Origin of the sequence: Pandoraea thiooxydans, assembly GCF_001931675.1 — a bacterium.
Taxonomy (GTDB): domain Bacteria; phylum Pseudomonadota; class Gammaproteobacteria; order Burkholderiales; family Burkholderiaceae; genus Pandoraea; species Pandoraea thiooxydans.
Map to the genome: position 1 here is coordinate 1 of NZ_CP014839.1, position 227548 is coordinate 227548.

210 protein-coding genes, 3 tRNA genes, 3 rRNA genes and 3 pseudogenes (1 of these 219 cut by a window edge) are annotated in these 227548 nt (G+C 62.3%); 107 read left to right on the top strand and 112 right to left on the bottom strand.

Annotated features, from left to right (window positions below):
- From PATSB16_RS00005 to rrf, 5 genes are all read left to right on the top strand, one after another.
- A 16S ribosomal RNA gene (locus PATSB16_RS00005) occupies positions 1–1277 on the top strand.
- Between the two features lie 128 nt (positions 1278–1405).
- Positions 1406–1482: transfer RNA gene (locus PATSB16_RS00010), tRNA-Ile, on the top strand.
- Positions 1483–1496: 14 nt separating this feature from the next.
- Positions 1497–1572, top strand: a tRNA-Ala gene (locus tag PATSB16_RS00015).
- 251 nt (positions 1573–1823) lie between these two features.
- Positions 1824–4702 (top strand): 23S ribosomal RNA (locus PATSB16_RS00020).
- A 110-nt stretch (positions 4703–4812) separates the two neighbouring features.
- Positions 4813–4926 (top strand): 5S ribosomal RNA (rrf, locus tag PATSB16_RS00025).
- The 16S, 23S and 5S rRNA genes sit together here with 2 tRNA genes alongside, the layout of an rRNA operon.
- A gap of 472 nt (positions 4927–5398) precedes the next feature.
- On the opposite strand, the gene PATSB16_RS00030 is transcribed toward rrf, so the two are convergent.
- Positions 5399–6592, bottom strand: a complete 1194-nt coding sequence (locus tag PATSB16_RS00030; protein WP_047215855.1) for a M20 aminoacylase family protein — start codon at positions 6590–6592, stop codon at positions 5399–5401.
- A gap of 177 nt (positions 6593–6769) precedes the next feature.
- Here PATSB16_RS00030 and PATSB16_RS00035 point away from each other — a divergent pair, with 177 nt between their 5' ends.
- On the top strand, positions 6770–8860 hold the full coding sequence (locus tag PATSB16_RS00035) for a molybdopterin-containing oxidoreductase family protein (protein WP_047215856.1): 2091 nt from the start codon (positions 6770–6772) through the stop codon (positions 8858–8860).
- A 10-nt stretch (positions 8861–8870) separates the two neighbouring features.
- Positions 8871–9965, top strand: a complete 1095-nt coding sequence (locus PATSB16_RS00040) for an aminopeptidase (protein WP_047215857.1) — start codon at positions 8871–8873, stop codon at positions 9963–9965.
- Here PATSB16_RS00040 and PATSB16_RS00045 read toward each other — a convergent pair.
- Positions 9956–10444 (bottom strand): MarR family winged helix-turn-helix transcriptional regulator, encoded by a 489-nt coding sequence (locus PATSB16_RS00045; protein ID WP_047215858.1) that lies wholly within the window; start codon positions 10442–10444, stop codon positions 9956–9958. The genes PATSB16_RS00040 and PATSB16_RS00045 overlap by 10 nt on opposite strands.
- Positions 10445–10589: 145 nt before the next feature.
- Positions 10590–11699, bottom strand: coding sequence for a porin (locus PATSB16_RS00050; RefSeq protein WP_047215859.1), 1110 nt, complete (start codon positions 11697–11699; stop codon positions 10590–10592).
- 340 nt (positions 11700–12039) lie between these two features.
- Here PATSB16_RS00050 and coq7 point away from each other — a divergent pair, with 340 nt between their 5' ends.
- The 18 genes from coq7 to lpxC all read left to right on the top strand — a co-directional run bounded on the left by coq7 (position 12040) and on the right by lpxC (position 32237).
- The gene (gene coq7, locus PATSB16_RS00055; RefSeq protein WP_047216806.1) at positions 12040–12675 is read left to right on the top strand and encodes a 2-polyprenyl-3-methyl-6-methoxy-1,4-benzoquinone monooxygenase; all 636 of its coding nucleotides are present in this window, start codon (positions 12040–12042) and stop codon (positions 12673–12675) included.
- A 447-nt stretch (positions 12676–13122) separates the two neighbouring features.
- Positions 13123–13551: a division/cell wall cluster transcriptional repressor MraZ gene (gene mraZ / locus PATSB16_RS00060; protein ID WP_047215860.1), complete on the top strand. Its 429-nt coding sequence runs from the start codon at positions 13123–13125 to the stop codon at positions 13549–13551.
- Between the two features lie 21 nt (positions 13552–13572).
- Positions 13573–14526 (top strand): 16S rRNA (cytosine(1402)-N(4))-methyltransferase RsmH, encoded by a 954-nt coding sequence (gene rsmH, locus PATSB16_RS00065; RefSeq protein ID WP_047215861.1) that lies wholly within the window; start codon positions 13573–13575, stop codon positions 14524–14526.
- Positions 14523–14825, top strand: a complete 303-nt coding sequence (gene ftsL, locus PATSB16_RS00070; RefSeq protein ID WP_047215862.1) for a cell division protein FtsL — start codon at positions 14523–14525, stop codon at positions 14823–14825. The genes rsmH and ftsL overlap by 4 nt, the downstream gene beginning before the upstream one ends.
- On the top strand, positions 14822–16591 hold the full coding sequence (locus PATSB16_RS00075; protein WP_047215863.1) for a peptidoglycan D,D-transpeptidase FtsI family protein: 1770 nt from the start codon (positions 14822–14824) through the stop codon (positions 16589–16591). The genes ftsL and PATSB16_RS00075 overlap by 4 nt, the downstream gene beginning before the upstream one ends.
- Positions 16573–18117 (top strand): UDP-N-acetylmuramoyl-L-alanyl-D-glutamate--2,6-diaminopimelate ligase, encoded by a 1545-nt coding sequence (locus PATSB16_RS00080; RefSeq protein WP_083566624.1) that lies wholly within the window; start codon positions 16573–16575, stop codon positions 18115–18117. The genes PATSB16_RS00075 and PATSB16_RS00080 overlap by 19 nt, the downstream gene beginning before the upstream one ends.
- Entirely contained in the window at positions 18114–19502 is a 1389-nt protein-coding gene (locus PATSB16_RS00085; protein ID WP_047215864.1) for a UDP-N-acetylmuramoyl-tripeptide--D-alanyl-D-alanine ligase, read from the top strand. Before PATSB16_RS00080 ends, PATSB16_RS00085 begins: the two co-directional genes overlap by 4 nt.
- A gap of 4 nt (positions 19503–19506) precedes the next feature.
- Positions 19507–20676: a phospho-N-acetylmuramoyl-pentapeptide-transferase gene (mraY, locus tag PATSB16_RS00090; RefSeq protein WP_047215865.1), complete on the top strand. Its 1170-nt coding sequence runs from the start codon at positions 19507–19509 to the stop codon at positions 20674–20676.
- 36 nt (positions 20677–20712) lie between these two features.
- Complete coding sequence (gene murD / locus PATSB16_RS00095) at positions 20713–22206, top strand: UDP-N-acetylmuramoyl-L-alanine--D-glutamate ligase (RefSeq protein ID WP_047216808.1); 1494 nt, start codon at positions 20713–20715, stop codon at positions 22204–22206.
- Positions 22203–23459, top strand: coding sequence for a putative lipid II flippase FtsW (ftsW, locus tag PATSB16_RS00100; RefSeq protein ID WP_047215866.1), 1257 nt, complete (start codon positions 22203–22205; stop codon positions 23457–23459). Before murD ends, ftsW begins: the two co-directional genes overlap by 4 nt.
- Positions 23456–23959, top strand: coding sequence for a hypothetical protein (locus PATSB16_RS00105; RefSeq protein ID WP_047215867.1), 504 nt, complete (start codon positions 23456–23458; stop codon positions 23957–23959). Before ftsW ends, PATSB16_RS00105 begins: the two co-directional genes overlap by 4 nt.
- Entirely contained in the window at positions 23956–25065 is a 1110-nt protein-coding gene (murG, locus tag PATSB16_RS00110) for an undecaprenyldiphospho-muramoylpentapeptide beta-N-acetylglucosaminyltransferase (protein ID WP_047215868.1), read from the top strand. The genes PATSB16_RS00105 and murG overlap by 4 nt, the downstream gene beginning before the upstream one ends.
- A 1-nt stretch (position 25066) precedes the next feature.
- Positions 25067–26488 (top strand): UDP-N-acetylmuramate--L-alanine ligase, encoded by a 1422-nt coding sequence (gene murC / locus PATSB16_RS00115; protein ID WP_047215869.1) that lies wholly within the window; start codon positions 25067–25069, stop codon positions 26486–26488.
- A 1-nt stretch (position 26489) separates the two neighbouring features.
- A complete protein-coding gene (locus PATSB16_RS00120; protein WP_083566625.1) occupies positions 26490–27473 on the top strand; it encodes a D-alanine--D-alanine ligase in 984 nt (327 codons plus the stop codon).
- A 21-nt stretch (positions 27474–27494) separates the two neighbouring features.
- Positions 27495–28259, top strand: a complete 765-nt coding sequence (locus tag PATSB16_RS00125) for a cell division protein FtsQ/DivIB (protein WP_047215870.1) — start codon at positions 27495–27497, stop codon at positions 28257–28259.
- Between the two features lie 22 nt (positions 28260–28281).
- The gene (gene ftsA / locus PATSB16_RS00130; RefSeq protein ID WP_047215871.1) at positions 28282–29514 is read left to right on the top strand and encodes a cell division protein FtsA; all 1233 of its coding nucleotides are present in this window, start codon (positions 28282–28284) and stop codon (positions 29512–29514) included.
- Between the two features lie 101 nt (positions 29515–29615).
- Positions 29616–30803, top strand: coding sequence for a cell division protein FtsZ (gene ftsZ, locus PATSB16_RS00135; protein ID WP_047215872.1), 1188 nt, complete (start codon positions 29616–29618; stop codon positions 30801–30803).
- 522 nt (positions 30804–31325) lie between these two features.
- Complete coding sequence (gene lpxC / locus PATSB16_RS00140; RefSeq protein WP_047215873.1) at positions 31326–32237, top strand: UDP-3-O-acyl-N-acetylglucosamine deacetylase; 912 nt, start codon at positions 31326–31328, stop codon at positions 32235–32237.
- Between the two features lie 22 nt (positions 32238–32259).
- Here lpxC and PATSB16_RS00145 read toward each other — a convergent pair whose 3' ends face one another.
- Entirely contained in the window at positions 32260–32721 is a 462-nt protein-coding gene (locus tag PATSB16_RS00145; RefSeq protein ID WP_047215874.1) for a DciA family protein, read from the bottom strand.
- Between the two features lie 239 nt (positions 32722–32960).
- Here PATSB16_RS00145 and secA point away from each other — a divergent pair, with 239 nt between their 5' ends.
- The 4 genes from secA (at position 32961) to mutT (ending at position 38413) form a co-directional block, all read left to right on the top strand.
- Positions 32961–35735: a preprotein translocase subunit SecA gene (gene secA, locus PATSB16_RS00150; RefSeq protein ID WP_047215875.1), complete on the top strand. Its 2775-nt coding sequence runs from the start codon at positions 32961–32963 to the stop codon at positions 35733–35735.
- 71 nt (positions 35736–35806) lie between these two features.
- The gene (gene argJ / locus PATSB16_RS00155; RefSeq protein ID WP_047215876.1) at positions 35807–37045 is read left to right on the top strand and encodes a bifunctional glutamate N-acetyltransferase/amino-acid acetyltransferase ArgJ; all 1239 of its coding nucleotides are present in this window, start codon (positions 35807–35809) and stop codon (positions 37043–37045) included.
- A gap of 40 nt (positions 37046–37085) precedes the next feature.
- Positions 37086–37973 (top strand): ATP-binding protein, encoded by an 888-nt coding sequence (locus PATSB16_RS00160; protein WP_047215877.1) that lies wholly within the window; start codon positions 37086–37088, stop codon positions 37971–37973.
- A complete protein-coding gene (gene mutT, locus PATSB16_RS00165) occupies positions 37970–38413 on the top strand; it encodes an 8-oxo-dGTP diphosphatase MutT (RefSeq protein ID WP_047215878.1) in 444 nt (147 codons plus the stop codon). The genes PATSB16_RS00160 and mutT overlap by 4 nt, the downstream gene beginning before the upstream one ends.
- Before the next feature lie 24 nt (positions 38414–38437).
- Here mutT and yacG read toward each other — a convergent pair whose 3' ends face one another.
- The 9 genes and pseudogenes from yacG to PATSB16_RS00210 all read right to left on the bottom strand — a co-directional run bounded on the left by yacG (position 38438) and on the right by PATSB16_RS00210 (position 46121).
- Positions 38438–38629 (bottom strand): DNA gyrase inhibitor YacG, encoded by a 192-nt coding sequence (gene yacG / locus PATSB16_RS00170; protein WP_062551246.1) that lies wholly within the window; start codon positions 38627–38629, stop codon positions 38438–38440.
- Between the two features lie 22 nt (positions 38630–38651).
- The gene (gene zapD / locus PATSB16_RS00175; protein WP_047215879.1) at positions 38652–39407 is read right to left on the bottom strand and encodes a cell division protein ZapD; all 756 of its coding nucleotides are present in this window, start codon (positions 39405–39407) and stop codon (positions 38652–38654) included.
- Positions 39408–39507: 100 nt separating this feature from the next.
- Entirely contained in the window at positions 39508–40137 is a 630-nt protein-coding gene (gene coaE / locus PATSB16_RS00180; protein ID WP_047215880.1) for a dephospho-CoA kinase, read from the bottom strand.
- A 14-nt stretch (positions 40138–40151) separates the two neighbouring features.
- Positions 40152–41045 carry a prepilin peptidase gene (locus PATSB16_RS00185; protein ID WP_047215881.1) on the bottom strand — a complete coding sequence of 298 codons (894 nt, stop codon included), beginning with the start codon at positions 41043–41045 and terminating at the stop codon, positions 40152–40154.
- Positions 41045–42259: a type II secretion system F family protein gene (locus PATSB16_RS00190; RefSeq protein WP_047215882.1), complete on the bottom strand. Its 1215-nt coding sequence runs from the start codon at positions 42257–42259 to the stop codon at positions 41045–41047. The genes PATSB16_RS00185 and PATSB16_RS00190 overlap by 1 nt, the downstream gene beginning before the upstream one ends.
- Positions 42252–43418: pseudogene (locus tag PATSB16_RS00195) on the bottom strand (GspE/PulE family protein); the annotation flags it as partial. The pseudogene PATSB16_RS00195 and the gene PATSB16_RS00190, both read right to left, overlap by 8 nt.
- 223 nt (positions 43419–43641) lie before the next feature.
- The gene (locus PATSB16_RS00200; RefSeq protein ID WP_072628584.1) at positions 43642–44946 is read right to left on the bottom strand and encodes an HlyC/CorC family transporter; all 1305 of its coding nucleotides are present in this window, start codon (positions 44944–44946) and stop codon (positions 43642–43644) included.
- Positions 44947–45099: 153 nt separating this feature from the next.
- Positions 45100–45176: transfer RNA gene (locus tag PATSB16_RS00205), tRNA-Pro, on the bottom strand.
- Positions 45177–45191: 15 nt separating this feature from the next.
- Positions 45192–46121: a polyprenyl synthetase family protein gene (locus tag PATSB16_RS00210; RefSeq protein ID WP_083566626.1), complete on the bottom strand. Its 930-nt coding sequence runs from the start codon at positions 46119–46121 to the stop codon at positions 45192–45194.
- Positions 46122–46355: 234 nt separating this feature from the next.
- Here PATSB16_RS00210 and rplU point away from each other — a divergent pair, with 234 nt between their 5' ends.
- From rplU to proB, 4 genes are all read left to right on the top strand, one after another.
- Positions 46356–46667: a 50S ribosomal protein L21 gene (rplU, locus tag PATSB16_RS00215; protein WP_047215885.1), complete on the top strand. Its 312-nt coding sequence runs from the start codon at positions 46356–46358 to the stop codon at positions 46665–46667.
- Positions 46668–46698: 31 nt separating this feature from the next.
- Positions 46699–46959 carry a 50S ribosomal protein L27 gene (gene rpmA / locus PATSB16_RS00220; RefSeq protein WP_047215886.1) on the top strand — a complete coding sequence of 87 codons (261 nt, stop codon included), beginning with the start codon at positions 46699–46701 and terminating at the stop codon, positions 46957–46959.
- A 136-nt stretch (positions 46960–47095) separates the two neighbouring features.
- Positions 47096–48193 carry an Obg family GTPase CgtA gene (cgtA, locus tag PATSB16_RS00225; protein ID WP_047215887.1) on the top strand — a complete coding sequence of 366 codons (1098 nt, stop codon included), beginning with the start codon at positions 47096–47098 and terminating at the stop codon, positions 48191–48193.
- Positions 48194–48216: 23 nt separating this feature from the next.
- Positions 48217–49350, top strand: coding sequence for a glutamate 5-kinase (proB, locus tag PATSB16_RS00230; protein ID WP_047215888.1), 1134 nt, complete (start codon positions 48217–48219; stop codon positions 49348–49350).
- Positions 49351–49399: 49 nt separating this feature from the next.
- On the opposite strand, the gene PATSB16_RS00235 is transcribed toward proB, so the two are convergent.
- Together PATSB16_RS00235 and PATSB16_RS00240 are read right to left on the bottom strand one after the other, a co-directional pair.
- The gene (locus tag PATSB16_RS00235; protein WP_169834602.1) at positions 49400–49915 is read right to left on the bottom strand and encodes a CNP1-like family protein; all 516 of its coding nucleotides are present in this window, start codon (positions 49913–49915) and stop codon (positions 49400–49402) included.
- Positions 49916–50063: 148 nt separating this feature from the next.
- Positions 50064–50576: pseudogene (locus PATSB16_RS00240) on the bottom strand (RNA pyrophosphohydrolase); the annotation flags it as partial.
- Between the two features lie 106 nt (positions 50577–50682).
- Between PATSB16_RS00240 and PATSB16_RS00245 the strand changes: the two are divergent.
- Positions 50683–52416: a proline--tRNA ligase gene (locus tag PATSB16_RS00245; RefSeq protein ID WP_047215890.1), complete on the top strand. Its 1734-nt coding sequence runs from the start codon at positions 50683–50685 to the stop codon at positions 52414–52416.
- Positions 52417–52476: 60 nt separating this feature from the next.
- Here the strand turns inward: PATSB16_RS00245 and PATSB16_RS00250 are convergent, their stop codons facing one another.
- Both PATSB16_RS00250 and ffh read right to left on the bottom strand, forming a co-directional pair.
- Positions 52477–53016 (bottom strand): hypoxanthine-guanine phosphoribosyltransferase, encoded by a 540-nt coding sequence (locus PATSB16_RS00250; protein WP_047215891.1) that lies wholly within the window; start codon positions 53014–53016, stop codon positions 52477–52479.
- 31 nt (positions 53017–53047) lie between these two features.
- Positions 53048–54412: a signal recognition particle protein gene (ffh, locus tag PATSB16_RS00255; protein ID WP_047215892.1), complete on the bottom strand. Its 1365-nt coding sequence runs from the start codon at positions 54410–54412 to the stop codon at positions 53048–53050.
- Positions 54413–54466: 54 nt separating this feature from the next.
- Here ffh and PATSB16_RS00260 point away from each other — a divergent pair, with 54 nt between their 5' ends.
- From PATSB16_RS00260 to PATSB16_RS00295, 7 genes are all read left to right on the top strand, one after another.
- Positions 54467–55345 carry a cytochrome C assembly family protein gene (locus PATSB16_RS00260; RefSeq protein ID WP_047215893.1) on the top strand — a complete coding sequence of 293 codons (879 nt, stop codon included), beginning with the start codon at positions 54467–54469 and terminating at the stop codon, positions 55343–55345.
- 6 nt (positions 55346–55351) lie between these two features.
- Positions 55352–55612 carry a PP0621 family protein gene (locus tag PATSB16_RS00265; protein WP_047215894.1) on the top strand — a complete coding sequence of 87 codons (261 nt, stop codon included), beginning with the start codon at positions 55352–55354 and terminating at the stop codon, positions 55610–55612.
- 144 nt (positions 55613–55756) lie between these two features.
- Positions 55757–56269, top strand: a complete 513-nt coding sequence (locus PATSB16_RS00270; RefSeq protein WP_047215895.1) for a hypothetical protein — start codon at positions 55757–55759, stop codon at positions 56267–56269.
- A gap of 252 nt (positions 56270–56521) precedes the next feature.
- Complete coding sequence (gene ampD / locus PATSB16_RS00275; RefSeq protein WP_047215896.1) at positions 56522–57154, top strand: 1,6-anhydro-N-acetylmuramyl-L-alanine amidase AmpD; 633 nt, start codon at positions 56522–56524, stop codon at positions 57152–57154.
- A 362-nt stretch (positions 57155–57516) separates the two neighbouring features.
- Positions 57517–60462 carry a ribonucleoside-diphosphate reductase subunit alpha gene (locus PATSB16_RS00280; protein WP_047215897.1) on the top strand — a complete coding sequence of 982 codons (2946 nt, stop codon included), beginning with the start codon at positions 57517–57519 and terminating at the stop codon, positions 60460–60462.
- Positions 60463–60614: 152 nt separating this feature from the next.
- Positions 60615–61826 carry a ribonucleotide-diphosphate reductase subunit beta gene (locus PATSB16_RS00285; protein WP_047215898.1) on the top strand — a complete coding sequence of 404 codons (1212 nt, stop codon included), beginning with the start codon at positions 60615–60617 and terminating at the stop codon, positions 61824–61826.
- 522 nt (positions 61827–62348) lie between these two features.
- Entirely contained in the window at positions 62349–62918 is a 570-nt protein-coding gene (locus PATSB16_RS00295; RefSeq protein ID WP_257786665.1) for a histone H1-like DNA-binding protein, read from the top strand.
- A gap of 241 nt (positions 62919–63159) precedes the next feature.
- Here PATSB16_RS00295 and PATSB16_RS00300 read toward each other — a convergent pair whose 3' ends face one another.
- From PATSB16_RS00300 to PATSB16_RS00345, 10 genes are all read right to left on the bottom strand, one after another.
- Positions 63160–63639 (bottom strand): outer membrane lipoprotein, encoded by a 480-nt coding sequence (locus PATSB16_RS00300; protein ID WP_047215901.1) that lies wholly within the window; start codon positions 63637–63639, stop codon positions 63160–63162.
- A gap of 20 nt (positions 63640–63659) precedes the next feature.
- A complete protein-coding gene (locus PATSB16_RS00305; RefSeq protein ID WP_047215902.1) occupies positions 63660–64595 on the bottom strand; it encodes a carbohydrate kinase family protein in 936 nt (311 codons plus the stop codon).
- A gap of 18 nt (positions 64596–64613) precedes the next feature.
- Positions 64614–65114 carry a thiol peroxidase gene (tpx, locus tag PATSB16_RS00310; RefSeq protein ID WP_047215903.1) on the bottom strand — a complete coding sequence of 167 codons (501 nt, stop codon included), beginning with the start codon at positions 65112–65114 and terminating at the stop codon, positions 64614–64616.
- Between the two features lie 44 nt (positions 65115–65158).
- Positions 65159–66082: a DUF3426 domain-containing protein gene (locus PATSB16_RS00315; protein ID WP_156884527.1), complete on the bottom strand. Its 924-nt coding sequence runs from the start codon at positions 66080–66082 to the stop codon at positions 65159–65161.
- A gap of 14 nt (positions 66083–66096) precedes the next feature.
- Positions 66097–66996 carry a 50S ribosomal protein L11 methyltransferase gene (gene prmA, locus PATSB16_RS00320; protein ID WP_047215905.1) on the bottom strand — a complete coding sequence of 300 codons (900 nt, stop codon included), beginning with the start codon at positions 66994–66996 and terminating at the stop codon, positions 66097–66099.
- 8 nt (positions 66997–67004) lie between these two features.
- Positions 67005–68366, bottom strand: coding sequence for an acetyl-CoA carboxylase biotin carboxylase subunit (gene accC / locus PATSB16_RS00325; protein ID WP_047215906.1), 1362 nt, complete (start codon positions 68364–68366; stop codon positions 67005–67007).
- Positions 68367–68450: 84 nt separating this feature from the next.
- Positions 68451–68918: an acetyl-CoA carboxylase biotin carboxyl carrier protein gene (gene accB / locus PATSB16_RS00330; RefSeq protein WP_047215907.1), complete on the bottom strand. Its 468-nt coding sequence runs from the start codon at positions 68916–68918 to the stop codon at positions 68451–68453.
- A gap of 58 nt (positions 68919–68976) precedes the next feature.
- Positions 68977–69423 carry a type II 3-dehydroquinate dehydratase gene (aroQ, locus tag PATSB16_RS00335; protein ID WP_047215908.1) on the bottom strand — a complete coding sequence of 149 codons (447 nt, stop codon included), beginning with the start codon at positions 69421–69423 and terminating at the stop codon, positions 68977–68979.
- A 210-nt stretch (positions 69424–69633) separates the two neighbouring features.
- Complete coding sequence (locus PATSB16_RS00340) at positions 69634–70158, bottom strand: TlpA family protein disulfide reductase (RefSeq protein ID WP_047215909.1); 525 nt, start codon at positions 70156–70158, stop codon at positions 69634–69636.
- 15 nt (positions 70159–70173) lie between these two features.
- Positions 70174–70809: a hypothetical protein gene (locus PATSB16_RS00345; RefSeq protein WP_047215910.1), complete on the bottom strand. Its 636-nt coding sequence runs from the start codon at positions 70807–70809 to the stop codon at positions 70174–70176.
- 114 nt (positions 70810–70923) lie between these two features.
- On the opposite strand from PATSB16_RS00345, the gene mpl reads away from it, so the two are divergent.
- Both mpl and PATSB16_RS00355 read left to right on the top strand, forming a co-directional pair.
- Positions 70924–72288, top strand: a complete 1365-nt coding sequence (gene mpl, locus PATSB16_RS00350; protein WP_047215911.1) for a UDP-N-acetylmuramate:L-alanyl-gamma-D-glutamyl-meso-diaminopimelate ligase — start codon at positions 70924–70926, stop codon at positions 72286–72288.
- 42 nt (positions 72289–72330) lie between these two features.
- Entirely contained in the window at positions 72331–72912 is a 582-nt protein-coding gene (locus tag PATSB16_RS00355; RefSeq protein WP_047215912.1) for a YqiA/YcfP family alpha/beta fold hydrolase, read from the top strand.
- Positions 72913–72920: 8 nt separating this feature from the next.
- Here PATSB16_RS00355 and PATSB16_RS00360 read toward each other — a convergent pair whose 3' ends face one another.
- The 4 genes from PATSB16_RS00360 to ruvC all read right to left on the bottom strand — a co-directional run bounded on the left by PATSB16_RS00360 (position 72921) and on the right by ruvC (position 76179).
- Positions 72921–73844, bottom strand: a complete 924-nt coding sequence (locus PATSB16_RS00360) for an oxygenase MpaB family protein (protein WP_418303878.1) — start codon at positions 73842–73844, stop codon at positions 72921–72923.
- Between the two features lie 41 nt (positions 73845–73885).
- Positions 73886–74944 (bottom strand): Holliday junction branch migration DNA helicase RuvB, encoded by a 1059-nt coding sequence (gene ruvB, locus PATSB16_RS00365; RefSeq protein WP_047215914.1) that lies wholly within the window; start codon positions 74942–74944, stop codon positions 73886–73888.
- A 45-nt stretch (positions 74945–74989) separates the two neighbouring features.
- The gene (gene ruvA / locus PATSB16_RS00370) at positions 74990–75571 is read right to left on the bottom strand and encodes a Holliday junction branch migration protein RuvA (protein WP_047215915.1); all 582 of its coding nucleotides are present in this window, start codon (positions 75569–75571) and stop codon (positions 74990–74992) included.
- A 62-nt stretch (positions 75572–75633) separates the two neighbouring features.
- Positions 75634–76179 carry a crossover junction endodeoxyribonuclease RuvC gene (gene ruvC, locus PATSB16_RS00375; protein ID WP_047215916.1) on the bottom strand — a complete coding sequence of 182 codons (546 nt, stop codon included), beginning with the start codon at positions 76177–76179 and terminating at the stop codon, positions 75634–75636.
- A 135-nt stretch (positions 76180–76314) separates the two neighbouring features.
- Here ruvC and PATSB16_RS00380 point away from each other — a divergent pair, with 135 nt between their 5' ends.
- From PATSB16_RS00380 to PATSB16_RS00395, 4 genes are all read left to right on the top strand, one after another.
- Positions 76315–76731 (top strand): CopD family protein, encoded by a 417-nt coding sequence (locus PATSB16_RS00380; protein WP_047215917.1) that lies wholly within the window; start codon positions 76315–76317, stop codon positions 76729–76731.
- A 56-nt stretch (positions 76732–76787) separates the two neighbouring features.
- Positions 76788–77396: a 2-hydroxychromene-2-carboxylate isomerase gene (locus PATSB16_RS00385; protein ID WP_047215918.1), complete on the top strand. Its 609-nt coding sequence runs from the start codon at positions 76788–76790 to the stop codon at positions 77394–77396.
- Positions 77397–77462: 66 nt separating this feature from the next.
- Positions 77463–78101: a bifunctional 4-hydroxy-2-oxoglutarate aldolase/2-dehydro-3-deoxy-phosphogluconate aldolase gene (gene eda, locus PATSB16_RS00390; protein WP_047215919.1), complete on the top strand. Its 639-nt coding sequence runs from the start codon at positions 77463–77465 to the stop codon at positions 78099–78101.
- A gap of 86 nt (positions 78102–78187) precedes the next feature.
- Positions 78188–79498, top strand: coding sequence for a THUMP domain-containing class I SAM-dependent RNA methyltransferase (locus tag PATSB16_RS00395; protein WP_047215920.1), 1311 nt, complete (start codon positions 78188–78190; stop codon positions 79496–79498).
- Here PATSB16_RS00395 and PATSB16_RS00400 read toward each other — a convergent pair.
- From PATSB16_RS00400 to PATSB16_RS00415, 4 genes are read right to left on the bottom strand one after another with little or no spacing between them, the layout of a single operon-like run.
- On the bottom strand, positions 79470–80228 hold the full coding sequence (locus PATSB16_RS00400) for a 5'-methylthioadenosine/adenosylhomocysteine nucleosidase (protein WP_047215921.1): 759 nt from the start codon (positions 80226–80228) through the stop codon (positions 79470–79472). The genes PATSB16_RS00395 and PATSB16_RS00400 overlap by 29 nt on opposite strands.
- A gap of 18 nt (positions 80229–80246) precedes the next feature.
- Entirely contained in the window at positions 80247–81686 is a 1440-nt protein-coding gene (locus PATSB16_RS00405; protein ID WP_047215922.1) for an NAD(P)(+) transhydrogenase (Re/Si-specific) subunit beta, read from the bottom strand.
- Positions 81683–82006, bottom strand: coding sequence for an NAD(P) transhydrogenase subunit alpha part 2 (locus PATSB16_RS00410; RefSeq protein WP_047215923.1), 324 nt, complete (start codon positions 82004–82006; stop codon positions 81683–81685). Before PATSB16_RS00410 ends, PATSB16_RS00405 begins: the two co-directional genes overlap by 4 nt.
- Positions 82007–82024: 18 nt before the next feature.
- Complete coding sequence (locus PATSB16_RS00415; protein WP_047215924.1) at positions 82025–83158, bottom strand: Re/Si-specific NAD(P)(+) transhydrogenase subunit alpha; 1134 nt, start codon at positions 83156–83158, stop codon at positions 82025–82027.
- Positions 83159–83415: 257 nt separating this feature from the next.
- Here PATSB16_RS00415 and PATSB16_RS00420 point away from each other — a divergent pair, with 257 nt between their 5' ends.
- Genes PATSB16_RS00420 through PATSB16_RS00430 form a run of 3 tightly spaced genes read left to right on the top strand, consistent with a single transcriptional unit; the run spans position 83416 to position 86627 of the window.
- Positions 83416–83904, top strand: coding sequence for an NUDIX hydrolase (locus PATSB16_RS00420; protein ID WP_047215925.1), 489 nt, complete (start codon positions 83416–83418; stop codon positions 83902–83904).
- Positions 83901–84989 carry a tRNA 2-thiouridine(34) synthase MnmA gene (mnmA, locus tag PATSB16_RS00425; protein ID WP_047215926.1) on the top strand — a complete coding sequence of 363 codons (1089 nt, stop codon included), beginning with the start codon at positions 83901–83903 and terminating at the stop codon, positions 84987–84989. Before PATSB16_RS00420 ends, mnmA begins: the two co-directional genes overlap by 4 nt.
- Positions 84990–85025: 36 nt before the next feature.
- Complete coding sequence (locus PATSB16_RS00430; RefSeq protein WP_047215927.1) at positions 85026–86627, top strand: FMN-binding glutamate synthase family protein; 1602 nt, start codon at positions 85026–85028, stop codon at positions 86625–86627.
- A 60-nt stretch (positions 86628–86687) separates the two neighbouring features.
- Here PATSB16_RS00430 and PATSB16_RS00435 read toward each other — a convergent pair whose 3' ends face one another.
- The gene (locus PATSB16_RS00435; RefSeq protein WP_047215928.1) at positions 86688–87302 is read right to left on the bottom strand and encodes a glutathione S-transferase; all 615 of its coding nucleotides are present in this window, start codon (positions 87300–87302) and stop codon (positions 86688–86690) included.
- Between the two features lie 221 nt (positions 87303–87523).
- Between PATSB16_RS00435 and purB the strand changes: the two genes are divergently transcribed.
- Complete coding sequence (gene purB, locus PATSB16_RS00440; protein WP_047216812.1) at positions 87524–88903, top strand: adenylosuccinate lyase; 1380 nt, start codon at positions 87524–87526, stop codon at positions 88901–88903.
- A gap of 247 nt (positions 88904–89150) precedes the next feature.
- Positions 89151–89612, top strand: coding sequence for a diacylglycerol kinase (locus PATSB16_RS00445; protein WP_072628586.1), 462 nt, complete (start codon positions 89151–89153; stop codon positions 89610–89612).
- Positions 89613–89735: 123 nt separating this feature from the next.
- Here PATSB16_RS00445 and secF read toward each other — a convergent pair whose 3' ends face one another.
- From secF to queA, 5 genes are all read right to left on the bottom strand, one after another.
- The gene (gene secF / locus PATSB16_RS00450) at positions 89736–90713 is read right to left on the bottom strand and encodes a protein translocase subunit SecF (protein ID WP_047215929.1); all 978 of its coding nucleotides are present in this window, start codon (positions 90711–90713) and stop codon (positions 89736–89738) included.
- A gap of 30 nt (positions 90714–90743) precedes the next feature.
- Entirely contained in the window at positions 90744–92636 is a 1893-nt protein-coding gene (gene secD / locus PATSB16_RS00455; protein ID WP_047215930.1) for a protein translocase subunit SecD, read from the bottom strand.
- 82 nt (positions 92637–92718) lie between these two features.
- Positions 92719–92985 (bottom strand): preprotein translocase subunit YajC, encoded by a 267-nt coding sequence (yajC, locus tag PATSB16_RS00460; protein ID WP_047216814.1) that lies wholly within the window; start codon positions 92983–92985, stop codon positions 92719–92721.
- A gap of 281 nt (positions 92986–93266) precedes the next feature.
- Positions 93267–94397 carry a tRNA guanosine(34) transglycosylase Tgt gene (tgt, locus tag PATSB16_RS00465; RefSeq protein ID WP_047216815.1) on the bottom strand — a complete coding sequence of 377 codons (1131 nt, stop codon included), beginning with the start codon at positions 94395–94397 and terminating at the stop codon, positions 93267–93269.
- A 48-nt stretch (positions 94398–94445) separates the two neighbouring features.
- A complete protein-coding gene (queA, locus tag PATSB16_RS00470; RefSeq protein ID WP_047215931.1) occupies positions 94446–95531 on the bottom strand; it encodes a tRNA preQ1(34) S-adenosylmethionine ribosyltransferase-isomerase QueA in 1086 nt (361 codons plus the stop codon).
- A 52-nt stretch (positions 95532–95583) separates the two neighbouring features.
- Here queA and recG point away from each other — a divergent pair, with 52 nt between their 5' ends.
- The 5 genes from recG to ltrA all read left to right on the top strand — a co-directional run bounded on the left by recG (position 95584) and on the right by ltrA (position 102109).
- Positions 95584–97764: an ATP-dependent DNA helicase RecG gene (gene recG / locus PATSB16_RS00475; protein WP_083566628.1), complete on the top strand. Its 2181-nt coding sequence runs from the start codon at positions 95584–95586 to the stop codon at positions 97762–97764.
- 189 nt (positions 97765–97953) lie between these two features.
- Positions 97954–98244, top strand: coding sequence for a DUF4148 domain-containing protein (locus PATSB16_RS00480; RefSeq protein ID WP_047215932.1), 291 nt, complete (start codon positions 97954–97956; stop codon positions 98242–98244).
- A 195-nt stretch (positions 98245–98439) separates the two neighbouring features.
- The gene (locus tag PATSB16_RS00485) at positions 98440–99384 is read left to right on the top strand and encodes a LysR substrate-binding domain-containing protein (protein ID WP_047215933.1); all 945 of its coding nucleotides are present in this window, start codon (positions 98440–98442) and stop codon (positions 99382–99384) included.
- 347 nt (positions 99385–99731) lie between these two features.
- Positions 99732–100220 (top strand): Dps family protein, encoded by a 489-nt coding sequence (locus tag PATSB16_RS00490; protein ID WP_047215934.1) that lies wholly within the window; start codon positions 99732–99734, stop codon positions 100218–100220.
- 482 nt (positions 100221–100702) lie between these two features.
- Entirely contained in the window at positions 100703–102109 is a 1407-nt protein-coding gene (ltrA, locus tag PATSB16_RS00495; RefSeq protein ID WP_052892611.1) for a group II intron reverse transcriptase/maturase, read from the top strand.
- 115 nt (positions 102110–102224) lie between these two features.
- Here the strand turns inward: ltrA and PATSB16_RS00500 are convergent, their stop codons facing one another.
- The 3 genes from PATSB16_RS00500 to PATSB16_RS00510 are packed head-to-tail and all read right to left on the bottom strand — an operon-like array spanning position 102225 to position 105149.
- Positions 102225–102893, bottom strand: coding sequence for an anaerobic ribonucleoside-triphosphate reductase activating protein (locus tag PATSB16_RS00500; protein WP_047215935.1), 669 nt, complete (start codon positions 102891–102893; stop codon positions 102225–102227).
- 4 nt (positions 102894–102897) lie between these two features.
- Positions 102898–103092 carry an anaerobic ribonucleoside-triphosphate reductase gene (nrdD, locus tag PATSB16_RS00505; protein ID WP_047216817.1) on the bottom strand — a complete coding sequence of 65 codons (195 nt, stop codon included), beginning with the start codon at positions 103090–103092 and terminating at the stop codon, positions 102898–102900.
- A 26-nt stretch (positions 103093–103118) separates the two neighbouring features.
- Positions 103119–105149 carry a ribonucleoside triphosphate reductase gene (locus tag PATSB16_RS00510; RefSeq protein ID WP_047215936.1) on the bottom strand — a complete coding sequence of 677 codons (2031 nt, stop codon included), beginning with the start codon at positions 105147–105149 and terminating at the stop codon, positions 103119–103121.
- A 205-nt stretch (positions 105150–105354) separates the two neighbouring features.
- On the opposite strand from PATSB16_RS00510, the gene ubiA reads away from it, so the two are divergent.
- Entirely contained in the window at positions 105355–106224 is an 870-nt protein-coding gene (gene ubiA, locus PATSB16_RS00515; RefSeq protein ID WP_156884537.1) for a 4-hydroxybenzoate octaprenyltransferase, read from the top strand.
- A 38-nt stretch (positions 106225–106262) separates the two neighbouring features.
- Here the strand turns inward: ubiA and proC are convergent, their stop codons facing one another.
- Both proC and PATSB16_RS00525 read right to left on the bottom strand, forming a co-directional pair.
- Positions 106263–107075 (bottom strand): pyrroline-5-carboxylate reductase, encoded by an 813-nt coding sequence (gene proC, locus PATSB16_RS00520; protein WP_047215938.1) that lies wholly within the window; start codon positions 107073–107075, stop codon positions 106263–106265.
- A 34-nt stretch (positions 107076–107109) separates the two neighbouring features.
- Positions 107110–107799, bottom strand: a complete 690-nt coding sequence (locus PATSB16_RS00525; protein ID WP_047215939.1) for a YggS family pyridoxal phosphate-dependent enzyme — start codon at positions 107797–107799, stop codon at positions 107110–107112.
- Positions 107800–107873: 74 nt separating this feature from the next.
- Here PATSB16_RS00525 and PATSB16_RS00530 point away from each other — a divergent pair, with 74 nt between their 5' ends.
- Complete coding sequence (locus tag PATSB16_RS00530) at positions 107874–108908, top strand: type IV pilus twitching motility protein PilT (protein ID WP_047215940.1); 1035 nt, start codon at positions 107874–107876, stop codon at positions 108906–108908.
- A 52-nt stretch (positions 108909–108960) separates the two neighbouring features.
- Entirely contained in the window at positions 108961–109449 is a 489-nt protein-coding gene (locus PATSB16_RS00535) for a glutathione peroxidase (protein WP_047216818.1), read from the top strand.
- Between the two features lie 31 nt (positions 109450–109480).
- Here the strand turns inward: PATSB16_RS00535 and PATSB16_RS00540 are convergent, their stop codons facing one another.
- From PATSB16_RS00540 to PATSB16_RS00570, 7 genes are all read right to left on the bottom strand, one after another.
- Positions 109481–110200, bottom strand: coding sequence for an LrgB family protein (locus PATSB16_RS00540; RefSeq protein WP_047215941.1), 720 nt, complete (start codon positions 110198–110200; stop codon positions 109481–109483).
- Entirely contained in the window at positions 110197–110562 is a 366-nt protein-coding gene (locus tag PATSB16_RS00545; protein ID WP_047216819.1) for a CidA/LrgA family protein, read from the bottom strand. The genes PATSB16_RS00540 and PATSB16_RS00545 overlap by 4 nt, the downstream gene beginning before the upstream one ends.
- 34 nt (positions 110563–110596) lie before the next feature.
- Entirely contained in the window at positions 110597–111820 is a 1224-nt protein-coding gene (gene glcF, locus PATSB16_RS00550) for a glycolate oxidase subunit GlcF (protein WP_047215942.1), read from the bottom strand.
- A gap of 28 nt (positions 111821–111848) precedes the next feature.
- On the bottom strand, positions 111849–112922 hold the full coding sequence (gene glcE / locus PATSB16_RS00555) for a glycolate oxidase subunit GlcE (protein WP_047215943.1): 1074 nt from the start codon (positions 112920–112922) through the stop codon (positions 111849–111851).
- Positions 112919–113785: an ion transporter gene (locus tag PATSB16_RS00560; protein ID WP_047215944.1), complete on the bottom strand. Its 867-nt coding sequence runs from the start codon at positions 113783–113785 to the stop codon at positions 112919–112921. Before PATSB16_RS00560 ends, glcE begins: the two co-directional genes overlap by 4 nt.
- A gap of 2 nt (positions 113786–113787) precedes the next feature.
- Positions 113788–115293, bottom strand: coding sequence for an FAD-linked oxidase C-terminal domain-containing protein (locus PATSB16_RS00565; RefSeq protein ID WP_047215945.1), 1506 nt, complete (start codon positions 115291–115293; stop codon positions 113788–113790).
- A gap of 68 nt (positions 115294–115361) precedes the next feature.
- Entirely contained in the window at positions 115362–116789 is a 1428-nt protein-coding gene (locus PATSB16_RS00570; protein ID WP_047215946.1) for an FAD-binding oxidoreductase, read from the bottom strand.
- Between the two features lie 265 nt (positions 116790–117054).
- Between PATSB16_RS00570 and PATSB16_RS00575 the strand changes: the two genes are divergently transcribed.
- A complete protein-coding gene (locus tag PATSB16_RS00575) occupies positions 117055–117609 on the top strand; it encodes a cob(I)yrinic acid a,c-diamide adenosyltransferase (protein ID WP_047216820.1) in 555 nt (184 codons plus the stop codon).
- Positions 117610–117630: 21 nt separating this feature from the next.
- On the opposite strand, the gene aroG is transcribed toward PATSB16_RS00575, so the two are convergent.
- The 4 genes from aroG to PATSB16_RS00595 form a co-directional block, all read right to left on the bottom strand.
- Positions 117631–118704 carry a 3-deoxy-7-phosphoheptulonate synthase AroG gene (gene aroG, locus PATSB16_RS00580; RefSeq protein ID WP_047215947.1) on the bottom strand — a complete coding sequence of 358 codons (1074 nt, stop codon included), beginning with the start codon at positions 118702–118704 and terminating at the stop codon, positions 117631–117633.
- Positions 118705–118995: 291 nt separating this feature from the next.
- Positions 118996–120456 (bottom strand): metalloprotease TldD, encoded by a 1461-nt coding sequence (tldD, locus tag PATSB16_RS00585; RefSeq protein ID WP_047215948.1) that lies wholly within the window; start codon positions 120454–120456, stop codon positions 118996–118998.
- A 78-nt stretch (positions 120457–120534) separates the two neighbouring features.
- Positions 120535–121356: a carbon-nitrogen hydrolase family protein gene (locus tag PATSB16_RS00590; RefSeq protein ID WP_047215949.1), complete on the bottom strand. Its 822-nt coding sequence runs from the start codon at positions 121354–121356 to the stop codon at positions 120535–120537.
- A gap of 14 nt (positions 121357–121370) precedes the next feature.
- Positions 121371–125441: a YhdP family protein gene (locus PATSB16_RS00595; RefSeq protein WP_169834603.1), complete on the bottom strand. Its 4071-nt coding sequence runs from the start codon at positions 125439–125441 to the stop codon at positions 121371–121373.
- Between the two features lie 170 nt (positions 125442–125611).
- On the opposite strand from PATSB16_RS00595, the gene glnE reads away from it, so the two are divergent.
- Positions 125612–128425 (top strand): bifunctional [glutamate--ammonia ligase]-adenylyl-L-tyrosine phosphorylase/[glutamate--ammonia-ligase] adenylyltransferase, encoded by a 2814-nt coding sequence (gene glnE / locus PATSB16_RS00600; protein WP_047215951.1) that lies wholly within the window; start codon positions 125612–125614, stop codon positions 128423–128425.
- A gap of 55 nt (positions 128426–128480) precedes the next feature.
- Here glnE and recN read toward each other — a convergent pair whose 3' ends face one another.
- Together recN and PATSB16_RS00610 are read right to left on the bottom strand one after the other, a co-directional pair.
- Positions 128481–130136, bottom strand: a complete 1656-nt coding sequence (gene recN / locus PATSB16_RS00605) for a DNA repair protein RecN (protein WP_047215952.1) — start codon at positions 130134–130136, stop codon at positions 128481–128483.
- A gap of 88 nt (positions 130137–130224) precedes the next feature.
- The gene (locus tag PATSB16_RS00610) at positions 130225–131127 is read right to left on the bottom strand and encodes an NAD kinase (RefSeq protein ID WP_047215953.1); all 903 of its coding nucleotides are present in this window, start codon (positions 131125–131127) and stop codon (positions 130225–130227) included.
- Between the two features lie 129 nt (positions 131128–131256).
- On the opposite strand from PATSB16_RS00610, the gene hrcA reads away from it, so the two are divergent.
- The 8 genes from hrcA (at position 131257) to PATSB16_RS00655 (ending at position 142179) form a co-directional block, all read left to right on the top strand.
- Entirely contained in the window at positions 131257–132282 is a 1026-nt protein-coding gene (gene hrcA / locus PATSB16_RS00615) for a heat-inducible transcriptional repressor HrcA (protein ID WP_047215954.1), read from the top strand.
- 126 nt (positions 132283–132408) lie between these two features.
- The gene (locus PATSB16_RS00620) at positions 132409–134370 is read left to right on the top strand and encodes a DUF6600 domain-containing protein (RefSeq protein WP_047215956.1); all 1962 of its coding nucleotides are present in this window, start codon (positions 132409–132411) and stop codon (positions 134368–134370) included.
- 77 nt (positions 134371–134447) lie between these two features.
- On the top strand, positions 134448–135551 hold the full coding sequence (hemH, locus tag PATSB16_RS00625) for a ferrochelatase (protein ID WP_047215957.1): 1104 nt from the start codon (positions 134448–134450) through the stop codon (positions 135549–135551).
- Between the two features lie 2 nt (positions 135552–135553).
- Complete coding sequence (locus PATSB16_RS00630) at positions 135554–135958, top strand: RNA-binding S4 domain-containing protein (RefSeq protein WP_047216821.1); 405 nt, start codon at positions 135554–135556, stop codon at positions 135956–135958.
- Positions 135959–136383: 425 nt separating this feature from the next.
- A complete protein-coding gene (grpE, locus tag PATSB16_RS00640) occupies positions 136384–136941 on the top strand; it encodes a nucleotide exchange factor GrpE (RefSeq protein ID WP_047215958.1) in 558 nt (185 codons plus the stop codon).
- A gap of 140 nt (positions 136942–137081) precedes the next feature.
- Positions 137082–139019 (top strand): molecular chaperone DnaK, encoded by a 1938-nt coding sequence (gene dnaK, locus PATSB16_RS00645; protein ID WP_047215959.1) that lies wholly within the window; start codon positions 137082–137084, stop codon positions 139017–139019.
- Positions 139020–139132: 113 nt separating this feature from the next.
- Positions 139133–140263 (top strand): molecular chaperone DnaJ, encoded by a 1131-nt coding sequence (gene dnaJ / locus PATSB16_RS00650; RefSeq protein WP_047215960.1) that lies wholly within the window; start codon positions 139133–139135, stop codon positions 140261–140263.
- On the top strand, positions 140260–142179 hold the full coding sequence (locus PATSB16_RS00655; protein WP_047215961.1) for a chorismate-binding protein: 1920 nt from the start codon (positions 140260–140262) through the stop codon (positions 142177–142179). Before dnaJ ends, PATSB16_RS00655 begins: the two co-directional genes overlap by 4 nt.
- On the opposite strand, the gene panB is transcribed toward PATSB16_RS00655, so the two are convergent.
- The 7 genes from panB to PATSB16_RS00690 all read right to left on the bottom strand — a co-directional run bounded on the left by panB (position 142176) and on the right by PATSB16_RS00690 (position 148208).
- Positions 142176–142991 carry a 3-methyl-2-oxobutanoate hydroxymethyltransferase gene (gene panB / locus PATSB16_RS00660; RefSeq protein ID WP_047215962.1) on the bottom strand — a complete coding sequence of 272 codons (816 nt, stop codon included), beginning with the start codon at positions 142989–142991 and terminating at the stop codon, positions 142176–142178. The genes PATSB16_RS00655 and panB overlap by 4 nt on opposite strands.
- A 64-nt stretch (positions 142992–143055) precedes the next feature.
- Positions 143056–143709 carry a deoxynucleoside kinase gene (locus PATSB16_RS00665; RefSeq protein WP_047215964.1) on the bottom strand — a complete coding sequence of 218 codons (654 nt, stop codon included), beginning with the start codon at positions 143707–143709 and terminating at the stop codon, positions 143056–143058.
- Positions 143710–143736: 27 nt separating this feature from the next.
- Positions 143737–144252: a 2-amino-4-hydroxy-6-hydroxymethyldihydropteridine diphosphokinase gene (gene folK, locus PATSB16_RS00670; protein ID WP_047215965.1), complete on the bottom strand. Its 516-nt coding sequence runs from the start codon at positions 144250–144252 to the stop codon at positions 143737–143739.
- Complete coding sequence (gene pcnB / locus PATSB16_RS00675; protein ID WP_047215967.1) at positions 144249–145709, bottom strand: polynucleotide adenylyltransferase PcnB; 1461 nt, start codon at positions 145707–145709, stop codon at positions 144249–144251. Before pcnB ends, folK begins: the two co-directional genes overlap by 4 nt.
- Positions 145706–146386: a histidinol-phosphatase gene (locus PATSB16_RS00680; protein WP_047215968.1), complete on the bottom strand. Its 681-nt coding sequence runs from the start codon at positions 146384–146386 to the stop codon at positions 145706–145708. Before PATSB16_RS00680 ends, pcnB begins: the two co-directional genes overlap by 4 nt.
- Positions 146379–147122, bottom strand: coding sequence for a DnaA regulatory inactivator Hda (gene hda / locus PATSB16_RS00685; RefSeq protein ID WP_047215970.1), 744 nt, complete (start codon positions 147120–147122; stop codon positions 146379–146381). The genes PATSB16_RS00680 and hda overlap by 8 nt, the downstream gene beginning before the upstream one ends.
- Positions 147123–147134: 12 nt before the next feature.
- Positions 147135–148208 (bottom strand): AI-2E family transporter, encoded by a 1074-nt coding sequence (locus PATSB16_RS00690; protein ID WP_047215971.1) that lies wholly within the window; start codon positions 148206–148208, stop codon positions 147135–147137.
- 95 nt (positions 148209–148303) lie between these two features.
- Here PATSB16_RS00690 and purM point away from each other — a divergent pair, with 95 nt between their 5' ends.
- Positions 148304–149350, top strand: coding sequence for a phosphoribosylformylglycinamidine cyclo-ligase (gene purM, locus PATSB16_RS00695; protein ID WP_047215972.1), 1047 nt, complete (start codon positions 148304–148306; stop codon positions 149348–149350).
- A 59-nt stretch (positions 149351–149409) separates the two neighbouring features.
- Here purM and PATSB16_RS00700 read toward each other — a convergent pair.
- The 3 genes and pseudogenes from PATSB16_RS00700 to mutL all read right to left on the bottom strand — a co-directional run bounded on the left by PATSB16_RS00700 (position 149410) and on the right by mutL (position 153281).
- A pseudogene (locus tag PATSB16_RS00700) lies at positions 149410–150380 on the bottom strand (sensor domain-containing diguanylate cyclase).
- 60 nt (positions 150381–150440) lie between these two features.
- Positions 150441–151391 carry a tRNA (adenosine(37)-N6)-dimethylallyltransferase MiaA gene (gene miaA, locus PATSB16_RS00705; protein ID WP_047215973.1) on the bottom strand — a complete coding sequence of 317 codons (951 nt, stop codon included), beginning with the start codon at positions 151389–151391 and terminating at the stop codon, positions 150441–150443.
- Between the two features lie 21 nt (positions 151392–151412).
- Positions 151413–153281: a DNA mismatch repair endonuclease MutL gene (gene mutL / locus PATSB16_RS00710; protein ID WP_047216822.1), complete on the bottom strand. Its 1869-nt coding sequence runs from the start codon at positions 153279–153281 to the stop codon at positions 151413–151415.
- Between the two features lie 150 nt (positions 153282–153431).
- Here mutL and PATSB16_RS00715 point away from each other — a divergent pair, with 150 nt between their 5' ends.
- Positions 153432–154064, top strand: coding sequence for a VTT domain-containing protein (locus tag PATSB16_RS00715; protein WP_206093679.1), 633 nt, complete (start codon positions 153432–153434; stop codon positions 154062–154064).
- A 55-nt stretch (positions 154065–154119) separates the two neighbouring features.
- On the opposite strand, the gene PATSB16_RS00720 is transcribed toward PATSB16_RS00715, so the two are convergent.
- Together PATSB16_RS00720 and tsaE are read right to left on the bottom strand one after the other, a co-directional pair.
- Positions 154120–155574, bottom strand: coding sequence for an N-acetylmuramoyl-L-alanine amidase (locus tag PATSB16_RS00720; RefSeq protein ID WP_047215975.1), 1455 nt, complete (start codon positions 155572–155574; stop codon positions 154120–154122).
- The gene (tsaE, locus tag PATSB16_RS00725) at positions 155568–156062 is read right to left on the bottom strand and encodes a tRNA (adenosine(37)-N6)-threonylcarbamoyltransferase complex ATPase subunit type 1 TsaE (RefSeq protein ID WP_047215976.1); all 495 of its coding nucleotides are present in this window, start codon (positions 156060–156062) and stop codon (positions 155568–155570) included. Before tsaE ends, PATSB16_RS00720 begins: the two co-directional genes overlap by 7 nt.
- Positions 156063–156080: 18 nt before the next feature.
- Here tsaE and queG point away from each other — a divergent pair, with 18 nt between their 5' ends.
- From queG to xerD, 3 genes are read left to right on the top strand one after another with little or no spacing between them, the layout of a single operon-like run.
- Positions 156081–157262 (top strand): tRNA epoxyqueuosine(34) reductase QueG, encoded by a 1182-nt coding sequence (gene queG, locus PATSB16_RS00730; RefSeq protein WP_047215977.1) that lies wholly within the window; start codon positions 156081–156083, stop codon positions 157260–157262.
- A gap of 56 nt (positions 157263–157318) precedes the next feature.
- Complete coding sequence (locus PATSB16_RS00735) at positions 157319–157792, top strand: methylated-DNA--[protein]-cysteine S-methyltransferase (RefSeq protein ID WP_047215978.1); 474 nt, start codon at positions 157319–157321, stop codon at positions 157790–157792.
- Complete coding sequence (gene xerD / locus PATSB16_RS00740; RefSeq protein WP_047215979.1) at positions 157789–158691, top strand: site-specific tyrosine recombinase XerD; 903 nt, start codon at positions 157789–157791, stop codon at positions 158689–158691. The genes PATSB16_RS00735 and xerD overlap by 4 nt, the downstream gene beginning before the upstream one ends.
- 28 nt (positions 158692–158719) lie before the next feature.
- Here the strand turns inward: xerD and PATSB16_RS00745 are convergent, their stop codons facing one another.
- Together PATSB16_RS00745 and PATSB16_RS00750 are read right to left on the bottom strand one after the other, a co-directional pair.
- Complete coding sequence (locus tag PATSB16_RS00745; RefSeq protein ID WP_047215980.1) at positions 158720–160273, bottom strand: class I adenylate-forming enzyme family protein; 1554 nt, start codon at positions 160271–160273, stop codon at positions 158720–158722.
- A 2-nt stretch (positions 160274–160275) separates the two neighbouring features.
- Positions 160276–161442, bottom strand: coding sequence for an acyl-CoA dehydrogenase family protein (locus PATSB16_RS00750; RefSeq protein WP_047215981.1), 1167 nt, complete (start codon positions 161440–161442; stop codon positions 160276–160278).
- A 210-nt stretch (positions 161443–161652) separates the two neighbouring features.
- Between PATSB16_RS00750 and ybaK the strand changes: the two genes are divergently transcribed.
- Together ybaK and plsY are read left to right on the top strand one after the other, a co-directional pair.
- Complete coding sequence (gene ybaK / locus PATSB16_RS00755) at positions 161653–162147, top strand: Cys-tRNA(Pro) deacylase (protein ID WP_047215982.1); 495 nt, start codon at positions 161653–161655, stop codon at positions 162145–162147.
- A gap of 44 nt (positions 162148–162191) precedes the next feature.
- Positions 162192–162797 carry a glycerol-3-phosphate 1-O-acyltransferase PlsY gene (plsY, locus tag PATSB16_RS00760; protein ID WP_047215984.1) on the top strand — a complete coding sequence of 202 codons (606 nt, stop codon included), beginning with the start codon at positions 162192–162194 and terminating at the stop codon, positions 162795–162797.
- 24 nt (positions 162798–162821) lie between these two features.
- Here plsY and PATSB16_RS00765 read toward each other — a convergent pair whose 3' ends face one another.
- Positions 162822–163307 carry a YajQ family cyclic di-GMP-binding protein gene (locus PATSB16_RS00765; RefSeq protein ID WP_047215986.1) on the bottom strand — a complete coding sequence of 162 codons (486 nt, stop codon included), beginning with the start codon at positions 163305–163307 and terminating at the stop codon, positions 162822–162824.
- Between the two features lie 155 nt (positions 163308–163462).
- Between PATSB16_RS00765 and murB the strand changes: the two genes are divergently transcribed.
- Positions 163463–164482, top strand: coding sequence for a UDP-N-acetylmuramate dehydrogenase (murB, locus tag PATSB16_RS00770; RefSeq protein ID WP_047215987.1), 1020 nt, complete (start codon positions 163463–163465; stop codon positions 164480–164482).
- A gap of 73 nt (positions 164483–164555) precedes the next feature.
- Here murB and ppnP read toward each other — a convergent pair whose 3' ends face one another.
- The 3 genes from ppnP to argF all read right to left on the bottom strand — a co-directional run bounded on the left by ppnP (position 164556) and on the right by argF (position 167249).
- Positions 164556–164873 carry a pyrimidine/purine nucleoside phosphorylase gene (ppnP, locus tag PATSB16_RS00775; protein WP_047215988.1) on the bottom strand — a complete coding sequence of 106 codons (318 nt, stop codon included), beginning with the start codon at positions 164871–164873 and terminating at the stop codon, positions 164556–164558.
- Positions 164874–164997: 124 nt separating this feature from the next.
- Entirely contained in the window at positions 164998–166224 is a 1227-nt protein-coding gene (locus PATSB16_RS00780) for an argininosuccinate synthase (protein ID WP_047215989.1), read from the bottom strand.
- Between the two features lie 98 nt (positions 166225–166322).
- Complete coding sequence (gene argF / locus PATSB16_RS00785) at positions 166323–167249, bottom strand: ornithine carbamoyltransferase (protein ID WP_047215990.1); 927 nt, start codon at positions 167247–167249, stop codon at positions 166323–166325.
- Positions 167250–167513: 264 nt separating this feature from the next.
- On the opposite strand from argF, the gene PATSB16_RS00790 reads away from it, so the two are divergent.
- Complete coding sequence (locus tag PATSB16_RS00790; RefSeq protein WP_047215991.1) at positions 167514–167849, top strand: DUF3579 domain-containing protein; 336 nt, start codon at positions 167514–167516, stop codon at positions 167847–167849.
- Between the two features lie 124 nt (positions 167850–167973).
- Here PATSB16_RS00790 and rpsT read toward each other — a convergent pair whose 3' ends face one another.
- Complete coding sequence (gene rpsT / locus PATSB16_RS00795) at positions 167974–168246, bottom strand: 30S ribosomal protein S20 (protein ID WP_047215992.1); 273 nt, start codon at positions 168244–168246, stop codon at positions 167974–167976.
- Positions 168247–168405: 159 nt separating this feature from the next.
- Here rpsT and murJ point away from each other — a divergent pair, with 159 nt between their 5' ends.
- Positions 168406–169959: a murein biosynthesis integral membrane protein MurJ gene (gene murJ, locus PATSB16_RS00800; RefSeq protein WP_047215993.1), complete on the top strand. Its 1554-nt coding sequence runs from the start codon at positions 168406–168408 to the stop codon at positions 169957–169959.
- Positions 169959–170822, top strand: coding sequence for a SirB1 family protein (locus tag PATSB16_RS00805; protein ID WP_047215994.1), 864 nt, complete (start codon positions 169959–169961; stop codon positions 170820–170822). The genes murJ and PATSB16_RS00805 overlap by 1 nt, the downstream gene beginning before the upstream one ends.
- A gap of 19 nt (positions 170823–170841) precedes the next feature.
- Here PATSB16_RS00805 and PATSB16_RS00810 read toward each other — a convergent pair whose 3' ends face one another.
- The 8 genes from PATSB16_RS00810 to PATSB16_RS00845 form a co-directional block, all read right to left on the bottom strand.
- The gene (locus tag PATSB16_RS00810; protein WP_047216823.1) at positions 170842–171333 is read right to left on the bottom strand and encodes an Mpo1 family 2-hydroxy fatty acid dioxygenase; all 492 of its coding nucleotides are present in this window, start codon (positions 171331–171333) and stop codon (positions 170842–170844) included.
- A 283-nt stretch (positions 171334–171616) separates the two neighbouring features.
- The gene (locus PATSB16_RS00815; RefSeq protein WP_047215995.1) at positions 171617–172375 is read right to left on the bottom strand and encodes a 3-hydroxyacyl-CoA dehydrogenase; all 759 of its coding nucleotides are present in this window, start codon (positions 172373–172375) and stop codon (positions 171617–171619) included.
- 152 nt (positions 172376–172527) lie between these two features.
- Entirely contained in the window at positions 172528–173193 is a 666-nt protein-coding gene (adk, locus tag PATSB16_RS00820) for an adenylate kinase (RefSeq protein ID WP_047215996.1), read from the bottom strand.
- 208 nt (positions 173194–173401) lie between these two features.
- Positions 173402–174178, bottom strand: a complete 777-nt coding sequence (gene kdsB / locus PATSB16_RS00825; protein WP_047215997.1) for a 3-deoxy-manno-octulosonate cytidylyltransferase — start codon at positions 174176–174178, stop codon at positions 173402–173404.
- Positions 174179–174202: 24 nt separating this feature from the next.
- Entirely contained in the window at positions 174203–174394 is a 192-nt protein-coding gene (locus tag PATSB16_RS00830) for a Trm112 family protein (protein WP_047215998.1), read from the bottom strand.
- A complete protein-coding gene (gene lpxK / locus PATSB16_RS00835) occupies positions 174375–175427 on the bottom strand; it encodes a tetraacyldisaccharide 4'-kinase (protein WP_047215999.1) in 1053 nt (350 codons plus the stop codon). The genes PATSB16_RS00830 and lpxK overlap by 20 nt, the downstream gene beginning before the upstream one ends.
- On the bottom strand, positions 175424–175870 hold the full coding sequence (locus PATSB16_RS00840) for an ExbD/TolR family protein (protein WP_047216000.1): 447 nt from the start codon (positions 175868–175870) through the stop codon (positions 175424–175426). Before PATSB16_RS00840 ends, lpxK begins: the two co-directional genes overlap by 4 nt.
- Positions 175871–175888: 18 nt before the next feature.
- A complete protein-coding gene (locus PATSB16_RS00845) occupies positions 175889–176506 on the bottom strand; it encodes a MotA/TolQ/ExbB proton channel family protein (RefSeq protein ID WP_047216001.1) in 618 nt (205 codons plus the stop codon).
- Between the two features lie 451 nt (positions 176507–176957).
- On the opposite strand from PATSB16_RS00845, the gene xseA reads away from it, so the two are divergent.
- Both xseA and sodB read left to right on the top strand, forming a co-directional pair.
- Entirely contained in the window at positions 176958–178331 is a 1374-nt protein-coding gene (gene xseA, locus PATSB16_RS00850; RefSeq protein ID WP_047216002.1) for an exodeoxyribonuclease VII large subunit, read from the top strand.
- 199 nt (positions 178332–178530) lie between these two features.
- Positions 178531–179109, top strand: a complete 579-nt coding sequence (gene sodB, locus PATSB16_RS00855) for a superoxide dismutase [Fe] (protein ID WP_047216003.1) — start codon at positions 178531–178533, stop codon at positions 179107–179109.
- 69 nt (positions 179110–179178) lie between these two features.
- Here sodB and PATSB16_RS00860 read toward each other — a convergent pair whose 3' ends face one another.
- From PATSB16_RS00860 to PATSB16_RS00870, 3 genes are all read right to left on the bottom strand, one after another.
- On the bottom strand, positions 179179–179643 hold the full coding sequence (locus tag PATSB16_RS00860; RefSeq protein ID WP_047216824.1) for a DUF192 domain-containing protein: 465 nt from the start codon (positions 179641–179643) through the stop codon (positions 179179–179181).
- A gap of 172 nt (positions 179644–179815) precedes the next feature.
- Positions 179816–180061, bottom strand: a complete 246-nt coding sequence (locus PATSB16_RS00865) for a hypothetical protein (protein WP_047216004.1) — start codon at positions 180059–180061, stop codon at positions 179816–179818.
- 117 nt (positions 180062–180178) lie between these two features.
- A complete protein-coding gene (locus PATSB16_RS00870; protein WP_047216005.1) occupies positions 180179–180787 on the bottom strand; it encodes a pseudouridine synthase in 609 nt (202 codons plus the stop codon).
- 201 nt (positions 180788–180988) lie between these two features.
- Between PATSB16_RS00870 and icd the strand changes: the two genes are divergently transcribed.
- A complete protein-coding gene (icd, locus tag PATSB16_RS00875; protein WP_206093680.1) occupies positions 180989–182242 on the top strand; it encodes an NADP-dependent isocitrate dehydrogenase in 1254 nt (417 codons plus the stop codon).
- 120 nt (positions 182243–182362) lie between these two features.
- Here icd and PATSB16_RS00880 read toward each other — a convergent pair whose 3' ends face one another.
- Positions 182363–182569 (bottom strand): cold-shock protein, encoded by a 207-nt coding sequence (locus PATSB16_RS00880; protein ID WP_047216006.1) that lies wholly within the window; start codon positions 182567–182569, stop codon positions 182363–182365.
- A gap of 420 nt (positions 182570–182989) precedes the next feature.
- Between PATSB16_RS00880 and clpS the strand changes: the two genes are divergently transcribed.
- Together clpS and clpA are read left to right on the top strand one after the other, a co-directional pair.
- Positions 182990–183304 (top strand): ATP-dependent Clp protease adapter ClpS, encoded by a 315-nt coding sequence (clpS, locus tag PATSB16_RS00885; protein WP_047216007.1) that lies wholly within the window; start codon positions 182990–182992, stop codon positions 183302–183304.
- Positions 183301–185601, top strand: a complete 2301-nt coding sequence (gene clpA, locus PATSB16_RS00890; protein ID WP_047216008.1) for an ATP-dependent Clp protease ATP-binding subunit ClpA — start codon at positions 183301–183303, stop codon at positions 185599–185601. The genes clpS and clpA overlap by 4 nt, the downstream gene beginning before the upstream one ends.
- A gap of 72 nt (positions 185602–185673) precedes the next feature.
- Here the strand turns inward: clpA and dut are convergent, their stop codons facing one another.
- The 7 genes from dut to PATSB16_RS00925 form a co-directional block, all read right to left on the bottom strand.
- Positions 185674–186120 (bottom strand): dUTP diphosphatase, encoded by a 447-nt coding sequence (dut, locus tag PATSB16_RS00895; protein WP_047216009.1) that lies wholly within the window; start codon positions 186118–186120, stop codon positions 185674–185676.
- Between the two features lie 12 nt (positions 186121–186132).
- Positions 186133–187152: an LLM class flavin-dependent oxidoreductase gene (locus PATSB16_RS00900; protein WP_047216826.1), complete on the bottom strand. Its 1020-nt coding sequence runs from the start codon at positions 187150–187152 to the stop codon at positions 186133–186135.
- Positions 187153–187242: 90 nt separating this feature from the next.
- Positions 187243–188448 carry an MFS transporter gene (locus PATSB16_RS00905; protein WP_047216011.1) on the bottom strand — a complete coding sequence of 402 codons (1206 nt, stop codon included), beginning with the start codon at positions 188446–188448 and terminating at the stop codon, positions 187243–187245.
- Complete coding sequence (gene coaBC, locus PATSB16_RS00910) at positions 188445–189650, bottom strand: bifunctional phosphopantothenoylcysteine decarboxylase/phosphopantothenate--cysteine ligase CoaBC (protein WP_047216012.1); 1206 nt, start codon at positions 189648–189650, stop codon at positions 188445–188447. Before coaBC ends, PATSB16_RS00905 begins: the two co-directional genes overlap by 4 nt.
- Positions 189651–189726: 76 nt before the next feature.
- Positions 189727–190239: a signal peptidase II gene (gene lspA, locus PATSB16_RS00915; RefSeq protein WP_418303879.1), complete on the bottom strand. Its 513-nt coding sequence runs from the start codon at positions 190237–190239 to the stop codon at positions 189727–189729.
- Positions 190239–193076: an isoleucine--tRNA ligase gene (gene ileS / locus PATSB16_RS00920; protein ID WP_047216013.1), complete on the bottom strand. Its 2838-nt coding sequence runs from the start codon at positions 193074–193076 to the stop codon at positions 190239–190241. Before ileS ends, lspA begins: the two co-directional genes overlap by 1 nt.
- A 98-nt stretch (positions 193077–193174) precedes the next feature.
- Positions 193175–194173 (bottom strand): bifunctional riboflavin kinase/FAD synthetase, encoded by a 999-nt coding sequence (locus PATSB16_RS00925; protein ID WP_047216828.1) that lies wholly within the window; start codon positions 194171–194173, stop codon positions 193175–193177.
- Positions 194174–194306: 133 nt separating this feature from the next.
- On the opposite strand from PATSB16_RS00925, the gene purN reads away from it, so the two are divergent.
- The 6 genes from purN to nadC all read left to right on the top strand — a co-directional run bounded on the left by purN (position 194307) and on the right by nadC (position 201196).
- Positions 194307–194957, top strand: coding sequence for a phosphoribosylglycinamide formyltransferase (gene purN, locus PATSB16_RS00930; protein ID WP_047216014.1), 651 nt, complete (start codon positions 194307–194309; stop codon positions 194955–194957).
- Positions 194954–196267: an RsmB/NOP family class I SAM-dependent RNA methyltransferase gene (locus PATSB16_RS00935; protein ID WP_047216015.1), complete on the top strand. Its 1314-nt coding sequence runs from the start codon at positions 194954–194956 to the stop codon at positions 196265–196267. Before purN ends, PATSB16_RS00935 begins: the two co-directional genes overlap by 4 nt.
- A gap of 46 nt (positions 196268–196313) precedes the next feature.
- Positions 196314–197681, top strand: coding sequence for a mechanosensitive ion channel family protein (locus PATSB16_RS00940; RefSeq protein WP_047216016.1), 1368 nt, complete (start codon positions 196314–196316; stop codon positions 197679–197681).
- A 194-nt stretch (positions 197682–197875) separates the two neighbouring features.
- Positions 197876–199072, top strand: coding sequence for a DesA family fatty acid desaturase (locus PATSB16_RS00945; protein WP_047216018.1), 1197 nt, complete (start codon positions 197876–197878; stop codon positions 199070–199072).
- Positions 199073–199190: 118 nt separating this feature from the next.
- Positions 199191–200327, top strand: a complete 1137-nt coding sequence (gene nadA / locus PATSB16_RS00950; RefSeq protein ID WP_047216829.1) for a quinolinate synthase NadA — start codon at positions 199191–199193, stop codon at positions 200325–200327.
- Entirely contained in the window at positions 200324–201196 is an 873-nt protein-coding gene (nadC, locus tag PATSB16_RS00955; RefSeq protein ID WP_047216019.1) for a carboxylating nicotinate-nucleotide diphosphorylase, read from the top strand. Before nadA ends, nadC begins: the two co-directional genes overlap by 4 nt.
- Here the strand turns inward: nadC and nadB are convergent.
- From nadB to radC, 4 genes are all read right to left on the bottom strand, one after another.
- The gene (nadB, locus tag PATSB16_RS00960) at positions 201193–202833 is read right to left on the bottom strand and encodes an L-aspartate oxidase (protein ID WP_047216020.1); all 1641 of its coding nucleotides are present in this window, start codon (positions 202831–202833) and stop codon (positions 201193–201195) included. The two genes, nadC and nadB, sit on opposite strands and share 4 nt — an antisense overlap.
- Positions 202834–203055: 222 nt before the next feature.
- Entirely contained in the window at positions 203056–203223 is a 168-nt protein-coding gene (gene rpmG / locus PATSB16_RS00965; protein ID WP_047216022.1) for a 50S ribosomal protein L33, read from the bottom strand.
- 10 nt (positions 203224–203233) lie between these two features.
- On the bottom strand, positions 203234–203467 hold the full coding sequence (gene rpmB, locus PATSB16_RS00970; protein ID WP_047216024.1) for a 50S ribosomal protein L28: 234 nt from the start codon (positions 203465–203467) through the stop codon (positions 203234–203236).
- 148 nt (positions 203468–203615) lie between these two features.
- Positions 203616–204290 carry a RadC family protein gene (gene radC / locus PATSB16_RS00975; RefSeq protein WP_047216026.1) on the bottom strand — a complete coding sequence of 225 codons (675 nt, stop codon included), beginning with the start codon at positions 204288–204290 and terminating at the stop codon, positions 203616–203618.
- Positions 204291–204416: 126 nt separating this feature from the next.
- Between radC and PATSB16_RS00980 the strand changes: the two genes are divergently transcribed.
- From PATSB16_RS00980 to PATSB16_RS01010, 7 genes are all read left to right on the top strand, one after another.
- The gene (locus tag PATSB16_RS00980; protein WP_047216027.1) at positions 204417–204872 is read left to right on the top strand and encodes an FKBP-type peptidyl-prolyl cis-trans isomerase; all 456 of its coding nucleotides are present in this window, start codon (positions 204417–204419) and stop codon (positions 204870–204872) included.
- A gap of 9 nt (positions 204873–204881) precedes the next feature.
- Positions 204882–205838 (top strand): 4-hydroxy-3-methylbut-2-enyl diphosphate reductase, encoded by a 957-nt coding sequence (gene ispH, locus PATSB16_RS00985; protein ID WP_047216028.1) that lies wholly within the window; start codon positions 204882–204884, stop codon positions 205836–205838.
- A 422-nt stretch (positions 205839–206260) separates the two neighbouring features.
- Positions 206261–207463: a branched-chain amino acid ABC transporter substrate-binding protein gene (locus tag PATSB16_RS00990; RefSeq protein WP_047216030.1), complete on the top strand. Its 1203-nt coding sequence runs from the start codon at positions 206261–206263 to the stop codon at positions 207461–207463.
- Between the two features lie 215 nt (positions 207464–207678).
- Positions 207679–208629 (top strand): branched-chain amino acid ABC transporter permease, encoded by a 951-nt coding sequence (locus PATSB16_RS00995; RefSeq protein WP_047216031.1) that lies wholly within the window; start codon positions 207679–207681, stop codon positions 208627–208629.
- A gap of 10 nt (positions 208630–208639) precedes the next feature.
- On the top strand, positions 208640–209776 hold the full coding sequence (locus PATSB16_RS01000) for an ABC transporter permease subunit (protein ID WP_047216033.1): 1137 nt from the start codon (positions 208640–208642) through the stop codon (positions 209774–209776).
- Positions 209777–209787: 11 nt separating this feature from the next.
- Positions 209788–210561 carry an ABC transporter ATP-binding protein gene (locus tag PATSB16_RS01005; protein ID WP_047216034.1) on the top strand — a complete coding sequence of 258 codons (774 nt, stop codon included), beginning with the start codon at positions 209788–209790 and terminating at the stop codon, positions 210559–210561.
- Positions 210561–211277, top strand: a complete 717-nt coding sequence (locus PATSB16_RS01010; RefSeq protein WP_047216035.1) for an ABC transporter ATP-binding protein — start codon at positions 210561–210563, stop codon at positions 211275–211277. Before PATSB16_RS01005 ends, PATSB16_RS01010 begins: the two co-directional genes overlap by 1 nt.
- A gap of 69 nt (positions 211278–211346) precedes the next feature.
- Here PATSB16_RS01010 and PATSB16_RS01015 read toward each other — a convergent pair whose 3' ends face one another.
- From PATSB16_RS01015 to PATSB16_RS01025, 3 genes are all read right to left on the bottom strand, one after another.
- Positions 211347–211769, bottom strand: coding sequence for a GNAT family N-acetyltransferase (locus PATSB16_RS01015; protein WP_083566632.1), 423 nt, complete (start codon positions 211767–211769; stop codon positions 211347–211349).
- A gap of 91 nt (positions 211770–211860) precedes the next feature.
- Positions 211861–213060, bottom strand: a complete 1200-nt coding sequence (locus tag PATSB16_RS01020; protein WP_047216038.1) for an acetylornithine transaminase — start codon at positions 213058–213060, stop codon at positions 211861–211863.
- A 257-nt stretch (positions 213061–213317) separates the two neighbouring features.
- The gene (locus PATSB16_RS01025; protein WP_047216039.1) at positions 213318–214343 is read right to left on the bottom strand and encodes a CDP-6-deoxy-delta-3,4-glucoseen reductase; all 1026 of its coding nucleotides are present in this window, start codon (positions 214341–214343) and stop codon (positions 213318–213320) included.
- Between the two features lie 15 nt (positions 214344–214358).
- Between PATSB16_RS01025 and PATSB16_RS01030 the strand changes: the two genes are divergently transcribed.
- Positions 214359–215396, top strand: a complete 1038-nt coding sequence (locus PATSB16_RS01030; protein WP_047216040.1) for an NAD-dependent epimerase/dehydratase family protein — start codon at positions 214359–214361, stop codon at positions 215394–215396.
- On the opposite strand, the gene PATSB16_RS01035 is transcribed toward PATSB16_RS01030, so the two are convergent.
- Both PATSB16_RS01035 and PATSB16_RS01040 read right to left on the bottom strand, forming a co-directional pair.
- Positions 215393–216310: a LysR family transcriptional regulator gene (locus PATSB16_RS01035; RefSeq protein WP_047216041.1), complete on the bottom strand. Its 918-nt coding sequence runs from the start codon at positions 216308–216310 to the stop codon at positions 215393–215395. The genes PATSB16_RS01030 and PATSB16_RS01035 overlap by 4 nt on opposite strands.
- Positions 216311–216424: 114 nt before the next feature.
- Positions 216425–217312 carry a DMT family transporter gene (locus PATSB16_RS01040; RefSeq protein WP_047216042.1) on the bottom strand — a complete coding sequence of 296 codons (888 nt, stop codon included), beginning with the start codon at positions 217310–217312 and terminating at the stop codon, positions 216425–216427.
- 170 nt (positions 217313–217482) lie between these two features.
- On the opposite strand from PATSB16_RS01040, the gene PATSB16_RS01045 reads away from it, so the two are divergent.
- Positions 217483–218403, top strand: a complete 921-nt coding sequence (locus PATSB16_RS01045) for a helix-turn-helix domain-containing protein (protein WP_047216043.1) — start codon at positions 217483–217485, stop codon at positions 218401–218403.
- A 9-nt stretch (positions 218404–218412) separates the two neighbouring features.
- Here the strand turns inward: PATSB16_RS01045 and PATSB16_RS01050 are convergent, their stop codons facing one another.
- Entirely contained in the window at positions 218413–218904 is a 492-nt protein-coding gene (locus PATSB16_RS01050; RefSeq protein ID WP_047216044.1) for a hypothetical protein, read from the bottom strand.
- 246 nt (positions 218905–219150) lie between these two features.
- Here PATSB16_RS01050 and PATSB16_RS01055 point away from each other — a divergent pair, with 246 nt between their 5' ends.
- Positions 219151–220509: a methyl-accepting chemotaxis protein gene (locus PATSB16_RS01055; RefSeq protein ID WP_237170273.1), complete on the top strand. Its 1359-nt coding sequence runs from the start codon at positions 219151–219153 to the stop codon at positions 220507–220509.
- Between the two features lie 40 nt (positions 220510–220549).
- Here the strand turns inward: PATSB16_RS01055 and PATSB16_RS01060 are convergent, their stop codons facing one another.
- The 4 genes from PATSB16_RS01060 to PATSB16_RS01075 all read right to left on the bottom strand — a co-directional run bounded on the left by PATSB16_RS01060 (position 220550) and on the right by PATSB16_RS01075 (position 223125).
- Positions 220550–220837: a hypothetical protein gene (locus PATSB16_RS01060; RefSeq protein WP_072628587.1), complete on the bottom strand. Its 288-nt coding sequence runs from the start codon at positions 220835–220837 to the stop codon at positions 220550–220552.
- Positions 220838–221179: 342 nt separating this feature from the next.
- Positions 221180–221311, bottom strand: coding sequence for an entericidin A/B family lipoprotein (locus tag PATSB16_RS01065; RefSeq protein WP_072628588.1), 132 nt, complete (start codon positions 221309–221311; stop codon positions 221180–221182).
- A gap of 68 nt (positions 221312–221379) precedes the next feature.
- Positions 221380–221586: a CsbD family protein gene (locus tag PATSB16_RS01070; protein ID WP_047216047.1), complete on the bottom strand. Its 207-nt coding sequence runs from the start codon at positions 221584–221586 to the stop codon at positions 221380–221382.
- Positions 221587–221733: 147 nt separating this feature from the next.
- On the bottom strand, positions 221734–223125 hold the full coding sequence (locus PATSB16_RS01075; protein ID WP_047216048.1) for an ATP-binding protein: 1392 nt from the start codon (positions 223123–223125) through the stop codon (positions 221734–221736).
- A 180-nt stretch (positions 223126–223305) separates the two neighbouring features.
- Between PATSB16_RS01075 and PATSB16_RS01080 the strand changes: the two genes are divergently transcribed.
- The 5 genes from PATSB16_RS01080 (at position 223306) to PATSB16_RS01100 (ending at position 227349) form a co-directional block, all read left to right on the top strand.
- Positions 223306–223467 carry a DUF1328 domain-containing protein gene (locus PATSB16_RS01080; RefSeq protein ID WP_047216049.1) on the top strand — a complete coding sequence of 54 codons (162 nt, stop codon included), beginning with the start codon at positions 223306–223308 and terminating at the stop codon, positions 223465–223467.
- Positions 223468–223571: 104 nt separating this feature from the next.
- On the top strand, positions 223572–224084 hold the full coding sequence (locus PATSB16_RS01085; RefSeq protein ID WP_418303880.1) for a ferritin-like domain-containing protein: 513 nt from the start codon (positions 223572–223574) through the stop codon (positions 224082–224084).
- Positions 224085–224137: 53 nt separating this feature from the next.
- Positions 224138–224785 (top strand): response regulator, encoded by a 648-nt coding sequence (locus tag PATSB16_RS01090; protein ID WP_047216051.1) that lies wholly within the window; start codon positions 224138–224140, stop codon positions 224783–224785.
- 32 nt (positions 224786–224817) lie between these two features.
- Positions 224818–225213: a response regulator gene (locus PATSB16_RS01095; RefSeq protein WP_047216053.1), complete on the top strand. Its 396-nt coding sequence runs from the start codon at positions 224818–224820 to the stop codon at positions 225211–225213.
- Positions 225214–225540: 327 nt separating this feature from the next.
- A complete protein-coding gene (locus PATSB16_RS01100; protein ID WP_047216055.1) occupies positions 225541–227349 on the top strand; it encodes an EAL domain-containing protein in 1809 nt (602 codons plus the stop codon).
- A gap of 86 nt (positions 227350–227435) precedes the next feature.
- On the opposite strand, the gene PATSB16_RS01105 is transcribed toward PATSB16_RS01100, so the two are convergent.
- A protein-coding gene (locus PATSB16_RS01105) for an NAD-dependent succinate-semialdehyde dehydrogenase (protein ID WP_083566633.1) crosses the window boundary here: on the bottom strand, positions 227436–227548 show its 3' end. 1360 nt of this gene lie beyond the right edge of the window; only the last 113 of its 1473 coding nucleotides appear in the window; its start codon lies off the right edge, out of view; its stop codon occupies positions 227436–227438.

The window sequence follows — 227548 nt, forward strand, 5'->3', positions numbered from 1 at the left end:
TAAAGGCTCACCAAGGCGACGATCTGTAGCTGGTCTGAGAGGACGACCAGCCACACTGGGACTGAGACACGGCCCAGACTCCTACGGGAGGCAGCAGTGGGGAATTTTGGACAATGGGCGAAAGCCTGATCCAGCAATGCCGCGTGTGTGAAGAAGGCCTTCGGGTTGTAAAGCACTTTTGTTCGGGAAGAAAGTATTCGTGCTAATACCATGGATAGATGACGGTACCGGAAGAATAAGCACCGGCTAACTACGTGCCAGCAGCCGCGGTAATACGTAGGGTGCGAGCGTTAATCGGAATTACTGGGCGTAAAGCGTGCGCAGGCGGTTTTGTAAGACAGATGTGAAATCCCCGGGCTTAACCTGGGAACTGCATTTGTGACTGCAAGGCTAGAGTATGGCAGAGGGGGGTAGAATTCCACGTGTAGCAGTGAAATGCGTAGAGATGTGGAGGAATACCGATGGCGAAGGCAGCCCCCTGGGCCAATACTGACGCTCATGCACGAAAGCGTGGGGAGCAAACAGGATTAGATACCCTGGTAGTCCACGCCCTAAACGATGTCAACTAGTTGTTGGGGATTCATTTCCTTAGTAACGTAGCTAACGCGTGAAGTTGACCGCCTGGGGAGTACGGTCGCAAGATTAAAACTCAAAGGAATTGACGGGGACCCGCACAAGCGGTGGATGATGTGGATTAATTCGATGCAACGCGAAAAACCTTACCTACCCTTGACATGTACGGAATCCTGCTGAGAGGTGGGAGTGCTCGAAAGAGAACCGTAACACAGGTGCTGCATGGCTGTCGTCAGCTCGTGTCGTGAGATGTTGGGTTAAGTCCCGCAACGAGCGCAACCCTTGTCCTTAGTTGCTACGCAAGGGCACTCTAAGGAGACTGCCGGTGACAAACCGGAGGAAGGTGGGGATGACGTCAAGTCCTCATGGCCCTTATGGGTAGGGCTTCACACGTCATACAATGGTCGGTACAGAGGGCTGCCAAACCGCGAGGTGGAGCTAACCCCAGAAAACCGATCGTAGTCCGGATTGCAGTCTGCAACTCGACTGCATGAAGCTGGAATCGCTAGTAATCGCGGATCAGCATGTCGCGGTGAATACGTTCCCGGGTCTTGTACACACCGCCCGTCACACCATGGGAGTGGGTTTTACCAGAAGTAGGTAGCCTAACCGCAAGGAGGGCGCTTACCACGGTAGGATTCATGACTGGGGTGAAGTCGTAACAAGGTAGCCGTATCGGAAGGTGCGGCTGGATCACCTCCTTTCTAGAGCATGCGCTTAAAGTTGAGCGTTCACGCTTATCGGTTGTTTGACTGCATAGAAATGTGAAACGAGAAACGTGAAACGTTTTGGAATGTTTCGCATTTTGCCCGTCACATTTTTAGAGTGTGAGGGGTCTGTAGCTCAGGTGGTTAGAGCACACGCTTGATAAGCGTGGGGTCGTAGGTTCAAGTCCTACCAGACCCACCATCGAACCCGACATTGGGGGCATAGCTCAGCTGGGAGAGCACCTGCTTTGCAAGCAGGGGGTCGTCGGTTCGATCCCGTCTGCCTCCACCAATACCTGAGTTGCTAGTCGTGAGCGCTTGCTGAGCGCTCACGACTGGCAATAGCTAGTGCAGTTAAGCAGTATGGCTGTTCGTTCTTTAACAATCTGGAAGAAATAGTAGTGCATTGTAAGCGTCCCCGAGATGAGACGTGAGCAATGCATGGGTTGTGATTGTATCAACCAGTATTTAAGTGATCTTAAAGTCACTTGGAATACGGCACAACGCGAGAACTCAACCTGTGACGAGACATACTCGTTATAGGGTCAAGCGAATAAGTGCATGTGGTGGATGCCTTGGCGATCACAGGCGATGAAGGACGTGGTAGCCTGCGAAAAGTTGTGGGGAGCTGGCAAACGAGCTTTGATCCACAAATGTCCGAATGGGGAAACCCGGCCCGTATGGGTCATCCTTGGCTGAATACATAGGCCAAGCGAAGCGAACGCGGTGAACTGAAACATCTAAGTAGCCGCAGGAAAAGAAATCAACCGAGATTCCCAAAGTAGTGGCGAGCGAAATGGGAAGAGCCTGCAAGATTTAGCATCGGTGTTAGCGGAACGGCATGGAAAGGCCGGCCATAGCGGGTGATAGCCCCGTACGCGAAAACCCTGGTGTGGAACTAAGCTTGCGACAAGTAGGGCGGGACACGTGAAATCCTGTCTGAAGATGGGGGGACCATCCTCCAAGGCTAAATACTCGTGATCGACCGATAGTGAACCAGTACCGTGAGGGAAAGGCGAAAAGAACCCCGGGAGGGGAGTGAAATAGATCCTGAAACCGCATGCATACAAACAGTCGGAGCCTCGTAAGGGGTGACGGCGTACCTTTTGTATAATGGGTCAGCGACTTACGTTCAGTAGCAAGCTTAACCGTATAGGGAAGGCGTAGCGAAAGCGAGTCCGAATAGGGCGTTCAGTTGCTGGGCGTAGACCCGAAACCAGACGATCTATCCATGGCCAGGATGAAGGTGCGGTAACACGTACTGGAGGTCCGAACCCACTAGTGTTGAAAAACTAGGGGATGAGCTGTGGATAGGGGTGAAAGGCTAAACAAGTCTGGAAATAGCTGGTTCTCTCCGAAAACTATTTAGGTAGTGCCTCGTGTATCACCTTCGGGGGTAGAGCACTGTCATGGTTGAGGGGTCCATTGCGGATTACCTCGCCATAGCAAACTCCGAATACCGAAGAGTGCAATCACGGGAGACAGACATCGGGTGCTAACGTCCGGTGTCAAGAGGGAAACAACCCAGACCGCCAGCTAAGGTCCCTAAGATTGGCTAAGTGGGAAACGAAGTGGGAAGGCTAAAACAGTCAGGAGGTTGGCTTAGAAGCAGCCACCCTTTAAAGAAAGCGTAATAGCTCACTGATCGAGTCGTCCTGCGCGGAAGATGTAACGGGGCTAAGCCAGTCACCGAAGCTGCGGATGCGTGCTTGCACGCATGGTAGGAGAGCGTTCTGTAAGCCTGTGAAGGTGTCTTGTAAAGGATGCTGGAGGTATCAGAAGTGCGAATGCTGACATGAGTAGCGATAAAGGGGGTGAAAGGCCCCCTCGCCGTAAGCCCAAGGTTTCCTACGCAACGTTCATCGGCGTAGGGTGAGTCGGCCCCTAAGGCGAGGCAGAGATGCGTAGCTGATGGGAAGCAGGTTAATATTCCTGCACCGTCGTATGATGCGATGGGGGGACGGATCGCGGAAGGTTGTCCGGGTGTTGGAAGTCCCGGTCCCTGCATTGGAGAAGGCAGTTAGGCAAATCCGGCTGCGTAATTCAAGGGTGTGGGGCGAGCGAACTTGTTCGCGAAGCAATTGGAAGTGGTTCCAAGAAAAGCCTCTAAGCTTCAGTCATACGAGACCGTACCGCAAACCGACACAGGTGGGCGAGATGAGTATTCTAAGGCGCTTGAGAGAACTCGGGAGAAGGAACTCGGCAAATTGGTACCGTAACTTCGGGATAAGGTACGCCCTGGTAGCTTGACTGTCCTGCGACAGAAGGGCAAAAGGGTTGCAATAAACTGGTGGCTGCGACTGTTTAATAAAAACACAGCACTCTGCAAACACGAAAGTGGACGTATAGGGTGTGACGCCTGCCCGGTGCCGGAAGATTAAATGATGGGGTGCAAGCTCTTGATTGAAGTCCCGGTAAACGGCGGCCGTAACTATAACGGTCCTAAGGTAGCGAAATTCCTTGTCGGGTAAGTTCCGACCTGCACGAATGGCGTAACGATGGCCACACTGTCTCCTCCCGAGACTCAGCGAAGTTGAAGTGTTTGTGATGATGCAATCTACCCGCGGCTAGACGGAAAGACCCCATGAACCTTTACTGTAGCTTTGCATTGGATTTTGAACCGGTCTGTGTAGGATAGGTGGGAGGCTTTGAAGCAGGAACGCTAGTTTCTGTGGAGCCGTCCTTGAAATACCACCCTGGCTTGTTTGAGGTTCTAACCTTGGCCCGTTATCCGGGTCGGGGACAGTGCATGGTAGGCAGTTTGACTGGGGCGGTCTCCTCCCAAAGTGTAACGGAGGAGTACGAAGGTACGCTAGGTACGGTCGGAAATCGTGCTGATAGTGCAATGGCAAAAGCGTGCTTAACTGCGAGACTGACAAGTCGAGCAGGTGCGAAAGCAGGTCATAGTGATCCGGTGGTTCTGTATGGAAGGGCCATCGCTCAACGGATAAAAGGTACTCTGGGGATAACAGGCTGATACCGCCCAAGAGTTCATATCGACGGCGGTGTTTGGCACCTCGATGTCGGCTCATCTCATCCTGGGGCTGTAGCCGGTCCCAAGGGTATGGCTGTTCGCCATTTAAAGAGGTACGTGAGCTGGGTTTAAAACGTCGTGAGACAGTTTGGTCCCTATCTGCCGTGGGCGTTGGAAGTTTGAGGGGGGCTGCTCCTAGTACGAGAGGACCGGAGTGGACGAACCTCTGGTGTACCGGTTGTCACGCCAGTGGCATCGCCGGGTAGCTATGTTCGGAAGAGATAACCGCTGAAAGCATCTAAGCGGGAAACTCGCCTCAAGATGAGACTTCCCTGGGAACTCGATTCCCCTGAAGGGTCGTTCAAGACCAGGACGTTGATAGGCTGGGTGTGGAAGCGCAGTAATGCGTTAAGCTAACCAGTACTAATTGCCCGTGAGGCTTGATCCTATAACCAGTATGTTTCAGGTTATTTGCGTCGTTGTGCCTCTGATCACAACCACACTACTAATTCTCCAGATTGGCCAGGCTGACTCACCTCAGCCAGGCAACAAGTCATGCCTGATGACCATAGCGAGTTGGAACCACCCCTTCCCATCCCGAACAGGACCGTGAAACGACTCCACGCCGATGATAGTGCGGATTGCCCGTGTGAAAGTAGGTAATCGTCAGGCTTCTACCCTGAAACCCCCAGCAACCAACGCTGGGGGTTTCGCTTTTTTATCGCGGAATTTATCGAAGTAGCCTCCGATCAGCCCACAAGATCGTCTCTTCGCACAAGTTACAGAGGTCTTCCGCTTGTTATTTGAAAATGAAGGGGGCAGGTCACCTGACAAGACACAGGCGAACTGGATCGCTAAACGTTGGCGGCAAACCTCAAATGAGGGGCAGCCCGAGTGGACCACGCTTGCCGGTTAATCCGGTTGAGCAGTCGAACAACTCACCTCAGCTTCTTGTCCGCTGCCCTAAGCAGACATTGACCACGAGGGCCGGGCTCTCGACCGCTGCTTGCAAATTCGAGTTGGTATTTGCCCCGAGTTGCGACCGAGTATGTCCCGACGACCGTCGAATGGCTAACCTGCGCGAATGCATTACGCAGCCGTTGCGCAGTCTGCGTCCAAAAGTCGTCCGGGAAACTGCGTTCGCTCAGTTTTTGGAAAGATATTTTTCGACCAGCCGGACCCAATAAGTGCCGCCGAGCGGAAGCAAGTCATCATTGAAGTCGTAGCTGGCATTGTGAAGATTGCATGGACCAAGGCCGTGCCCGCTATCCCGGTGAGCACCATCGCCGTTACCGATAAAAACATAGCATCCGGGCTTCTCTAAAAGCATAAAAGAGAAGTCTTCCGCTCCCATCGTCGGTTCGACTTTGGCGTCGACATTTTCCGGCCCGACAATTTCCCGCATGACTTCTGCGCAAAACGCGGCCTGTTTCTCGTCGTTGATCGTCGGGGGATAATTTCGATTGAAGAGGATTTCGGCATCGCACCCCAACCCGCGCGCAACGTTTGCGGCAATATCCCGCATACGTTGTTCGATCAGGTCAAGGACTTCCAGGGAGAAAGTCCTGACCGTACCGCCAAGCCAGGCAACATCCGGAACGACATTGGTGGCATCACCGGCATGTATTTGCGTGATCGACAGCACTGCGGCATCGATCGGCCGCTTGTTGCGGGTAATAATGGTTTGCAGAGCCTGCGCCACCTGAACGGCAGCGATAACTGGGTCAATGCCGTTGTTCGGAATTCCCGCGTGCGTGCCCTTGCCAGTCAAGGTAATCTTGAATTCGTTGCTGGACGCCATCATCGGACCCGGCGTCAGACCAAACGTACCGACTTTCGAGCCCGGCCAATTGTGCATGCCGAAAACGGCTTCCATGGGAAACCGCTCGAATAGTCCATCTTTGATCATTTCCCGGGCACCGCCACCGCCTTCTTCGGCCGGCTGAAAAATGAGGTACACGGTTCCGTCGAAATTGCGATGCTTCTGCAGATATTGCGCCGCCGCCAATAGCATCGCCGTATGGCCGTCATGGCCGCAGGCATGCATTTTCCCTGGGTGTTGCGACGCGTGACCGAATGTATTGACTTCCTGAATCGGCAACGCGTCCATATCAGCCCGCAATCCGATTGCACGTTCGCTGTTGCCGTTTTTTATAATGCCTACCACGCCGGTCTTGCCTAAGCCTCTGTGGATCGGGATATCCCAAGAAGTCAATTTGTTGGCAACCACGTCAGCCGTGCGTTGTTCCTCAAAGCACAACTCTGGATGGGCGTGAATATCGCGACGTACGGTTTGTATTTCAGCGCGAGCGGCATCAATTTCCGGAATTAATTTCATGGGATTCTAAGCGGCGCAATCGTCAATCGAACAATCATGTTACTCCCAATGCCCATCGTCCGCCTATTTGGAATCATGTCGCATTGCATCAATGTCGGAATCCCGCCGATGGCCACTACAATTAGAATATTTGCCAAGCAGCCAACGGGCGGTATCGGTTAATCAAGGAGTCATGCTATGACTGCGTCTACGCAGACCACCGTTCGGGCAGCGTGTCCACACGACTGCCCTGACACCTGCGCTTTACATGTTACGGTAGAAAACGGCGTGGTCACGCGGGTTCAGGGAGACCCGGAGCATCCGGCTACGCACGGGGTTCTGTGCACCAAGGTCTCCCGCTATGCGCAGCGCACTTATCATCCCGACCGCGTGCTGCGCCCGCTCAAACGCATTGGCAAAAAGGGCGAGGGGCGTTTCCAGGAAATCAGCTGGGATGCCGCGCTCGACGAAATCTCCGGGCGGCTGTGCGAAATCGCTGCTCGCGATCCTCAGGCCATTCTGCCATACAGTTATGCCGGCACGATGGGCCTGGTCCAAGGCGAAGGCATGGCGGCTCGATTTTTTCATAAGCTGGGTGCTTCCTTCCTCGATCGGACGATCTGTGCCAGCGCTGGTAGTGCCGCGCTACGCTATACCTACGGCGGTGGTTTCGGGATGCACGTCGAGCATTTCGTCGATAGCAAACTGATCCTGATTTGGGGAAGCAATCCGATCACCTCGAGCATTCATTTCTGGGGGCAGGCGCAGGAGGCGAAACGGCGCGGCGCGAAGCTTATCGCCATTGATCCCTATCGCTCATTGACTGCGGAGAAGTGCCACCAGCACATCGCCCTCCTGCCGGGCACCGACGCTGCGCTCGCACTAGGCATGATGCACGTCCTGCTCCAGGAAAATCTGCTCGATCACGAATATATCGCGCGCTATACGCTTGGTTTTGCGCAACTCAAGGAGCGCATTCAAGCCTATCCCCCGGAGCGAGTCGCTGCGATCTGCGGCATTACGGCCCAGGAAGTCACGCAACTCGCGCGGGATTACGGCATGCTGAAGCCGGCGGCCATCCGTCTGAACTATGGCATGCAGCGCACTCACGGCGGCGGGCAGGCGGTACGCGCCATCGCATGCTTGCCGGCATTGATCGGTGCATGGCGTGATGCCGCGGGCGGGATGTTGCTTTCGTCGTCGGGGTTCACGCCCACCGATGTCGCTGCACTATCGCGCCCCGATCTGTTACCCGGATGGCCGCAAACGCTGCCGCGCACGATCAATATGTCCACGATCGGCGATGCTCTCGCGCATCCGGGCGACGATGCGTTCGGACCGAGGGTCGACGCGGTGATCGTCTACAACAGCAATCCTGTTGCCGTGGCGCCCGAGTCTGTCAAGGTCGCAGCCGGCTTTGCACGCGAAGACCTTTACACAGTCGTGCTTGAGCATTTTCTAACCGACACCGCCGACTATGCCGACATCGTGTTGCCTGCTACCACGCAACTCGAACATCTCGATATCCACAAAGCTTACGGCCATACCTACGTGATGGCGAATAACCCGGCCATCGAGCCGCTCGGCGAGGCCAAACCGAATTCAGAGATTTTTCGGCTGCTGGCTGACCGCATGGGATGGACGGATCCGTGCTTTCGCGACACTGACGACCAACTGGCCGCTCAGGCAATGCGTTGGACCGATCCCAAATTTGGCGGCAGCGACTGGCAAACTGTGAAGGATGCCGGTTGGGTCAAGCTGGCCGTGCCCGCGGCGCCATTTGCTCAGGGTGGGTTTGCCACACCGTCGGGCAAGTGCGAATTTTGGTCGGCAGCGATGGAAAAGGACGGACTTGACCCGTTGCCCGACTGGGTGCCGCCGTATGAATCCGTCGCGAGCGCCCCCGCGCTTGCCGAGCGCTTTCCGCTCGCAATGATCTCGCCTCCGGCGAGGCACTTCCTCAACTCGAGTTTCGTCAATGTCGCCAGTCTGCGATCGGTCGAGGGCGAGCCGTACCTGGACATCAACCCGGCCGATGCCGCAACGCGTGGCATTGCGCAGCACCAGCAGGTACGCATTTTCAATGACCGTGGCAGTTTCATCGCCAAGGCTCGCGTCACTGAGAAGGCGCGACCCGGTGTGGTTGTCGGCCTGTCGGTCTGGTGGAAGAAATTCACCTCCGACGGTAAAAATGCGAATGAAGTCACCGGCCAACGACTGACTGACCTCGGACGTGCCCCAACTTTCTACGATTGCCTGGTCGAGGTCGAAGCGTTGGCCGCCGCATGAGCTTGCGGTGATGTCCGCGCGGCCCGGTCGAAGATGGCGACAGATACTTGTCTGGTCGATCGTCGCGTCGGTCGCCGCGAGTTTGAGCGGTTGCGGAGAACTAGACTATTACGCGCAGGCTGTTCATGGGCAGTTTGCATTGCTCGAAACCGCGCGGCCGGTCGATATTTTATTGCAGGGTGGCAGGGTTGACGAGCGCTTGCGTCGGCGCTTGCGGCTGGCCGAGGAAATTCGGACCTACGCGGTCGAACGGCTCGGTTTGCCGAATAACGGCAGCTACAGGAAGTACGCCGATCTGCAGCGCAGCTATGCAGTTTGGAATGTGTTCGCCGCGCGCCCGCTCTCATTGCAGCTCAAGCAATCCTGTTTCCCGATCGCCGGCTGCGTCGACTATCGTGGCTACTATAAACATGCCGACGCGGAGCAATACGCGCGTGATTTGCGAAGTCATGGCTGGGAAACCTTCACGGTTGGCGTACCCGCGTACTCGACGCTTGGCTATTTTGACGACCCGCTGTTGAATACCTTTCTCTTCGATCCCGAGGGCGAATTGGCTCGGATCATATTCCATGAACTTGCCCACCAGGTCGTGTACGTGCGCGGCGATACCATGTTCAACGAGTCCTTTGCAGTCACCGTGGCCGCGGTGGGCGTGACGCGATGGTTTCGCGCGCACCCCCGTGGAGCCAAAGCCTATGAGCTCGTTGACATGCGTCGGCGCGCATTCCGGGCGCTGGTCAGGCGCTATCGAGGCCGCTTGGTCGAACTGTATGGAGGCTCGTTACTCCCAGCCCAGAAGGAAATCGAAAAGCGCCGAATCTTTCGAGAGATGCGTGCGAGTTACCTGCGCTTGCGCTCCTCCTGGGGCGGCTATGCCGGTTTTGACCGGTGGGTCGATAGCGGGCTGAACAACGCCAAATTTGGTGCCTTCGCCGATTATTCACATTGGGTGCCAGCGTTCCGGGCGTTGCTCGCGCAGCAGCACGGAAACTTGCCTGCTTTTTACAAAGCGGTCAGGAAATTGGCCGCCCTGCCTGCCGGCAAGCGTCACGCCGAACTGGACGCCTTGGCCCAGAACGAAGCCGAAAGGCTTGCTCAGCCCTGAAACGGGATCGCGGCCTTCAGGCGGCCGAGCAAGTTAAAGAGTTGCTCCCGCTCGGCTGTGGATAGCTGCCCGATGGTTCGCTCTATCCAGGTTTCGTGGGCCTGGGCCATTTTCGCGAAAGCTTTCTTGCCGCGAGGCGTCAGCTTAATGAGAAACGCGCGGCGGTCGTGTTCCATCTTTTCGCGAACCACCCAACCTTCGCTTTCCAGCTGGTCCGTGATGCCGGTGACATTGCCGCCGGTCACCATCATTCTTTTCGAAAGCTCTCCCATTTTCAATCCCTCCGGATGCCGGTCCAGTTGAGCCAGCAAGTCGAAGCGGGGCAGCGTGCAATCGAAATCCTGCCGTAAGCGCGACCGGATTTCAGTCTCGACCAGATTGGTGCAAGTCAGCAGCCTGAGCCACAAACGCAGTGCTTCGTGGTCGTGCGCGTCGGCCCGAGTTTCCAGATCCAGCGATGTCGCCTCGACTGTTTGCATGAGGAAATGAGCGTGAAAAAGGTTGATGCTGAAAAGTTCAGGTTTAAATTAAATTGGCGCTCAAGTCAATCCGCAAAAAATTGCGCGAGCATAAAAAAAGGCACCCGAAGGTGCCTTTCGATTCAAACCTGACGGTTAAGTCAGATTAGAACTTGTGACGCAGGCCAACGCGAACAGCGACTTGATGCTTCGTGTCCGACGGGCTCAGCGCGTTGATGTCAGCCACTTGCGCATCGCCAGCGGCTTTTTGGTAGATACCGATCACGTATGCATCGGTCCGCTTGGACAGCCAGTAGTCGGCGCCCAGGTTGACTTGATGGTACTTCGGCTTCAGACCAGCGGCGTCCTTCGCCCAGGTGTACGTGTAAGCAGCACCCAGTTGCAGGGCCGGGGTCAACATGTACTTGCCGTTCAACTCGACGTTCTGCACGCGCACGTCGGTATCGGTAGCCGTGCTGCCGTTGTCGTTGGTCAGGCCCGTGCCATTGATCTTGACGTTGGTGTACACCAGGCCAACCGTTGCCGGACCGAACGCGTAGGCGCCGCCCAAGCCCCAGATTTGCTTGTTGTTTGCGCCGTCGCCGAACGTGCCGTCGGTGTTAGCACCGCCACCGTTGTTGGAGGCGCCCGGGTTTTGACCGTACAAGTATGCCGCGCCCACAGTCAGAGGACCATTGGCGTAGCCGGCACCGATACTCCACAGACGGTTGTTGGCGAACTGGTTGGAGTTGCTGAAACCGTACAAAGCGTCGAAGCTGAAGCCGTTGTAGTTGACGCTGCTGTACTTGACGGAGTTGTTGGTTCTGAAGAAGTTATTCAGATTGTCGTTATCGGCCGGGTGAGCACCGATGTAGCCGGCCCACTGTGCGCCGGAAGCCAACGGACCCAGGTAATCAACCACGGAGTCGTATTGACGACCGATCGTGAACGTACCGGCAGTCGCGCTGCTCAGGCCAACCCAAGCTTGACGGCCAAATTCGCGGCCACCTTGGTTCAGCTTACCATTCATCAGGCTGAAACCGTTTTCCAACTGGAACACGGCCTTCAAGCCACCGCCCAGATCTTCAGCGCCTTTCAAACCCCAACGGCTGCCTTGCATCACGCCGTCAGTCGCGGTCCAAGCCGAATGGCCGCCAACATTGCTGGTGTAGTTGATACCCGCGTCGATAATGCCATACAGGGTCACGCTGCTTTGTGCTTGAGCAGCGCCGGCGAAAGCGCCGAGCACAGCAAGAGCGAGAAGCGACTTTTTCATTGAGTGATCTCCAAGAAGATTGTGAGATTTGTTTAACAAGGTCACTAGTGATAACGTCCTTGCTAATCAACTTCGCGAGAAGTTGGACGTAATGTAACAAATTCACTGGTGCTGGCAAAGGAAAAGGCGCGTTTGCCGTCTGAATCGAGCGATTCATGTTTCTTTTTTGCAACAGCCCCATGGGGTGGGCTTTACGCGTGAATCCGAGCGTTTCATCGGTCGCTTCGCCAGCCTCTATTGGGCTTGCATCAGGCTGGTAAATCGGCCCGATGTCCTCCCCCCGCCTTGCCTTCGTCTCATATCGTAAAATATAGGCGAACCGTTGTTCGAGAAAGCGATCATGTCATTGGATGCCTGGATTAATGAATTCGACCGCGGCCTGCGCGCCGTCGCCGGCGTGACCCGTGCCGGACGCCCTCTGCCGGTACCGGCTGCGCCGGCGCAAACGACGCAGCCGCAACTGAGCGAGCGGGAGCGGCGGCATGTAGCCGGTCTGATGCGTGTCAATCATGTCGGCGAGGTTTGTGCGCAGGCGCTGTACCAGGCTCAAAAGCTCGCGACGCCGTCCGAGCGGCTGCGTGTGGCGTTTGAGCGCGCGGGGCTGGAAGAAGAGGATCACCTCGCATGGACCGCCACGCGGCTCAGCGAACTGGGTGCGCGCCCCAGTCTGCTCAATCCGCTCTGGTATACGGGGGCGTTGGCGATCGGGTTTATTGCCGGCAAGGCCGGCGATCGCATCAGTCTCGGCTTCATGGCTGAAACGGAGCGGCAGGTGGAGCAACACCTGGATGGCCATCTCGAGCGTCTGCCGGCGCAAGATGCGCGATCCCGGGCCATCCTCGAGCAAATGCGGGCGGACGAAATCGTGCACGGGCAAACCGCGCGCGACGCAGGCGGGGTCGAGCTGCCTGCACCCGTGCGGCAGGCGATGAAGCTCACATCCAAAATCATGACCACGATTGCCTACGTCATATAGGTGCGACTGCCGCCAGGCGCTAGCCTGGCGCGGCGGTTTCCTGGGCTGAACCGAAACTCCCTGGATTGCCTTGAATATGTGAGCCGCGTGCCAGTCGGCGGTCCCCGTCGCCGACCGGGCGGCGTGAGTGCCTACTTTTGTCGAACTCTCCATATGCTTGGACGCCGGCTGATTTGGGCGTCCGGTTTCTGATGTAGCACTTTCACAATCTTCCTTATCCCATTAATTTTTATCGAAATTTGTCTGATGGCAGCATGAGGAATGTTCGCTAAGTCATTGTTCTGGCAAGAAATTTTCAATCAAAAAACCGCCAAAACGCTTGACCGCCATAAATGCTTACTCTAAAGTGGGAAATAGTGTGAGAAAGTGCAATTTCGTGTGAATTTTTCTCGTTTTGCCGGGTGTTGAGCAGGCTCAGGTGGCCGCTGATTTTTCAAGGAACTCGCCGTGTTTCAAGGGGCTTCGGCACTATCACTGGATGCGAAGGGGCGGATGTCTGTGCCGGCCCGGCATCGTGACGTGCTGAAGGAACAGGCTGAGGGGCGGGTCACGATTACCAAGCACCCGGATGGGTGCTTGCTGCTTTTCCCTCGCCCGGAGTGGGAAGTTTTTCGCGGCAGGGTCGCCGCATTGCCAATGGACGCCACCTGGTGGCGTCGTATTTTTTTGGGCAGCGCAGCGGATGTCGAGATGGATGGTACCGGCCGGGTTCTGATCGCCTCCGAGCTGAGAGTGGCGGCCGGTCTGGACAAGGACGTCATGCTGCTTGGCATGGGCAGCCACTTCGAAATCTGGGATGCCACGACGTATATCGCAAAAGAGCAGGCGGCGATGGCCCAGGGTATGCCGGATGCGCTGAAGAATTTCACTTTTTGATTGTTAGGTGGCCTGTCGAGCATGACGCACGCGGTGGAAACGGAAATGCAGCACCGCACGGTTCTGCTGGATGAGGCCGTGGACGCCCTGCTATGGCGGCTCGATGGTGTGTATGTCGACGGCACGTTCGGCCGCGGTGGCCATAGCCGCAGGATTTTGAGTCGTCTCGGGCCGCAGGGGCGCTTGATTGCGTTCGACAAGGATCCGCAGGCGATTGCCGAGGCGAGCAAGATCGACGACCCGCGATTCGCGATCGTGCACGAGAGCTTCGCAGCAATGCGCGAGGTGCTCGCGCAGCTGGGCGTCACGGCGGTGGCCGGCGTGTTGCTGGATCTGGGTGTGTCGTCCCCGCAAGTGGATGACCCGGCGCGAGGCTTCAGTTTTCGGTTCGACGGGCCGCTCGATATGCGCATGGACCCGAGCCGTGGAGAGTCGGCCGCCGATTGGCTCGCCAGAGTGTCGCAGGACGAATTGACGGAGGTCATCAGGAATTATGGGGAAGAACGGTTTGCTGTTCAGATTGCAAAGGCGCTTATTGCTCGCCGGGCAGACGCCGACCGTCTTGGCCCACTCGTCAGCACGCGCGAGCTTGCCGAGATCGTGGCTGGTGCAGTCAAGACCCGCGAAAAGGGCCAGAATCCGGCCACACGCACCTTTCAGGCTATACGGATTCACGTCAATCAAGAGCTTGCGGAGTTGCCGTTAGCGCTTGAGACCGCATTGGATGTGCTGGAGCATGGAGGCAAGCTGGTGGTAATCAGCTTTCATTCGCTGGAGGACCGCATCGTCAAGCGCTTCATGCAGGCGCACGCGAAGCCGCCGGCGATCGATCGGCGCGTGCCGTTGCGAGCCATTGACATCCCTCGCCCCAAGATGATCCTGCGCGGGCGCGTCAAGCCGAGCGAGGCCGAGACCACAGCCAACCCGCGCGCGAGGTCGGCCATCATGCGCGTGGCGGAAAGGGCTGCGCCATGAGCCGCCTCAACATCCTGCTGCTTGCCATCCTGCTGCTGTGCGCCCTTTCGCTGGTCAATGCCCAGTATCGTGCCCGTACGCTTTTTATCGAGCTCGGGCGCGAGCAGGCGCTCGAATATCAGCTGGCGCAAGACTGGGATCGTCTCCAGTACGAGCAAAGCGCTCAAAGCAAGAGCGCGCGGATTGAGTCGGTGGCGCGCAATCAACTGCACATGATGCCGGCCAACCCTGGTCGAACCCAATATCTGAGCGGCTTGCCCGCCGTCATGCCGCCTGGCGGGAAAAGGGGCGGCCGATGAAGCGCAACGAATCGCAAAACGTCCAGTTCGCGACCAGCCCGGTACTCGCCGTGGCTGTGCCCGCTTGGCGTTCGCGATTGGTGATGTTTCTGGTCTTCGTGGTTTTCGCCGCGCTGCTGGTGCGCGCCTTCTGGATTCAAGGTCCCGGCAACGATTTTTATCAGAGGCAGGGGGAAAGCCGCTACAAGCGCACGCTCGAGCTGCCGGCGACGCGGGGCAAGATCTTCGATCGCAACGGACAGGTGCTTGCCACCAGTCTGCCGGTGCGCGCCGTTTGGGCTCTTCCAGAGGATGTGCCGCACGATGTGCCGGCCAGCAAGCTCGAGGAGTTGGCCAGATTGCTCGACATGAAGGGCGATGTGCTGCGCGGCAAGCTGCGCGCCGACCGGAATTTCGTCTACATCAAGCGCCAAGTGCTGCTGGACACGGCCGAGCAAGTCGCCGCGCTCGGAATCCCGGGAATATATCAGCGCAAGGAATATCGGCGCTTTTATCCCGAAGGCGAAACCGCGGCGCACATTATTGGCTTTACCAATGTCGAGGATGCCGGACAGGAGGGCGTCGAGTTGTCCCGGCAGGCCGACCTGGCGGGCGCCCCCGGTAGCCGCCAGGTGATCAAGGATCGCCTGGGGCGGATTGTGGAAGATGTCGGCGTGCTGGCCTCGCCCCGGGACGGCAGCGACATCGCGCTGTCGATCGACAGCAAAATTCAATTCCTTGCCTATCGGGAATTGAAAGACGCCGTCGAGCGTACCGGCGCCCGGGCGGGCAGCGCGATCGTTCTCGACACGCGCACCGGGGAAGTGCTGGCGCTGGCCAATTTGCCGACCTACAACCCCAATGATCGACTCAGGCTCACGGGCGCCCAACTGCGCAACCGCGCGTTGACCGATACCTTCGAGCCTGGTTCGATCATGAAGCCGTTCACCATCGGCCTGGCGCTCGAGCACCGGCGCGTCACGCCCGACACCATGATCGCAACGTCGCCGGGGCGCATCCGGCTCGATGGCGCGACCATCACCGACACGCGCAATCACGGAACGCTGAGCGTCGCCGGCGTGATTCAGAAGTCCAGCAACATTGGCACGTTGAAGATCGCATTGATGATGACGCCGCGCGAAATGTGGGAGATGTACACGCAAGCCGGCTTTGGACGGGCGCCGAACGTGGGCTTCCCGGGGGCGGTAGCCGGCCGGCTGCGCCCCCATCGCAGTTGGCGGCGCATCGAGCAGGCCACCATGAGCTATGGCTATGGAATGTCGGCGTCTTTGCTGCAATTGGCGCGCGCATACACCGTATTCGCCCACGATGGCGAACTGATCCCCGTTTCCATCTATAAAACCGATGGCGCGCCAGTTCGCGGCGAGCGCGTGTTCTCTGCGCAAACCGCGCGGCAAGTGCGCCAGATGCTGGAGATCGCAACTTTGCCGGGCGGCACCGCGACTCGGGCCCAAGTCGTCGGTTATCGCGTCGGCGGCAAGACGGGCACGGCATACAAGCAGTCGGGTAACGGTTATGACCGAACCAAATATCGCGCGTCGTTCGTCGGCCTGGCACCGATGTCCGCGCCGCGCATCGTCGTGGCGGTCATGCTGGACGAACCGTCGCGCGGTTCGCATTACGGCGGCATGGCCGCGGCACCGGTCTTCTCGAGCATTGCCGGCGGGGCGTTGCAGGCGCTGAACGTCGCCCCGGATGCGCCGATCCGCCAATTGGTGTTGAGCGACCCGACCACGGAGAGTGAGCCATGGCCGTCGACCCTATAGCGTTGAGCGCGCCGATGCGCGCGACGCTGACCAACGCATATGGCTGGCTCACCCGGCACTGCGGCGCCGATGCGCTATTGCAGGCGGACAGCCGTCGCATTCGGCCCGGCGACGTGTTTGTCGCCTACGCTGTCGAAGGTGCCGACAATCGGCCGTTCATCGCCGATGCCGTGGCGCGCGGTGCTGCCGCGGTGCTGTGGCAAAGCGACGCCTGGCACTGGCCCGTCGATGTGGCGGGCGTGGCGCATCTGGGCGTGACGCGGCTCGATGCGCTCGCCGGCGAGTTGGCTTCGCTCTGGTGCGGCGAGCCAAGCCGCCATATGCTGACGATCGGCACTACCGGAACCAATGGCAAGACGTCGGTCAGCCAGTGGCTGGCAAGGGTTCTGTCGGATGCTGGCCGGCCCTGCGCGATTATCGGCACCCTCGGCACCGGCTTGCCGGGGCACTTGCAGGCCACCGGATTCACCACGCCCGATGCCGTACAGCTGCAGCAAAACCTGCGCGATATGCAGGCGCTCGGCGCGCGTGCTGTTTCCATGGAAGTATCGTCGCACGGGTTGGCCCAGGGCCGGGTCAACGGCGTGGCGTTCGATATCGCTGTGTTTACCAATCTCACCCAGGATCATCTCGATTATCACGGCACGATGGCTGCCTACGAGGCTGCCAAGGCGCGGCTGTTCGCCTGGCCGGGTTTGCAATGCGCGGTAATCAATCGCGACGATGCCATGGGGCAGCGGCTGTTGACCAAACTGGCTGGCAAACTGCCGGTCATCGAATACGGGTTGGGTGCACCGGCTCCGTCGGCTCATGGCAACCGTGTCTTGAGCGCCGCCGACATACAGGCGACCGCTTCCGGCACGACGTTCCGGTTGCACGTCGAATCCGCTTCGACAGTCATGCACACGTCGCTGCTGGGTACCTTCAACATCAGCAATCTGCTGGCCGTGCTAGGTGCGGCGCTTGCCGCGGGCGTGCCGGTTGAGCAGGCGCTGCCTGCGCTGGCGAAACTCGAGCCGGTCGACGGCCGCATGCAGCAGTTGGGCGGCTCCGCCGGGGCGCCACTGGTCGTGGTGGATTACGCTCACACGCCGGATGCGCTCGAAAAAACGCTCGCCGCGCTGCGCCCGGTCGCGCGCGCGCGCGACGGGCAGTTGATTTGCGTATTCGGCTGCGGCGGCGACCGCGATGCGGCCAAGCGACCGCTCATGGGCGCTGCTGCCGAACGACTGGCCGATGCCGTGGTGCTCACCAGCGACAATCCGCGCAGCGAGTCGCCATCCGGCATCATCGCTCAGATCGCCGCCGGACTGAGCGCTCCCGAAAAAGTCCGCCAAATCGAGGATCGCGCCAGTGCGATCCTGCAGGCGATCCGGCAGGCCGCCCCGGCCGATGTCATACTGATCGCCGGCAAGGGGCATGAAAACACGCAGGAAATCATGGGCAAGAAGCGGCCGTTCTCCGATCAGGAGCACGCTCGCCTGGCGCTCGCAGCGCGCGCGACCTCGCGGGGAGGTGGCGAATGATGATGCGCCTGGGCGAGGCCGTTCAATACATGCGCAATAGCCAATGCGTTGGCGACGATCAAGTCGCTTGCGAGCGGATCGTCACTGATAGCCGTATCGTGCAGGCTGGCGATCTGTTCGTGGCGCTCAAGGGCGAACGCTTTGACGCGCACGATTTCCTGTCCGACGTGGCGCGCCAGGGTGCGGCCGCGGTCGTGGTCGAACGCCTCCCGCAAGGTCTCGCGCTGCCCGCCGCGCTGGTGAGCGATACGCGCGTTGCGCTGGGTGAGTTGGCCGCCGGATGGCGCCGTCGATTCGACCTGCCGGTCGTCGCGGTGACGGGCTCGAACGGCAAGACCACCGTCAAGGAAATGATTGCCGCGATTTTCGCGCGGGCCGTCGGTGACTCTCATCGTCTTGCGACCACCGGCAACTTCAACAATGACATCGGCGTGCCGCTGACGCTATTTCGCCTGAACGCCCGGCATCGGCTGGCGGTGCTCGAGCTGGGCATGAATCACCCGGGTGAAACCGCTTACCTGGCGGCCATTGCACAGCCGACCATCGCCCTGATCAATAACGCGCAGCGTGAGCATCAGGAGTTCATGGTAGACGTCGCCGCAGTCGCGCAAGAGCACCTTTCGGTCATTCTCGCACTGCCCGCCGACGGTACGGCGGTGTTTCCGGCCGACAGCGAGTTTGCCCCGCTGTGGCGAGCCGCTGCGGGACAACGCCGGATTTTCGACTTTGCGCTGGATGCGCCGGCCGTCGTCAGCGGCCGCTACGATGCGGCTACGCGCGCCTTGCATGCGGCGACTCCCGCTGGCGACATCGAACTGAATCTGCCGGTGCTCGGAGAGCACAACGCCCGCAACGCGCTCGCCGCCATCGCTTGTACGCTGGCCGCGGGTGTTGCGCCGGACGCCATCGTGTATGCCCTGTCCCGCTTTGGCGCCGTCAAGGGGCGGCTGCAGGTCACCGCGCTCACGCGCGGTGCGCTGGCTGGCGCGACACTCGTCGACGATACCTATAACGCGAATCCCGACTCCGTACGTGCCGCGATCGACGTGCTGGCCGCCATGCCGGGTCCGCGCGCGCTGATCCTTGGCGACATGGGGGAGGTCGGTGACCAGGGGCCCGCGTTTCATCGCGAAGCCGGTGCCTATGCCCACGCACGCGGCATCGACGTACTGCTGGCCACCGGTGAACTGGCACGCCATGCCTGCGAGGCGTTCGGTACGAGCGCCAGGCATTTCGCCGACGTCGGCGCGCTCAACGCATATATGCAAAGCGCGGCCGGGCCACTCGCGTCGATATTGGTGAAGGGTTCACGTTTCATGCGGATGGAGCGCGTTATCGGCGCGCTCGAAAATTCTTATGGCGCAATTGAACAACAAAAGGAATAGCTGAATGCTTTTGACCCTGGCGCAATGGCTGCACAGCGATGCAAGCTTCTTGCGTGTCTTCAATTACCTGACCTTTCGCGCGTTGATGGCCAACCTGACCGCGCTGGTGATCGGTCTGTCCTGCGGCCCGTGGGTCATCCGCAAACTGACGGCGATGAAGGTCGGCCAGGCCGTGCGCACCGACGGGCCGCAAACCCATTTGGTCAAATCCGGCACGCCGACCATGGGGGGCGTGCTCATCCTGATCGCAATCACCGTCTCGACGCTGTTGTGGGCCAACCTGAGCAACCGGTTCATCTGGATCGTGCTGCTGGTCACCATCGGCTTCGGCATCATCGGCTGGGTCGACGACTATCGCAAGGTCGTCTACAAGGACCCGCGCGGCATGTCTTCCCGCGAGAAATATTTCTGGCAATCGGTGATCGGCCTGTTTGCCGCGTTGTACCTTGCCTTCAGCGTCTCCGAAGCCAATAACCTCAAAGTGTTCGAGTTGTTCGTCAGTTGGGTGCGTAATGGCTTTCCGATGGGCCTGCCGTCCAAGGCCGATCTGTTGCTGCCGTTCCTGAAGTCGGTTCGCTACCCGTTGGGCGTGTTTGGTTTCATCGCCCTGACGTATTTCGTGATCGTCGGCTCCAGCAACGCTGTCAACCTCACCGACGGATTGGATGGACTGGTCATCATGCCGGTCGTGCTGGTGGGCGGCGCGTTGGGCATTTTTGCCTACGTCATGGGCAACGCGGTGTACTCGAAATATCTGCTGTTTCCACATATCCCGGGGGCGGGCGAGCTGCTGGTGTTCTGTTCAGCCATGGGTGGCGCCGGCCTGGCCTTTCTTTGGTACAACACGCACCCGGCTCAGGTCTTTATGGGCGATGTCGGCGCACTGGCCTTGGGCGGCGCACTGGGCACGGTGGCGGTCATCGTCCGGCAGGAAGTCGTGCTGTTCGTCATGGGCGGCGTGTTCGTGGTCGAAACCATGTCGGTCATGCTCCAGGTGGCCTGGTTCAAGTTCACCAAACGACGCTATGGCGAGGGGCGCCGCATCTTCAAGATGGCGCCGCTGCATCACCATTTCGAATTGTCCGGCTGGAAAGAAACCCAGGTCGTGGTGCGTTTTTGGATCATCACCCTGATGTTGGTGCTGGTGGGGCTGTCCACCCTGAAGTTGCGGTGAATCAGAGTTAATTGAGGAAGCGACGTGTTCAACGAGATGTTCGGCGATCAACCACAACCGCGTGTCCTGGTGCTGGGCCTGGGTGAGTCAGGCTTGGCGATGGCACGCTGGTGCGCGCGCTATGGTTGCCGCGTGCGGGTTGCCGACACGCGCGACGCTGGCGCGCTCGGCAATTTGCCGATTCTCGAGACGGAAGTGCCGCGAAGTGAGTTCGTCGGCGGCGCATTCGCCACCGCACTGCTCGACGATGTCCAGTTGATAGGAATCAGCCCGGGGTTGTCGCCCCGCGATCCGGCCGTGGCGGAATTGCTGGTCGCGGCAAAAGAGCGCCAAATTCCCGTTTGGGGCGAGATCGAATTCTTTGCCCAGGCGCTGCGCCACCTCGGCGCCGTCAGCGGCTATGCGCCAAAGTTGCTTGCCGTGACCGGCACCAACGGCAAAACCACCACCACCAGCCTGACCGGCAAGCTCTGCGCACGTGCCGGCAAGCGGGTCGCCGTGGCGGGCAATATCAGTCCCTCGGTGCTCGACAAGCTCAGCGAGTGCATCGCCGAGGCGACGCTGCCGGAGATCTGGGTCATCGAATTGTCGAGTTTCCAGCTCGAAACCGTGCACACGCTCGCCCCGGACGCTGCGACAGTCCTCAACATCACGCAGGATCATCTCGACTGGCATGGCGACATGGCAGCCTATGCCGCAGCCAAGGCACGAATTTTTGGCGCGCAGACCGTGCGCGTGCTCAATCGTGACGACACGCTGGTGGCCGCGATGGCCGTGCCCGACGCGACCGTCGTGACGTTCGGCGTCGGGTTGCCTGCGGTCGATGGCGACTTCGGCCTACAAATCGTCAACGGCATTTGCTGGCTGGTGCAGGCGGAGAACGCCGATGATGCACCCCCGGCGCGACGCCGCAAAGCCGAGCCGGCGCCGCCGGTCGAGCTGTCAATGAAGCGGTTGATGCCGGCCGATGCGCTGCACATTCGGGGCACCCACAACGCCACCAACGCGCTGGCCGCGCTTGCCCTGGCCCGCGCCATCGGTTTGCCAATGGCGCAGTTGCTGCACGGCCTGCGCGAGTACCAAGGCGAGCCCCATCGGGTAGAGCTGATCGCCACGCTCAACGACGTCGCTTATTTCGACGATAGCAAGGGCACCAACGTCGGGGCCACGGTTGCGGCCATCCGTGGCCTGGATCAGCGAGTCGTTCTGATTGCCGGCGGCGATGGCAAGGGGCAGGATTTCTCCCCGTTGGCCGCACCGGTGGCGCAAAGCGCGCGAGCCGTATTCCTGATCGGCCGTGACGCACCGGCGATCCGCGCGGCACTGGCCGATGCCGGCGTGCCCCTGCATGATTGCGCCACGCTCGAGGACGCAGTGCAAGCCGCCGCCAAAGTGGCGCAACCGGGCGACGCGGTGCTGTTGTCGCCGGCCTGCGCCAGTCTCGACATGTTCCGTAATTACGCACATCGGGCCGAGGTGTTTCACGACGCGGTGAGCGCGCTCGCTGCCCAGGCGGGGGTGATGCTATGAGCTGGTTCAAGGCGTTATCGAGCAAGAAACGGCAGGCCGGGTATGCCAGCGCCACGATCGGCAAAGCTCGCACCGGCACCGCCAGTGCGCTGGGCGGCATCAAGCTGACCCGCTCCAGGATGATGGAATACGATCAGCCGCTGCTGTGCGTTGTGATCGCGCTGTTGTCGCTTGGGCTCGTGATGGTCTACTCGGCGTCGATCGGCCTGTCCGATTCGCCGCAGGTCAGCTATTACAACACCTCTCATTTTCTGGTGCGCCACATCATTGCGTTGGTGGTGGCTTCGATCGCCTCCATCATTACGTTCAAGATACCCATCAAGGTACTGGACAAGCTGGCGCCAAAGATCCTGCTGCTGGCACTGTTCCTGTTGGTGATCGTGCTGATACCGCATATCGGCAAAGGGGTGAACGGCTCACGGCGCTGGATTCCGATCGGTGTGCTCAACCTGCAACCGTCTGAATTCATGAAGCTTGCCGTGACGCTCTATGCGGCCAATTACACCGTGCGCAAGCAGGACTTCATGCAGAGCTTTCGCAAAGGCTTTTTGCCGATGGGTGTTGCCGTGGCGTTCGTCGGCATGCTGCTGTTGCTCGAGCCTGACATGGGCGCGTTCATGGTGATTGCGGCAATTGCGATGGGCGTATTGTTTCTCGGCGGCGTCAACGGAAAGTTGTTTGCAGGCTTGACGCTAACGGCGGTAGCCACGTTTAGTGTGCTCGTCTGGGCCTCCCCCTGGCGGCGGGCGCGGATTTTTGCCTATCTCGATCCCTGGAGCGCGGATCACGCGCTGGGCAAGGCCTATCAATTGACCCATTCGCTGATTGCCTTCGGCCGTGGCGAATGGTTCGGTGTCGGACTCGGCGCCAGCGTCGAGAAATTGCACTATCTGCCGGAGGCGCATACCGACTTCATTCTCGCGGTAATCGGCGAAGAACTCGGTTTCGTCGGTGTTCTCACCGTGATCATCCTGTTCTACTGGCTGGTGCGCCGCACTTTCGACATCGGCCGCCAGGCGCTCGCGCTGGAGAGAACCTTCGCCGGCCTGCTGGCCAAAGGCATCGGCGTATGGTTCGCCGCGCAAACGTTCATCAACATGGGAGTGAATCTGGGTCTGCTGCCGACCAAGGGCCTGACGTTACCGTTCGTCAGCTATGGCGGCTCCGGGATTCTGCTCAACTGCATCGCCTTCGCCATGCTGATGCGTGTCGATTACGAAAATCGTGTGCTGATGCGCGGAGGGAAGGTATGACCGTAGCGCATCAGCACACGATTTCGGCGCAGGCTAACCTGGCGCGCGCAGCGTGGCAGGTTAAGCGCAGCGGCCGTAGCCAAAATCCCCAATTGATGCGCGGGGAAGATATGACCGCAGCGCATCAGCACACGATTTCGGCGCAGGCTAACCTGGCGCGCGCAGCGTGGCAGGTTAAGCGCAGCGGCCGTAGCCGAAATCCGCAATTGATGCGCGGGGAAGATATGACCGCAGCGCATCAGCACACGATTTCGGCGCAGGCTAACCTGACGCGCGCAGCGTGGCAGGTTAAGCGCAGCGGCCGTAGCCAAAATCCGCAATTGATGCGCGGGGAAGATATGACCGCAGCGCATCAGCACACGATTTCGGCGCAAGCTAACCTGACGCGCGCAGCGTGGCAGGTTAAGCGCAGCGGCCGTAGCCAAAATCCGCAATTGATGCGCGGGGAAGGTATGACCGTAGCGCATCGGCACTCGGTGTCGTTGGGAGGGCAGCCATGAGCGTGCACCGCACCGCTGTCCCGTCGACCTTGCCTGTCGGACCCGAGCGCACGCTGCTGATACTGGCTGGCGGCACGGGCGGGCATGTCTTCCCGGGGCTGGCGGTGGCGAATTTCCTGCGTGTGCAAGGCTGGAAGATCGTATGGCTGGGCAATCCGGCCGGCATGGAAGCCACTCTGGTGCCGAAATACGACATCCCGATGGAATTTGTGCGATTTGGCGGCGTGCGCGGCAAAGGTCTGCTGACGAAACTCTGGTTGCCGTTCAATTTGTTGCGGGCGTTCTGGCAAAGCCTGCGCGCGATCCGGCGGGTGCGGCCGAGCGTGGTGCTCGGCATGGGCGGGTATATCGCTTTTCCGGCGGGAATGATGGCGTCGCTGCTTGGCTATCCGTTGGTGCTTCACGAACAGAACTCGGTGGCCGGCATGGTCAATCGGATTCTGGCGAAGATCGCCGATTCGGTGCTTGTTGCCTTTCCAAACGCTTTGCCTCGTGCCGAGTGGGTGGGCAACCCGATTCGGGCCGATTTCGCCCGACTGCCGCCTCCGGAAGAACGCTATGGTGCACGCAGCGGGCCTCTGCGCCTGCTGGTGGTGGGCGGCAGTCTCGGCGCCGCGGCGCTCAACGAGATTGTCCCCAAGGCGCTGGCGATGCTGCCGCGCGACGCGCGCCCGCACGTGACGCATCAGGCGGGCGTCAAGCACATCGCCACATTGCAGGCGAACTACGCTGCCGCGGCAGTGTCGGTCGACGCGGTGCCGTTTATCGACGACATGGTGCAAGCCTATGCGGACGCAGATCTGGTGATCTGCCGGGCCGGCGCGATGACGGTGGCCGAAGTGGCCGCCACCGGCGTCGCCGCGCTGTTTGTGCCATTTCCGCAAGCCGTCGACGATCACCAAACGACCAATGGGGAATTTCTGGCCGGGCAGGGTGCTGCAGTGCTGATACAGCAGCGCGATTTGACGGCCCGGAAGTTGGCGGACTGGCTGGCCGGGCAAACGCGCGAGGGGTTGATGGCGATGGCGCAAAAGGCTCGCTCGCTGGCCAAACCCGACGCGGCCGAACAGGTCGCGCGCGTCTGCGTCGCGGTGGCGAGGGACTGACATGAAACATATCGTCAAAAATATTCACTTTGTCGGCATCGGCGGCGCGGGCATGAGCGGCATCGCCGAGGTGCTGCTCAATCTCGGCTATCGCGTAAGCGGCTCCGATCTCGGCAACAACGCGACGACGCAGCGGTTGGTGGCACTCGGCGCGCGAGTGATGCAAGGGCATGCGGCCGAAAACGTTCAAGGCGCGGATGCGATCGTGGTGTCTACCGCGATTGCCGCCGACAACCCGGAAGTTCTGGCGGGTCGCGCCAAGCGAATTCCGATCGTGCCGCGCGCGGTCATGCTCGCGGAACTGATGCGCCTGAAACAGGGGGTCGCCATTGCGGGCACCCACGGCAAGACGACCACCACGAGCCTGGTCGCCAGCGTGCTGGCGCAGGGCGGACTCGATCCCACGTTTGTCATCGGCGGGCGCCTGAACAGTGCCGGTGCCAACGCCAAGCTCGGTACCGGTGACTTTATCGTGGTCGAGGCGGATGAGTCGGATGCCTCGTTCCTCAATCTGTTTCCCGTGATCGAAGTCATCACCAACATCGATGCCGATCACATGGACACCTATGGCCACGACTTCGCCCGGCTCAAACAGTCGTTCATCGCCTTTACGCAACGTCTGCCGTTCTATGGCATCGCGGTGCTCTGCATCGACGACGCCAACGTGCGCGAAATTCTGCCGTTCGTCTCCAAGCCGATCATCCGATACGGCTTCGCCGAGGACGCTCAAGTGCGGGCTGTCGACGTGCGAGCGGTAGGCGGGCGCATGGAGTTCACTGTCCTGCGTCACTTCAATCTGAACGGCAACGGACAGTACCCGCCGCTCGACATCGTGCTGAACCTGCCGGGTCGCCATAACGTGCAGAACGCGCTGGCCGCGATTGCGATCGCGACGGAACTGGAGGTGCCGGACGAGGCGATTCGCACGGCGCTGGCCGAATTCAACGGCGTCGGGCGGCGCTTCCAGCGCTATGGCGAACTTGAGTTGCCCAAGAGCAGCGGCGGCGGGTACGCGACGCTGGTCGACGATTACGGGCATCACCCGGTCGAAATGGAGGCAACCCTGGCGGCCGCGCGCGGCGCATTTCCCGACCGGCGCCTGCTGCTGGCATTTCAGCCGCATCGCTATACGCGCACACGTGATTGCTTCGAGGATTTCGTGCGCGTGCTGTCGAGCGTCGACGCCCTGATTCTGGCAGAGGTGTACGCCGCGGGGGAGACGCCGATCGTGGCCGCCGACGGCCGGGCGCTGGCTCGCGCGATACGGGTCGCCGGCAAGGTCGAACCGGTGTTTGTCGAGGATGTTGCGGCATTGCCCGACGCCATACTTTCCACGGCGCGCAATGGCGACGTGGTGATTACGATGGGTGCCGGCTCGATCGGCCTGGTGCCCGCCAAATTGATTGAGCAGCAGGGAGTTTGAAGTGAGCGCATTCGATCCAAAGCGATTCGGCAAAGTGGGCGTCCTGATGGGCGGGCGCTCGGCCGAGCGTGAGATCTCGTTGATATCCGGAAAAGGGGTGTTGGACGCGTTGCGCTCGCGCGGCGTGGACGCTCACGAATTCGATACCGGCACGCGCAGTCTGGCCGAATTGGCAGCCCAGAAATTCGATCGGGTATTCATCGCGCTGCATGGCCGCTTCGGTGAAGACGGCACGATGCAAGGCGCGTTGGAACATCTGGGAGTGCCCTACACGGGCAGCGGCGTGCTGGCGTCGGCGTTGGCGATGGACAAGGAAATGACCAAGCGGATCTGGCTGCACGAAGGCCTGTCGACGCCTCGCTTCGTCATGCTCAAGGCCGACAGCGACTGGCAGGCGGTCGGGCGTGATCTGGGTTTCCCGCTGATCGTCAAACCGTCGCGCGAAGGCTCGACCATTGGCCTGACCAAGGTCACGGACGTTTCGCAATTGCCGGCGGCATATGAGAAGGCGGCGCGCCTGGACGGCGATGTACTGGCCGAGGAGTTCATCGACGGCGACGAATTGACCGTGCCGGTGCTTGGCATCGGCACGCGCGGGGCGGGCGCAGCGCGTGCCCTGCCGGTGATTCGCATCGTCGCGCCCGATGCCAATTACGACTACCAGAACAAGTACTTTACCGACGAGACCCGCTACGAGTGCCCACCCGCGTTGCCAGTCTCGCTCCAGGAGGAAGTGCAGCGGCTGGTGCTGCGCGCCTACCTTGTGCTGGGGTGCCGTGGATGGGGGCGTGCCGATGTGATGCTGCGCAAGCGCGACAACAAACCCTATTTACTGGAGATCAACACATCACCCGGCATGACCGGGCATTCGCTGGTGCCGATGTCGGCACGAGCAACCGGCCTGAGCTATGAGGATCTCGTGCTGGAAATATTGAGTACCGCAACCCTGGATCTGCATCCCACCGACCAGTGGAAACCGGAATAAAGAAAGGAACCCGAAGTCGCTATGTGGCACAACGTCCGCTTGCTCAACATGCTCGCCAATACGCTGATTGCGTTGAGCATGCTGGCTGCGCTCGCGGTAGGCGCGCGCTGGCTGATGCAAAGGCCGATGTTTGCGCTGCGCGCGGTAGTGATCGATGGCAATGCCGATCACATCAACGCGGCAACTGTTCGGGCCGATGCGGTGTCGCAACTGCGCGGCAACTTTTTTACGATCGATTTGGATGCCGCGCAGCGGGCGTTCGAAACGGTGCCATGGGTGCGTCACGCAAGCGTGCGGCGCGTCTGGCCCAACCAGCTTGCGGTGAGCTTCCAGGAATACCAGCCGCTGGCGACGTGGGGCGATGGCCAACTGGTGAGTGTGGACGGCGAACTGTTCGCGGCCAATCTGGCCGAAGCGGAGGAGCACGGCAAGCTGCCAGAGTTCTCCGGGCCGCCGGGCAGCGAAAAGGAAGTGACGTCGCGTTATTACGATTTCGTCAAATGGTTCGCGCCGCTCCACATGAAGCCCGAGTCAGTGACCTTGTCGGCGCGGTACGCGTGGTCGCTGCGGTTGTCGGGCGGCATGCAGGTGCGCCTGGGGCGGGAGCGTGGCGACAACACGCTGGCGCTGCGTTGCCAGCGGCTGGTCGAAGCGTATCCGCAGGTGGCCGCACGTTGGGGAAATCAGATCGAGTACGTCGATTTGCGTTACCCCAACGGGTTCGCGATTCGCGCCGCCGGAATGCAGTTTTTGAATGACAAATCAGCGCAGCAGCAGAGTAATTGAGACTTCGGGACGTACACACGCTATGAGCAAAGATTACAAGGATTTGTTGGTGGCCCTGGACATTGGCACGACGAAGATCGTGGCGGTGGTCGCCGAACTTCAGGCTGAAGGGCACTACGAGGTCATCGGTCTTGGACAGAGCGAATCCAAGGGGTTGAAAAAAGGCGTGGTCGTCAATATCGAGGCGACCGTGCAATCGATCCAGCGGGCGCTCGAAGAAGCCGAATTGATGGCCGACTGCAAGATTACCAATGTGTTTACCGGAATCGCCGGCAGCCACATCCGCAGCTTCAATTCGAGCGGCATGGTGGCGATCAAGGACAAGGAGGTCACGCAGCCCGACGTGGCTCGCGTCATCGAGACCGCCAAGGCCATCAATATCCCGACCGACCAGCAAGTGCTGCACATCCTGACCCAGGAATTCATCATCGACGGCCAGGAGGACGTGCGTGAGCCGATCGGCATGAGCGGCATTCGTCTCGAAGTCAAAGTGCATATCGTGACCGGCGCTGTGTCGGCCGCACAGAACATCGTCAAGTGCGTGCGCCGTTGCGGTCTGGAAGTCAACGACCTGGTGCTGCAGCCGCTGGCATCGAGCATGGCGGTGCTGACCGAGGACGAAAAGGAACTCGGCGTCGTGCTGATCGACATCGGCGGCGGCACCACCGATATCGCCATTTTTGGCGAAGGCGCGATTCGGCATACCGCGGTGATACCGATCGCCGGCGACCAGATCACCAGCGATATCGCGATGGCCGTGCGCACACCGACGCCCGACGCCGAAGACATCAAGATCCAGCACGGCATCGCCAAGCAGGCGTTGGCCGATCCGGACGAAATGATCGAAGTGCCGGGATTGGGCGAGCGTGGGCCGCGCACACTGTCGCGGCAAGCCCTGGCGGCGGTGATCGAGCCGCGCGTCGAGGAGCTCTTTTCGCTCGTTCAACAGGTCGTGCGCGAATCCGGCTATGAAGAGTTGCTGTCCTCCGGCGTGGTGCTCACCGGCGGCGCGGCGATGATGCCCGGCATGGTCGAGCTGGGAGAAGACATTTTCCTGAAGCCGGTGCGCGTCGGCGTGCCGGAGTATTCCGGCGGTCTGGCCGACGTCGTGCGCAGCCCGCGCTATGCGACTGCCATGGGGCTGCTGCTGGAGGCACGCTCGCAGCGCATGCGCGGACGCAAGGTGTCAGTGCAGTCCGGCAATGCGAAGCAGGTCTGGCAGCGGATGCGGGACTGGTTTTTCAGCAATTTTTGAGTGTTTTTTGTGGAGCGTAGAGAGAGCAACGAGGTTTGCGGCGTAATGCCCGACGCCATAGAGCTTCGATGAGGTATCTACATTTTTTTACTGGAGGCAGTATGGACTTCGAGATGTTGGAAACTGAAACCAACGGCACCGTGATCAAGGTGGTGGGTGTTGGTGGCGCTGGCGGCAATGCCGTTCAGCATATGATCAACCGCGGCGTGCAAGGCGTGGAGTTCATCGCGATGAACACTGACGCGCAGGCGCTGGGCCGCTCCAAGGCGGAGATCTGCATTCAGCTGGGTAAAACCGGCCTGGGTGCGGGCGCCAAACCCGAAATGGGCCGCGCTGCAGCCGAAGAGGCGCGCGAGCGCGTGGCCGACGCGCTGCGTGGCGCGCACATGGTGTTCATCACCGCAGGCATGGGTGGCGGCACCGGCACCGGCGCCGCGCCGGTCGTGGCTCAGGTCGCCAAGGAGATGGGTATCCTGACCGTCGGGGTGGTTTCCAAGCCGTTCGAATTCGAGGGCGGCAAGCGGATGCGTGTGGCCGAGACCGGTGCGCAGGACCTGGAGAACAGTGTCGACTCCCTGATCGTGGTTTTGAACGATCGCCTGTTCGACGTGATGGGCGACGACGCGGAAATGGACAAGTGCTTCCAGTGCGCCGACGACGTGTTGCATAACGCGGTAGCCGGCATCGCTGAGATCATCAATGTCGACGGGTTGGTCAACGTCGACTTTGAAGATGTGAAGACGGTGATGGGCGAGCAAGGCAAGGCCATGATGGGGACCGCCACCGTTGCTGGTGTCGATCGTGCCCGCCTGGCGGCCGAGCAGGCCGTGGCCAGCCCGCTGCTCGAAGGCGTCGATCTGTCCGGTGCGCGCGGCGTGCTGGTCAATATCACCGCTTCGCGTTCGCTGCGTCTGTCCGAAACGCGTGAAGTCATGAACACCATCAAGAGCTATGCGGCCGAAGATGCCACCGTGATCTTCGGTACCGTGTACGACGACAAGATGGGTGACGCGCTGCGTGTGACCGTGGTGGCGACCGGGTTGGGCCGTGCGGCTTCGAAAAAGGCGGCCGCACCGATGACGCTGCTCAAAACCGGTACCGACAATATGCCGGTTGCGGCGCACCATGGCACTACCTACGGCGGCAGCACGACCGATTACGGCGCGCTGGATACCCCGGCGGTGTGGCGTAGTTCGCGCGAAACGGCGTCGGCACATGTGGCGGCGTTGCAGGACAAAGGGGTCGATACTTACGACATCCCGGCGTTTCTGCGCAAGCAGGCGGACTGATCCAGCTGCGCGTTGGAGGGCGCTCGCGCGCCATCTGACGGAATGAAGTCGAGTCGGCACCCAGAATGTGCCGTGGCTGAACTGTCTTCGGCAACGCTTGCCAGCAATGAAGCGGTAGCGCTGAAGAGCGGAGCAGTCGGATTTGCCTATCGCCGTGTCGGTGACCTTGGTTTGCCGTAAGACCAGGCAAGCTGTCTCACCGGGGAGTCGTCCGCAATGCGCCGGGTACGCAGTGCGGTTTGGCGGTGCTGGGCAGGGCTCGTATTCGTGACGTCATGGGCCGGCGTCAGCCTTGTAATGTTGTGTCCGGATGCCCGCAGTGCCGGGGCGTGGTGCATAGCATGATGACCAGCAGCAGCGACATGCCTCCGTCGTTGCTGCTGGTGCACCGTCCCCAGGATTTGCCTCGGGACGGCGTCAACTTATCGTTACATACGTTGCTTTTGGTAAACCACAACTTGACAAGGATTCTGATATAATCCTATCTATCATACTCAAATAATAATAGTTTTAATTAATCGAATGTTGAAGCAGCGCACCATTAAATCTATCGCCAAGACGGTCGGCATCGGTTTGCACTCTGGACGCAAAGTGCAGTTGACCTTGCGTCCGGCAGCGCCGGACACCGGCATCGTGTTTTGCCGCACCGATTTGCCCGAGCCCGTGGAGATCCCGGCAATGGCATCCGCGGTGGGCGACACGCGCCTGGCGTCGGTGTTGCAGAAGGATGGCGCGCGCGTCTCGACGGTGGAGCATCTGATGTCGGCCTGCGCCGGTCTTGGCATCGATAATCTCTACGTCGATGTCACGGCGGAAGAAATTCCGATCATGGATGGCAGTGCCGCTACATTCGTATTTTTGATTCAGTCCGCTGGTATCGAAGAGCAGAATGCGCTCAAGAAATTCCTTCGCGTGACCAAGCCGGTCGAAGTGCGAGACGGGGACAAATTTGCCCGGTTCGACCCGTATGCCGGCTTCAAACTCAAATTCACCATCGATTTCCGCCACCCCGCCGTCGACCGCACGGGGCAGGAGCTGGAAATTGATTTTGCGAACACTTCCTACGTCAAGGAAATCGCGCGCGCACGCACCTTCGGCTTTGCCCATGAGGTGGAGATGCTGCGCGAGTTGGGTCTGGCGCGCGGTGGCAGCATGGACAACGCCATCGTGCTGGACGAATACCGCATCCTGAACAACGATGGACTGCGCTACGACGACGAATTCGTCAAACATAAGATGCTCGACGCGATTGGCGACCTTTACGTGGTTGGGCATCCGTTGCTGGCCTCTTATACGGCATACAAGTCAGGGCACGCGCTCAACAATGCGTTGCTCCGCGAGTTGCTCGCACGGCAGGCCTACGAGACGGTAACGTTCGAGCTCAAGGATGCGCCGCGCGGCTTTCTGTTCGAGCCTCAATCGGCCTTCGCCTGAACTCGCTGTCTGTCCGGTGCCGCTACTTGCGGTGGCCCGTGGGCGAGTGGTGGGTAACGAGTTTGTCCAGCGCATCGCGTAGTGGCGAGGCTGGTAGCGTATCTCGCAACGCCCGCAAACTGCTCAACCCCTGCCGGCTCAAATGCGCCTCCTTGACGGGCTTGGCCGGCTCCTCGATTTTCTTCAGGCTGACTCGAATGCGCACTGCCTCGAGTTGCCAGCCCTTCTGACGCAGCCGATCCAAAAGGCTTGGCGCCTGTTGCCGCAGGCGGGCCGCCAGCGCGTTATGAGCGACGAGCAAAACCACGGTCCCTTCCCGCGGCGGAACGACGGTCACATTGGCCGCCAGCGCTGGCGGCAGGAGCCGCCGCAAATCCCGTTCGAGTTGCGCCAGTTGCCGTGCCGTCGCCATCAATGAGCCCGCCGCTTCTGTTTGGGAGAGCAGGTCGGACAGTGGGCGAGCCCGGGAGCGGGAAGATTTCATGAGGCGCGGTGGATAGCATTGACCTCGTATTGTAGCGGGGCGACGCTTCACCTGTTGACGCAATCACTCGGAATATTCTTACGTTTTGCGGGGATTTGTCACCCGGCCTTCGCTGTCTATACGGCGCGGGCGCCACAAGTGCGCATGCTAGAATCACTTTTTTCGATGTTGGCATCCTGCCGGGGCGTGATCAGTGCGCCCGGCGGTGCTGAACGCCGTTTCCTTTATCCTGCGATCCGATGACTTCCGGTCTACTCAAAAAAATATTCGGCAGCCGCAACCAGCGGTTGATCAAGCAATATCAGAAAACCGTCGCCGCCATTAATGCGCTCGAACCCGCGATGGCCAAGCTCAGCGACGAGCAATTGCGAGCCAAGACTGACGAATTCAAGGGACGCGTGAGTCAGGGCGAGTCACTCGATCAGTTGCTGCCCGAAGCGTTTGCGGTTTGTCGCGAGGCCGGCAAGCGTGTGCTCAAGATGCGCCATTTCGACGTCCAGTTGATCGGCGGCATGGTGTTGCATTACGGCAAGATCGCGGAAATGCGTACCGGCGAAGGGAAAACGCTGGTGGCGACTTTGCCGGCTTACCTCAATGCATTGTCGGGCAAGGGCGTTCACGTGGTTACCGTCAACGACTATCTGGCCCAGCGCGATGCGGAATGGATGGCGCGACTGTACAACTTCCTCGGCTTGTCGGTCGGCATCAATTTGTCGCAAATGCCGCACGCGCAAAAGCAGGAGGCCTACGCCGCAGACATCACTTACGGGACCAACAACGAATACGGTTTCGATTATCTGCGCGACAACATGGTCTACGAGATCTCGCAGCGAGTTCAGCGCAGCCTGAATTTCGCGATCGTCGACGAGGTCGACTCGATTCTGATCGATGAGGCGAGAACGCCGCTTATCATCTCGGGCCAGGCTGAAGACCATACCGATCTGTACGTGAAAATGGATGCGCTGCCGGCTTATCTGGAGCGCCAGATCGGGGAGGAAAAGGCTGACGGGACCGGTGTCGAAAAACCGGGCGACTACACGCTCGACGAAAAAGCCCGGCAAGTGTTCCTGACCGAAAGCGGTCACGAAAAGGCTGAGCGGATTCTCGCCGAATGGGGCTTGATCAACGAAGGCGACAGCCTTTACGCGGCACAAAACATCACGCTGATGCATCATGTCTATGCGGCGTTGCGCGCGCATACCCTGTTCCATCGCGACCAGCATTATGTGGTGCAAAACGACGAGATCGTCATCGTCGACGAATTCACCGGGCGTCTGATGGCCGGGCGGCGCTGGTCGGAAGGGCTGCACCAGGCGGTCGAGGCGAAGGAGCGCGTGACCATCCAGCACGAAAATCAGACGCTCGCGTCGGTGACCTTCCAGAATTATTTCCGGATGTACAGCAAGCTCGCCGGCATGACCGGCACGGCCGACACCGAGGCATATGAATTCAACGAAATTTACCGGCTGGAAACTGTAGTCATCCCGACCAACCGGCCGCCACAACGTATCGACCGGCAGGATCAGATCTACAAGACGTCGAAAGAGCGCTACGACGCCGTGATCAAGGATATCCGCGATTGCTACGAGCGCGGGCAGCCGGTGCTGGTGGGCACGACATCCATCGAAAGCTCCGAATATCTGTCGGATCTGCTGAACAAAGAAAAGCTGCCGCATCAGGTTCTCAATGCCAAGCAGCATGCGCGTGAGGCAGAAATCGTCGCGCAGGCAGGGCGTCCCAAAATGGTCACGATCGCCACCAACATGGCGGGTCGGGGTACCGATATCGTCCTGGGCGGCAGCGTCGAGCGACAGGCGGCATTGATCGAGGCAGACAGCGCGCTGCCGGAGGACGAAAAGCAGCGCCGCATCCAGCAACTGCAGGACGAATGGCAAGGGCTGCACGAGCAGGTCAAGGCTGCCGGGGGACTGCACATCATCGGCACCGAGCGGCACGAGTCGCGTCGTATCGACAATCAGTTGCGTGGCCGCTCGGGACGCCAGGGCGATCCGGGCTCCTCGCGCTTTTACCTGTCGCTGGAAGATCCGCTGTTGCGCATTTTCGCTGGCGACCGCGTGCGTGCCATCATGGAGCGCCTGAAGATGCCGGAGGGCGAAGCGATCGAGGCCGGCATGGTGACCCGCTCGATCGAGTCGGCGCAACGCAAGGTCGAAGCCCGCAATTTCGACATTCGCAAGCAATTGCTCGAGTACGATGACGTCGCCAACGATCAGCGCAAGGTGATTTACCAGCAGCGTAATGAGTTGCTGGCTGCGACCGACATTTCCGAAACCGTTCGGGCAATGCGGCAAAGTGTCTTTCATGACATTGCGCAGACGCACATTCCGGTGGGCAGTGTCGAGGAGCAATGGGACCTGCCAGGGCTGGAGGCCGTGCTGCGGGACGAATGGCAGGTCGAGCTGCCGATTGCCCAGCGCGTCGAGCAGGCGGACAGTGTCGATGAAGAAGCGTTGCGCCAGGAGGTCGTGCAAGCGGCCGAAGCCGCCTATCAAGCCAAGGTGGAGCAGGTTGGGCGGGAGGCCTTCTCAGGCTTTGAACGCTCGGTGATGCTGCAGAACCTCGATTCGTATTGGCGAGAGCATTTGGCGGCGCTCGATCACTTGCGCCAGGGTATTCATTTGCGCGGCTACGCGCAAAAGGATCCCAAGCAGGAATACAAGCGCGAAGCGTTCGAACTGTTCTCGCAATTGCTTGAAGGCATCAAGCTCGAAGTCACGCGCATCATCATGAATGTGCGCATCCAGTCGGCTGAAGAGCTCGAAGAGGCATCCGAGCAGTTCGAGGAGAGTGTCAGCCATCTGGAAAATGTCGAATTCAAGCACGCCGAAGCAGCCGAACTCGAAGGGGCTGACGACGCGGGCGGTGAAGGATCCGAGCGGCCTCAAGCGGCCGTGCAGCCGATTCGGCATATGGGGCCGAAAGTCGGACGCAACGATCCTTGTCCGTGCGGCAGCGGCAAGAAATATAAGCATTGCCACGGTAAGTTGGGTTAAGCAGGGTTGGGCGCGCGAGATGGCGCGCCTTGTCATTTCCACCGAATTTTCTGCGAGCTATCGAAATCACCATGGCCGTCAATTTTCCTACCATCGATCCGGCGCACCTGAGCCCCGTTCCGGGGGTTGAGTTAGGCTGGGCGGAAGCCAACATACGCAAACCCGGGCGTAAGGATCTGCTGGTCATGCGCCTGGCGCCCGGCAGCCGCGTCGGGGGCGTGTTTACCACCAATCGCTTTTGTGCCGCGCCGGTCACGGTGAGCAAGGCGCATCTCGCGCAGGCAGCGGCGGGGCAGGGCGTCCGTGCGCTGGTTGTCAACACTGGCAATGCCAACGCCGGTACGGGAGCCGAGGGACTGGCCAACGCCCGACGGACGTGCGATGCGCTGTCGCAACTGCTGGGTGTCGCGCCCGAGCAAGTGCTGCCGTTTTCCACTGGCGTGATTCTCGAGCCTCTGCCGATCGACCGGTTGGTTGCAGGCTTGCCCCATGCGATCGCGAATCTCGGAGCCGGGCATTGGTATGAGGCCGCACAAGCCATCATGACCACCGATACGCAGCCCAAGGCTGCGTCGCGCACGGTGACGATCGGAGGACACGCGATTACCCTGACCGGTATCAGCAAGGGCGCGGGCATGATTCGCCCGAATATGGCGACCATGCTGGGCTTTATGGCTCTCAATGCCAAGGTTGCGCAAGCTGCGCTTGACGCGCTGGTCAAGTATGCCGCCGACCGCTCCTTCAATTCGATTACGATCGATGGCGATACCTCGACCAACGACGCCTTCATGGTTGTCGCCACCGGGCAGACCGAATTGCCCGAAATCACCGACGCGACGTCGACCGAATATCTTGCGCTGCGCGATGCGGTGACGGCCCTGTCGCAGGAACTCGCGCAGTTGATCGTGCGCGACGGCGAAGGCGCGACCAAATTCATGACCGTCGCTGTCGAGCAGGGGCGCGACGTCGAGGAGTGCCGCAAGATTGCCTATGCCATCGGTCATTCGCCGCTGGTGAAAACAGCGTTCTATGCTTCGGATCCCAATCTTGGGCGGATTCTCGCGGCGATCGGATACGCGGGGGTCGGCGATCTCGATGTCAGCAAAATCGATCTTTACCTGGATGATGTCTGGGTGGCGCGCCAGGGCGGACGACACCCCGACTACCGCGAAGAAGACGGACAACGGGTGATGAAGCAAAGCGAGATCAAGGTGCGCGTGGTGCTCGGCCGCGGCTCGGCCGAGGCGACGATCTGGACTTGCGACCTTTCGCACGATTACGTGAGCATCAACGCGGACTATCGATCCTGAGCTTGGCGGCGTCCGACGGATGCCGCATGGGGCACCACACATGGATAATCTCGAGCGGTTTTTGGAACGCGCCGATGCGTTGATGGCGCGCCTCGAAGCAATGCTGCCGCCGGCCGTGCCGGAGGTCGACTGGTCACGCGCCGTTGCGTTTCGCTGGCGCAAGAAGCAGGGGCGCGGCTATTTGCAGCCGGTGATGAACGTCTCGCAGATCGCACTGACCGACCTGCAGAACATCGATCGACAGAAAGAATTGATCGAGCAGAACACGCATCAGTTCGTTCGCGGGCAGCCTGCCAATAATGTTTTGCTGACCGGCGCGCGCGGCACAGGCAAGTCCTCGCTCATCAAGGCTTGTTTGAATGCGCATGCGAGCGAGGGACTGCGCCTGATCGAAGTCGACAAGGACGATCTGGTCGATCTCGGTGATATCGTGGATCTGATCGCGGGGCGGCCGGAGCGCTTCATCGTATTTTGCGACGATCTGTCGTTCGAAGAGGGCGAGTCCGGCTACAAGGCGCTGAAGACAGCGCTGGACGGGTCGATCTCCGCGCAGTCGGACAATGTGCTGATCTACGCGACATCCAATCGCCGACATTTGCTTCCCGAATACATGCGTGATAACGAAAGCTATCGCCATACCGACGACGGGGAGATTCACCCGGGGGAAGTGATCGAGGAAAAGATTTCCCTGTCGGAGCGTTTCGGTCTGTGGGTCAGTTTCTATCCGTTCAAGCAAGACGATTATCTGGCGATCGTCGCTCATTGGCTGCAGCATTTCGGCTGCCTTGAGGCCGACATACCGGCCGCACGGCATGACGCATTGATTTGGGCGCTCGAGCGCGGGTCGCGCTCCGGTCGGGTCGCATGGCAGTTCGCGCGTGATTGGGCCGGCAAGCAGCGCGCACTGGTTTCGGCTGTTTCAGAATGATGAATGCATCCACGCCTTCTGCGGCGTCAGCGGCGGCGCGCCCGATTACCGAAGTCGCGGTCGGCGTGCTGATCAAGCCCAGCGGCGAAGTTTTGCTCGGCCAGCGTCCGGCCGGCAAGCCATATGCTGGTTATTGGGAGTTTCCGGGCGGCAAGCTCGAGGCCGGAGAGACCGTCGAGCAAGCGCTCGCGCGGGAGCTGCAGGAGGAATTGGGCGTGACCGTGCAAGTCAGTGAGCGCTGGCGGGTGTTGGAGCACGATTATCCGCACGCTTATGTTCGCCTGCATTTCTGCAAGGTCACGCAGTGGCACGGCGAGCCGCACGGCCGAGAAGGTCAGGCGCTGGTTTGGCAGGCGTTGCCGGTTGACCTCGCACCGCTGTTGCCGGCCGCGCTGCCGGCGCTGGGCTGGTTGCAGGACGAGCGCGCTGCGACAAGCTAGGCCGCAGCGCCCGGCACCGGCGCTTCAGTTCAATGGATTGCGGGATTCGTCTTCCGGTACATCCTCCGGCGCATCGGCCGGGATGCTGTACTTCTCAGTCGCCCAGGCGCCGAGATCGATTTGCTTGCAGCGTTCTGAACAAAACGGGCGAAAGCGGTTTTCGGCTCGCCACACCACCTTTTTCCCGCAAGTGGGACAAGCAACAGTCGTGACCATCGGTTAGCTCAACCGTTAAAACTCAAAGATTACACAAGGTCAGCAAAAATGGCACGTCGCTGTCGACCGGGCGCGGCTTGAGATCGCCATCCTGGCTCGTGAAGCGTACCCAAAGCATATATTTATTGGCGCTGGCTTCGGGAATCATGCCGAGTTCGGGGCTCACGCGAACCTGCATCAGATGATATACACGACCCGTCAGCATTTGCTGGTAACTACCCTGTTGGGCCATCACCTTGCTGGCTTGCCCGGATTCACGAGCCAAGCCAAGCACCAGCGTGAGCGCGTCGCGCAGCGGCAAGAGTGGCGCCATCCATTTTGCGATATCGGCGCGGCGCTGTTCGGGCACGTTGTGTCGCCAAGCGTAGTAGGAGGGCAAATCGAACCGACAGGTGCCGCCGGGGATGACTGAGCGGCTTCGGATGCTGGAGAGCCACTCGTTGTCATTCAGATGCTGACCGGGTTTGCCGGGAATCTGATTCAAGTTGCCAAGCGAGCGCTCGACTTCGCCCAGCAGGGTTTCGAGCGTGTTGGTCTCGATATCCGGATTGCCGCGATAAGCGATCAGCGTCTGACGCTGCCGTTCGAGCTCTTTCGCAAGCTCCGACTTGAGATCGGAGCGGCCAGCTATGTCGGCGATTTCGAACAGGGTCATCAGCGCGGCATGGTGTTCCAGCGGATGTTCCTGGTCGAGGAAAAATGCGAATCGCCCGAACAGCTCCTCCAGCCGCAGCAGCGTGCGCATGCGTTCGTTAAGCGGATATTCGTACAGAATCAAACGCGTTGGCCTTTGGGTTATCGCTGCACTTTTATGATGCCGTCATTCTAATGCCGGAATCCTTGCACGTGCAATCCGCATTCGTCGCGACGACGACGTATTATCGACCGCCGGCCTGCTCTCGATCCTGCTTGGCGTTTGCGAGGTTGATGTACTGCTCGTGCAGACGGCTCACCTCGCTCTCAAGGTTTGCCGCAGCGCCATCGTTGAGGATGACGTCATGCGCGGCGGCCAGCCGCGCCTCGCGTGTTGCCTGCTTGGCCATGATGGCCTCGACCTGGTCCCGAGTGAAGTTGTTGCGTCGCATGACCCGCTCGATCTGCACGGCCTCCGGGCAGTCGACAACCAACACGCGGTCGACGCGCTCGGCCCAGCGGCCGGACTCCACCAATAGCGGTACCACGAAGATCAGGTACGGACCGACCGCCTCGTTTGCCTCGCGCTCTGCCTCGGCGCGAATCAACGGATGAGTGATGGCTTCCAGGCGGGCTTTGGCTTCCGGATTGGAGAACACGAGCGTACGCATTCGAGCACGGTCGAGCGAGCCGTCGTTTGCGACGACCGTCGGCCCGAACGCGAGCTGTATCGTCGGCATTGCCACGCCGCCGGGCGCGGTGATGAGATGCGCAATTCGATCGGTATCGATGACTGCGACGCCACGCGCTGCAAACAGATCGGCGACGGTCGTTTTGCCGCTGCCGATGCCGCCCGTCAAGCCGATCGTGAGCATAAGTATTGAGCCCTCTAGATTGTCAGCCAGCGCCAGGCCAGGTTGCCTGTCAGCAGCGTGGTAATTCCCGCGGCGGCCAGAAACGGCCCGAACGGTATGGGTTCGTGCCTCGCCTGGCGTCCTGTCAGTACCGCGGCGATGCCAACCGCGGCGCCCGAGATCGAGGATATCAGCACGATCTGGGGCAGCACGGCCCAACCGAGCCAGGCGCCCAGTGCCGCGAGCAGCTTGAAATCACCGTACCCCATGCCTTCCTTGCCACGCAACAGGCGGAATGCCCAATAGACCATCCACAAACTCAGATAACCTCCGATCGCGCCGAGTACCGCATCTCGCAGCGGAACGAACAGTCCGGCCAGATTGCAGAGCAAGCCGGCCCATAGCAGCGGCAGCGTCAGGCAATCGGGCAGCAGTTGCGTGTCGATATCGATAAAGGCCAGGGTGATCAGTGTATAGGTCAGCCCAAGCGCGGCTACGCTCTGCCAGGTAGCCCCCAACTGCCACGCAACCAGCACGCTGAGGGCGGCGCTGAGCAATTCGACCACTGGATAACGCAAGGTAATCGCTTGCCGGCAGGCGCTGCAGCGGCCGCGCAGAACAATGAAGCTGACCAGCGGGATGTTTTCCCACGGCCGCAACCGATGACCGCAGGCGGGGCAGGACGAACCTGGGCGCCACAGGTTGTAGGGCGTTTCGGTGTGAACCGGCACGCGCCCGGGCGTGCCGCCGCCGAGTTCCTCGAATTCGGCCTGCCAGGCACGCTCGAGCATGCGCGGCAGGCGATGAATGATGACGTTCAGAAAACTGCCGATCAGCAGTCCGGCCAATCCGAACAGGCCATAACGCCAGGGCGGCGGCAGCGTCGACAACCGGTCGATCAGGACGGGTTCAACGATCTCGTGGAGCATCACACGACTTGGCCAAGTTTGAAGATGGGGAGGTACATGGCGATCACCATGCCGCCGATCAGCACGCCGAGCGTCACGATGATGATCGGCTCGATGAGGGTGGACATGGACGCAACGGCACGGTTGACTTCATCTTCCAGGATGTCCGCGACCTTGATCAGCATGCGGTCGAGTGTACCCGATTCCTCGCCGATTGCGGCCATTTGCAATACGAGCGGGGAAAAGCAGGTGCTATCGGTCATGGCGCGGGTCAGCGAGGTGCCACTCTGAATGGCCGTTTGAATTCGTCGGGTGGCATCGGCATAAATTATGTTGCCGCAGACACCGCTGGTCGCTCCGAGCGCGTCGACCAGCGGTACACCGGATGCAAACAACGTTGCAACGGTACGGCACCAGCGCGCCAATATCGCCCGTCGCACAATCGGGCCGAACAATGGGGCGCGAAGCCAGATGTGGTCGGCGATCCGGCGCAACGAAGCGTAGCGGCGCCAGCCGATCGACACTCCTGCAACGAGTCCAAGGACGCCGCCGCCGAGCCAGAGCGAGTTGTTGGCGAGCCCATGCGATGCTGCAATGAGGGTTTTGGTCAAGGCCGGCAGATCGGCCCCGAAGCTGGAGAACATATCTTCGAAGGCCGGGATGACCCACAGCAACATGGCGACCGTGATGCCGACAGCCAGCAGCAGCACGGCGGCGGGGTAGGTCGCGGCCGCGCGCAGTTTGCCGCGCAGCGCCAGGCTTTTCTCCTGGTAGATCGCCAATTGCTCGAGCATGTCGTCGAGAATGCCGCCATGCTCGCCAGCGGCCAGCATGTGGCAATACAGTGCGTCGAAATGTTTTGGGTGCCGCAAGAAGGCATCGGCCAGGCCGCAACCGCTTGCGATGTCGTCGTGAATTTGGCCGATCAGGCGGGTGAAGCCCGGATTGTCGTGGCCCCGACCGATGACGCGTAGCGCGGGCAACAGTGGAATGCCGGCTTTGAGCAGCGTTCCCAACTGGCGTGTGAAGAATGCGATTTCGCGGCGGCGCACGCGCGATTGCCGTGCCTCGCGCGCCGCTCGCGGCGGCTGCAGCGTAATCGCCTGAATGCCACGCTGGCGCAGCAATACCCGCGCTGCGGCCTCCCCGGCCGCTTCGATTCGACCTTGCGCGACTTGCCCGGCGGCGTCACGCCCGATCCAGGAAAATTGCTTGAGCGGATGAGTCTCAGGCATTGGTCGCCGCGATGACTTCCTCGAGGCTGGTCTCGCCGCGCATTACCTTTTTCAGGCCTGCCTGGCGTAATGTCTCGACGCCTTCCCGGCAGGCTTGGGCCGCGATTTGCCGAGTGCCGGCTTCGCTGAGCATCGATTGTCGAATCGCCTCCGAGGCGGGCATCACCTGATAGATGCCTGTGCGGCCGCGGTACCCGGAACCCAGGCAGATGTCACAGCCGACCGGGCGATAGCCATACCCATACCCGGATGGGCTGCCTTCGGCAATTGATGACAAACCTGCCGCTCTTAATGCATCCATGCCAAGTTCGGCCGGCGCACGACAGTGTTCGCAAAGCTTGCGCACCAGGCGCTGCGCCGTGACCAGTAACAGCGCCGAGGCCAGGTTGAAAGGGGCGACGCCCATGTTGAGCAGCCGCGTGACGGCGCCCGGCGCATCATTGGTATGCAGGGTCGATAACACCAGATGGCCGGTCTGCGCGGCTTTGACGGCAATATCGGCGGTCTCCGCGTCGCGGATCTCGCCGACCATCAGCACATCCGGGTCCTGGCGAAGAAACGCGCGCAGCGCCGTGGCGAACGTCAGGCCGGCCTTCTCGTTGATATTCACCTGGTTGATGCCGGGCAGGTGGATTTCGGCGGGGTCTTCTACCGTGGCGATGTTTCGGTCCGGCGAGTTTAATTGCCGCAGGCAGGCATACAGCGAGACGGTTTTTCCGCTGCCGGTCGGCCCGGTCACCAGAATCATGCCGTAGGGGCGTTGTATTGCGGCATTCAGGACGTTCAATTGCGAGGGCTCGTAGCCGAGGGCGTCGATTTCCAGTTGCGCGGCGCTGGTGTCGAGCAGGCGCACGACGATTTTCTCGCCAAACAGAGTTGGCAATGTACTGACCCGGCAGTCTATCGAGCGCCCGGCAGCGGTGAGCGTCATGCGGCCGTCCTGAGGGAGCCGCCGTTCCGCGATATCCAGCCGGGAGAGTACTTTGAGCCGAGTCGACAGGGCATCGCGCAGCGCATGCGGGGGCGTGGCGATCTCGTGGAGCACGCCGTCGATCCGCGCGCGGACGCGGTAGGCATGCTCGTATGGCTCGAAGTGGATGTCCGACGCGCCTTGTGTGGCGCAGCGTTGCAACAAATCGTTGAGCTGGCGCACGGCTGGCGTTTGGGCTCCGTCGTCGGGTGCCGGTCGCGACAGGATTCGCGGGTCACTCATGGCGAGAGCCAACCGGGTCGGTCGTGAGGACAAGCGTTGGGGGCGGCAGCGTCTGGGTGAGGGCGTATGGGGAACGGAATGGCATGGCAATCTGACGGGGAACGCCTGTATATCGACGCGCTCCAGTCTGGCGTTGGCGACCCGGCATGTAAATCGGGCCGACTCCGATTTATGCCGGATGTCCCGCGGCGCCCGGTGTGCCCTGCTTCGGTTTGAAGAGTCGAACCGTCTTGATCGCCTGGTTGGCGATTTGCACGATTTCCATCCGGCATCCGTCGATTTCCAGGCAGATACTGGCTTCGGGGATTTCTCGCAGCACTTCCAGAATCAGCCCGTTGAGCGTCTTGGGTCCGGTGAGCGGGAAATGCAGGCCGAGACGTCGGTTCAAGTCGCGCAGCGAACTGCCGCCGCCGACCAGGCATTCGGCTTGATCGCTCCAGCCCGAGCGGCCGCTGGCGAGGCCCGGGATGCTCGTGGTGAATTCGCCAATCAACTCTTCGATGATGTCTTCGGTCGTCAGCAGCCCCTCGACCTCGCCGTATTCATTGACCACCAGGCCGATGCGCTGATGATTTTCCTGAAAGTACTGCAGCTGGCGGAACGCAGGGGTGTCGCTCGGGATGAAGTACGGATCGGTGAGCAGTTCGCGCAGCGTATCGATGCCGAGATCTTCGTGGTGGCGCAAGGCGCTCAGGGTCTTGCGCACATGCAGCACGCCAACGATCCGGTCGATGTCGCCTTCGTAGACCGGCAATTTATTGTGGTAACAGGTTTCGAGTTGCTGCAGGATCGACTCGAGCGGCGCCGATAGATCAAGCGCCTCGATGCGGGCGCGGGGGATCATGACGTCATTGACCGAGATATTCTCCAGGTCGAACAGATTCAGCAGGATGCTGCGGTGCTTGGTGGGCATGTAATTGCCCGCCTCCAGCACCAGGGTGCGCAACTCCTCCGTGCTCATGCGCTGCTCGGCGGCTGCCTTGCGCGTGTCGATGCCGATCAGGCGCAGCAACGCCCTGACCAACACGTTGACAGCCCAGACGAACGGCTGAGTGATGCGCATCAGCGGCTTGATCGCCAGGCTGGCCGGCAGTGCGATGCGCTCCGGATAGGTTGCGCCGACCACTTTGGGGCCGATCTCGCAAAACACGATGATCAGAGCCGCGATGAGCGCGGTGGCGATCGACAGCACGACGCCGTCGTTGCCGAAGTAGCGCAGCGCGATCGAGGCCGTGAGCACGGGCAGCACCGTGTTGATCACGTTGTTGCCGATCAGGATCACGCTGAGCAACTCCTCGGTTTGCTGCAGCAGCCCCTGCGTGGTGCGGGCACCACGTCGCCCCGTCTTGACCAGATGCTTGAGACGGTGGCGGTTGAGCGCCATCATGCTGGTTTCCGATATGGAAAAGAAGCCTGATACGCAAAGCAGCAGGACAATGGCGCCGAGTTGCGCCCATAGTGGAAGGGATTCCAAGCGACGTGTTGCGCCCCGAGGCGCTGAAGTTGTATTGGCTAAAACTATAGCAGACGCGAAAAAGCAAAACGGCCTGGGATGCACATACCCAAGCCGTTTTACGGAATTCGCCGAGCAAACAACCGACGTCGGCAAATCAAAACACAGGAAATCTGGTCGGGGTGAGAGGATTCGAACCTCCGGCCTCTACGTCCCGAACGTAGCGCTCTACCAGGCTAAGCTACACCCCGAAAACAACGGCGCGCTCAAGATCGGCGCGCCGTTGAAGAAGAACATAATTCTAGCAAAGTTTCTTTGTAAGGGGAACTAGGGAGAAAAGAAATTGCGGCGGCAGCGGCAGCGGCCTCCTGTTCGGCCCGGCGCAGTGTGTAATCGAGCGCGCCCGTGTGCATTACGGCGTCGAGGATGGCCTGGAAATTCTCGGTGCCGCCATGCTCGATTGCAGCCTTGGCCATGGCTTGCTGCTCGGAAGTGCCATGCCGGATCACGTGGATCAGCGGCAGCGTCGGCTTGCCCTCGCGCAGATCGTCGCCGGCGTTCTTGCCCATCGCATCACTGCTGCCGGCATAATCGAGCCAATCGTCCATCAATTGGAACGCCGTACCCAGGCGACCGCCGAACTCGGCCATGGCAGCTTCGGTTGCGGTGTCGGTGCCGGCCAGCACGGCGGCAATCTGCGTCGCGGCTTCGAACAGTTTGGCCGTTTTGTAGCGGATGACCTGCAGATAGCGGATCTCGTCGACGTCCGGGTCGTGCATATTGAGCAGTTGCAGCACCTCCCCCTCGGCGATCACGTTGGTGGCGTTCGACAGGATCTGCATGATGCGCATGTTGTCGACCCCAACCATCATCTGGAAGGCGCGGGAATACAGGAAATCACCCACCAGCACCGAGGCCGCGTTACCGAACAGGGCGTTGGCTGTTTTCTTGCCGCGCCGCAGATCCGACTCGTCGACCACATCGTCGTGCAGCAGCGTCGCGGTGTGAATGAATTCGATGACTGCGGCGAGTTCATGGCGGTGCGCCGTCCTGACGTCCAGCGCGCCGGCTGCCAGCAACAATAGAGCCGGCCGCAGGCGCTTGCCGCCGGCGCTGATGATGTATTCGGAAATCTGATTGATCAGGACGACTTGCGAGGCCAGGCGGTCGCGGATCACATGATCCACTCGACGCATGTCATCGGCAATGATAGCCAGCGGATTCTGTGAGGGGGTCGGAGCAGTCAAGATCGGAAGTCAGGGAGAGCGAAAAAACGTCCAAATTATATAGTGGAGCGGCGTCTCTTGGCGCGCCCCGGCGAGAGGCAAGGGGAATCAATGGAAGTCTTTGACGGTAAAGGGGAATCTCTGTATAATCACGCGTTTTCGTGCGTTCGCGCGAAAAATTCTTGTTTATGAGTGAGGTTCGCAATGTACGCAGTCATAAAAACTGGCGGCAAGCAGTATAAGGTTGCCGCCGGCGAAAAACTGAAAGTAGAACAGATACTGGCAGACATTGGCGCTGAAATCACGCTCGACCAAGTGCTCGCAGTGGGCGAAGGTGAATCGATTCAGTTCGGCGCACCCTTGGTGAGTGGGGCTTCCGTCAAGGCAACCGTGGTTGCCCAAGGCCGCCATCCGAAGGTGAAGATTTTCAAGATGCGCCGTCGCAAGCACTACCAGAAGCATCAGGGTCATCGCCAGAACTACACCGAGCTGCGCATCGACAGCATCGTGGCTTAATCGATACGCGTGCAAGGAAAGGAGTCAAACCATGGCACACAAAAAAGCAGGCGGTTCGTCCCGTAACGGCCGCGATTCCGAGTCCAAGCGGCTCGGCGTGAAGGTATATGGCGGTCAGGCGATCAACGCTGGCGGCATCATCGTGCGGCAGCGCGGTACGCGCATGCATGCCGGTGAGAACGTCGGCATTGGCAAGGACCATACGCTTTATGCATTGACCGATGGGCACGTGCAGTTCGCCGTCAAAGGCGCAGCCAAGAAGCACGTAGTCACGGTGGTCCCGGCAGCGTAATACCGCCTTTTGCCGACCAAAAGGCTCCGCATCGCTGCGGGGCCTTTTTTCGTTTGGCCGGTCGGTTTCGGCGCGTCATGGCCGTGCGGCCGCACAGTTTGGAAAATTTTGAAACGGATTTTAGCGGGACGATGCTATGAAGTTCATTGACGAAGCGCGTATCGAGGTTGTCGCCGGCAACGGTGGCAATGGGTCGGCGTCGTTCCGCCGCGAGAAATTCGTGCCTTTTGGTGGTCCGGACGGCGGCGATGGGGGGCGCGGCGGCAGTGTATTCGCTGTGGCCGACCGCAATATCAACACGCTTGTCGATTACCGTTATGCCAAGAAGCATCAGGCGCGCAACGGCGAGAATGGGCATGGCTCCGATTGCTACGGCAAAGGGGGCGACGACATCACGCTGCGGATGCCGGTCGGCACGATTGTCTCCGATCTGGAGACGGGTGAAGTGATCGCCGATCTGACCGAGCACGGTCAGGTGGTACAACTGGCCAAGGGTGGTGCGGGCGGCCTCGGCAATCTCCACTTCAAGTCGAGTACGAACCGCGCGCCTCGGCAGAAAACCGACGGCAAGCCCGGCGAGCAGCGCATGCTCAAACTCGAGTTGAAGGTGCTGGCCGACGTCGGACTGCTGGGGATGCCCAATGCCGGTAAATCGACCTTTATCACTGCAGTGTCCAACGCGCGGCCCAAAATCGCCGACTATCCGTTCACGACGTTGCATCCCAATCTGGGCGTGGTGCGGGTGGGCGCGGGCAAGAGCTTCGTCATCGCCGACATCCCGGGGTTGATCGAAGGCGCGGCCGAAGGTGCTGGATTGGGACATCGCTTCCTTCGGCATTTGCAGCGCACCGGTGTGCTGCTGCATCTGGTCGATCTTGCGCCATTCGACGACAGCGTGGATCCGGTGGCCGAGGCCCGGGCGATTGTCAACGAGCTGCGCAAATATGATCAGGCGCTCTATGAAAAGCCGCGCTGGCTGGTTTTGAACAAGCTCGACATGGTGCCGGAGGCCGAGCGCGCCGCGCGCGTGGCGGATTTCGTCGAGCGTTTCGACTGGCATGGACCGGTGTTCGAGATCTCCGCGCTGACTCGGGCCGGTTGCGACCTGCTCTGTTATGCGATTTACGATTATCTGGCGTCCCAGCGCCATGCCGAGCATGACGCCATCGAGGATGCCGCGCGCGACCCCCGCTTTCGCGATAATGGGCAGGGCGAAGCCGATCCCGCTGAATAACTCCTATCGAAGAGAGTAATACCATGCGTTCTGTCATCGCTGATGCCAAACGGCTCGTGGTGAAAGTTGGCTCGAGCCTGGTGACCAACGACGGGCGAGGGCTCGACGACGTTGCCATCGCGCGCTGGGCCGAACAGATCGCGGCGCTGCGCAAGGGCGGCGACGGCAGACCGGGCAAGGAAGTGGTTCTGGTGAGCTCCGGTGCGATCGCCGAGGGGATGCAGCGCCTCGGCTGGAGCCGCCGGCCGCGCGAATTGCCTGAGCTGCAAGCCGCCGCCGCGGTGGGGCAAATGGGATTGGCGCAGGTTTATGAAACGCGGTTTGCCGAACACGGCATCCGGACCGCGCAGATTCTGCTGACTCACGGCGATTTGGCCGACCGGGAACGTTACCTGAATGCGCGCTCGACGTTGCTGACGCTGCTGGATCTGGGCGTTGTGCCGATCATCAACGAAAACGATACCGTGGTCACCGACGAAATCAAGTTCGGTGACAACGATACGCTTGGCGCACTGGTGGCGAATCTCATCGAGGGCGACGCCCTGATCATCCTGACTGATCAGGCCGGTCTATACACCGCGGATCCCCGGAAGAATCCTGCCGCTGAGTTGGTCAAGGAGGCCGTGGCCGGCGACGAGGCACTTGAAGCAATGGCTGGAGGTGCCGGCACGAGCATCGGGCGCGGCGGCATGTTGACCAAAATCCTTGCCGCCAAACGCAGCGCAAAGAGCGGTGCCCACACGGTGATCGCCTCCGGCCGTGAACCCAATGTCTTGGCGCGACTAGCCGCAGGTGAGGCGGTGGGTACCCAGTTACTGGCCAGGACGGCCCGGTTGACGGCTCGCAAGCAATGGTTGGCTGATCACCTGCAAGTGCGGGGCCGCGTCGTGATCGATGCCGGCGCAAGCAAGAAATTGACCGAGGAAGGAAAGAGCCTGCTGCCGATCGGGGTGGTCAGCGTCGAGGGCAATTTCGCGCGCGGCGAAGTAATTGCCTGCGTCGACGAGGCGGGCCACGAAATTGCGCGGGGCTTGAGCAATTACAGCAGCTCGGAAGCGCGTCTGATTCGCCGGCGCGCGAGCAGCGAGATCGAGTCGATCCTGGGATTCGTTCACGCAGCCGAACTGATCCATCGGGACAACCTGGTACTGCTGTAGGAATTGCGCCGCTGGCACCCGGCGGGCAGCCGGCGACGCACAGGCCCGGTTACTCCGGCTTTTTGATTCTGTCCGGGTAGCGCATGTTCTGCACGATATCCGCAGCTGATCCGGTCACCATCTTGTTGTCGCAAAAATAGTCGTTATAGAGCGCGCTTTGGTAGGCCGTTGGGCCATAGCCGTTGATGACCTGCCAGTGGCTGCCTCGTGCGTTCGACCAGGTGCCGTCGGGCTGGCCGATGGCGTATATCCGGTACTCGAAGGTATTGCAATGGATGCCCTCGAATGTCACGTTGCGTGCGCCTTGCGTGCTGCGGATGACGGAGGTAAAGCGCACCACGCCGTCTTTGCCGACCGACACTGATTTGGCGTCGATTGCGTAATTCAGGTCGCGCGATCCGTTGGGCACTGTGTAGGTGAGGAGGTCGCTGTCCTTGGGCGCCGCGGGCAAGGTGTAGGGACTCTCTTTCCATTTGTCGGTGGCCGCCTTCTTGGCCATGTACTCGTCGTAGCCGGGGCCCGGACCAGGGCTGGGTTGTGCCAGCGCGGCACAGGAAGCGGTCATGGCAATGCCGAGCCAAAGCAATGCAGGCAAGGGGCGCGCGGTTTGGATGAGGCGAGCGGAGCGAATTTTCATGAATCGACTGGGCGGGATCGGGGAAACGGGCTGGTGCCTGACGGCATCAGCCCTCGTGAGTGGTTTTACCGTGCACGCGGGGCGAGCGGTGTCGGTCATACTGATGATGGGTCGGATTGCGGCGCAGATAGCGTGACAGCTCGTTGAGCGCCATCTGGTAGACTTCGCGCTTGAACTCGATCACGGCGTCCAGCGGCACCCAGTACTCGTTCCATCGCCAGGCGTCGAATTCCGGATGAGCGGTTGCGCGCAGACAGATATCGCAGTCCCGCCCGACCATGCGGAGCAAAAACCAGATCTGCTTTTGTCCGCGATAATGGCCGCGTACTTCTCGCTTGATAAATTTGTCGGGCACCTCGTAACGCAACCAGTCGCGAGTACGACCGATGATCTTGACGTGCTCTGGTTTTAGGCCGGTTTCCTCGTGCAGTTCTCGATACATGGCCTGTTCTGGCGTTTCGCCATACTTGATGCCGCCTTGCGGGAACTGCCAGGAATGCTCGCCCAGCCGCTTGCCCCAGAATACCTCATTATGTGCGTTCAAGAGGATGATGCCGACGTTAGGCCGAAAGCCTTCACGGTCCAGCATACAACCACCTTTTAATCCTTTAAAATTGCTTCGATTATAAACAGATAATAGCGGTGGCGGCGCTAGTCTTGGCCCTTGCCGCTTATTTTCGCCCTGGAAACCTTGCATGAAAGCCTCTCGATTCTTTATCGCCACGCTCAAAGAAGCTCCCGCCGATGCGGAAATCGTCAGCCACAAGCTGATGATCCGATCTGGCATGATCCGGCGCGCGGCCGGCGGCATTTACAGCTACATGCCGTTGGGCCTGCGCTCGATCCGAAAGGTGGAGGCGATCGTGCGCGAGGAGATGAACCGGGCCGGTGCGATCGAACTTCTGATGCCGGCGGTGCAGCCCGGCGAACTCTGGCAGGAGTCGGGCCGCTGGGAGCAGTACGGACCCGAGCTGCTGCGCCTCAAGGACCGGAATGACCGGGATTTCGTCGTCGGGCCGACGCACGAGGAAGTCGTGACCGATATCGCGCGCCGCGAGATCAAGAGCTATCGCCAACTGCCGGTCAACTTCTATCAGATCCAAACGAAATTCCGCGACGAAATCCGGCCGCGTTTCGGTGTGATGCGAGGGCGTGAGTTCATTATGAAAGACGCCTATTCGTTCGATAAGGATGCGGCCGGCCTGCAGGTTTCCTACCAAAAAATGTACGACGCCTACGTGCGGATCTTCACCCGGCTCGGCCTGCATTTTCGCGCCGTGGCGGCCGACAACGGCTCGATCGGCGGATCGGGTTCGCACGAGTTCCATGTGATTGCGGAAACGGGCGAGGACGACATTGCCTATTGCGCCGACTCCAGCTATGCCGCCAACGTCGAGCAGGCCGAGGCGCTGCCGCTGCTGGCCGGCCGCGCTGCCCCGGCCGAGGCGTTGCACAAGACGCCCACGCCGGGCAAGGCCAAGTGCGAGGCGGTGGCCGAGCTGTTGGGCATTCCACTGCAACGCACCGTCAAGTCGATCGTGCTTGCGGTTGATCGCGACGACGGCACGGACGTCTGGCTGCTGCTGGTGCGCGGCGATCATGCACTCAATGAAGTCAAGGCCAGCAAGGTGCCGGGTCTGGCTGGATTCCGCTTTGCCACCGAAGCCGAGATCGTCGAGTGGTTCGGCACGCCCCCCGGCTATCTGGGGCCGATCCAGACCAAGAAACCGGTCAGGCTCGTGGTCGATCGCACGGTAGCGAATATGAGCGATTTCGTTTGCGGGGCCAACGAGGTGGATTTCCACTATACCGGCGTGAATTGGGGACGCGACCTGCCGGAGCCCGAGGTGGCCGATTTGCGCAACGTGGTGCCGGGTGACCCGTCGCCCGACGGCCGGGGCGTGTTGAGCATGTGCCGCGGCATCGAGGTCGGCCATGTATTTCAGCTGGGCACCAAATACTCCGACGCGATGAACGCGACTTTCCTCGGCGAAAACGGCAAGCCGCAGCCGATCGTGATGGGCTGCTACGGCATCGGCGTCACGCGTATTCTCGGCGCGGCGATCGAGCAGAATTTCGACGAGCGGGGCATTATCTGGCCGGAGTCGATCGCACCGTTCGAAGTGGTGTTGTGCCCGATGGGATATGACCGTAGCGAGACTGTGCGCGCGCAGACCGATCGTCTTTACGAGGCGCTGCTGGCCGAAGATATCGACGTCATCCTCGATGACCGCGGCGAGCGCCCGGGCGTCATGTTCGCGGACTGGGAGCTGATCGGGGTGCCGCACCGGCTGGTGATCGGCGAGCGCGGCCTGAAAGAAGGCAAGATCGAATACCAGGGCCGGCGCGATACGCAGGCGGAATTGTTGACGATCGAGCAGGTGGTGTCGGTGGTGACCGGCAAAATCCGCGCGGCCAAGGCTGTCTGAGGCCCATTATCGCCGCCGTAGCCGCTGACGCCTGTACGCGTCGGCGGGGGCAGGCGCGCATCAGCTCAGGGCGCGAATCGTCGGCAGGTTTCGCCAATAGCCTTTCGCATCCATCCCGCATCCGAATACGTAGCGGTCCGGCACGGTGAACCCGCAGAAATCGGGGTGAATCGGCTTCGGCTTGTTCAGCACTTTCTCGCAAAGCACCGCACAATAGAACGCCGTGGCGCCCATGTCCAGGATGCGCTCGCGGATGGCGGCCATCGTGGCGCCTTCGTCGAGGATATCGTCCAGCACCAGCACGGCGCGACCGCGTACCGATTCGCGCGGCGCCACGCGCCATTGCATCGCTCCGCCCGTGGTGGTGTTGTTGTAGCGGCTTAAGTGGATGTAGTCGAACTCGAGCGGGAAATCGAGTCTCGGCAAGAGCATGCCGGTGAATACCACGGCGCCGCCCATGACCGACAAGACCAGCGGAAACTCTTCTCCAATGGCGCTTTTGATGGCGTTTGCCATGCGCTCGACCGAGGTCAAGACCTCCCCGGCGGTAACGATTTCTTCAGAGTTGCGAAAAATGTCCTGAGCTTCGTCTCGGTTCATTGGGGGCGGGCGTGAGTTGTGGGAGGATGTCTTAGCGCATGCCGGGCAGCATGCCTTTCATGCCCCGCATCATTTTCATCATACCGCCACCCTTGAGTTTTTTCATCATGCCGCGCATTTGCTCGTATTGCCCCAGCATGCGGTTGACGTCCTGAACCTGAACCCCGGCGCCCGCCGCGATGCGCCGTTTGCGGCTGGCCTTGATGATTTCCGGCTTGGCCCGCTCGGCGGGCGTCATGGCATTGATGATGCCCTCCATGCGGCGCACCTGCTTCTCGGCCTGATCCATATTGGCCTGACTTGCCGCAGCCTGATATTGTGCCGGCAGCTTGTCCATCAGATTGGACAGGCCGCCCATTTTCTTCATTTGGGAGATCTGGGATTTGAAATCGTTCAGATCGAAGTCGCCGCCTTTTTTGACTTTCTCGGCGAGCTTCTGTGCGACTTGAACGTCAACCCCCTTTTGCGCGCCCTCGACCAGGGCAAGGATGTCGCCCATACCGAGAATCCGGCTGGCCATGCGTGCCGGATAAAACACCTCGAGACCATCGAGCTTCTCGCCAACGCCGACGAACTTGACCGGCTTGCCGGTAACGTGGCGCACCGACAGCGCCGCGCCGCCGCGCGCGTCGCCGTCGAGCTTGGTCAGCACCACGCCGGTCAGCGGGAGCGCTTCATTGAATGCGCGCGCGGTATTCACCGCATCCTGGCCGAGCATCGCATCGACCACAAAAAGCGTTTCGATCGGCTTGAGCGCGGCGTGCAGCGCGCTGATCTCCTGCATCATCGCCTCGTCGATGCCAAGCCGGCCGGCGGTATCGACCAGCACGACATCGTGAAAATGCTTTTTGGCCCAATCGACGGCAGCCAGCGCAATATCGACCGGCTTCTGGTCAGGCTCGGACGGGAAGAAATCGGCGCCGACCTGCTCGGTGACCGTTTTGAGCTGCGCGATCGCGGCCGGGCGGTAGACGTCGCACGAAACGGTGAGCACCTTCTTCTTCTGCTCGCGCAGCAGCCTGGCCAGCTTGCCGACCGTGGTGGTCTTGCCCGCACCCTGCAAACCCGCCATCAGGATGATCGCCGGCGGCTGGGTCGCGAAATTGAGCTCGGCGGCCTTGCCTTCGTAATCCCCGCCCATAATGGCGGTGAGCTCGCGCTGCACCACGCCCACCAGCGCCTGCCCGGGCGAGAGGCTGGCGAGCACTTCCTCGCCGAGCGCTTTTTCCTTGACCTTTGCGATAAATTCGCGCACTACGGGCAGTGCGACGTCCGCCTCGAGTAATGCCAGCCTTACTTCGCGCAGCATTTCCTGGGTGTTGGCTTCGGTCAGGCGGGCCTCGCCGCGCAACGTCTTGACGACGCGCGCCATCCGTTGGGTAAGATTGTCGAGCATGAAAAGTTCCTGTGTCCCGGGCGCGGCCACGAAGGCCTAGTGTAAACTCCGAATATGACTATTTTACTGTATGCGTTGACGGCGGTTCTGTACGGCGGCCTCGCGCTCGTCTCGTGGCACCGTTATTGCCGCGAGGCGGCGTCCACCGGCGGTGGAACCCTCACGCGCGCGGCGCACGCCAGTGCCGACGGGGTAATCCGCGTCGCGTTGCTCGCTGCGCTGGTGACCCACGGCGTGTTGCTGCATCAAACGATTTTTCGCGCCGACAGCATGCATTTTGGCTTCGCCTATGCGTTATCCGCAATGCTTTGGCTATCCGCGGGCATTTATTGGATCGAGAGTTACTTCTTCCGCATCGACAGTGTGCGCCTGATGGTGACGCCGGCGGCTTGCCTGGCGAGTGTGATGCCGCTGATTTTTCATGACAACCGGATTTTGCCGTTTGCTGCCAATCCGATGTTCAAGTTGCACTTCGTAATCGCCAACATGGCCTACGGGTTGTTCGCGCTGGCCGCCTTGCATGCATTGTTGATGATCTCCGCCGAGCGCCATCTGCATCCCGTGCAAGGCAGCGAGCCGCCGTCGAGTTGGCTGTCGCACTGGTTCGACACGCTGCCGCCGTTGCTGACGATGGAAAAGCTGCTGTTTCGCATGATCACCGCCGGCTTCGTGCTGCTGACCTTGACGCTGGTTTCGGGAGCAATATTCTCGGAGGAACTCTTCGGCGAGCCGGCCAAGTTCGATCACAAGAATGTATTCGCGGTGATCTCCTGGCTGATGTTCGGCGCGGTGCTGGCTGGGCGGCGCTGGTATGGATGGCGCGGCAAAACGGCGCTGCGCTGGGTGCTGGTCTCGTTTGTGTCGTTGCTGTTGGCTTATATCGGCACTCGCTTCGTGCTCGAGGTTCTGCTGAACCGGGCCGCGGGAGGGTAAGGGACAATGCGCACGATATTGATCGTATTGCTGATACTGATTCTGGGCTCTTGGTATTTGCGCCGCAACGAAAGTCGCCCGGAGACAAATCGCCCGCAGCAGCGCACCCCGTTGCCGCCAGCGGAAAAAATGGTGCGGTGCGCCGAATGCGGCATCTATTTGCCGGCCAGCGAGGCACGGTCGATTGCGCAAACGGGAACCACCGGCACACCGCTCTATTTCTGTTGCGACGCGCACCACAACGCGTTCCAGAAGCGCCACGTTTGAGGCGGCGCCGCAGTTCCCTGGCGTGGTTTATGCTAAGCTCGCCGCGCCTGCCGGCGGCGCTTGCGCTGAGGTCCTGGATGGTCTAAAACTCAAGTAACGAAAAATAAAAACAGCTTTTGGCGACCCGGGGTAGGAGGAAGCGCCATGCGCAAGCGAATATATTTTCTGTTACCCGATCTCACCTGCGCCCAGCAGACGATGCGTGATCTGTTGCTGGCGCGCGTCGAGGTCAAGCATATTCATTTCCTTGCCAAGGAAGGGGCCGATTTGAGCGGTCTGCATGAGGCCAATTTGCTGCAGACGTCGGATATCGTTCACGCCGCCGAAGCCGGTCTCGTGATCGGTGGATTGTGCGGGCTTGCCGTGGGCGCGGTCGCGGCACTCTATCCAATTGTCGGCACCGGGCCGCAGTGGGAGACCGTGATCATCACCGGGCCGCTTGGGTCGCTGTTCGGCGCCTGGGTATCGAGCATGATCGGCAGTTCGGTGCCCAACTCACGGCTCAAGCAGTTTCAGCCGGCGCTCGCGCGCGGCATGATTTTATTGATGGTCGATGTGCCAACCGGGCGCGTGCGGGAGATCAGCGAGATGCTGCGCGACCATCATCCGGAAGCCGATATGGAAGGCGTCGAGCCAGCCATTCCGGCATTTCCGTGAACGGTTCAGGTCGGAAGACCTGAATGCGTCGCACCTGTGAGCGACGCGGGGTGGATCGCCCGCTGGTGAGGCCGGCAACGATACCACGCCTGGGCTTATGTGGAGCCTGTGGAAGCCTTCCGGCAGTGTTTGCGGAAGGCTTCCATTTATCGAGCCACGCCACTTGCCCGCCCGAGCGGGGCGCGGTATCTTCCCTGGGGTCCGCGATCGCTTTGGTGCACCGCGATTTTTCAATCGACTCGACGACCTGTTTTGATTCCCTTCCAAATCGATCCGGCTGGCTGGGCCCATGGCGCTACGCGTGTGGCATCGCCCAACTTCGACGCCCGCCCGCCGGGCGTGGAAGTCGATTTGCTGGTGGTGCACAACATGAGTTTGCCGCCGGGGCAGTTCGGCGGTCCGGCAATTGCCGCATTCTTCACCAATACGCTGGACCATGACAGCCACCCGTTTTTTGAGCAAATTCGCGGTGTGCGCGTGTCTGCTCATTTCCTGATTCGGCGTAACGGGGAGGTCGTGCAATTCGTCTCGTGCGATGCACGTGCCTGGCATGCGGGACTGTCGGAATTTTTCGGACGCGAGCGCTGCAACGATTTTTCGCTTGGCGTGGAACTCGAGGGGGCCGATGACGTGCCGTTCGATGCGGCGCAATATCGCGCGCTTGGCCAATTGATTGCTGCGCTGATGGCGCGTTATCCGATCAAGGCGATTGCCGGCCACGCGGATATCGCGCCGCACCGCAAGACCGACCCGGGCCCTTGTTTTGACTGGCTCGCACTGCAACAAGCTTGTCGACTTCCAGGGCGCTACTTTCCTTACCAGGCCGGCATGCCAGACGCTGCGGCGGCAAGCGACGCTGATCCCGGCGCATCGCGTCAACCATAAATCTACTGCGCGACCACCGGGTTTTCCCGGACGCGAAAACGACTTGTGGCGCGGTTTTCAGGCAAGAAATTTCAAAAATTTTCTTTGGAGAACCACGACGGTATCCACTATACTTAGTGGGAAATAGCAACGCCACCACTATATATAGTGGTTATGCGCAGGTCGATCTGTCCGGCTCGATGAGCTCGGCAACACGCGGCAACCTCGCGCAACGGCGGGCCGCCGACGCGATGAGGCTCACATTAAGCGTCTCTTTCGTTGGCGGTGAACCTGACTGTGCCGATAGTACGGCACCCCAAGCGTCACCGGATCTTCGGCAAGAAGACTCGATGACGAAAGCACAATGACCCGGGAGTTTTTACATGCAAATCACCGAAAACCCAACCCGTCCGAATTCTCCGACCGCTGGCTCTACGCAGAGCGGTGGCGCGGGAATGTCGGCGCCGCAATCGAGCGGCGCGTTTGCATCTGCGTCGATGGCTGATTACAAAATCATCCGGCGCAATGGCACGGTGGTGGGTTTCGAGCCGTCGAAAATCGCGATTGCCGTGACCAAGGCTTTCCTGGCCGTCAACGGCGGCCCCGGCGCGGCATCCGCGCGGATTCGCGAACTGGTGGAGCAGCTGACCCAGAACGTCGTGCGCGCGCTGGTGCGCAGCCGGCCGGCCGGCGGCACGTTCCATATCGAAGACATCCAGGACCAGGTCGAACTGGCGCTCATGCGCGCTGGCGAGCATAACGTCGCGCGTGCTTACGTGCTTTATCGCGAGAAGCGTTCTCAGGAGCGCGCTCAGCAGGGTGAAGCCGGCGCGCAGCAGGCCGGTTTCAATATCAACGTCACCGATAACGGCGTGACGCGTCCGCTCGACATGGACGTGCTGCGCAACGTGCTGGTCTCCGCCTGCGAAAATCTGGGCGACGCGGTCGACGCCGAACCGATTCTGCGCGAGACACTCAAGAATCTGTATGACGGCGTGCCGCTGTCGCAGGTCTACGACTCCGCGATTCTGGCCGCGCGAACGTTGATCGAGCAGGACCCGGCCTACAGTCAGGTTACCGCCCGTATCCTGCTGCACACGATTCGCCGCGAAATCCTGGGCGAGGAAGTCACTCAGGCGGCGATGGCCACGCGCTACGCCGAATACTTCCCGCAGTTCATCAAGCGCGGCGTCAACGCCGAGCTGCTCGACGAAAAGCTGCTGCAGTTCGATCTGCAAAAATTGGGGGCCGCGCTCGACGCTTCGCGCGATTTCCAGTTCAACTACCTGGGCCTGCAGACGCTGTACGACCGCTACTTCCTGCATGACGACGGTGCGCGCATCGAAATGCCGCAAGCCTTCTTCATGCGCGTTGCCATGGGGCTGTCGCTCAACGAAGTCGATCGTGAAGCGCGCGCCATCGAATTCTACGAAATCCTCTCGACGTTCGATTTCATGAGCTCCACGCCGACCCTGTTCAATTCGGGTACGCGGCGTTCGCAATTGTCGTCGTGCTACCTCACGACGGTTGCCGACGATCTCGATGGCATCTACGAAGCGCTCAAGGAAAACGCATTGCTGTCGAAGTTTGCCGGCGGCCTCGGCAACGACTGGACCCGAGTGCGCGCGCTGGGCTCGCACATCAAGGGGACCAACGGCAAGAGCCAGGGCGTGGTGCCGTTCTTGAAAGTCGTCAACGACACCGCCGTCGCGGTGAACCAGGGCGGCAAGCGCAAAGGGGCGGTATGCGCGTACCTGGAAACCTGGCACCTCGACATCGAAGAATTCCTCGAGCTGCGCAAGAATACCGGTGACGATCGCCGTCGCACGCACGACATGAACACCGCCAACTGGATTCCCGACCTGTTCATGAAGCGGGTGATGGAGGGCGGCGATTGGACGCTGTTCTCGCCCTCGACCTGCCCCGATCTGCACGACAAGGTCGGCAAGGAATTCGAGGCGGCCTATCTCGGTTATGAGGAAAAGGTCGCACGCGGCGAATTGAAGCTGTTCAAGAAGCTGCCGGCGCAGACCCTGTGGCGCAAGATGCTCGGCATGCTGTTCGAGACCGGCCATCCGTGGATCACCTTCAAGGATCCGTGCAACATCCGCTCGCCTCAGCAGCACGTCGGCGTCGTGCACTCGTCCAACCTGTGCACCGAAATCACGCTGAACACCAATGAGAATGAGATTGCCGTGTGCAACCTGGGCTCGGTCAATCTCGTGGCCCACATGAAGCGGCAGCCGGACGGCAGCTACGTGCTCGACCACGACAAGCTCAAGCGCACCGTTCATACGGCGATGCGCATGCTCGACAACGTCATCGACATCAACTACTACGCGGTCAACAAGGCGCGCAATTCGAACCTGCGTCACCGCCCGGTGGGCATGGGCATCATGGGCTTCCAGGACTGCCTGCACCTGCTGCGCACCCCCTACGCGTCCGAAGCGGCGGTCGAATTCGCCGACCGCTCGATGGAGGCGGTGTGCTATTACGCTTACTGGGCTTCCACCGAGCTGGCGGCCGAGCGGGGCCGCTACCTGTCCTACTCGGGCTCGCTGTGGGATCGCGGCATCCTGCCGCAGGATTCGCTCAAGCTGCTGGCCGAGGAACGCGGCGGCTACCTGGAGGTCGACGAGTCGAGTTCGATGGACTGGGATGCGCTGCGCGCACGCATCAAGCACTACGGCATGCGCAATTCGAACTGTATCGCGATCGCCCCGACCGCGACCATCTCCAACATCATCGGCGTATCGGCCTGCATCGAGCCCACGTACCAGAATCTGTACGTGAAATCGAATCTGTCGGGCGAATTCACGGTGGTCAACGACTACCTGGTGCGCGACCTGAAGGAGCGCGGCCTGTGGGACGAAGTGATGGTCGCCGACCTGAAGTACTTCGACGGCTCGCTGGCCCGTATCGACCGCATTCCGTCCGACCTGCGTGCGCTGTATGCCACGGCTTTCGAAGTCGAGCCGAAATGGCTGGTCGAGGCCGCCTCCCGTCGCCAGAAATGGATCGACCAGGCCCAGTCGCTCAATATTTATATGGCGGGCGCCTCCGGCAAGAAGCTGGACGAAACCTACAAGCTGGCCTGGCTGCGCGGCTTGAAGACCACCTACTATCTGCGCACGATGTCCGCGACCCACGTCGAGAAATCGACGGTCAAGACCGGCACGCTCAATGCGGTGTCCTCCGGCGGGGGCGGCGGCGAGGTGCAGGCTGCGGCCGCACCGATCGAGACGCCGGCGATGCCCGAGCCCGAAGGGCAGGTATGCATGCTGCGCCCAGGCGACGCCGGGTTCGATGAGTGCGAGGCGTGCCAATAAGTTCGCTGCAATGGCGGCGCCCCGGGGCCAGCCCCGCGGCGAGCCTCCGTGCGCTCTGATCCGACGGCGCCGCGCAATTGCAGACAAGACCGTTGCCGCCTCGAGCGAGGTGGCAACGGCTGGTGTAAATCAATGCATAGAGGAAGATAACCATGCTGACTTGGGAAGATGATCTCGCCCCTGCCGCTCAACCGGGTGCCCAGGCGTTGGCTCAAGGCCGTCCGGCACTGCAGGCTGCCGTCGCGCCGCGCGCCGACGAACAGGCGCTGCCGCCGAGCGCTGTGCACGGCAACATTCTCGGGACCGACGCCGGGAACAACCCGAACACGATTTCGGCCGCGTCGAACCGCCGCGTCAACGCCGCCGACAAGCGCGTCATCAACGGGGCAACCGACGTCAACCAGCTTGTCCCGTTCAAATATAAGTGGGCGTGGGAGAAATATCTGGCGGGTTGCGCGAATCACTGGATGCCGCAGGAAATCAACATGTCCCGTGACATCGCGCTATGGAAGGATCCCAATGGCCTGACCGAAGACGAGCGGCGCATCATCAAGCGCAATCTCGGTTTCTTTGTCACCGCCGATTCGCTGGCCGCCAACAACATCGTGCTGGGCACCTATCGTCACATCACGGCGCCGGAGTGCCGGCAGTTTCTGTTGCGGCAGGCCTTCGAGGAAGCGATCCATACTCACGCCTACCAATACATCGTGGAGAGCCTGGGGCTCGACGAAGGCGAGATCTTCAACGCCTATCATGAAGTCGCCGCCATTCGTGCCAAGGACGAATTCCTGATTCCGTTCATCGACACACTGACCGACCCCGCCTTCAAGACCGGGACGCTGGAGACGGATCAGAAGTTGCTCAAATCGCTGATCGTGTTCGCCTGCATCATGGAGGGTCTGTTCTTCTATGTCGGCTTCACGCAGATTCTGGCGCTCGGTCGCCAGAACAAGATGACGGGCGCTGCCGAGCAGTATCAATACATCCTGCGCGACGAGTCGATGCACTGCAATTTCGGTATCGACCTCATTAACCAGATCAAGCTGGAAAATCCGCACCTGTGGACGTCCGAGTTCCGCGACGAACTGCGCGAGCTGTTCAAGCACGCCGTCGATCTCGAGTATCGCTACGCCGAAGACACCATGCCGCGTGGCGTGCTGGGCCTGAATGCGGGCATGTTCAAGAGCTATCTGCGCTTCATCTGCAACCGCCGCTGCACGCAGATCGGACTCGAGCCGCTATTCCCCAATGAAGAGAATCCGTTCCCCTGGATGAGCGAGATGATCGATTTGAAGAAGGAAAGAAATTTCTTCGAGACGCGTGTCATCGAATATCAAACCGGTGGTGCGTTGAGTTGGGATTGATGTCTGGCGATGCATGCTGTGTTCAGCAGTGTGCATCAAATACAACACATTGGATTCGTGATGCGGTGTCGTGCGCGTTTTTCGTGTCGAAAGTATTAACATCGCATCACAAAAGAATTATTATTCGCTCAATTAAATGCAGTCTCGATAACCAGAAAGCAAATCGCTTTCCTCTCAATGCAGAGAACTGGTAGATAAGGAGCGTCAAAACCTTGGTGCATAGCAGGCAGTCGTCACGCTTATCCGCTATCGCAGTCTCCCTCCTCCCGATGACGGGACAGGCAAGCTACCCTCCCAAAAAACTGACGCTTCACCAACATCACTACAACCGAATTGCTGGCGGCGAAGTCGCCGGCAATTTTTTTGCGCGCTGGCCGGCGACGTCACGCCTGCCCGCGCGCAATGCCGAATTCATTAGCGTAAGCAGCCATAGCTTGATGCGTACGCCGATGAATAGCCCGCTCGCTGCGCGCCTGTTGGCGCACTGGTCGGGTTTCCTTCTCAGGTGGTTTGTTTGATTCTATCGATTCTCAAGTCAAGGAGAGCATGATGGCTACTGCTAAGAAAAAACCTGTTGCTGCGAAAAAACCTGCTGCCAAAAAACCGGTAGCGAAGAAGGCTCCGGCCGCCAAGAAGCCCGCCGCCAAGAAAGCGGTTGCTGCCAAAAAAGCACCGGCCAAGAAAGCCGCAGTGAAGAAAGTGGCTGCCAAGAAGGCACCGGCCAAGAAAGCGGTCGTGAAGAAAGTGGCTGCCAAGAAGGCACCGGCCAAGAAAGCGGTCGTGAAGAAAGTCGCCGCCAAGAAGGCACCGGCCAAGAAAGCGGCAGTGAAGAAAGTCGCCGCCAAGAAGGCACCGGCCAAGAAAGCCGCAGTGAAGAAAGTCGCCGCGAAAAAAGCGCCGGCGAAAAAAGCTGCTGCCAAGAAGCCCGCTGCGAAGAAACCGGCCGCCAAGAAGCCCGCTGCCAAGAAACCCGCTGCGAAGAAGCCGGCCGCTAAGCCTGCTGCGACCGCCGCTGCCCCTGCAGCTGCGCCCGCCAAGACGGTGCTCAATCCGGCGGCGGCGTGGCCGTTCCCGACTGGCAGCCGTCCGTAAGCAGAGTGCCGAGGCAACACACAAGACACTTCGGTGTCTCTTGATCGAGTAGTGCTACTCGGTCGAAAACCCGCTGCGGTGAATGCGCCGTAGCGGGTTTTTCTTTGGTCGTGCAAGATGCCGGCACGGATCACATGATGAAGAATCTGCGCCAGTGCACGGATCGCGAAGGGATAAAAAAACGCATGGCGAACCATGCGTTGCTTGTGGCGGCGAGGCACCGCACTTATTGACGTGTCTACTAATGCGTGACCCGTGTGATGCCACCGCTCGTGAGCAGGCGGACGCGATCTCCAGGGCGGAACGATTCATCGGCGCTTTGGGTTACCGCGCGTAACTCGCCATTGTCCAGACGTACCGTGATCTCCAGCCCCGGGCGCTGACTGGCGCGGTTCTCGATTGCCTGACCGGCCACCACGCCGGCGATGCCGCCGAGAATGCCGGTAATGATCGAGCCTCGGCCACCGCCGATCGCACTGCCGCCGATTGCGCCAAGTGCGCCGCCGCCCACCGTGCCCAACACCCCGGGCTGTCCGTTGCTGGCGTCTATGGTGACGGGGCGCACCGATTCCACTGTGCCCATGCGAACGATTTGTTCGCGTTGCGCCTGGCTGCTTTGGTAGACGCTGGCCGAATCGCTGTTGCCGATGGCCGCGCATCCCGGCAACACCAGGATGGCCGCCAGACTGAACCCGATCAGCGGCGTGGTGAGCTTACTCATTCGTGTTTCTCCCGACTCTTTCAATGCCAAACATAGCCGAAAGCATCTTTGAAGCGCTCCCGGATTTCTTCGTGTGTGAGGACATGGTTTTGCGGACCTTGATGCGCGATTTTGAGCGAGCCCATCAAGCTTCCGATGCGACCGGATGTTTCCCAGTCCAGGCCGTTTTCGATGCCGTACAGGAGGCCGCCGCGGAAAGCGTCGCCGCATCCGGTCGGGTCGACCACGCGTTCGGCCTTGACCACGGGGATCGCGTATTGCTTCTTTTGGCTGTAAATGACGGCACCCTGCGCACCTCGCGTTACGACAAACGCCTGGACCCGATCGGCGATATCCTCGGCAGACCAGTCCGTACGCAGGCTCATCAATTTCGCCTCGTAATCGTTGACTGCCACGTAGGTCGCAAGTTCAATCATGTGGCGCAGTTCGGCGCGATCGAACAGCGGCAGTCCCTGGCCCGGATCGAACACGAATGGAATGCCTGCTTCGGCGAACTGCTCGACGTGACCCTGCATGCCTTCGCGCCCGTCGGGAGCGACAATGCCCAGACCGATGTCCCTGGCGTCCTGGACCCGATTCAAGTGGGAATGCATCATGGCCCCGGGATGAAACGCCGTAATCTGGTTGTTCTCCAGATCGGTGGTGATCATCGCGTGGGCCGTCATGGTGTCGGGCACGATGCGCACGTGCTCGGTCGGCAGGTCGAGCGATTTCAGGTGTGTCAGGTAAGGCCCGACATCCTCGCCGGCCGTGGCCATCACGACGGGGCTGCCACCCAGCAGACGCAGATTGTAGGCGATGTTGCCGGCGCAGCCGCCGAACTCCCGGCGCAGCGTCGGCACCAGGAAGCTCACGTTGAGGTTGTGCACCTGGTCCGGCAGGATGTGGTCGCCGAAGCGCCCCTCGAACGTCATGATATTGTCGTAGGCAAGCGAGCCGCAGATAAGCGTAGCCACGGGTACGTTCCTTTCTTTCTAGGAGAGTGAGGCGAGCGCGGCGTCGTAGTTCGGCTCGTTTTTGATTTCCGGCACCAGTTCCGCGTGCAATACCTTGTCGTGCTCGTCGAGCACAACCACCGCCCGTGCGGTGAGCCCGGCCAGCGGCCCGGTGGTGATTTCGACGCCGTAGTTCCTCAGGAACTCATGGCCGCGCAGGGTCGACAGTGAAATCACATTGGTCAGGCCTTCGGTCGCGCAGAAACGGCTCTGGGCGAAGGGCAGGTCGCTGGAGATGACGAGTACCACGGTATTGGTCAGCTTGCCTGCCGCCTCATTGAATTTGCGCGTCGACGTCGCGCACGTCGGGGTGTCGAGACTGGGCACGATGTTGAGCACCTTGCGCTTGCCGGCGAAGTCGGCCAGCTTGACGTCTTTCAAATCCTTGCCGACCAACGAGAAGGCCGGTGCGGTTTGATTCTTCTGCGGGAGCTGTCCGGCGACTTCAATGGGGGTACCGCCGAGAGTGACTTGAGTCATGGTGATTCTCCGTCAAAAAGTGAGCGCAGGGGTGCGATCGGGGATCAGGGATAGAACGCGACGACGTGGTAGTTTGCGGCTGTCGTCGAGTGTGCCGACAATCGTAATCGAATCGGGTGTTCGCTGCGCGCCGCCAGTCCGGCGGCAATCTCGCTGTCGGACAGATAGTCGGTGACGTGAATGTCGCGACGCACGACGGGTGTGCCGCTGGCGTCCATCAAGGTCAGCTCGAGCGCCGGGTATGCGATGGCATGATCCGACGTGTTGCGCAGGAAAAGGGTCAGTACCAGGAGGTGCTGGCCTTGCGCATCGCTGTCGTCTCCCTCGGTAGCGAGATTGGTGGACTCGATGTTGAGTCCGCTCAACTGGCGCACCGGCGCAATTCGGCAGCCGGCGATCTGGCACAGCTGCATCAGCGGCCCCCGCAATGGGGGCCATTGCGCCGCCAAAGCATCGCGTTGCCACCAGACCAGCTGCAGCAACGCGCTCAGCGTCAGGACCGCAACCGCTACCACCCAAAGGACCCCTTTGCTCGAGCGGGCGCTGTTGCGCAGCCAGGGGGGCGCGTCGGCGGGGTCGGCGGCGCGTGCCGACAAAGGCGCAGACGTGAAACCGCCGCCACGCGTTTTATCCTCATGGCGCAGCAGCGCAGCCGCATCGAGGTTGGCCGGCGCACCCGGAGGGGTGGTGAAGCGAGGCTCATCGTCAGCAACGATTGCGTCGTAGATCGACGCGCGTGGCCCCTGCGGCTTGGACACCGGGGTGGGCGCGACCGTGGGCGACGAGGGCGCGTCGGCGATTTCCTCGGGGGGCGCGCACAATTCGGTGCGGCCGTCGAACACATGCTGACAGGTGCCGCAACGAACCAGGCCGTTGCGCAGCTTGAGCTGGTCGGCGACGACGCGAAAAACGGTGTGGCAGTTGGGGCAGCGGGTGGCGAGCAGCATGGAGGCAGATGTGGGCGGCACGGTGACTGCCTATTCTACCCGGCTTGTCCGTGCAGGCAGACCCAGCCATCCCGGCTTTGCCAAACGTCCAATGCCAGCCACGGCGCGTAGGCGTGTATGACTTCATCGGCTTGTCGTTCCAGCACGCCCGAGATGGCCAGCCGGCCGCCCGGCGCGACGCGCGCGCAAAGCATCGAGGCCAGCAGCTTGAGCGGATTGGAAAGAATATTCGCGACCACGATGTCGAATTGCCCCGCCGGGCAATCGTCCGGCAGCGTGTAGTCGACCGGTGCCCGATTGCACTCGCTGTTATAGCGCGCCGCTTCGATGGCTTGCGGATCGATATCGACCCCCACCACGCGCGCCGCGCCACATTTTTTGGCAAGAATGGCGAGGATGCCCGAGCCGCAACCATAGTCGAGCACGGTCGGTTTGACCGCCGGATCGATGTGCTGCTCCAGCCACTCCATGCACAGGCGCGTGGTGGGGTGGCTTCCGGTACCGAATGCCAGTCCCGGGTCGAGTTCGAGCACCAGAGCGTCGTCCGCTTGCGGGGCGTCATGCCACGAGGGCACGACCCAGATTCGCTGTCCGATCTGCATGGGCTCGAATTGCGATTGCGTCAGGCGCACCCAGTCCTGTTCGGCGACTTCCCGCACGGTGTAGGGCGCCATGTGCGGCAAACCGATGGCGTTGGCAGCAGCGCCCAGCAGCACGGCCGGATCCTGATGTTCGTCGAGCAGCACGATGACGCGCGAATGCTGCCAGGCAGTGTCCGCCGGCTCGAGCCCGGGTTCGCCGAACAGGGGCTGCTCGTCCGGCGTATTCGCGTCGGCGTCCTCGACCGAGACGGACAGCGCACCCAGATCGAGCAGTGCGTCCGACAATGCTTCGGCCTGCGCGCGGGCCAGCTCCACCACCAGTTCGCGGTACATGGCTCGACTCAATTGCCGTCGACCGCGGATTTCTGCGCCAACTTGTGCTCGAGGTAGTGAATGCTGGTGCCGCCTTCGACGAACTTGGCATCGAGCATCAATTCGCGGTGCAGAGGAATATTGGTCTGGATGCCTTCGACGACGATCTCCGACAAAGCGACTCGCATCCGGTTGATGGCCTGCTCGCGAGTAGCCCCGTACGCGATGATCTTGCCGATCATCGAGTCGTAGTTGGGCGGCACGAAATAGCCGTTATAAACGTGGGAATCGATCCGGATGCCGGGGCCGCCCGGCATGTGCCAGGCGGTAATGCGCCCTGGCGATGGCGTGAACTTGAATGGGTCCTCCGCGTTTATCCGGCACTCGATCGCGTGGCCGCGGAATTCGATGTCGCGTTGGCGAAAGCCGATTTTCTCGCCAGCGGCGATACGGATCTGCTCCTGAACGATATCCACGCCAGTGATCATCTCGGTCACAGGGTGTTCGACCTGAACCCGTGTGTTCATCTCGATGAAGTAGAACTCATTGTTCTCGTAGAGGAACTCGAACGTACCGGCGCCCAGATAGCCCATTTTTTTGCAGGCGTCCGCGCAGCGATCGCCGATGCGCTCGATCAGGCGGCGTGGAATATGCGGCGCGGTGGCTTCCTCGATGACCTTCTGATGGCGGCGCTGCATCGAGCAATCCCGTTCACCGAGCCAAACCGCGTTCTTGTATTTGTCGGCCAACACCTGGATCTCGATATGGCGAGGATTCTCAAGGAATTTCTCCATATAGACTTCCGGATTGCCGAACGCGCGACCGGCCTCTTCGCGGGTCATATTGACCGCATTGACCAGCGCCGCCTCGGTATGCACCACGCGCATGCCGCGCCCGCCGCCGCCGCCGGCGGCCTTGATGATGACCGGATAGCCGACCTGCCGGGCCATGCGCACGATTTCCTTCGGGTCGTCGGGCAGGGCGCCCTCGGAGCCGGGCACGCATGGCACGCCCGCTTTGATCATGGTCTGCTTGGCCGAGACTTTATCGCCCATCAGGCGGATGGTGTCGGGGCGGGGGCCAATAAAAGTGAAGCCGGATTGCTCGACACGATCGGCGAAGTCGGCGTTCTCCGACAGGAAGCCGTACCCGGGGTGAATCGCCTGGGCGTCGGTCACCTCGGCCGCGCTGATAATCGACGGCATATTCAAATAGCTCTGCGCCGACGGGGCCGGGCCGATACAGACGGCTTCGTCGGCCAGGCGCACGTATTTGGCTTCCTTGTCGGCTTCCGAGTATATGACGACAGTCTTGATGCCGAGCTCGCGGCAGGCGCGCTGGATTCTCAGGGCGATTTCGCCGCGATTGGCTATAAGGATTTTTTCAAACATTGTCCGGGATCCTGGCAGGGAGGATGGGATGAGACCGACGGGGCAGGCGGGCCCGAGCCGTCGGTCGAGCGCAGCCGGCTCCGCTCAACCGATCACAAACAACGGCTGGCCGTATTCGACGGCCTGGCCGTTCTCGCCGAGAATTTCCTTGATGACGCCGGCTTTGTCGGCCTCGATTTCGTTGAGCAGCTTCATGGCCTCGATGATGCACAGGGTCTGGCCTTCCTTGACGGTGTCGCCGACTTGCACGAAAGGATCGGCGCCGGGCGAGGGCGCACGATAGAAGGTGCCGACCATCGGCGACGTGACCACGTGTCCTTGCGGCGCCGCCGCAGCGGGCACGGCGGCAGTCTCGGCAGCCGGCGCGGCGGCCGGTGCCGCACCGGCCTGTGTCATCATCGGCTGGTGCATCTGCATTTGCATCGGTGCGGCCATGATTTGCGGCGGCGCTTTGACGATGCGGACCTTGCCTTCACCTTCGGTGACTTCGAGTTCGGAGATGCCCGATTCTGCGACGAGGTCGATCAATGTCTTGAGTTTGCGCAAATCCATGAAGGAAGCTCCTTGATTCGTGGTCGGCCGGCGCACACGCCGGCAATAAATAAGATCTTCAGTTGCCGGACAGGCGGCGCAGTGCGAAATCGAGGGCATAGCCGTAGCCATGCCAGCCGAGGCCGCAAATCACACCCTCGGCCAATTCGGAAAAATAAGAATGATGCCGGAAGGTTTCACGGCGATGCACGTTCGATAAATGCACTTCGACAAACGGAATGCCAACCGCCGCGAGCGCATCGCGCAAGGCCACGCTGGTATGCGTGTAGGCGGCGGGATTGATAATGATGTAATCGACCTTATCGCCGGCCGCTGCATGAATGCGATCGACCAGCGCGCCCTCGTGATTGCTCTGAAAGCTCTCGAGAGTGATCGCCGCGCTCTGCGCCTGGGCCTGCAACGCTCGCTCGATGTCGGCGAGCGTCGTGTGACCATACACCCCCGGCTCCCGGGTGCCCAGCAAATTCAGATTCGGGCCGTGCAGGACGAGTATGCGATGAGGCATGTTCCGTGAGGAGATTGAAGAAATTGGGCGCAATTTAACGCTAATTGGCGAATTTTGTCCAGTGCCAAAAGATTTTGATGGGGGAAATCCCTAGGTTCGGGATTTTTTACTTTTGCTGGGTTGCACGGCGGATGCGACGATTATATCGGATGCCGGGGCCGCCCCGTCTTTGTCCGCTGTCGGCCGTGAGCGGGCTCATAACCGGCGATTTTACAGGGCATTCAGGGTCGAACGTAATTCGTCCGGCCGGATTTGCCCCAGCTTCGTCAGCCGAATTTTGCCGGTCGGGTCGATCACCACCGTAAACGGCAGGGCGCCCATGGTGTCGCCCAGTGCCCTGGACAAATCGGTGCCGGCGTAACCGGCCACGAGTAACGGGTACTGAACCTTGACCCTCGCCTCGAAAGCCTGAAGATTTTTGGCGGAATCGATGCCGATGCCGACAAATTGGACGTTTTTATCCTTGAATTCGTGTGCCATCCTCGCGAGATCGGGCATTTCCTTGACGCATGGCGAGCACCAGGGCGCCCAGAAGTTGACGACGAGCGTCCGTCGTTGCCATTGACTCAGCGATTGCTCCTGTCCGGCAAGGTCAGGGAGCCGGGTGTTGAAGAGCAATTGCACCGCTGGTCCGCCGGCCTGTTTTGGTGCGTGGGCCCGCCAAGCGACATAGGCGCCGGTCGCCAATGCGGCAGCGGCCACGATTGCGAGGAAAAAAGAACGATTTTTCTTCATCGTCGATGAATTGATTTAAACGGCGGTCAATTGATCGTGCAGCAAACTTCTGAGCCCGGCGGCGTCCAGGCGAAGCGGCCGCTTTTGCGCGTCCAGCTTTGCCGCGTTTCGCAGATCGCCCAGCGTGTAGAGAACGATATGTACGCCGACTGGCGGCTGCTCTCGATGTTGACGCCACAGAAAGCTCAGGGTCTCGACCATGCCGCGCCCGGCAAAATGGCGTGTCTCCGACACTTCGTACTGGACGCCCCGATTCAGCAATTCGATCGCCAGATCCTTGCCGTTGTCGCAAAAGGCCTGCAAGTGAATGTCGGAGTGGCTGGTCGCCGTGCCGTTGAGCACCGCGCCGACCAAATACAGGCGATAGTTCGACAGCTGCTCCATCAGCGCGAGCGCGGTCAGGCGCAATTCGCGCAGTTGCGCCGGGTGAGTGTCGGCCTGAAACAGATTGAGATAAGCACGAATTTCTTCTTCGATCTGCTCGTTATTCGGCAGCAAGTCGCCGGAAATTTTATCTTCTCCGGTGATTTGTCGGGTCGCCTTGCGTTTGGCGGAGGCATAATCGAGACCGTCTTCCGCGATCAGGCGGGCGGCAGTCATGGCGATTTCCTCGCGCAGGCGTTGAGTGTCCAGCCACGTTTTGCGCATCATGGTGGCATCATACCGGAATTCATCCGCGTGCCCGCTAGGGTAGCCGAAGCCGCGCGGTTACAATGGCTGCCGCACGTTTAACCGGAAGCGCCTGGCCGGCGTCGATCATCAGTCATGCACATTCATATTCTCGGTATCTGCGGCACGTTCATGGGCGGCCTGGCGGTGCTGGCAACAGAGGCCGGTCACACGGTGACGGGCTGCGACGCCAACGTCTATCCGCCCATGAGTACGCAACTCGAAGCGCAGGGCATTCGGCTGATCGAAGGTTACGACGCCTCGCAGGTCGCGCTCGCCCCCGACCTGTTCGTGATCGGCAACGTGGTCTCGCGCGGCAACCCGCTGATGGAAGAAATTCTCAACCGCAATTTGCCGTATATGTCCGGCCCGCAATGGCTTGGCGAGCACATCCTGCAAAACAAGTGGGTACTGGCGGTAGCCGGCACTCACGGTAAGACGACCACCACGTCGATGTTGGCGTGGATACTGGAAGACGCGGGCTACCAGCCCGGCTTTCTGGTGGGTGGCGTGCCGCTCAATTTCGGTATCTCGGCGCGCCTGACCGAGGCGGATTTCTTCGTGATCGAGGCCGACGAATACGACACGGCTTTTTTCGACAAGCGCTCGAAATTTGTGCATTACCGCCCGCGGACTGCTGTGCTCAATAATCTCGAATACGATCATGCGGACATCTTCCCCGATCTGGCGGCGATCGAGACGCAATTTCATCATCTCGTGCGAACCATCCCTGGGCAGGGGCGAATCGTCGTCAATGGCCGGGAGAGCGCGTTTGAACGGGTCCTGAGCCGCGGCTGCTGGAGCGAAGTCGAACCCTTTGGCGTATCCGAGGGCTGGCATGCCGACGGTTCCGACGAACAGTTTTTGGTCAGATACCAGGAGCGTGCGTTCGGCACGCTCAAGTGGGATCTGCAGGGGGAACACAATCGCATGAACGCGCTGGCCGCCATTGCCGCGGCCCGTCATGTGGGCGTGCCGCCGGAGCAGGCGATCGTGTCGCTGTCCAAATTCAGAAACGTCAAGCGCCGCATGGAGTTGCGGGGCACCGTGCGCGGCGTCGCGGTCTACGACGATTTCGCCCATCACCCGACGGCGATTCACACCACCGTCGCGGGGTTGCGGCACCGCATCGGCGCGCAGGCCCGTATCCTTGCCGTTCTGGAGCCGCGCTCGAACACCATGAAGCTCGGCGTGATGAAATCCCAATTGCCGGGCAGTCTGGCTGAGGCCGACCTGGTTTTCGGGTACGGCGCCCCCTCGGGCAAGGAGGCGCTCGGCTGGGACCTGGCCGGCGCGCTGGCGCCCCTGGGCGAACGCGCCCGGGCGTTCACCGACCTGGATGCCCTGGTGCGGGCGATTGTCGCCGCGGCCCGGCCGGGCGACCACATCCTGGTGATGAGCAACGGCGGATTCGGCGGCGTGCATCAGAAATTGCTCGATGCGCTTGGACAGCCGACGTAAATCGCGCATCATTCTCGCAATATCTTCGCCGATCGACGCGTCATGATTCTCTATTTGCATGGATTCCGATCATCGCCGCACTCCTTTAAGGCGCGGCTGCTGGCGGCTCGACTGCAGGCGCTGGGACACGCCCACGCCTGGGCGTGTCCGCAATTACCGGTGTCGCCGCTGGCGTCCGTTGCCATGGCCGAGAAGCTGATTGCCGACGTCCCGCCCGAGCATCTGACGTTGATCGGCAGCTCGTTGGGCGGCTATTACGCGACGTACCTTGCGCAGCGGGTCGGTTGCCGTTGCGTTCTGCTCAATCCTGCGACCCACCCTTATGACGACCTCGAACCCTGGCTGGGCGAGCATCCGCTGTGGCATGGCGGCGGCAGCGTACTGGTCGAGCAGCATCATCTCGGTGAGCTGCGCGCGTTGGAGGTGCCCAACATCAGCCGGCCCGAGCGTTATTGGCTGATCGCGGCAACCGGCGATGAGGTATTGGATTATCGCGACATGCTGGCCAAATATCCGGGTGCCAGAACAACGCTGATCGATGGTGGCGATCACGGCATCAGCGACTTTGCCGCCTATCTGGACGATGTGCTTGCGTTCTGCGGCGTCCCGCTTCCAAACGATTGAGCCGCGCTTCAGGAAGACGGCGCGGCCGGCGCGTTGGCGCGACGCAGCGCCCGCTTGGCGACACCGTTGCGCAATGCCCAACGCACCACGGGGGCGGCGGCGTGCACCCCCGGTCGCGCCACCCATTGCCGTAGCACGGCCAGGTCATTGAAGCCGAGCATCTCAGCCGCCCACGGCGGGAGCAGATCCACGCCGGCGTTGAACAGCAGTTGGCCGAACCAGCGCGTGCCTGGGTGAGGCGTCGGCAGGGCGCGCAGCACCCGAACCACTTCGCGCGTGCGCTCGTCGCTGCGCAATGCGCCGCGCATGTCCCGCAGGTAATCGGCCACCTCGGCCCGGCAAGCCGGCACGTTCGTGGCGCCCAGGCTTGTCGCGATAAGGGAAACTTCGCTGTAATAGCGATCCTGTTCGCTGCCGGGCAGCGTCGGATCCGCGTAGCGCAAATAGCTGTGCAGGAAACTGGAGACCTCGGCGACGTGCACCCACGTGAGCAGGGCCGGATCGCTCGCCGCATAGGGGTGTCCGTCGGGGGTCGTGCCGTGCACGCCGGCGTGGATGCGCCGTACGCGAGCAAGCAGGGCCTGCGCATCGGCTCGGCTGCCGTAGGTCGTGCCGGCGATGAAAGTCGCGGTGCGCCGCAGCCGCCCGATCACATCCTCGCGAAAATTCGAATGATCCCAGACGCCAGCCATGGCCAGCGGGTGCAGGCATTGGAGCAGCAGCGCACTGATGCCGCCGACCATCATCGAAGTGAAATCGCCGTGCACGCGCCAGCAGACGGCGCCCGGGCCGAACAATCCGGGGTCGCCGGGCGGCGACAGGTAGTCGATCTGCGGTGCGTTGCCGCCCGAGGTCAGGCTGACCAGCCGCACGGCAAGGGCGCTGCGCAGATATTCGAGCGGACCGCTGGGCGAGGAGGGCGAGTTGTTCATCGCATCAATGTCCGTCGCGCCGTTGCCGACGGATCACACCGTTATTCTTCGTTTGACCACAAATCCCGGGCGGGACTGGCGGCCGGGGCGGCCAGCCCGAAATGCCGGTAGGCCAGCAGGGTGGCCATGCGCCCGCGCGGCGTGCGTTGCAGGTAGCCTTGCTGGATCAGATAGGGTTCCAGCACATCCTCGATGGTATCGCGCTCTTCGCCGATCGCCGCCGCCAGGTTGTCGACCCCGACCGGACCGCCATCGAACTTGTGCAGGATGGCTTCGAGCAACTTCCGGTCCATGACGTCGAAGCCGACCGGGTCGACGTCCAGCATCGACAGCGCGGCATCCGCGACCTCGGCGGTTATCTCGCCGTCGGCCTTGACCTCGGCGTAATCGCGCACGCGCCGCAGCAGGCGGTTGGCGATGCGTGGCGTGCCGCGCGAGCGCCGTGCGATCTCGAGCGCGCCCTCGTCGCCGATCACGGCGCCCAGCAATTGGGCCGAGCGAGCCACGATGCTGGCCAGCTCGGCGGCGTTGTAGAACTCCAGTCGGGCAACGATGCCGAAGCGGTCGCGCAGCGGGTTGGTCAGCATGCCGGCGCGGGTGGTCGCGCCCACCAGCGTAAACGGCTGCAGATCGAGCTTGACGCTGCGCGCCGCCGGTCCCTCGCCGATCATGATGTCGATCTGATAATCCTCCAGCGCCGGGTACAGAATTTCCTCGACGACCGGCGACAGCCGATGAATCTCGTCGATGAACAGCACGTCGTTGGCTTCGAGGTTGGTCAGCAGCGCGGCCAGGTCGCCCGGTCGCTCGAGCACCGGGCCGGAGGTCTGACGCAAGTTGACGCCCATTTCGCGCGCGATGATATGCGCCAGCGTTGTTTTGCCGAGTCCCGGCGGGCCGAACAGCAGGACGTGGTCAAGCGCCTCGGCGCGCTTGCGGGCCGCGGCAATGAAAATTTCCAACTGGTCGCGCACCTTGGCCTGCCCGACATACTCATCGAGCAGCTTGGGGCGCAGCGCCCGTTCGAACACTTCTTCATTGGGCGAGACAGGGGCGGCGGAAATCAGCCGGTCGCTGCCAAGTTTGTCGGTTTCGATCATCCGGCCATTGTAGCGCGTCGGATAGAGGCGCGATATTTATCCGAACTAGGCTTTGGAGAGCCCCTTGAGCGCATGCTTGATACCGTCGGACACGCCCGTGCCGGCCGGAATCTGCTTGACGGCCGTAACCGCCTCCTTCTCCGAATATCCAAGCGCGAGCAGCGCGTTGAGGACGTCGCTGGCGTGCTCGCTGGTGGCCACCGTGCCCACGGCAACACCCAGGTCGGCGCCGAATTTACCCTTGAGTTCGAGCAACAGCCGCTCCGCGGTCTTTTTGCCGATGCCGGGCACTCTCGTCAGGCGGCCGGCTTCCTGCAAGGTAATGGCCTGCGCCAGATCGGCCACGCTCATGCCCGACAGAATGGCCAGCGCGGTACGCGCGCCGACGCCGGAAATCTTCAGCAATTCGCGGAACGCGGTGCGCTCCTGGCTCGTCCCGAACCCGTAAAGCAGGTGGGCGTCCTCCCGCACGATCATCTGTGTGAGCAGGGTGACTTTTTCCCCGAGCGCGGGCAGATTGTAGAACGTGCTCATCGGCACGGCCAGCTCGTAGCCGACGCCCTGGCAGTCGACCAGAATGTGCGGTGGGTTTTTTTCCAGCAGGGTACCGGCGATGCGACCGATCATGGCGAGTCGAAATGAGAAGGAAACGTGCCGGCAGTGTACTCGATTCGCGCGCCGCGGCGTGGCTAGCCGATCAGGCGTCCGCGCCGCACCCGCAGGCCCTTTTGCGCCAGCTGCGGCGCCAGCCCGCCAAGCGTCGAGAGTGTGCTGCCGCCATGCGCATGGCAGATCGCCACGCCCAGGGCGTCGGCCGCATCGGTGCTGGGCGTGCCGGACAGCCGCAACAGGCGGGTCACCATCTCCTGAACCTGAGCCTTGCTGGCGCGTCCGTAACCGACGACGGCCTGCTTGAGCTGCAGCGCCGTGTATTCGAACACCGGCAGATCGCAGTTGACCAGCGCGCACAGCGAGGCGCCGCGCGCTTGCCCGAGCAGCAGTGTCGATTGCGGGTTGACGTTGACGAAAACTTTCTCGATCACCGCTTGCGTCGGCTGGTGCTCGCGCACGATGGCGCTGACGCCATCGAAGATGGTCTTCAGTCGCTGTGGCAGATCGGCGTCGTGGGGGGTGCGAATCACGCCGCTGGCGACGTATTCGAGCCGGTTGCCCTGCTTGTCGAGCACGCCGAAGCCGGTCACGCGCAAGCCGGGGTCGATGCCGAGAATTCTCATAATGGACGCCGTCCGGCGGAATCAAAGGGATTGGCCCGTATTTTGGCACACCAGCCTGAGGTGGCGACGGGACGACGTCACGGAATTGTTGTAAATTGCGGGCTGGCTTTTCTACCGCGCTCGGGTCGCACCGCTATGCTCTGGATCAAGGCTTTTCACATTGTTTTCGTCGCCTCGTGGTTTGCCGGATTGTTCTACCTGCCGCGCATCTTCGTCAATCTGGCGATGGAGACCGAGGCTGCCGCCACGCAGCGCCTGCTGACGATGGCCCGCAAGCTCTACCGCTTCATGACGATTCTGGCGATCCCCGCCTTGCTGCTTGGACTGACGCTGTGGCTGTATTACGGTATCGGGCAGGGTCAGGGCTGGCTGCACGCGAAGCTGGGGATTGTCGTACTGCTGATTGCCTACCATCACGTGTGCGGCCGCCTGCTGCGCGACTTCGAGCAGGGGCGCAATCGCCGCTCGCATCGCTGGTTTCGCTGGTTCAACGAATTGCCGGTGCTCGGCCTGATCGCGGCCGTGGTGCTGGTAGTGGTCAAGCCCTTTTAAGCGGATCGGCGCCACACGACAACAATGCATCTGACTGCCTCGGCAAGGAGACCTCGATGACCAAGACTTGTGACTACTTTTTTTCGCCTCAGTCCCCATACGCCTATCTGGGGCACGAGCGCTTCGTCGCCCTGGCTGCGCAATACGGAGTGCAAATCAATCTCAGGCCGTTCGATAGCGGCAAGGTATTCGCCGTTTCAGGCGGTCTGCCGCTCGGGCAGCGAGCGCCGCAGCGGCAGGCTTACCGGTTGATCGAGCTCGCGCGCTGGAGCAAGGCGCTGTCGGTACCGTTGAATCTGCACCCCAAATATTTCCCGGTCTCGGGCGATCCGGCCGCGCGCCTGATCATTGCCGCGCAATTCGCGCATGGCACGGAGCGCGCGCTGGCGCTGACCGGCGCGGTGATGCGCGCGGTATGGGCTGAGGAGCGCAATATCGCCGACGACGCGACTCTGGTCGCCCTGGCCCAGCAATTCGACATGGACGGACCGGCGCTGCTCCGGGCAGCCGCGGGCGCCAGCGTACAGTCGACCTACGATCAATACACGCAGGAAGCGATTTCGGCCAACGTGTTCGGCATGCCGTGGTACCGCTTTCGCGACGAGCCTTTCTGGGGGCAGGACCGCTTGCAGTTTCTCGAGCAGGCATTCGCCGGCGCCGCGTAACGCCGTCGGCCGCGCGGCCCTGGGCCGCGCAACGGGATTTGCGGATTGCGTATCGAGGAGGCTGGCATGCGGATCAACGATATCGTGCGAATCGGACCGGTCGTTCCGGTATTGCAGTTCGACAGCGTCGAGCAGGGCGAGAGCGTCGCGCAGGCACTGCTCGACGGTGGCGTGCGGGTCCTCGAAGTCACCTTGCGTACGCCGGCGGCCATGGCCGTCATCGAGCGGGTGGCTCGCTTGTCCGACCAGATGGTGGTCGGCGTCGGCACGCTGACGCGTCCCGAGCAATTTGCGATGGCGGTCTCGGCTGGCGCGCGATTCGGTGTCTCGCCGGGCTTCACGTCCGCGCTGGGCGAAGCCGCGCAAGCAGCTGGGTTGCCGCTGCTTCCTGGCGTGGCGACGCCCTCGGAGATCCTTGCGGCGCAGGCGGCCGGCTACGACATCGTCAAATTTTTCCCGGCCGAGCCCGCCGGCGGCGTACCGATGCTCAAGGCGCTGCATGGCCCATTTGCCGATTTGCGGTTCTGTCCAACCGGAGGCATTACCGCCGAGAGCGCGCCGTCCTATCTGGCGTTGCCCAACGTGGTGTGCGTCGGCGGCTCGTGGCTCACCCCCAAGGCGGTGGTCGATCGCCGTGATTGGGTGGCCATCACCCGGCTCGCGCAGGCGGCGGCCGCATTGCGCCCCGCGCAGCACTCTGCATAGCGCCGCGAGCGTTTGCCTGCGCTGTCCTGCGCGTACAATACGGCTTTACCTTCCCAGGCCGGTGCCCAGGCGCCGGCCGCTTCGTTATGTCCTCATTCGAATTTTTCGCGCCGTGCCCGCGTGGGCTGGAAGAAGCACTGGCCGCCGAGCTGCACGAGCTGGGCCATGTGGCCCCGCTGGCCGTCGGCGCGCAGGTGCCTGGCGGCGTGCATTTCGCCGGACCGTGGGCGGCCGGCATGGCTGCCAACCTCCACTCCCGTATCGCCAGCCGTGTACTGTTGCGCATCGCGCAACGTGCCTATCGCAGCGAACAGGACATCTATGCGTTGGCGATGGAGCAGCGTTGGGAAGACTGGTTCTCAGCACGGCAAACGCTGCGCGTCGACGTGACCGCCATCAAGGCGCCGCTCAAGAGCCTCGAGTTCGTTACGCTGCGCATCAAGGACGCCATTTGCGATCGCCTGCGCGACAAAACCGGCGCGCGGCCAAGCATCGACACCGCGCAACCCGACGTGCGTGCATTCGCATTTCTGAGCGCCCAACAGGCGACGCTGTACCTGGATACGTCCGGCGATGCACTGTTCAAGCGCGGCTGGCGTCTGGACAAGGGCGCCGCGCCATTGCGCGAAAATCTCGCGGCGGGCATTTTGCGTCTGGCCGGCTGGCGCCATGGCATGGCGCCGGCGGTGCCGCTGTACGACCCGATGTGCGGCAGCGGCACCTTTCTCGCCGAAGCCGCGCAAATCTCCCTGGGAGTGCCGGCCGGCGTGATGCGCCGCTTCGGTTTCGAGCGGCTGCAGGGATACGACATCAATGCCTGGCAGGGGCTCAAGCAACAGGCGCTCGACGCCCAGCAGGCCGCACGCGCTCATGGTGCGCCGCTGCCGATCTATGGCAGCGATATTTCCGGTGACATGCTGATCAAGGCGCGCCTGAATTTCGAGCGCGCTGGATTGCCGCCGCTGTCGCTCAAGCAGATCGATGCGCGCGCAATGGTGCCGCCATGCGCCGAGGCCGGCATTATCGTGACCAACCCGCCGTATGGCGAACGCCTGGAAGTCCGGGGGCGAGGGGCGGGGCGCCGCGACGACGATGGAGCGGCACTGGATGACGAATACGGCGATGCCGGGTTTCGCCGGGCTCGGCCGGACAATGTCGACGCCGAATTTTTCCAGGCGTTCGGCAATGCGCTCAAGCAGCGCTTCGCCGGCTGGACCGTGCATGTGCTGACTGCCGACATGCGCCTGCCGGGCCAGATGCGCCTGCGCGAGGCGCGCCGCACGCCGCTGTTCAACGGCGCCATCGAATGCCGGCTGTTCCGTTTCGACATGATCGCCGGCGCGGTGCGCAAGCGACCCGCTTCGGACACTAGCGATCCAGCGCCAGAAAACGTTTGACGATGCCGTGCGAGTAGACACTCGCCACGTTTTTCAGGAACGGCGGAAAGTCGACGTGCGCCTGATCGTTGGCGTTGTCCGACACGGTACGCATCACCGCGAATCGCACGCCGTACTCGTAACACACCTGGGCGACCGCGGCGCCTTCCATCTCCACCGCCAGCGCATCGGGCGCTGCCGCGAGCAAAGCCGCGGCGCGCGCATGGCTGCTGATGAACTGGTCGCCGCTGAGGACCAGACCGGCATGCACGCGCGGCGCGTCGATCCGAAAATGCCGCAGCGTGGCCGCCTCGATGCGCTGCGGCAACTGCTCGCGCAGGAACGCGCCCGCCGCCTCGACCAACTGGGCGCTGAGCTGCGGATCGGCGTCGAAGCGGCTTTTGCCCAGCAACGGCACTTCGTGCCGCGGAAATAGCGGTTGCGCGTCGAGGTCGTGCTGCATCAACGCGTTGGCCACCACCACATCGCCCACCGGCAGGCCCGGGGCGATACCGCCGGCCAGGCCGGTGAACAGCAGGCGATCGATCTTGAACTCGTGAATCAGCGCGGTGGCGGTGGCCGCCGCCGCGACCTTGCCCAGCCGCGCCAGCACGATCACGCATGCGTGTCCATCGAGGGTGCCGACGTAATAGTCGCGCATGCCGATGCGTGCGACGCGCGCGCCGGACTCCATATCCCGCAGGAGTTCGGCGATTTCCTCATGCATGGCGGCAACGATGCCCAGGGTCATAGCAGGTGTTCCGATCAGTTACTCGATGGCCTTGACCATCTCTTCGACGACCTTCTTGGCATCGCCGAAAACCATCATGGTCTTGTCCATGTAAAACAGCTCGTTGTCGAGTCCGGCGTAGCCGGCGGCCATCGAGCGCTTGTTGACGATGACCGTCTTGGCCTTGTATGCCTCCAGGATCGGCATGCCGGCAATCGGCGAGCCCGGATCGTTCTTGGCCGCCGGATTGACCACGTCGTTGGCCCCCAGCACCAGCACCACGTCGGTCTGCCCGAACTCGCCGTTGATGTCCTCCATCTCGAACACCTGGTCGTACGGCACTTCCGCCTCGGCCAGCAACACGTTCATATGCCCCGGCATGCGTCCGGCCACCGGGTGAATCGCATAGCGGACATTGATGCCGTGCTCGGTGAGCTTCTCGGTCAGTTCCTTGAGCGCGTGCTGCGCGCGCGCCACCGCCAGCCCGTAGCCGGGAACGATCACCACCGACTCGGCGTTGCTCATCAGGAACGCCGCGTCGTCGGGCGAGCCGGACTTGACCGGGCGCTGTTCCTGTTGCCCCTTCGCGCCGGCCGTGGCGGTCGCCCCGAAGCCTCCCAGCAGCACGTTGAAGAACGAGCGGTTCATGGCCCGGCACATGATGTACGAGAGAATCGCCCCGGAGCTGCCGACCAGCGAGCCGGCGATGATCAGCATCGGGTTGTTCAGCGAGAAGCCGATACCTGCGGCGGCCCAGCCCGAATACGAGTTCAGCATCGACACCACCACCGGCATGTCGGCCCCGCCGATCGGGATAATGATCAGCACGCCCAGCGCGAAGGCGATTGCCGTCATCAGCAGGAACGGCAGCCAGCTTTGCGACAGAAAGAAAATCAGGCCGAAGCCGACCATCGCCAGCGCCAGCATCAGGTTGATCAGGTGTTGGCCCGGATAGACCACCGGCGCGCCCTGAAACAGGCGGAACTTGTATTTGCCCGAGAGCTTGCCGAAGGCGATTACCGAACCCGAGAACGTGATGGCGCCGACGAAGGTGCCGATGAACAGCTCCAGCCGGTTACCCAGCGGCAACGCGAAATCGCCCGGCGGCGCGATGCCGAACGCGCTGGGCTCGGACACCGCCGCAATCGCGATACACACGGCGGCCAGGCCGATCAGCGAGTGCATTGCGGCGACCAGCTCCGGCATTTTCGTCATCTCGACGCGCCGTGCGATGACCGCACCGATCGTGCCGCCCACCACCAGGCCGATGGCGATCAGGCTGATACCGGAGACGCCGCCGCCGGCCATGCGCCGCAGTTCGTAGATCAGCGCCACGGTGGTCAGGGCGGCGATTAGCATGCCCGCCATGCCGAAAAGATTGCCGCGCCGCGCACTCTTGGGGCTCGAGAGTCCCTTGAGCGCCTGGATGAAGCAGATCGATGCCAGCAGGTACAGCAACGTGACCAGATTCATGCTCATGACTGCCCCCCGGCTTGTTCGCTTTTCTTCGGTTCTTTCTTCTTGAACATTTCCAGCATGCGCTGGGTGACCAGGAAGCCCCCGAACACGTTGACCGCGGCCAGCGTCACCGCCAGCACGCCCATCACCTTGCCGACGCTGCCGTTGGTGAGCCCCGCGGCGAGCATGGCGCCGACGATGATGATCGCCGAAATGGCATTGGTCACCGCCATGAGCGGTGTATGCAGAGCCGGTGTGACATTCCACACCACGTGATAGCCGACGTAGACCGCCAGCACGAAGATGATCAGGTTGATAACCGTATGGTTGACGAGTTCCATGTTGTCCTCGGCTGCGATTCAGGAGTTTTGACGCAACACCTGCCCGTCCCTGCACATCAGGCAGGCGGCGACGATGTCATCGTTCATGTCGATGGCCAACTTTCCTTCCTTGTCGATCAGCAGCTTGAGGAAGTCCAGTACGTTGCGGGCATACAGGGCCGAGGCATCGGCACTGAGCATGCCCGGCAGGTTGGTGTGCCCCACCAGAGACACGCCATGCTTGACGACGATCCGGTCGGGTTCGGTCAGCGGGCAGTTGCCGCCGCCGTTCGCACCACGCCCCGCAGCCAGATCGACTACCACCGAGCCTGGCTTCATGGCCTTGACGGTGTCCTCCGAGAGCAGCATCGGGGCGGGGCGTCCCGGAATGAGGGCGGTGGTGATGACGATGTCGGCCTGGCGGGCGCGCTCGTGCACCAGCTCGGCCTGCCGCTTGATCCAGTCGGGCGGCATCGGGCGCGCATAGCCGCCCACGCCCTGGGCAATCTCGCGCTCCTCGTCGGTCAGAAGAGGCACGTCGAGAAACTTGGCGCCCAGCGATTCGATCTGCTCCTTGACCGCCGGTCGCACGTCGGAAGCCTCGATCACCGCACCCAGCCGCTTGGCGGTGGCGATCGCCTGCAGGCCTGCCACCCCAGCGCCCAGGATCAGCACGCGCGCGGCCTTGACGGTGCCGGCCGCGGTCATCAACATCGGCATGAAGCGCTGATACACGTTGGCCGCGACCATCACCGCCTTGTAGCCGGCGATATTCGCCTGCGAGGAGAGCACGTCCATGCTCTGCGCGCGCGTCGTGCGCGGCGCGGCCTCCAGCGCGAAGGCCGTGAGATTGGCCGCGGCCAGCTGGGCGTTGTTCTCGTTGTCGAACGGATTGAGCATGCCGATGAGCACGGTGCCGGCGCGCAGTTGGCCCAGTTCCGCCGTGACCGGCGTGCGTACCTTGAGCAGGATGTCGGCACCCAACACCGCGGCGGTGTCGCCAATGCGAGCTCCGGCCGCTTCGTAGAGCGCGTCTGGCACGCTCGCGCCGAGCCCGGCGTCATGTTCGACTGTCACCTGATGGCCGGCGGCCACCAGCTTCTTGACGGTCTCCGGCGTGCCTGCGACGCGTGTCTCGCCCGGCCAGCGTTCCAACGGTATGCCGATATGCATCTCCACTCCTTCCCTGTTTTGAATCGGGGCACCCGTTGTCACAACCGCCCCGGGGCCGCCTGGTTTGATAATTCGAGGGTCTTGCATAAAACGCAGCGGCTAGCTTACCCGAATATAGGAATGGTGAATATTCGTGAGCTGGCTATATCGATATTACCGGTATGCGTAGTCATGTTTATGTCAAGAACGGGACGCAGAGGCCATTCGGCGGCGTTTTCGCCCAAACGGTAGAATAACGGCTTGCTACGGAATCCCCCATGACACAACGCTGGAAACCCCATGTCACCGTGGCGGCCGTGATTGAACGAGACGGCCGCTTTTTGCTGGTCGAGGAACGAACGCCCGACGGCCTTCAATTGAATCAGCCGGCCGGCCATCTCGAATCGGGCGAGTCGCTGCTCGAAGCCGTGGTACGCGAGACCCGCGAAGAAACCGCACGAGCGTTCGAGCCCGAGGCGCTGCTGGGCATTTATCAGGCGCGCGGCAACACCCCGGAGAACCAGGAGGTCACCTACCTGCGCTTTGCTTTTGTCGGCCGGGTGGGCGATCCGCTGGCCGGCCAGGCACTCGACGATGGCATCGTGCGCACGCTATGGGCCACACCCGAGCAAATCCAGGCGGAGCGGGCGCGCCATCGCAGTCCGCTCCTGATGCGGTGCGTCGACGATTATCTGCGAGGCCAGCGTTATCCGCTCGAACTGATTTATACCCATGCCGCGCCCGCCGCCGCACCGGAGGGCACATGAGCCGGCAGCGTGTGGTGGTCGGCATGTCGGGCGGGGTCGACTCGTCCGTGACGGCGTGGCTGCTCAAACAGCAGGGCTACGACGTGGTCGGCCTGTTCATGAAGAACTGGGAGGACGACGATGACGGCGAATACTGCTCGACCCGGCAGGACTGGATCGACGTCGTCTCGGTCGCGGATCTGATCGGTATCGACGTCGAAGCGGTCAATTTCGCCGCCGAATACAAGGACCGCGTGTTCGCCGAATTTCTGCGCGAGTATTCGGCCGGCCGCACGCCCAACCCGGACGTGCTGTGCAATGCCGAGATCAAGTTCAAGGCGTTTCTCGATCATGCGGTGGCGCTGGGCGCCGAGTCGATCGCGACCGGCCATTACGCCCGCGTGCGCGAGCGCGACGGACGTTTCGAATTGCTCAAGGCCAAGGATTCGAGCAAGGATCAGAGTTATTTCCTGCACCGGCTCAACCAGGCGCAGCTATCGCGCACGATGTTCCCGCTCGGCGAGATACCCAAGACCGAGGTGCGGGAGATCGCCGCACGCATCGGCCTGCCCAACGCAAAGAAGAAGGACTCGACGGGCATCTGCTTCATCGGCGAGCGGCCGTTTCGGGAGTTTCTGAACCGCTATTTGCCGACCCGGCCCGGACCGATGAAAACACCGGACGGCAAGGTCGTCGGCGAGCATATCGGCCTGGCTTTCTACACGCTCGGGCAGCGCAAGGGAATCGGCCTGGGCGGCAGCCGCGATGGCTCGGGCGAGCCCTGGTTCGTGGCTCGCAAGGACATGAGCGAAAACACGCTGTATGTGGTGCAGGGGCACGATCATCCCTGGTTGCTGGCGCACACGCTGCAGGCGACCGACTTGTCGTGGGTCGCGGGCGAGCCGCCGCGCGAAGGATGGGCCTGCGCGGCCAAGACGCGCTACCGGCAGGCCGACGCGCCGTGCCTGGTCGCGCGTGCCAGCCAGGCGCACCTCGAACTGCATTTCGAGGCGCCGCAGTGGGCGGTCACGCCCGGGCAATCGGCAGTGCTATACGACGGCGACGTATGCCTGGGCGGCGGCATTATCGAGAGCACGCAGGCATGATGGCAGTGTACGAATCCTGATAAGAAGGAGACGGGTATGTGGTCCAGGCGTTATCTGGCTTTTTGGGGGGCTGTCATCGTTCTGGCCGCAACTGCCTGGGCGGCGGGGCGCGGGACGCTGAGCTGGCTGTGCGTGGTGATACCGGCGGCGCTCGTGTTGCTCGGCCTGCGCGATATCGGGCAGCCGCGCCATTCCGTGCTGCGCAATTACCCGCTGTGGGGGCATTTGCGGTTCCTGCTCGAATTCATTCGCCCGGAAATTCGCCAGTATTTCGTCGAAGACGATACGGTCGAAACACCGTTTTCGCGCGCGCAACGCAGCATCGTCTATCAGCGCGCCAAGGGCGAAGTCGACAGCCGTCCATTCGGCACCGAGCTGGATGTGAAGGTGGCAGGCTACGAGTGGATCAGCCATTCGCTCGCGCCGACCAAGCTGCCGTCGCATGATTTTCGTATCGTGATTGGCGCGGACCGCGCGCAGCCTTACTCGGCGTCGATTTTCAACGTCTCGGCGATGAGTTTCGGCGCGTTGTCCGGCAATGCGATCCAGGCGCTCAATCGCGGCGCCAAGCTCGGCGGGTTCATGCACGATACCGGTGAGGGGTCGATTTCTCCCTATCACCGCGAGCACGGCGGCGATCTGGTGTGGGAGGTGGCGTCGGGATACTTTGGCTGCCGTAACGACGATGGCTCGTTCAATCCAGATAAATTTGCCGAGCAGGCGCGCTCGCCGCAGGTGAAAATGATCGAGGTGAAGCTTTCGCAGGGCGCCAAACCAGGGCACGGCGGCGTCTTGCCGGCCGCCAAGGTGACGCCCGAGATTGCTGCCACGCGGGGTATCGCGATGGGTCAGGATTGCATTTCCCCGGCCACTCACTCGGCGTTCTCGACGCCGCTCGAATTGCTGCAGTTCGTGGATCGGCTGCGTACTCTGTCGGGCGGCAAGCCGACCGGCTTCAAGTTATGCATCGGGCACCCGTGGGAGTTCTTCGGCATCGTCAAGGCGATGCTGGAGTCCGGCATCCTGCCCGACTTCATTGTGGTCGACGGCGCCGAGGGCGGCACCGGGGCCGCGCCGCTGGAATTTACCGATCACGTCGGCATGCCGTTGCAGGAGGGCCTGCTGCTGGTGCATAACACCCTGGTCGGCACGAACCTGCGTGAACGCATCAAGGTTGGCGCCTCCGGCAAGATCGTCACAGCCTTCGATATTGCACGGACTCTGGCAGTTGGCGCCGACTGGTGTAATTCAGCCCGCGGCTTCATGTTCGCGATCGGGTGCATTCAATCGCAGAAGTGCCACACGGACCGTTGCCCGACCGGTGTGGCCACCCAGGACCGGCTGCGTCAGCGGGCCCTGGTGGTGCCGGACAAGGCCGAACGGGTGCATCAGTTCCATCGGCACACGCTGCACGCGTTGCAGGAGTTGATTCAGGCCGCCGGCCTGGCGCATCCGGCCGATTTGCGCGCGCATCACATCGTGCGGCGGATTTCGTCAAACGAAGTGCGTCTGTTGTCGGAGTTGCTGAAATACCTGGCCCCCGGCGACCTGCTGATCGGCAATTTCCGTTATCAGTTGTATGAGAAATATTGGCCGCTGGCTCGCAGCGACAGTTTCAATCTTCAGCCAACGGCCTGAGAGGCGCAAAAAAACCTGCCGGATTCGTCGAATCGGGCAGGTTTCTCGAGTGCGCGCAATTCAGGCTTGCGGCGGCTGCGTGTCGATAAACGACTGCCGTTGCGACAGACGTTCAAAGTACTTGCCCAGGGCGGGATGCGACGCGCGCCAGGCGATATCGGGCGCGCGCAAATCGAGATAGCCGAGCGCACAGCCGACTGCCAGATCCGCCAGACTCAAATGATTGCCGGCGCACCAGGGGCGCTCTCCCAGGCCGTTGGCCATCGCGTGCAGGCTCGTTTCGATCTTGTCGCGCTGACGATCGAGCCATGCCTGGGAGCGATGCTCCGGTTCGTGGAATTTGCCTTCCAGCCTGATCAGGACGGTCGCGTCGAGCACTCCGTCGGCAAGCGCTTCCCAGCAGCGGACCTCGGCGCGTTCGCGCCCAGACGGCGGAATGAGCTTGCCCACCGGTGTGAGGGTATCGAGATACTCGCAGATCACGCGCGAATCGAACATCGCTTCGCCGTCTTCCATGATCAGGCAGGGGATTTTGCCAAGCGGATTGGCGTCCCGGACATGTGAATCGGGCGCCCAAGGATCCTCGAGCACGAACTGGTAGTCGATTTTCTTTTCCACCATGACGATACGCACTTTACGAACGTACGGGCTGGTCAGCGAGCCGATTAACTTCATGGGGTTCCTTAGAAAATAACTGGAGCCGAGTATACCGTGCAGTTTGCCGCGAATGCGTTCGACTGTGGTACCGGAGAAACACCGAGAGGGTAACTCCCAACCTGGGGTTGACAGGCCTCGCACGGCCGCGCGGTGGGCAGGCCGGGGATGGTAAAATTCTGCTTTTCCGGGTGCGGCGTGACCGCTCCCCCTTTTCCCGCCTGATCTATTCGTTCTCCGCCATGTCCGACGATGCATTTTTCGCGCTCAATGCGCTTTCCCCGCTTGATGGCCGCTACGCCGCCAAGACCGACGCGCTGCGCCCCTGGTTGTCCGAAGCCGCCTTCATGCGACATCGCGTCATGGTCGAAATCCATTGGCTGATCGCGCTGTCGCATGCCGGCTTGCCGGAAATCGCGCCGTTCTCGCCGGCTGGCGAGAAATTCCTGCTGACGCTGGTCGAGCGCTTCGCCACTGCCGATGCGGCGCGCATCAAGGAAATCGAGCGCGTCACCAACCACGACGTGAAAGCGGTCGAATACTGGCTCAAGGAGCAGGTCAAGGGCCAGCCCGAGCTGGAAGCGGCGAGCGAGTTCATTCATTTCGCTTGCACCTCGGAGGACATCAATAATACGTCGCACGGCCTGATGCTCAAGGGCGCGCGCCAGCAGGCGCTGTTGCCGGCGCTGGAGGCGCTGCACCAGCGACTGGTGGCGCTGGCTCATGAATACGCGGGTCAGCCAATGCTCTCGCGCACGCACGGGCAGCCGGCGAGCCCGACGACCCTCGGCAAGGAGTTCGCCAATGTCGCCATGCGTCTGCAACGGGCGATCGAGCGCGTAGCGGCGGTGCCGTTGCTGGCCAAGATGAACGGCGCGGTGGGCAACTACAACGCGCACCTGTCGGCTTACCCCGAACTCGACTGGGAGAACTTCTCCCGTCGCGTGATCGAGGAGCGGCTGGGCCTGAGCTTCAACCCTTACACGATCCAGATCGAGCCGCATGATTACATGGCCGAACTGTTCGATGCCGTGGCGCGGGTCAATACGATCCTGCTCGATCTGAATCGCGATGTGTGGGGTTATATCTCCCTGGGCTACTTCAAGCAAAAAACCAAGGCCGGTGAGATTGGCTCGTCGACGATGCCGCACAAGGTCAATCCGATCGATTTCGAGAACTCCGAGGGCAATCTGGGGCTGGCCAATGCGATGCTGCGCCATTTGGCCGATAAGCTGCCGGTGTCTCGCTGGCAGCGCGACCTGACCGACTCCACGGTGCTGCGCAATATCGGTGTGGCTTTGGGCTACGGCCTGCTGGCGTACGACGCGTGCCTGCGCGGGCTGGGCAAGCTGGAGCTCAATCCGCAGCGCCTGAACGACGATCTCGATGCGTGCTGGGAGGTGCTGGCCGAACCGGTGCAGACCGTGATGCGGCGTTATGGCGTGCCCAACCCGTATGAGCAACTCAAGGATTTGACGCGCGGCAAGGGCATTACCCGCGAGGCGCTGCATACCTTCATCGGGCAGTTGGCGATTCCCGAGGAAGCGAAGGCCCGCCTGCTGGCCATGACGCCGTCGAGTTATGTCGGCAAGGCCATCGAGTTGGCAAAACGCGTGGCCTGAGTCGGTGGCGTGCATGAGGCGCCCTTGGGTCTGGCGGTGCCTGGCGGAACTGCGCGGGCATCCGCCAGCCTAATGCGGGGTCATGCGGCGTCCTGTCCGGGGGCGGGGCATTACGCCGACAGGCGCCGGTGTCATACGCTGCTGGTACCATGCCGATAGCCGCTGGTGCACAGTGAGTTCCGGGGTTGCCGCGACGGGCCACGTGGCGCGTATTACATGGTGATCCTGGCGGCGGACGTCCTCGCCGATGGCGACTGTTGGAAGCTACCTTGAGAGAGCACGCATCTTGCCGAACCCTTCATCGTCCGATCGAGATCCGCAAGGCAACCCGTACAAAACCAACCGGGGGTTGGCCCGAGCGTGGCGAGCGTTGCTGCACTCGTATAGCGGCATCCGCTATGCGATTCTCGAGGAGAGCGCATTTCGCCAGGAGCTGACCCTGGCGGCGATTTTGATTCCTGTGGCCGCGATCATTCCAGTGAGTGCGGTGGAACGCCTGCTGCTGATCGGCTCGGTGCTGCTGGTGCTGATCGTCGAGTTGCTCAATTCCAGCGTCGAAGCCGCAATCGACCGGATTTCGCTCGAAAAGCACGAGTTGTCCAAGCGGGCCAAGGATTTCGGTAGTGCCGCCGTTCTCATGGCCCTGTGTCTTTGCGGGCTGACTTGGCTGTTGCTGGCCGGCCCGCTCCTGCTGGCCCGTTTCAGTTGAATGTAGGATCGGGTGACTGCCCGGCTCGCTTGGCGCCAGCAAGAGCGCTTTTGAAACCCCCTTTCAGAAAAGAAAAAGCCTCCGCCAGGTCGCCCGGCGGAGGCTTTCAGGCGATTCGACGGTTCAGACTTGCGCGCCGAAGTTCGGGTCGTTGCGATCGGTCGAGTCGCCGTTGTCCTTGCCGCCGCCCTTGATCAGGTCTTCGCGCTTGACGCCGAGCCACATGGCCATCGCGGCGGCGACGAACACCGACGAGTAAATCCCGAAGCAGATCCCGACGGTCAGCGCCAGCGAGAAGTAGTGCAGCGTCGGTCCACCGAAGAAGAACATCGATAGCACCATCATCTGCGTGCTGCCGTGCGTGATGATGGTACGGGACATCGTGCTGGTGATCGCGTGATCGATGACGTGCGGCACCTCGGTCTTGCGCATCTTGCGGAAATTTTCCCGAATCCGATCGAAGATCACCACCGATTCATTGACCGAGTAACCGAGCACCGCCAGCACAGCTGCCAGCACCGAGAGCGAGAACTCCCACTGGAAGAAGGCGAAAAAGCCCAGGATGATCACCACGTCGTGCAAGTTCGCGATGATCCCCGCGACCGCGAATTTCCACTCGAAGCGGAACGACAGGTAGATGACGATGCCGATCACGACAAACAGCAACGCTAGCAAGCCATTGATCGCCAGTTCCTTGCCGACCTGCGGCCCGACGAATTCAACGCGTTGCAGCTTGGCCGTGGCATCCTGTGCCGATAGCGCCTGAAACACGGCCTGGCTTTGCGCGGAACTGGTCTCGGTCTTGCCGTTCGCACCTTTCTCGAGCGGCAGGCGGATCATTACGTCACTGGAGGTGCCGAAACTCTGCACCTGGGCGTCGCCATAACCCAGCTTGCCGACGGCGCTGCGGATTTCATCGAGATTCGCAGCGTGCCCGTAATTGACCTCCATCACCGTGCCGCCAGTGAATTCGATCGACAGGTGCAGGCCTCGATGAATCAAAAAGAACACTGCGGCGACGAACGTAATGGCCGAGATGATGTTGAAGATCAGGGCGTGCCGCATGAACGGCACGTCTTTTTTGATGCGGAAAAATTCCATGACGTATTCCTCTTGCGCTGGGCGATCGCGTTATTGTTTGGGCGACTCGGCGGTGCCGGCACCGTCCGGGCGCCATACCTGACCGATCGCCAGCGACTTGAGCTTGCGGCGACCGCCGTACCAAAGGTTGGCCAGGCCACGCGCAAAAAAGACTGCGGAGAACATCGACGTCAGAATCCCGATGCAGTGCACGATAGCGAACGCGCGCACCGGGCCCGACCCGAAGGCCAGCAGGGCCAGACCGGCGATCAGCGTGGTCGCGTTGGAGTCGAGGATGGTGGCCCAGGCATGTTCGAAGCCTGCTGAGATGGCCTTCTGCGGCCCCGCCCCGCCACGCAACTCCTCGCGTATCCGCTCGTTGATCAGCACGTTGGCGTCAATGGCCATCCCCAGCGTAAACGCGATAGCGGCAATGCCCGGCAGTGTCAGCGTGGCTTGCAGCATCGACAGCACGGCGATCAGCAGGAGCAGATTGACCAGCAGGGCGAGCACCGAGAACATGCCGAACAGCATGTAGTAGAACACCATGAAGACGGCGATGGCAGCCAGCCCGTACGTAACGGAATGGATCCCTTTCTTGATGTTGTCGGCGCCCAGGCTCGGGCCGATCGTGCGCTCCTCGACGATATTCATCGGTGCCGCCAGCGAGCCGGCGCGCAGCAGCAGCGCAAGGTCGTTGGCCGCCTGAGGCGAGCCCATGCCGGTGATCTGGAAGTTCTGGCCCAGTTCGCTGCGGATGGTGGCCACGGTCAGGACTTCGCCTTTGCCGTTTTCGAACAATACGATACCCATCGGCTTGCCGATGTTGTCGCGCGAGACGTCGCGCAGCACGCGCCCGCCCGCCGAGTCCAGCTTGATGCTGACCGACGGCTGCTGCTGCTCATCGAAGCCGGCCGAGGCGCTGGTGATGCGGTCGCCGCTGAAAATGACCTGGCGTTTGAGGAAAACCGGGGCGCCGTTGCCGTGCAGGAAAAGTTGATCGCCGGGAGGTACCGGCGTGTCGGCAGTCGGATAGCGCGGTGCATCGGGATCGGCCAGGCGCGCTTCGAGTGTCGCGGTGCGGCCGATGATTTCCTTGGCCTTGGCGGTGTCCTGCACACCCGGCAACTGCACGACGATGCGGTCGGCGCCTTCCTGCTGGATGATCGGTTCGGCGACCCCAAGTTCGTTGACCCGGTTATGCAGGGTCAGGATGTTCTGCTTGATGGCCGCTTCCTGCACGGCGCGGCGCGAGCTATCGCTGAACGAGCCGATCACGTTGTACTTGCCGGCGCCGGCGGGCTGAACCGTATATTGCAGATCGGGCAAATGGTCGGCCAGCACGTCGCGGGCCTTGTTCGCCGCGTTTTCCGAGTCGAGCTGCACCTGAAGCGTGCCGTCGGGCGTGCGGCTCACGCCGTCATTGCGGATGTCCTTGTCGCGCAACAGCGTACGCGCGTCGCCGGCGGTGGCCTCGAGCTTCTTGCTGATGGCCCCGGCCATGTCGACCTGCAGCAGAAAGTGAACACCGCCGCGCAGATCGAGGCCGAGATACATCGGCAGCGCATGCAGCGCACTCATCCAGTGCGGTGAGGCCGATACCAGGTTGAGGGCGACCACATACGTCGGATCGCTCGCGTCGGGGTTGAGCGTGCGTGCCAGCAGATCCTTGGCGCGCAATTGCGTGTCGGTATCGTGGAAGCTGATGCGTACGGTCGGATTCAGGTTGCTGTTGTCGAATTCAGCCCCGTCGAACGCAATGTGATTGCTCGTCAGAATGCCCTCGGCCCTCTCGAGCAGCGCGGGATCGGCCTTGACCGTGGCCTTGACGCTGAGTATCTGCACGGCCGGCACGTCTCCGAACAGATTGGGCGCAGCGTACAACAGGCCGATGGCCAGGGCCGCCAAAATGACGATGTATTTCCAGAGAGGATAGCGATTCATGATCGGCAGCGGGGCAGGTGCGTCGAAGGAGCCGGAAGCGGGTCCGCCGTCGCGGCGGACACCTGGCGATACGCGGAGTGGATCAGAGCGACTTCAGCGTGCCTTTGGGCAGCAGCGTCGTGACTGCGCTTTTCTGCACGTTGATTTCGACGCCGTCGGCAATCTCGACGCTGATGAAATTATCGGCGACCTTGGTGATTTTCCCGGCCAGGCCGCCGGAGGTGACGATTTCGTCGCCCTTGGTCAATTCCGAGAGCATGTTGCGGTGCTCTTTTTGGCGCTTCATTTGCGGCCGAATCATGATGAAGTACAGCACCACGAACATCAATACCAGCGGCAGGAAGCTCATCAGGCTGCTGGTCGGGCTGCCAGCGGCAGTCTGGGCAAAAGCGTTGGAAATCAGCACGTTCGGTTCTCCAAAATGGTGTGGTCGGAAGTCGATGGCCAGGCGGAGTTTGACGTATTCCAGAATGCCGGGCAAACGGAATGCCACGTCCCCTTAATCAGAATATTCCCATCGCAACACAGGGCGTTGCGATGGTGCTCTGGCCTCTCAGCGGGCATTAGATTTCTCCCGCTTTTCAAGTAGCCGGACATTCTACCATCGCCGGTGGGCAAGTCGACGATCCTTCAATCGATGCCTTGCGAGCGCTCGTGATGGAATTGTCGGACGAAAGCGTCGAATTGCCCGGTTTCGATAGCCGAGCGCATCTGTTGCATCAGTTGCAGATAGTAATGCAGGTTATGGATGGTATTGAGCCGGGCGCCGAGAATCTCCCCGGCACGCTGCAAATGATGAAGATAGGCGCGCGAAAAGTGACGGCAGGTGTAGCAGCCACAGGTCTGGTCGAGCGGGCGGGTATCGCTTTTGTGCGCGGCATTGCGAATCTTCAGGTCGCCGAAACGCGTGAACAGCCAGCCATTGCGGGCGTTGCGCGTGGGCATCACGCAATCGAACATGTCGACGCCGGCGGCCACCCCGGCCACCAGGTCTTCCGGCGTGCCGACCCCCATCAGATAGTGCGGCTTGTCGGCGGGCAAGCGCGGGGCGACGTGAGCCAGCACGCGCATCATGTCCTCCTTGGGTTCGCCTACCGACAGGCCGCCGATCGCGTAGCCATGGAAGTCGAGCTCGGCCAGCCCCGCCAGCGATTCGTCGCGCAAATGCTCGTACATGCCACCCTGCACGATGCCGAACAGCGCATTGGGGTTGGCCAGTCGGTTGAATTCTTCGCGCGAGCGGCGCGCCCAGCGCAGCGACATGCGCATCGACGCGCCGGCCTCGGCCTCGGTCGCCGGGCGGCCGTCGATCTCGTACGGAGTGCATTCGTCGAACTGCATCGCGATGTCCGAATTCAGGACATGCTGAATCTGCATCGAGATTTCGGGTGACAGAAACAGCCGGTCGCCATTGATCGGCGAAGCGAATTTCACCCCCTCTTCGCTGATTTTGCGCAACTCTCCCAGGCTGAAAACCTGGAAGCCCCCGGAGTCGGTCAGAATCGGCTTGTCCCAGCCCATGAAGCGATGCAGGCCACCGTGCGCGCCGATCGTGTCAAGGCCGGGGCGCAGCCACAAATGAAAGGTATTGCCCAGGATGATTTGCGCGCCGTTCTCGTCGAGTTCGAGCGGCGACATCGCCTTGACGGAACCATAGGTGCCTACCGGCATGAAAATCGGCGTCTCGACCACACCGTGGTTCAGAGTGAGCCGGCCGCGGCGGGCTTGGCCGTCGGTACAGAGAAGTTCGAAGTTGAGCATGGATGCGTCGAGCGGCTGCCGCGCCCGGTTGAGCGCGGCCAAGGGGGGTTATTGTAGCGAGTCCGCCGCGGCGCTTTGCTGGCGGGTCAGCAGCATGGCATCGCCATAACTGAAGAAACGATAACGCTGCTCGATCGCGTGGCGATAGGCGGCCCGGATCGTTTCGATGCCGGAGAAGGCCGAGACGAGCATCATCAGGGTCGATTTGGGCAAATGGAAGTTGGTGATGAGCCGATCGACTACCTGGAACCGGTAACCGGGGGTGATGAAAATATCGGTCTCGGCACTGCCCGGCTGCAGCGTGCCCGGCGGCAGCCCGGCGGCCAGCGCGGCCCGCGCAGCCGATTCGAGCGCGCGCATCGAGGTGGTGCCCACCGCGATCACGCGCCCGCCAGCCGCGCGTGTGGCGGTCACTGCCTCCAGCAGTTCGGGGCTCAGCCGATACCACTCGGTATGCATCTGATGCTCGGCGATGTTTTCCACCCGCACCGGCTGGAAGGTCCCGGCGCCGACGTGCAGCGTGAGCGTGGCTCGCCGGATGCCGCGTTGATCGAGTTGATCGAGCAGCGCGTCGTCGAAATGCAGCGCGGCGGTCGGTGCGGCCACTGCCCCCGGGTGACGGGCAAACACAGTCTGGTAACGCGTCTCGTCGTAATCGGTGGCCTCGTGGGTGATGTACGGCGGCAAAGGCAGCCGGCCATGCGCCTCGATCAGGGCGTAGCAATCCTGCGGGAAATGCAGCGTGAAGAACGGCTCGACACGTTCCCCGACGGTGACGTCGAACGCATCTGCCAGGCGCAATGTCGAGCCGGGGCCCGGGCTCTTGCTGGCGCGGATCTGCGCCAGCGCGGTGCGCTCGTCGAGCACGCGCTCGATCAGCACCTCAACCTTGCCGCCACTGGCCTTTTGCCCGAAGAAGCGGGCTTTCAATACCTTGGTATCGTTGAAGACCAGCAGGTCGCCAGGCGTCAGGCACTCCGGTAACGCCGAGAAAGTCCTGTCATGCAGCACGGGCGCAGGCGTATCGCTGCAGGCGTCGACCTCCAGCAGGCGGCTGGCGCTGCGCTGAGGCAAGGCACTTTGGGCGATCAACTCGCCCGGCAAGTCGAAATCGAAATCTGAAAGGGTATACATCCTGCGTTTACAATGAAGAGCAGCCGCTATTTTACTTGTGTTGACCCAATCGATGACCGAGCGCCGTTCGAAAGCGAAAGACCAGGCCATGCCCGGCGGGGACCCGGCGCCAGAAGTACACGTCGACACGCAGCGCCCCGGGGCTGCGCGGCCGGCTCCGTCCGCGCGCGCCAAGCCTCGTGCGGCGGACAAGCTGGCCAAGCTGGGGCTCACGCGCGACCTCGACCTCATCCTGCATCTGCCGATGCGCTACGAGGACGAGACTACACTCACGCCAATCGACAATCTCCTGCCGGGGCAGAACGCCCAGGTTGAGGGCGTGGTGGTCGCCAGCGAAGTCACCTTTCGGCCGCGCCGCCAATGGGTGGTGCGCGTGCAGCAAGGTGAAGACGAATTGACACTGCGTTTTCTGAATTTCTACGGCAGTCAGCAAAAGCAGTTGGCGCCTGGCGCGCGGGTGAGGGTGCGCGGCGACGTACGTGGCGGTTTCTTTGGCCTCGAGATGGTCCATCCCGCCTACCGGGTCGTCGAGGAAGGAGCGCCGCTGCCGCAATCGCTCACGCCGGTCTACCCGAGCACGGCCGGCGTCAGTCAGGCTTATTTGCGACAGGCGATCGCCAACGCGCTCGAGCGCACGCCATTGCCGGAACAACTGCCGCCCGGGATACTGAATGATGCGCTGGGCACGTCGGCCAACGGCGCCTTGCCGTCGCTGGCCGACGCCGTGCGGCTGCTGCACAATCCCCCGGCCAGCGCGCCGCAGGCTGCGCTGGTCGAGCGCAGCCACCCGGCCTGGCTGCGCATCAAATTCGAGGAACTGCTGGCCCAGCAGCTGTCGCTCAAGCGCGCGCAGGCGGCGCGGCGGCGCGTGAGTGCGCCTCGGTTGCCGGACGTGCCGCGCTCGGATGGATTGCTGGCGCGCTTCGAAGCTGCCTTGCCGTTTGCGTTGACCGGAGCGCAACAGCGCGTCTGGCGCGAAATTCGCGCCGATCTGGCGGCACCGCACCCGATGCAGCGCCTGCTGCAGGGCGACGTTGGCAGCGGCAAGACGATTATTGCCGCGCTGGCGGCGGCCCAAACGATCGACGCAGGGTATCAGGCCGCCATCATGGCACCCACGGAAATCCTCGCCGAGCAGCATCTGCTGAAGCTCTCGGCCTGGCTGGCGCCACTCGGTGCGCGTGTGGTCTGGCTGGCGGGTAGCCTCAAGGCGCGCGACAAGCGTGCGGCTCTGGCGCAGGTGGCCAGCGGCGAAGCCCAGTTGGTGATCGGCACCCACGCGATGATCCAGGACTCCGTCGAATTTGCCCGGCTCGGACTGGCGGTGGTCGACGAACAGCACCGCTTCGGTGTCGCGCAGCGTCTGGCACTGCGCGGCAAGATTGCCACAACGTCTGATGCGGGCAGCGCAGTGCCGCATCAACTGATGATGAGCGCCACGCCGATTCCGCGTACATTGGCGATGACCTACTACGCCGATCTCGATGTGTCGCTGATCGATGAATTGCCGCCGGGCCGGGTGCCGGTGCTGACCAAGATCGTCAGCGATGCGCGCCGCGAAGAAGTCGTGGCGCGCGTGCGCGCCGCGGCGCTGGCCGGGCGGCAGGTCTACTGGGTGTGCCCGCTGATCGAGGAGAGCGAGGCACTGCAGTTGCAAACGGCGATCGACACGCATCAGCAACTGATCGCCGCTTTGCCCGAGTTGCGCGTGGGCCTGGTGCATGGGCGCCTGCCGCCGGCCGACAAGGCTGCGGTGATGGAAGCGTTCTCGCGCGGCGCGCTGCATTTGCTGGTGGCCACCACGGTCATCGAGGTGGGGGTGGATGTGCCGAATGCTTCGCTGATGGTCGTCGAGCATGCCGAGCGCTTCGGTCTGGCGCAACTGCATCAGTTGCGCGGGCGGGTCGGTCGCGGGCAGGCCGAATCAGTCTGCGTGCTGATGTACGCCACCCCCCTGTCGTTGACCGCCAAGGCCCGTCTGCAAACCATGCGCGAGACCGCAGACGGGTTCGAAATCGCACGCCGCGACCTTGAAATACGCGGACCGGGGGAATTCCTGGGGGCTCGGCAGTCCGGCGCGGCAATGTTGCGGTTCGTCGATCTCGTGGAAGATGCCTGGCTGATCGAGCCCGCCCGGCAGGCCGCCGAAGCGCTGTTGCGTGACGATCCTGTCGGTGTGAGCGCGCATCTGGAGCGCTGGCTGGGTGCGCGCGAAGCGTTTCTCAGTGCCTGATTGCGGGGAGCTGGTACGTGGCTCGCGTCCCGTCGCCGTGCAATTTGGATGCCGGCGATTATTCCATTAGCGACAACAATGAATTTCGCTAATCGATGTTTTTATTCGATAGCATAGGGAATACACTGATCCTGTCGGTGGTGCAAATATCTTGAGTGCCGCCCCCTTATATTCGACAGGAGAAATGTCATGAAAACCCCTCTGATTGTTGCCGCTTTGTTGTCCGCTTTTGTTGCCGCCCCGGTGTTTGCTCGTGGTAGCGCCGACCTGGGTACCGATACGTCGTGGATCGGTGTGAGCACGCTGAGCCGTGCCGCTGTGCGCGCCGACCTGATCAATGCCGAATCGCAAGGCCTGGTGCAACAAACCAACACCGTTTATCCGAAAGCCGCGCCTGCCGCCCAGGCCCTGGCCAGTGCCCCGGTGCGCGCCGGACTGGAAGTCGCCAACGTGAATTCCAATCTGTATTCGAACCAGTAACGCGACAGCAAGTTGTGCCGGATGCGCGCAGGCGCATCCCCGGCCCCGGTCCAGCGCGCATCGCGCCCGGCCGGGGCTTTGCTTTTTTGCGGGAGGCCGCGCCGCGGTGCAAGGGAGTCGGCCCGATGTTTTCTTACATACATTTGTGCTATAAAAAAGAAAATCTATCATTTCCTCGCAATCGATAAATTTCATATGACGCTGACCGAACTCAAATACATCGTGGCCGTGGCGCGCGAGCGTCATTTCGGTCGGGCTGCCGAAGCCTGTTTCGTCAGCCAGCCGACGCTGTCGGTGGCGATCAAGAAACTCGAAGACGAACTGAACATGCAAATCTTCGAGCGTGGCGCCGCCGAGGTCAGCGTCACCCCGCTGGGTGAGCAGATCGTCGCGCAGGCGCAGCGCGTGCTCGAACAGACCTTGGCCATCAAGGAGTTGGCCAAGCAGGGGCGCGATCCGCTGGCCGGACCGCTGCGCCTCGGGGTGATTTACACCATCGGACCGTATTTGCTGCCGGCGCTGGTCAAGGAAATGATCGAGCGGGTGCCGCAGATGCCGTTGATGCTGCAGGAGAATTACACGCTCAAGCTGATCGAATTGCTCAAACAGGGCGAGATCGATGCGGCCGTCATGGCGCTGCCTTTCCCCGAAAGCGGGCTGATGGTGCGCCCGCTCTACGACGAGCCGTTCGTGGTGGCGCTGCCGCGTCATCATGAGTGGGTCGAGCGCAAATCGATTGCCGCTGGCGACCTAAAGCAGGAGACCATGCTGCTGCTCGGCAGTGGTCATTGCTTTCGCGATCACGTGCTGGGGGTATGCCCGGAGCTGATGCGTTTTTCCCAAAATGCCGACGGCATCCAGAAAACGTTCGAGGGATCGTCGCTCGAGACCATTCGCCACATGGTCGCCAGCGGCGTGGGCATCACGGTGCTGCCGATGACATCGGTGCCCGATATTCACGCAAAGGACGGGTTGCTGCGCTATGTGCCGTTCGAGGCGCCGGTGCCGGACCGTCGGGTGGTGCTGGCCTGGCGCAAGAGTTTCACGCGCATGCCGGCGATCGAAGCCGTGTGCGAGGCCATCAAGGCATGTCAGCTGCCGGGTGTGAAGATGCTCGATTTGCCCGTCTCGGCAAACTGAACGCCGAGCGCGGCGCTGCCCGAGCGGCACTGGCGCGACATTTTTTATCGAGCGGATTTCAATAATCAATTGGAACGCGCGAATTGCGAACGCTAAGATCGTTACGTCGACTCTGTTGATGGCGCCAAGGAGGCCACGATGAGAATTGAGCGAAACGATCCGACGACCTGGCGCGATATGTCGCGCGTGGTACAGCACGTTCTGGCCAGCTACGCACTCACAGCATAGCGCCCGACCAGACGCACCGACCGCTCGCGGCGTATGACCGGCCAGGTCGTTTCGCCGCGAATTCAAGGCAATGCCGCCAGACGGCGGTTGAGCCTCAATCTTTATTTCAGAGGAACCCCATGGCAAAGAAAAATGGCGTCACCGTGGTCAATATCGGCATCAGCGACAAGGACCGCAAGAAAATCGTCGAAGGCCTCAATCACTTGCTGGCCGACACTTACACGCTGTATCTTAAGACCCATAATTTCCATTGGAATGTCACCGGTCCGATGTTCAACACGCTGCACCTGATGTTCGAGGCGCAGTACACCGAGCTCGCCCTGGCCGTGGATCTGATCGCCGAGCGCATTCGCGCACTGGGTTTCCCGGCGCCCGGCACTTATCGGGAGTTTGCCGCGCTGTCGTCGATTGCCGAAGCCGAGGGCGTGCCCACGGCCGACGAGATGATTGCGCAACTGGTTGCCGGCCAGGAGGCGGTGGTTCGGACCGCGCGCTCGATTTTCCCGATCGTCGATGATGCCCATGACGAGCCGACGGCCGACCTGCTCACGCAACGCATGCAGGTGCACGAAAAAACCGCCTGGATGCTGCGAGCCCTGCTGCAATAAGCGGCGCACCAGACGAAGCAAAACCCGCGCTGGATGGCGCGGGTTTTTTTATGGTGCGCCCGGCATGGCGCACCCACTAGGAGGTGAAAGTCCTCTACCCGCCCGGCAAGGGGAAGGGTTAGCCAAAGGCAAGGGTTCTCCGGGCGACTGGAGGTCTGAAGGAAGCCGGATGGCAAAGCGCTGGCCTGACGAACAGGAAGCGGATATGAGGCGTGGCGGCTGGGTAAGGAGGCCGTAATCTCCGAAGCCCGAAACTTGCACCGACGCTGGTCACGTAGATCCGACAGGCATAAGCGTGAAAGTGTGTGCGCAATACCCGGGGAGATCTGTTCGGGTGCTGGGGCGACCCGGCTACCGGCGTCGCAAGGCGACGGGATGCGCGAACAGAAGTCAGCAGAGGGCATAGTAGGTCGAGGCGAAGGTGGCGAGCCGATGAGCACCGAGGCCGAAGGCCCGAACAGAGGATACCGAGAGTAGGACGGATGATCTCGACGCCGGTTACAGAGGCAGAAGCCCTGGCAACAGGGGCCACGGACACGAGGGGCGGCCGGAAGCCGCAGGATAGTGTTCGGGGTGCGGAGACGGGCGCGGCGACAGACGGGCGAACGAAATCGGAGGACGACTCGCTGATGGCGCGAGTCGTGGATCGCGCGAACATGCGGCTGGCGTATCGGCGAGTGCTGAGGAACAAAGGCTCGGCTGGGGTAGATGGCCTGAACACGGAGGACCTGGGCGACTGGCTCAAGATGCACTGGCCGAGTGTGAGGCAAGCGCTGCTGGACGGGACGTATATTCCACGAGCCGTGCGCCGAGTGGACATTCCCAAGCCGACGGGCGGGGTGCGCACGCTCGGGGTGCCGACCGTGGTAGATCGGCTCATCCAGCAGGCAATACATCAAGTGCTACAACCGATCTTCGAGCCGACGTTCTCGGCAAGTAGTTTCGGTTTCCGGCCGGGCAAGAGCGCGCTGGATGCTGTGCGTCAAGCGCAAGCTCATGTCCAAGGTGGTCAGCATTGGGTGGTGGACATCGACTTGGAGAAGTTCTTCGATCGGGTCAACCACGACGTGCTGATGGCCCGAGTTGCGCGGCATGTGCAAGACAGAACAGTGCTGAAGCTGATTCGTCGCTTCCTGGAAGCGGGGATGATGGCCGAAGGGCTGATCCAGGAGCGCACGGAAGGCACGCCACAAGGCGGACCGCTCTCGCCCCTGCTGTCCAACATCTTGCTGAGCGACTTGGATCGGAAACTGGAGAGCCGGGGTCTGGCGTTCTGCCGATACGCGGACGACTGCAACATCTATGTCGGCAGCAAAACGGCGGGACGCCGGGTCATGGCGAGCATCAGGGTCTATCTCGAGAGGGCCTTGAAGCTGCGCGTGAACGAGGCCAAGAGCGCGGTGGCCCCGCCAAGTACCCGCAAATTCCTGGGTTACCGGGTAGCGGTACGGCAGGGCCAGGCGCACATCCGCGTCGCACCCGAGAGCATCAAGCGATTGGTTGATCGGGTGCGTGCGCTGCTGCGTCAGGGACGCGGGTGGTCCCTGGCACACACGATCCAAGCGCTCAACCCGCTGCTGCGCGGTTGGGCTACATACTTCCGCTTGAACGACCAGCGACGGCGGATGGAAGACTTGGACGGATGGCTGCGTCGACGCTTACGCTGTCTGCTCTGGCGGCAGTGGAAGCGGCCCCGCACGCGGGAGCGCCGACTGCTTGAGCTGGGGCTGCGCCCCGACCGGGCATGGAAATCCAGCGTCAACGGGCGTGGCCCCTGGTGGAATGCCGGGTCCCACCACCTGAAGCAAGCATTACCCAACGCCTATTTCGAGGTGCGGGGACTGATCTCGATCCGCGCTACTGTGGATCGCCTTCAGCGTATCAACTGAACCGCCGTATGCGGAGCCGCACGTACGGTGGTGTGGGCGGGCTGAGGGGGTAACTCCTCACCCGACCCGATCATCGGCGTGCGGGCCGCTGGCGTGAGGTATGAGGATCGATTGCTCAGGATTCGCGAATCGTGAAGCGCTCGAAGCGCCCCGCCAGTCGCTCGGCCAGACCCTTTGTGGCAGGCGCCGGCATGCCCGGCAGGCGGCACGCTTGCACGCTCCAGGCGTGCACATCCAGGCGAGCAAGCGCATCGCCCAAGGCCAGCAGTTCCGATTCGGGAAACAGCGCCGGGTGCCAGGTCGTCCTGCACTCATAATCGGCCCCGCTTTCCTGTATCAGCCGCAATGACTCCATCACCTTGGCCGAGGCGCGCGGCACACCCACGATACTCTCGTGGAATATGACGGGGGCCTTGATATCCAGGCCGATCCAGTCCACCAGCGGCAATACCGCAGCCAGCCGCTCCGGGGCCATGCCGGCGGTGTGCAGGGCGACGCGCATCCCCAGGTCGCGAACCGCTTGCGCGGCCTCGGGCAGGGCGGCTTGCAGCGTCGGCTCGCCGCCCGAGAACACGACGCCATCAAGCAGGCCGCGCCGACGGCCGAGAAACGCCAGCACATCGTCCCAGGAGCGCTCGGCAGGCGCATCGGCCGGAATCAGATGCGCGTTCTGGCAGTAGACGCAACGCCAGGCGCAGCCCTGGCAGAACACCACCGCCGCAAGGTGTCCGGGAAAATCGATGGAGGTCAGCGGCACGAGGCCGCCGACCCGCAGACCGCTCATGAGATCAAGTCTCCTGGGCGCAGCGCCGCTCACTGAAAAAGCGGCGCTCGGCGTGTTCGCCCTTTTTGCCGATATTGAAGCTGGCCACCGGGCGGTGATAGCCCATCACCCGCGTCCAGACTTCGCAGGGCTGGCGCTCTTCGTCCCTCAATTCGATGGCGTCGGCGCTCAGGCGGGTGGGTTCGGATAGTTCGATCATGGTGTCACCTTTGACGAGTGGTGGAATCAAGCGACGGGCTGGCCGCGCTTGCGCGCCAGAATCTCCTCGTCGCACTTGGGGCAGAACGCGTGTTCCCCGGCCAGATAGCCGTGTGTGGGGCAAATCGAAAAGGTGGGTGTCACAGTGACATACGGCAGGCGAAAATTCTCCAGCGCCCGGCGTACCAGCCGCATGCAAGCCGCGCCGCTGGACAGGCGCTCGCCCATATAGAGATGCAGGACGGTGCCGCCGGTATATTTGGCCTGCAGCGCTTCCTGACGCTCGAGCGCCTCGAACGGGTCGTCGGTGCACCCGACCGGCAACTGCGAGGAATTGGTGTAGTACGGCTGCGCCGCCGTGCCGGCCTGCAGGATATCCGGCCAGCGCCTGTTGTCCTCCTTGGCGAAGCGGTAGGTGGTGCCCTCGGCGGGTGTTGCTTCGAGGTTGTACATGTGCCCGGTTTCTTCCTGGAAAGCGACGATGCGCGCGCGCACGTGGTCGAGCAGGCGCAGCGCGAAGGCATGGCCCCAGTCGGTGGTGAGGTCGTGCTGGTCGCCGCTGAAGTTGCGGATCATCTCGTTGATGCCGTTGACCCCGAGGGTCGAAAAGTGGTTGCGCAACGTGCCGAGATAGCGCTTGGTGTAAGGAAACAGGCCTTGGTCCATCAGGTGCTGGATGAGCTTGCGCTTGACCTCCAGCGTATCGCGGCCGATCGCCAGCAGCTCATCGAGCCGCGCCAGCAAGCCGGCCTCGTCACCCCGGTAGCGGTAACCCAGGCGTGCACAGTTGACCGTGACCACGCCGATACTGCCGGTCTGCTCGGCACTGCCGAACAGGCCATTGCCGCGCTTGAGCAACTCGCGCAGATCCAATTGCAGCCGGCAGCACATGGACCGGACCATATTGGGTTTCAGCTCCGAGTTCACGAAGTTCTGGAAGTAAGGCAGGCCATATTTGGCGGTCATGTCGAACAGCCGCGCGGCGTTCTCGCTCTGCCAGGGGAACGCCGGCGTGATGTTGTAGGTGGGGATGGGGAAGGTGAACACCCGTCCCTTGGCGTCGCCTTCGGTCATGACCTCCAGGTAGGCCTGGTTGATCAGGTCCATCTCGGCCTGCAGCTCGCCATAGGAAAACGGCATCTCCTGGCCGCCGATCACCGGGATCTGCTCGCGCAAATCATCCGGGCAAACCCAGTCGAAGGTCAGATTGGTAAAGGGGGTCTGGGTGCCCCAGCGGGACGGCACATTGAGGTTGTAGATCAACTCCTGAATGTGCTGCTTGACCTCCCGGTAGGTCATGCGATCCTTGCGCACGAAGGGCGCCATGTAAGTGTCGAAGGACGAGAAGGCCTGGGCGCCGGCCCATTCATTCTGCATGGTGCCGAGAAAGTTGACGATCTGTCCGACCGCGCTCGACAGATGCCGGGGCGGCGCAGCTTCCACCTTGCCCGGCACGCCGTTGAAACCCTCGGTCAGCAGGGTGCGCAGCGACCAGCCGGCGCAATAGCCCGACAGCATGTCCAGGTCATGGATATGGATGTCGCCCTCCCGGTGGGCCGCGCCCGCTTCCGGCGCGTAGACGTGAGACAGCCAGTAGTTGGCGGTGACCTTGCCGGCCACGTTGAGGATCAGGCCGCCCAACGAATAACCCTGATTGGCATTGGCATTGACGCGCCAATCCTGGCGATTCAGGTATTCGTTGATGGATGACGCCACGTCCACCAGGGTTTTGCTGTCCTGGCGCAACTTCGCATGCCGCTCGCGATAGACGATGTAGGCGCGCGCGGTTTTCAGATAGCCGGCGGCGATCAAGGTGAGTTCGACGACGTCCTGGATCTGCTCGATGGCAGGTGCCTGGCCAGCAAATCGCTCGCCCACTGCCTTAACGACCTGGTTGCCGAGCAAATCAGCCTCGTTGGCGCCAAATTCGCCGCTGGCCTGGCCGGCGCGGGCCATCGCCGAGCGTATTTTCGCGGCGTCGAACGGCAGCAGGCGCCCGTCGCGCTTGCGCACCTCGCAGGGCCCGGCGGTGAGCAAGGTATCGCGCGTTTCTGGCATGGCTCGGCTCCTTTAACTATAGGTTGTGGTCATGGTATTTGCCGACCACAATATATTGTGTGATCTAGGTCAAAGAATCGATCCTCGCACCGCTGGGGCCGCGCCCGCCGGGCCACCACGACATGGCCTGCATCCGGCGCAGCAACAGGCGTCGCAGCGGCCAACTGTCCTACAATGCGCACATGTGATGATTCGACTGTGTGCCATGCTCACTCAACGCTTGCCCCTGTATTTCCGGCTGGTTCGGCTCGATAAGCCGATCGGCACGGTCCTGCTGCTATGGCCGACGCTCAATGCGTTGTGGATCGCCTCGGACGGCCGTCCGCCGCTGGGCGTGCTGCTGATATTTATCGTTGGGACGTTTCTGATGCGCTCGGCCGGCTGCGCGATCAACGATTACGCCGATCGCGATTTCGACAAATACGTCAAGCGCACCCAGGAGCGGCCGTTGACCTCGGGGCGTATCGACGCGTGGGAAGCGCTGGCGGTCGCCGGAGTCCTGGCGCTGGCGGCCTTCTTGCTGATTCTGCCGCTCAACGGGCTGACCAAATGGCTGTCCGTGCCGGCATTGTTCGTGGCGGCCAGCTATCCGTTCATGAAGCGCTTTTTCGCCATTCCGCAGGCTTACCTGGGTGTCGCGTTCGGCTTCGGGATTCCGATGGGGTTTGCCGCGGTGCAGGGCCATGTGCCGCCGCTGGCCTGGCTGCTGCTGCTGGCCAACGTGTTCTGGTCGGTCGCCTACGATACCGAATATGCGATGGTCGACCGGGACGACGACGTGCACATCGGCATCAAGACTTCGGCCATCACATTCGGGCGCTATGACGTGGCGGCCGTGATGGCCTGCTACGCCGCGATGTTCGTCATTACCGGCGGGGTCGGATACCGCCTGCAGTTCGGCTGGCCGTTCTGGCTTGGCATGGCGGTGGCGGTGGCTTGCGCCGTATACCACTATTTCCTGATCCGCGGGCGCGAGCGCATGCGGTGTTTCGCCGCGTTTCGCCACAACAACTGGCTCGGCGCGGCGATTTTCGCCGGCATCTTCTTTCACTACCTGCTCACGCCGGCGCATTGACCCCCTGCGGCGCCGCAGGCCGGTGAGCGGCTGATCCGCTAATCGGCGCCCAACTCCGCGCCAAGTTCGCGCGAGCGCGCATGTGCCGCATGAATGCCGCGCACAATGGCGGCCTTCACGCCGTCATGCTCGAACGAGGTCAACGCCGCGAACGTGGTGCCTCCCTTGGAAGTAACGCGCTCGCGCAGCACGCTGGCCGGCTCACTCGACTGCGCCGCGAGCTCGGCGGCCCCGGCGACCGTGGCGATCGCCAGTTGCCGGCCCTGTGCTTCGGAGAAACCCAGTTCGGCAGCCGCTTGCTGCATCGCTTCGATAAAGTAGAAAACATAGGCGGGGCCGCTGCCCGATAGCGCGGTGACGCCGTCGAGTTGCGCTTCGTTGTCGCACCAGATGACTTGCCCCGCGGCTTTCAATACGCGTTCGGCCAACTGGCGCCGCGAGGTGTCCACACCGGACAGCGCGGCAAGGCCGGAGATGCCCTTGCCGACCAGCGCCGGCGTATTGGGCATACAGCGCACGATCTGGTCGTAGCCACCCAGCCAGCGCGACAGCACGGCCGCATGCACGCCCGCGGCGATGCTGATGACGAGTTGTCCGCGCAGATAGGGTGCGAGCGATTGCGCCGCTTCCTTCAGGTGCTGCGGCTTGACCGCCAGCACGATGGCCTCCTGATCGCGCAGGCGTTCGCTCAATTGCGTGCCGGCGTTGATTCCGAAAGTTTTCGTCAGATGCTCGCACGTTTGCGGCGAGAGATCGACCGCGCTCAGGTCGGTTGCCGGTACGCCCTGCCTGAGCAGGCCCCCGATCAGGGCGCCGGCCATATTGCCGCCGCCGATAAATGCGATTTTCATGAAGCTCCTCACAGTGGATAAAAGAGACATTCCATCAGGCGCGCGCACCGAAGATCGCGGTGCCGATGCGTACCAGAGTAGCACCTTCGGCGATGGCCGCCTCGAGATCCGCCGACATGCCCATCGAGAGCGTATCGAGCGCCAGCCCTTCGGCGCGCAGTTGTTCCCACAGCTCGCGCAGTGCGCGAAACGGTTTGCGCTGCAGGGTCGGGTCATCGTGCGGCTCGGGAATGGCCATCAGGCCGCGCAGCCGCAGGCGCGGCAGCGCGGCAATCCGGTGCGCCAGTTGAGCGGCGTCGCTCACGGCCGCGCCGCTCTTGCTTGCCTCGCCACTGATGTTGACCTGCAGGCACACCTGCAGCGGCGCGCAGTGCGCGGGCCGCTGGGCCGACAGCCGCTCGGCGGTCTTGAGTCGGTCGACCGAATGCACCCAGTCGAACTGCTCGGCGACCAGCCGTGTTTTGTTGCTTTGCAGCGGGCCGATGAAATGCCACTGCAGCGACTCGCGAACGTCGGCCAGCGCGGCGATCTTGTCGAGCGCTTCCTGCACATAGTTTTCGCCGAAGGCCCGTTGGCCGGCAGCAAATGCCTCGCGCACGACGTCGGCGCTGACAGTTTTCGAGACGGCCAGCAGTTGCACGCTGTGCGCCGGCCGGCCGGCGCCAGCGGTGGCCGCGTCGATACGCTGCAGGACGTTTTTCAGATTGAGGGCGATGGTGGACATGGGGGCTCGGTGCTACGGTCGGCGAGGCCGGCGCACGGTCACGCCGCGAGACGACTTCATCGGAGTGATTATAAATGGAACTTGGCGAGCTTCTTCGGCACGCGGCGCAGCGCGGCGCCTCGGATCTGCATTTGTCGGCCGGCATGCCGCCGTGCCTGCGCATCGACGGCGAGCTGGTGCCGGCCGATGCCGAGCGGCTCGGCGGCGATCAAATCGGCGCAGTGCTGCATGACGTGATGGACGACGCCCAGCGTGCGCGCCATGCGGCGCGGCACGAATGCGATTTCTCGCTCGACTGGCCCGGCTTGCCGCGTGTGCGCGTCAACGCATACTGGCAGGCGCGCGGCCCCGCCGCCGCGCTGCGTCTGATCGCCCGGGATGTCCCGTCGCTGGAGGCATTGTGTTTGCCCGACGCGTTGGGCGCGCTGTCGCTCAAGGCGGCCGGACTGGTGCTGGTTACCGGGCCCACCGGCTCGGGCAAATCGACCACGCTGACGGCCCTGCTCGATCACCGCAATCGCTCTCACGCCGGGCACATTCTGACCATCGAGGATCCTATCGAATACGTGCATGCGTCGCACCGCAGCCTGGTGACGCAGCGCGAAGTCGGCGCGCATACGCACAACTTCGCCAGTGCCTTGCGAGCGGCGCTGCGCGAAGACCCCGACGCGATTCTGCTGGGCGAGCTGCGCGATCTGGACACCATTCGGCTTGCCCTGACGGCAGCCGAAACCGGTCACCTTGTGTTCGGCACGCTGCACACGCGCTCGGCCGCGCAGGCCGTCGAGCGTATCGTCGACGTGTTTCCCGGCGACGAGAAACAGGCTGCGCGCGGATTGCTGGCCGAATCGCTCGAGGCGGTGATTGCGCAGGTGCTGGTCAGGCGCGCCGACGGCCCGGGCCGGCTCGCCGCGCAAGAGATTTTGCTGAGTACCCCGGCGGTGCGCAATCTGATTCGCGAGGGCAAGACGACACAACTTCAGTCGGTGCTGCAGACCGGTCAGCATCTGGGCATGCAAACCTTCGAGCAGCATTTGGCGGGGCTGCGCGCGCAGGGCCGAATCGAACGGCCGGCGGCACGCCCTTCATCGAGCCAGGCGCCGCGCTAGGGCGCTGGTTCTATGGCACACTGCGACCTGTTCAATGGCGGGCGAGGCAATCATGAGCAGCATCTACGATTTTTCCGTGCGAACCTTGAGCGGCGAGGAAGTGCCGCTGCGCCAATATGCGGGCAAGACGCTGCTGATCGTCAATACCGCCAGTCAATGCGGTTTCACGCCGCAATATGCCGGGCTCGAGCGGCTCTATCAGCAGTACGGCGCGCGCGGTCTGGTCGTGCTGGGTTTTCCGTGCAACCAGTTCGGCGCGCAGGAGCCCGGCAGCGCCGAGGAAATTCGTAGTTTCTGCGACACCCAATTTGGCGTGACCTTCCCGATGTTTGCCAAAATCGATGTCAAAGGATCCGGCGCACATCCGCTTTATCAGTGGCTGACGGCCGAAAAACGCGGCGTGCTCGGGACTCACGCGATCAAATGGAACTTCACCAAGTTCCTGGTCGGCGCCGATGGCCGGGTCCTCAAGCGTTACGCCCCGACCACCAAGCCCGAAGAACTGCAGCAGGACATCGAGGCGGTGCTGCCGCCTGCCTGAATGGCGACGGTGCCTGGCGCCAGCCGGCGCCTCAATGCCACAGGCTGAGCAGCAGCGGGACCAGAATCGGCGTGAGCACGCCATTGAGGCCCATGCCCAGACCGGAAAACGCGCCTGCCTCATCGCTCACCTGAAACGCGCGCGCGGTGCCGATTCCGTGAGCCGCGACGCCGGTCGCGAAGCCACGCACCGCATAGTCCTTGATGCGCAGCGCATTCAGGATGAAGGTCGCGAGGATGGCGCCGAGAATGCCGGTCGAGATCACCAGCACCGCGGTCAGCGATGGCAGGCCGCCGATTTTGTCCGCAATCCCCATGGCGATCGGCGTCGTTACCGACTTGGGCGCGATCGACAGCGTCGTGGTGCGGGACGCGCCGAGCAGCATGGCAATGCCTGTGCCCGAGACAATCGCGGTGAGCGAGCCCGCCAGCAGGCCGCCGAGCAGCGGGATCGCATGGCGGCGCAGCCGCGGCCATTGCTGATATAGCGGCACGGCCAGCGCCACGGTGGCTGGGCCAAGCAGGAAGTGCACGAACTGGGCACCCTCGAAGTAAGTCGGGTACGGCGTATGGGTGAGCGTGAGCACCGTGACCAGCAGCGCCACGGCGATGGCAACCGGATTCGCCAGCGGATTGAAGCGGCAGCGCTGGTAGATGGCGAACGCGGCGAGATAAGCCAGCAGGGTGGCGCTCAGGCCCAGCAATGGCGTGGTTGCCAGGTAGACCCATATGGCTGCGATGCGGGGCGTCATGCGGCATGCTCCGTGCGGCGTTTTTCCTGCCAGCGAATCAGGGCTTGCGTGACCAGCGCCGTGACCGTGATGGTCAGGGCCGTGCTGACGACCAGCGCCACGACAATTGCCAGCCACTGTCCGCTCAACGTATGGGCCTGCGCCATGATGCCGACGCCGGCAGGCACGAACAACAGCGATAAATGACGCAGCAGCTCCTGCGAGGTGGGAGCAATGACTGGCAGCAGCCGCTCGTTGGCGAGCAGCCAGAGCAACAGCAGCACCATGCCGATGACCGGTCCCGGGATCGGCAGGTGCAGCGAGTAGCTGAGAATTTCGCCGATGGTCTGAAACATCAGCAGCACGGCGAAGGTTTGCAGCATCCGGTTGTCTTTCATTTTGGTCTCCGGGGGATTGTCATACCAGCAGGCTGTCGACCAATTCGATCCAATGTCTGACCGGCGTGCGCGTGCCGCTTTGCAGGTGCGCGATGCAGCCGACGTTGGCCGACAGGATCGTCGCGGGGCGCTGCGCCTCGCATTGGGCCAGCTTGTTGTCGCGCAAACGCGTGGCGAGTTCCGGCTGCAGCAACGAGTAGGTGCCGGCCGACCCGCAACACAGATGACTGTCCTGAACCGGCTTGAGATTGACGCCCAGTTCGAGCAGCAAGCGCTCGACCTCGCCGCGCAGTTGCTGGGCGTGCTGCAGCGTACAGGGGGGGTGATAGGCGAGCACCTGGTTGCCGGGGCGGTGCGTGCGTTGCTTGAGCGTGGCCGCATGCGCCGGCAGGATCTCGCTGGGGTCGCGCGCGGCCGCGGCGACGCGCTCGGCCCGGGCGGCATAGCGCGAGTCGTGCCGCAACAGGTGTCCATACTCCTTGACCATCGCACCACAACCGGAGGCATTGATCACGATCGATTCGACGCCCTGCTCGAGGTGAGGCCACCACGCATCGATGTTGCGCCGCATATCGTCCAGTGCGCCGGCGGTGTCGCTCAGGTGATGCCTGATCGCACCGCAACAGCCCGCCTCGGGCGCCATGATCAACTGGATATCGACAGCGTCGAACACACGCGCGGTGGCGCTATTGATGTTGGGCAGCATCGCGGGCTGCACGCAGCCGGCCAGCATCAGCATCTTGCGCTGATGCGTCTGCCGGGGCCACTGGCCGCTGCTGCCGGACAACGGAATTTTGCGGCGCAGCCGGCGCGGCAACATCGGGCGCAGGAACTGCCCCAGGCGCAGCGCCGGTCCGAACAAATGCGGATTGGGCAGAAAGGTCGACAGAAACTTTCGCTGCGCGCGCTGCACGAGCGGCCGCGATGCCCGCTGCTCGGCGACCTGTCGGCCGATGTCGACCAGATGCCCGTACTCGACGCCCGACGGGCAGGTCGTCTCGCAGCTGCGGCAGGTCAGGCAGCGGTCCAGATGGCCGACGGTGCGGGTGCTGACGTCGCTGCCCTCGAGCATTTGCTTGATCAGATAGATGCGTCCGCGCGGGCCGTCGAGCTCGTCGCCCAGCAGCTGGTAGGTCGGGCAAGTGGCGGTGCAGAATCCGCAGTGCACGCATTTGCGCAGGATCGCGTCCGCCTCGTCGCCGGCCGGGGTGCCACGAATGAAATCAGCGAGATGGGTTTGCATGGCGCGGGTTCCTCCAGGTCGGCCGAACTCAAAGTTCCGGGTACATCCGGCCCGGGTTGAAAATGCCGGCCGGGTCGAAGGCCGCCTTCAGATTGCGGTGAATTCGCATCAGCGGCACCGCCAGCGGCGTGAACACGCCCGCGCTGGCCTCGCCGTAGCGGAACAGCGTCGCGTGCCCGCCGGCCTGACGGGCGGCGCTGCGCACGCTCTGCGCGTCGGCGTCGGTGATCCACCAGCGCTGGGCGCCGCCCCACTCGATCAACTGTTTGCCGGGCAGGCGATGGGGCTCGGTGATCGGCGGCAGCGAGAGTCGCCACAGGGCGCGCTCGGGGCCCGCGTCGGCGAAAAACGGGTCGGTGTGCTCGCGCACGCCCTGCCAGAATTTGGCGGCGTGAATGGCATCGACCAGCTCGCCGCCGAGCTTGACGCGCGCGGCCTTGATGGCTGCCGAGGCGCCTGACAGGCGAACCGCGAGCATGTCGTCGTACCATGCGCTGGCGCTAATGGGCAATGGCTGGCCGCCCCATTCATTGAGCTTGCGCACGGCGTCCACGGCATTCATTTCGAAGCGCAGCGTCAATTCGGCAAACGGCTGCGGCATGACCTTGATCGAAACGTCGAGAATCAGCCCGAGGATGCCCAGCGAGCCGGCCAGCAGGCGAGCCACATCATACCCCGCGACATTTTTCATGACCTGTCCGCCGAAGTGCAGCACCTGCCCCTTGCCGTCCATCAGCGCGGCGCCCAGCACGAAATCCCGAACCGCGCCGGCGGCCTGCCGACGGGGGCCGGACAGCCCGGCGGCGACGCAGCCGCCGAAGGTCGCGTGCGGACCGAAATACGGAGGCTCGAACGGCAGCAACTGATTTTTCTCGGCCAGTACCGCTTCGATTTCCGCCAGCGGCGTGCCGCAGCGCGCCGTGATGACCAGTTCGGCCGGATCATAGGCGATCACCCCCCGGTATGGCCGCGTATCGAGCACCTGGCCGACGAGCTGCTGGCCGTACCACTGCTTGGTGCCGCCGCCGCGCAATTGCAGTGGCTGGTGTGTTGCCGTGGCGGTTTCAATCGCCGCGCGAAATTGTTCGAGTACGGTATTCATCGTGAGCGTATCGCGGGTTCGTCGAATTGGTGAGGCGACAAGGCCTGGCCGCAGTGCTTGCAAAAGCGTGCATCGAGGTCGTGCCCCTCCGTCATGCAGTGCGTGCAGGTTCGTGTAGTGACCGGCCGGCGTCGCATCGACGCGGAAATTTCCGCGCCCATGATGCCGGTTGGAATTGCGATCACGCCATAGCCGAGCAGGATAACGCAGGCCGTGATCGCCTGGCCAAGCGGGGTGCGCGGCACCAGATCGCCGTAGCCGGTGGTGCTGAGCGTGACGATGGCCCAGTAGATGCCGACCGGAATACTGGTGAAGCCATGTGCGGGGCCTTCGATGATGGTCATCAACGTGCCGATGATCACCACTACGATGCACACGAAAATCAGGAATACGAATATTTTGCGGCGCGCATGGTAAAGCGCCTCGCGCAGGACGCTGGCTTCGCTGACATAAGCGCTCAGCCGCAGGATTCGGAACACGCGCATCAGGCGCAGCAGGCGCACGTCGATCAGGTAGTACAGCTCAGGGACCAGAATCGCCAGATAGGTTGGCAGGATCGACGCGAGATCGACCAGCCCGTAGAGCGAGAGCGCGTAACGCCACGGGTGGCGCACACATGCCAGCCGGGCGATGTATTCGACGGTGAAAGCGAGTGTGAATAGCCACTCGAGCAGCCACAGCAGGGTGCTCGCGCGCGCCTGAATGGCGGGCACGCTGCCCAGCACCACCACCAGCACGCTGGCGCAGATCGCCACCAGGAGAATTTCGTCGAAGCGCCGCCCGGCCGTCGTGTCGGCTTCGAAAATGATGGTGTAGAGGCGCTTGCGCCAGCCGTACGTAGGTTGATCCGACCATCCTTGCATCGTCAGAATCTCGGCAGATCCGGGTGGGGCAGCAAGCCGCCGCGCACGTGCATCTTGCCGTATTCGGCGCAGCGCGCGCGCGTCGGAATGGCTTTGTCGGGGTTGAGCAGGCCGACCGGGTCGAAGGCGCGCTTGACCGCAAAAAAAGCGTCGCGCTCGGCCGCGGAAAACTGCACGCACATCGAGTTGATCTTCTCGATGCCCACGCCGTGCTCGCCGGTGATCGTGCCGCCCAGTTCCACGCAGGTCTCGAGGATTTCGGCGCCGAAGGCCTCGGCGCGGTGCCACTCGTCGGCATCGTTGCCGTTGAACAGGATCAGCGGATGCATATTGCCGTCGCCGGCGTGGAAAACGTTGATGCAGCGCAGCCGGTAGCGTTGCTCCATCTCGCCGATGCGGCGCAGCAGCGTGCCGATGTGGCGACGCGGGATCGTGCCGTCCATGCAGTAGTAGTCGGGCGAGATGCGGCCGGCGGCGGGAAAGGCATTCTTGCGTCCGGACCAGAATTTGAGGCGCTCGCTCTCGCTTCGCGAAACCTGAATCCGGGTGGCGCCGCTGGCCTTGAGCACCTGGCTGGTACGCATGATTTCCTCGGCGACTTCTTCGGGCGTGCCGTCCGATTCGCACAGCAGGATAGCCTGCGCCTCCAGATCGTAGCCGGCGTGGACGAATTCCTCGACCGCCCGGGTTGCCGGCTTGTCCATCATCTCCAGGCCCGCCGGAATAATGCCCGCGGCAATGATTGCGGCGACCGCATTGCCGCCTTTTTCGACGTCGTCGAAACTGGCCATGATGACCTGCGCGGCCTGGGGTTTCGGGATCAGCTTGACCGTGACCTCGGTGACCACCGCGAACATGCCTTCGCTGCCGATGAATACGCCGAGCAGATCCAGCCCTGCCACGTCGGGGCCGAGCGAGCCGAATTCGACGATTTCACCGGTCATGGTGACAGCGCGCACGCGCAGTATATTGTGGACGGTCAGGCCATATTTGAGGCAGTGCACGCCGCCGGAATTCTCGGCCACATTGCCGCCGATGGTGCAGGCGATCTGCGAGGAGGGGTCCGGTGCGTAATACAGGCCGTAGGTGGCCGCCGCTTCGGAAATGGCGATGTTGCGTACGCCGGGCTGCACGGTCGCAGTGCGGGCGTAGGGATCGACATTGAGGATTTTCTTGAACTTGGCCAGCGAGAGCACCAGGCCGTCGGCGATCGGCATGGCGCTGCCGGCCAGGCCTGTGCCGGCGCCGCGCGGCACGACCGCAATGCCCAGTTCGTGGCAGGCATGCAGGATGCGCTGAACCTGGCTTTCGGTCTCGGGCAGCGCGACGGCTAACGGGATGCGCCGGTGCGCCGCCAGGCCATCGCACTCGTAAGGCGTCGTATCTTCGCGCTCGTGCAGCAGGCATGCCGCGGGCAGAATCGCCCCCAGCGCTTGCAGCAGCGCCTGCCGACGCTCGGCGAGCAGCGCATCCTGGGGTACTTCGGGCGGAACATAGGGTGCGTTCATGGCATCGATTCGGTAAGCTCGGGCGTCAGTCCGGCGCATCGGCCGGCGGCGGAGGGACCAGACATCGATTACGCCGGCATCCGGAAGATTTTGCCAGGGTTGAGCAGGTTTCTTGGATCGAGCGCGGCTTTGATGCTGCGCATCACGTCGATCGCGTCCTCGCCGTGCTCGGAGACGAGGAACCCCATTTTATGCAGGCCGACGCCATGCTCGCCGGTGCACGTGCCGCCCATCGCGATGGCGCGCTCGACGATGCGCTGATTCAGCCGCTCCGCCTCGAGCAACTCCTCGGGCTTGTCCGGATCGACCAGAATGGCAACGTGGAAATTGCCGTCGCCCACATGGCCGACGATCGGACAGGGCAGGGGCGACGCCTTGAGGTCTTGCTCGGTCTCGACCACGCATTCGGTCAGTCGGGAAATCGGCACGCATACGTCGGTGGTCACTGCCCGGCAGCCCGGCTTGAGCTGCAGCATGGCGAAGTATGCATTGTGGCGCGCGCTCCACAGGCGGCTGCGTTCTTCCTGCTGGGTGGCCCACTCGAAGCCTTGCCCGCCATGCTCGCTGGCCAGCGCCTGCACGGTTTCTGCCTGCTCGTGCACGCCGGTGGGGCTGCCGTGGAATTCGAAGAACAGGGTGGGCGATTCGGTCAGCGTGAATTTGGAGTGCTGGTTGATTGCGCGGATAGCCAGTCCGTCGACGAATTCGACGCGCGCGACGGGCACACCCAGCTGAATGGTTTCGATCACGCATTGCACCGCATCGCCCATCGACGAAAAGGCGCACACGGCGGCGGACACCGCTTCCGGCTGCGGGTAGAGCCGCACGGTCGCCTCGGTGATGATCCCCAGCGTTCCCTCGCTGCCGACGAACAGCCGGGTCAGGTCGTAGCCGGCCGATGACTTGCGCGCGCGCGAGCCGGTCTTGATGACGCGGCCGTCGGCCAGCACGACCGTCAGGCCCAGGACATTCTCCCGCATGGTGCCGTAGCGAACCGCGTTGGTCCCGGAGGCGCGGGTCGCGCACATGCCGCCGATGCTGGCGTCGGCGCCCGGATCGATGGGGAAAAACAGTCCCGTGTCGCGCAGTCCCTCGTTGAGCGTCTTGCGCGAAATGCCCGGCTGCACGGTCACCGTCAAATCTTCGGCGTTGACCGAGACGATCTGATTCATCTCCGACAGATCGATCGTCAGGCCGCCCTGCACGGCCAGCAGATGACCTTCGAGCGACGAGCCGGCGCCGTAGGGAATGATCGGCACGTCGTATCGGGCGCACAGGCGCACGATCTGCACCACTTCCTCGGTGCTGTGGGCATAGGCGACGGCGTCGGGGGCGATCGGATCGAACGGGGATTCGTCGCGGCCGTGATGCTCTCGTACCGCGGCTGCGGTGCTGACCCGCTCGCCGAGCAGCGCCTTGAGGGCAGCCAGCAGCGCATCCGGGAACGGGCGCTTGGCGGCGGCGAGATCAACGGGGGCAGGGTGGGGATGATTCACGAGATTCTCCTGTTCAGGGCGCCGACCGCCATATACATGGTCGCGAGACTGGCTCGGGATATCCCTGCCGGCCGCGTTGCTGACGACGATTTTACGCCGTTGCATCTCGCTGGGAGGCCGGCTTTGCCCGTCGCGCGTTGCCGATCATACCAAAGCGCCGCGCGCTCCGGCATCGCCCAGGGGTTAAACTCGCCATTCGCGCAACGACGCGCAGTGTGCGTTGCGCACCGCACAACGCGATTATTTTGACAAGAGGGCACTGAGCATGGGCAACCGTTTGAGCAAAATCACCACACGCACGGGCGACAATGGCACGACCGGCTTGGGCGATGGCAGCCGGGTCGACAAGGACAGCCTGAGAATTCACGCCATCGGCGAAGTCGACGAACTCAATTCGTACCTCGGCGTGCTGCTGTGCGAGGTGCTGCCCGACGGTGTGCGCAGCGCGCTGATCGAGATTCAGCACGACCTGTTCGATCTGGGGGGCGAACTATGCCTGCCGGGCCAGGCGTTGATCCAGCCGGCTCAGGTGCTCAAGCTCGACGAGTGGCTGGCGCATTACAACGCGGATTTGCCGCGCCTCAAGGAGTTCATTCTGCCCGGCGGCAATCGCGCCGCCGCGCACGCGCATGTGGCGCGCACCGTATGCCGGCGGGCCGAGCGGGCGATCGTGGCGCTGGGCCGCCACGATACCGTGAACGAGGCGCCGCGCCAGTATATGAATCGCCTGTCCGATCTGTTGTTCGTCCTGGCGCGCGTGTTGAACCGTGCCGATGGCGGCACGGACGTGCTGTGGCAGCGCGGCCGCGCACAAGCGTAGCGCGGCACGGCGCCGCGCGGCTCAGTTGCCGTTGCCGCGCGTCAGGCGGCGTTGCTGCACCGCTTGCGCCAGCGTCTCGAGCACGCGCAGGCTGTCGTCCCAGCCGATGCAGGCGTCGGTCACGCTTTGCCCGTAGGTCAGCGGTTTGCCGGGGACGTGATCCTGCCGGCCGGCAACCAGATGTGATTCGACCATCACACCGATGATGCGCTCTTCGCCGGCGGCGATCTGCGCGGCCACGTTCTCGCACACCGGAATCTGGTTCTCGTGCTTCTTTTCGCTGTTGGCGTGCGAGGCGTCTATCATCACGCGCGCCGCGAGGCCGGCTTTGGAGATCGCTTCGCAAGCGCTCTGCACGCTGGCGGCGTCGTAGTTCGGTGCCTTGCCGCCACGCAGAATCAGGTGACAGTCTTCATTGCCGCTGGTCGAGACGATGGCCGAATGTCCCCCCTTGGTGACCGAGAGGAAGTGATGCGGCTGCGAAGCGGCCTTGATCGCGTCGACGGCGATTTTGACGTTGCCGTCGGTGCCGTTCTTGAAACCGACCGGGCATGACAGGCCGGAGGCCAGCTCGCGGTGCACCTGCGACTCGGTGGTGCGTGCGCCGATGGCGCCCCACGACACCAGATCGGCGATGTATTGCGGGCTGATCATGTCGAGATATTCGGTGCCCGCCGGCAGGCCGAGTTCGTTGATGTCGACCAGCAGCTCGCGCGCCATGCGCAAGCCGTCGTTGATCTTGAAGCTGTTGTCCATGTGGGGGTCGTTGATGAGCCCCTTCCAGCCGACCGTGGTACGCGGCTTCTCGAAATAGACGCGCATCACGATTTCCAGGTCGCCGGCGAAACGCTGGCGCGCCTCGGCGAGCATGCGGGCATATTCGAGCGCCGCTGCCGGGTCGTGGATCGAACAGGGGCCGATGATGACCACGAGCCGGTCTTCCATGCCGTGCAGGATTCGATGGATCGCCGCGCGCGTCGAGAAGATCAGATTGGCGGCGCGCTCGGAACACGCGAATTCGCGAATCAGGTGGGCGGGCGGCGTCAGCTCCTTGAGCTCCCTGATGCGGACGTCATCGGTGTTGTGCGGGGCCATGCTGTTCTCCTGGGAATAAAAACTGAAAAAGTGTCATAGCAAAAAAAAACCGCCAGACTCGGCTGGCGGTTTTTTGGGATTCTACGGTGCGTTACAGCCCCTCTCCTTCCGCCAGCGGTGCGAGATACGCAAAAAAGTAAAAATAAAACTTGGCGGACATGATGGAAACGGGATGTTGCCCAAAGGGCGGGAATTCGGATATCGGTGTTTATAGCGCGAATTGCCCGGCTTCGCAAGCAAAAAAGCGCGGCAAGCGGGTATTCGCGCTTGCCGCCGCGCGCCGGCAAAGGCTCAGGCGGTGCCGCCCACGGTCATGTTTTCGATCCGCAGCGTCGGTTGGCCGACGCCTACCGGCACGCTTTGACCGTCTTTGCCGCACACGCCCACGCCGGAGTCGAGCGCCATGTCGTTGCCGATCATCGTGACATATTTGAGCGCTTCAGGACCATTGCCGACCAAAGTGGCGCCCTTGACCGGATAGGTCACCTTGCCGTTCTCGATCATGTAGGCCTCGGATGCCGAGAAGACGAATTTGCCATTGGTGATGTCGACCTGCCCGCCGCCAAAATTGACTGCGTACAAGCCGTGCTTGACAGAGGCGATGATTTCGTTGGGGTCCTTGTCGCCGGCCAGCATGTAGGTATTGGTCATGCGCGGCATCGGCAGCGCCGCGTAAGATTCGCGCCGGCCGTTGCCGGTGACAGGCATCTTCATCAGGCGCGCGTTCATGCTGTCCTGCATGTAGCCGCGCAGCACTCCGTCCTCGATCAGCGTGGTGCACTGGGTCGGATTGCCTTCGTCGTCGATGTTGAGCGAGCCGCGGCGCTGGCTCAGCGTGCCGTCGTCGACGACCGTGACGCCTTTGGCTGCCACGCGCTCGCCGAGCCGCCCGGAGAACGCGGAGGAACCCTTGCGGTTGAAATCGCCCTCCAGGCCGTGGCCGATCGCCTCATGCAGCATCACGCCCGGCCAGCCGGGCCCGAGAACCACGGTCATGGTGCCTGCCGGTGCCGGTTTGGCGTCGAGTTTGATCAGCGCGCCGTCGACCGCTTCGGCGACATACCGCGCCAGCAATTCGTCGGAGAAATACCCGTAGTCGAAGCGGCCGCCGCCACCGCTGTTGCCAACTTCGCGACGACCGTGCTGCTCGACGATGACAGTTACCGAAACCCGCACCAGCGGCCGCACGTCGGCGGCGACCACGCCGTCGCTGCGGGCCACCATGACCACGTCATATTCGCCGGCCAGGCCCGCCATGACCTGGGTCACCCGCGGATCACGCGCGCGGGCGAGCTTTTCGATGCGTTCGAGCAAGGCGATCTTGGCGTTGGCGTCGAGCGAGGTAAGGGGGTCGTTGGGCAGGTAGAGGTCGCGCCCCCGGGCGGCGGCCTGCCGCTGCCCGACCTTGACGCGTCCGGAACCGGCCACGGCGATCGAGCGGGTTGCCGCGGCCGCTTCGGTGAGGGCGCGCGCGCTGATGTCGTCGGAGTAGGCGAAGGCGGTGCGATCGCCCACCAGGGCACGCACGCCGACTCCCTGATCGATGCTGAAGGAGCCGGATTTGACGATGCCCTCTTCCAGACTCCACGCCTCGCTGCGCGTGTACTGAAAGTAGAGGTCGGCGTAGTCGACCCGATGCCGGAAAATGTCCGCCAGCGTCCGATCGAGATGGCTCTCGTCGAGCGCGTACGGAGTGAGCAGCAAATCCTTGGCGATCGCCAGATTATGAATGCCGGTATCGATGATTTTCATGCGGGCTCTTGAATGGAAATTGGGGCGCTAAAAAATGACTTGAGGGGAAATCCGCGGAATTCAAGGCGGGAATCCCCGTCAGGTTGCCAGCACGCGATGTTTCAACGCCGGCAGGCTCTGCCGCACTTCGGTTAGCCGTGTTGCGTCGATTGTACCGCTGACGACGCCTTCGTTTTCTTGCTCGCGCTGCGCGAGCACGTCGCCCCACGGGTCGATCAGCATGCTGTGACCCCAGGTGCGGCGGCCGTTTTCATGCCGCCCGCCTTGCGCGGCCGCCAGCACGTAGCATTGGTTCTCGATGGCACGCGCGCGCAGCAACGTCTCCCAGTGCGCCCGACCCGTCGTGTAGGTGAATGCCGCCGGCACCACGATCAGCGCGCATTCGCCCAGCGCCCGGTAAAGCTCGGGAAAGCGCAGGTCGTAGCAGACCGACAGGCCGACACGGCCGAACGGCGCCTCGAACGCGGCGACCTGCTCGCCGGGGCGGATCGTGCGCGCTTCGTCGTACGCTTCCTGATCCTTGACGAAGCTGAACAGATGGATCTTGTCGTAGCGGCAAATGGGTTGCCCCTGCGGATCGAAAACCAGCGTCGTGTTGAGTACGCGCGAGGCCTCCGGCGCAGCCAGCGGGAGCGTACCGCCGATCAGCCAGATGCGGTGCCGCCTGGCGGTATCGGCCAGAAACGCCTGGATCGGGCCTTCGCCTGGTGTTTCGCGCAGCGCGAGCTTGTCGGCGTCGCGTTGCCCCATGAAGCAGAAGTACTCCGGCAACAGCACCAATTGCGCACCTTGCTCGGCCGCCTCGGCGATCAGCCGGCCGGCTGTTGCCAGATTGCGCTGCACGTCGGCGCAGCTGGTCATTTGAATGGCGGCAATGGCGGCACTTGAATGGGCAGGCATGAGGCGACTCGCTATCAAGGCGTGGTGAATTGAGTACTGGGGGAGAGATTTTCCATCTTACCCTGATTGGGGCCGCCTTGCCGGATCACCGGGTCGCGCCATGAGCCGGTGACAGTGTAGTGAGAGGCCAGCGATTGCGACAACTGCCCGCCGAGCGCCAATTGCGCCAGGAAACTACCCAGGCCCAAGGCCGGGTTGACCAGCGCATAAGCTAGCGAAGCAGAGCCGGCATTGATGTGGGGCAACACGGTGACCTGCAAATTCTGCGTTTCCTTGTCGAGATTGGTGGTGCCCGACATTTTGATGGTGGCCGAGGTGCTGGTGATGGTGAAATCCTGCGTGCTGGCGATGCCGTTGTGCACCGCGCCGTTGGCGAGAATCCGGTCGAATGGCAGGCCGGAGCTGAGCACGCTGTCGAAATCCAGCGTGAGGATTTTCGCCAGGGTTTGCACACTGAAGATGCCCAGCAATTTCGTCAAACCCGGATCAGCCTTCAGGATCTGGCCGCCGGCAAGGTCGAGCGCGACCCGTCCGTTGAGCGTCGGATAGTCGATCTGGGCCGGCCCGCCGCGCCAGTCGAGCTGGCCGCTGAGGGTGCCGCTGCCCTCCCGCAGAGTCTTGGGCAGGCCGACCCGATCCAGCAGCTTGCCGGCGTTCTTGATGTCGAGCTTGAACGCCAGCGCGGTCCGGCGCGGCGTTTTGGCGTCCGCGGCAGCCGCTTCATGTCGTTTCGCGGTGCGCCAATTACCGGTGATCGCCAGATTGGCGGCCGGGTTGGTGATGTTCAATTTACTCAGTTGCCAGACCGGCACGCCATTGTCGACCGTGTTGCGGGCGACCAGTTCGAGACGGCCCAGCGACTTGTCCTGTAGCGCAAATTCATCGGCCACCAGATCGATCGCAGGGAACTCGTCGGCCGGCTCGTCGAGGATCTGCCCCAGCGTTGCGCCGTCCTCTGCCTTGGGGATGAGCAGCTTGCTCAGGCGGCCATGGACTTCCCCGTAGGGCACGCGTGGGCTGGGCGCATCCCAGTGCAGGTTGCCGGCGAGTTGAGGCGAGGCGATGTTCGTCTGCCAGTCGCTGCCGTCGCGCTGGGCAGTGAGCGCCACATCCGGCCAGGGGCGCGAGAGCAGGGTGACTTGCTTGGCGTGCAGCGTGACTTCGGTTGGCGCATAGGGCGTCATTGTCGCCGCGGACGAGCCGGACCCAGAGCTGGGGTCGGGGTTGCCGCTGGAAGGAGCGAGGGCGACGGACTGCAGGCGCAGTGCGCGCCACGCGTCTGCGTCGAGCTGGTCGAGATCGATGCTGGCCGCCACGCCCTTGCTGGGGTGTGGCGGCGCAGCATTGACGCCGATACCGCCGCGCAGCACGGTGACGGCGCCGTCGCTGCCGGTTTGCTGCACGAAATTGGCTTGCACCGGGCCCACGGTCAAATCGAGCGCCTGCGGTTGCGCGCCGTTCGCGCCAGTCTTTTCGTCGAGCGGCCGCAACGCGATGCGAGCGGGCATCGCGCTGTCGGCGGATTTGCCAAGCGGTGCGGGAAGTTGCAACGCCAGTCCGCGCAAATCCGACTGCGCGACGATCTCCGCCGCGCCGTGCGTGGTGTTCAACTCGGCCGAAAACGGTGTCGTGCCGTGCATCAAACCGGCGAGTTTGGCCAGCGTCGGGTTGCTGGCCTGCGCACGCAGCGCGTCGGCGCTGACGGCGCCGGTCACGCGCAACTGCAGCGCACCCTGCGCGTCGGTGCTGCCGTCGGCCCGTATGGCATTGCCCAGAAAGCGCCCCCGCAACTGGCTGGCGCCCAGTCCATGCTCGGTGAAATTGAGCTGCCCGTCGACGCCGCTCAACGTCGGCCAGCCGCGCGCGAGCGTCACGTCGTTGCGCAGGAACCGGTAACTGCCGGTGACTTTGGCGTTGCTCGTGTGATTGATGGGCAACCTGATTTTCAAATTGAGCAGGCCGTTGCCGGTGGCCTGGGCATCCGTGGTGAAATCGCCGATCCAATGTCCGACCGGACTGTTGTTCAGGTAGCGCACGAAGTCGCGCGTCGGGCCGGCGACCTGCCCGTTGATATCGAGCGTCGCCTGATCGTGCGTCAGATCCTCGATCGAGCCCTTCACCGGACCGAACGTGACGTCATAGACGCGCGCCGAATCGATCGCCAACTGCATGCGGTTGTTGTCGAAAATGAGCTTGCCCTGGATTTTTTCGAACGCCGGCCAGCTATCGGTGTGTCCTGCCGTCCGGGGGGCGGGGTCCAGGCGCGCGTCGGTGAGCGGCACTTCCATGTGAAATTGACCGTTGTTCTGCGCGTAGGGGAACGCATCGAGCGGCCCCGTGACGCGGAACGTGGCGTCGTGCGCCGTGCCGCCCAGCAGCGCGTGCTTCAGATAGTTGCGCGCGTCCGCGTTCATGGTCGTGGGCAGGTAATTCGACAGGCTCGCGATTTGAGCGCGCTGGATGCTGCCTCGTACGTCGAGCGTGCCATGGGCCGGCCCGCCGCTCATATAGGTACCGGCCAGATGGGCCGCGATCTGACTGTTTTGCAGATCGAGCGAAGCAATGTCGAGCTTGATTTGCGGAGGTTGGTGGCTCTGGGGCGGGCTCTGGGCGACGGTCCACTGTGCTTTGCCGCCTACCTGGTCGAAGCCGATTTGAGGCGGATCGAACAGACCTGGGAATGAGAATTCGGTGTTTTTCGCATCGAGCGTGATGTTGCCGCGGTCCTGATTGGCATTGATGCTGCCCGATAAATTCGTGAAACCGGGAATGCCGATGCGGGGTTCGCCATGCGATCCGGCTGGCGGTGCCGCAGCGACGCTGTTGAGGCTGGCGTGGTCGAACGTGGCGCGAAAGCGATAGCGGGTGCGGGAGTTCGGCAGGCGCTTGAGCCCCGGCAATTGCCGCCAGCCGTTGCCTGCCCCCGGCGCGGGCCGCTGCAGCGATATCTCGAAATCGTGCAGCGTGCCGCGAGGCGCCCAGGTATCGAGCGGTTTGCGCAGATCGGCCGGCAGCGGTAGCGCAGGCGCCAGTTGGGCGAGTTCGCCCAGGTCGAGTTGCTTGCCGCTCAGCGCAATTTGTTCGCCATGCGCCGTGTTCGCTGGCAGATAGCGGCCGTCGAGCGTCGGGACGTCAAGCGCCTGCTGGTCGGGCATGACGATTTTCACCTGCTGCGCCTGCCAGGCCGCGCCGTTCTCCAGCGATTGCACAGCGAGGGTCAGGCTTGCGTCGTCGAGCGCCAGCGGAGCGAGCTGTGCGCCCAGCTGTGTGCGCACCCGGCGAGCGGCGAGCTGCACCGTGCCGTTGGTCAGGCGGCCGGCGTCAAAGCTTACCCAGATGCGGCCTGCGGCCAGGCCGCTCATGGCCGGGTCTGGCACCTTGACATAGCGTGCCAACGCGGCCAGATCGACGGTGCCGATCTGCGCATAGGCGTTGCCGCGCCAGCGACTGATTTCGTCGGCGCGCACGAACAGCGGATGCCGGAATTCAGCGCGCAGGTCGACCGGGGCGGACAAAATGCCCTGTGGATCGGCCTGCATGCCAAATTGGTGCTGGTGGCCGTTGTTGAGTAGCGCGATGCGCACTTGATTCAGCGCCAACGGAGGCTGTGCGCGAGTGTCGTCCTGCCAGCGCAGCGTGCCGTTGCGCACGATGACGGCGTCCTGATTCAGCAGCCAGTCGAGCACGGGGTTGTTGCCGCCCGGCCGTGTATTGAACGGTAGGCCGGCGGCGTAGAGCTTGCCGTCGGCACGGCGCTCGATCAGTATGTCGGGGCTATCGAGCGTCAGATCCGCCAGGCGCACATTCAGATGCAGCAGGCTGGACCACGACAGCGTGCCGTCGACCCGGGCCAGGCTCAGGCCCGGGGTCTTTGCGCCGGGCGCGCGCAGGCTGACGCCCTGCAAGTGAAAGTGGGCGTACAGGCCGCCCCAATTTGCACTAATCTTCTCAATGGAGACGGGCACACCCACCGCACGCGAGACGATCGCTTCGATTTGTGGCCGATAGTCGTTGACGCGCGGCAGCACCCAATAGCGCATCCCGAGGATGGCTACGGCTGCCAGAAAATAGACCAAGATGACCACGCCGGCGAAGAACTCGAGAGCGTGGCGCAAACCAGGAAAAAATATGGGCCGAGGCGCTTTGGGGGAGTCGGGCGGCTGGCGGTCAGTCATACTGCGCGTCGGTTGGGGAATGTGGTAGCTTGCGTGCGAATGACTGTAACACAGCCCATCAAGGTATCCACAATATCCCAATGACTGCAGACAAGGCCGTGAGTTCACTCGAGATTTCGCAGTATTCCCGCTACGCCGCCCGCGTTCTGGCGAGCCGCCCGGCGTTGGCCGCCGAATTGCCTGCGCTTGTGGCCCACCCGATCGACCTGGCCTGGATGGCGGCGCGATTCGCCGAGTTGGTTGGCGTGCCGGCGAACCAGGCCGCACCCGACGAAGCGGCGTTGCAGCGCGCGCTGCGCGTTTTGCGCAACGACGTGATGTGCGTGATCATGGCGCGCGATCTTGCCGGCGCCGCGTCCCTGTCCGAGGTCACGCAAACCATCACATCGCTGGCCGAATTTTCGATCCGCACCGCGTTGGCGGTGCTCACCCGCGACTTGCAGGCCGTGCATGGCACGCCGATGACGCCGGAGGGAGAGCCGCAGGCGTTGGCAGTGGTCGGAATGGGCAAATTGGGCGGGGGTGAGCTGAATGTATCGTCCGACGTCGATCTGATCTTTTTGTACGAGGACGACGGCGAGACCGCGGATTTGCAGGGCAGCGGCCACTGTCGCCTGCTATCGAATCACGAGTTCTTCACCAAGCTTGGCCGCAAGCTGATCGGTGCGCTGGCCGAGCTGACGGCGGACGGCTATGTGTTCCGGGTCGATATGCGGCTGCGTCCGAACGGCGATTCGGGGCCGCTGGTGTGCAGTCTGCCGATGCTCGAGGAGTATTTCTACGTCCAGGGCCGCGAATGGGAGCGCTACGCGTGGATCAAGGGGCGGCTGGTGTCGGATACGACCGACGCCGCGGGCCAGCGCATGGCGCATCAATTGGCGCAAAGGGTGCAGCCGTTCGTATTCCGGCGTTATCTCGATTACGGTGTGATCAGTGCGATTCGCGCGTTGCATGCGCAAATCCGCCGGGAAGCCGAGCGGCGCGCCCACGCCAAGCCCGAGCGCATCAACGACGTCAAACTCGGGCGCGGCGGGATTCGGGAGATCGAATTTACCGCGCAGGTTTTTCAGCTGATTCGCGGCGGACAGGAACCCGAGCTGCGCATCCGCCCGACGCTGGCCGTGCTCGACGTCGCCGCCCGGCGCGGCTGGCTGGCGCAGAACGTGGTCGAACGGCTCAAGCAAAGTTACGAATTCCTGCGCCGCCTGGAGCACCGGATTCAGTATCTCGACGACGCCCAGACCCATGTGCTGCCAACCCGCCAGGACGACCTGGCGGCGCTGGCACGCGCCATGGGCTTCGATAGTGCGGCGGCGCTGCTGATGGCGCTCGACGAGCATCGGGAGTTCGTCGCCGAGCAGTTTGACCAGGTGTTTGCCGACAAGAGCAACGGCCACGGCACGCGCGGCTCACACGAAGCCGACTGTCCGCCCGAGTTGTGGGGCGCCATGCTGGCCGATGAAGGGCAGGATCAGGCGCTGACCGAGATGTTGCGCACGCTTGGCTTCGCCGATCCGGCGGCCAGCCTCGAGCGCCTGCAGGCGAGCTGGACTTCGACGCGGTACAAGGCGTTGCCGGAGGCCAGCCGGCAACGCTTCGACTTGCTGGTGCAACGCACGATCGAGGGAGCGCGCGAGGCATCCGCACCCGATGTCGTGCTCGCGCGCATGCTCGATCTGCTGGCCGCCATCAGCCGCCGCGGCTCTTATCTGGCGCTATTGACCGAATACCCGCGGGCTTTGGCACGCGTGCTGCACGTTCTGGCCGCCTCGCGTTGGGCGGCCGGCTACTTGACGCGCCATCCGCAATTGCTCGACGAACTGCTCGACGACGATACCCTGGCCGCGCCGTTCGATTGGCCAGCCTTCAAAACCGAGTTGCGCCGCCGTCTGGCGCAGCACGGCGCCGAGGCAGCCATCGAAATGCAAATGGATGTGCTGCGTCGCGCCCACCATGCCGAGACCTTTCGCATCCTTTTGCTGGATCTGCAAGGCGCGCTGACGGTCGAGGCGATCAGCGATCGCTTGTCCGAGCTGGCCGATGCCCTGGTCGAGGTCACGCTGGAGACGATTTGGGGCCATCTGGCATCACGCCATCGGGAGGTGCCGCGCTTTGCGGTGGTCGCCTACGGCAAGCTGGGTGGCAAGGAGCTGGGGTATTCGTCCGACCTCGATTTGATTTTTCTTTACCAGGACGATGACGACCGCGCGCCGGATGCCTACGCGCTATTGGCGCGCCGTTTCGTGACGTGGCTGACCACGCATACCGCCGCCGGCATGATGTACGACGTCGATTTGCGCTTGCGGCCCAACGGTTTGTCCGGCTTGCTGGTGACCAGTCTGGAGAGCTTTCGCCAGTATCAGTTCCGCCAGGGGGCGGCCAATACCGCCTGGGTATGGGAGCATCAGGCGCTGAGCCGCGCTCGCTTCTGTGCCGGGGATGCCGACATCGGCGCTGCGTTCGAGCAGATTCGTGCCGACGTGTTGCGCGTGCCTCGCGAGGCCGGCCCGCTTGCCGACGAGATCATTGCCATGCGCCAGAAGGTCCTCGACGGGCATCCGAATCCGACCGCGCTGTTCGATCTGAAGCATGACGTGGGCGGCATGGTCGACATCGAGTTCACGGTCCAGTATCTGGTGTTGCGCCACGCCGCGGCGCACGCCGAGTTCCTGCGCAACGCCGGCAATATCGCGCTGCTGCGCGAGGCCGGCCGCCTGGGGCTGATCGATGTCGAGCAGGCCGAACGGGTCGGCACCGCATACCGGACCTACCGCGCCATGCAGCACAAGTTGCGGCTCGACGGGATGGAAACCGCGCGGGTCGATCCGGACCAGGTGACGCAGGAGCGCGAGGCCGTCACGGCTTTGTGGACGGCGGTATTCGGCCGACGTTGAGGCTGTTTCTGTTCGGGCGCAGCGACGCTGGTCGGGGGCTGGTCAGGCCGCTGCCCTAGAGCGCCAGCATCTCACGCGCGTGCTTGCGGGTGGTGGCGGTGATCTCGACACCGCCGAGCATGCGAGCGATCTCCTCGACTCGTTCCTGACGGCCCAGCGCGACGATTTCGCTGAGCGTGGCGGCGCCCTCGCTGCGCTTGGCTACCCGCAGATGCTGGTGACCGAGCGCGGCGACTTGCGGCAGATGGGTAACGCACAGTACCTGGCGACCCTGGCCGAGTTGCCGCAACAGGCGGCCGACGACTTCGGCGACCGCGCCGCCGATACCGGAGTCGACTTCGTCGAAAATCAATGTGGGCGTCAGGCTGGCGCTGCTGGCGATGACCGACAGGGCCAGGCTGATGCGGGCCAGCTCGCCGCCCGAGGCGACCTTGGCGAGCGGGCGCAGCGGCACGCCGGGGTGCCCGGCAACGAGAAATTCGATGCTCTCCATGCCGTAGGCCTGCCCCTCGGCGACCGGCGCGAGCGCGATTTCGAAGCGTCCGCCCGGCATCGACAACTCCTGCATCGCGGCCGACACCTCCTTGCCGAGCTTGGCGGCGGCGCGGGTGCGACCCTCGGAGAGTTGCCTGGCCAGCGTGGCGTATTGCTCGTGCGCGGCGGCGGCGGCGGCCTCCAGCCCGGCTAAATCCTGCGCCGCGGTCAACTCGGTCAGTTCCTGGCGGCGCGACTCGAGTTCGGCCGGCAATTGTTCGGGGGCTATGCGATATTTGCGAGCCGCGCCGTGCAGCGCATCCAGGCGCTGTTCGACGCTGGCCAGCCGTTGCGGATCCAGCTCGATTTTCTGTGCATAGTGATTGAGCGAATGCACCGCTTCGCGCAGCTGGATTTCTGCCGGCTCCAGCGCCGCCAGCGTGTCGCGCAACTCGGGATCGACCTCGGCCAGATGGCGCAGTTGTTGGATGATCGAGCCCAGCGCCGGCACCAGCGCGCCGTCGTCGGCCTCGCTCAGTACGTGCAGCGCGCCGCGTGCACCCTCGATCAGGCTGGCCGCGTGCGTCAGGCGGCGGTGTTCGCCATTGATCTCCTCCCACTCGCCGGCTTGTGGCGCAAGCTTGTCGAGTTCATTGACCTGCCATTCCAGCCGTTCGCGTTCGCGCTGCAATTCGCGCTCGCGGCCTTGTGCTTCCTGGCAGCGCTGAACCAACTGCTTCCATTGCCGATGGGCGCTGGCGACCTGGCTCGCCAGCTCGGTCAGGTCCGCGTGGTTGTCCAGCAGCCGCCGCTGAGCGTCGGGGCGCAGCAATTGCTGGTGCGCGTGCTGGCCATGGATGTCGACCAGCATGTCACCGGCCTCGCGCAACTGCGCCAGTGTGGCGGGAGTCCCGTTGATGAACGCACGCGAGCGTCCGGATGCGTCGATCACCCGGCGCAGCAGCACGCCACCGGTCTCATCGTGCGGCAGCGCATGCTGGTCGAGCCAGTCGGTGAGCGTCGGGTGGGCGGTGAATTCAGCCGTAATGTCGGCGCGCGTCTGGCCGGCGCGCACGACACTGGCGTCGCCTCGCTCACCCAAGGCCAGCGCCAGGGCGTCGATCAGAATGGACTTGCCGGCGCCGGTTTCGCCGGAAAAGACAGTAAAGCCCGCCGAGAACTCCAGCTCCAGATGGGCCACTATCACAAAATCGCGAATCGAAAGGCTGCGTAGCATGGTGGTTTGACGCCGAGGAGATTAGCCCGGAGTGTAGCCGGAAAACCATGGCCATAGCATGGCACCGGGAGTGTGGCGCACGGCCCTCTCAGGCGGTATCGTCTTCGGAAATATGCTCGTTCCAATGCAACTTGCGCCGCAATGTCGCGTAGTAGTTGTAGCCCGCCGGGTGCAGGAAGGTGACCGAGTGCTCCGAGCGCTTGACCGCGATGCGGTCCTGCAGGTGCAGCGCATTGAACGATTGCATATCGAAGTTGGCGCTGACTTCGTGGCCCGCGACGATACTGATGACGATCTCGCACTGATCGGGCAGCACGATGGGTCGATTCGACAGCGCGTGGGGAGCGATCGGCACCAGCACGATGCCGGCCAGCGCCGGGTGAAGAATCGGCCCGGAAGCCGACAGCGCATAGGCGGTGGAGCCGGTGGGGGTGGCGACGATCAGGCCGTCCGAGCGTTGCTTGTACATCAGACGCCCGTCGACGTCCACACGCAATTCGACCATGCCGGAGAAGCCGCTGCGGTTGACCACCACGTCGTTGAAGGCGAGAGCCCGGTAGATCGTTGCGCCGGCGCGCTCGATGCGGGCGTCGAGCAGCGTTCGGCGCTCCCGTTCGAAGGCCCCCTCGAGAATGGCGGGCACGACCTGCAGCATGTCGCCCAGCGGGATATCGGTCATGAAGCCGACCCGACCGTGGTTGACACCGATCAAGGGGATGTCGAAGGCGGCCAATTGCCGGCCGATGCCGAGCATCGTGCCATCGCCGCCGAGCACCACGGCGACGTCGGCCTGCTGACCGATCTGCTCCGGGGCCAGCGCCGCGTAGGGAGCGGCATCGGCGCCGAGCGTGCGCGCGGTGTCCTGCTCGAATACCACCCGAAAGCCGCGTTGGCTGATGCAGCTCGCCAATGCCAGCAAAGGGCCGGCGATGTTGTCGGCATTGTATTTGCCGATCAGCGCGACCGTTTTGAAAGGGCTCCCGTTTTTCATGCCGCCATTACACCATAAGTCCGTGGCGGGAGCTACCGCGCCCGGCTGCGCCGCGCGGCTCGCGCCGCAGGGCCTGCGCCGGGGTGAAAGCGCACCGGCCGGGCGGGATTCGCGCTACAATTTTTACCTATGCTAGACCAACGTGCACAAACTCTCCTCAAAACCCTGATCGAGCGGTACATCATCGATGGCCAACCGGTCGGCTCGCGGACATTGTCGCGTTATTCCGGGCTCGAGCTGAGTCCGGCCACCATCCGCAACGTGATGTCGGATCTGGAGGAGCTCGGCTTTGTCTCGAGCCCCCATACGTCGGCCGGGCGTGTCCCGACGCCACGCGCCTACCGCCTGTTCGTCGATACGATGCTGGCGGTGCATCCGCTCGAGGCGGCGGTGCAGCAAGTCGTCTCGCAGGTACAGAATCGCCTGCAGCCGGCCTCCCCCCAGCAACTGGTGGCGAGCGCGGCACAGGTGCTGTCGAATCTGTCGCAGTTCGCCGGTGTGATTCTCACGCCCCGCCGTAGCCAGGTGTTCAAGCATATCGAGTTCCTGCGGCTTTCCGAGAAGCGGATCCTGCTGATCATCGTTACCCCAGACGGCGACGTGCAAAACCGCATCATCCTGACCGCCAGCGACTACTCGCCCGCCCAACTGGTGGAGGCCGGCAATTACATCAATACGCATTTCGGCGGGCTGAGCTTCGACGAGGTGCGACGCCGCCTGCGCACCGAGCTCGAAGCGTTGCGCGGCGACATGACCACCCTGATGCAAACCGCGATGGAGGCAAGCACCGACGTGATGGCCGAGGGCGCTGAAAATGTACTGATCTCCGGCGAACGGAATCTGCTGGGCGTCGAAGACCTGTCGTCCAATATGGACCGGCTGCGCCAGTTGTTCGATGTGTTCGAGCAAAAGACCGGTCTGCTGCAATTGCTCGATGTGTCGAGCCGCGCGCAAGGGGTGCAGATCTTCATCGGCGGTGAATCGCATCTGGTTCCAATCGAACAGATGAGCGTGGTGACAGCCCCGTATGAGGTCGACGGCAAGGTGGTCGGTACGCTGGGCGTGATCGGGCCGACCCGCATGGCATACGAGCGGGTCATTCCGATCGTCGATATCACCGCCAAGCTGCTGTCGAATGCGCTGAGCCAACACTGAGCCAGCCGAGGCCGGCTCCACCGGTAACGCTTGGTTACAAAGTGCGGCAAGCCTCTTGCCGGGCCGTGCGTTAACTTGAGGGTGATCAACCCGTCGTGCCCGGTGCGGCACGGTTTGGAGACTCTCATGAAGATGCGGTTAGCTGTTTCGGCGGTGCTCACGTGTTTGCTGAGCTGCCTGTCGTGGGCGGCGCAAGCCCAGGGGGATCCACCGGCGAGCATCGCTCGCCTGAACGTCGTCAGTGGCCCGGTAAGCGTGGCGCCGGCCGGTGCCGACCAATGGATCGACGCCAATCCCAATCGTCCGCTGACCACTGGCGACGACATCTGGGCGGATCGTGGGGCGCGCGCCGAATTGCAGATCGATTCGACGCTCGTGCGCCTGGACGGCCAGACCAACCTCAGTCTGCTCGACGTCGGCGATCGAAATGTGCAACTGAAAGTAACGCAGGGCGCAGTCAACGTGCGTCTGCTCGAATACGATCCCAATCAGCCGGTTGAAGTCGACACGCCGAATCTTGCCTTCGTGCCGCGCAGGGCGGGGGAATACCGACTCGATGTCGAGCCCGACGGCACCACCGAGGTTACCGTGTGGCGCGGCGAGGGCTCGGTCTATGGCGACCATGCGGCCATTTCGATTGGCGGGGCGCGGCAACGGTTTCGCTTTGCCGGCACCAATCTGCAACTGCTGGCCGGGGGGGCTGCGCCCGGCTATGACGATTTCGACCAATGGGCCGCCGGGCGCGATCGGCTGGTGGATAACTCGCCGTCGGCCCGCTATGTGTCGCGTGACATGGTCGGCTATGAGTCACTCGACGCATACGGTGTCTGGCAGACCGATCCGGAATACGGCGCGGTTTGGGTGCCGACCGTCACGTCGCCGGGCTGGGCGCCGTACCACGACGGCCACTGGGTCTGGATCGCCCCCTGGGGCTGGACCTGGGTGGACGACGAACCCTGGGGATTTGCCCCGTTCCATTACGGCCGTTGGGCCTATGTGCATGCGCGCTGGTGCTGGGTACCGGGCTCGGTGCGCGTACATCCGGTTTATGCACCGGCCCTGGTCGCCTGGGTCGGCGGCGACCACGACGACCACTGGAGCGTGACGCTGGCCACCGGCGTGGCCGGGATCGGCTGGTTCCCGTTGGGCCCGGCCGACGCCTACCGCCCGTCCTATCGAGTCAGCAACACCTACATCGAGCGCGTGAACCGTACGGTGATCGTCAACAAAACGATCAACCGCAATACCTACATCACTAACAATGTGTCCCGCACGGTCTATGTCAATGAGCACGTGCATAACGCGATAACCACGGTGCCGGCGGCAGCCTTCGTGCAAGGCCGGCCGGTCGTCTCGAGCGCGGTCGCGATGGCGCCCGGGTCGGCGGCGCGCGTGCGGGTCGGCACCAGCCCGGAAGTCACGCCGGTGGCGCGCAGCGTCATGGGCGACGCGCGCCAGGCGCGGCACGCACCGCCGCACGACGTAGTGGCGCGTCAAGTGCTGGCGTTGCGCACGCCGCCGGCTCCGCATCCGGCATTCGTCTCGCGCAGCGGGGCAGCGGTCAAGCCGCAGGCCGAAGGTCGCCAGATGGTCCTGAATTCCGCCACTGCCGGACGGCCTCGGCAGGTGCGTGAAGGCGTCAAGGTACTGAGCAGCGTGCCGCAGCCGCGGCCCATCGACGCCACTCGCAGGCCCGCGCCGGATACCCGCTCGCCGGCCGGGCAGGGGTCTCGGGGGACGGCTCAGGGTCGGGTGCGGCCCGAGCCGCAGCGCGGCACGGGGGCGCCCGCGTTCGCGCCGCGCACGACCGCTCCGGCACAGCATGCGCCGTATCCCTCGCCGGCGCAGCCCCCACGGCCGCAGCATCGACCGTCGCAGACCGAGCGCAGTGGGCCGCAGCGGCCCGCCTTGGCGCCGCGTGCTCCGCGGCCGCAGCCACATGACCAGCAACTGCGCGCTCCGCAGCCTCACGTTCAGCAACCGCGTCCCGCGCCGGCGCCGCACCGGGACGCCGTGCGCCCCGCGCAAGGGCATGGCGGGCCGCAACGGCAACGCGATGACAAGCATGACGAAAGACACGGCAACTGAGCACGCCGGCGGCCTGTCGTGCGGGCCGCCGGTATCCCCGGTGCGTATAAATTGCAATTTGCGGTAAAGTGAGGCTCATGCATTTCGACCAAGAACCCGTACATCATCATGGCCAGCCCGGCAAGACCGCAGTGCTGCTTATCAATTTGGGCACGCCCGATGCGCCCCGGCCGGGGGCTGTCAGGCGCTATCTGAAGGAATTTCTGTCCGACCCGCGTGTGGTGGAAATTCCCGCGGCGCTTTGGCAGCCATTGTTGAGGTTGGTGATTTTGCCGCTGCGCGGCCGCCAGTCGGCACACAAATATGCGTCGATCTGGGCGCATAACGGCTCGCCGCTCAAGGTCAATACCGAGCAACAGGCCGCTGCGGTGCAAAAACTGCTGCAGGCCAACGATTACGATGTAATCGTCGATTATGCGATGCGCTACGGCAATCCGGGCATTGCGGAAAAAATCCGGCAACTGCGCCACGCCGGCGCCGAGCAAATCCTGCTGCTGCCGCTTTATCCGCAATACTCGAGCAGTACCACGGCAACGGCTTTCGATGCCGCCTTTCGTGCAGCCGGGCGTCTGCGCAACCAGCCGGCGCTGCGCACGGTCAAGCATTATCATGATCACCCAGCCTATATCGAGGCGCTGCGCCAACAGGTCGAGGGTTATTGGGTTCAGCATGGGCGTCCCGATTTCTCGGCCGGCGAGCGCTTGTTGCTGAGTTTTCATGGCGTGCCGCGCCGCACGCTCGATCTGGGCGATCCCTACCATTGCGAATGCCTGAAAACCGGGCGTCTGCTGAGCGCCGCGCTTGGCCTGGACGATACCGTTTGCCAGACCACTTTTCAGTCGCGTTTCGGCAAGGCGGAGTGGCTGCAGCCATACACGGCGCCGACGCTGGTTGAACTGGGCAAGACCGGGGTGGGGCGCGTGGACGTGTTCTGTCCGGGGTTCACTTCGGATTGCCTCGAGACGCTTGAAGAAATCAATATCGAGGGGCGTCGGCAATTCCTGGCCGCCGGCGGAAAGACGTTCAACTTCATCCCCTGCCTGAATACCGCGCCGGCCTGGATCACCGCAATCGGTGAAATCGCCGCATTGCATTTACAGGGTTGGCCGATTCGGCAACCGGATGCGGCCGCGCTCGAACGCAGCCGCGCGCGGGCCGAGGCGCATGGAGCGCGCGATTGAGCATCAAGATCGATAGCGACCCGTCAGCCGCGACACGCATCGACAAATGGCTGTGGGCAGCACGCTTTTTCAAGACCCGCAGCCTCGCCACCCAGGCGGTCGACAAAGGGCGTGTGCTGCACAATGGCCAGCGCTGCAAGCCCGCGCGCGACGTGCGGCCCGGCGACATACTCCGAATCGATAACGGCAGCACCCAATGGCAGGTGACGGTGCGTGCCATCGCAGAAGTTCGCGGTGCCGCTCCCGTGGCGCAAGCCCTCTATGAGGAATCGGAAGAAAGCCGCTTGAGGCGGGCCGAGGAAAGCGAACGGCGGAGCTTATACCGAGAGCCAGCGGCCGTGATCCAGGGCCGACCGACGAAGCGGGATCGACGCCGTATGGTGCGTCTTGTCGAACACGACGAATGAATGCCGAACCGGTGCGCGGCGTACCGGCCGACCCAGCCAATCGTGAAAGACGGCGTTGACGGTCCCATATTCCGTCGTGCGGGTGGTGACGGCGCCAGACAGGCAAATAGTGGCGGTTCCGGCGGTGACCAGCGCGAGCACAAAAAAGACGGCTAGCGGCACTTTCATGATGAACTCCTTTACCTAACAGGCTCGCCCACTGCGGGCGCCAGGATTTGGTTTTGATCTTATGCGCGCCATCGGACCGGTACAATAGCGTATTCGTAAGGCGTGTAACCGGATGTTGCCCGCCCGGCATACGGCGCGACGACCCCTTGAAATAGCGCTGGACACCCCCATTATGCATGCAGCATTGACGGGCTTTTTGCCCGGGAAAGTGCGTTATTTCAACGCATTGGAGCCCTTTTCTGTTATTTGACCGACTTATGAAAGATCAGCACAAGACCTCGGAAGAACAGGTGACGCCGGAGGCTGCCGCGCAGCAGCCCGCTGCGTCGCCCGAAACCGCGTCGGCTGCGCCGGCAACGACCCTGGAAGAGCAGTTGGCAATCGTGCAGGCCAAAGCCGACGAGTACTACGATCAGCTGTTGCGTACCAAGGCGGAAAGCGAGAACGTGCGGCGTCGCGCGCACGAGGATGTTGCCAAGGCGCACAAGTTTGCGGTGGAAAGCTTCGCCGAGCATCTCCTGCCGGTCGCCGACAGCCTGGAAGCCGCCTTGGCGGACAACTCGAGCGACGTCGCCAAGGTGCGCGAGGGTGTCGAGCTGACGTTGCGCCAGTTGCTGGCGGCATTCGAAAAGAGCCGCGTCAAAGTGATCGACCCGGTCGGCGCGAAATTCGACCCCCACCAACACCAGGCGATCTCCATGGTGCCGGCCGACCAGCAGGAGCCGAATACGGTGGTGGCGGTGCTCCAAAAAGGCTATCTGATCGCTGATCGCGTGTTGCGCCCGGCGCTGGTGACGGTGGCGCAGGGCAAGTGAAAACGCGCGGATGCGCGGCTGTCCCGGGTCGTGCATATATGCACGAAAACCCTTGAAAAACGCAGCGCGGCACGCATATTTGCGACAGATTGGCATTGACGGGGCATGCCCCAACGAACATAGGCTAGGAGAAAGAAAGCATGGGCAAAATCATTGGTATTGACCTGGGCACCACGAACTCGTGCGTCGCCCTGATGGAAGGTCATCAGGTCAAAGTGATCGAAAACGCCGAGGGCGCGCGCACCACGCCGTCCATCATTGCGTACATGGAAGACGGTGAGGTGCTGGTGGGCGCGCCCGCGAAACGGCAGGCTGTCACCAACCCGAAGAACACGCTGTTTGCGGTCAAGCGGCTGATCGGCCGACGCTTCGAAGAAAAAGAAGTGCAAAAGGACATCGGTCTGATGCCCTACAAGATCATCAAGGCCGACAATGGCGATGCCTGGGTCGAAGTGCGCGACAACAAATACGCGCCGCCCCAGATTTCCGCCGAAGTGCTGCGCAAAATGAAGAAGACCGCCGAGGATTACCTGGGCGAGCCGGTGACCGAGGCGGTGATCACCGTGCCGGCCTACTTCAACGATAGTCAGCGTCAGGCAACCAAGGACGCCGGCCGCATTGCGGGGCTCGACGTCAAACGGATCATCAATGAGCCGACGGCCGCCGCATTGGCTTTCGGTCTCGACAAAAAAGAGGGCGGCGACCGCAAGATTGCGGTGTATGACCTTGGTGGCGGCACGTTCGACGTGTCGATCATCGAAATCGCCGACGTCGACGGCGAGCACCAGTTCGAAGTGTTGTCGACCAACGGCGATACGTTCCTGGGCGGCGAGGATTTCGACCAGCGCATCATCGATTACATCATCGGTGAGTTCAAGAAAGAACAGGGCGTCGATCTGTCGAAGGACGTGCTGGCGCTGCAACGCCTGAAGGAAGCGGCCGAAAAGGCCAAGATCGAGCTGTCGTCGAGCCAGCAGACCGAAATCAACCTGCCGTACATCACGGCGGACGCGTCCGGGCCGAAGCACTTGAACTTGAAGATCACGCGCGCCAAGCTCGAAGCGCTGGTCGAAGAATTGATCGAACGCACGATCGAACCGTGCCGTACCGCCATCAAGGACGCGGGCGTCAAGGTCAGCGATATCGATGACGTGATTCTGGTCGGCGGCATGACCCGTATGCCCAAGGTGCAGGAGAAGGTCAAGGAGTTCTTCGGCAAGGAACCGCGCAAGGATGTGAATCCGGACGAAGCCGTGGCTGCCGGTGCGGCGATTCAGGGCTCGGTGCTCTCGGGTGATCGCAAGGACGTGCTGCTGCTAGACGTGACGCCTTTGTCGCTGGGCATCGAAACCCTTGGCGGCGTCATGACCAAGATGATCCAGAAGAACACCACGATTCCGACCAAGCATGCGCAGGTGTTCTCGACGGCCGACGACAATCAGCCGGCAGTGACCATCAAGGTATTCCAGGGCGAGCGTGAAATCGCGGCGCGCAACAAGGCGCTCGGTGAGTTCAACCTGGAGGGTATTCCGCCGTCGCCGCGCGGCACGCCGCAGATCGAAGTGACCTTCGACATCGACGCGAACGGTATTTTGCACGTCGGCGCCAAGGACAAGGCGACTGGCAAGGAAAACAAGATCACCATCAAGGCGAACTCGGGTCTGTCCGATGAAGAGATCCAGCGCATGGTGAAAGATGCCGAGGCCAACGCCGAGGAAGACCGCAAGCTGCGTGAATTGGCCGACGCGCGCAACCAGGGCGACGCGCTGGTGCACAGCACCCGCAAGGCGCTGACCGAATATGGCGACAAGCTGGATGCGGGCGAAAAGGAAAAGATCGAGGCTGCGATCAAGGAATTGGAGGACGAGCTGCGCGGGTCCGACAAGGAAGCGATCGATGCCAAGGTCGAGGCGTTGTCGACGGCCAGCCAGAAACTCGGCGAGAAGATGTACGCCGATATGCAGGCTCAGGCGGGCGCCCAGGGTGCCGCGTCGGAAGCGGCGGGTGCGCAGCAGCAGGCCAAGCAGGACGACAACGTGGTCGATGCCGATTTCAAGGAAGTCAACGACAAGAAGTAGGCATGCATGCGCTGCGCCGCGGGGAGAAGCCGCGGCGCGTGCCGGCCGGGTTCAGGCGCAAGCCCGACCCGGCTTTTTGCCTATGAGGGACGTGCAGTACAAGTGGAACGAATATGGCCAAACGTGACTATTACGAGATTCTGGGTGTAGCGAAAAACGCGAGCGACGACGAGATCAAAAAGGTCTATCGCAAGCTCGCGATGAAGTATCACCCGGATCGCAATCCAGATAGCAAGGATGCCGAAGAGAAGTTCAAAGAGGCCAAAGAAGCCTACGAGATGCTCAGCGACCCGGAAAAGCGGGCGGCCTACGACCAGTACGGTCACGCGGGAGTCGACCCGAACATGGCGGGAGCGGGTGGCGCTCAGGGCTTTGGCGGGTTTGCCGATGCGTTCGGCGACATCTTCGGCGACATCTTCGGCGGCGCCCAGGGCGGACGAGGGCGTGGCGGGCCGCAGGTTTATCGTGGCGCCGATTTGCGCTACAACATGGAGATCACGCTGGAGCAGGCGGCCAACGGCTTCGAGACACAAATCCGCGTGCCCGGCTGGGATAATTGTGAGGTGTGCCACGGCAGCGGCGCGAAGCCCGGCACGAAGCCGGAAACCTGTCCGACCTGCGGCGGTTCCGGGGCGGTGCGCATGTCGCAAGGCTTCTTCAGCATCCAGCAAACCTGCCCGAAGTGCCATGGCACCGGGTCGTATATTCCCGATCCCTGCGGCACGTGCCATGGCGTCGGCAAGATCAAGAAAACCAAGACGCTCGAGGTCAAAATTCCGGCTGGCATCGAGGACGGCATGCGCATCCGTCTGTCCGGCAATGGCGAACCAGGTGTCAACGGCGGGCCGGCCGGCGACCTGTATGTAGAAATTCACATCAAGGCGCACGACGTTTTTGAACGCGACGGCGACGATCTGCATTGCCAGATGCCCATTTCTTTTGCCACCGCGGCGCTCGGCGGCGACATCGACGTGCCGACGCTGCACGGCAAGGCGACGTTTGCCGTGCCCGAGGGCACGCAAACAGGCAAAACCTTCCGCTTGCGCGGCAAGGGAATTCGTGGTGTCCGCTCGAGCTATCCTGGCGATCTGTATGTACACGTGCAGGTTGAAACGCCCGTCAAACTGACCGAGCCGCAGAAAGAGATGTTGCGCAACTTCGAGAAATCGCTGACCGAGGGCGGCGCGCGCCATAGCCCGCAAAGCAAGGGCTGGTTCGACCGCGTCAAGCAATTCTTTGAATGAGCGGCGGCGCTTCGCGTGAGGCCGTCTTCGCGCTGCTCGATGAGAGCAGCGACGATGCCGGCGCGGCCCGCTCGCGGCTGTATACCGGCCTGATACGCCGGGTCGCGTGCGCCGCGCCGGCCGAACTGGCTGCCGCGTGCGCCGAAGTGCAGGACGCCTTGGCCGCCGGACGCTTCGCGGTCGTTTTGATCGATTATGAGTTCGGCGTGCGCATGCACGGCGCGGGTGCCGGGCAGCGGCCCGGCCAACTGGTTTTTTTGCTGTTCGAGCAGTGCCGCCATCTCGAGGCGCACGAGGTCGACGACTGGCTCGCGACCCACGATCCGGCGCAGGACGACTCTGTCGACGGGCTGCCGTCGGCACCCGGCGTGGCAGGTATTTGCGACTTGCGGGCCGATACGTCGCGCGACGAATTTGGCGGCGCGATCGACCGTATCCAGCAATGGCTGCGGGCCGGCGAGTGCTACCAGATCAACTACACGTACCGCCTGAATTTCGACGCGTTCGGCTCGCCGATCGCGCTCTACCGGCGCCTGCGGGCTCGCCAGCCGGTGCCATATGGCGCGCTGATCATGCTGCCCGACGACGAGCTTGGCAGCGGTGCCAATACCGCCGGCAGGGCCATCCTGTCGCTCTCCCCGGAATTGTTCGTGCAACACCGCGCCGGTGGTCTGACGGCGCGCCCAATGAAGGGCACGGCGCCCGCCCATACCGGCGCGCACCAAGACACGCGCAACCGCGCGGCGGCAGCGGAGTTGGCCGGCGATGAAAAAAATCGGGCCGAGAACCTGATGATCGTCGACCTGCTGCGCAACGACCTCAGCCGGCTGGCCATGCCGGGCTCGGTGAGCGTGCCCGCGCTGTTTTGCGTCGAGCGCTTTGCCGATGTTCTGCAAATGACCTCGACAGTGCAGGCGCGTCTGCGCCCAGGCACCGGATTCGCCGACGTGCTGCGCGCGCTGTTCCCGTGCGGATCGATTACCGGAGCGCCGAAGCATCGCACGATGCAGTTGATCGACACGCTCGAGAAAGCGCCGCGCGGGATATATACAGGCGCGATCGGGTGGCTCGATGCGTCCCGCGAGGCGGGGTCCGTGGGGGACTTTTGTCTTAGCGTGGCGATCCGGACATTGACGCTCGGTGCTCCGCGCGCCGATGGATTGCGTCCCGGGCAACTCGGCGTGGGCGCGGGCATCGTGCTCGACAGCCGGGCTGACAGCGAGTGGGCCGAGTGCCGCCTCAAGGCCAATTTTCTGAGCGCAATGGATCCGGGGTTCGCATTATTCGAGACGATGTACGCCACGTGCGCCGAAGGCGTCCGGCATCTGGATTGGCATCTGCAGAGGCTGCGGCGATCGGCGGCATATTTCGGTTTTATCTGTGACGAAGCAGCGGTGCGTGCCGCCGTGACAGCGCGCTGCAACGAATTGCCGGCGGGCCGGGCGTGCCGATTGCGGCTTGCCTTGCAGCGAGACGGTGCCGTAACGCTCACGCATGGCACGCTGACGCCGTTGCCCGCCAAGCTCAAGGTGTTGCTGGATCCGGCCGCGGCCCCGGTCGACGGCGATGCGCTCTGGTTGCGCCACAAGACCACGGTGCGGGCCCGCTACGACGCGGCATGGCGTGCGGCCGAGGCGCAGGGTGCCTTCGATCAACTGTTCTTCAATCAGCGCGGCGAGTTGACCGAGGGCGCGCGCAGCAACGTGTTCGTCAAGCTGCGGGGGGGCTGGTTGACTCCGCCCGTGTCCAGCGGCCTGCTGCCTGGCGTGATGCGCCGCGCGGTGCTGGCCGATCCTGCCTGGGATGCGCGCGAGGCGGTGCTCACGCGCGATGACCTGCTCGACGCGCAAGCGTTGATGATCTGCAATGCGTTGCGCGGTGCGGTGCCCGCCGAGCTGGTGGTGCTGGGGGGTTAGAAGCAGTGCGCAGCCGCAGGGAAGCTGCCCTGCTTGACCGCGCGCACATATGCCTCGACGGCGGCCGCAATGCTCGGTTGGCCTTCCATGAAGTCCTGGACGAAGCGCGGGCGCTTGCCTGGAAAGACGCCGAGCATGTCGTGCAGCACCAGCACCTGACCGGAACAATCGGGCCCGGCGCCAATGCCGATGGTCGGAATCGTGAGCGCCGCGGTCACTTCGGCCGCCAGCTTGGCCGGAATTGCCTCGAGCACCAGCAATTGCGCCCCGGCGCTCTGCACGGCCTGGGCATCGTCGAGCAGCGATTTGGCTGCCGCGTCGTGTTTCCCCTGCACTTTGAAGCCACCCATCGCATGCACCGATTGCGGCATCAGGCCCAGGTGCGCGCACACCGGGATGCTGCGCTCGACCAGCAGGCGGATGGTCGGCGCGAGCCACGCGCCGCCCTCGAGCTTGATCATCTGGGCGCCAGCCTGCATCAGGGTCACCGCGCTGGCGTATGCCTGCTCCGGGGTGCCGTAGCTGCCGAACGGCAGATCCGCGATGATCAGCGCGGTCTCGCTACCGCGCGCCACGCAAGCCGTGTGGTAGGCGATGTCGGCGACGGTGACCGGCAGGGTCGTGCGGTGGCCTTGCAGGACGTTGCCGAGGGAATCGCCGATCAACAGCGCATCGACGCCGACGCGATCGAGCAGCGCAGCGAAACTCGCGTCATAGCAGGTCAGCATGGCAATTTTCTCGCCGAGCTCGCGCATTTCCGCCAACCGGGGCACGGTGACCGCTTTGCGGGCGGACTCTTGCAGATAGGACATGATCAACTCCCGAGGGGGCGACCGGCAGCGGCGACGCCGTCCGCGGTCTCAATGAAAAGGAGATTCAGCGCGTACCTTTGACGAACACTTCCTTGCGTCCACGCATATGCTCGATGCGTTCGAGCAATAGGTCGAAGTCATGCGCGTTGTCGGCGGGATTCAGATGCTCGGTATCGATCGTGAGTACCGGTGCCGCCGCATAATGGTAGAAAAACTCGCTGTAGATCTCGCACAGCGCGCGCAGGTAGGCATCCGAAATCTGCAGCTCCATGGGGATCGCGCGTTTTTGAATGCGCGAGAACAGGGCTTCCGGACTGGCCTGCAGGTAGATGACCAAATCCGGAGTTCGTCGGGGCATCGCGATATGCGCGCTCAACGCGCGATACAGGGCGAGTTCGTCGTCGGCCAGGGTCAGCCGCGCGAACAATGCATCCTTTTCCGGCAGGAAGTCGGCAATCAGCGAGGCACCGCCGATCTCCTGTTGGGCGATATCGCGCATCTCGTCGACCCGCTCGAGCAGGAATGCGAGTTGGGCCGGCAGCGCAAAGCGTGCGCTGTCGCGATAGAAACGCTCGAGAAACGGGTTGCTGGCGGGGTCTTCGAGCCGGATCTGATGACCGCCGAGTTCGGCGAGTTTGCGCGCCAGCGATGTCTTGCCCGCGCCGATCGGCCCCTCGATCACCACGTAGCGGTAGCGTGCGGGTATCGTCTGTCTCATGGTAGCAAGTTCGAAATGGACTTCGCGCTACTTCGTATTTGCGGCGCGCTTGTTCGGACAGCAGCATAGCGCTACCCGTTCGATACGCTGGTCCGCCACGCCGGCGAGCAGATCGGTCACTCGTCCGTGACCGGGGATTTCCAGCTCCGGGCGCAGGTCGTTGAGCGGTAAAAGGACGAATGCGCGCGCGGCGATGCGCGGATGTGGCACGGTCAGGTCGGTGTCGTTGATGTGCTCTTCGCCGTACAGCAGTACGTCCAGATCGAGCGTGCGCGGAGCATGCTTATACGGGCGCTCGCGGCCGAAGTGCTGCTCGATGTCCAGGCACAGGCGCAACAATTGGTGGGCGGACAGGCGAGTCTCCAGCGCGACCACGCAGTTATAGTAATCGGCGCCGTCGGCATCGACCGGCGCGCTGTGATAGAGGTGGGAGCGAGCCACGATGGTGACGCCAGCCTGCTGGGCCAGACAGACTACTGCGTCTTTGAGGGTTTGACGGGCGTCGCCCAGATTGGCGCCGAGCCCTACATAAGCCACCGTCATGAGGAGCTTCCTGTATCTCGCTGAACCGATGATACCGGTTCGGCGGCATTTTCGCTGGCGTCGCCTTTGTTGCGCGGCCGGCGGGGCCGTCGGCGGCGCTTGGCCGGTGCGGCGCCCGTCGAGGAATGCGCCAGCAGCGATTCGCGCGCGGCGTTGTCGCCGGCGATGAAATCAGTCCACCACTGGCCGAGTTCGGGTGGCAGCTCCCCCGACTCGCAGCGCAGCAGCAGGAAGTCGTAACCGGCGCGAAAACGCGGATGCTCGAGCAGGCGGAACGGCGTGCGCCCGACCCGCTTCTCGAGGCGCGACTGCAGCCCCCAGATATCCTTCATGTCGGCCGTAAAGCGCCGCTGGATCGCAAGCTTTTCGGTTTGTGCATCGAGCACGTCGTTCATCGCCAGATGCAGGGCGGGAATCGGGTACTCGCCGCTGGTCTGATAGGCTCGCCACTTTTCCAGCACCAGGTGCCACAGCAGCGCGGCAAACAGGAATCCTGGCGACACCGGTTTGCCGGCGCGAATGCGGGTGTCGGTGTTGGTCAGTGCCAGCGCGACGAATTTCTCGCCCATCGGCTGCTCCAGCACGACATCGAGCAGCGGCAGCAGGCCATGATGCAGGCCCTCGGTGCGCAGGCGCTGCACGCAGGGCCAGGCATGGCCGCACAGCAGCAATTTGAGCATTTCGTCGAACAGACGCGCGGCCGGCACGTTATCGATCAAGGGCGCCAGCGCCTCGATCGGCGCGCGGGTGGCCGGATCGATGCTGAATTCGAGCTTGGCGGCGAAGCGCACCACGCGCAGCATGCGCACCGGATCTTCGCGGTAGCGCGTGGTCGGATCGCCGATCATGCGCATGACGCGAGCGCGAATGTCTTCCCAGCCGTGGTGGTAGTCGTGCACCGTTTGCGTGGCCGGGTCGTAGTACATCGCGTTGACGGTGAAGTCGCGCCGGGCGGCATCCTCCTTCTGGGTGCCCCACACGTTGTCGCGCAGGACTCGGCCGCTCTGGTCGGTCACGTGCGTCTTGCGATCGAGTTCGCCGCGTTTCGGCCGGTGCGCACCGATTTTCTCGCTGTCCTGCGCGTCGACTTGCGCGCGAAACGTCGATACCTCGATGATTTCGTTGCCGAACTGCACGTGCACGATCTGAAAGCGCCGGCCGATAATGCGGGCGCGCCGGAACAGGCGCTGCACCTGCTCGGGCGTGGCACTGGTGGCTACATCGAAGTCCTTCGGCGCGACGCCCAGCAGCAGATCGCGCACCGCGCCGCCGACGATGAACGCCTGATAGCCGGCTTGCTGCAGCGTGTCGGTCACACGTACCGCATTGCGTGAAATCAGGCCCGGGTCGATACCATGGGTGGCTTGCCCGATGACGTTGGGCTGCGTCGCGAGCGGTTCGGGCGAATCGTCCGAATCGTCCTTGCCGAGCAGCCGGTTGATGAGCTTTTTGATCATTGGAACAGCTCGATGATCGGCCAGCCGCGCTGCTGAGCGGCGGTGCGCAAGGTGTCGTCCGGGTTGGTCGCGATCGGATCGGTCACTTTTTCCATCAAAGGGATGTCGTTGGCCGAGTCGCTGTAAAAATAGCTGCGCTCGAAATCGGACCAGCGCTTGCCGAGTTGGCTCAGCCATTGCTCGGTTCGCACGATTTTGCCCTCCCGGAAACTGGGGGTGCCAAGGTAGTCGCCGCTGAATCTGGCATTCGGATTGCCGTCGACGGTCGCCGGCTCGGTTGCGATCAGGTGTTCGACGCCCAGCTGCCTGGCGATCGGCCGCGTCACGAAACTATTGGTAGCGGTGACGATGGCGCACAGATCCCCGGCGCTACGGTGCTTGTCGAGCAGCGCCAGCGCGGACGGCAGGATCGCGGGGAGGATCACCTCCTGCATGAACTGGTCGTGCCAGGCGTCGAGCTGCGCGCGCGAATACTGGGACAACGGCGCCAGCGCAAAGCGCAGGAACGCCGGCATATCCAGCGTGCCTGCCCGATAGTCGGCATAAAACGCTTCATTTGCCTGAGCGTAGGCTACCTTGTCGACGGCGCCGATACGCACCAGGAAACGTCCCCATTCCTTGTCGCTATCGGTCGGCAGGAGGGTGTGATCGAGATCAAAGAGGGCTAGATTATTCATGTGGTGCGATTTTACCCGAAGGCGCCGCGTCATGAGTCGCCGTCGCGCCTTCGGCGGACGACTGGGTCAACATACGTCGCAGCAAGGGAAGTGTGACGGCGCGTTTCTGTTCCAGCGAAAAGCGATCGAGCGCATCGAGCAGGGCCATCAGGCTCGGCATGTCGCGGCGAAAATGCGTCAGTAAATAGGCCGGCACGTCTTCGCTCAAGACCAGTCCCCGTTCGCGCGCCGCCGTCTGAAGTGCCAGCGTCTTGCCGGCGTCGTCGAGCGCGGCGAGCTGAAATACCAGGCCCCAACCAAGACGTGTACGCAAATCCTCGCGCACCGGCGCGGTGAGCGGCGGCGTGCTGCCGCTGGCCACGAATGCGCAGTGCGGCCGGGCTCGCACTTCGTTGAACAGGTTGAAAGCGGCAATCTGCTGGGTCGGTGACAGCGTGTCGCAATCGTCGACACAGTAGATGCGGGTCGCGTCGTCGAAGGCAAAAGCAGCCAGCGGGGTGTGCGGCATCAACAGGCGCGCGGCCTGACTGGCGTGACATAACGCGTGCAGCAGGTGCGTGCGCCCGCAGCCGGGTTCGCCCCACAGGTAGATGCTGCGATCGGCAGCCCTGCCGGCCTCGAGTGCGGCGGGTAATCCATCGAGCAGGGCAACGGCCTCGCGGTTGGCACCGATGATGAAGTTATCGAACGTCGCCGGCGGGGGCGTGCCGAGATCGAGAAGCAGTTGTTGATTCACAGGCGAGTCAGCTTAATTCTTGTAAAAAGTGCTGCTGAGGTAGGCACGGCGTACCTGCCGGCTGGCTGTCATCAGAATGGCGCTGACGGGCAGTGCCAGCAGGACGCCGAAAAACCCAAAAAGCTGGCCGAAGGCCAGCAACGCGAAAATGACCGCCAGCGGGTGCAGGCCGATCCGCTCGCCCACCAGCCTTGGGGTCAGGTAGAAACTTTCCAGCACCTGCCCGATGCCATAAATGACCGCGACCGCCGCGAACCCGTAAAAATCACCGAACTGTAGCAGAGCCGCCAGTAAAGCCAGCACCAAACCGGTGCCGAAGCCGATATATGGAATGAAAACCGCCAGGCCGGTGAAAATCCCCACCGGCAAAGCGACGTCGAAGCCGGCGATCGCGAGGCACACGGAGTAGTAGATTGCCAGCACGCCCATCACCAGCAACTGCCCGCGCAAGTACTGCGAGAGAACCTGATTGATATCGACGACCATCTCCATGGTGCGCTCGAGCCAGCGACGCGGGATGAATTGCCTTACCCGGCGCAGAATGTCGTGCCAATCGTAGAGCAGGTAGAAGAGCACGAGCGGCACCATGATCAGGTTGCTCACCAGGGTAAGGGCGACGTTGCCGCTGGTGCGCAGTGAGGCGAGCACCTGCTTGAGAATCGCCTCGGTGCTGCCGGCGAACTGGTCCGTGAGAAATTGCTTGATACCGGGGAAATCGAAGCTGAGGTTGATGCCCAACTCCGACAGCCGCGGCGCGAGCGACTCGTTCAGCTTGGCCAGCAGCGCCGGGATTTGCTCGCGCAATTGCGGCCCTTCCTTCTGCACGGCCGCGATCACGAGCAAGGCCAGCAGCGTGAGCACCACCAGCAGCGCCAGGATCATAAGAAGGGCGGCCAGCCCGCGCGGCACGCGATGGCGATGGAGCCAGTCGCAGCCCGGATAGAGCATATAGGCAAAGATCGCGCCGAGCAGAAACGGCGTGAGAATCGGTCCCAGAAAATAAAACAGGACCCCGAGCGCAAACGCTACACCGAACCAAAGAATTGCCTGGCGCTGATAGGTCGTGAGTCCTGCGGATTGGTTCATCGTGCGGAATTCCTTTTCAACTCGCCAGAAACAAGGCCGGGGGAGCCGCCATCGGGTAAAATCGCCATTTTACAGAAGCGCGAAGCATCCTCATCATGACACACCCTAGCCAATCCTCCGGCCTTTCCTACCGCGACGCGGGCGTCGACATCGAGGCCGGCGACGCGTTGGTCGAAGCAATCAAGCCGTTCGCCAAAAAAACCTTGCGCGATGGCGTGCTGGGTGGCATCGGCGGCTTCGGCGCGTTATTCGAGGTGCCGAAAAAGTACCGCGAGCCCGTGCTGGTCTCGGGTACCGACGGCGTCGGCACCAAGCTCAAGCTGGCCTTTCACCTGAACAAACATGACACGGTCGGCCAGGATTTAGTTGCCATGAGCGTCAACGATATTCTGGTGCAGGGCGCCGAGCCGCTGTTTTTCCTCGATTATTTCGCCTGCGGCAAGCTCGACGTGCAAACCGCGGCCACCGTGGTCAAGGGCATTGCGCAAGGTTGTGAGCTGGCCGGCTGCGCGTTGATCGGCGGCGAAACCGCCGAAATGCCGAGTATGTATCCGGACGGCGAATACGATCTGGCCGGGTTTGCCGTCGGCGCGGTCGAAAAGAGCAAGATCATCAACGGCAGTACGATTGCCCCGGGCGACGTGGTGCTGGGCCTGGCCTCCAGTGGCGCGCATTCGAATGGCTACTCGCTGGTGCGCAAGATCATCGAAGTCGCGCAACCCGATCTGAACGCCGATTTTCACGGTGCGCCGCTGCGCGATGTGCTGATGGCGCCGACCCGGATTTATGTCAAGCCGTTGCTCGCGTTGATGCAGACGTTGACGGTCAAGGGCATGGCCCACATTACCGGCGGCGGGCTGGTGGAAAATATCCCGCGCGTGCTGGGCGAGGATCTGTGCGCCGAATTGCAGCGCGATGCCTGGACGATGCCGCCGCTGTTCCAGTGGCTGCAGCAGCACGGCAAGGTCGCCGATGCCGAAATGAATCGGGTTTTCAATTGCGGCATTGGCATGGCCGTGATCGTGGCTGCCGACGATGCGCAGCAGGCGCAAGCGCAACTGCAGGCCGCGGGTGAAACGGTCTACCGCCTGGGCGTGATTCGCGCCCGCGCGGACGGCGAGGCGCAGACGATCGTACGATAGCGCTCGCCGGCGTACTGCCGATCGCATCCGGGCGTCGAGCTTGCGGCTCGACGCCTTTTTTATCGGCCTGCGGCCTTGTACCTCCGCTTGTCCTCGTACATGGCCGAATCGGCCTGGGCGAGCAGGTGTTCGATGGACAACCGGCTTTCCGGGGCGAGCTGGATCTGGCCGACGCTAAAGCGGATTGCGTACCCCTGCGGCTGCGCTTCGTCGCCAGACGCCAGGGTTTTGCGCAGGCGCTCGATCAACGCGGAAATTTCGATGCTCCGCGCATTGGTGAGCACCGCCGCGAATTCATCGCCGCCAGACGCCCGATGACGTCGCTCTCGCGTAGAGCGCTGCGCAGCGCGGCGGCGAAGGTTTTCAACGCGCGATCGCCTTCGGCATGACCGAAGGTGTCGTTGATCGACTTGAAATCATTCAGATCGAAAAACAGCAACGAGGCGGGCATTGCCATGCGACGGCCGACATCCAGCGCGTGCTGGGCAAGTGCCTGGAATCCCCGTCGATTGGACAGGCCAGTCAACTCGTCCGTGGTCGCCATCTGCAGCGCGCTCAACTCTTGCTCCGCCATGTGGGCCAGGTCGCGCAATAATTCGCGCTCCTCTTCGTCCAGTTTGCGGGGTTTGACGTCGAGCAGGCAAAGCGTGCCGATCTTGCAGCCGTTGGCGACCGCCAGCGGGCAGCCGGCGTAGAAGCGAATGCCGGGATCGCGCGTAACCAACGGATTGTCGTGGAATCGCTCGTCGCTGAGTGCGTCGGGAATCATCAAGATATCGTCGCCCAGGATCGCGTGGCCGCAAAACGAAATATCGCGGGGAGTCTCGCTTGCTGAAAGCCCGTCGTTGGATTTGAACCACTGGCGATTGGTATCGACCAAACTGACCAATGCGATAGGCACGCCAAAGAGCTTCTTTGCCAACCGGGTCAGGCGATCGAAACGCTCTTCTGCCGGAGTATCGAGAATTTGCAGCGAGTGCAGTGTTTCTATGCGAGTCGTTTCGTCGGCGGGGCGGGCTGGTGTGAGCATGGGGTCGTCCGTTGTGCTGATGGTTTTTATTCTAGTACAACGCCGCAACCGTCCCGGCGCCTAATCCCGCCAATGCGCCCGCGCGTGCGCCAGTACCTGCGCCGGGACGTCGGAGCCGACACAATCGATCACGATCCGCTCGGAAATGCTGCGCAACCAAGTCAGTTGGCGCTTGCACAGTTGCCGGGTAGCGAACACGCCCTTGTCGCGGAAGGTGGCGTAGTCGGTCTCGCCGTTCAGATATTCCCAGGCTTGCCGGTAGCCCACGCAGCGCATCGACGGCAGGCCAGGATGAAGATCGCCGCGTTGTTTGAGGCCGGCGACTTCATCGACGAAGCCACTGGCCAGCATGGCGTCGAAGCGCGCCGCAATGCGCTCGTGCAGAACGCTGCGCACCGAAGGTTCGAGGGCGATCGGAATGAAACGGCGATGCGTTGATCCCGGAGCCGGACGATCCTGGGCCAACCACGCGGATAGCGGCTTGCCGCTCAGTTCGAAAACTTCAAGCGCACGCTGGATGCGTTGCGCGTCGTTAGGTGCCAGGCGCAGGGCAGTTGCGGCATCAACTTCGGCAAGCCGCGCGTGCAGGGCCGGCCAGCCGAGTTGGGCGGCTTGTTCATCGAGTCGGGCGCGAACCGACGCGTTGGCCGCCGGCAAGGAATTCAATCCCTCGGCCAGTGCCTTGTAGTAGAGCATGGTGCCGCCGACCAGCACTGGATGCCTGCCGCGCGCCACAATCTCGTCGATCAGGCGCAGGGCGTCGTCGCGGAATTGCGCGGCCGAGTAAGCATCGGCCGGATCGATGATGTCGATCAGGTGGTGCGGCACGCGCTCGCGCTCTTCGGCGCTCGGCTTGGCGGTGCCGATGTCCATGCCGCGATACACCAGCGCCGAGTCGACGCTGATGATCTCGATCGGCGCATGCTCGGCGAGCGCCAGTGCCGCCGCGGTCTTGCCGGAGGCGGTCGGACCCAGCAGGCAAAGAATGGGGGGGCGAGCGAGGTGGTTCATCGAGCGGCATGCGGCACGGTATTACCGGCCGCGCATGAAAAGCTTGTCGAGATCCGCCAGGGTGAGCTGGTACCAGGTCGGCCGGCCATGATTGCACTGATCGGCGCGCTCGGTGGCTTCCATTTGCCGCAGCAACCCGTTCATTTCTTCCAGCGTCAGCCGGCGATTGGCGCGCACCGCGCTGTGGCATGCCAGCGTGCCGAGCAGCTCGTGCTGGCGCTCGGTCAGCACTCGCGAGCCGCCATAGTTGCGCAGGTCGGCCAGCACGGCACGCGCCAGGGCTTGCGCATCGGCGCCATCGAGCAGGGCAGGAATGGCTCGCACGGCCAGCGTCGTGGGCGACAGAACGGCGAGATCGAACCCCAGTGCGGCGAGCGTATCGCGATGTTCCTCCACCGTGCCGATTTCAACCGGATCGGCGAAGAACGTGACCGGGATCAGGAGCGGCTGGACCGGGACCTCGCGCGCGCCGAGGGCCTGTTTGAATTGCTCGTACAAGATGCGTTCGTGAGCTGCGTGCATGTCGACCAGCACCAGTCCCTGGGCATTTTGAGCCAGGATGTAGATGCCGTGCAGTTGCCCGAGGGCAAAACCGAGCGGTTGCGCGTGCTGGTCGGCGGCATTCGCCAGCGCCGAATCGCCGCGCTCGGCGAGTGCGGCTGGCGGTATGTCGGCCGTCGGGCCGATGGGCGCCGCGCGTCCGAACAGGGCATCGTAGGCAGCCAGCGGCTGCGCTACCGGCAAGGCCCGCTGCTGCATGGGTTGCGGCACCCAAGGGCGATGGCTGGACAACGGATTGGCCGACTTGCCGTAGGCCGGCTCCAGCCCGCCTGCAGCGGCCGGTTGCGCGGCGTGTGTCGCGCCGCCGGCACCGGCAGCGCGCGCCAGGGTTCGCTGGACCGCATGAAAGACAAACTGATGGATGCCGCGGGCATCGCGAAAGCGCACCTCGATTTTCGAGGGGTGTACATTGACGTCCACCAATTGCGGCGGTAATTCCAGGTACAGCACGTAAGCCGGAAAGCGCTCTCCGTGCAGCACGTCTTCATAGGCGGCGCGCACGGCGTGGGTGAGCAGCTTGTCGCGCACGAAACGGCCATTGACGAAAAAATATTGCTGGTCGGCGCGCCCCCGGCTGGCCGTGGGCAAACCGGCGAAACCGCGCAGGCCAAGCTCTGCCGCCTGCTCGTCAATCGGCAGATGCGCATCGGCAAAAGCCTCGCCGAGCACGCGGGTCACGCGCTGCGCCGGCGTTGCGATGTTCCAGTGTTCGACCACGCGGCCATTGTGCTGCACCGAGAAGGCCACGTCGGGCCGCGCCAGCGCGCTGCGCCGAATGACATCGAGGCAATGGCCAAACTCGGTCTGCTCGCTTTTTAGGAATTTACGCCGCGCCGGGGTGTTGAAATAGAGATCGCGCACATCCACCGTGGTCCCGACGCCGCCGGCGGCGGGCTGCAGCACGCCCGTATGACCGTCGATCGCGGTGGCGTGCGGCGCGCCCTGCTGACGGCTGGTGAGCGTCAGTTGCGCGACCGACGCTATCGAGGCCAGCGCTTCACCGCGAAAACCGAGCGACAGCACCGATTCCAATTCATCCAGCGAGCGAATTTTGCTCGTCGCGTGACGCGTCAATGCCAGCGGCAATTGCTCGACCGGAATGCCGCCGCCGTCGTCGGCCACCACGATGCGCCGCACCCCGCCTTCATCGAGCTTGATCTGCAGTTGCGCGGCTCCGGCGTCCAGGGCGTTTTCCAGCAGCTCCTTGACGACCGATGCGGGACGTTCGACGACCTCGCCGGCTGCGATCTGACTGATGAGTTGGTCCGGCAAAACACGGATCTCACGTGTTGCGACGGTCGGAATCGGGGTGGAATTGACGGCTGACATGGAACCATTATAAAGCGCCGCGTCGAATGTACGCAGGAGCGCGGTGCCGACGGGATGGCTGGTGGTATCATGGCGCGCGAGCGCTTCGGCGTGGCCCCGCGCGACAATCATTAAGGAACGAACTTGGATACATTGCTGCATCTGCTCGGTATGGTGCTCCATATCGACCAACACCTTCATGACTTTATCGCAGCGTACGGTGCCTGGGTCTATGTGTTGCTGTTCGTGATCGTATTTGCCGAAACCGGCCTGGTGGTGGCGCCGTTTCTGCCGGGAGACTCCCTGCTGTTCGTCGGCGGCGCGCTTGCCGCCACCGGAGCGATGGATGGCTGGATGCTGGGAGGTTTGCTGTTCATTGCCGCAGTGACGGGCAACACACTGAACTACATGATCGGTGGCTATATCGGGCCCAAGGTGTTCGAGCACAACTGGCGTTTTCTCGATCAGAACGCCTTGCGCATTACCCATGAGTTCTATGAGCGCCACGGTGGCAAAACGGTCGTGCTGGCGCGTTTCATTCCGGTGGTTCGCACCTTTGCGCCTTTCGTTGCCGGCGTGTCGGGGATGTCGATGCGTCGTTTCCAGATCTACAATATGCTCGGCGCGCTGGCCTGGGTCGCGCTATTGGTGGGCGCCGGCTACTTGTTCGGCAATTTGCCGGTGGTCAAGCAATACCTCAATGTGATTGTGCTCATCGGCATCAGCGCCGCGGTCGTGCCGTTGGCGCTCGGTGGGTTGTGGCGTTTGCTGGTCAAGCGGCGTTCGGTCTCTCAAAACCGCTGAGCGGCGAGGCAAATGTTTCAGAGGGGCGGCGGCCGATCTGGCCGCCGCTTTCGTTTTATGCGGTCGGGTTTCTCGACAGCGGCGGGTGAGCCGCGAAATAGGCCTTGATGCCATGCAGCAGCGCATCGGCCATTTCTTCCTGGTATTCGCTCGTATTGAGTTTTGCCTCTTCTTCCGGGTTGCTGATGAATGCCGTCTCAACCAGCACCGAGGGGATATCCGGCGCCTTGAGCACGGCAAAGCCGGCTTGCTCGACGCGGCCGCTGTGTAGCTTGTTGATCTTGGCGATGGTGTGCAGCAAGTCGCTGCCAAAGCGCTTGCTGTCGCGAATCTGCGCGGTGGTCGACATATCCAGCAGCGCATGGGCGACGACTTTGTCGCTGGTTTTGATGTCGACGCCGCCGATCCGGTCGGATTCGTTTTGGGTGGTTGCCAGAAAACGCGCGGCGGCGCTGGTGGCGCCGCGCTCGGACAGCGCGAAGACCGATGAGCCACGCGCCTCGGGGGTTGTGAACGCATCGGCGTGAATCGATACGAATAGATCGGCATCGACGCGCCGTGCCTTTTGCACACGAACATATAGCGGCACGAAGAAATCGGAGTCGCGCGTCATCATGACCCGCATGTTCGGCTGGGCATTGATCTTGTCGCGCAGGCGCTTGCCGATCTGCAGTACGACGTGCTTCTCGTAGGAGCCGCGATGACCGATGGCGCCGGGGTCTTCCCCGCCGTGACCGGGGTCGAGCGCGATCGTCAGCAAACGCGTGGTGCGGCCGCGCCGCGTCGAAGGCTTGTCGACGCTGTCGTGCGAGCCGCCGCGCTGGTCCCGTTGCGCGAGTATCTCTGGGGTTCGATCGGACTTGGGGCGCTCGCCCAGGTCGCGGTGAGGTTCGGTGGTGCCGGAGCCGTTTTGCGCGTAGCGCTGAAAAAATGCCTCGGTGCTGTCCTGGTCGCTCGCATCGTTCTGGTTTTTTTGCTGCTTCATCGCCAGCGCCTGTTCCTTGCGCTCGCTTTGCTTGAGCAACTCCATCAGCGGATCGGGAGGCACCGCCGGGTATAGGTCGAACACCGTTCGATAGCGATAGCCAGCGACCGGCGCCAACGTGAAAGATTGCGGTTTGACAGCGGCCTTCAGATCGAACACCAGACGCACCACGTTGGGTTTGAATTGTCCGACGCGTACCTGACTGATCTGTGGATCGTTCGGATTGATCTTGGCGACGAGATCGCGCAACGTCGCGTTCATCTGCAGGCCATCGAGATCAATCACGAAGCGATAGGGATTTTCTACCAGATCTTGCTGAAAGGTGATTGGGGTATCGGTCTCGAGGGTAACGCGAGTGTAATCTTTGGCGGGCCACACCCGTACCGCCATGATCGTGGTTGCCTGTGCCGCGCGCGTGCCGGCCAGCGCCAGCACGAGCGTCGACGCGCCGGTGCGCAGCACCCGGCGGCGGCCCGGATCGCTCGGCGCGGTATGGTCGGTACGACGATATTTATTGATTAGCATTGGTCAAGAACAGCGTTGCCTTTAGGTGTGCATGCGACAGCCGTCAGACGTCGCCCTGAGCCTGCCGGTTCCAATTTCAGCGTGAGATCGGGCACCCCGAGCAGTCTGCCGGCTTTCTCTGGCCATTCGATCAGGCAAAGCGCATTGCCCGTGAAGTGGTCGCGAAAACCCGCGTCATGCCACTCGGCAGGATCCGCAAAGCGATATAGATCGAAATGATAGACCTCCAATCGACCTTTGGGAAAGGCGATGTTGTATGGTTCACACAGTGTGTAGGTCGGGCTGCGCACCCGGCCGGTGTAGCCCAGCGCGCGCAGCAGCGCGCGCACCAGCGTCGTTTTTCCGGCACCGAGGTCACCCGACAGATGCACCTGAAGACCTCCGCCTAGCCGTGCCGCGACGGCTTGCGCCAGACGCGCGGCAAACGCCTCGGTGGCATGTTCGTCGGGCAGATTGAATTGTTTTGTCGCGGCGGCGGAAGCAGGCATTGCGTACAATCGAGTCAAATGAACGGGTCACAAACACTCACATCGGCGCATGCATCCGATTCGCTTGAACCGGCTCTCCCGGATAGCCCGGAGGGCTTGGCGCGACTGTCTGCGCGAATCAAACGATGGGGCCATGAACTCGGATTCGGCGCGATCGGTGTCAGCGACGTCGATCTGCACGCGGCCGAGGCGGGCCTGTTGTCGTGGCTCGAGCAGGGGTGTCAGGGTGACATGGATTATATGGCCAATCATGGCCTCAAGCGTGCGCGGCCTGCGGAATTGGTGCCCGGCACCGTGCGCGTCATCAGCGCGCGCATGGACTACCTGCCTGAGGCACCGGCAACTACAACGACCGCGGCGGCGCGCGACTGGCGGCAGGTCGAACTGGCGCGTCAGGAGGAGCCCGTCGCGGCAGTGGTATCGGTTTATGCGCGCGGACGCGATTATCACAAGCTCATGCGCCAGCGCCTGCAACAGTTGGCCGATCGCATAGCCGCCGAAATCGGACCGTTCGGCTATCGCGTATTTACCGACTCGGCGCCGGTGCTGGAAGTCGAGTTGGCACAAAAGGCCGGGCTCGGCTGGCGTGGCAAGCACACCCTGTTGCTCTCCCGCACTGCCGGATCGATGTTCTTCCTTGGCGAAATCTATGTCGATCTTCCGCTGCCGGTCGATGCGGCAGACGAGAATGGCGCACATTGTGGTCATTGCGAGCGTTGCCGGCAGGCATGTCCGACCGGCGCAATCGTGGCGCCCTACCGGGTCGATGCGCGGCGCTGCATCTCCTACCTGACGATCGAGCACAAGGGCTCGATTCCGCACGAGTTGCGGCCGTTGATGGGAAACCGCGTGTACGGCTGCGACGACTGCCAGCTGGTATGCCCGTGGAACAAGTTCGCGCAGCGCTCGCCGTTGCCCGATTTCGCCGTGCGGCATGATTTGGACGACGTCACGCTGGCGGCGCTTTTCGCATGGTCCGAGGCCGAATTTCTGGAGCGCATGGCGGGCAGCGCGATTCGCCGGATCGGCCATGAACGCTGGTTGCGCAACATCGCGGTGGCGTTGGGCAACGGCTTGCGGGCCACCGGGGACGACACTCTGCGCCAGGCGTTGCGTGCGCGCGCCGATGACCCGTCGGCGCTGGTGCGCGAGCATGTCGCATGGGCGCTGGCACAGGATCCGATGTTGATGTCGCGGTAACCACGGCGGCGTAAAATCCGGGTAGCTGACGATAGCGCGTGAGGAATGAAGCGGTGATGCAATTCAATGCAGTGATCGAAGTGCCGTTCGGCAAGGTGGGCATTCGCACCGGCGCCGGCTGCGTCGAGGAGATCGTCTACGTGCCGGAGAGCATGCGCTCGGCAGCACCGCAGGATGCGCTGGCCGAACGTGCCGCCCGTCAGATCGAAGCGTACGTCGACGATCCCGGCTTCGTCTTCGACCTGCCGCTCAAGCCGGTTGGCACGGCATTTCAGCAAAAAGTCTGGCAGGCCATCTGCACGATTCCGGCCGGACGGGTGCTGACCTACGGGCAACTCGCCAAGCAGATACGGACCGCGCCGCGTGCGCTCGGGCAAGCGTGCGGCGCCAATTATTTCCCGCTGGCGATCCCGTGTCATCGCGTGGTGTCATCGAGCGGGCTGGGCGGATTTGCCAATCACGATGCCGACGGCTACTTTCTGGCGATCAAGCGGTGGTTGCTGCGGCACGAAGGCGTGATGCTGATATGAGCGATGCGCTATCCGCCAGCCTTGCGCTGACCGATACGTTCTGCGACACGCTGTGGCTCGAGGACGGACTGTCGCGCAATACGCTGGATGCTTACCGGCGCGACTTGCGCCTGTTCGCGCAATGGCTGGTCGAAGACCGCCAACTGGCGCTCGACCAGGTTCAGGAGGCCGATCTGCGCGCTTATCTGGCATTTAACAGGAACGGCAAAGCCACCAGCGCCAACCGGCGCCTCTCGGTGTTCAAGCGCTTTTACCAATGGGCGTTGCGCGAACGCAGCGTGAGTGCCGACCCCTGCTTGAATGTGCACGCGGCCAGGCAGGCGCCCCGTTTTCCCAAGACGCTGAGCGAGGCGCAGGTCGAGGCCTTGCTCGGTGCGCCCGATGTCGACACCCCTCTGGGCCTGCGCGATCGCACGATGCTGGAGCTGATGTATGCCAGCGGTTTGCGCGTGTCGGAACTGGTGCAGCTCAAGTCGGTGGAGGTCGGACTCAACGAAGGTGTACTGCGCATTTTCGGCAAGGGCGCCAAAGAGCGGCTGGTGCCGTTCGGCGCGCAGGCGCATGAGTGGATTGCCCGCTATCTGGCCGAGGGGCGCCCGGCATTGCTGGGTGCGCGATGGTGCGACACACTGTTCGTCACGCAGCGCGGCGAGGGCATGACGCGCCAGGCGTTCTGGTACATCATCAAGCGCTACGCGTCGCAGGCCGAGATTCGCGCGCCGCTCTCGCCCCACACGCTGCGGCACGCGTTTGCCACGCACCTGCTCAATCACGGCGCGGACTTGCGCGTGGTTCAACTGCTGCTCGGGCATGCCGATATTTCCACCACCCAAATCTACACACACGTCGCGCGCGAGCGGCTCAAGATCCTGCACGGCAAGCATCATCCCCGCGGGTGAGCCAGACCGGCCGGGATCCTGGCCAAACTCACAGCAGGTCGCGCAGCCTGTGTTTGAGTATCTTGCCGGTTGCCGCGGCTGGCAGGCGCTCGACGATACGAATTTCGGCGGGGCGCTTGTAGGGCGCCAGGCGTTCGCTGGCCCAGGCCCCGAGTGCCGCTTCGTCTGCCAGCGCCGGGGCGCCAGGCTTGAGCTCGACGAACGCCACGACCTCCTCGTTACCCTCCACCGGACGGCCGATCACGGCCGACTGCAGCACGGCCGGATGGCTGTTGAGCGCCTGCTCGACTTCGGCCGGATAGACATTGAAGCCCGAACGGATGATCAACTCTTTGCGACGCCCGACGATGTGCAGGTTGCCGTGCTCGTCGAAGCGCGCCATATCGCCGGTTTTCAGCCAGCCATCGGCGCTCAGCGCGGCCCGGGTCTGCGCCGGGTCGCGGTAGTAGCCCAGCATGACGTTGGGACCCCGTACCCATAGTTCGCCGATCTGTGCGTCGCCATCGGCCAGACGCGCCTCGACGCCGGGGATGAGCGGTCCCACCGAGCAGTCGGTGCACGGCGCGTCGAGCCGGGTCTGGGAAATCGTCGGACTGCTTTCGGTCATGCCGTAGCCGTTGTGCAGCGGCAGGCCGTAGCGCGCCTCGGCGCGCGCCTTCAGCGTTTGGTCGAGCGGTGAGCCGCCGGAATAGATAAAGCGTAATCGCGGCGCGTCCAACGGGCGTTGCTGCGCGTCCAGGTGTTCCAGCAGCTTGGCATGCATGGCCGGCACCCCCTGGAAGATCGTGACTCCCTCGTTTGCCAGCGCATGCAGCACGCGGGCCGGGTCGAAACGCGGCACCAGCCGCAGCGTGCCGCCGGCGTAGAGGGTACCCAGGCATACCGAGGCAAGTCCATAGACATGCGAGATCGGCAGCACGGCGTACACCCGATCGTTGCCGGTGACGCGCCGCAGCAAGCTCGATACCGCAGCGATGAACAGCAGGTTACGGTGCGACAGCATCACCCCCTTGGGGTGACCCGTGGTGCCCGTCGTATAGATCAGTGCCGCGCATTGTTGAGCGGGGTCGGGCGAGGTCGGTTCCGGCACACAGTCGAGATTGAGCGGGCCGAGCGCCACCTGGCCGGTGCCGAGATCGGCCCATTCGGCCGGCGTTGCCTGATGACGCTGCGCGTGAGCGAGTGCGTCCGGCGAGATTCCGGTTGTGTAGAGCGTCAGCCGCGCCCGCGCGTGCGATTGGATGGCATCGATCTCGGCGGCTGACAGGCGTGCGTTGGCGACCAACGACCAGGCGCCCAGATTTGACGTGGCCAGCAACAGGATCACCAGCGCCGCGCAGTTTTCGTTGACGAGCATGACACGATCGCCCGGGCGTACGCCCGCCTCGCGCAGCCGCTCGCTGACTGCGTCGACGGCTGCGGCCAATTGGCCATAAGTGAGTTCGCGTTCGTCCTCGCGCAACGCTGGGCGCTCGGGCGCCACGGCGGCGATGCGATGCGCAAGTTGCCCGATACGGGGCGGCAGGGCGGCCAGCAGGGCAGGGATGTCGTCAAGCATCTGGGCGGGATCGGGCGCACGCATGCTCAGATCTCCGCGCCGCGCATCAGGCCGCGCGCGATGACGATTTGCTGGATCTGCGAGGTGCCCTCATACAGGCGGAACAGGCGTACATCGCGATAAAACCGCTCGATGCCGTAGTCGCTGATGTAGCCGGCGCCGCCGTGGATTTGCACGGCGCGATCGGCTACGCGGCCGCACATCTCGGTGGCGAAATATTTGGCGCAGGAGGCTTCGACGCTGACGTCGCGCCCCTCGTCGCGCTTGCGGGCGGCGTCGAGCACCATGCATTCGGCGGCATACAACTCGGCCTTGCTGTCGGCCAGCATGCCCTGCACCAGTTGAAATTCGGCCACCGGATGTCCGAACTGGCGGCGCTCCATCGCATAGGCCAGGGCGTCGCGCAACATTCGCTTGGCCGCGCCGACGGCGACCGCGGCGATATGCAGGCGCCCCTTGTCGAGCACCTTCATCGCGGTCTTGAATCCTACGCCCTCCTGGCCGCCGATCAGATTGGCGGCGGGAATGCGGCAATTCTCGAAGATCACGTCGCAGGTATGCGCGCCTTTCTGGCCCATTTTCTGGTCGATCTTGCCAAGTGACAGACCGGGTGTGCCGGCCTCCACGATGAACGCGGAGATGCCGCCGGCGCCCTTGATCGCCGGGTCGGTCCTGGCCATCACCGTGAAGATGCCGGCGTGCGGCGCGTTCGTGATGTAGCGCTTGGTGCCGTTGAGCACGTAGGCGTCGCCCTGTGCGTCGGACACGCGCCGCGCGCTGGTCGCGAGTGCCCCGGCGTCGGAGCCCGCACCGGGCTCGGTCAGTGCGAACGAGCCGATCAGCTCGCCCGAGGCCAGGCGCGGCAGGTAATGCGCGCGCTGTTCCGGGGTGCCGTCGATGACGATGCCCTGGGAGCCGATGCCGTTATTGGTGCCGATCAGCGAGCGAAAGGCTGGCGAGGTCTGGCCCAGTTCGAAAGCCACCCGAACCTCTTCTTCCATCGTCAAGCCGAGTCCGCCATAGGCCTCCGGAATCGAAAGGCCGAACAGACCGAGTTCGCGCATTTGCTGCACCAGTTCCTCGGGGATCGCATCCGTTTCGGCAATTTCATGTTCTCGCGGCACCAGCCGCTCGCGCACGAAGCGGCGGATCGAATCTTCGAGCAGTGTTTGGGTTTCGTTATCGCGGATCACTGGATGTCCTTGGGAAGTCGGGATGTCTTGGTATCGCCATTATTCACTCGCATCCGTCAGGGCGCGTGGACGCCAATAACGAACGATCGTGCTATTCGGTCGTTGTAAGATAACAGGCATACCAAGAATTTCAAAATACTGTTCTGCTATGCGAAACCATCTAATCGTTCGCAGTATCGGAGCCGCCGTGATCATCGCTAAAATACCGCCATGAGCAAACAAAAACATGTTTCCGAGACGCCTGCGACTCAATATCTGCGCCAACACCGGATCGCCTTTACTGAACATCCTTACGATTATGTCGAGCACGGCGGCACTACCGAGTCGGCGCGACAGTTGGGCGTCGATGAGCATCATGTGGTGAAGACGTTGATCATGGAGGACGAACAGGCCAAGCCGCTGGTGGTTCTGATGCATGGCGATTGCACGGTATCGACCAAGAGCCTGGCCAGGCAAATTGGCGCCAAGCGCGTGGAGCCGTGCAAGCCCGAAGTGGCGCAGCGGCATTCCGGTTATCTTGTGGGCGGCACGTCGCCGTTCGGCACGCGCCGCACGATGCCGATTTTCGTTGAGAGCAGCGTACTCGAGTTGCCGAAGATATACATCAACGGCGGGCGGCGCGGCTATCTGGTGGGCATCGCGCCGCAGGTGCTGGCGGCCCTGCTCGATGCCAGGCCGGTGCAGTGCGCCAACGCCGGGGCGTAGTCAAGTAGAATGGCGCCCAATTCGACGACCTTAATGGAATTCGCATGGCCACGCTGATTTTCGCGCTTCTCGCCTACCTGATTGGTTCGGTGCCGTTTGCCGTGATCGTGAGCCGCGGCATGGGGCTGGCGGACCCGCGCACTTATGGCTCGAAGAATCCCGGGGCCACCAATGTCCTGCGCTCCGGCAACAAGGCGGCGGCGGCGCTTACCTTGGTGGGCGACGCGTTCAAGGGGTGGCTGGCGGTATTTCTCGCCACGCGCTACGCAAATACCTGGGGCGTGAGCGACGGCGGGCTGGCACTGGCCGCGGTGGCCGTGTTCGTCGGGCATCTATACCCGATATTCCTGCGTTTCGCGGGCGGCAAGGGGGTTGCGACGGCGGCGGGTGTTTTGCTGGCGATCAATGCATGGCTGGGTTGCGCAACCATCGCGACGTGGCTGATCATCCTCGCATTTTTCCGCTATTCGTCGCTGGCGGCGCTCGTTGCGGCGATCTTCGCGCCGCTCTATTACATTTTCATGTTTGGCATCGGCCCGTACACGCCAGCGGTGATTGCGATGTCGCTGCTGCTCATTTATCGGCACTGGGCCAATATCGGGCGATTGCTGGCAGGCAAGGAAAGCCGGGTCGGACAGAAAAAATCCTGATGACTGGGCGCTTCCCCGCCTGATTCAGTCGCGGAAGTTGTTGAAGTCGAGCGGCGTGTCGGTCACTTCCTTGCGCAGCAGTGCGATGGTGCTTTGCAAATCGTCGCGCTTGCCGCCCGAGACACGCACGGCGTCGCCCTGGATGCTGGCCTGCACCTTGACCTTGCTGTCTTTGACCAGACGCACGATTTTTTTCGCTAAGTCGGAACTGACGCCTTTCTTGACGGTGATGATCTGTTTGACCTTGTCGCCGCCGATTTTGTCGATCTTGCCGTAGTCGAGAAACCGTACGTCGACCTGGCGCTTGGCCATCTTGCCGATCAGGACGTCGCGAACCTGTCCGAGCTTGAAATCGTCGTCGGCAAACGCCGTCAGCTCCTGGTCCTTGTGCTCGATGCGGGCATCGGAACCCTTGAAGTCGAATCGGGTGGTAATTTCCTTGTTGGCCTGGTCGACGGCATTCTTGATTTCGACCATATTTGCTTCGCAAACCACGTCAAATGATGGCATGAGCGTCTGCTCCTGGGAGGTTGAGAGGCTGGTGCGCCGTTTCTGTCGCGCCTGGGCCTGACCGCGACCCGTATCGCGGGCGGCCGCTATAATTCGTCGCTCGCTATTGTAATTCAGTCATCACCGCCTTAGGAACGGGCCGCACGCCGCCACGCATGGTTACTCTGCTTACCGATTTCGCTTTACTGGCTCACAACACGTTCGGCATCGATGCGCGCAGCCGCTATGCGGCGGTGCTCGAGTGTGCCGAGGATTTGCCGGTATTGCTGGCCGACCCGCGTGTGGCGGAGTTGCCCCGCCTGGTGCTGGGTGGCGGCAGTAATGTGATCCTGACCCGCGACTTCGATGGCTTGACCGTGCTCACGCGCATTGCCGGACGACGCCTGGTGGCGCAAACCCCGGATGCCTGGCTGGTGCAGGCGGGCGCCGGAGAGGTGTGGCACGATTTCGTCGCCTGGACCATCGGTCAGGGCTGGGGCGGGCTGGAAAATCTCGCGTTGATTCCCGGCACGGTCGGCGCCGCGCCGATTCAGAACATCGGCGCGTACGGGCTGGAACTGGCAGAGCGCTTTGCCTGGTGCCAGGCGTTCGATACCGTCTCGGGCGAGCTCGTTACGCTCGATCGCGCGGCCTGTCGTTTTGCCTATCGAGACAGTCTTTTCAAGCAGGCGCCCGTCGGCAGGTACGTTGTGACGTCGGTGACGTTTCGCTTGCCGCGTCCGTGGCAACCCATGACTCAATACGCCGACGTCGCGCAGGAATTGGCGCAGCGGCATATCGCGCAGCCGTCGCCCCAGGACATTTTTGATGCGGTGATCGCGATTCGCCGGCGAAAGTTGCCCGATCCGGCGGTCATCGGCAATGTCGGCAGCTTTTTCAAGAATCCCATCGTCAGCGCGAACACCCGGGCGACGTTGCTGACGCGCCACCCTGGCCTGGTGTCTTATCCGCAGGCCGATGGCAGCTACAAGCTGGCGGCCGGCTGGCTGATCGATCAATGCGGATGGAAGGGGCGTGCGCTCGGTCCGGTGGCGGTCCACGAGCGTCAGGCGCTGGTGCTGGTCAACCGCGGTGCGGCGCGCGGCGGTGATGTGCTGGCGCTCGCTCAGGCCATCACGGACGACGTGCAGTCGCGCTTCGGCGTGCGGCTCGAGCCCGAGCCGGTCATTTTGTAAGCGAAGCGGGCTGGGCCACCTGCCTGATGCCTGGCGGCTTCAGGCGCGCAAGCGGGCAGCACAGACCGCGCGATCAGCCGTAATGGCAGGTGTAGTCGAGAGTTTCGCTGACCTCGATGTCGAACTGGCTGTGGCCGGGAACATCGAAGCTGTCGCCCGCTCCGTAGCTTTGCCAGTCCTGCTGGCCGTCGAGTCGAATGCGGCAGCGTCCGGCATTGATTTCCATGCGCTCAGGCGCATCGGTGCCGAAGCGCAGCGTGGCGGGGAAGATGACGCCGAGTGTCTTGCGGCTGCCGTCGGCGCACAGCACGGTATGCGAGACGCATTTGCCGTCGAAATAGAGGTTGGCGCGTTTGACGACGCTGACATTGTCCAGTTGGGTTTGGGCCATAGGGGTGAGCCAAGGAAGAGGGAATGGTTTGCTGCGTGCCGGCGTGCTGGCGTGCCGGGCCGTGCCTTCAGGTGCGATAAGGGCACCCGAAGGCGCCCTTATCGATCATTATTGAACCGCGGCTTCAGCTGCGCTTGCGGCGAGCGTTCTCGGCAATGCGCATGCGCAAGGCGTTGAGCTTGATGAAGCCACCGGCGTCGGCCTGGTTGTAAGCGCCGCCGTCGTCGTCGAAGGTCGCGATGGTCTGGTCGAACAGCGTGTCCTTGGAGTCGCGCGCAACGACGCTCACGCTGCCCTTGTAGAGCTTGACGCGTACCCAGCCATTGACCTTCTGCTGGGTGTGGTCGATCAGCACTTGCAACGCGCGACGCTCGGGGCTCCACCAGTAGCCGTTGTAGACCAGCGTGGCATAACGGGGCATCAGGTCGTCTTTCAGATGGGCCACTTCGCGATCGAGGGTGATCGACTCGATGCCGCGGTGCGCCTTGAGCAGGATCGTGCCGCCGGGGGTTTCGTAGCAGCCGCGCGACTTCATGCCGACATAGCGGTTTTCCACCAGGTCGAGTCGGCCGATGCCGTGCTTGCCGCCCAGGCGGTTCAGTTCGGTCAGGACTTCGGCGGGGCTCATGCGTTTGCCGTTGAGCGCTACCGGGTCACCGTTTTCATACTCGATGTCGAGATACTCGGGCGCATCCGGGGCCTTTTCCGGCGATACGGTCCAGCGCCACATGTCTTCCTCGGCCTCGGCCTTGGGGTCTTCCAGGTGGCGGCCTTCGAACGAAATGTGCAGCAGATTGGCGTCCATCGAGTAGGGGGCGCCGCCCTGCTTGTGCTTCATTTCGATCGGAATGCCGGCGTTTTCCGCATAGGCCAGCAGCTTCTCGCGCGACAGCAGATCCCACTCGCGCCACGGTGCGATGACCTTGATGCCGGGTTCGAGTCCGTAATAGCCCAATTCAAAGCGTACCTGGTCGTTACCCTTGCCGGTGGCGCCATGCGAGACCGCGTCGGCTTTCGTCTGGCGAGCGATTTCGATCTGGCGTTTGGCGATCAGCGGGCGGGCGATGGACGTGCCGAGCAGGTATTCGCCTTCGTAGATCGCATTGCAGCGGAACATGGGGAAGACGAAATCGCGCACGAACTCCTCGCGCAGATCGTCGATGAAGATGTTTTCCGGCTTGATGCCGAGCTGGATGGCTTTTTTGCGTGCCGGCTCGAGTTCCTCGCCCTGGCCGATATCGGCGGTAAAGGTAACGACCTCGCATTGGTAGGTGTCCTGGAGCCACTTCAGGATGACCGAGGTGTCCAGGCCGCCGGAGTAGGCGAGCACGACTTTCTTGACGTCAGACATGATGATTTCGCTTTGGGTTGAGTCCTGCGCGAGCGCGCAAGAACGTTATTTTACTCGCACTCACCGGCGCGGGCATGGCCAATCGTGATGCAGCCGCATCAATTCAGTTTGCCCAGCAGCAGGTATTCCATCAGCGCTTTTTGGACGTGCAGCCGGTTCTCCGCCTCGTCCCACACGACGCTTTGCGTGCCGTCGATGACCTCGGCGCTGACTTCCTCGCCGCGGTGCGCGGGCAGGCAATGCATGAACAGGGCATCCGGTTTGGCCTGGGCCATCAGGTCGGCGTCGACGCACCAGTTTTCGAATGCCGCCTTGCGGGCCTCGTTCTCGGCTTCGTAGCCCATGCTGGTCCACACGTCGGTCGAGATCAGGTCGGCGCCAGCGCAAGCCGCGCGGGGGTCGTCGAATTCGCGCAGGCACGCGCGACTCGATTCGTTGACCATCGCCGGGTCCAGGCGGTAGCCGGGCGGTGTGGAGATGTGGAATGTGAAACCGAAGATTTCGGCCGCCTGGATCCAGGTGTACGACATGTTGTTGGCATCGCCGATCCAGGTCACCGTTTTGCCCTGAATCGGGCCGCGATGTTCGTAAAAGGTAAAGATGTCGGCCAGTACCTGGCACGGATGATATTCGTTGGTCAGACCGTTGATGACCGGCACCCGGGAGTATTCGGCGAATCGTTCGAGAATGTCCTGCCCGAACGTGCGGATCATGATGATGTCGACCATGCGTGAAATCACCTGGGCCGCGTCTTCGATCGGCTCGCCCCGCCCGAGCTGGGTGTCGCGCGTGTTCAAAAATACCGCGTGGCCGCCCAATTGGTGAATGCCCGCCTCGAACGACAAACGGGTCCGCGTCGAACTTTTCTCGAAAATCATGGCCAATGTTCGGTCGTGCAGCGGGTGATACGTTTCGTAGTTCTTGAACTTCTGTTTCAGAATGCGGGCGCGCTCCAGCACATAACCGTACTCTTCCAGCGTGAAGTCGTTGAATTGCAGGTAATGCTTGATAGATTTGGCGGTCATCTTGGCATGGCTCTCAAAATGGGCAGTCAAAGCGCCGGGGCGTCGACAATCCTATAGTCTATCAAATCGCTTGCATGCCACCCGCCGGCGGTATGATCGGCCGTTGGCACGACGTTGCGTCGGTACTGGGGACTTTGGGTCGGTGCCGCATTTTTAGCCGTGCGTTTTGCTGGGGTAAGTCTTATATAAGATATAATACTTCCTCAGGCCGGAGCCCCTACCCGCGGCGCCAGTGCCGGCTGTTTTTAGAGGTGATGAAGCGATATGGCCGACCAGGTTCCTGCGCGCGAGTATTTCATCCAGGGTATCACCCGGGATGGTAAAAAATTCAGGCCAAGCGATTGGGCTGAAAGATTGTGTGGTGTCATGTCCTGTTTCGGGCGGGGCGGTAGCGGCCCTAACACGCGGCTGCAGTATTCCCCTTATGTCCGCCCGGTCATGGTCGGCGATCTCAAATGCGTCGTGATCGACGAGCGTCTGCGGGATATCGAGCCGATGGCGTTCGATTTCGTGTTGAATTTCGCGCGCGATAACGGACTGCAAATGACTGAGGCGTGCTCGATCCCGGACGCTCCGGGAGATTTGCCCCCCGCGGCTTGAGCCGGATACGCCCGTGTCGGCGCGTTTGCCTCGAGCGTCGGTCGGAAATAAAAAACCCGCAACGAATGCGGGTTTTTTTTATGCCGCGCCCATGACGGGCCGGCTGCGATCGCACAGGCCGGATTTAAGCGGCGGCGCTCATGCCCTTGATGGCCGAGGCCAGGCGGCTCTTGTTGCGCGCGGCGCGGTTCTTGTGAATGATGCGCTTGTCGGCAATGATGTCGATGGTCTTCTGGGCATCGCGCATCGCGGCGGTTGCCGCAGCCTGATCGCCGGAGGCGATGGCCTTGCGAACAGCCTTGATGGCCGTGCGATAGCGCGAACGCAGCGGGGCGTTGTGCGCATTTTGCTTGGTGTTCTGACGGGCCCGTTTGCGGGCTTGTGCTGTATTTGCCATGTGAATTCCTTGAATTGCTGGGTGGCACGGCTCCCTGGGAGACACGGTGGCCAGGAAGCAATCCATTGACTTCGAAACCGGCGATTGTACTACAAGCCCGGCTTTTTTTGCAATCGCTAATCATGCGGCACGGATGGCCGCGCGTATAATACGCGCAACATGAATTTGCTCAAAGCTCTCCTCACGGTCAGTGGCTTCACGATGCTCTCGCGCGTCACAGGGCTGATACGTGAAATACTCATCGCGCGCATGTTCGGCGCCAGCCAGATGACCGACGCCTACAACGTCGCGTTCCGCATTCCGAATTTACTGCGGCGACTTTCCGCCGAGGGCGCGTTCTCCCAGGCGTTCGTGCCGATTCTGGCGGAGTTCAAGAGCCAGCGCGGGGCTGAGGCCACCAAGAGCCTGGTCGACTCGGTCGCTACCGTCATGCTGTGGTCGCTGCTCACGCTGACCGTGCTGGGCGTCGTCGGCGCCTCCGGCGTGGTGTATGTGGTTGCTACCGGGTTGAGCCGCGAGCAGCAGGCATTCGGCGCGGCGGTGTACATGACGCGGGTGATGTTTTCGTACATTACCTTTATTTCGCTGACCACCCTGGCTGCGGCCATCCTCAATACCTGGAAGAAATTTTCCCTGCCGGCGTTTGCGCCGGTGCTGCTCAATGTCAGCTTTATCGTCACGGCGCTGTGGATCGCTCCCCACCTCGCGACGCCGGTTTACGGCCTGGCCTACGCGGTCATTTTCGGCGGCGTGGTGCAATTGGCGATTCAGATTCCGGCCTTGATCAAAATCGGCATGCTGCCGCGCTTTGGCTGGAGCGTGCTGGCTGCGCTGCGCAATCGAGGGGTCAAACGCGTCCTGGCCAAGATGGTACCGGCGACGCTGGCCGTCTCGGTGGCGCAGATCAGTCTGATCATCAATACCAACATCGCGTCCCGGCTGGCGCAGGGCAGCGTTTCGTGGCTGGCTTATGCGGATCGTCTGATGGAATTCCCCACCGCGCTGCTGGGCGTGGCGCTGGGCACGATCCTGTTGCCCAACCTGTCGAAGGCGCATGCGGATGCCGACCCGGTCGAATATTCCGCGTTGCTCGACTGGGGGTTGCGGCTGACATTCCTGCTCGCGCTGCCATGTGCCGTTGGCCTGCTCGTCTACGCCGAGCCGCTGACCGCGACTCTCTACCAATACGGCCGCTTCGATGCGACCGACGTGATAATGACCTCGCGGGCGCTTACCGCCTACGGGGTGGGCTTGATCGGCCTGATTCTGATCAAGATTCTGGCGCCTGGGTTTTACGCCAAGCAGGACATCAAGACGCCGGTGAAAATTGCAATTTTCGTCTTGTGCATCACACAGCTCTCCAACCTGGTGTTCGTGCCGCTGTTTGCGCATGCCGGGTTGTCCCTGTCGATCGGCGTGGGCGCCTGCATGAATGCGATACTGCTGTTCGTCGGGCTGTATCGGCGCGGTATCTATCGGCCGACGGCTGGATGGAGGTTGTTTTTCGTCCAGTTGTTTGCCGCCTGCTTGATTCTGGCGGGTGTCCTGATGTGGTTCGTGCAGAATTTCGATTGGATCGGTCTGCATGATCGCCCACTGGCGCGCATCGCGCTCCTGGGTGCCAGTCTGGTAGTCAGCGCGGCAGTTTATTTTGGCGCCTTGCTGGCAATGGGATTCAGGTTCGGTTCCTTCCGCAAACGGACGGCTGCGTGATGAGCAGGATGCTTGAATATTTCGCCACGCTGGTCGCGGACGACGCAAGTCTGCCGCTGACCGAAGCGGCGGTGGCCCTGGCGCAGGACGCCTACCCCGACCTCGACATTCAGGGCGTGCTCGCGGAAATCGATAAATTGGCGATGCGCGTGATGCAGCGCGTGCCCGCGGACGCCGGAGCGCTGCAAAAACTGCAACTGCTCGACCACTTCTTTTTTCGGGAGCTTGGTTTCGCGGGAAACCAGAACGACTTCTATCATCCCGATAACAGCTACCTGAACATCGCATTGCAGACCCGGCGGGGCATTCCGATTTCGCTGGCGGTGCTGTACATGGAGATCGGCCAGCAAATGGGGCTGCCGCTGCGAGGATTGTCGTTTCCCGGACATTTTCTGCTGCGTCTGTCGGTGCCGGGAGGCGACGTCGTGATCGATCCGCTGACCGGCCAATCGCTGTCCCCGACCCGCCTGCTCGAACTGGTCGAGCCATATCTGAGCCACTACCGCGCCGAAGCGGAGCAAAGTGGGCAGGATCTGGCGCTTTGGGCGTTGCTGCGCCCATTCCTGGAGCCTGCGTCGCCGCGGGAGATTCTCGCCAGGATGTTGCGTAACCTGAAAGTCATTTATACGCAGAACGAGCGCTGGGAGCGCTTATTGGCCGTCCAGGAACGCATGGTGCTGGTGTTACCGCATGCGGTGGACGAAAGGCGAGACAGGGGGCTGGCCTACGCGCGTCTGCACCATGTGCGTCAGGCTCAGGACGACCTTCAATACTATTTGCAGAAACAGCCGGACGCGAGTGACGCCCAGGCTATTCGCGAGACGCTGGCCGACCTCGACAAACTGGGTGGCGCGGCAGACTGAGCGATACCGCGGGGGCCGTCTAGGCCGACTGGGCGCGCCGCTCGACCTCGCGCCGTAATCCGGGCTTATAGCCAAAGTGGAAAAACAGCTCGGCCATCAGGAAGATCGGCGCAATGAAAACCTGCCAGAAATTGTCCAGCAGCGCCGGCTTGCGCCCCTCGAAGCGGTGGCCTACCAACTGAAAAATCCAGCCGCCGACGAACAGAATTGCAAAAGCGGTCAAGCCGCGCTCAACCGGCAATTCCGCAAGCCGCTCGGCGAGTAACAGCAGGGCCGCCGAAAAGACGGTCATGGCCAGAGCGAGCGGAATGTCGAGCAGGAAATAATAGACCAGCAGTATCAGCACGAACAGTTGGGCGGCACTCATGCCGCTGGTGCCGAATTTCACCCACGAGAGCAGCTGCAGCAAGGCCAGCATGATAGCCGGCACGCCGATGAAATGGGTCAGCCGGTTTTTCGGACTACGGTGATAACGCTGGTAGAACGACATTTGTTCAGCCAAGGTCTTCATGCCGGCCTCCCGCCGCTTGAGATCCAACCATTTTAGAGCAGCGAGGCGCCCGCGCCACGATCTGAAATGGTGCATTCACTCTAGCGGGCCGTTGAAAAACGACTGCGCGAGCCTGACTTCCGGGGCGGGCAGTGCCTGGAATCCTTGCAACACGCCGCATATGCTCTGGTTCCAGCGCCGGTGTGCCCCGATTCAAACCCGCTCGCCAGTTTTGGGGGCACCGTGCCGGGTCGCGCGGGCCGGCCCGGCGCCTTATGCCCTCGAGCCGAACGCGCGTGGCCGGCTACTTCGGCTGCATGCGGATTGCGCCGTCCAGGCGAATGACCTCGCCATTGAGCATCGGATTCGTCAGGATCTGCTTGACCAGCATGCCATATTCAGCCGGCTTGCCCAGGCGCGGCGGGAACGGCACCATTTTGCCCAATGCGTCTTGCACTTCCTGCGGCATACCCAGCAACATCGGCGTCTCGAAAATGCCTGGCGCGATCGTCATCACCCGAATTCCACTGCGGGAGAGGTCACGCGCCACCGGCAGCGTGAGGCTGACGATGCCGCCCTTGGAGGCCGCGTAAGCAGCTTGCCCAATTTGGCCGTCGTACGCGGCCACCGACGCCGTGTTGACGATCACGCCGCGCTCACCTTGCGCGTTGGGTTCTGTCTGGCACATCGCCTCGGCGGCCAGCCGAATCATGTTGAACGTGCCGATCAGGTTGATATTGATCACCTTGGCGAACTGGGCCAACGGGTGCGGGCCATCTTTGCCAACCGTTTTGGTGCCGATGGCGATACCGGCGCAGTTGACCAGGCCGCGTAACGCGCCCAATGCCGTGGCCGCCGCCACGGCGGCCTGTCCGTCCGCCTCCTGGGTCACGTCGCAGTGTACGAACTGGCCGCCGAGTTCGCTCGCCAGCCGGGTGCCGGCTTCGTCGTTCAGATCGGCCAGCACCACGATGCCGCCGTTATCGGCGAGCATGCGCGCCGTACCCGCGCCAAGACCCGAGGCGCCGCCGGTGATGAGGAATACATTGCCTTTGATTTCCACGCTGAACTCCCGAAAACGAATGAGTGGGGCGACTATCACAAGCGACGGCCGCGCCGGCAATTGACGTATACGTCAATTGCACCCGTAAAAAAAGCGGCCGGAGCCGCCTTGGCCGGCCAACCGCCCGGCCTGACGGATAGACCCGGAGAGCCTCAACCAAGCGCGGCGAAAACGCGGTCGCGGATAGCCTCGACCGAGCCGAGACCTGAAATCTGCCGATATTGCGGTGCGGCGACCTTGGCGCTCGGATCCCCATGCCGGGCCCAATCCGAATAATAGGCAATCAGCGGCTTGGTCTGCGCGTCGTAGACTTCCAGGCGTTTGCGCACCGTTTCTTCCTTGTCGTCTTCGCGCTGGATCAGCGGCTCGCCGGTAACGTCGTCGAGACCCTCGACCTTGGGCGGGTTGAAAACGACGTGGTAGGTGCGGCCCGAGGCGACGTGCGCGCGGCGCCCGCTCATGCGGGTGATGATCTCGTCGAACGGCACGTCGATTTCGAGCACATAGTCGATCGGCACGCCCGCCTGCTTCATTGCCTCGGCTTGCGGGATGGTCCGCGGGAAGCCGTCGAACAGATAGCCATTGGCGCAATCGGGCTGGGTCAGGCGTTCCTTGACCATGCCGATGATGACCTCGTCCGAAACCAGTTCCCCGGCGTCCATGAACTTCTTCGCGGCCAGTCCCAGCGGCGTGCCGGCCTTGACCGCGGCGCGCAGCATATCGCCGGTGGAGATTTGCGGAATACCGTACTTTTCTTTGATGAAAGTGGCTTGGGTGCCTTTGCCGGCCCCGGGTGCGCCCAACAAGATCAAACGCATCGGTTGACTCCTGACAGTTTATGATTTGTGAATTCTGGGGTACTGCGAGGAGAGCAGGTGTCCGGCAAGCCGTGGCGGCGCCAAATTCCTACGAGCGGTCCCGCCTCGCTATGTTCAGCAGCGATTATGCCATGCCGCTGGGCCGACGCCGGGATTTGCGCCCACGTTTGTCAAGCAGGTGGCGGGTTTGGAATGAGGAAGATCTTGCCTAGCCAGTGAGCAGCGCGCGCACGCGCGCCAGGTCTTCCGGCGTATCGATGCCGGGCGCGGGCGCATGCTCGGTCAGCAGCACCGCAATTCGCTCGCCGTGCCACAATGCACGCAATTGCTCGAGCGATTCAGCCAATTCCAGCGGCGCCTGGGCGAGCGACGGATAAGTGCGCAAAAACGAGACGCGATAGGCATACAGGCCGATGTGCCGGTAGACCGTAGCCGGCGGCATCGGCATGCTTGCAACCTTGGGCCAATGCGCTTGCCAGGCGTCGCGGGCCCAGGGGATCGGCGCGCGCGAGAAGTACAGCGCGCGCTGTTGCGCGTCGAGCACCACTTTGACCACGTTGGGATTAAAAATATCGGCCGGCGCCGAGATCGGATGGGCGGCGGTGGCCAGCGCGCATTCCGGGTGACTCGCCAAATGAGCGGCCACGTCGGCAATCAGATTCGGGTCGATCAGTGGCTCATCGCCCTGCACGTTGACCACCAGCGCGTCGTCGGGCCACCCCAGCCGTGCGGCGACCTCGGCCAACCGGTCGGTGCCGGACGGGTGATCCGGACGGGTCAGGATGGCTTCGATGCCGTGCTCGCGTGCGGCGTCAACCACGCTGGTGGCATCGGTCGCGATGACCACGGTCGCGGCGCCGGAGCGTTGCGCCTGCTCGGCCACGCGCACCACCATGGGTTTGCCCGCCAAATCCGCCAGCGGCTTGTTCGGCAGGCGGGTCGACGCGAGTCGGGCGGGAATGACAGCGATAAACGGGATCGTCATCTGGACGCGGCAGCGCGCGAGAGGTTAGTCGCCGTTGGGCACGGGCGTGCCCTCGACCGATTGCCGCGCTTCGTCCGCCAGCATGATCGGAATGCCATCCCGAATCGGATAGGCGAGCTTGTCGGCGTGGCAAATGAGTTCCTGCGCCTTGCGGTCATATTCAAGCGGACCTTTGCACAAGGGGCAGACGAGAATTTCAAGCAGTCGGGTGTCCACGCAATTTCTCCACAACCAGGGATATGAAGCGCGCATCGAGCGTCGCTTGCGCGCGGACCGCCCACAGCCGGGGGTCGCGCCATGTCAGGCATTTTACTGCATCCTTCTCGGTGATCAGGATGGTGTCGGCGGTAACGCCGTCGAACGGGTTACGCGCGAAATCGTAATGATCGGGCAGCGGCAGGGTATCGATGCTCAGTCCGGCAGCGCGCAGCGCCGCGAAAAAACGCTCGGGAACCCCGATGCCGGCCGCGGCCAGCACGCGCCGCCCGGAAAAATGATCGAGCGGGCGCTGCAACCCGGGCTGGCTGACGCACCAGGCCACATCGAGTTGCAGCGTTAGTTGGAAAGTGTCGGGCCAATCCGGCATGTCGTCGCAATGGCTCGAATTGATCAGATTGGCGTCGCGCGGGCGCGTCAAAGGCTCGCGCAGCGGGCCCGCCGGCAGCAGGAAGCCGTTGCCGGCCAGGCGGCGGTCGAACACGGCAATTTCGACATCTCGCTGCAGTGCGTAGTGCTGCAGACCATCGTCGCAGACCAGCACGTCGCAATCAGGGTGCGCCACCAGCAAAGCCTTGCCGGCAGCGACCCGATCGGGGCAGACCCACACGGGCGCCTGGCTGCGGCGCGCGATCAGCAACGGCTCGTCGCCCACCTCGGCGGCGGCGGTTTTCTCGCCGACCTCGCGGGGTTCGGTCAGACGCACGCCATAGCCGCGCGAGAGCACGCCCGGGGTGAATCCGGCCTCGCGCAGGGCAGCCACCATGGCAATCACGGTCGGCGTTTTGCCGGTGCCGCCGACCGTCAGGTTGCCGATCACGACCACCGGTACGGGCAGCCGATGGCTGGTCAGCCAACCGCGCCCATAGGCCATGCGCCGCAATGCCGCGATGCCGCCGAACACCTTTGACAGCGGCCATAGGCACCAGGCCAGCGCACCGCGCGTTTGCCATTGTGCGGCAACACGGCCAGCCAGCCGGTCCGCCAGGTGGCGAAGGCTGGCGCAACGGGTGCGCGAGGCAGGCCGGCTCATGGTCCGGCGCCCTGGTTGGCGCGCGTGGCGAACGTCAGGTGCGACAATCCTGCCAGGCGCGCAGCCTCCATGACGTTGATGACGGCTTGATGGGTGGACTGCGCGTCGGCATTGATGATGAGCACCGGTTCCGCGCCATTGGCACGGCTGCGCGCCACGTCAGCGGCTTGCTTGAGCGCGGTGTTCAATGCCGCTGGCGTGGTGCCGGACAGAACCCGGCGGTCAATCGCGTAGGCGCCATCCGCACTGACCGAAACCACGATTTTCTCTGGAACGGGCAACGCCTTGTTTGCGTCGGCGACCGGCAGCGTGACCTTGAGCGCCGTGTATTTCGTATAGGTGGTGGTGATCATCAAAAAAATGAGAATCACCAGCAGAACGTCGATGAGGGGGATCAGGTTGATCTCCGGCTCAGCCTTCTCCAATCCGCGGCGGAAATTCATCGGTTGAGTCCCCAAGCCCTAGTGCCGCGGCACGGTTGCATCGAGGAAATGCACGGCTTGAGTCTCGAGCTCCACCAGATACGCATCCACGCGAGCGCGGAAATATCGGTAGAAAATCATTGCGGGAATGGCGATCATGAGACCGAAGCCGGTGTTGTAGAGCGCCACGGAAATGCCGTGGGCCAATTGTGTCGGATCCGTGCCCGCTGCACTTTGCGATCCGAATATCTCGATCATGCCGACTACCGTGCCGAACAATCCCATCAACGGCGCCACTGACGCGATGGTGCCAAGCGCGCTCAGGTAGCGCTCCAGTTCATGCGCGACCGCGCGACCGGTTTCCTCGAGGGTTTCCTTGGCAACTTCGCGTGGAGCTTCGGGGTTTTGGCTGACAAAACGTACGCCGGTCACGAGAACCTTCCCGAGGGCCGAGCCGAGGGCCATCTGCTCGAGAGCCTCGCTACTCTTCGCATGCGGACGCCGCACGAGCTGCAGCGCCTTGTCCAGCAATCCCGGTGGCAAAACGCGGTCGCGCCGCAAACTGATGGTTCGCTCGACAATCAAGGCCAGAGCAATGATGGAAGCAATCAATAGCGGCCAAATGGGCCAGCCGGCGGCCTTGATAACGGCAAACAATCTGAACCTCGTGGGGCGGGATGAAAGGAACGTCGTGAACAGGCCGCACTCTAGCGCGCCCCCGCATGATGGGCAAGGTGGTTTTCGGTGACGCGGCTTCCCGAAGTATCTTGGCAAAACCTTAAAATGGCGTGTAAGTGATTGTTCCAAAGGACTTTGCGTCGCGTATCCAAAGATATGCGGCCTTATGCGTAACAAAAATGAACGGTCCACCTTAAGGAATCTGATTAAAATAATTTCGCAATCTGTGGATAACTTTGTGAACATCTCATCATTTGGCAATTCAACTTGTGCCTTTGCCGGCCCTTGCGCCAATCGATTTATTTTTTCTGACAGTTAATATTTATAAAAATCAAAAAGTTATGTTTGATATCTGTTGCGAAGGAAGAGATGTTGGTCGAAAAGGCCCGATACCGCGAGTCTGTGGAAAGAATTTGGCCGGGCAAGCCGCATGAAAACTGATTTCGACCAGGAGAAGCGCCAGTTTGCTGCGGATCGGGCCATTAGTGTTTCAGAATTGAACAGCAGCGTGGCCGCCGTACTCGAACGCAATTTCCCGCTGGCGTGGGTTGGCGGCGAGATTTCCAACTTCACCCGAGCGGCCAGCGGACATTGGTATTTTTCGATCAAGGACGCGCGCGCGCAAATGCGTTGCGTGATGTTCCGCAGCCGGGCGCAGCACGCTGATTTCTCGCCGCGCGAGGGCGACCGGGTCGAGGTGCGCGCGCTGCTGTCGATGTACGAACCGCGCGGCGAAGTTCAACTGAACGTCGAAGCGATTCGCCGCGCTGGCCAGGGCAATCTTTACGAGGCGTTTTTGCGGCTGAAGGAAAAATTGGCTGCCGCGGGGTTGTTCGACGCCGAGCGCAAGCGGGCACTACCCGCATTCGTTCGCAGCGTCGGTGTGGTGACCTCGCTGCAGGCAGCCGCCCTGCGCGACGTGCTGACCACGCTGGCGCGTCGTGCGCCGCATTTGTCCGTGATCGTGTATCCCGCGCCGGTGCAGGGCGCTGATGCGGCCGCGCGCCTGGCCGCTGCGCTCGAGAAAGCAAACGCCCGGGCTGAGGTCGATGCGCTGCTGCTGTGCCGAGGCGGCGGTTCGATCGAGGATTTATGGGCGTTCAACGAAGAGGTGCTGGCGCACGCGATTGTGGCCAGCCGGCTGCCGGTCATCAGCGCGGTTGGTCATGAAACAGATTTTACGATCGCCGATTTCGTGGCGGACGTGCGTGCGCCCACGCCGACCGCGGGCGCCGAATTGATCAGCGCCTCGCGCGATGAATGCCTGCGCGTGCTCGGGCGATTCGGCGAGCGCCTGCGTCATGCGATGGCGCGTGGGCTGGAACGTCGCTCGCAGCAACTCGATTGGCTCACGCGCGAATTGGTCAGTCCGCGCGAGCAATTGGCGCAGCATCGCAGTCGGCTTGACCATTTGTCCGCGCGATTGCGTCACGCCCTGGTGCAACCGGTTGTGCGTGAGCGGGGAAGGTTTGCCTTGCTGGCGCTGCGTCTGGCGAAGGCACGTCCGCAGGTCGCCACCGCGCAGGCGCATCTGGTCCGGCTCGGCGAGCGGCATGCCGCCGCGATGCAACGGCAACTGGAGCGCGGCAGCGCCCGCACCGCCGATCTGTCGGTCCGGCTCGAGCTGCTCAGCCCTCGGCACACGCTGGCGCGTGGCTACGCCGCGCTACTCGACGAGCGAGGTCAGGCGGTGCGCGATCCGCATCGCCTGCAGCCCGGCAGGCACGTCACGGTGCACCTGGCCGAAGGAGCCGCCGATCTTGGTATTGGTGACGTGCAAGTCAGGCTAGACGATACTTTTTAAGCGGCTCCCAGGCAGGCGTGTCGATAATTGCCGGCAATCTGCGGGCAACGGCGCCAAATTTATCCGAACGTCCGAGAGTGCCGTAATGACTGCGTGGCCCGGGAGTCCTTCGCATTTGCGGGGTTATTTCATCTGGCCTACAATGATCCGTTCCGGATAGTTCTTTTCGGGTTCCCCTCAGAGCACAAAGGAAAACACTATGGAACATCAGCTTCCCCCCCTGCCATATGCGCTCGACGCGCTGCAACCGCATATCTCCAAGGAAACCATGGAGTACCACTATGGCAAGCATCATCAAGCCTATGTGACGAATCTGAACAATCTGGTCAAAGGCACCGAGTTCGAAAGACTGGGCCTCGAAGACATCATCAAGAAAGCGTCGGGCGGCGTTTTCAATAACGCGGCACAGATCTGGAATCACACTTTCTTCTGGAACAGCCTGTCGCCCAAGGGCGGCGGTCAGCCGACCGGTGCGCTGGCCGACGCCATCAGCAAGAAATGGGGTTCGGTCGACGCGTTCAAGGAAGCATTCAGCAAGTCGGCGGCCGGCAATTTCGGTTCGGGCTGGACGTGGCTGGTCAAGAAAGCCGATGGTTCGGTAGAAATCGTCAATACGAGCAATGCCGCCACGCCGTTGACCACGGCCGACAAGCCGCTGCTGACCATCGACGTGTGGGAGCATGCTTACTACATCGACTACCGCAACGCCCGTCCGAAATTCGTTGAAGCGTTCTGGAATCTCGTGAACTGGGATTTTGCTGCGAAGAATTTCGCCTGAGCTGCCTGAAGCTCCCGAAAAAACCTCGCCTCGCGGCGAGGTTTTTTTATGGTGCTCCCCCCGCGACGTTCAACGGGGCTGCGGCAAGCCGGAGATGCGCATGCCGGGCTTGATTCCCTTCTCGCTGAACCAGCCTTGGTTCATTTCAAGTGCGAACCTTACCGCCTGAGTCGGGCAATGGTTGTTTTCGGTCTGTGGCGCCATCCGCTCGATGTTGACAATCGTGCCGTCATCGGCAAGAAATGCGATCGACAGCGGCAGGAAGGTGTTTTTCATCCAGAAGCAGTGACCGGCGGGTTGCTCGAAAATAAACAGCATGCCCTGATTGGCGGGTAGCTGTGTCCGGTACATAAGGCCTTGTTCCCGATCGGGTTCGTTGGCTGCGACCTCGGCCTTGATCAGATAAATGCCGGCAGTCAGCTCGGTGGTCGGGAATTGGCTTGCTGGCTTGATCTGCGCGGTCGCCGTCGACGAAAAGAAAGATAGGGCAGCCACAGAAAAACCACACAGCAGAGGGGAAATCTTGCGCAGGATGACGAGCACGGAAGCACTCCGCTAAGTTGAGGGAATTGGGTGGACTTATCGTCCCGGCTAAGCGTACTACTGATTAGTTTCGATTTGAAATGGGTGACCGGAAAATGTTTCTTCGCAGCAATAAAAAAAGCAGGTTGCCGGAGCAACCTGCCTGAGTCCGGCAAGACCGGAATTACTTGGCGGCCGGCTTCTTGGCCGCTTTCTTCTTGCTGTGGTGACGGACCACGTGGTGCTTCTTGGTGGCCTTGTGGGCTTTTTTGGCCACCGGTTTCTTCGCTGCAGGCGCCGGTTCAGCGGCAGGCGCGGCGGTAGCCGGTGCGGTAGCGGCAGCAGGCGCGGCGGTGGCCGGCGCGGTGGTTTGTGCGAAAACGCCGGTAGCGAACAGACCAGCAACCAAAGCAGCGATCAGCTTGTTCATGAGAATCCTCTTGAGCCGTGAGACGAGTTAATTAACTTTATGACCCGCATTGAGTCACCTCAATTAACGTGGCATCGATGATTCGGTTGACACCGGAAAAGGTGGGACGGTTTTTTCTTACCGGATGCGCTTTGTTTCAGTCGCGCGCGGCCCGGAGGGCGTCGCGAATAGTCGTAGTGTTTGCGGCGCTAACTCGCGCCAACTGCCCGGCGGCAATTGCATGTCGAACACGTTGAACGGTCCGATTGCAACACGTACCAGGCGCAGCGTAGGATGCCCTGCCGCCGCGGTCATGCGTCGGACCTGCCGGTTTTTTCCCTCGGTCAGCGTTATCTCCAGCCAACTGGTCGGAATCGCGGCCCGGTACCGTATCGGCGGGTTGCGTGGCCAGAGCATGGTCGGGGCCTCGATCGTGCGGGCCTGGCACGGCCGGGTGACGAAATCGCCCAAATCGACGCCTTGTTGCAGCGCCGAAATGGCCGTCTGGCTGGGTGTGCCCTCGACCTGCGCCCAATACGTCTTGGGCATTTTATGGTTCGGGTGGCTGATCGCGGCTTGCAGCCTGCCATCGTCGGTCAGGAGCAGCAGCCCTTCGCTATCGGCATCCAGGCGCCCGGCGGGATAGACGTTCGGCACGTCGACCCAGTCGGCAAGCGACGGGCGCGACGGATGGGGCGAAAATTGGCAGATCGTGCCAAACGGCTTGTTGAGAATGATCAAAGTCATGTGGGCATGGAAACTAGGGGCACGGCGAGCGCCAACGATATGGCAAAGCGTGAAATACTAATGCATAATACGAAACCTAGTCTTGTGTCTTATATAAGACTTGAGCAATCAGGTCCGTGCGCAAACCATCGTTAAATGGGGCGTGTTTGCCGGCGGCGCCGGTCTGGCCGCGCGTAGTCAACTGCAAGTTCAATGGAGTCGATCATGTATCAGCACATCAAAGTTCCGGCCGGGGAAAAAATCACGGTCAACAAGGATTTTTCCCTGAACGTTCCGGACAATCCCATCATTCCCTATATCGAGGGCGACGGTACCGGATTCGATATTACGCCGGTCATGATCAAGGTGGTCGACGCGGCCGTGCAGAAGGCTTATCAGGGCAAACGCAAGATCAGCTGGATGGAAATCTACGCGGGCGAAAAATCGACCAAGGTATACGGGCCGGATGTCTGGCTGCCGGAAGAGACCTTGCAAGTGCTCAAGGAGTACGTGGTGTCGATCAAGGGGCCGTTGACGACCCCCGTGGGCGGCGGCATTCGCTCGTTGAACGTGGCGCTGCGCCAGGAACTCGACCTCTACGTGTGCCTGCGGCCAGTGCGCTACTTCAAGGGTGTGCCCTCGCCGGTGCGCGCGCCGGAGAAGATCGAAATGGTGATTTTCCGTGAGAATTCGGAAGACATCTACGCCGGAATCGAGTGGGAAGCGGAATCCGAGCAGGCCAAAAAGGTCATCGCTTTTCTGCAAAACGAGATGGGGGTCAAGAAAATTCGCTTCCCATCCACCTCGGGTATCGGCATCAAGCCGGTTTCCAGAGAGGGTACCCAACGCCTGGTGCGCAAGGCGATCCAGTACGCGATCGACAATGATCGCCAGTCGGTCACGCTGGTGCACAAGGGCAACATCATGAAATACACCGAAGGTGGGTTCCGTGACTGGGGTTACGAGCTGGCGCAAAAGGAATTCGGTGCCGAATTGATCGACGGCGGGCCGTGGTGCAAACTCAAGAACCCGAAGACGGGCAAGGAAATCACCATCAAGGATTCGATTGCCGACGCGTTCCTGCAGCAGATTCTGTTGCGTCCGGCGGAATACGACGTGATCGCCACGCTCAATCTGAACGGCGATTACATCTCCGATGCGCTGGCCGCTCAAGTCGGCGGCATCGGGATCGCCCCCGGTGCGAATCTGTCGGACTCGGTGGCCATGTTTGAAGCCACGCACGGGACAGCCCCCAAGTATGCCGGCAAGGACTACGTGAATCCGGGCTCCGAGATTCTGTCGGCCGAGATGATGCTGCGCCACATGGGATGGTTCGAAGCGGCCGATATGATCATCGCGTCGATGGAAAAATCGATCCTGTCCAAGAAGGTGACCTACGACTTCGCCCGGCTGATGGAGGGGGCGACCCAGGTGTCGTGCTCCGGTTTCGGCCAGGTCATGATCGACAATATGTAAGTCACTGAGATTCCCGTCATGCGAAAAAGAGGCCGTTTTTGCCTCTTTTTCGCGTCGGCGGCAGGCAAATAAAAACCCGGCCGAAGCCGGGTTCCGCGATTGCAAGCAGCGATGCGGCGTTCAGGGCGCTGCCTGAATGTTCGACGCTTGCTTGCCTTTCGGGCCCTGCACCACTTCGAAAGAGACGCGCTGGCCTTCCTTCAAGGTTTTGAACCCGTTCATTTGGATCGCAGAAAAATGCGCAAAGAGGTCCTCGCCGCCTTCATCCGGGGTAATAAAACCGAACCCTTTGGCATCGTTGAACCATTTCACCGTACCGAGTGCCATACAAACTTCCCCTAATTCAGTTACTACTACTACACATCACCGCAACAACGAGCGCATCCGAAAAGCCGAACGACAGCAGCCGTTCTCTCCTCACAGGCTCACCAAGGCACCTTTTCTATTGAGCTATCGAACAACTGCAGAGTGTGGAAAAGCGCCATAATGATTGTTTGCGGTAATGCGCGACAGTGTCAAGGGGTTTTTGGCGGTTTAGACCCCTTCATTTATTAGGTTTTTCCCGGATATCGGCCGCCCCTAAATGAAAGGGCCGCACGCTCTTGAATTTTGGGTTAAGCTGCTTACATAGAGTGCAGCCACCCCTGGGCTGGCGGTTTTTGGCGTTGTCGGGCGGGTCGGAGCGACGGGAAGCGGCGCGTGGCGAGGCGGCACGGCTGCGCGGCTCGAGTTGTTTAGAATCGACGTATGGCAACCTTACCGACGACCCACGGCGACACCGTCACAGAAAGACAGGAGCAGCAGCTCAAGCCACCACCGATGTTCAAGGTGGTGTTGTTGAATGACGACTTCACTCCTATGGAGTTTGTCGTTTTCGTGATCCAGGAACATTTCAACAAGGATCGCGAGACCGCGACACAGATCATGCTCAAGGTGCATCGAGAGGGTCGCGGAGTTTGTGGGGTCTATACGCGCGATGTCGCTGCGACCAAGGTAGAGCAAGTTGTTAGCCACGCTAGGCAGTCCGGGCATCCGCTGCAGTGCGTGATGGAGGAAGCATGATTGCCCAGGAATTGGAAGTCAGCCTGCATATGGCGTTTATGGAAGCGCGCCAGGCGCGGCATGAGTTCATCACCGTCGAGCATCTGCTGCTGGCGCTGTTGGACAACCCCACGGCTGCTGAGGTGCTGCGCTCGTGCGCGGCCAATCTGGACGACTTGCGACAGAATCTGCGCAATTTCATCGCCGACAACACCCCGACGGTGCCCGGCAGCGATGAAGTCGACACACAACCCACGCTGGGTTTTCAGCGCGTGATTCAACGCGCGATCATGCATGTGCAGTCCACTTCCAACGGCAAGAAGGAAGTGACTGGAGCCAACGTGCTGGTCGCGATTTTCGGCGAGAAGGATTCTCACGCCGTCTATTACCTCCAACAGCAGGGCGTCACCCGACTCGACGTCGTCAACTACATTTCGCACGGTATTACCAAGACTGGGGCGAGCAGCGGCGAGTCTGCCAAGGCCGGCGAGGGTGGTGCCGAAGGCGAGGAAGGCGCGGCGGCCAAGGAAAGCCCGCTGGCCCAATATACGCAAAACCTTAACCAGTTGGCCCGCGAAGGGCGTATCGATCCGCTCATCGGCCGCGAATCCGAGGTCGAGCGCGTGGTGCAGGTGCTGTGCCGGCGACGCAAGAACAACCCGCTGCTGGTGGGTGAGGCGGGCGTGGGCAAAACGGCGATTGCCGAAGGCCTGGCCTGGCGCGTGACGCGCGCCGAGGTGCCGGAAATTCTGGCGGACGCCAACGTCTATTCGCTCGACATGGGGGCGCTGCTGGCCGGCACCAAATACCGCGGCGACTTCGAGCAGCGTCTCAAGGCGGTCCTCAAGGAACTTAAGGAACGCACCAACGCGATCCTGTTCATCGACGAAATCCATACGCTGATCGGCGCGGGCGCCGCTTCCGGCGGTACGCTCGACGCGTCGAACCTGCTCAAGCCGGCGCTTTCGTCAGGCCAACTCAAGTGCATCGGCGCGACGACTTTTGCCGAGTATCGTGGCATCTTCGAGAAAGACGCGGCACTGTCGCGGCGATTCCAGAAAATCGACGTGGTCGAGCCGACCGTCGAGCAGACCGTGCAGATTCTGCGCGGCCTCAAGTCGCGCTTCGAGGAACATCACGGCATCAAGTATTCGGCCAGCGCGCTGAGTGCGGCCGCGGAATTGTCGGCCCGCTTCATCACCGACCGGCATCTGCCCGACAAGGCGATCGACGTGATCGACGAGGCTGGCGCGGCGCAGCGCATTCTGCCCAAGTCCAAGCAGAAAAAGACCATTGGCAAGGGTGAGATCGAGGAGATCATCTCGAAAATCGCCCGCATTCCGGCGCAGAGCGTGTCGGCGGACGACCGCGGCAAATTGCAGACGCTGGATCGCGACCTCAAGAGCGTCGTGTTTGGCCAGGATCCGGCGATCGACGCATTGGCGGCTTCCATCAAGATGGCGCGCGCCGGGTTGGGCAAGATGGACAAGCCGATCGGGGCTTTCCTGTTCTCCGGCCCGACCGGGGTCGGCAAGACCGAGGTCGCGCGGCAACTGGCTTTCACGCTCGGCATCGAATTGATCAGATTCGACATGTCCGAATACATGGAGCGCCATGCGGTGAGCCGCCTGATCGGCGCGCCGCCGGGCTATGTCGGCTTCGACCAGGGAGGGCTGCTGACCGAGGCGATCACCAAAAAGCCGCATTGCGTATTGCTGTTCGACGAAATCGAAAAGGCGCATCCGGACATTTTCAACGTCCTGCTGCAGGTCATGGACCACGGCACGCTGACCGACAACAACGGCCGCAAGGCGGACTTCCGCAACGTCATCATCATCATGACGACCAATGCCGGCGCCGAGTTGATGAACCGTTCGACCATCGGCTTTACGACACAGCGTGAAGCAGGCGACGAAATGGCCGACATCAAGCGGATGTTCACACCTGAATTCCGCAATCGGCTCGATGCCATCATCAGCTTCAAGGCGCTCGACGAGCAGATTATCCTGCGCGTGGTCGACAAGTTCCTCATGCAACTGGAAGATCAGCTTCACGAGAAGAAGGTCGAAGTCGTGTTCACCGACGCGCTCAGGAAATACCTGGCGCGCAAGGGGTTCGATCCACTGATGGGCGCCCGGCCGATGCAGCGCCTGATTCAGGACACGATTCGTCGTGCGCTGGCAGACGAGCTCCTGTTTGGCAAGCTGACCAGCGGCGGGCGCGTCACGGTGGATCTCGACGGGCAGGATCAAGTGCAACTGACTTTCCCGGCCAGTGGTTCAGCGCGCGCTGAACCGGAAATCGCCGAAGCGGAATAGAACGGCCCCTGCCCGAAGAACGCCGCAATTGCACGTCGCAATTGCGGTTTTTTTTCGCCCTTGCGATTGGTTTCAGTGCTGACCGGTACTGCCGAATCCGCCCGCGCCACGTTCGCTATCGGCGAACTCTTCGACCAGATTGAATTCGACCTGCACTACCGGCACCACCACCAGTTGGGCAAGGCGCTCGAACGGATTGAGCGTGAAAGTCGATACCCCGCGATTCCAGGTCGATATCATCAGTTGGCCTTGATAATCCGAGTCGATGAGCCCCACCAGATTGCCGAGCACGATGCCATGTTTGTGGCCAAGCCCTGAACGCGGCAGGATGAGCGCTGCATAACCGGGGTCATCGAGGTGAATCGCCAGGCCGGTCGGAACCAGCACCGTCTGGCCCGGTTCGAGCGTCATCGGCGCCTCGATGCACGCGCGCAGGTCAAGACCGGCACTGCCGGGTGTCGCGTAATGCGGTAATTGGTCCTTGATGCGCGGGTCGAGAATTTTGACGTCGAGTTTCATGGTGAAAAGATTTCAGGAAAGCGGGTTGAGTTGGAATGCTTCGGCCAGCAATTCGCATGAGCGCAATCGGGCCTTGTAGCTGCCGGCGACGGTCAGTACGATAATTTCGTCGGCGTCGAACTGCGACCGTAACGCCTCGATCCGCTCGCGCACGCGCTCCGGCGTGCCGACGATGCTGCGCGATCGCTCGCGCTCGATGAGCATCCGATCGTGCTCGCTGTAGCGTTGTTCGCGAGCCTGTTCGAGGCTGGGAATCGGGGCATTCAGGCCATAAGCCATTTGCAGTCGCCTGAGATCGACCGCCGCCTCCAGTTCGGCCGCTTCGGCGTCGGTGTCGGCGCAAATTACGAACAACGCCAGCGCGCAGTATGGTGTGGCTTCATGCCCGGCGCGAAAGCGTTCGCGGTACGCGGCACTCACGCGCTCACCATATTGCGCATTGATGAAATGAGCGAACGCATAGCGGATGCCGAGTTGCGCGGCCAGCAAGCCGCCGAATTCACTCGACCCCAGCATCCATAATTCCGGGCGCGTTGCTACGGCCGGTTGCAGCAGCACGCCAGCCATGCGGTGATCCTCGGGCAGCGTTGCGCCCAGCAGCGCGCATAAATCCGCCACCTGCTGCGGGAACCGCTCGGCAGCATTGTATTGACCATCGGCCACCGCTTGGGCGGTGCGCATGTCTCCGCCCGGGGCGCGCCCTACGCCGAGATCGATGCGTCCCGGAAATAAAGCCTCGAGCATCATGAATTGCTCGGCGACCTTGAATGGACTGTAATAAGGCAGCATCACTCCGCCCGAGCCGACGCGCAGACGTCGTGTGGCGCTGGCCAGGCGCGCGATCATTACCTCAGGCGCAGGGTTGGCCACGCCGCGCAGACCGTGATGCTCGGCACACCAATAACGCGTATAACCCAGCGCATCGGCGGCCTGTGCCAGATCGACGGTGGCGGCAATGGCGTCGGCCACGCTATGGCCGGCGATTACCGGCGTCTGATCGAGAATGGAGAGCTTGAGCGGGGGGCGGGTCATGTGAGCGTTGACGTTGAAAATGGCGCGGCATGGCCGGGCGACAGACGCGGCACCGCGAGCGCCGATCATACCATCGCTGCTGGTTTGCCTTCAGGCGTTGGCCTGCTCGGCCGATCGGTTGGCGCGGGCCAGCCGGCTGGTCAGGATCGCCCCGCCGATCGCGCCGAGCGCACCGAACAGGAAGATCGCCGCGTAGCCGAAGGCGCCGACCACCAGCCCGGCCAATGGACCGATCAAACCCAACCCGAGATCGAAAAACCCGGAATAGGCAGCGAGTGCTGCGCCGCGGTTCTGGCTGGGCACATGTTTGATCGCCTCGACCCCCAGCGAAGGGAAAACCAGCGAGAAGCCGACCCCCGTGAGCGCCGCGCCGGCCAGGGCCATCAGTGACGAGGTTGCGGTCCAGAGCAGGGTCTGGCCGACTGCTTCGATGAGCAGAGACAGCACGGCGACGCGGATGCCCCCGAAACGCTCGACCGAGTGGCCCAGCAAGACGCGCACGCCGATGAACGTGACGCTGTAGGCGGTCAGCGCGTAAGCCGCACCGTCCCAATGGCGGCTGGCATAGAACAACATGATGAATGCGGCAATCACCGCATAGCCGATGCTGCCGAGCGTCATCGCCAGGCCGGGGCGCCAGACGCGACCCACGACCTTATGGAACGGCAGGCGCTTGCCGTTTGTGATGGCTGCGGCCGGCAGTCGCCATGGGAGCAGGCCCGCAACCAGCGGCAAGGCGATCACCACATAAGCGACGGCGGTAAAGCCCCATTGTTGCAGTAGTGTCGCGCCGGCTGGCGCGCCAAGTGCAATCGCCGTGTACATCGAGACGCCTTGCCAGGAAATCGCCTTGTTGGCGTGGGCGGGGCCCAGTAGCCCAATGCCCCACGACATGCCGCCAGTCAGGATCAGGCTTTCGGCGAAGCCCAGTGTGGCGCGGCCGGCCAACAGAACGCCCAGGGCGGTGCCGGGGTGAACTTCGGCGAACGCGGCGGAGATCCGATACAGCACACCCGCGGTGGCGCAGCCGCATAACCCCGTCAGTACCGCCCGCTTGGCGCCGCGCGTGTCGACGGTGTGACCGGCAAACGAGCGCAAGGACAGCGTGACCACCGACTGGATACCGACCGCGATGCCCACCATCAGGGAGCCATAGCCGAGGGTCTTGTTGACGTATACGGGGATCACCGGCAATGGCATGCCGATCGTCATGAAGCCGAAGAAGATAATGGCCGCCAGCGACGCGAGCGTACCGAACACGCTGATGCCGGGCGTTTGTGCTGTCGGGGCGGTCATGCTTGGCGAGGCGCGGCGTCGAGGCGTTGAGCGATTTCTCTGATCAAGGTGTTGGCCAGCATTTGCTTGTCGGCGCGCGGCAGCCGGGTGTGGCCATGCGCGTCGAACAGGATGACTTCGTTGTCGTCGCGCCCGAAGGTGGCAGGCCCCAGATTGCCGATCAATAGTGGCACGCCCTTCTTGCGGCGCTTTTGCTCGCCGTGCGCCTCCAGATTGTCGCTCTCGGCGGCGAATCCCACACAGAACGGAGCCTGCGGTCGCTGCGCGACGGCGGCGAGAATGTCGGGGTTTTGCACGAAATCCAGATGCGGCACGTCGTGCCCGTCCTGTTTCTTGATCTTGCTGACATGCACTTGGGCGACGCGCCAGTCGGCTACCGCGGCCACCGCGATGAACAGATCCGCGCCGGCCGCACTGGCCAGTGCCGCCTCGTACATTTGCTGAGCTGTCTGCACATCGCTGCGCAACACGCCATAGGGTGTCGGCAACGCGGTGGGGCCAGCGATCAGGTGCACGGAGGCGCCCGCCGCGGCCGCCGCGCGAGCCATTGCAAAGCCCATTTTGCCGCTCGAAAGATTGGTCAGCCCCCGCACCGGATCGATCGGCTCGAAGGTCGGCCCGGCGGTAATGGTGACATGCCTGCCGGCCAGCAACTTCGGTTGAAAAAACGCGATGATGGCCTCGAGCAGTGCTTCCGGCTCGAGCATCCGGCCGTCGCCGATTTCTCCGCAAGCCTGGTCGCCGCTGTCCGGGCCCAGCAGTGTGATGCCGTCGGCGCGCAACTGGGCAACGTTGCGCTGGGTCGCCGGGTTGGCCCACATTTGGCGATTCATCGCGGGAGCCGCGACGAGAGGGCAATCGCGTGCCACGCAGAGCGTCGAAAGCAGGTCGTCGCATTGGCCGTGCGCCAACTTGGCCAGAAAATCGGTCGATGCCGGCGCGATCACGATCAAGTCGGCTTCGCGCGACAGGTCGATATGCGGCATGTTGTTGGCGATGCGTGCGTCCCACTGGCTCGTGAATACCGGGCGTCCCGATAGCGCCTGCATGGTGACCGGCGTGATGAACTGGGTCGCGGCCTCGGTCATGGCCACTTGCACCGTGGCCCCGGCTTTGATGAGCAGCCGCGTGAGCTCGGCAACCTTGTAGCAGGCGATGCCGCCGGTCAGACCAAGCAGGATGGTTTTGTCGGCGAGTTCCATACGTGTCCTTTGTCGACCGGCGGCTCGGCGTCGATCCGAGCACCGCTGGTGCCGGCCCGACGCATTTGCCGTATCGTTATTTGCCGCGTTTGACGCGGCGCAATTCATCCAGTATCAGCAGTATCGCACCGCATGTGATGGCCGTGTCGGCGGCATTGAACGCCGGCCAGTGCCAATTGTTGAGATGGAAGTCGAGGAAGTCGGTGACGTGCCCGTAGATAACCCGATCGATCACATTGCCGAGCGCTCCGCCAAGAATCAGCGACAGGGCGGTGCAAAAGAGCTTTTGCCCGCTGTGCCGCTTGAGCAGCCAAAGGATCACGACCGCGGCGATGATGCCCAGCGCCGTAAAGAACCAGCGCTGCCATCCGTCGGCCGACGATAGAAAGCTGAATGCCGCGCCTCGGTTGTAGACCAGCACCAGGTTGAAGAACGACGTGATGCGGTGAAATTCACCATAGGCGAAGGTCTTGAGGATAATCAGCTTGGTGATCTGATCGAGCAGGATGACGATGACCGCTACCCCCATCCATGGCGCCAGGCCGCTGCCGGCGCTGGCCGAACGTCGAGCCATTTGTTTGCTTGCCATTACGCCGCTCTCCTGGTTTCGCCTGCGCCGAAAAGATTTGAAACGCAGCGCCCGCAAAGCGTCGGGTGAGTCGCATCGTGACCCACGTCGGCCCGGTAGTGCCAGCAGCGCTCGCATTTCTTGTGGGCCGACGGCACGACCTGGACGCCCTCCTGCTCGGCGTTTTCGACTTGTGTCACGCGTGCGGCCGAGGTGATCAACACAAAACGCAGATCGTCGCCGAGGCTGGCGAGAATCTCGTATTTGCGGCCGCTCACCCGGATGTCGACTTCCGCCTGCAGCGAGGAGCCGATCTGCTCGGCCACGCGGGCCTCCTCGAGCGCTTTGGTGACGTCTGCGCGCACCGTGCGCAGAAGGTGCCATTTCTCGAGCAGCTCGCTGCCGTCGCCAATTTTCGGGTAGGCGTAATACGTTTGCGTGAAAATGGTCTCCTCGCCCGGGGCGAACACCTGCCAGGCTTCCTCCGCCGTGAACGACAGGAACGGCGCCATCACTCTGAGCAGCCCCTGGGTGATGTGATACAGCGCGTTCTGTGCGGCCCGGCGGGCCGGTGCGTTCGGCGCGCTGGTGTAGAGGCGGTCTTTGAGAATATCGAGATAGAAACCACCCAGGTCTTCCGAGCAAAACGTCTGCAGCTTGGCCACCACCGGATGGAATTCGTATTTGTCGTAGTGGGCCAGCAGTTCGGTTTGCAGGGCGTTGGCCAGCGCCACCGAGTAGCGGTCGATTTCCAGCCACTGCTCTGGCGGCAGCGCATGCTCGGCGTGGTTGTAATCAGCCAGATTGGCGAGCAGGAAGCGCAGCGTGTTGCGGATCCGGCGGTAGCTTTCGACCACGCGCTTGAGAATTTCGTCGGAGATCGACAGCTCGCCCGAGTAGTCGGTCGAGGCGACCCACAACCGGATGATCTCGGCGCCCAGCTTGTTGGCGACTTCCTGAGGCGCGATCACGTTGCCGACCGATTTCGACATCTTGCGGCCCTGACCGTCGACCGTAAAGCCGTGCGTGAGCAACGCCTTGTAGGGCGGCTGACCATCGAGCATCGAGGCTGTCAGCAGCGACGAGTGAAACCAGCCGCGGTGCTGATCGGACCCTTCCAGGTAGAGATCGGCCGGGAAGCGCAACTGATCGGCGTGCGAGCCGCGCAGCACGTGCCAGTGCGTGGTGCCCGAATCGAACCAGACGTCGAGCGTGTCCTTGTTTTTGACGTATTGCCCGGCCTCGTCACCCAGTAGGTCGCGCGGTTCGAGTTTTTGCCAGGCTTCGATCCCTTCTTTCTCGACGCGCTGGGCGATTTGCTCGAGCAATTCGAGCGTGCGAGGGTGCAGTTCGCCAGTTTCCTTGTGGACGAAAAATGCCATCGGCACGCCCCATTGGCGTTGCCGCGAGAGCGTCCAGTCGGGGCGGTGGGCGATCATGTTGTGCAGGCGTTGCTTGCCCCAGGCGGGGAAGAATTGGGTCGCCTCGATGCCGGCCAGCGCCGTCTCGCGCAACGTGCGGCCATGGCTCGGCGCTTGCGGCGCCGGCGGGGTGTCCATGCCGGCAAACCACTGGTTGGTCGCGCGGTAAATGATCGGCGTCTTATGGCGCCAGCAATGCATGTAGCTATGGGTGTACTTGACCACATGCAGCAGCGTGCCGGCATTTTTCAGCGCCTCGACGATGTGCGGATTCGCATCCCAGATCGATTGTCCGCCGAACAGGGGCAGCGATTGCGCGTAGGTGCCGTCGCCCAGCACCGGATTGATGATGTCGTCGTCTCGCATGCCGTGGGCTTTGCACGACAGAAAATCCTCCACGCCGTAGGCGGGCGACGAGTGAACTACGCCCGTGCCGGTGTCCAGCGTGACGTATTCGCCCAGATAGACGGGCGAGAGCCGGGCATAGCCCGGGTCGGCGGCCGTCAGCGGATGACGGAAGCGGATGCCGGCCAACGCCTGGCCCTTGCAGGTCGCCAGCACGGTGCCGTCGAGGCCATATTCCTTCAGGCACGCCTCGACGCGCTCGGCGGCCAGGATCAGCAACCCGCGCGCGGTATCGACCAGGGCGTAATCGATCTCGGGATGCAGGTTGAGCGCCTGGTTGGCGGGAATCGTCCAGGGAGTGGTGGTCCAGATGACGATGTAGCCGTCGGGGCGGGGCAACTGATCCAGGCCGAATGCCTTGGCCAGTGCCTCGGGTTCGGCGAACGGAAAACCGACGTCGATGGCCAGGTCGGTTTTGTCCTGATATTCAACCTCGGCCTCGGCCAGTGCCGAGCCGCAGTCGAAGCACCAGTTCACGGGCTTCAGGCCGCGATACACGTAGCCGTATTCGATGATCTTGCCGAGCGCGCGAATTTCATTCGCCTCGTTGGTGAAATTCATCGTCTTGTACGGGTTCTGCCAATCTCCCAGGATGCCCAGCCGAATGAAGTCGGCCTTCTGGCGCTCGATCTGGGTGCCGGCATAGGCGCGCGCCTTTTCCAAAACTTCCTGCACGGGCAGGTGTTTGCCGAACTGCTTTTCGATCTGGATTTCGATCGGCATGCCATGACAGTCCCAGCCTGGCACGTATACGGCATCGAAGCCCGCCATATTGCGGGCCTTGACGATCATGTCCTTGAGAATCTTGTTGACCGCGTGGCCGATATGGATGTCGCCGTTGGCGTATGGCGGGCCGTCGTGCAGGATGAATTTGGGACGCCCGGCGCTGGCGGCGCGAATTTTTTCGTAGAGCTTCTTTTCCTGCCATTGCTTGACCCACTGCGGCTCGCGCTTGGGCAGGTCGCCACGCATCGGAAAGGGCGTCTCCAGCAGATTGACGGGGTATTTATCGGCGGATTTCTTGTCACTCATGGTATCGGGTGCGGGTAAGTCACTGGTGACTCGGATGAAATGGAACAACGAACGCGTGGGCACGCCGTGCCCGGAGCACGCCACCGCGGGCGCGCTCCTCAACTAATTCGATCGGTTGCCGAGGTGGCAAAATCACGCTGGCCGGTCGCGGTAGTGGCCGCATACGGCCGTCCCTGCGCAAAGAAGGCTCGGGCCTGCGCCGTGTCCTCGGCGATGGCGGCCTGCAGCGCGTCGAGACCGTCGTATTTCTGCTCGTCGCGCAATTTGCGCAGGAACTCGACGCGCACCAGCTTGCCGTAGGCGTCGCCGACGAAATCGAGCAGATGGGTCTCCAGCAAATATCGCCCAGAGTCGTCGACGGTCGGACGCAGCCCGAGGCTGGCAACGCCGGGCAGCGGGGTGCTCGCCAGGCCATGCACCTGGACGATGAAAATGCCGGTCAGGGCCGGATGCCGATGCGCGATACGCAGGTTGAGCGTCGGAAAACCGAGGTCGCGGCCCAGTTTCATGCCGTGCACGACGTGTCCGGAAATCATGAATGGCCGGCCGAGCAGAGTGTGGGCGCGCTCGAAGTCGCCCTCGGCCAGCGCGGCGCGCACTTCGGAGCTGGAAATGCGAATGCCGTCATGCGCGATCGTCGACAGTTGCTCGACCTCGAAGCCATAGCGTTTGCCGGCTTCCTGCAGGTAGGCGAAATCGCCCGCGCGTTTGGCGCCGAAGCGAAAATCGTCGCCCACCAGCAGCCAGCGCGTATGCAGGCCGTCGACGATGATATTGCGCACGAACTGCTCCGGGGATTGGCCGGCGAAGTGAGCATTGAAGTGCTCGACGACCAGCCGGTCGACACCCTGCGCGTCCAGTGCTTCGAGTTTGTCGCGCAAATTGGAAATGCGGGCTGGCGCGTGCTGCGGAGCGAAATACTCGCGCGGGTGCGGCTCGAAGGTCATCACGCAGGTCGACAGGCCACGCGCGGCGCCGGCCGCGCGCATGCGCGCGAGCAATGCCTGGTGCCCGAGGTGAACGCCATCGAAGTTGCCGATGGTCAGTACACAGGGCGCCTTGCTTTCAGCGTTTGGGAGACCCCGAAAAACTCGCACGATATGAAAAACAAAAGGAAAATGTCGATTGGTGCAGCGCCAGACGCCGCAAAACATTGAATTATAAACGTTTCGGGGCAGGTTCGGCGCGAGCTTTTGGCGCGGCGCCCCGTGCCGGTGATAAAATTCCGCGATGAAAAATATTGTGATTTTGATTTCCGGGCGCGGCAGCAACATGGAAGCCATCGTGCGCGCCTGCGCGGCCGAGCAGTGGCCGGCCCGCATTGCCGCGGTGATCTCCAACCGCGCTGACGCGCCGGGCCTGGCATTCGCGCAAGCCCATGGCATTGCCACGGCTGTGGTCGAAAGCCGCGGTTTTGGCGAGCGCGAGCACTTCGATGCCGCGCTGGCCGCAGCGATCGACGGATTCACTCCGGATCTCGTTGTGCTTGCCGGCTTCATGCGCATTCTCACGCCGGGCTTCGTGGCGCGCTATGCCGGGCGATTGCTCAATATTCACCCCTCGCTGTTGCCCAGCTTCCCGGGACTCCACACTCACGAGCGCGCGCTCGAAGCCGGCATCAAGGTGCATGGCGCCAGTGTCCACTTCGTTACCGCCGAGCTCGATCATGGCCCGATCGTGATCCAGGCCGCGGTTCCGGTAAAGCCGGGGGATACCGCCGACGATCTCGCGGCGCGCATACTGCGCTGCGAACATGTGATTTATCCTCGCGCGGTACGCTGGTTCGTGGAGGGGCGCTTGCGCGTCGCCCAGGGGCGAGTCGACCTTGCGCCGAGACAGGGCGATGTCGAGACGCAGTGCTTGATGGGTGGCGACGCATGAGAAAGACCCGCCAATCGCGAGCACCCGTCCGGGACGCGCGCGGCGCCACGCAAGGCGTGCTGGCGCACACTCAGGCGCTACTTGCGCAAATCCTTAAATTCACCGCGCCGGCAGATTCGGTGGTGAGCGCCTACTTTCGCTCCGAGCCCAAACTAGGCCATCGCGAGCGGGGCGCTATTGCCGAGTCGGTGTTCGCCGTACTGCGGCGCAAATCCGAGTTCTCGCACGACGCCGAAAGCGGTCAGGGGCCGATCGAGCGGCGCCTGGCGCTGCTGGGCTTGTGGGCGACGCAGGGCGAACACGCTTGTGCGGCGTATGCCTCGGCCGACGAGCAGCAGTGGCTCACGCACGTGGCTAGTATCGATCCGAGCAGTCTGGCGCCGCGGGTTCGCGCGAATCTGCCCGAGTGGATCTATGCGCGTTTGGTGCAAAAATTTGGCGAAGACGAGGCCCAGCAGTTGGCGGTTGCGCTGAATCGCCCCGCCCCGCTGGACTGCCGGGTCAATATACTGAAGATGGATCGCGACGCCGCCCTGGCGGCGCTGGCCGACAGTCATATCGACGCCGCGCCCACGCACTACGCTGCGCATGGCATCCGGTTGGCCGGCAAACCGGCGTTGCAGCGTCTGCCGTTGTTCGAGGCGGGCGCGCTCGAGGTGCAGGATGAAGGCAGCCAGTTGCTGTGTCAGCTGGTGGCGCCGCGCCGGGGCGAGATGATTGTCGATTTTTGCGCCGGCGCGGGCGGCAAGACGCTGGCGTTGGGGGCAATGATGCGCTCGAGCGGCCGGCTTTATGCGTTCGATGTGTCCGACAAGCGGCTCGCCAAGCTCAAGCCGCGCCTGGCGCGCAGTGGCCTGAGCAATGTGCATCCGGTGCTGATCGATAGCGAGAATGACGCGAAAATCAAGCGCCTGGCGGGCAAGATCGATCGCGTGCTGGTCGATGCGCCCTGCAGCGGTCTGGGGACCTTGCGGCGCAATCCCGACTTGAAGTGGCGGCAGTCGCCGCAGGCAGTCGAGGAGTTGACTGTCAAGCAGGCATCGATTCTGGCCAGTGCGGCGCGCCTGGTCAAACCTGGCGGCCGTTTGGTCTATGCGACCTGCAGTCTGCTGGAGGCGGAAAATCGCGAGATCGCCGAGGCTTTTGTCGCGGCGCATGACGACTTCGTCCCGCTGGACGCCGCTGAAATCCTGCAAAGTCAGAAAATCCCCGAGGCAGCGTCGCTGACGAACGGACCCTACCTGGAATTGTTGCCGCATCGGCATGCGACAGACGGTTTTTTCGCGGCGGTTTTCGAACGAAAGAAGTAGCCGCCAACGCACAAGCGACTGGCGAAGACATCCTCAAGAGGGCGTCATGGCGGGAAAGAGCAGGGCGTTTGCCCAAATGTTGCGGGATCTGATTCACGACTTCGGCGATCCAGGCATTGTCTGGCAGATTGCCGCGCTGGCTGGCGCATTGTTGGTGAGTTTCGGTGTGGCGCGTTGGCTTTCGGCCCGACTTCAGCGGCATTACGCCAGTGTGCCGCCGGCGCGCCGGGCGGGCGCGTCGAGCTTGCTGCGATCGATGTTCCCGCTGGTAGGGTGGGCGGTGGTCGGTCTGGTGCGGCTGGGGCTGTCCGACAGAATCCACACTTCGTTGCTTGCGGTTGCGCAGGTGCCGTTGCTCGGCATCGGCGTCATCTATCTGGCGTTCTACCTGTTGCGGCGCCTGTTTTCCCAATCGGCCCAAGCCAGCGGCATGCTGCACCTGATCGAGCGTTTCGTGGTCGTGTTTGCCTGGGGCGGCATGATCGTCTACGTGTTGGGGGTGCAGGGGGATCTGTTCCGTTGGCTCAGCGACATTCGGCTTGCGGTCGGCCGCAATTCGCTGTCGCTGTTGACGCTGATCACCGGCGCCTTGTGGGTGTGCGGCACGGTGTTGCTGGCCCTGTGGGCCAGCGCAGTGCTCGAGGACCGCATCATGCGCGCCAGGGCGGTCGACGCCAATCTGAAGGTGGTGTTGTCGCGCCTGGCCAAGGCGCTGCTGCTGGTGGTCGCGCTTCTGGTGTCGCTCTCGCTGGTCGGGATCGATATCACCGTGTTGGGCGTGTTTGGCGGCGCGTTGGGCGTGGGGCTTGGTTTCGGGCTGCAAAAAATTGCCAGCAACTACGTGTCGGGATTCATTATTTTGCTTGATCGGTCGCTGCGGATCGGCGATCTGGTGACCATCAACAGTTACCACGGCACCGTGTCGCAAATCCGCACGCGCTACACGGTCGTGCGCGGGCTGGACGGCGTCGAAGTGATCGTTCCCAACGAGAAGCTCATCTCCGATGTCGTACAGAACCACTCGTTCACGGAAACCCGCGGATTGGCCAAGGTGGCCGTGCAAATTGCTTATTCGGCCGACGTCGAGCAGGCAATGCAGCTGATGCTCGCCGCCGTCCAGGATGTCGACCGGGTTTTGTCAGATCCGGCGCCGTGGGCGGCCCTGTCGGGCTTTGGAGCGGATGGCATGAATCTGGAGATGGGGTTTTGGGTGCGGGATCCCGCCTTGGGTACGCTGGGCATCCGATCCAAGGTTAATCTGAAGATTTGGCAGAGTTTTCGCGAAAACGGTATAGAAATTCCCTATGCTCAACGCGAAATTCGCATCCTCAATGATTGGCCGGCGACGCCTCCCGCCTCCGCCGGCGCCCGCGTCGAGCGGGATCCCCGTCAAAATTCAGGCGATGGGGCTTGAAAACGACAAGCGAACCCCCTTTTGATGTAGAGCAAATTCGTGCCGCTTATACTACAGACTTGTGACATTGCATAGGGTAAAATGTGCCGTTAAGCACAATGGGCTTCCCGGAAGAGCGCGAGTGGCAAAGCTGATTCGCTGGTCGTTGCGTCCGGCAGCACCGGATACCGTGCTTTATCTTGGAGTCTCATATCTTGTTGGATAGTTTGCTTGGATTCATTTCGCATGGCCTGCTCCACTGGCACTGGTGGCAGATCGTGCTGTACACGCTGGTGGTCACGCACATCACGATCGCCGGCGTGACGATTTATCTGCATCGCTGCCAAGCGCATCGGGCGCTGGACGTGCATCCCGCGGTAGCGCATTTCTTTCGTTTCTGGCTGTGGATGACCACCGGCATGGTGACCAGCGAGTGGGCCGCCGTCCATCGCAAGCACCACGCTAAATGCGAAACCGAAGAGGATCCGCATAGCCCGCAAACGCGTGGCCTGAGCACGGTGCTGTGGCAAGGCGCCGAGCTGTACCGTGTCGAAGCCGCCAATGCGGAAACCCTGAACAAATACAGCCACGGTACGCCGGACGATTGGCTCGAGAACAATCTTTACAAGCGTTACACGATTCTCGGCATCAGTGTGATGATGATCATCAATCTTGCGCTGTTCGGGGCGATCGGATTGACGATCTGGGCGGTCCAGATGGTTTGGATTCCGTTCTGGGCCGCTGGCGTGGTGAATGGCCTGGGCCATTTCTGGGGCTATCGCAATTTCGACTGCGCCGATGCCTCGACCAATTTGCTGCCTTGGGGCATCCTGATCGGCGGTGAGGAACTGCACAATAACCATCATACCTTCGCCACATCGGCCAAGCTGTCGAATAAGTGGTACGAATTCGATATCGGCTGGATGTATATCTGCATGTTGTCGGCTGTTGGTCTGGCCAAGGTAAAGAAGGTGGCCCCGACACCGAAGCTCGGCAGCAGCAAGGCGCTGTGCGACCAGGACACGCTGCAGGCGGTGCTGTCTAACCGGTACGAAGTGATGGCACGCTACGCGAAAGCGCTCAAGCGCGCTTACCGTGACGAATTGAGTCGCCTGAAGGAAAAGCATCAGCACGGCGAATATCAATTGTTCCGCAAGGCGGGCAAATGGTTTCATCAGGACGAATCCAAGCTGCAGGAGCCGCAAAAGCAGCAACTCACAGAGATTTTCGCGCACAGCAGCGCGCTCAAGACCTACTACGACATGCGCAGCGAGTTGGCCGAAATCTGGAGCCGCTCGAACGCTTCGCGTGAACAATTGCTGGCGCAGTTGCAAAACTGGTGTCAGCGGGCGGAGCAAAGCGGGATTCAAGCGCTGCGAGAGTTTGCGCTGCGCCTGCGGCGCTACGCCTGAGTCGGGCCATTGGCCGGCCGGGTCGAGCGTCATCTGCCGGTTTTTGGTTTTTGACGCATAATCAAAACCCCGCTACGGCGGGGTTCTTTGTTTCAGGTTTTATTTTTGGGTTGTCGTGATGGTTGAATCGCCTCTCAAATCGATCGAGTTCGAGCGCCCCGACGCCGCTGGCGGCGCATGCGTGGCGCATGCCTGGGCGCGTGTGCCGGAAACATTGACGCCGGATCGCCGCGCGGCATTGAAGGCCCGCGTCAAACAGTTGCTCGCCGAGCGGAACGCCGTCCTGGTGGCGCATTATTACGTCGATGCGGACCTGCAGGATCTGGCCGAAGAGACGGGGGGCTGCGTCGCCGACTCGCTGGAGATGGCGCGCTTCGGACGAGACCATCCGGCGCATACACTGGTTGTCGCAGGTGTGCGCTTCATGGGGGAAACCGCCAAGATCCTGAGTCCGGAAAAGCGCATTCTGATGCCGGACCTCGACGCGACGTGTTCTCTCGATCTGGGCTGCCCGGCCGACCAATTCGCTGCGTTTTGCGACGCGCACCCGGATCGCACCGTAGTTGTGTACGCGAACACCAGCGCGGCGGTAAAAGCCCGAGCGGACTGGATGGTGACGTCCAGCATCGGGCTCGACATCGTCGCCCATTTGCACGCGCAGGGCAAAAAAATTCTCTGGGCGCCGGACCGTCATCTGGGGCGTTACGTGCAAGAGAAAACGGGCGCCGACATGCTGCTGTGGCAGGGCGCTTGTCTTGTGCATGATGAATTCAAGGGCGTCGAACTGGAGTTGCTGCGCCGCGAACACCCGCGCGCCAAGATCCTCGTTCATCCCGAGTCTCCTGCGTCAGTCGTTGCGCAGGCCGATGTGGTTGGCTCGACCTCGCAACTCATCGATGCGGTGCGCACCTTGCCGGCGACCGAGTTCATTGTGGCGACCGATAACGGCATTCTGCACAAAATGCGCGCGGTGGCCTCGGGCAAGCGCCTTATCGAGGCTCCGACCGCCGGTAATAGCGCGACATGCAAGAGCTGCGCCCATTGCCCGTGGATGGCGATGAACGGCCTCGAAAACCTGATCCATGTGCTGGAAACGGGCGACAACGAGATTCAGGTCGACCCACGGATCGGCGAACAGGCATATATCTGCATCGACCGCATGCTGACGTTTGCCGCCGAGCGCAAGAAGACCGTGCGGGCCAGTGGCGATCTGGCGCGCGACACCGCATTATTTTCAGGAGTTGGCCCGGCATGACCCCGTTTTCATGTGACTCACCGGTGTTTGCGGAATTCGGCGTGCCCCTGGCCGATGCTCTGGAGCGTAACGTCGACAGCGCATTGGCCGAGGATGTGGGCAGCGGCGATCTGACTGGCCTGTTGGTGCCGGCAGATGAATCCGGCAACGCGCGCATCATCGTGAGAGAGGCTGCTGTGTTGTGTGGCGCGCCTTGGCTTGAGGCCGTCATGCGGCGTTTGGATTCGTCGATCCGTGTCGAGTGGCATTATCGCGAGGGTGCGCAAATGGCGGCCAATACGGCGGTGTGCGAATTGAGTGGGCCGGCGCGCGCGTTGCTTACCGGCGAGCGGTGCGCGCTGAACTTTCTGCAAATGCTCTCCGGCGTCGCCACTGCGACCCGCACGTACGTCGATGCGGTTGCGGGTACCAAGGCGAGAATTCTTGACACTCGCAAGACGCTGCCGGGTTTGAGGCTGGCACAGAAATATGCGGTGCGGGTCGGGGGCGGCGTCAACCAGCGGCTTGCCCTGTATGACGGCATCTTGATCAAGGAAAACCACATTGCTGCGGCTGGCGGTATCGGGCCCGTGCTTGATGCGGCTCGGGCGCTCAACGCCGGTGTGTCGGTGCAGATCGAAGTAGAGACGCTCGAACAACTCGACGAAGTGCTGCGTGCTGGCGCAACTTCGATTCTGCTCGACAATTTCAGTTACGACATGATGCGCGAAGCGGTGCGCATGACGGCTGCCCGAGCGGTGTTGGAGGTATCGGGTGGCGTGAATATGCAAACGGTACGGACCATCGCTGAAACCGGCGTCGACCGCATTTCGATCGGCAGTCTGACCAAGGACGTCAAGGCCGTCGACTACTCGATGCGAATGATCTAGCGTCCCAATCCCGGATGGGCTGCGGCGTTGCGCAGTGCCGCTTTGGCGGGCGGCGGCAAAACGGTTGGCAATGCCTTGGGCAAGGTCTCCGGGTAATCGCGACTGAAATGCAGGCCGCGGCTTTCCTGGCGCGACAGCGCGCTGTTGACGATGAGCGACGCCACGTCGACCAGATTGCGCAACTCCAGCAGATCCCGCCCAACGCGGAAATGCGAATAGTATTCGGTAATCTCCTCGCGCAGCAGGCGGATGCGGTGCTGGGCTCGCTCAAGGCGCTTGTCGGTGCGAACGATGCCGACGTAATTCCACATCATGCGGCGCAATTCGTCCCAGTTGTGCGCAACGACGACTTCCTCGTCCGCGTCCGACACACGGCTCTCATCCCATTCCGGTACATTGATCTCGGCACTGTCGGTGTGTGCACGCTGAAGCATATTTTCCGCGGCAGCGCGACCCAGCACCAGACACTCCAGCAGTGAGTTGCTGGCCAGCCTGTTGGCACCGTGCAAGCCGGTGTACGCCGTCTCGCCGACGGCATACAGACCCGGCAGGTCGGTCTGCCCGGCGAGGTCGGTCACGACGCCGCCGCAGGTATAGTGCGCGGCCGGGACCACCGGTATCGGTTGGCGCGTAATATCGATGCCGAACTCTCGGCAGCGGGCCAGGATGGTCGGGAAATGCTCGTGAAGAAAAGCCGCGGGTTGATGGCTGATGTCGAGATGGACGCAATCGAGGCCACGTTTTTTGATCTCGAAGTCGATTGCTCTGGCCACGATGTCACGCGGCGCGAGTTCGGCCCGCGCGTCGTGCTGTGGCATAAAACGAGTGCCATCCGGGAGTTTCAGCAATCCGCCTTCGCCGCGCACCGCCTCGGAAATCAGGAAGGACTTCGCATAGGGGTGATACAGGCAGGTGGGGTGAAACTGGATGAATTCCATATTGGCGACGCGGCAGCCCGCGCGCCACGCCATGGCGATACCGTCGCCGGTAGCGGTATCCGGATTGGTTGTGTAAAGGTAGACCTTGCCAGCACCTCCGGTGGCGAGCACGGTTTGCCGGGCGGTCATGGTTTGCACCGTGCCGCGCTCCTGATCGAGCAGGTAGAGTCCGTGACAGCGTGAATGACCAGCTGCCGAGGAACTCCCCGGCAAGCGCGCGGAGGTGATCAGGTCGATCGCGAAATGGTTCTCGAACAGCGTGATATTCGGATGGCTGCGCACACGCTCGGCCAGCGTTGTGACGACTGCGTGCCCGGTAGCATCGGCGGCATGAATGATCCGGCGGTGGCTGTGTCCGCCTTCGCGCGTCAAATGAAATCCCAGTTCGGCCGCAGCGTCTTTGGTAAAGGGCACGCCCTGGCCAATCAGCCATTCGATTGCCGCACGCCCGTTTTCGACGATGAAGCGGGTCGCGGCTTCGTCGCAAAGGCCGGCGCCGGCGACCAGTGTGTCAGCCACATGCTCGTGGCAACTGTCGCTTGAGTCCAGCACAGCGGCAATGCCGCCTTGCGCCCAATCGCTCGCGCCCTCCGGTAACGGCCGTTTGGTGATCATGGCCACTCGGCAAGTGTCGGCAAGGTGGAGCGCCACGGACTGGCCAGCCAGGCCACCGCCAACAATGATGACGTCGAAGTTCATGCTGCAAATGTATGCGGACCCGCTTCGCGCGCAGGGCAGACCCGCTGAAGTCATTGGAGCTTTGCAGTATACCTATTTGGCGACCATGACGTGGCGATCATGCCGGTGAAGTGGCATGCTTGAGTATTCACGTCTTGCAAATCGACCAAGCGATTGACGCCAAAATAAAAACCCCGCTCGAAGCGGGGTCGGTCAACCTTGGCGCGTAACGCTGCCGGTGGCTTACTTGATCTTGGTTTCCTTGTACGCCACATGTTTGCGAACAACCGGATCAAATTTCATGATCTCCATTTTTTCCGGTTTGGTGCGCTTGTTCTTGGTGGTCGTGTAGAAGTGACCCGTACCAGCGGTCGACTCCAGCTTGATTTTATCGCGGGCGCCTTTTGCCATGATGAGCTCCTTAGATCTCGCCGCGAGCGCGCAAGTCGACCAGTACGGAATCGATACCGTTCTTGTCGATCAGGCGAAGACCGGCATTGGAAATACGCAAGCTCACCCAGCGGTTTTCGCTTTCCACCCAGAAACGGCGGTTTTGCAGATTCGGCAGGAAGCGGCGCTTGGTTTTGTTATTGGCGTGGGAAACATTGTTGCCAACCATCGGCTTTTTCCCGGTCACTTGACATACGCGTGCCATAAAGCACTCCTAACGCTAAATGCTGTCTGGTAAAAAAATAAGTTAGTCGAAAAGACAGACGGCGATTATAACCAGAAAATCCCAGATAAATCAAATGCTTTTTGCCGGTACCTTCATTTTCGTCGGGATGCGCGGCGACGGAGGCGCATTATAACTCGCCATGCTCGGCCAGCGAGTAGACGTCGGAACCGCCGACGATGAAGTGGTCGAGCAAACGGATTTCCAGCAATTCGAGGGCTGCTCCGAGTTGCCGGGTCAAATGGAGATCGGCCTGGCTCGGTTGCTCAACGCCGGATGGGTGGTTATGTGCGACAATAAGCGCCGCAGCATTGTGGCGCAAGGCTTGGCGCGCGACCTCGCGCGGATAGACCGCGGCTTGCTGCAATGAACCGCGGAACAGGGATTCAGCCCGGATCAACTGATTTTGCGTGTTGAGATACAGGCAAAAGAAGACTTCATGGGGTTTGTGTGCCAGCGACAGGCGGAGAAAGTGCTTTACCGCCGTTGGCGAACTGAGTGACACGTGCTCCTGCAACTCCTCTCCCAGCGCGCGGCGCGCCATTTCCAGCACGGCTTGAAGTTGCGCGTACTTGGCCGTGCCAATGCCGCGCACCGCGCTCAATTCCTGGGCTGTGGCGCAAAACAGCCGATTGAGCGTGCCGAAATGATTCAGCAATTCGCGAGCGAGGGCAACCGCGCTTTTGCCGGCCGTGCCGATGCGCAGGAAGATTGCCAGCAACTCGGCGTCGGACAGCGCCTCGGCGCCGAGCGATAGCAGCTTTTCCCTGGGCCGCTCGCCGGCGGGCCAATGACTGATCGACATCGTTGTTCTCTCGAATGCGAGTCGGCGGTCAAGCGCGCCGAGCGGTAGGGGGGGGGGCAACTGGTGCACGACCAGCGAGAGCGCAGGTCGCTTACAATATAGGCTTGATTTTAAAGCGGGATTTTCATGAATAGCGTAGTGGTTCCGAAGGTTCAGGAGAATTCCTACCTGACGTTGCATTATCGGATCGCCCTGGCCGACGGCACCGACGTCGTGAGCACTTTCGATGGCAAGCCGGCAACGTTGCAATTGGGGGCGGGGCAGCTCGCGCCAACCCTGGAGCAGGCACTCGTCGGAATGGAGCAGGGGCAGCAAGCGAGGATCGCATTGGCTCCCGAGCAGGCTTTCGGGCCGCGTAACCCGGAACTGCTGCAGCGGGTGTCGCTCAAGACGCTACAAGAGAATAGCAACCTGGGTGAGCAGTACGTGCCTGGCGATCTGGTCGAATTTTCGGCCCCCGGCGGCGGCCAGTACGCCGGCATCCTGAGGGAGATCGGCGATACCTGGGCCCTGTTCGACTTCAATCATCCGCTGGCCGGACAATCCATCACCTTCGAAGTCCACATTATTGGCGTGCTGTAAGGATCGACGATGAGTACCGTGACCGAGGCGAATGCCGAAATTCTGCTGGCTCAGCCGCGCGGCTTCTGTGCCGGCGTGGATCGTGCCATCGAAATCGTCGAGCGCGCCCTGAAGCTGTTCGGGGCGCCGATTTACGTGCGCCACGAAATCGTGCACAACGCCTATGTGGTGGGCGATTTGCGCCACAAGGGTGCGGTATTCGTCGACGATCTCACCGAGGTGCCGGAGGGCGGGACGGTCATTTTCAGCGCGCACGGCGTATCCCAGGCGGTGCGCGCCGAAGCTCAGCGCCGCGGGTTGCGGATTTTCGACGCGACCTGTCCGCTGGTCACCAAGGTTCATGTCGAAGTCGGGAAAATGCGTGCTGCCGGCATCGAGGTTGTCATGATTGGGCACCGCGGACACCCCGAGGTCGAGGGAACCATGGGGCAGATGGACGGCAGCGGCATGTATCTGGTCGAGAGTGTCGATGACGTGGCGCGGCTTCAGGTCGCCGACCCGACCCGGCTTGCCTATGTCACGCAAACGACGTTGTCGGTCGATGATGCCGCGGAAATCATCGCGGCCCTCAAAGCCCGGTTCGCCGGCATCCATGAGCCCAAAAAACAGGACATTTGCTACGCCACGCAAAATCGCCAGGATGCCGTCAAATTCATGGCACCGCAGTGCGACGTGGTGATCGTGGTCGGCAGTCCCAATAGCTCGAACTCAAACCGCCTGCGCGAGGTCGCCGAGAAAATGGGCGTCGATGCCTATATGGTTGACGCTCCCGAACAAATCCAACCCGCCTGGCTAGCCGGCAAGCGCCATATCGGCGTGACGGCTGGCGCTTCGGCGCCCGAAGCGCTGGCGCAAGCCGTCATCGCCCGGTTGAACGAGCTGGGCGCGCGGCGCGTGCGCAAGCTCGACGGCGTTGAAGAGACCGTGATTTTCCCACTGCCCAAGGGTCTGGCATTACCTGATTGAGTTCATCCGCGGCAAGGTGTAACGTGCCGATGGGGATATTTTGGTATCCAGACTTTCCTGCCGTCTCCTGTGTTTTTTCTCTCTTGAGCGGGGACTCACTGTTTAGAGTTTGTCTTCGAATATCCCCGGGCACGTATTTTGCTTATTTTGCTGATGTGGTGTAACGCCGACCGCTTGATTCGCGGCGTTATGGATAAGCGGAATTCGGTATGGTGCAACCCGGGGAAACCCGAGGCGATTTTTGGGTTGCACTGCGTTAGATTCTCGATCGCAAAAGGAGGGACAAATTTAGGCTCTCATCATGGAAAACCCTGTGCTTGCGGGGCTCGCACGGGAAAAAAATGGAGTTACAATGCGCGCGTTTCGTACGAGAAACACTGTCATGGCGGCCACAATCCGCTGGTAATCAGGAGATAAAAAATATGCAACTCAAGTTCGCGAAGGTTCTGCCTCTCGTCGCTGCGGTAACTCTGCTCGCGGCATGCGGGCAGAAGGAAGAAAAGAAAGCCGATGCAGGCGCCGCTGCGCCCGCCGCGACGACTGCCGCAGCCGACAGTGACGTCCAGGTCGTCAAGATCGGTCACGTGGCACCGCTGACCGGCGAAATCGCGCACCTCGGGAAGGACAACGAAAACGGGGCACGTCTGGCGATCGAAGACATCAACAAGAAGGGTCTGGTGATCGACGGCAAGAAAATCAAGCTGGAACTCGACGCGCAGGATGATGCGGGCGATCCCCGTACCGCCACGCAAGTCGCGCAGAAGCTGGTCGACGACCACGTCGTCGCGGTGGTCGGTCACCTGAACTCCGGCACCACGATTCCCGCCTCGAAGATCTACAGCGATGCCGGCATCGTCGAAATCTCCCCGTCGGCCACCAACCCTGCTTACACCCAGCAAGGCTTCAAGACCGCGTACCGCGTGGTGGCGACCGATGCTCAGCAAGGTCCGGCGCTGGCCAACTACGGCTTCAAGACGCTGCACGCCAAATCGGTGGCCATCGTCGACGACGCCACGGCTTACGGCCAAGGGTTGGCTGACGAGTTCGAGAAAACCGCCAAGGCCGACGGCATGAAAGTGCTGAGCCACGACGAGACCAACGATAAGGCCACGGACTTCCGCGCGATTCTGACCAAGATCAAGGGCGAGCGTCCGGACATCATCATGTACGGCGGCATGGACGCGACCGGCGGCCCGTTCGCCAAGCAGGCGAAAGAACTTGGCATCAATGGCAAGGTTCTGGCCGGCGACGGCGTCTGTACCGACAAGGTCGCCGAGTTGGCGGGCGACGCGATCAACAACATCGTTTGCTCGGAAGCCGGCATGGCGCTGTCGAAGATGCCGAAGGGCGCAGAGTTCGAGAAAGAATACGAAGCGCGCTTCCACCAGCCGATTCAGATCTACGCTCCGTTCACCTATGACGCGGTTGGCATCATTGTCGACGCAATGAAGCGCGCCAACTCGACCGATCCGGCGAAGATTCTCGCGGCCATGCCGGCCACGAACTACGACGGCGTGATTGGTAACGTTCAGTTCGACTCGAAGGGTGACCTGAAGCAGCCGGTCATTACGCTGTATGACTACAAGGACGGCAAGAAGACCGTCCTCGACGTCGAAAAGATGTAAATCTCGGATCCCGAGGCCCAGAAACGGCACCGTCAACAACCATGCGGTGCCGTTTCTTTATCTGCGGATCATTGCCGAGCCCCCATAACGGGCGAGGCCCGCCTCCTCAACAGGAACCCGTTTTTATCATTTGCATTTTCCCCTGGCGACCCGCTCCGACCTACCGGTGAGACGTGTCGTTGGGCCCGGCGAGTGGGACCAAGGAGTTAGTATTCATGGATATCTTTATCCAACAGATCCTCAACGGTCTGGTGCTGGGTTGCGTCTACGCGATCCTGGCATTGGGTTACACGATGGTCTACGGTATTTTGGGCATTATCAATTTTGCCCACGCGGACGTGATGATGATCGGCGCCATGGTGGCGCTCTCCACCATCAATCTGGTCATGCATTTCTTTCCGCATCTCAATCCCTTCGTCACATTGCTCATTGCAACACTGGTTGCGATGCCCACTTGTGCGGTGGTCAATTACATTATCGAGCGGGTGGCTTACCGTCGTCTGCGCAACGCGCCGCGACTGGCGCCGCTGATCACGGCGATCGGGGTTTCTCTGCTGCTTGAAACGATTGCGATGATCATCTGGGGCCGTAACCCGTTGATGTTCCCGCAATTGCTGCCGACCGATGCCATTACGGTCATTCCCGAGACGGCCAAGCACGTGGGCGCGGTCACCAACGGCACGGGTATCGTGATTGTCGTGGTGGCGGTGCTGATGATGATCGGCCTGACCCAACTGGTTAATCGTACCCGCCTTGGCCGGGCAATGCGCGCCACCGCCGAGAACCGTAACGTGGCCGGCCTGATGGGCGTCAATCCCAACTTCGTGATTTCCGTGACCTTTGCGTTGGGCGGCGCGTTGGCGGCCGTCGCCGGGGTCATGATGGCCAGCAATTACGGCAATGCCCACTTCTACATGGGTTTCATCCCTGGCATGAAGGCCTTCACGGCCGCGGTGCTGGGGGGGATCGGCAATCTGACCGGTGCAATGGTGGGCGGCGTTCTGCTGGGCCTGATCGAAGCACTCGGGGCCGGCTACATCGGCAAGCTGACCGGTGGGATATTTGGCAGCAACTATCAGGACGTCTTCGCATTCATCGTGCTGATCATCGTTTTGGTGTTCCGTCCATCCGGCCTGCTGGGTGAGCGTGTGGCCGATCGCGCCTAAGGAGACGGACATGACACAAGCACAAACCAATACGGCGGCGCCGATTTCCGAGAAGGTGGCTGCCCGCAAGGCGATGCGCGGACTGGCCCTGTTCGTGGTGGGCGCGATACTCGCGCCGGTTCTGGTCGGATATGCCGGCGGCAACTACTGGGTACGCGTGCTCGATTTCGCGATGCTCTACATCATGCTCGCGCTGGGTCTTAACATCGTGGTAGGTTTCGCCGGTCTGCTCGACCTCGGGTACATCGCGTTCTACGCAGTTGGCGCCTACGTTACCGCTTTGCTGACTTCGCCCCATCTGACCGAGCATTTCCCGGCGATCGCCAGGATGTTCCCGCACGGCCTGCATTTTTCCGTCTGGTTGACGATCCCCCTGGGGGCGGCGATGGCGGCTATCTTCGGCATCCTGCTCGGAACGCCGACGTTGCGCCTGCGCGGTGACTATCTTGCGATCGTGACCCTCGGGTTCGGGGAAATCGTCCGGATCTTCATGAACAATCTCGACCGCCCGATCAACATCACGAACGGACCCAAGGGCATCATCGGCATCCGCTCGGTCGATATCGCCGGAGTCGATTTCGCCAAGACCCAGCATCTCCTGGGCTTGCAGATTCCTTCGGTCTACATGTATTACTACCTGTTCGTGTTGCTGGCCCTGATTGTCGCGTTCATCTGCATCCGCCTGCAGCATTCCCGCATCGGGCGAGCCTGGGTGGCGATCCGTGAAGACGAAATTGCCGCCAAGGCGATGGGCATCAATACCCGTAACGTGAAGCTGCTTGCATTTGCCATGGGTGCATCGTTCGGCGGCGTCGCGGGCGGCATGTTCTCTGCGTTCCAGGGCTTCGTCTCGCCCGAATCGTTCACCTTCTGGGAGTCCGTCATCGTGTTGTCGATGGTGGTTCTCGGCGGTATGGGACACATTCCCGGCGTCATTCTGGGAGGCATCGCGCTGTCGACATTCCCCGAGTTCCTGCGCTCCACGCTGGGACCGATGCAGCAAAGTATGTTCGGACACGTCTACATCGATCCTGAAGTGGCGCGCCAATTGCTGTATAGCCTGGCGATGATTCTGATCATGCTGTATCGTCCGGCGGGCTTGTGGCCCTCGCCCCGCCCAGAAGAACGACCAATGACGACTTCTTGAGGACGAGCGACATGAGTGAGAATATTTTATTGTCCGTCCAGGGCGTCAATAAGCGTTTTGGCGGCCTGCAGGCGTTGACCGATGTTGGCCTGGAAATCAAGGCCGGTGAAATCTACGGTTTGATCGGCCCGAACGGTGCCGGCAAGACCACCTTCTTCAACGTTATCACCGGGCTGTACTCGCCCGACTCGGGAAAATTCGTCCTGGGCGGCCAGCCGTACAAGCCGACTGCGGTGCACGAGGTGGCCAAGGCCGGCATCGCGCGTACCTTCCAGAACATCCGCCTGTTCGGGGGCATGACGGCGGTCGAAAACGTCATGGTCGGGCGCCACGTGCGCACCAAAACCGGGGTGTGGGGCGCAATCACGCACCATGCCGGCGCTCGTGCCGAGGAGAAGGGCATCTACGAGCGCGCGATGGCGCTGCTGGAATACGTGGGCGTTGCCCAATACGCCAAGTACACATCGTCGAACCTGTCGTACGGCCATCAGCGCCGGCTCGAAATCGCCCGCGCGCTGGCGACCGATCCGAAACTGCTGGCCCTGGACGAGCCGGCCGCCGGCATGAACGCGACGGAAAAAGTCGAGTTGCGGGGTCTGCTCGACAAGATTCGCAGCGACGGCAAGACCATTCTGCTCATCGAGCACGACGTCAAGCTGGTGATGGGGCTGTGCAATCGCATGACGGTACTGGACTATGGCAAGGTGATTGCGCAGGGGCTGCCGCAGGATGTGCAGAAAAACCCCGCCGTGATTGAAGCGTATCTCGGGGCGGGAGGCCATTGATGAGCGAAGCGATGTTGAAAATCAAGGGCCTGAAGGTGTCGTATGGCGGCATCAAGGCGGTCAAGGGAATCGATCTGGATATCAAGCAGGGCGAACTGGTGACGCTCATCGGCGCCAATGGCGCCGGCAAGACCACCACGATGAAAGCCATCACCGGCCTGCTGCCGTGGGCCGACGGCGATATCGAGTATCTTGGGCAATCGATTCGCGGCGTGAAGTCGTTCGATCTGCTCAAGCGCGGCCTGGCGATGGTTCCGGAAGGTCGGGGCATCTTTGCACGCATGACCATCCTCGAAAACATCCAGATGGGTGCTTACTTGCGGAACGACACGGCCGGCATCAAGGACGATACCGAACGCATGTACGGCATTTTCCCGCGCCTGAAGGAGCGCGCCAGCCAGTTGGCCGGCACGCTCTCCGGGGGCGAGCAGCAAATGCTGGCGATGGCGCGCGCGCTGATGAGCCAGCCCAAGCTGCTACTGCTCGATGAGCCGTCGATGGGACTCTCGCCGATCATGGTCGAGAAGATCTTCGAGGTCGTGCGCACGGTATCGGCAGAAGGCGTGACCGTGCTGCTGGTCGAGCAGAACGCTCGACTGGCGTTGCAGGCGGCCCATCGCGGCTACGTCATGGATAGCGGGTTGGTCACCATGACGGGCGACGCCAAGGACATGCTCGACGATCCGAAAGTGCGTGCCGCTTACCTGGGCGAGTAATCGTCCGGCGACTGCGGTGACAGGAAGCGCCTCTTGCGAGGCGCTTTTTTTATTCAGGCTGGCGATGACCTAGCGTTGTTGCGGGGCTGTCTCGGCTGGGTGTCGATACGCATCGGGCCGATAAATCTGCATCAACGGGTGGTCCGCCGGCAGCGGCGTGAAGCCATAGCGTTCATAGAGGCCGGCCGCGGTATCGGTGGCCAGCATGAAGCGGCGCAAGCCGTGCAACGCGGGATGCGCCATCACGGCCACCACCAATTGCCGGCCGATACCCCGGCCGCGGGCTTCGGGCACCACGAACACATCGCAAAGATAGGCGAAGGTCGCGCGGTCGGTGATCACACGTGCAAAACCGACCTGCGGCGCATCGCCTGCGACGGCCTCGAGATCATAAGCGCCAAAACACAGCGAATGGGCAATCGCGCGGCTGAGCAGCGACATCGGTATGCCGCGCGCCCAATCCGTTTCGGTCGACAAAAAGCGATGGATCATCGCCACGTCGAGCCTGGCCGGATCGCACGAAATCTCGCAGGATGCCGGGGATGTGGGCGGCGCGGCGGCGCTCGACGTGGCTTGCACGAGCTCAGCCCACCTGCGCGAGAACCGTCTTGAGCATCGCGATCATCTGGTCGATTTCCTCTCGCGTGACGTTCAGTGCCGGCATGAAGCGCAGCAGGTTCGGGCGCGCGGCATTGACCAGCAGACCGTCCGGCGACAGATTGCGCGCCTTCTCGACGATTTGCGGGCCGATGTCCTTGCCCAGCAGCAGCGCGCGCAGCAGGCCCTCGCCACGCTCGCCCTCGAAGCCATAGGTGTCGCACAGCGCCAGCAACTGCTCGCGCAGATAATTGCCGAGCTGGGTGACGTTCTCCAGGAAGCCCGGCGCGGTCAATTGTTCGATGACCGAAATGCCGACCGCCGTCATCAATGGATTGCCGTTATAGGTGCCGCCCTGATCCCCCGCCTCGAACACAGCCACGGCCGCGGTGCTCAACAGCGCGGCCAGCGGCACGCCGCCGCCGATGCCCTTGCCCAACGTCATGATGTCGGGCGTGATGCCTGACAGTTCATAGGCGAACAGCTTGCCGGTGCGGCCGCAGCCGGTTTGCACCTCGTCGACGATCAGCAGCAGATTGTGCCGGTGCGTGAGTTCGCGCAATTGCAGCATGAATTCGCGGGTGGCCGGAATCACGCCGCCTTCGCCCTGCACCGGTTCGAGCATCACTGCCACCGTGTCGGGGCCGATCAGCTTCTCGACCGAGGCGATATCGTTGAGCTCGGCCTTGGGAAAGCCGGGTACCTGCGGCGCGAAAATCTTGTCCCAACCGGGTTTGCCGCTGGCCGACATGGTCGCCAGCGTGCGCCCGTGGAAACTGTGGTCAAACGTAATGATTTCGAAGCGCGCGCCGCCGGCCGCGTTGGGATGCTTTTGCCCCCACTTGCGCGCCAGCTTGATCGCCCCTTCGTTGGCCTCGGCGCCGCTGTTGGTGAAAAACACCTTGTCGAAGCAGCTGTTTTTCGTGAGCAGTCCCGCCAACCGCGCCATCGGTTCGTTATAGTAGGCCGGGCTGGGATTGATCAACTTGCCAGCCTGCTCGGTCAGCGCGCGAATCATGCCCTCGTTGCAATGACCCAGGCAATTGACCGCCCAGCCCTGAATGAAGTCCAGATAGCGCTTGCCGGTGTGATCGAAGATCCACGAACCCTTGCCGTGGGTGAAGACCGTCTCCGGCCGATTCGTGATGTACATCAGTGACTGGACCGGGAATTCGCTGAACTGCATGGCTGACTCCATTTAAAGGCGGGGATCGAAAAGATAAAGGCCACGGGGATCGCCCGTGGCCTTCGTATGTTTGCTGACTGCGTTCAGCGCAATCCAAGACGAGCCGCGCGGCGCCCCGGAGGGAGCAACGTACGGCGACGTCGGATAAAGGTCTGGAGGCAGTTCATGGGCGAAGCATACGACCAAGGCGGGAAGCTTGTCAAAACCTTGGCGTGCGCCATGTTGCAGGTTTCGCACAATCGCTCCCATGCCTCTCGCTAGGCGGCCAGGTCGGCCTCGGTGGTGAAGGCGTCCGCGTAAAAAGCCTCGGCCGGCAAGCCGCAATGCGCCGAGAACTCGCGGCGTGCCGACTCGACCATGACCGGTGCACCGCAGGCGTACACCTCGTAGCCGCTCAGGTTCGGCAGATCCTGCATGACCGCGTGATGGACGAAGCCGGTCCGGCCTTGCCATTGATCGGCGGCATCGGCCTCGGACAGCACCGGCACGAAGGTGAAATTCGGCACCTCACGCGCCCACTGCTCGGCCAGCTCGGCCATGTAGAGATCCTTGCGGCGCCGTCCGCCCCAGTAGAGCGTCATGGGCCGCGCGATACCTTTGTGCAGCGCGTGCTCGACGATCGCCTTGAGCGGTGCGAAGCCGGTGCCGGAGGCCAGCAGCACGATCGGCTTATCGGTATCTTCGCGCAGAAAGAAGGTGCCCAGCGGCGCTTCGAAACGCAAAATGTCACGCTCTTTCATGGCGCCAAAAACGTGATCGGTGAACACGCCCCCCGGGGTGTGCCGCACGTGCAGTTCGAGCGGGCCGTCCTGGTGCGGCGCGCAGGCCATCGAATAACTGCGGCGCTTGCCGTCTTTCAGGATGAATTCGAGATACTGTCCGGCGAGAAACTGCAGGCGCTCGTTGGCCGGCAATTGCAGGTGGATCACCATCACGTCGTCGGCGCGGCGCTCGAGTTTGGCTACCCGGCACGGCAGACGCTTGACCGGGATGTCGCCCACGCCGATGACCTCACGGCTTTCGATCACCAGATCCGAACGGGCGTGGGCGCAGCACAGCAGCGCCATGCCGCGTGTCTGTTCATCCTGGGGCAGCGCCGTGTGCGAGTGGGCGCCCTGTTCGATAGAGCCTTCGACAATCTTGCTCTTGCAGGAACCGCAACCGCCGTTCTTGCAGCCATATGGCAGGCCGATGCCCTGTCGCAATGCGGCGCTCAGCACCGCTTCGCCTTCTTCTACCTGAAATTGGTGACCGCTGGGTTGGATCGTTACGTTATAGGACATACTACAATCCGCTAAATGAAATCACTGAAAAAACTGGGGCGTCCCCGTCTGCTGATCGTTGGCTGCGGTGACGTCGGCATGCGCTGTCTGCCATTGCTGCGCAAGCGCTTCCGGGTGTTCGCGCTGACCTCTCAAGCGTCACGTCGTGCGCAGTTGCGGGAGGCAGGCGCGATACCGCTGATTGGCGACCTCGATCATCCCGACAGCTTGCGGCGCCTGCGGCATCTGGCGCCGCGCGTGCTGCATCTGGCACCGCCGCCGCCCACCGGTGCGCTCGACTCGCGCACCCGCCATTTGCTCAGCGCATTGAGTTCCGCCAAACCCGGTATTGTACCCGAGCAGGTTGCAGGTGCGGGCCGCCGCACGCTGGTCTACGCCAGCACCAGCGGCGTTTATGGCGACTGCGGCGGGGCGTGGGTCGACGAGACCCGGCCGGTGAGCCCGACATCCGCGCGCGCCGTGCGTCGGGTCGATGCCGAGCGCGTCGTTCGCCGCCTGGGCGCGCGCCGGACTCCGGCAGCAAGCGGGCGTGCGGCACGCACGCGTGCGGCGTGGCGAAGCGCCGCTGCGCCGAGTTTGCGTGCGCCGGGCTGGCGCAACTCGATCGTGCGTATCCCCGGGATCTATGCGGCCGATCGGCTGCCGCTGGCTCGCCTTGCCAAGGCGACGCCGGCCCTGCGCGCCGAGGACGACGTCTACACCAACCACATCCATGCGGACGATTTGGCCGCGATTCTGGTGCGTGTCCTGTGGCGCGGCAAGCCGCAACGAGTGATCCATGCCAGCGACGACACGCATCTGAAAATGGCGGACTACTTCGATCGGGTAGCCGATGCCGCCGGCCTTGCTCGCCCGCCGCGCCTGACGCGCGCACAGGCGCAGCAGCAAATGCCGCCCACGCTATGGTCGTTCATGCGCGAGTCGCGCCGGCTCGACAATCGGCGCCTGAAGCGAGAGCTCGGCTACGCGTTGCGCTACCCCACCGTCGACGCGTTGCTCGACGAGTTGTACGGCGGCCAATCGCTTGTCCCGACGCGCGACACGCCCGCCTAACCGGTCGACATCCCGGCCGGCGGCGTGTCGGCGTCCGGAAAACATAGCGACAGGAAACGCTGGGCGGTGCGCGTCGGCATATCGGCGTGGGGCACCAGGGCGGTCAACAGGCGCTTGAGCCCGTGGGGCGGATCGACGCGTAATGTCGCCAGCAAGTCATCCTCGTGACGCATCGACATGGCCGACACAAAACCGATGCCCATGCCAGCGCGCACGGCTTCCTTGACGCCCTCGACGCCCGCCAGGTCCAGGGCGACGCGAGGCTCCAGCCCCGCCACCGCAAACGCGCGCTCTACCAGCTGGCGCACCCCGGATCCTGACTCGCGCTGCACCAGCGGATAGGCGGCGAGTTGCTTCAAGGTCGCGCCATCCGGATACTGCCGAGCCAGCGGGTGGTCGGCGCGGGCGATCGCCACGACCTCGTCCTCGTGCCAGGGGCGTATTGCGATATCCGGGCCAAGGCTGGGGGGGATCGGGCCTTCGATAAAACCGATGTCCAGCGTCGGCAGCAGCTCGACGATTTCCGTCGTGTTGCCGTCGATCACGTCGATCGACACCGCCGGGTAACGCTGATGAAACTCGGCGATCAGGTAAGGCAGCAGATAGCTCGCTGGCGTGGTGCTCGCGCCCAGGCGCAGGGTGCCGGTTTCCAGCCCGCGCAGGGCATTGCGGTACGCCAGAATCTGCCGGTAATCCTGGCGCAGCTTGCCAGCGTACGCCGCCAGTTGCTGGCCGGTGGCGGTAAGACGGATGCCGCGCCCGTCGCGTCGGTAAAGCGGCTCGCCAAACTCTTCCTGCAGCAGGCGCAATTGCCCCGAGACCGCCGGCTGAGAAAGATGCAACGCCTCGGCGGCGTGACTGATGTTACCCAGCTCCGCCACCGTGGCGAAAGTCAGCAATTGGTCGGGCGTCATAGGCGATGTATCGGGAGGGAATATAAAAATAATAGCAAATAATGCGTTTCCCGATAGATCGTCGTGCCCGCGACGGGGTCCCGTCCGATGTGCAACTCAACGTGAGCGTGCTCCTTACCGCGCCAGCCGAACCAGCGACCAGCGTGAAAAAATCACGACATTCCCGCACAAAATCAACGCCAGGCCGGCGAATGCCCAGGGTGTCCAGACATAACCCTCGAGCACCGTCGATACCGCCAGCGCGACCACCGGAAACAGCACGGTAGCGTATGCCGCGCGATCGGCGCCGATGCGGGCGACGAGCGACAGATACGAGAAAAAGCCGAGGATCGAACCGGGTATCGCCAAATAAAGCAGGCTAAGCACGTAGACCGGGGTGGGCGGCAGGACAAAGTGCGCACCGCGCGCCAGCGCGAACAAAGCCAGAAACAGCGCGCCCCAGGTCATGCCCCGCACCATCACATTGGGCAAATCGATCCCATCGCGAGTCGCGCGCATCGAGACCAGGTTGCCGAGCGAAAACACATACGTGCCGGCAATCGCCAGACCCACGCCCAGCGCCTGCCTGCCGCCGCCATGCAGGTACTGCATCTCGTGGCCAAACAGCAGTGCGATGCCCAGGATGCCCATGGCCGCGCCGGCGAGCACCTTGGGCTGCGGCGTGCGGCGCATGAAGAGCCACTGATTGAACACGTTGAAGACCGTGGCAAAAGTAAACAACACCGAGACGATGCCGCTGGCAATGTTTTGCGTGGCCGAGTAAATCAGGATGAAGTTCAGGCTGAACAGCGTCACGCCCAGCAGGGCGATCCACCCATGGGCGCGCCATGGCACCGGGCGCAAGCGGCGGGCGAGCGCCAGGCCGATCCAGAGCAAGCTGGCGGCGAGCGCAAAACGATAACAAATCGATATCTCTGGCGGCACGAGGCCAAGCTGCAGTTTGATCGCAAACCAGGTGAAACCCCAGGCCAGTACGAGTGCGATAAAAAGGAAAACGGTCATGGGTACGGAGGAGAATATTGAGCCATCCTGCAAGATAGTGCTCACTGGGCCGGCGGTCTGTCGGGTCCATGCGGTTTTATCGAAAACTTGCGCCAACGGGGGCATGTGTTGGCCGTGCTTGTGGACGACCAGGCGAAACGCTAGACTCTGCGCACGGAAGGACGCGAGCCATGCCTACTGATCAAGCCGATGCCCTGGGCCATTTCACCATTTTCAACCACTTGCGCGAGCATGGTGTGCCACTGCGCTCGTCGGTGTCCCTGGAGAGCGGTATCGGCATTGCGCTGTGGCAGCGCAACGAGACGGTTTTTACGCGCTACGAGGTGCCAGGGCATCACACCTTGAGCCTGTATGTCGATGGCGGAGTCGGCATCCGCCGCCGCATGGCGGGGCAACAGCTCGCCGGCGGCGGCGCGGGGACGCTGTGCCTGATGCCGGCCGGCGTCAGCACTGACTGGGACGTGGCCGGCGAGGTCAGTCTGCTGCATTTGTACGTACCGCAGCGGGCCTTCGAGCGGGCGGCCCTGGAGACCTTCGATCAAGACCCGGACAGGCTGACACTGCGGGACCTGACATTTTTCCGCGACAGTTATCTCGACAACGCGCTGCGCTCGACCCTGCTGCCCTTGGACTGGCAAGCGCCGGCCGATCGCCTGACCCTGAGCTACGCCGGTCAAATGCTGTTGACCTACCTGCTGGCGCGCTATGCCGATGGCCGGCCGGCACGGCTCGCGGCGGCGCGGGGCGGACTGGCGCCGGCCAGCCTGCGGCGCGTTTGCGAGTATATTTCCGCGCACCTCGACCAGCCGCTGTCGCTCGACCGGCTTGCCGCGCAGGCCGCGCTCAGCCCGTATCACTTTGCCAGGCAATTCAAGCACTCCACGGGTGAAAGCCCGCATGGCTTCGTGATGCGCCAGCGCATCGAGCTGGCCAAGCGCCTGCTTGGCGAGCGGCGGCACGAGCTGGCCGAAATCGCCTTGATGTGCGGCTTCAGCGGGCAGAGTCATTTCACGGAGAGGTTTCGCCGTCTGACCGGCATGACGCCGCGCCAATACGTTTGCGCGTTGCGTGGCGAGCCCGGTCGCGTCTAAGCCGCGCGACTATTGCCGCTCGGTCCCCGCGCCAGCGGGCCAGCCGCGCTCCAGCGCGTGGCGCAGTTCGCGGCGAAATACGTGGCTGTTGAACATGCCGTCGTGCGGTGTTGCCACGATCAGCGTGCGGCCTGCCAGATAGGGGATGGGATTATATTGGCCGGCCGCATAATCGATGTAGATCCGGTCGACCCGCTGCAGCATCAGCGTTCGGTAATGCGGGCTCCCGCCGCATACGTCGGCGATCGCCTGGGCAATGTATGCGCCCTCTTCATTTTGATAGGCATCCAGGTCGCCGAGATATTCGGCGTCGCGCGCCTCGTTCGGATCGACCTGCAGCGAAAGGGCCTTGCCGCACTGCGCCACCGGAATCGGAATAAAGAAATCAAGTCCGGCGCGGGCCACCTGGCCTGCCGGCCAACTCAGCACAATCGCGCAACCGGCGCGCCACAGCCAGGCGCTGCGGCCTCGCGGCGCGACACGGCGCGATTCTTGTCTCATCCAGATCACCTTCGACTCCCGGTGCCGCCGGTGCCGCCCCGGGCACGGCGCTTTACACGGATATTTTTATACATTTGCCCGCGTCCGACGCTAGCTTACTGCGAGCCCACGCGGGTGCGCCATGAGGGATTGTGTCCATCAAGTTTGTGCTTGCGAGGCCGTTATCACTCCGGTACACCACGAAACGAGGGGCGGGCAATGGGGCTTTGGCGACGAGGCGGCAGCGCCACGAAATCCACGCAAGTCATGGCAGACATCGCCGGCCAGGCCGGCGAGCTGGGTATTGAAATTTGCGACATCGCCGGGCATGTCGAGGAAGTGGCGACGCGCCTGAAACGGCAGGCCGAGGTTTTCCAGGTGCTGCGCCGCACTGCCTCGCATACCGCCGAGGGTAACCAGCGCATCGCCGAAGCCGCGCGACATGCTCGCCATGTGGCCCAGCAAGCGAGTAGCGAGGTCGCCGGCTCGCGCGCGACGGCCGACGCGTCGCTACAGACCATTCATGGGCTGGCCGAGGGCGTGGCCGGCATGGAGCAGGAAATAGGTGGTTTGAGCGAGGCATTGCTTCATGTGGGCAAAGTCGCCGAGGGCATTTCGGTCATCGCGCGGCAAACCCACTTGCTGGCCCTCAACGCCGCTATCGAGGCCGCCCGTGCCGGCCCGGCGGGGCGCAGCTTTGCGGTGGTCGCGGCCGAAGTCAAACAGCTGGCCGCGCAAACCGGCGAGGCCACGCAGCAAATCGAGACGACGCTGGCGACCCTGGCCGCGCGAACCGAGCGTCTGATGGCCGAGAGCAGCGCCAATATGGCGCGCGCGGCGCAGGTGCGGGAAGGAACGCACGCGATCGGCACGGTCATCGGATTGGCCGCTCACGCGCTCTCGACGTTCGATGAAGAGACTGGCCATATCGTCCAGGCCAGTGAGGCTATCGAGGCCGAGTGCGTCAGCCTGTCGGAACATGTCGAGGAGATGGCGGGCGAAGTCGTTCGTTCGGCTGAGAACATGGCCCAAGCGCGCGAACAGACCAACGGTTGCCTGAGCGTATCGGAAAATCTCATCGGCCTGACGGCCGACGCCGGCGTGAAGACTGGCGACACGCCCTTTATCGACACCGTACAGCGAGCGGCTCAGCGCGTGGGCAAGCTGTTCGAGGCCGCGCTTGCGCAACGGTCGGTGACCGAGGAGGCGATTTTCGATCGCATTTATCAGCCGATTGCCGGCTCCGATCCGCCGCAGTTTCTGACGCGCGTCACGGCCTTTACCGACCGCGCGCTGCCGGAAATCCTGGAACCCTTGCTGGAGATGGATGAGCGCGTTGTCGCATGTTTCGCGGTTGACGAAAACGGCTACGTGCCGACTCACAATCTGAAATATTCGAGCGCACCGACCAACGATCCGCTGTGGAATGCCGCGCATTGCCGCAACCGGCGCATTTTCGACGACCGCACCGGCAGTGCGGCGGCCCGCAACACGCGCCCATTTCTGTTACAGACTTATCGGCGCGACATGGGCGGCGGTGAATTCACTCTGATGAAAGACGTGTCGGCGCCGATTTTCGTTCACGGCCGACATTGGGGCGGCGTGCGCATGCTCTACCGCGTCTGACTCGGCGGCGGCGCGTTGGCCGCTGCCGTGCCTCGCCTGACTAGCGACGCCAGTGGCCGTGGTGCCAATGGCCCCGGCGATAGTAACGGCCATAGTAAGGCCCATAGCCATAGTAGCCGGGCGGCGGACCGTAATAGACGACGCTGGGTTGATAGATCACCGGCGGCGGAGGAGGCGGGGCCACGTACACGGGCGGGGCGACGTATACGGGCGCCGGGAAGGGGATGCCGATGCCGATGCCCACCGACACGTGGGCCTGCGCCGTGCCAGCCAGGCCGGCAGCCAGTGCCGCCCCTGTAACCATGAGCGCGGCGAATTTCGCTTTCATACGGGTACTCCTGCTGATATCTATTCTTTTGGTTTGGCCGCGACGCACTGTTCGAGCCACGCGACAAACGGCCTTGACTGCTTTGAATTTAGCGAATTTGATCGGTGTTCTGTTAAGTAATTTGTTGCAAATTCTCACTGCCGCGAAGCGCCTTGCCGTCGCGAAAAGGCCATGAACGGCAGATACCGCCTCGCCGGCGATGCGCCCGCGCAGCACGCGCCGGGAGCACTCGCCTGCCGCGGTTACGTTTTATTACAACTTGGCTGGCCGCGTTGCCCCCACGCGACGCCAAAACGACGGAAAAGGCCGAATCAACGGTTCGATTCGGCCGGGTGTGCATGCCTACTTATTGCGCTGTGCCGCGCCTTGCAGGTCCTGTCCACCGTGCTCGATGTCCTTGCCGGCGCCTTGCATCGTGTTGCAGCCGCTCAGCACGACACCGAGCAGCAGTGCCAATGCAATCAAACGTTTCATGATTTGCTCCGTATCCAGCGGTCGGGTGATTGAAATGCTGCCGAGACTCGAAGGCTCGGTGAGAGGCTTCACCACATGCGGTGAGTGCGGTTCCAGTCGTCGACCTCGCGCTCGACCTCGGTCTTCGCCTTGCCGTAGCGCTCCTGCAAGAGCCCGACGAGTTTGTCGCGGTCTCCTTCGATGCGCATCAGGTCGTTGTCCGTCAGGTTGCCCCATTGCTGCTTGACGGCCCCCTTGAACTGATTCCATTTACCCTGCAGTTGCTCGCTATTCATATCGGCTCCTAGGTAATTGACAGGAACGCCGTGCGTCGATCGATGCGACAGCGTTGAGTGCATCTTATGCAGGATGGCGGACCTCGCGCTGTCGGCAAGCGACCCCGCATCGTGTCGGTCGATTCGGGTTCGGCTGTCAGCGGCTTCTCACACGCAGGATGCCTGGCCGCTGGCGGCCGCCACGCGCGGCATCGTGATGCGGATGGTCGTGCCCGCGCCTTGCGCTTTGCTGCGGATATCGATCTGCCCCCCGCGGGCCGACACGCGCTGACGCATGCCGAGCAGGCCGTGGGTTTTCGGTTTGCGAATCTGCTCGGGCGAGATGCCCACACCATTGTCGGCGACCTCGAGCCTCACCTGGTGTACGTCATGCTCGAGCGACAGGTCCACCTCGGTGGCGTGCGCATACTTGGCCGCGTTGGTCAGCGCCTCCTGCGTCACACGAAACAGAACGATCGCGGTCTGTTCGTCGAGCACGATGTCGTCGTCGGGCAGGGCAAGCGTCACTCGCCACTGATTTTGCTGGCCGGCTTCGCTGGCCAGGATGCGCAGGGCCGACACGAGCCCGAAGTTCATCAGCACCGTCGGGCGCAAATCCTCGACGATTCGCCGCTTGATCTGCACCCCCTGGTCGAGGTTGCGCAGCACGCGCTGCAATTTGTCGGCCAGCGCCGAGTCGCTTTGCCTGAGCTTGTGGTGCGTCCAGGTGACGTCCATTTTGCACGCGGTCAGGATCGCGCCGAGCTCGTCGTGGAGTTCGCGCGAGAGCTTGGTTTTCTCCGCCTCGCTGACGTTTTGAAGATGCGTCGCGAGCTCGTCGAGTTGCTGCGTGCGCTCCTGGACGAGATTGTCGAGACGGGCCTGTTGGGAGTCCAAGGCTTCACGCGCCCGGCGTTCGCGCCGGATCTGCCTGCCCAATTGCCGAAACAGCAGCACGAATAGCCCGATATTGAGCAGCGACAACGCGATGGCGCTGATGGCCGACAGCCACTGATCGGTCCGGCCATGCTCGCGCGCGACCTGCGCGCGGCCCAACTCGCGTCGGTAGAGCGCGGTGAAGCCGTCCTGGAGACGTTCCAGGCCGTCGATATCGTGAGCAGTCCGGGCGAGCGCGGTGTCCGCGCTCATGCGTCGCAGCGCAAATGCCTGGCGGGCGCTGGTCATGGCCTGTATGTGCCGGCTGAACACTTCGATCAGACTCGCGAAGTCTCGCAATCCATTCCGATCGTGGAGTCGGGTGTAATGCGCAACGATTGTCTCGGACAGCGCGCGAATACGTTTGACAGCGCTCAGGTAGGACTTGAGGTAGGCGTCCTGGCCGGAGAGCAAATAGCCGCGCTGGCTCGACACGATCGTCGCGGTACGGACGGTGACTTCGTTGATTTCCGTGGCGACGGTCATCGCCTGCAAGGCGCTTTCATAGTCGCTGGCCATGCGGCGATGCGCGGACTCCAGCACCAGCAGGCTACCCACGGCAATGGCAATGGCCAACAGCATGGCGGCGATCCAACTGCGGCGCCCAAGCCAGATCTTGATCATGAATGGCTCCTCTCAATCATGACGAATGATTTTCGCTACCCGGGGCGGGTATCGACATGTCGGTCGATTCCTACGAGAAAAACAGCAGGACCCCGACATAGCAAAGGCAGCATTACTTCTAACATCAAAACTGTGGATCGGAACGCGCAGTTTCCTTTGCTTACACAAATGGGAGGACTCATGCTTCATTATGCGGTCGTATTTTTTGTGATCGCCCTGATCGCCGCAGTGTTCGGCTTCACCGGCATTGCCGCGGGCGCCGCACAGATTGCCAAGATTTTGTTCTTCATATTTTTGGTGGTTTTCATCATCACATTATTCATGGGCGTGGTGGGGCGGTAGTGATGCCGGCAACGCAACCTCAGGCGCCCACCCAACCCGTATTTGAAGGAGTGAAGTCGATGACCGATCAGGACAAGCATTCACGCCACCAAGGCGGTTTCCAAATGGACATTCAAGCCGTTCGCGCCAAGGCCAGAGAACACCTGCAGGCCGGCGCGGTAACCGAAGGCTATGGCGCGCAACGCGACGCCGTGGTGAAATTGCTCAACGATGCATTGGCAACCGAACTGGTTTGCGTGTTGCGTTACAAGCGGCACCAATTCATGGCCAGCGGCATCCATGCCGAGCCGGTGGCGGCCGAATTCGCCGCGCATGCGGCGCAGGAGCTGCAGCATGCGGAGCGCGTCGCGCAGCGCATCATTCAACTGGGCGGCGAGCCGGATTTTTCTCCTGCCACGCTCGAACAGCGCAGCCATGCCGAATATGTGGCCGGCAAAACGTTGCGCGATATGATTCAGGAGAATCTGGTGGCCGAGCGCATTGCAATCGATTCCTATCGCGCCATGGCGATTTATGTGGGCGAGCGCGACTCCACCACCCGTCGCCTGCTGGAAGAGATTCTGGCCATGGAGGAGGAACACGCGCACGACATGGCCGATCTGCTCGAGCGGGAGTAGGGCAGGTCTGGCCGCACCGACGAACAGCAGCATCAGCGTTACGGGAGCATCCTATGGCGATATCCGACGCGATCCGAATTCTGGTGGCGGACGATCATGCGATCGTGCGCACCGGCTTCAGGCAGTTCGTCTGCGACGAACCCGATATGGAGGTCGCTGCCGAGGCCGCCAGTGGCGAAGAGGTCGTCACTCTGGTGCGCGAGCGGGAGTTCGATGTGGTGCTGCTGGATATTGCGATGCCCGACACGAATGGCATCGACACGTTGCGTGTCGTCAAGCAAATCAAGCCCCGGTTGCCCGTACTTTTTTTGAGTACCTATCCCGAGACCCAATACGCAGTGATTCTGCTGCGTGCCGGCGCCGATGGCTATGTGATGAAGGATGCGCCGCCCGAGGAAATCATCCGCGCGATTCGCACCGTGGCGCGAGGCCATCGCTACGTCAGCGAGGTCACCGCCGGCTTGCTGATGCAAAAGCTTGAGCGACCGGGCGATCAGGCCATGCACGATGGCCTGTCCGACCGGGAATTTCAGGTTTTCTGCAAACTCGCCCAGGGCCGCAAGCCGACTGAAATCGCCGAGGAACTGCATCTGAGCGTCAAGACGATCAGCACGTATCGTGCGCGCGTGCTGGAGAAGATGCGCCTGCAATCGAATGCCGAGCTCACGCGCTACGCGCTCGAGAATGGGTTGATTCTATAGTGCCACCCGGTATCGCATAACGGACGAATGTCATGGCCAGTGCCCCGCTTCGCGTTTTTCTCCTCGAGGATTCCGCCGTGATCCGGGAGAGTCTGGCTGAAGCCATCGATGCATCCGGCGTGTTTATCGTCGCCGGCACGGCCGACACGGCATCCGAGGCGGTGACTTTGCTCAAGGAGCAGGCGTTTGATGCGATCATCGTCGACTTGCAGCTGCGCCAGGGTTCGGGCATCGAAGTGCTCGCTTATCTGCGAGAAGCCGGCCTGCATCGGAGCATGCTCTCGATCGTGCTGACCAACTATGCGCTGCCGGCGCTGCGCCAGCGCTGCCTGGATTGCGGGGCGGGCTATTTCTTCGATAAATCACTTGAATTCGACCGCGTTATCGAGGTCATGGACGAATTCGCCAGTCGCCGCCTGCATCGCTGAATCGGCAGCGCGTTGTGCGCGATGCGCGTTGATGACATGTCACAAATTTGACAAAAATCGCGCGTACATTGCGCGTTAGCGTGCCAGCAAAAACATGCAAACGGCGCGCATTCGGGGCGCGTGATTCATCCATGCGAATTGATATGCCGCGACGGCGCGGCCGTGGGCGCGAGCCGGCAGTGGTCTTGCGGCGGGCCGCCACTTGTATTCGATCAGTGCCAGCCAAACGCCTTCCTGCGGAGTCGCTTCTTGCGTTCGTCCAATCCTGTGTCGACCGAACCATTCGACAATGCCTCGTCCGGTGTCATGCCCGGAGCTGTGCGTCACATGATCGAAACATCCGGGCAGGAAGCCGCTCTGATCGAGGCGATTTGCCAGGGCGACGGTCTATTCGCCGAGTTCCAGCCAATTCTGGATTTCCGTACCGCTCGACTGAGCGGCTATGAAGGGCTCGTGCGCGGCCCGGTCGGTACCGCGCTGGCCCGGCCATTGGCGCTGTTTGCCGCGGCCAAGCGGTTGGGGCGCGCGCACGAAGTCGAGCTTCAGTGCCGCCGCACCGTGCTCTCGGCGTTCGCGCGGCTCGGCCTGCCGGGCAAGCTGTTCCTCAATATCAGCCCGGTCGAGGCGGTCGGTCATGAGCCGGCGCTGGCCTTGATGCAGACGCTGGACTTCCTGCATCAGATCGAATTGACGCCGGATCGTATCGTGCTGGAGCTGACCGAGCATCAGCCAACGCTCGACCTGCCGGAGACGCGCGCGACCCTGCAGGATTACCGGGCGCTCGGTTTCGAGATCGCGCTGGACGACCTGGGCGAGGGCTACGCGAGCCTGCGCCTGTGGTCCGAACTGCGGCCGGACTACGTCAAAATCGACCAGCATTTCATCGACGGTATCGATACCGACTCGCTCAAGCTGCAGTTCGTGCGCTCGATCCGGCAGATCGCCGACACCAGCGGCACCCGAGTGATCGCCGAGGGTATCGAACAGGCCGCCCAATTTCAGGTGGTGCGCGATCTGGGCATCTTCTTCGGCCAGGGGTACTTCATCGCCCGGCCAACCGCACTGCCCGATCCCGAATTGACGCCTGCCGTGCGGGTTGCGCTGAGCCAGCGCGGCGCTCACATGCACCCACAACCCAGCCGGCTGGGCGAGGGGTTCGCGCTCGGCAACGGAGCCGGCACGGTCGCACAATTGGCGCGCTACGTATTGCCGGTCTCACCCGACGAATTGAGCGAAGACGTCATGGCGCGCTTCGAGCGGGATTCGGCACTCGAGGCGCTGCCTGTCGTGGCCGGCGAGACACCGGTCGGACTGATCAGCCGCAGCGCGCTGCTGGGTCGCTTTGCGCGACGCTTCACGCGCGAGCTGTATGGCCGCAAGCCGTGTTCGACCCTGATGGAGAACATGCCGCTGGTGGTCGAGCAGAACACCCGCATCGAGGAGCTGAGCCGCCTGATCGCCGACGGCACCGCTCATCACCTGATCGGCGGCTTCGTGGTCACCGAGGGCGATCGCTACGTCGGTGTCGTGCAGGGACACGCATTGTTGCGCCAGATCACCGACATGCAACTCGATGCCGCCCGCTATGCCAACCCGCTTACCCTGTTGCCCGGCAATGTGCCGATCGACGACTATATCGACTATTTGCTCGCCAGCCGCATGCCCTTCCAGGCCTGCTATTGCGACCTGGACAATTTCAAGCCATTCAACGACGTCTTCGGTTATCGGCGCGGTGACGATCTGATCCAGGCGCTCGCCAGGGTGTTGATGGCCGTGCGCAACCCGGCTTGCGATTTTCTCGGCCATATCGGCGGGGACGATTTTCTGCTGCTGTTCCAAAGTGCCGATTGGGAGTCGCGCTGTCGTGCCGCATTGGAGCGCTTTGAGGAGGTTGTCGGCGATTTCTTCGGGCCGGACCAGATCCGGGCCGGCGGCTTCGAAGCCGAGGATCGACGCGGTCAGGTAATGCTGTATCCGCTCACGAGCCTGTCGATCGGCGCGGTGGTGGTCGAGCAGGACAGCTACCTGTCGCACGTCGACGTTTCGGTGGCGGCGGCCGAGGCCAAGAAAATGGCCAAGCGGCAATCCGGCAACAGCTTGTTTATCGAGCGCCGGCGCGCCCGGCGCAATACATAACGCGCATCAAAAAGGGGCGGTCGCACCGCCCCTTCCTGTTGTATTCGCGTGCGTCGCCGTTGCCGATCGCACGCGAACGGCCTTGGCTACATGCCGGCCATGCACAGATACTTGATTTCCAGGTACTCGTCCATGCCGTACTTCGATCCCTCGCGGCCCAGGCCGGATTGCTTGACGCCACCGAACGGCGCGACCTCGT

Excerpts from the sequence above, each read along its gene's own strand:
- PATSB16_RS00105 (WP_047215867.1), top strand. The coding sequence starts at position 23,456 with ATGACCGTAGCGCATCAGCACACGATTTCGGCGCAGGCTAACCTGGCG.
- sodB (WP_047216003.1), top strand. The coding sequence starts at position 178,531 with ATGGAACATCAGCTTCCCCCCCTGCCATATGCGCTCGACGCGCTGCAA.
- PATSB16_RS00380 (WP_047215917.1), top strand. The coding sequence starts at position 76,315 with ATGCTCTGGATCAAGGCTTTTCACATTGTTTTCGTCGCCTCGTGGTTT.
- secF (WP_047215929.1), bottom strand. The coding sequence starts at position 90,713 with ATGGAATTTTTCCGCATCAAAAAAGACGTGCCGTTCATGCGGCACGCC.
- PATSB16_RS00575 (WP_047216820.1), top strand. The coding sequence starts at position 117,055 with ATGGGCAACCGTTTGAGCAAAATCACCACACGCACGGGCGACAATGGC.
- PATSB16_RS00485 (WP_047215933.1), top strand. The coding sequence starts at position 98,440 with ATGACGCTGACCGAACTCAAATACATCGTGGCCGTGGCGCGCGAGCGT.
- PATSB16_RS01015 (WP_083566632.1), bottom strand. The coding sequence starts at position 211,769 with ATGATCCATCGCTTTTTGTCGACCGAAACGGATTGGGCGCGCGGCATA.
- prmA (WP_047215905.1), bottom strand. The coding sequence starts at position 66,996 with ATGTACCGCGAACTGGTGGTGGAGCTGGCCCGCGCGCAGGCCGAAGCA.
- PATSB16_RS00245 (WP_047215890.1), top strand. The coding sequence starts at position 50,683 with ATGAAAGCCTCTCGATTCTTTATCGCCACGCTCAAAGAAGCTCCCGCC.
- PATSB16_RS00210 (WP_083566626.1), bottom strand. The coding sequence starts at position 46,121 with ATGCGTCGAGTGGATCATGTGATCCGCGACCGCCTGGCCTCGCAAGTC.
- proB (WP_047215888.1), top strand. The coding sequence starts at position 48,217 with ATGCGTTCTGTCATCGCTGATGCCAAACGGCTCGTGGTGAAAGTTGGC.
- yacG (WP_062551246.1), bottom strand. The coding sequence starts at position 38,629 with ATGGTCACGACTGTTGCTTGTCCCACTTGCGGGAAAAAGGTGGTGTGG.
- PATSB16_RS00665 (WP_047215964.1), bottom strand. The coding sequence starts at position 143,709 with ATGAGACAGACGATACCCGCACGCTACCGCTACGTGGTGATCGAGGGG.
- PATSB16_RS01035 (WP_047216041.1), bottom strand. The coding sequence starts at position 216,310 with ATGACGCCCGACCAATTGCTGACTTTCGCCACGGTGGCGGAGCTGGGT.
- recG (WP_083566628.1), top strand. The coding sequence starts at position 95,584 with ATGACCGAGCGCCGTTCGAAAGCGAAAGACCAGGCCATGCCCGGCGGG.
- PATSB16_RS00125 (WP_047215870.1), top strand. The coding sequence starts at position 27,495 with ATGTGGCACAACGTCCGCTTGCTCAACATGCTCGCCAATACGCTGATT.
- PATSB16_RS00900 (WP_047216826.1), bottom strand. The coding sequence starts at position 187,152 with ATGACCCGCCCCCCGCTCAAGCTCTCCATTCTCGATCAGACGCCGGTA.
- proC (WP_047215938.1), bottom strand. The coding sequence starts at position 107,075 with ATGAAAATCGCATTTATCGGCGGCGGCAATATGGCCGGCGCCCTGATC.
- rsmH (WP_047215861.1), top strand. The coding sequence starts at position 13,573 with ATGACGCACGCGGTGGAAACGGAAATGCAGCACCGCACGGTTCTGCTG.
- tsaE (WP_047215976.1), bottom strand. The coding sequence starts at position 156,062 with ATGCCTGCTTCCGCCGCCGCGACAAAACAATTCAATCTGCCCGACGAA.
- nadA (WP_047216829.1), top strand. The coding sequence starts at position 199,191 with ATGGTTGAATCGCCTCTCAAATCGATCGAGTTCGAGCGCCCCGACGCC.
- recN (WP_047215952.1), bottom strand. The coding sequence starts at position 130,136 with ATGCTACGCAGCCTTTCGATTCGCGATTTTGTGATAGTGGCCCATCTG.
- hemH (WP_047215957.1), top strand. The coding sequence starts at position 134,448 with ATGCATTTCGACCAAGAACCCGTACATCATCATGGCCAGCCCGGCAAG.
- tgt (WP_047216815.1), bottom strand. The coding sequence starts at position 94,397 with ATGCTCAACTTCGAACTTCTCTGTACCGACGGCCAAGCCCGCCGCGGC.
- PATSB16_RS00865 (WP_047216004.1), bottom strand. The coding sequence starts at position 180,061 with ATGAACAAGCTGATCGCTGCTTTGGTTGCTGGTCTGTTCGCTACCGGC.
- hrcA (WP_047215954.1), top strand. The coding sequence starts at position 131,257 with ATGCTAGACCAACGTGCACAAACTCTCCTCAAAACCCTGATCGAGCGG.
- rpmB (WP_047216024.1), bottom strand. The coding sequence starts at position 203,467 with ATGGCACGCGTATGTCAAGTGACCGGGAAAAAGCCGATGGTTGGCAAC.
- PATSB16_RS00080 (WP_083566624.1), top strand. The coding sequence starts at position 16,573 with ATGGCCGTCGACCCTATAGCGTTGAGCGCGCCGATGCGCGCGACGCTG.
- dnaJ (WP_047215960.1), top strand. The coding sequence starts at position 139,133 with ATGGCCAAACGTGACTATTACGAGATTCTGGGTGTAGCGAAAAACGCG.
- PATSB16_RS00535 (WP_047216818.1), top strand. The coding sequence starts at position 108,961 with ATGAGCAGCATCTACGATTTTTCCGTGCGAACCTTGAGCGGCGAGGAA.
- PATSB16_RS00680 (WP_047215968.1), bottom strand. The coding sequence starts at position 146,386 with ATGAATAATCTAGCCCTCTTTGATCTCGATCACACCCTCCTGCCGACC.
- murB (WP_047215987.1), top strand. The coding sequence starts at position 163,463 with ATGGTTACTCTGCTTACCGATTTCGCTTTACTGGCTCACAACACGTTC.
- PATSB16_RS00430 (WP_047215927.1), top strand. The coding sequence starts at position 85,026 with ATGTGGTCCAGGCGTTATCTGGCTTTTTGGGGGGCTGTCATCGTTCTG.
- PATSB16_RS00285 (WP_047215898.1), top strand. The coding sequence starts at position 60,615 with ATGCTGACTTGGGAAGATGATCTCGCCCCTGCCGCTCAACCGGGTGCC.
- mutL (WP_047216822.1), bottom strand. The coding sequence starts at position 153,281 with ATGTCAGCCGTCAATTCCACCCCGATTCCGACCGTCGCAACACGTGAG.
- PATSB16_RS01055 (WP_237170273.1), top strand. The coding sequence starts at position 219,151 with ATGGCAGACATCGCCGGCCAGGCCGGCGAGCTGGGTATTGAAATTTGC.
- PATSB16_RS00385 (WP_047215918.1), top strand. The coding sequence starts at position 76,788 with ATGACCAAGACTTGTGACTACTTTTTTTCGCCTCAGTCCCCATACGCC.
- accC (WP_047215906.1), bottom strand. The coding sequence starts at position 68,366 with ATGTTTGAAAAAATCCTTATAGCCAATCGCGGCGAAATCGCCCTGAGA.
- PATSB16_RS00265 (WP_047215894.1), top strand. The coding sequence starts at position 55,352 with ATGCGCACGATATTGATCGTATTGCTGATACTGATTCTGGGCTCTTGG.
- lpxC (WP_047215873.1), top strand. The coding sequence starts at position 31,326 with ATGTTGAAGCAGCGCACCATTAAATCTATCGCCAAGACGGTCGGCATC.
- pcnB (WP_047215967.1), bottom strand. The coding sequence starts at position 145,709 with ATGATCAAAAAGCTCATCAACCGGCTGCTCGGCAAGGACGATTCGGAC.
- PATSB16_RS00720 (WP_047215975.1), bottom strand. The coding sequence starts at position 155,574 with ATGCTAATCAATAAATATCGTCGTACCGACCATACCGCGCCGAGCGAT.
- rplU (WP_047215885.1), top strand. The coding sequence starts at position 46,356 with ATGTACGCAGTCATAAAAACTGGCGGCAAGCAGTATAAGGTTGCCGCC.
- nrdD (WP_047216817.1), bottom strand. The coding sequence starts at position 103,092 with ATGATCGAACTATCCGAACCCACCCGCCTGAGCGCCGACGCCATCGAA.
- ltrA (WP_052892611.1), top strand. The coding sequence starts at position 100,703 with ATGATCTCGACGCCGGTTACAGAGGCAGAAGCCCTGGCAACAGGGGCC.
- kdsB (WP_047215997.1), bottom strand. The coding sequence starts at position 174,178 with ATGACGATCCCGTTTATCGCTGTCATTCCCGCCCGACTCGCGTCGACC.
- PATSB16_RS00565 (WP_047215945.1), bottom strand. The coding sequence starts at position 115,293 with ATGAACGCACCCTATGTTCCGCCCGAAGTACCCCAGGATGCGCTGCTC.
- PATSB16_RS00500 (WP_047215935.1), bottom strand. The coding sequence starts at position 102,893 with ATGAGCGGTCTGCGGGTCGGCGGCCTCGTGCCGCTGACCTCCATCGAT.
- PATSB16_RS00400 (WP_047215921.1), bottom strand. The coding sequence starts at position 80,228 with ATGACCCTGGGCATCGTTGCCGCCATGCATGAGGAAATCGCCGAACTC.
- PATSB16_RS01005 (WP_047216034.1), top strand. The coding sequence starts at position 209,788 with ATGAGTGAGAATATTTTATTGTCCGTCCAGGGCGTCAATAAGCGTTTT.
- cgtA (WP_047215887.1), top strand. The coding sequence starts at position 47,096 with ATGAAGTTCATTGACGAAGCGCGTATCGAGGTTGTCGCCGGCAACGGT.
- PATSB16_RS00620 (WP_047215956.1), top strand. The coding sequence starts at position 132,409 with ATGAAGATGCGGTTAGCTGTTTCGGCGGTGCTCACGTGTTTGCTGAGC.
- nadC (WP_047216019.1), top strand. The coding sequence starts at position 200,324 with ATGACCCCGTTTTCATGTGACTCACCGGTGTTTGCGGAATTCGGCGTG.
- ftsW (WP_047215866.1), top strand. The coding sequence starts at position 22,203 with ATGAGCTGGTTCAAGGCGTTATCGAGCAAGAAACGGCAGGCCGGGTAT.
- argF (WP_047215990.1), bottom strand. The coding sequence starts at position 167,249 with ATGACCGCCAAATCTATCAAGCATTACCTGCAATTCAACGACTTCACG.
- coaE (WP_047215880.1), bottom strand. The coding sequence starts at position 40,137 with ATGCTCACGATCGGCTTGACGGGCGGCATCGGCAGCGGCAAAACGACC.
- PATSB16_RS00050 (WP_047215859.1), bottom strand. The coding sequence starts at position 11,699 with ATGAAAAAGTCGCTTCTCGCTCTTGCTGTGCTCGGCGCTTTCGCCGGC.
- radC (WP_047216026.1), bottom strand. The coding sequence starts at position 204,290 with ATGTCGATCAGTCATTGGCCCGCCGGCGAGCGGCCCAGGGAAAAGCTG.
- ybaK (WP_047215982.1), top strand. The coding sequence starts at position 161,653 with ATGAGCAAACAAAAACATGTTTCCGAGACGCCTGCGACTCAATATCTG.
- nadB (WP_047216020.1), bottom strand. The coding sequence starts at position 202,833 with ATGAACTTCGACGTCATCATTGTTGGCGGTGGCCTGGCTGGCCAGTCC.
- queA (WP_047215931.1), bottom strand. The coding sequence starts at position 95,531 with ATGTATACCCTTTCAGATTTCGATTTCGACTTGCCGGGCGAGTTGATC.
- purB (WP_047216812.1), top strand. The coding sequence starts at position 87,524 with ATGTCCGACGATGCATTTTTCGCGCTCAATGCGCTTTCCCCGCTTGAT.
- PATSB16_RS00840 (WP_047216000.1), bottom strand. The coding sequence starts at position 175,870 with ATGAATTTCCGCCGCGGATTGGAGAAGGCTGAGCCGGAGATCAACCTG.
- ruvB (WP_047215914.1), bottom strand. The coding sequence starts at position 74,944 with ATGATCGAAACCGACAAACTTGGCAGCGACCGGCTGATTTCCGCCGCC.
- PATSB16_RS00355 (WP_047215912.1), top strand. The coding sequence starts at position 72,331 with ATGATTCTCTATTTGCATGGATTCCGATCATCGCCGCACTCCTTTAAG.
- PATSB16_RS00610 (WP_047215953.1), bottom strand. The coding sequence starts at position 131,127 with ATGAAAAACGGGAGCCCTTTCAAAACGGTCGCGCTGATCGGCAAATAC.
- PATSB16_RS00690 (WP_047215971.1), bottom strand. The coding sequence starts at position 148,208 with ATGAACCAATCCGCAGGACTCACGACCTATCAGCGCCAGGCAATTCTT.
- yajC (WP_047216814.1), bottom strand. The coding sequence starts at position 92,985 with ATGAGCTTCCTGCCGCTGGTATTGATGTTCGTGGTGCTGTACTTCATC.
- PATSB16_RS00805 (WP_047215994.1), top strand. The coding sequence starts at position 169,959 with ATGAGCAGGATGCTTGAATATTTCGCCACGCTGGTCGCGGACGACGCA.
- PATSB16_RS01025 (WP_047216039.1), bottom strand. The coding sequence starts at position 214,343 with ATGTCCTATAACGTAACGATCCAACCCAGCGGTCACCAATTTCAGGTA.
- ruvC (WP_047215916.1), bottom strand. The coding sequence starts at position 76,179 with ATGAGAATTCTCGGCATCGACCCCGGCTTGCGCGTGACCGGCTTCGGC.
- PATSB16_RS00040 (WP_047215857.1), top strand. The coding sequence starts at position 8,871 with ATGTCCGCGCGGCCCGGTCGAAGATGGCGACAGATACTTGTCTGGTCG.
- PATSB16_RS00360 (WP_418303878.1), bottom strand. The coding sequence starts at position 73,844 with ATGAACAACTCGCCCTCCTCGCCCAGCGGTCCGCTCGAATATCTGCGC.
- PATSB16_RS00940 (WP_047216016.1), top strand. The coding sequence starts at position 196,314 with ATGGCGGGAAAGAGCAGGGCGTTTGCCCAAATGTTGCGGGATCTGATT.
- PATSB16_RS01095 (WP_047216053.1), top strand. The coding sequence starts at position 224,818 with ATGGCCAGTGCCCCGCTTCGCGTTTTTCTCCTCGAGGATTCCGCCGTG.
- glnE (WP_047215951.1), top strand. The coding sequence starts at position 125,612 with ATGACTGCAGACAAGGCCGTGAGTTCACTCGAGATTTCGCAGTATTCC.
- PATSB16_RS00405 (WP_047215922.1), bottom strand. The coding sequence starts at position 81,686 with ATGAGCATGAATCTGGTCACGTTGCTGTACCTGCTGGCATCGATCTGC.
- PATSB16_RS00145 (WP_047215874.1), bottom strand. The coding sequence starts at position 32,721 with ATGAAATCTTCCCGCTCCCGGGCTCGCCCACTGTCCGACCTGCTCTCC.
- accB (WP_047215907.1), bottom strand. The coding sequence starts at position 68,918 with ATGGATTTGCGCAAACTCAAGACATTGATCGACCTCGTCGCAGAATCG.
- PATSB16_RS00395 (WP_047215920.1), top strand. The coding sequence starts at position 78,188 with ATGTCCTCATTCGAATTTTTCGCGCCGTGCCCGCGTGGGCTGGAAGAA.
- xerD (WP_047215979.1), top strand. The coding sequence starts at position 157,789 with ATGAGCGATGCGCTATCCGCCAGCCTTGCGCTGACCGATACGTTCTGC.
- murG (WP_047215868.1), top strand. The coding sequence starts at position 23,956 with ATGAGCGTGCACCGCACCGCTGTCCCGTCGACCTTGCCTGTCGGACCC.
- PATSB16_RS01075 (WP_047216048.1), bottom strand. The coding sequence starts at position 223,125 with ATGATCAAGATCTGGCTTGGGCGCCGCAGTTGGATCGCCGCCATGCTG.
- PATSB16_RS01085 (WP_418303880.1), top strand. The coding sequence starts at position 223,572 with ATGGACATTCAAGCCGTTCGCGCCAAGGCCAGAGAACACCTGCAGGCC.
- PATSB16_RS00445 (WP_072628586.1), top strand. The coding sequence starts at position 89,151 with ATGGCGACTGTTGGAAGCTACCTTGAGAGAGCACGCATCTTGCCGAAC.
- aroQ (WP_047215908.1), bottom strand. The coding sequence starts at position 69,423 with ATGCCTCATCGCATACTCGTCCTGCACGGCCCGAATCTGAATTTGCTG.
- PATSB16_RS01045 (WP_047216043.1), top strand. The coding sequence starts at position 217,483 with ATGCCTACTGATCAAGCCGATGCCCTGGGCCATTTCACCATTTTCAAC.
- mutT (WP_047215878.1), top strand. The coding sequence starts at position 37,970 with ATGATGAATGCATCCACGCCTTCTGCGGCGTCAGCGGCGGCGCGCCCG.
- ftsL (WP_047215862.1), top strand. The coding sequence starts at position 14,523 with ATGAGCCGCCTCAACATCCTGCTGCTTGCCATCCTGCTGCTGTGCGCC.
- ftsZ (WP_047215872.1), top strand. The coding sequence starts at position 29,616 with ATGGACTTCGAGATGTTGGAAACTGAAACCAACGGCACCGTGATCAAG.
- PATSB16_RS00510 (WP_047215936.1), bottom strand. The coding sequence starts at position 105,149 with ATGCCAGAAACGCGCGATACCTTGCTCACCGCCGGGCCCTGCGAGGTG.
- PATSB16_RS00560 (WP_047215944.1), bottom strand. The coding sequence starts at position 113,785 with ATGCAAGGATGGTCGGATCAACCTACGTACGGCTGGCGCAAGCGCCTC.
- mpl (WP_047215911.1), top strand. The coding sequence starts at position 70,924 with ATGCACATTCATATTCTCGGTATCTGCGGCACGTTCATGGGCGGCCTG.
- adk (WP_047215996.1), bottom strand. The coding sequence starts at position 173,193 with ATGCGTTTGATCTTGTTGGGCGCACCCGGGGCCGGCAAAGGCACCCAA.
- dnaK (WP_047215959.1), top strand. The coding sequence starts at position 137,082 with ATGGGCAAAATCATTGGTATTGACCTGGGCACCACGAACTCGTGCGTC.
- PATSB16_RS00480 (WP_047215932.1), top strand. The coding sequence starts at position 97,954 with ATGAAAACCCCTCTGATTGTTGCCGCTTTGTTGTCCGCTTTTGTTGCC.
- PATSB16_RS00160 (WP_047215877.1), top strand. The coding sequence starts at position 37,086 with ATGGATAATCTCGAGCGGTTTTTGGAACGCGCCGATGCGTTGATGGCG.
- PATSB16_RS00980 (WP_047216027.1), top strand. The coding sequence starts at position 204,417 with ATGAATAGCGTAGTGGTTCCGAAGGTTCAGGAGAATTCCTACCTGACG.
- miaA (WP_047215973.1), bottom strand. The coding sequence starts at position 151,391 with ATGAACCACCTCGCTCGCCCCCCCATTCTTTGCCTGCTGGGTCCGACC.
- PATSB16_RS00300 (WP_047215901.1), bottom strand. The coding sequence starts at position 63,639 with ATGAGTAAGCTCACCACGCCGCTGATCGGGTTCAGTCTGGCGGCCATC.
- PATSB16_RS01060 (WP_072628587.1), bottom strand. The coding sequence starts at position 220,837 with ATGAAAGCGAAATTCGCCGCGCTCATGGTTACAGGGGCGGCACTGGCT.
- PATSB16_RS01050 (WP_047216044.1), bottom strand. The coding sequence starts at position 218,904 with ATGAGACAAGAATCGCGCCGTGTCGCGCCGCGAGGCCGCAGCGCCTGG.
- murJ (WP_047215993.1), top strand. The coding sequence starts at position 168,406 with ATGAATTTGCTCAAAGCTCTCCTCACGGTCAGTGGCTTCACGATGCTC.
- PATSB16_RS00905 (WP_047216011.1), bottom strand. The coding sequence starts at position 188,448 with ATGACCGCCCCGACAGCACAAACGCCCGGCATCAGCGTGTTCGGTACG.
- PATSB16_RS00590 (WP_047215949.1), bottom strand. The coding sequence starts at position 121,356 with ATGCCTGCCCATTCAAGTGCCGCCATTGCCGCCATTCAAATGACCAGC.
- PATSB16_RS00540 (WP_047215941.1), bottom strand. The coding sequence starts at position 110,200 with ATGACGCCCCGCATCGCAGCCATATGGGTCTACCTGGCAACCACGCCA.
- ffh (WP_047215892.1), bottom strand. The coding sequence starts at position 54,412 with ATGCTCGACAATCTTACCCAACGGATGGCGCGCGTCGTCAAGACGTTG.
- murC (WP_047215869.1), top strand. The coding sequence starts at position 25,067 with ATGAAACATATCGTCAAAAATATTCACTTTGTCGGCATCGGCGGCGCG.
- panB (WP_047215962.1), bottom strand. The coding sequence starts at position 142,991 with ATGTCCTATCTGCAAGAGTCCGCCCGCAAAGCGGTCACCGTGCCCCGG.
- PATSB16_RS00270 (WP_047215895.1), top strand. The coding sequence starts at position 55,757 with ATGCGCAAGCGAATATATTTTCTGTTACCCGATCTCACCTGCGCCCAG.
- glcE (WP_047215943.1), bottom strand. The coding sequence starts at position 112,922 with ATGAATACCGTACTCGAACAATTTCGCGCGGCGATTGAAACCGCCACG.
- PATSB16_RS00735 (WP_047215978.1), top strand. The coding sequence starts at position 157,319 with ATGCAATTCAATGCAGTGATCGAAGTGCCGTTCGGCAAGGTGGGCATT.
- PATSB16_RS00340 (WP_047215909.1), bottom strand. The coding sequence starts at position 70,158 with ATGAAGAAAAATCGTTCTTTTTTCCTCGCAATCGTGGCCGCTGCCGCA.
- PATSB16_RS00790 (WP_047215991.1), top strand. The coding sequence starts at position 167,514 with ATGGCCGACCAGGTTCCTGCGCGCGAGTATTTCATCCAGGGTATCACC.
- PATSB16_RS00995 (WP_047216031.1), top strand. The coding sequence starts at position 207,679 with ATGGATATCTTTATCCAACAGATCCTCAACGGTCTGGTGCTGGGTTGC.
- xseA (WP_047216002.1), top strand. The coding sequence starts at position 176,958 with ATGAAAACTGATTTCGACCAGGAGAAGCGCCAGTTTGCTGCGGATCGG.
- clpS (WP_047216007.1), top strand. The coding sequence starts at position 182,990 with ATGGCAACCTTACCGACGACCCACGGCGACACCGTCACAGAAAGACAG.
- PATSB16_RS01070 (WP_047216047.1), bottom strand. The coding sequence starts at position 221,586 with ATGAATAGCGAGCAACTGCAGGGTAAATGGAATCAGTTCAAGGGGGCC.
- PATSB16_RS01010 (WP_047216035.1), top strand. The coding sequence starts at position 210,561 with ATGAGCGAAGCGATGTTGAAAATCAAGGGCCTGAAGGTGTCGTATGGC.
- ruvA (WP_047215915.1), bottom strand. The coding sequence starts at position 75,571 with ATGATCGGTCGCATCGCCGGTACCCTGCTGGAAAAAAACCCACCGCAC.
- PATSB16_RS00525 (WP_047215939.1), bottom strand. The coding sequence starts at position 107,799 with ATGTCCACCATCGCCCTCAATCTGAAAAACGTCCTGCAGCGTATCGAC.
- ispH (WP_047216028.1), top strand. The coding sequence starts at position 204,882 with ATGAGTACCGTGACCGAGGCGAATGCCGAAATTCTGCTGGCTCAGCCG.
- PATSB16_RS00765 (WP_047215986.1), bottom strand. The coding sequence starts at position 163,307 with ATGCCATCATTTGACGTGGTTTGCGAAGCAAATATGGTCGAAATCAAG.
- PATSB16_RS00990 (WP_047216030.1), top strand. The coding sequence starts at position 206,261 with ATGCAACTCAAGTTCGCGAAGGTTCTGCCTCTCGTCGCTGCGGTAACT.
- clpA (WP_047216008.1), top strand. The coding sequence starts at position 183,301 with ATGATTGCCCAGGAATTGGAAGTCAGCCTGCATATGGCGTTTATGGAA.
- PATSB16_RS00045 (WP_047215858.1), bottom strand. The coding sequence starts at position 10,444 with ATGCAAACAGTCGAGGCGACATCGCTGGATCTGGAAACTCGGGCCGAC.
- rpsT (WP_047215992.1), bottom strand. The coding sequence starts at position 168,246 with ATGGCAAATACAGCACAAGCCCGCAAACGGGCCCGTCAGAACACCAAG.
- PATSB16_RS01100 (WP_047216055.1), top strand. The coding sequence starts at position 225,541 with ATGATCGAAACATCCGGGCAGGAAGCCGCTCTGATCGAGGCGATTTGC.
- PATSB16_RS00035 (WP_047215856.1), top strand. The coding sequence starts at position 6,770 with ATGACTGCGTCTACGCAGACCACCGTTCGGGCAGCGTGTCCACACGAC.
- ileS (WP_047216013.1), bottom strand. The coding sequence starts at position 193,076 with ATGAGTGACAAGAAATCCGCCGATAAATACCCCGTCAATCTGCTGGAG.
- ubiA (WP_156884537.1), top strand. The coding sequence starts at position 105,355 with ATGCTCACTCAACGCTTGCCCCTGTATTTCCGGCTGGTTCGGCTCGAT.
- dut (WP_047216009.1), bottom strand. The coding sequence starts at position 186,120 with ATGAAACTCGACGTCAAAATTCTCGACCCGCGCATCAAGGACCAATTA.
- mnmA (WP_047215926.1), top strand. The coding sequence starts at position 83,901 with ATGAGCCGGCAGCGTGTGGTGGTCGGCATGTCGGGCGGGGTCGACTCG.
- PATSB16_RS00345 (WP_047215910.1), bottom strand. The coding sequence starts at position 70,809 with ATGATGCGCAAAACGTGGCTGGACACTCAACGCCTGCGCGAGGAAATC.
- lspA (WP_418303879.1), bottom strand. The coding sequence starts at position 190,239 with ATGGCAAGCAAACAAATGGCTCGACGTTCGGCCAGCGCCGGCAGCGGC.
- PATSB16_RS00490 (WP_047215934.1), top strand. The coding sequence starts at position 99,732 with ATGGCAAAGAAAAATGGCGTCACCGTGGTCAATATCGGCATCAGCGAC.
- rpmG (WP_047216022.1), bottom strand. The coding sequence starts at position 203,223 with ATGGCAAAAGGCGCCCGCGATAAAATCAAGCTGGAGTCGACCGCTGGT.
- secD (WP_047215930.1), bottom strand. The coding sequence starts at position 92,636 with ATGAATCGCTATCCTCTCTGGAAATACATCGTCATTTTGGCGGCCCTG.
- coaBC (WP_047216012.1), bottom strand. The coding sequence starts at position 189,650 with ATGGAACTCGCCGACAAAACCATCCTGCTTGGTCTGACCGGCGGCATC.
- PATSB16_RS00185 (WP_047215881.1), bottom strand. The coding sequence starts at position 41,045 with ATGCTCCACGAGATCGTTGAACCCGTCCTGATCGACCGGTTGTCGACG.
- PATSB16_RS01090 (WP_047216051.1), top strand. The coding sequence starts at position 224,138 with ATGGCGATATCCGACGCGATCCGAATTCTGGTGGCGGACGATCATGCG.
- queG (WP_047215977.1), top strand. The coding sequence starts at position 156,081 with ATGAACGGGTCACAAACACTCACATCGGCGCATGCATCCGATTCGCTT.
- argJ (WP_047215876.1), top strand. The coding sequence starts at position 35,807 with ATGGCCGTCAATTTTCCTACCATCGATCCGGCGCACCTGAGCCCCGTT.
- PATSB16_RS01040 (WP_047216042.1), bottom strand. The coding sequence starts at position 217,312 with ATGACCGTTTTCCTTTTTATCGCACTCGTACTGGCCTGGGGTTTCACC.
- PATSB16_RS00435 (WP_047215928.1), bottom strand. The coding sequence starts at position 87,302 with ATGAAGTTAATCGGCTCGCTGACCAGCCCGTACGTTCGTAAAGTGCGT.
- PATSB16_RS00715 (WP_206093679.1), top strand. The coding sequence starts at position 153,432 with ATGGTGCTCCATATCGACCAACACCTTCATGACTTTATCGCAGCGTAC.
- PATSB16_RS00810 (WP_047216823.1), bottom strand. The coding sequence starts at position 171,333 with ATGAAGACCTTGGCTGAACAAATGTCGTTCTACCAGCGTTATCACCGT.
- PATSB16_RS01000 (WP_047216033.1), top strand. The coding sequence starts at position 208,640 with ATGACACAAGCACAAACCAATACGGCGGCGCCGATTTCCGAGAAGGTG.
- rpmA (WP_047215886.1), top strand. The coding sequence starts at position 46,699 with ATGGCACACAAAAAAGCAGGCGGTTCGTCCCGTAACGGCCGCGATTCC.
- PATSB16_RS00235 (WP_169834602.1), bottom strand. The coding sequence starts at position 49,915 with ATGACCGCTTCCTGTGCCGCGCTGGCACAACCCAGCCCTGGTCCGGGC.
- PATSB16_RS00420 (WP_047215925.1), top strand. The coding sequence starts at position 83,416 with ATGACACAACGCTGGAAACCCCATGTCACCGTGGCGGCCGTGATTGAA.
- PATSB16_RS00030 (WP_047215855.1), bottom strand. The coding sequence starts at position 6,592 with ATGAAATTAATTCCGGAAATTGATGCCGCTCGCGCTGAAATACAAACC.
- PATSB16_RS00780 (WP_047215989.1), bottom strand. The coding sequence starts at position 166,224 with ATGTCTGACGTCAAGAAAGTCGTGCTCGCCTACTCCGGCGGCCTGGAC.
- eda (WP_047215919.1), top strand. The coding sequence starts at position 77,463 with ATGCGGATCAACGATATCGTGCGAATCGGACCGGTCGTTCCGGTATTG.
- PATSB16_RS00655 (WP_047215961.1), top strand. The coding sequence starts at position 140,260 with ATGAGCGGCGGCGCTTCGCGTGAGGCCGTCTTCGCGCTGCTCGATGAG.
- PATSB16_RS01030 (WP_047216040.1), top strand. The coding sequence starts at position 214,359 with ATGAAATCACTGAAAAAACTGGGGCGTCCCCGTCTGCTGATCGTTGGC.
- tpx (WP_047215903.1), bottom strand. The coding sequence starts at position 65,114 with ATGACTCAAGTCACTCTCGGCGGTACCCCCATTGAAGTCGCCGGACAG.
- PATSB16_RS00545 (WP_047216819.1), bottom strand. The coding sequence starts at position 110,562 with ATGCTGCAAACCTTCGCCGTGCTGCTGATGTTTCAGACCATCGGCGAA.
- PATSB16_RS00250 (WP_047215891.1), bottom strand. The coding sequence starts at position 53,016 with ATGAACCGAGACGAAGCTCAGGACATTTTTCGCAACTCTGAAGAAATC.
- aroG (WP_047215947.1), bottom strand. The coding sequence starts at position 118,704 with ATGGCCCCGCACAACACCGATGACGTCCGCATCAGGGAGCTCAAGGAG.
- PATSB16_RS01065 (WP_072628588.1), bottom strand. The coding sequence starts at position 221,311 with ATGAAACGTTTGATTGCATTGGCACTGCTGCTCGGTGTCGTGCTGAGC.
- secA (WP_047215875.1), top strand. The coding sequence starts at position 32,961 with ATGACTTCCGGTCTACTCAAAAAAATATTCGGCAGCCGCAACCAGCGG.
- grpE (WP_047215958.1), top strand. The coding sequence starts at position 136,384 with ATGAAAGATCAGCACAAGACCTCGGAAGAACAGGTGACGCCGGAGGCT.
- PATSB16_RS00935 (WP_047216015.1), top strand. The coding sequence starts at position 194,954 with ATGAGAAAGACCCGCCAATCGCGAGCACCCGTCCGGGACGCGCGCGGC.
- PATSB16_RS00415 (WP_047215924.1), bottom strand. The coding sequence starts at position 83,158 with ATGCATATCGGCATACCGTTGGAACGCTGGCCGGGCGAGACACGCGTC.
- plsY (WP_047215984.1), top strand. The coding sequence starts at position 162,192 with ATGGCCACGCTGATTTTCGCGCTTCTCGCCTACCTGATTGGTTCGGTG.
- tldD (WP_047215948.1), bottom strand. The coding sequence starts at position 120,456 with ATGAAAATCATCGATACCGGCATTCATAATCTGGCGATCGCCAAGGAT.
- coq7 (WP_047216806.1), top strand. The coding sequence starts at position 12,040 with ATGTCATTGGATGCCTGGATTAATGAATTCGACCGCGGCCTGCGCGCC.
- purN (WP_047216014.1), top strand. The coding sequence starts at position 194,307 with ATGAAAAATATTGTGATTTTGATTTCCGGGCGCGGCAGCAACATGGAA.
- PATSB16_RS01020 (WP_047216038.1), bottom strand. The coding sequence starts at position 213,060 with ATGCAGTTCAGCGAATTCCCGGTCCAGTCACTGATGTACATCACGAAT.
- PATSB16_RS01080 (WP_047216049.1), top strand. The coding sequence starts at position 223,306 with ATGCTTCATTATGCGGTCGTATTTTTTGTGATCGCCCTGATCGCCGCA.
- PATSB16_RS00870 (WP_047216005.1), bottom strand. The coding sequence starts at position 180,787 with ATGACTTTGATCATTCTCAACAAGCCGTTTGGCACGATCTGCCAATTT.
- glcF (WP_047215942.1), bottom strand. The coding sequence starts at position 111,820 with ATGCAAACCCATCTCGCTGATTTCATTCGTGGCACCCCGGCCGGCGAC.
- PATSB16_RS00745 (WP_047215980.1), bottom strand. The coding sequence starts at position 160,273 with ATGCGTGCGCCCGATCCCGCCCAGATGCTTGACGACATCCCTGCCCTG.
- folK (WP_047215965.1), bottom strand. The coding sequence starts at position 144,252 with ATGACGGTGGCTTATGTAGGGCTCGGCGCCAATCTGGGCGACGCCCGT.
- murD (WP_047216808.1), top strand. The coding sequence starts at position 20,713 with ATGTTCGGCGATCAACCACAACCGCGTGTCCTGGTGCTGGGCCTGGGT.
- PATSB16_RS00530 (WP_047215940.1), top strand. The coding sequence starts at position 107,874 with ATGGAACTTGGCGAGCTTCTTCGGCACGCGGCGCAGCGCGGCGCCTCG.
- ftsA (WP_047215871.1), top strand. The coding sequence starts at position 28,282 with ATGAGCAAAGATTACAAGGATTTGTTGGTGGCCCTGGACATTGGCACG.
- PATSB16_RS00075 (WP_047215863.1), top strand. The coding sequence starts at position 14,822 with ATGAAGCGCAACGAATCGCAAAACGTCCAGTTCGCGACCAGCCCGGTA.
- PATSB16_RS00280 (WP_047215897.1), top strand. The coding sequence starts at position 57,517 with ATGCAAATCACCGAAAACCCAACCCGTCCGAATTCTCCGACCGCTGGC.
- PATSB16_RS00085 (WP_047215864.1), top strand. The coding sequence starts at position 18,114 with ATGATGATGCGCCTGGGCGAGGCCGTTCAATACATGCGCAATAGCCAA.
- PATSB16_RS00880 (WP_047216006.1), bottom strand. The coding sequence starts at position 182,569 with ATGGCACTCGGTACGGTGAAATGGTTCAACGATGCCAAAGGGTTCGGT.
- PATSB16_RS00260 (WP_047215893.1), top strand. The coding sequence starts at position 54,467 with ATGACTATTTTACTGTATGCGTTGACGGCGGTTCTGTACGGCGGCCTC.
- PATSB16_RS00410 (WP_047215923.1), bottom strand. The coding sequence starts at position 82,006 with ATGGAACTCGTCAACCATACGGTTATCAACCTGATCATCTTCGTGCTG.
- purM (WP_047215972.1), top strand. The coding sequence starts at position 148,304 with ATGACACACCCTAGCCAATCCTCCGGCCTTTCCTACCGCGACGCGGGC.
- PATSB16_RS00190 (WP_047215882.1), bottom strand. The coding sequence starts at position 42,259 with ATGCCTGAGACTCATCCGCTCAAGCAATTTTCCTGGATCGGGCGTGAC.
- mraY (WP_047215865.1), top strand. The coding sequence starts at position 19,507 with ATGCTTTTGACCCTGGCGCAATGGCTGCACAGCGATGCAAGCTTCTTG.
- ppnP (WP_047215988.1), bottom strand. The coding sequence starts at position 164,873 with ATGGCCCAAACCCAACTGGACAATGTCAGCGTCGTCAAACGCGCCAAC.
- lpxK (WP_047215999.1), bottom strand. The coding sequence starts at position 175,427 with ATGAGCCGGCCTGCCTCGCGCACCCGTTGCGCCAGCCTTCGCCACCTG.